177 protein-coding genes and 5 pseudogenes (1 of these 182 cut by a window edge) are annotated in these 197,352 nt (G+C 72.2%); 98 read left to right on the top strand and 84 right to left on the bottom strand.

Features of this window, described 5'->3' with window-relative positions:
* Positions 1 to 35: 35 nt before the first annotated feature.
* Positions 36 to 2,063, bottom strand: a complete 2,028-nt coding sequence (locus ACZ5SK_RS27090; RefSeq protein ID WP_468576657.1) for an alpha-L-fucosidase — start codon at positions 2,061 to 2,063, stop codon at positions 36 to 38.
* 445 nt (positions 2,064 to 2,508) lie between these two features.
* Between ACZ5SK_RS27090 and ACZ5SK_RS27085 the strand changes: the two genes are divergently transcribed.
* From ACZ5SK_RS27085 to ACZ5SK_RS27030, 12 genes are all read left to right on the top strand, one after another.
* Positions 2,509 to 3,573 carry a sugar ABC transporter substrate-binding protein gene (locus ACZ5SK_RS27085; protein WP_334574571.1) on the top strand — a complete coding sequence of 355 codons (1,065 nt, stop codon included), beginning with the start codon at positions 2,509 to 2,511 and terminating at the stop codon, positions 3,571 to 3,573.
* A 46-nt stretch (positions 3,574 to 3,619) separates the two neighbouring features.
* Positions 3,620 to 5,182, top strand: coding sequence for a sugar ABC transporter ATP-binding protein (locus ACZ5SK_RS27080; RefSeq protein WP_361702754.1), 1,563 nt, complete (start codon positions 3,620 to 3,622; stop codon positions 5,180 to 5,182).
* Entirely contained in the window at positions 5,175 to 6,218 is a 1,044-nt protein-coding gene (locus ACZ5SK_RS27075) for an ABC transporter permease (protein WP_334574575.1), read from the top strand. Before ACZ5SK_RS27080 ends, ACZ5SK_RS27075 begins: the two co-directional genes overlap by 8 nt.
* Before the next feature lie 132 nt (positions 6,219 to 6,350).
* Positions 6,351 to 7,676: an L-fuconate dehydratase gene (locus ACZ5SK_RS27070; protein WP_468576656.1), complete on the top strand. Its 1,326-nt coding sequence runs from the start codon at positions 6,351 to 6,353 to the stop codon at positions 7,674 to 7,676.
* Entirely contained in the window at positions 7,669 to 8,580 is a 912-nt protein-coding gene (locus tag ACZ5SK_RS27065) for an amidohydrolase family protein (protein ID WP_457494118.1), read from the top strand. Before ACZ5SK_RS27070 ends, ACZ5SK_RS27065 begins: the two co-directional genes overlap by 8 nt.
* Positions 8,571 to 9,008, top strand: a complete 438-nt coding sequence (locus ACZ5SK_RS27060) for an RbsD/FucU domain-containing protein (protein WP_334574578.1) — start codon at positions 8,571 to 8,573, stop codon at positions 9,006 to 9,008. Before ACZ5SK_RS27065 ends, ACZ5SK_RS27060 begins: the two co-directional genes overlap by 10 nt.
* Positions 9,005 to 10,048, top strand: coding sequence for a zinc-dependent alcohol dehydrogenase (locus ACZ5SK_RS27055; protein ID WP_334574580.1), 1,044 nt, complete (start codon positions 9,005 to 9,007; stop codon positions 10,046 to 10,048). Before ACZ5SK_RS27060 ends, ACZ5SK_RS27055 begins: the two co-directional genes overlap by 4 nt.
* Complete coding sequence (locus tag ACZ5SK_RS27050) at positions 10,045 to 10,806, top strand: SDR family oxidoreductase (RefSeq protein ID WP_334574582.1); 762 nt, start codon at positions 10,045 to 10,047, stop codon at positions 10,804 to 10,806. The genes ACZ5SK_RS27055 and ACZ5SK_RS27050 overlap by 4 nt, the downstream gene beginning before the upstream one ends.
* The gene (locus ACZ5SK_RS27045; protein ID WP_334574583.1) at positions 10,803 to 11,468 is read left to right on the top strand and encodes a bifunctional 4-hydroxy-2-oxoglutarate aldolase/2-dehydro-3-deoxy-phosphogluconate aldolase; all 666 of its coding nucleotides are present in this window, start codon (positions 10,803 to 10,805) and stop codon (positions 11,466 to 11,468) included. Before ACZ5SK_RS27050 ends, ACZ5SK_RS27045 begins: the two co-directional genes overlap by 4 nt.
* A gap of 23 nt (positions 11,469 to 11,491) precedes the next feature.
* Positions 11,492 to 12,559, top strand: a complete 1,068-nt coding sequence (locus ACZ5SK_RS27040; protein ID WP_334581054.1) for a sugar kinase — start codon at positions 11,492 to 11,494, stop codon at positions 12,557 to 12,559.
* Between the two features lie 47 nt (positions 12,560 to 12,606).
* Positions 12,607 to 13,620 carry an aldo/keto reductase gene (locus tag ACZ5SK_RS27035; RefSeq protein WP_334574584.1) on the top strand — a complete coding sequence of 338 codons (1,014 nt, stop codon included), beginning with the start codon at positions 12,607 to 12,609 and terminating at the stop codon, positions 13,618 to 13,620.
* A complete protein-coding gene (locus ACZ5SK_RS27030) occupies positions 13,611 to 14,324 on the top strand; it encodes a FadR/GntR family transcriptional regulator (RefSeq protein WP_334574585.1) in 714 nt (237 codons plus the stop codon). Before ACZ5SK_RS27035 ends, ACZ5SK_RS27030 begins: the two co-directional genes overlap by 10 nt.
* An 18-nt stretch (positions 14,325 to 14,342) precedes the next feature.
* On the opposite strand, the gene ACZ5SK_RS27025 is transcribed toward ACZ5SK_RS27030, so the two are convergent.
* From ACZ5SK_RS27025 to ACZ5SK_RS27015, 3 genes are all read right to left on the bottom strand, one after another.
* Positions 14,343 to 14,489: a hypothetical protein gene (locus tag ACZ5SK_RS27025; RefSeq protein ID WP_334574586.1), complete on the bottom strand. Its 147-nt coding sequence runs from the start codon at positions 14,487 to 14,489 to the stop codon at positions 14,343 to 14,345.
* Between the two features lie 139 nt (positions 14,490 to 14,628).
* A complete protein-coding gene (locus tag ACZ5SK_RS27020) occupies positions 14,629 to 14,844 on the bottom strand; it encodes a hypothetical protein (protein ID WP_334574587.1) in 216 nt (71 codons plus the stop codon).
* A 29-nt stretch (positions 14,845 to 14,873) separates the two neighbouring features.
* The gene (locus ACZ5SK_RS27015; RefSeq protein WP_334574588.1) at positions 14,874 to 16,586 is read right to left on the bottom strand and encodes an IlvD/Edd family dehydratase; all 1,713 of its coding nucleotides are present in this window, start codon (positions 16,584 to 16,586) and stop codon (positions 14,874 to 14,876) included.
* A gap of 47 nt (positions 16,587 to 16,633) precedes the next feature.
* On the opposite strand from ACZ5SK_RS27015, the gene ACZ5SK_RS27010 reads away from it, so the two are divergent.
* The 7 genes from ACZ5SK_RS27010 to tgmB all read left to right on the top strand — a co-directional run bounded on the left by ACZ5SK_RS27010 (position 16,634) and on the right by tgmB (position 22,998).
* A complete protein-coding gene (locus tag ACZ5SK_RS27010; protein WP_334574589.1) occupies positions 16,634 to 17,458 on the top strand; it encodes an IclR family transcriptional regulator in 825 nt (274 codons plus the stop codon).
* Positions 17,459 to 17,499: 41 nt separating this feature from the next.
* Entirely contained in the window at positions 17,500 to 18,360 is an 861-nt protein-coding gene (locus ACZ5SK_RS27005; RefSeq protein ID WP_334574590.1) for a fumarylacetoacetate hydrolase family protein, read from the top strand.
* Complete coding sequence (locus ACZ5SK_RS27000) at positions 18,357 to 19,451, top strand: zinc-dependent alcohol dehydrogenase (RefSeq protein WP_468576655.1); 1,095 nt, start codon at positions 18,357 to 18,359, stop codon at positions 19,449 to 19,451. Before ACZ5SK_RS27005 ends, ACZ5SK_RS27000 begins: the two co-directional genes overlap by 4 nt.
* Before the next feature lie 365 nt (positions 19,452 to 19,816).
* Complete coding sequence (locus tag ACZ5SK_RS26995; protein WP_334574593.1) at positions 19,817 to 21,025, top strand: hypothetical protein; 1,209 nt, start codon at positions 19,817 to 19,819, stop codon at positions 21,023 to 21,025.
* 254 nt (positions 21,026 to 21,279) lie between these two features.
* Positions 21,280 to 21,579, top strand: a complete 300-nt coding sequence (locus tag ACZ5SK_RS26990; protein ID WP_334574595.1) for a YkvA family protein — start codon at positions 21,280 to 21,282, stop codon at positions 21,577 to 21,579.
* A 224-nt stretch (positions 21,580 to 21,803) separates the two neighbouring features.
* Positions 21,804 to 21,995: a putative ATP-grasp-modified RiPP gene (gene tgmA / locus ACZ5SK_RS26985; protein WP_334574597.1), complete on the top strand. Its 192-nt coding sequence runs from the start codon at positions 21,804 to 21,806 to the stop codon at positions 21,993 to 21,995.
* 16 nt (positions 21,996 to 22,011) lie between these two features.
* Positions 22,012 to 22,998, top strand: a complete 987-nt coding sequence (gene tgmB, locus ACZ5SK_RS26980; RefSeq protein ID WP_334574599.1) for an ATP-grasp ribosomal peptide maturase — start codon at positions 22,012 to 22,014, stop codon at positions 22,996 to 22,998.
* A gap of 63 nt (positions 22,999 to 23,061) precedes the next feature.
* On the opposite strand, the gene ACZ5SK_RS26975 is transcribed toward tgmB, so the two are convergent.
* Positions 23,062 to 23,322, bottom strand: a complete 261-nt coding sequence (locus tag ACZ5SK_RS26975; protein ID WP_334574601.1) for a DUF5133 domain-containing protein — start codon at positions 23,320 to 23,322, stop codon at positions 23,062 to 23,064.
* Positions 23,323 to 23,431: 109 nt separating this feature from the next.
* The gene (locus tag ACZ5SK_RS26970) at positions 23,432 to 24,292 is read right to left on the bottom strand and encodes an aldo/keto reductase (RefSeq protein WP_319338941.1); all 861 of its coding nucleotides are present in this window, start codon (positions 24,290 to 24,292) and stop codon (positions 23,432 to 23,434) included.
* 198 nt (positions 24,293 to 24,490) lie between these two features.
* On the opposite strand from ACZ5SK_RS26970, the gene ACZ5SK_RS26965 reads away from it, so the two are divergent.
* The 4 genes from ACZ5SK_RS26965 to ACZ5SK_RS26950 all read left to right on the top strand — a co-directional run bounded on the left by ACZ5SK_RS26965 (position 24,491) and on the right by ACZ5SK_RS26950 (position 28,943).
* A complete protein-coding gene (locus ACZ5SK_RS26965; protein ID WP_334574605.1) occupies positions 24,491 to 26,203 on the top strand; it encodes a PucR family transcriptional regulator in 1,713 nt (570 codons plus the stop codon).
* A 136-nt stretch (positions 26,204 to 26,339) separates the two neighbouring features.
* Entirely contained in the window at positions 26,340 to 27,701 is a 1,362-nt protein-coding gene (locus ACZ5SK_RS26960; RefSeq protein WP_361703149.1) for a type III PLP-dependent enzyme domain-containing protein, read from the top strand.
* 70 nt (positions 27,702 to 27,771) lie between these two features.
* Entirely contained in the window at positions 27,772 to 27,957 is a 186-nt protein-coding gene (locus tag ACZ5SK_RS26955) for a hypothetical protein (protein ID WP_334574606.1), read from the top strand.
* 95 nt (positions 27,958 to 28,052) lie between these two features.
* Positions 28,053 to 28,943, top strand: a complete 891-nt coding sequence (locus tag ACZ5SK_RS26950) for a Gfo/Idh/MocA family protein (RefSeq protein WP_457494108.1) — start codon at positions 28,053 to 28,055, stop codon at positions 28,941 to 28,943.
* Between the two features lies 1 nt (position 28,944).
* Here the strand turns inward: ACZ5SK_RS26950 and ACZ5SK_RS26945 are convergent, their stop codons facing one another.
* Entirely contained in the window at positions 28,945 to 29,271 is a 327-nt protein-coding gene (locus ACZ5SK_RS26945; RefSeq protein ID WP_361702781.1) for a hypothetical protein, read from the bottom strand.
* A 68-nt stretch (positions 29,272 to 29,339) separates the two neighbouring features.
* Positions 29,340 to 30,227, bottom strand: a complete 888-nt coding sequence (locus ACZ5SK_RS26940; protein ID WP_334574614.1) for a GNAT family N-acetyltransferase — start codon at positions 30,225 to 30,227, stop codon at positions 29,340 to 29,342.
* Positions 30,228 to 30,455: 228 nt separating this feature from the next.
* Between ACZ5SK_RS26940 and ACZ5SK_RS26935 the strand changes: the two genes are divergently transcribed.
* From ACZ5SK_RS26935 to ACZ5SK_RS26915, 5 genes are all read left to right on the top strand, one after another.
* Positions 30,456 to 31,547: a PP2C family protein-serine/threonine phosphatase gene (locus ACZ5SK_RS26935; RefSeq protein ID WP_334574616.1), complete on the top strand. Its 1,092-nt coding sequence runs from the start codon at positions 30,456 to 30,458 to the stop codon at positions 31,545 to 31,547.
* A 397-nt stretch (positions 31,548 to 31,944) separates the two neighbouring features.
* Positions 31,945 to 32,151, top strand: coding sequence for a hypothetical protein (locus tag ACZ5SK_RS26930; RefSeq protein ID WP_334574618.1), 207 nt, complete (start codon positions 31,945 to 31,947; stop codon positions 32,149 to 32,151).
* Between the two features lie 57 nt (positions 32,152 to 32,208).
* The gene (gene sthA / locus ACZ5SK_RS26925) at positions 32,209 to 33,612 is read left to right on the top strand and encodes a Si-specific NAD(P)(+) transhydrogenase (RefSeq protein ID WP_334574620.1); all 1,404 of its coding nucleotides are present in this window, start codon (positions 32,209 to 32,211) and stop codon (positions 33,610 to 33,612) included.
* A 288-nt stretch (positions 33,613 to 33,900) separates the two neighbouring features.
* Positions 33,901 to 35,373, top strand: coding sequence for an APC family permease (locus ACZ5SK_RS26920; protein WP_361702784.1), 1,473 nt, complete (start codon positions 33,901 to 33,903; stop codon positions 35,371 to 35,373).
* Between the two features lie 11 nt (positions 35,374 to 35,384).
* Positions 35,385 to 36,344, top strand: a complete 960-nt coding sequence (locus ACZ5SK_RS26915; protein ID WP_334574624.1) for a hypothetical protein — start codon at positions 35,385 to 35,387, stop codon at positions 36,342 to 36,344.
* A gap of 62 nt (positions 36,345 to 36,406) precedes the next feature.
* Here the strand turns inward: ACZ5SK_RS26915 and ACZ5SK_RS26910 are convergent, their stop codons facing one another.
* The gene (locus ACZ5SK_RS26910; protein ID WP_334574626.1) at positions 36,407 to 37,651 is read right to left on the bottom strand and encodes an MFS transporter; all 1,245 of its coding nucleotides are present in this window, start codon (positions 37,649 to 37,651) and stop codon (positions 36,407 to 36,409) included.
* Between the two features lie 134 nt (positions 37,652 to 37,785).
* Between ACZ5SK_RS26910 and ACZ5SK_RS26905 the strand changes: the two genes are divergently transcribed.
* Together ACZ5SK_RS26905 and ACZ5SK_RS26900 are read left to right on the top strand one after the other, a co-directional pair.
* Entirely contained in the window at positions 37,786 to 38,721 is a 936-nt protein-coding gene (locus tag ACZ5SK_RS26905; RefSeq protein WP_361702787.1) for a LysR family transcriptional regulator, read from the top strand.
* A 97-nt stretch (positions 38,722 to 38,818) separates the two neighbouring features.
* On the top strand, positions 38,819 to 39,604 hold the full coding sequence (locus ACZ5SK_RS26900) for a DUF5995 family protein (protein ID WP_334574630.1): 786 nt from the start codon (positions 38,819 to 38,821) through the stop codon (positions 39,602 to 39,604).
* 24 nt (positions 39,605 to 39,628) lie between these two features.
* Here the strand turns inward: ACZ5SK_RS26900 and prcB are convergent, their stop codons facing one another.
* The 3 genes from prcB to ACZ5SK_RS26885 all read right to left on the bottom strand — a co-directional run bounded on the left by prcB (position 39,629) and on the right by ACZ5SK_RS26885 (position 42,599).
* Positions 39,629 to 40,483, bottom strand: coding sequence for a proteasome subunit beta (gene prcB / locus ACZ5SK_RS26895; protein ID WP_334574632.1), 855 nt, complete (start codon positions 40,481 to 40,483; stop codon positions 39,629 to 39,631).
* Between the two features lie 104 nt (positions 40,484 to 40,587).
* A complete protein-coding gene (locus ACZ5SK_RS26890) occupies positions 40,588 to 42,081 on the bottom strand; it encodes a hypothetical protein (protein WP_334574634.1) in 1,494 nt (497 codons plus the stop codon).
* A gap of 122 nt (positions 42,082 to 42,203) precedes the next feature.
* Complete coding sequence (locus ACZ5SK_RS26885; protein ID WP_334574636.1) at positions 42,204 to 42,599, bottom strand: YybH family protein; 396 nt, start codon at positions 42,597 to 42,599, stop codon at positions 42,204 to 42,206.
* 55 nt (positions 42,600 to 42,654) lie between these two features.
* Here ACZ5SK_RS26885 and ACZ5SK_RS26880 point away from each other — a divergent pair, with 55 nt between their 5' ends.
* Complete coding sequence (locus ACZ5SK_RS26880) at positions 42,655 to 43,308, top strand: nucleoside/nucleotide kinase family protein (protein ID WP_334574638.1); 654 nt, start codon at positions 42,655 to 42,657, stop codon at positions 43,306 to 43,308.
* Positions 43,309 to 43,342: 34 nt separating this feature from the next.
* Here the strand turns inward: ACZ5SK_RS26880 and ACZ5SK_RS26875 are convergent, their stop codons facing one another.
* The 6 genes from ACZ5SK_RS26875 to ACZ5SK_RS26850 form a co-directional block, all read right to left on the bottom strand.
* Positions 43,343 to 45,175, bottom strand: coding sequence for a hypothetical protein (locus ACZ5SK_RS26875; protein ID WP_334574639.1), 1,833 nt, complete (start codon positions 45,173 to 45,175; stop codon positions 43,343 to 43,345).
* A gap of 49 nt (positions 45,176 to 45,224) precedes the next feature.
* Positions 45,225 to 46,961, bottom strand: coding sequence for a hypothetical protein (locus tag ACZ5SK_RS26870; protein ID WP_361702793.1), 1,737 nt, complete (start codon positions 46,959 to 46,961; stop codon positions 45,225 to 45,227).
* A 2-nt stretch (positions 46,962 to 46,963) separates the two neighbouring features.
* On the bottom strand, positions 46,964 to 47,866 hold the full coding sequence (locus tag ACZ5SK_RS26865; RefSeq protein WP_334574643.1) for a carbohydrate ABC transporter permease: 903 nt from the start codon (positions 47,864 to 47,866) through the stop codon (positions 46,964 to 46,966).
* Positions 47,863 to 48,774, bottom strand: a complete 912-nt coding sequence (locus ACZ5SK_RS26860) for a carbohydrate ABC transporter permease (RefSeq protein WP_334574645.1) — start codon at positions 48,772 to 48,774, stop codon at positions 47,863 to 47,865. Before ACZ5SK_RS26860 ends, ACZ5SK_RS26865 begins: the two co-directional genes overlap by 4 nt.
* A gap of 142 nt (positions 48,775 to 48,916) precedes the next feature.
* Complete coding sequence (locus ACZ5SK_RS26855) at positions 48,917 to 50,239, bottom strand: ABC transporter substrate-binding protein (protein ID WP_334574647.1); 1,323 nt, start codon at positions 50,237 to 50,239, stop codon at positions 48,917 to 48,919.
* 274 nt (positions 50,240 to 50,513) lie between these two features.
* Positions 50,514 to 51,647 (bottom strand): ROK family protein, encoded by a 1,134-nt coding sequence (locus ACZ5SK_RS26850; RefSeq protein ID WP_468576660.1) that lies wholly within the window; start codon positions 51,645 to 51,647, stop codon positions 50,514 to 50,516.
* Positions 51,648 to 51,980: 333 nt separating this feature from the next.
* Between ACZ5SK_RS26850 and ACZ5SK_RS26845 the strand changes: the two genes are divergently transcribed.
* The 6 genes from ACZ5SK_RS26845 (at position 51,981) to ACZ5SK_RS26820 (ending at position 60,955) form a co-directional block, all read left to right on the top strand.
* A complete protein-coding gene (locus ACZ5SK_RS26845) occupies positions 51,981 to 52,889 on the top strand; it encodes an N-acetylglucosamine kinase (RefSeq protein ID WP_457494106.1) in 909 nt (302 codons plus the stop codon).
* A gap of 191 nt (positions 52,890 to 53,080) precedes the next feature.
* Positions 53,081 to 54,997, top strand: a complete 1,917-nt coding sequence (locus tag ACZ5SK_RS26840; RefSeq protein ID WP_457494105.1) for a phosphatase PAP2 family protein — start codon at positions 53,081 to 53,083, stop codon at positions 54,995 to 54,997.
* Positions 54,998 to 55,090: 93 nt separating this feature from the next.
* Positions 55,091 to 56,758: a phospholipid carrier-dependent glycosyltransferase gene (locus ACZ5SK_RS26835; RefSeq protein ID WP_468155898.1), complete on the top strand. Its 1,668-nt coding sequence runs from the start codon at positions 55,091 to 55,093 to the stop codon at positions 56,756 to 56,758.
* Between the two features lie 100 nt (positions 56,759 to 56,858).
* On the top strand, positions 56,859 to 57,779 hold the full coding sequence (locus ACZ5SK_RS26830) for a MurR/RpiR family transcriptional regulator (RefSeq protein WP_468417277.1): 921 nt from the start codon (positions 56,859 to 56,861) through the stop codon (positions 57,777 to 57,779).
* A gap of 304 nt (positions 57,780 to 58,083) precedes the next feature.
* The gene (locus ACZ5SK_RS26825; RefSeq protein WP_319338986.1) at positions 58,084 to 58,464 is read left to right on the top strand and encodes a hypothetical protein; all 381 of its coding nucleotides are present in this window, start codon (positions 58,084 to 58,086) and stop codon (positions 58,462 to 58,464) included.
* A gap of 148 nt (positions 58,465 to 58,612) precedes the next feature.
* Entirely contained in the window at positions 58,613 to 60,955 is a 2,343-nt protein-coding gene (locus ACZ5SK_RS26820; protein ID WP_468417386.1) for a SpoIIE family protein phosphatase, read from the top strand.
* A gap of 28 nt (positions 60,956 to 60,983) precedes the next feature.
* Here the strand turns inward: ACZ5SK_RS26820 and ACZ5SK_RS26815 are convergent, their stop codons facing one another.
* Positions 60,984 to 61,781 (bottom strand): peptidoglycan-binding protein, encoded by a 798-nt coding sequence (locus ACZ5SK_RS26815; RefSeq protein ID WP_334574655.1) that lies wholly within the window; start codon positions 61,779 to 61,781, stop codon positions 60,984 to 60,986.
* Positions 61,782 to 61,877: 96 nt separating this feature from the next.
* Positions 61,878 to 62,078 (bottom strand): annotated as a pseudogene (locus tag ACZ5SK_RS26810) (hypothetical protein); the annotation flags it as partial.
* 80 nt (positions 62,079 to 62,158) lie between these two features.
* Here ACZ5SK_RS26810 and ACZ5SK_RS26805 point away from each other — a divergent pair.
* The 3 genes from ACZ5SK_RS26805 (at position 62,159) to ACZ5SK_RS26795 (ending at position 64,426) form a co-directional block, all read left to right on the top strand.
* Positions 62,159 to 63,007: a bifunctional methylenetetrahydrofolate dehydrogenase/methenyltetrahydrofolate cyclohydrolase gene (locus tag ACZ5SK_RS26805; RefSeq protein WP_079657874.1), complete on the top strand. Its 849-nt coding sequence runs from the start codon at positions 62,159 to 62,161 to the stop codon at positions 63,005 to 63,007.
* A 122-nt stretch (positions 63,008 to 63,129) separates the two neighbouring features.
* Positions 63,130 to 63,873, top strand: coding sequence for a TetR family transcriptional regulator (locus tag ACZ5SK_RS26800; protein ID WP_334581059.1), 744 nt, complete (start codon positions 63,130 to 63,132; stop codon positions 63,871 to 63,873).
* Between the two features lie 136 nt (positions 63,874 to 64,009).
* Positions 64,010 to 64,426 (top strand): Zn-ribbon domain-containing OB-fold protein, encoded by a 417-nt coding sequence (locus tag ACZ5SK_RS26795; protein ID WP_334574657.1) that lies wholly within the window; start codon positions 64,010 to 64,012, stop codon positions 64,424 to 64,426.
* 9 nt (positions 64,427 to 64,435) lie between these two features.
* Here ACZ5SK_RS26795 and ACZ5SK_RS26790 read toward each other — a convergent pair whose 3' ends face one another.
* Entirely contained in the window at positions 64,436 to 65,812 is a 1,377-nt protein-coding gene (locus ACZ5SK_RS26790) for a Gfo/Idh/MocA family protein (protein ID WP_468417279.1), read from the bottom strand.
* A 179-nt stretch (positions 65,813 to 65,991) separates the two neighbouring features.
* Between ACZ5SK_RS26790 and ACZ5SK_RS26785 the strand changes: the two genes are divergently transcribed.
* The gene (locus tag ACZ5SK_RS26785; protein WP_457494104.1) at positions 65,992 to 68,769 is read left to right on the top strand and encodes an alpha/beta hydrolase family protein; all 2,778 of its coding nucleotides are present in this window, start codon (positions 65,992 to 65,994) and stop codon (positions 68,767 to 68,769) included.
* 72 nt (positions 68,770 to 68,841) lie between these two features.
* Here ACZ5SK_RS26785 and ACZ5SK_RS26780 read toward each other — a convergent pair whose 3' ends face one another.
* Together ACZ5SK_RS26780 and ACZ5SK_RS26775 are read right to left on the bottom strand one after the other, a co-directional pair.
* Complete coding sequence (locus tag ACZ5SK_RS26780; protein WP_334574663.1) at positions 68,842 to 69,222, bottom strand: PPOX class F420-dependent oxidoreductase; 381 nt, start codon at positions 69,220 to 69,222, stop codon at positions 68,842 to 68,844.
* Between the two features lie 139 nt (positions 69,223 to 69,361).
* Positions 69,362 to 70,540: a MalY/PatB family protein gene (locus ACZ5SK_RS26775; RefSeq protein ID WP_334574665.1), complete on the bottom strand. Its 1,179-nt coding sequence runs from the start codon at positions 70,538 to 70,540 to the stop codon at positions 69,362 to 69,364.
* Positions 70,541 to 70,565: 25 nt separating this feature from the next.
* Here ACZ5SK_RS26775 and ACZ5SK_RS26770 point away from each other — a divergent pair, with 25 nt between their 5' ends.
* The 3 genes from ACZ5SK_RS26770 (at position 70,566) to ACZ5SK_RS26760 (ending at position 74,023) form a co-directional block, all read left to right on the top strand.
* On the top strand, positions 70,566 to 71,600 hold the full coding sequence (locus ACZ5SK_RS26770) for a DUF3800 domain-containing protein (RefSeq protein ID WP_334574667.1): 1,035 nt from the start codon (positions 70,566 to 70,568) through the stop codon (positions 71,598 to 71,600).
* A gap of 57 nt (positions 71,601 to 71,657) precedes the next feature.
* Positions 71,658 to 72,491, top strand: coding sequence for an SAM-dependent methyltransferase (locus ACZ5SK_RS26765; RefSeq protein WP_334574669.1), 834 nt, complete (start codon positions 71,658 to 71,660; stop codon positions 72,489 to 72,491).
* 131 nt (positions 72,492 to 72,622) lie between these two features.
* The gene (locus ACZ5SK_RS26760; protein WP_468576654.1) at positions 72,623 to 74,023 is read left to right on the top strand and encodes a S1 family peptidase; all 1,401 of its coding nucleotides are present in this window, start codon (positions 72,623 to 72,625) and stop codon (positions 74,021 to 74,023) included.
* A 95-nt stretch (positions 74,024 to 74,118) separates the two neighbouring features.
* On the opposite strand, the gene ACZ5SK_RS26755 is transcribed toward ACZ5SK_RS26760, so the two are convergent.
* Together ACZ5SK_RS26755 and ACZ5SK_RS26750 are read right to left on the bottom strand one after the other, a co-directional pair.
* Positions 74,119 to 74,289 (bottom strand): hypothetical protein, encoded by a 171-nt coding sequence (locus ACZ5SK_RS26755; protein WP_093770941.1) that lies wholly within the window; start codon positions 74,287 to 74,289, stop codon positions 74,119 to 74,121.
* A gap of 111 nt (positions 74,290 to 74,400) precedes the next feature.
* On the bottom strand, positions 74,401 to 75,564 hold the full coding sequence (locus ACZ5SK_RS26750; RefSeq protein WP_334574675.1) for an ROK family transcriptional regulator: 1,164 nt from the start codon (positions 75,562 to 75,564) through the stop codon (positions 74,401 to 74,403).
* Between the two features lie 169 nt (positions 75,565 to 75,733).
* On the opposite strand from ACZ5SK_RS26750, the gene ACZ5SK_RS26745 reads away from it, so the two are divergent.
* From ACZ5SK_RS26745 to ACZ5SK_RS26730, 4 genes are all read left to right on the top strand, one after another.
* Positions 75,734 to 76,639: a carbohydrate ABC transporter permease gene (locus ACZ5SK_RS26745; protein ID WP_334574677.1), complete on the top strand. Its 906-nt coding sequence runs from the start codon at positions 75,734 to 75,736 to the stop codon at positions 76,637 to 76,639.
* Between the two features lie 14 nt (positions 76,640 to 76,653).
* Positions 76,654 to 77,598 (top strand): carbohydrate ABC transporter permease, encoded by a 945-nt coding sequence (locus ACZ5SK_RS26740; RefSeq protein ID WP_361702808.1) that lies wholly within the window; start codon positions 76,654 to 76,656, stop codon positions 77,596 to 77,598.
* Between the two features lie 7 nt (positions 77,599 to 77,605).
* On the top strand, positions 77,606 to 78,952 hold the full coding sequence (locus tag ACZ5SK_RS26735; protein ID WP_334574681.1) for an ABC transporter substrate-binding protein: 1,347 nt from the start codon (positions 77,606 to 77,608) through the stop codon (positions 78,950 to 78,952).
* A gap of 61 nt (positions 78,953 to 79,013) precedes the next feature.
* On the top strand, positions 79,014 to 80,216 hold the full coding sequence (locus tag ACZ5SK_RS26730; protein WP_334574683.1) for a Gfo/Idh/MocA family protein: 1,203 nt from the start codon (positions 79,014 to 79,016) through the stop codon (positions 80,214 to 80,216).
* A 39-nt stretch (positions 80,217 to 80,255) separates the two neighbouring features.
* On the opposite strand, the gene ACZ5SK_RS26725 is transcribed toward ACZ5SK_RS26730, so the two are convergent.
* The 5 genes from ACZ5SK_RS26725 to ACZ5SK_RS26705 all read right to left on the bottom strand — a co-directional run bounded on the left by ACZ5SK_RS26725 (position 80,256) and on the right by ACZ5SK_RS26705 (position 84,254).
* A complete protein-coding gene (locus tag ACZ5SK_RS26725; protein WP_468576653.1) occupies positions 80,256 to 80,951 on the bottom strand; it encodes a L,D-transpeptidase family protein in 696 nt (231 codons plus the stop codon).
* 147 nt (positions 80,952 to 81,098) lie between these two features.
* A complete protein-coding gene (locus ACZ5SK_RS26720; RefSeq protein ID WP_334574687.1) occupies positions 81,099 to 82,013 on the bottom strand; it encodes an SDR family oxidoreductase in 915 nt (304 codons plus the stop codon).
* A gap of 84 nt (positions 82,014 to 82,097) precedes the next feature.
* Positions 82,098 to 82,469: a DUF4180 domain-containing protein gene (locus ACZ5SK_RS26715; protein ID WP_334574689.1), complete on the bottom strand. Its 372-nt coding sequence runs from the start codon at positions 82,467 to 82,469 to the stop codon at positions 82,098 to 82,100.
* Between the two features lie 67 nt (positions 82,470 to 82,536).
* Positions 82,537 to 83,166 (bottom strand): MBL fold metallo-hydrolase, encoded by a 630-nt coding sequence (locus ACZ5SK_RS26710; protein WP_468576652.1) that lies wholly within the window; start codon positions 83,164 to 83,166, stop codon positions 82,537 to 82,539.
* Positions 83,166 to 84,254 carry an S-(hydroxymethyl)mycothiol dehydrogenase gene (locus ACZ5SK_RS26705; protein ID WP_334574693.1) on the bottom strand — a complete coding sequence of 363 codons (1,089 nt, stop codon included), beginning with the start codon at positions 84,252 to 84,254 and terminating at the stop codon, positions 83,166 to 83,168. The genes ACZ5SK_RS26710 and ACZ5SK_RS26705 overlap by 1 nt, the downstream gene beginning before the upstream one ends.
* A 172-nt stretch (positions 84,255 to 84,426) precedes the next feature.
* Here ACZ5SK_RS26705 and ACZ5SK_RS26700 point away from each other — a divergent pair, with 172 nt between their 5' ends.
* Positions 84,427 to 86,181 carry an ABC transporter ATP-binding protein gene (locus ACZ5SK_RS26700; RefSeq protein WP_468576651.1) on the top strand — a complete coding sequence of 585 codons (1,755 nt, stop codon included), beginning with the start codon at positions 84,427 to 84,429 and terminating at the stop codon, positions 86,179 to 86,181.
* Positions 86,182 to 86,253: 72 nt separating this feature from the next.
* Here ACZ5SK_RS26700 and ACZ5SK_RS26695 read toward each other — a convergent pair whose 3' ends face one another.
* Positions 86,254 to 86,460: a hypothetical protein gene (locus tag ACZ5SK_RS26695; protein WP_334574697.1), complete on the bottom strand. Its 207-nt coding sequence runs from the start codon at positions 86,458 to 86,460 to the stop codon at positions 86,254 to 86,256.
* A gap of 170 nt (positions 86,461 to 86,630) precedes the next feature.
* Here ACZ5SK_RS26695 and ACZ5SK_RS26690 point away from each other — a divergent pair, with 170 nt between their 5' ends.
* Positions 86,631 to 86,996 carry a nuclear transport factor 2 family protein gene (locus tag ACZ5SK_RS26690; protein ID WP_319339019.1) on the top strand — a complete coding sequence of 122 codons (366 nt, stop codon included), beginning with the start codon at positions 86,631 to 86,633 and terminating at the stop codon, positions 86,994 to 86,996.
* 263 nt (positions 86,997 to 87,259) lie between these two features.
* Here the strand turns inward: ACZ5SK_RS26690 and ACZ5SK_RS26685 are convergent, their stop codons facing one another.
* Positions 87,260 to 89,218, bottom strand: a complete 1,959-nt coding sequence (locus tag ACZ5SK_RS26685; protein ID WP_361702816.1) for a ricin-type beta-trefoil lectin domain protein — start codon at positions 89,216 to 89,218, stop codon at positions 87,260 to 87,262.
* 228 nt (positions 89,219 to 89,446) lie between these two features.
* On the opposite strand from ACZ5SK_RS26685, the gene ACZ5SK_RS26680 reads away from it, so the two are divergent.
* Complete coding sequence (locus tag ACZ5SK_RS26680; RefSeq protein ID WP_334581060.1) at positions 89,447 to 90,712, top strand: glycosyltransferase; 1,266 nt, start codon at positions 89,447 to 89,449, stop codon at positions 90,710 to 90,712.
* Between the two features lie 60 nt (positions 90,713 to 90,772).
* On the opposite strand, the gene ACZ5SK_RS26675 is transcribed toward ACZ5SK_RS26680, so the two are convergent.
* Entirely contained in the window at positions 90,773 to 91,435 is a 663-nt protein-coding gene (locus ACZ5SK_RS26675) for a TetR/AcrR family transcriptional regulator (RefSeq protein WP_334574701.1), read from the bottom strand.
* A gap of 183 nt (positions 91,436 to 91,618) precedes the next feature.
* On the opposite strand from ACZ5SK_RS26675, the gene ACZ5SK_RS26670 reads away from it, so the two are divergent.
* Positions 91,619 to 92,887 carry a YncE family protein gene (locus tag ACZ5SK_RS26670; RefSeq protein ID WP_334574702.1) on the top strand — a complete coding sequence of 423 codons (1,269 nt, stop codon included), beginning with the start codon at positions 91,619 to 91,621 and terminating at the stop codon, positions 92,885 to 92,887.
* A gap of 7 nt (positions 92,888 to 92,894) precedes the next feature.
* On the opposite strand, the pseudogene ACZ5SK_RS26665 reads toward ACZ5SK_RS26670, so the two are convergent.
* The 4 genes and pseudogenes from ACZ5SK_RS26665 to ACZ5SK_RS26650 all read right to left on the bottom strand — a co-directional run bounded on the left by ACZ5SK_RS26665 (position 92,895) and on the right by ACZ5SK_RS26650 (position 98,348).
* Positions 92,895 to 93,530, bottom strand: a pseudogene (locus ACZ5SK_RS26665) (glycosyltransferase).
* A 53-nt stretch (positions 93,531 to 93,583) separates the two neighbouring features.
* Positions 93,584 to 94,365, bottom strand: a pseudogene (locus ACZ5SK_RS26660) (MerR family transcriptional regulator).
* Positions 94,366 to 94,416: 51 nt separating this feature from the next.
* The gene (locus ACZ5SK_RS26655; protein ID WP_334574704.1) at positions 94,417 to 96,294 is read right to left on the bottom strand and encodes an endoglycosylceramidase; all 1,878 of its coding nucleotides are present in this window, start codon (positions 96,292 to 96,294) and stop codon (positions 94,417 to 94,419) included.
* 59 nt (positions 96,295 to 96,353) lie between these two features.
* A complete protein-coding gene (locus ACZ5SK_RS26650; protein ID WP_468155907.1) occupies positions 96,354 to 98,348 on the bottom strand; it encodes a GTP-binding protein in 1,995 nt (664 codons plus the stop codon).
* Positions 98,349 to 98,506: 158 nt separating this feature from the next.
* Here ACZ5SK_RS26650 and ACZ5SK_RS26645 point away from each other — a divergent pair, with 158 nt between their 5' ends.
* The gene (locus tag ACZ5SK_RS26645; protein ID WP_334574708.1) at positions 98,507 to 99,631 is read left to right on the top strand and encodes an XdhC family protein; all 1,125 of its coding nucleotides are present in this window, start codon (positions 98,507 to 98,509) and stop codon (positions 99,629 to 99,631) included.
* Here the strand turns inward: ACZ5SK_RS26645 and ACZ5SK_RS26640 are convergent.
* A complete protein-coding gene (locus tag ACZ5SK_RS26640; protein ID WP_468576650.1) occupies positions 99,610 to 100,524 on the bottom strand; it encodes an aminoglycoside phosphotransferase family protein in 915 nt (304 codons plus the stop codon). The genes ACZ5SK_RS26645 and ACZ5SK_RS26640 overlap by 22 nt on opposite strands.
* A gap of 259 nt (positions 100,525 to 100,783) precedes the next feature.
* Positions 100,784 to 101,284: a metallophosphoesterase family protein gene (locus ACZ5SK_RS26635; protein ID WP_334574712.1), complete on the bottom strand. Its 501-nt coding sequence runs from the start codon at positions 101,282 to 101,284 to the stop codon at positions 100,784 to 100,786.
* 174 nt (positions 101,285 to 101,458) lie between these two features.
* Here ACZ5SK_RS26635 and ACZ5SK_RS26630 point away from each other — a divergent pair, with 174 nt between their 5' ends.
* Positions 101,459 to 103,393, top strand: coding sequence for a glycosyltransferase family 2 protein (locus ACZ5SK_RS26630; RefSeq protein ID WP_468576649.1), 1,935 nt, complete (start codon positions 101,459 to 101,461; stop codon positions 103,391 to 103,393).
* A gap of 15 nt (positions 103,394 to 103,408) precedes the next feature.
* Here the strand turns inward: ACZ5SK_RS26630 and ACZ5SK_RS26625 are convergent, their stop codons facing one another.
* Positions 103,409 to 105,898, bottom strand: coding sequence for a SpoIIE family protein phosphatase (locus tag ACZ5SK_RS26625; protein ID WP_468576648.1), 2,490 nt, complete (start codon positions 105,896 to 105,898; stop codon positions 103,409 to 103,411).
* Positions 105,899 to 106,301: 403 nt separating this feature from the next.
* Here ACZ5SK_RS26625 and ACZ5SK_RS26620 point away from each other — a divergent pair, with 403 nt between their 5' ends.
* Complete coding sequence (locus tag ACZ5SK_RS26620) at positions 106,302 to 108,461, top strand: SpoIIE family protein phosphatase (RefSeq protein WP_361702825.1); 2,160 nt, start codon at positions 106,302 to 106,304, stop codon at positions 108,459 to 108,461.
* Positions 108,462 to 108,549: 88 nt separating this feature from the next.
* Here the strand turns inward: ACZ5SK_RS26620 and ACZ5SK_RS26615 are convergent, their stop codons facing one another.
* Entirely contained in the window at positions 108,550 to 110,115 is a 1,566-nt protein-coding gene (locus tag ACZ5SK_RS26615; RefSeq protein ID WP_334574719.1) for a S1 family peptidase, read from the bottom strand.
* Between the two features lie 190 nt (positions 110,116 to 110,305).
* Here ACZ5SK_RS26615 and ACZ5SK_RS26610 point away from each other — a divergent pair, with 190 nt between their 5' ends.
* The 5 genes from ACZ5SK_RS26610 (at position 110,306) to ACZ5SK_RS26590 (ending at position 117,340) form a co-directional block, all read left to right on the top strand.
* Positions 110,306 to 110,719 carry a PaaI family thioesterase gene (locus ACZ5SK_RS26610; RefSeq protein WP_334574721.1) on the top strand — a complete coding sequence of 138 codons (414 nt, stop codon included), beginning with the start codon at positions 110,306 to 110,308 and terminating at the stop codon, positions 110,717 to 110,719.
* Positions 110,720 to 111,193: 474 nt separating this feature from the next.
* The gene (locus tag ACZ5SK_RS26605; protein ID WP_079657910.1) at positions 111,194 to 111,409 is read left to right on the top strand and encodes a hypothetical protein; all 216 of its coding nucleotides are present in this window, start codon (positions 111,194 to 111,196) and stop codon (positions 111,407 to 111,409) included.
* An 87-nt stretch (positions 111,410 to 111,496) separates the two neighbouring features.
* The gene (locus tag ACZ5SK_RS26600) at positions 111,497 to 112,303 is read left to right on the top strand and encodes a hypothetical protein (RefSeq protein ID WP_468155914.1); all 807 of its coding nucleotides are present in this window, start codon (positions 111,497 to 111,499) and stop codon (positions 112,301 to 112,303) included.
* A 101-nt stretch (positions 112,304 to 112,404) separates the two neighbouring features.
* The gene (locus tag ACZ5SK_RS26595) at positions 112,405 to 114,522 is read left to right on the top strand and encodes an NHLP family bacteriocin export ABC transporter peptidase/permease/ATPase subunit (RefSeq protein WP_468576659.1); all 2,118 of its coding nucleotides are present in this window, start codon (positions 112,405 to 112,407) and stop codon (positions 114,520 to 114,522) included.
* Between the two features lies 1 nt (position 114,523).
* Positions 114,524 to 117,340: an NHLP bacteriocin export ABC transporter permease/ATPase subunit gene (locus ACZ5SK_RS26590; RefSeq protein WP_334574727.1), complete on the top strand. Its 2,817-nt coding sequence runs from the start codon at positions 114,524 to 114,526 to the stop codon at positions 117,338 to 117,340.
* 37 nt (positions 117,341 to 117,377) lie between these two features.
* On the opposite strand, the gene ACZ5SK_RS26585 is transcribed toward ACZ5SK_RS26590, so the two are convergent.
* On the bottom strand, positions 117,378 to 117,932 hold the full coding sequence (locus ACZ5SK_RS26585; RefSeq protein WP_468576647.1) for an SRPBCC family protein: 555 nt from the start codon (positions 117,930 to 117,932) through the stop codon (positions 117,378 to 117,380).
* A 166-nt stretch (positions 117,933 to 118,098) separates the two neighbouring features.
* Here ACZ5SK_RS26585 and ACZ5SK_RS26580 point away from each other — a divergent pair, with 166 nt between their 5' ends.
* From ACZ5SK_RS26580 to ACZ5SK_RS26570, 3 genes are all read left to right on the top strand, one after another.
* Positions 118,099 to 119,601 (top strand): MFS transporter, encoded by a 1,503-nt coding sequence (locus ACZ5SK_RS26580; RefSeq protein WP_334574730.1) that lies wholly within the window; start codon positions 118,099 to 118,101, stop codon positions 119,599 to 119,601.
* Between the two features lie 146 nt (positions 119,602 to 119,747).
* On the top strand, positions 119,748 to 120,749 hold the full coding sequence (locus tag ACZ5SK_RS26575; protein ID WP_334574732.1) for a Ppx/GppA family phosphatase: 1,002 nt from the start codon (positions 119,748 to 119,750) through the stop codon (positions 120,747 to 120,749).
* Between the two features lie 154 nt (positions 120,750 to 120,903).
* Entirely contained in the window at positions 120,904 to 121,743 is an 840-nt protein-coding gene (locus ACZ5SK_RS26570) for a class I SAM-dependent methyltransferase (RefSeq protein WP_468576658.1), read from the top strand.
* A 283-nt stretch (positions 121,744 to 122,026) separates the two neighbouring features.
* On the opposite strand, the gene ACZ5SK_RS26565 is transcribed toward ACZ5SK_RS26570, so the two are convergent.
* The gene (locus tag ACZ5SK_RS26565; RefSeq protein WP_334574733.1) at positions 122,027 to 122,461 is read right to left on the bottom strand and encodes a protease inhibitor; all 435 of its coding nucleotides are present in this window, start codon (positions 122,459 to 122,461) and stop codon (positions 122,027 to 122,029) included.
* Between the two features lie 357 nt (positions 122,462 to 122,818).
* On the opposite strand from ACZ5SK_RS26565, the gene ACZ5SK_RS26560 reads away from it, so the two are divergent.
* The gene (locus ACZ5SK_RS26560) at positions 122,819 to 123,412 is read left to right on the top strand and encodes a hypothetical protein (protein WP_334574735.1); all 594 of its coding nucleotides are present in this window, start codon (positions 122,819 to 122,821) and stop codon (positions 123,410 to 123,412) included.
* A 111-nt stretch (positions 123,413 to 123,523) separates the two neighbouring features.
* The gene (locus tag ACZ5SK_RS26555) at positions 123,524 to 124,693 is read left to right on the top strand and encodes a lactate 2-monooxygenase (RefSeq protein ID WP_334574736.1); all 1,170 of its coding nucleotides are present in this window, start codon (positions 123,524 to 123,526) and stop codon (positions 124,691 to 124,693) included.
* Positions 124,694 to 124,957: 264 nt separating this feature from the next.
* On the opposite strand, the gene ACZ5SK_RS26550 is transcribed toward ACZ5SK_RS26555, so the two are convergent.
* The 4 genes from ACZ5SK_RS26550 to ACZ5SK_RS26535 form a co-directional block, all read right to left on the bottom strand.
* Positions 124,958 to 126,592: a ricin-type beta-trefoil lectin domain protein gene (locus tag ACZ5SK_RS26550; RefSeq protein ID WP_334574737.1), complete on the bottom strand. Its 1,635-nt coding sequence runs from the start codon at positions 126,590 to 126,592 to the stop codon at positions 124,958 to 124,960.
* A gap of 377 nt (positions 126,593 to 126,969) precedes the next feature.
* Positions 126,970 to 127,347: a toxin Doc gene (locus tag ACZ5SK_RS26545; protein ID WP_319339066.1), complete on the bottom strand. Its 378-nt coding sequence runs from the start codon at positions 127,345 to 127,347 to the stop codon at positions 126,970 to 126,972.
* A gap of 3 nt (positions 127,348 to 127,350) precedes the next feature.
* Positions 127,351 to 127,596: a hypothetical protein gene (locus ACZ5SK_RS26540; RefSeq protein ID WP_079664590.1), complete on the bottom strand. Its 246-nt coding sequence runs from the start codon at positions 127,594 to 127,596 to the stop codon at positions 127,351 to 127,353.
* Positions 127,597 to 127,718: 122 nt separating this feature from the next.
* Positions 127,719 to 129,959: a glycoside hydrolase family 9 protein gene (locus ACZ5SK_RS26535; RefSeq protein WP_468155917.1), complete on the bottom strand. Its 2,241-nt coding sequence runs from the start codon at positions 129,957 to 129,959 to the stop codon at positions 127,719 to 127,721.
* Between the two features lie 211 nt (positions 129,960 to 130,170).
* Here ACZ5SK_RS26535 and ACZ5SK_RS26530 point away from each other — a divergent pair, with 211 nt between their 5' ends.
* Positions 130,171 to 130,737, top strand: coding sequence for a cysteine hydrolase family protein (locus ACZ5SK_RS26530; RefSeq protein WP_334574745.1), 567 nt, complete (start codon positions 130,171 to 130,173; stop codon positions 130,735 to 130,737).
* A 116-nt stretch (positions 130,738 to 130,853) separates the two neighbouring features.
* On the opposite strand, the gene ACZ5SK_RS26525 is transcribed toward ACZ5SK_RS26530, so the two are convergent.
* Positions 130,854 to 133,937, bottom strand: coding sequence for a glycoside hydrolase family 2 TIM barrel-domain containing protein (locus ACZ5SK_RS26525; RefSeq protein ID WP_468576646.1), 3,084 nt, complete (start codon positions 133,935 to 133,937; stop codon positions 130,854 to 130,856).
* Between the two features lie 288 nt (positions 133,938 to 134,225).
* On the opposite strand from ACZ5SK_RS26525, the gene ACZ5SK_RS26520 reads away from it, so the two are divergent.
* Positions 134,226 to 136,598 (top strand): SpoIIE family protein phosphatase, encoded by a 2,373-nt coding sequence (locus tag ACZ5SK_RS26520; protein ID WP_468576645.1) that lies wholly within the window; start codon positions 134,226 to 134,228, stop codon positions 136,596 to 136,598.
* A 115-nt stretch (positions 136,599 to 136,713) separates the two neighbouring features.
* Positions 136,714 to 137,970: an SLC13 family permease gene (locus ACZ5SK_RS26515; RefSeq protein WP_361703160.1), complete on the top strand. Its 1,257-nt coding sequence runs from the start codon at positions 136,714 to 136,716 to the stop codon at positions 137,968 to 137,970.
* A gap of 11 nt (positions 137,971 to 137,981) precedes the next feature.
* Here the strand turns inward: ACZ5SK_RS26515 and ACZ5SK_RS26510 are convergent, their stop codons facing one another.
* Positions 137,982 to 140,000, bottom strand: a complete 2,019-nt coding sequence (locus ACZ5SK_RS26510) for a ricin-type beta-trefoil lectin domain protein (RefSeq protein WP_457494092.1) — start codon at positions 139,998 to 140,000, stop codon at positions 137,982 to 137,984.
* Between the two features lie 321 nt (positions 140,001 to 140,321).
* A complete protein-coding gene (locus ACZ5SK_RS26505) occupies positions 140,322 to 141,215 on the bottom strand; it encodes a helix-turn-helix domain-containing protein (RefSeq protein WP_334574753.1) in 894 nt (297 codons plus the stop codon).
* A 59-nt stretch (positions 141,216 to 141,274) separates the two neighbouring features.
* Between ACZ5SK_RS26505 and ACZ5SK_RS26500 the strand changes: the two genes are divergently transcribed.
* Positions 141,275 to 142,078: a phytanoyl-CoA dioxygenase family protein gene (locus ACZ5SK_RS26500; protein WP_361702840.1), complete on the top strand. Its 804-nt coding sequence runs from the start codon at positions 141,275 to 141,277 to the stop codon at positions 142,076 to 142,078.
* A gap of 82 nt (positions 142,079 to 142,160) precedes the next feature.
* Here the strand turns inward: ACZ5SK_RS26500 and ACZ5SK_RS26495 are convergent, their stop codons facing one another.
* Positions 142,161 to 142,676, bottom strand: coding sequence for a flavoprotein (locus tag ACZ5SK_RS26495; protein ID WP_334574757.1), 516 nt, complete (start codon positions 142,674 to 142,676; stop codon positions 142,161 to 142,163).
* A gap of 147 nt (positions 142,677 to 142,823) precedes the next feature.
* On the opposite strand from ACZ5SK_RS26495, the pseudogene ACZ5SK_RS26490 reads away from it, so the two are divergent.
* Positions 142,824 to 142,976 (top strand): annotated as a pseudogene (locus ACZ5SK_RS26490) (TetR/AcrR family transcriptional regulator); the annotation flags it as partial.
* A 19-nt stretch (positions 142,977 to 142,995) separates the two neighbouring features.
* Here the strand turns inward: ACZ5SK_RS26490 and ACZ5SK_RS26485 are convergent.
* Both ACZ5SK_RS26485 and ACZ5SK_RS26480 read right to left on the bottom strand, forming a co-directional pair.
* Complete coding sequence (locus tag ACZ5SK_RS26485) at positions 142,996 to 143,208, bottom strand: ferredoxin (protein ID WP_361702842.1); 213 nt, start codon at positions 143,206 to 143,208, stop codon at positions 142,996 to 142,998.
* A gap of 12 nt (positions 143,209 to 143,220) precedes the next feature.
* The gene (locus ACZ5SK_RS26480; RefSeq protein WP_457494135.1) at positions 143,221 to 144,468 is read right to left on the bottom strand and encodes a cytochrome P450; all 1,248 of its coding nucleotides are present in this window, start codon (positions 144,466 to 144,468) and stop codon (positions 143,221 to 143,223) included.
* 404 nt (positions 144,469 to 144,872) lie between these two features.
* On the opposite strand from ACZ5SK_RS26480, the gene ACZ5SK_RS26475 reads away from it, so the two are divergent.
* The gene (locus tag ACZ5SK_RS26475) at positions 144,873 to 145,496 is read left to right on the top strand and encodes a LysE family transporter (protein WP_468155924.1); all 624 of its coding nucleotides are present in this window, start codon (positions 144,873 to 144,875) and stop codon (positions 145,494 to 145,496) included.
* A gap of 147 nt (positions 145,497 to 145,643) precedes the next feature.
* On the top strand, positions 145,644 to 146,093 hold the full coding sequence (locus ACZ5SK_RS26470) for a nitroreductase family deazaflavin-dependent oxidoreductase (RefSeq protein ID WP_334574766.1): 450 nt from the start codon (positions 145,644 to 145,646) through the stop codon (positions 146,091 to 146,093).
* An 81-nt stretch (positions 146,094 to 146,174) separates the two neighbouring features.
* On the opposite strand, the gene ACZ5SK_RS26465 is transcribed toward ACZ5SK_RS26470, so the two are convergent.
* Entirely contained in the window at positions 146,175 to 147,224 is a 1,050-nt protein-coding gene (locus tag ACZ5SK_RS26465; RefSeq protein WP_443041190.1) for a cation diffusion facilitator family transporter, read from the bottom strand.
* Positions 147,225 to 147,330: 106 nt separating this feature from the next.
* On the opposite strand from ACZ5SK_RS26465, the gene ACZ5SK_RS26460 reads away from it, so the two are divergent.
* Together ACZ5SK_RS26460 and ACZ5SK_RS26455 are read left to right on the top strand one after the other, a co-directional pair.
* The gene (locus ACZ5SK_RS26460) at positions 147,331 to 148,350 is read left to right on the top strand and encodes a glutathione S-transferase family protein (RefSeq protein ID WP_334574768.1); all 1,020 of its coding nucleotides are present in this window, start codon (positions 147,331 to 147,333) and stop codon (positions 148,348 to 148,350) included.
* Positions 148,351 to 148,391: 41 nt separating this feature from the next.
* Complete coding sequence (locus ACZ5SK_RS26455; RefSeq protein WP_361702849.1) at positions 148,392 to 148,688, top strand: DUF4235 domain-containing protein; 297 nt, start codon at positions 148,392 to 148,394, stop codon at positions 148,686 to 148,688.
* Between the two features lie 526 nt (positions 148,689 to 149,214).
* Here ACZ5SK_RS26455 and ACZ5SK_RS26450 read toward each other — a convergent pair.
* The 3 genes from ACZ5SK_RS26450 to ACZ5SK_RS26440 form a co-directional block, all read right to left on the bottom strand.
* Complete coding sequence (locus ACZ5SK_RS26450) at positions 149,215 to 149,607, bottom strand: VOC family protein (protein ID WP_361702851.1); 393 nt, start codon at positions 149,605 to 149,607, stop codon at positions 149,215 to 149,217.
* Positions 149,608 to 149,680: 73 nt separating this feature from the next.
* Positions 149,681 to 150,145 (bottom strand): pyridoxamine 5'-phosphate oxidase family protein, encoded by a 465-nt coding sequence (locus tag ACZ5SK_RS26445; protein ID WP_361702853.1) that lies wholly within the window; start codon positions 150,143 to 150,145, stop codon positions 149,681 to 149,683.
* 31 nt (positions 150,146 to 150,176) lie between these two features.
* Positions 150,177 to 150,698 carry a GNAT family N-acetyltransferase gene (locus ACZ5SK_RS26440; RefSeq protein ID WP_457494089.1) on the bottom strand — a complete coding sequence of 174 codons (522 nt, stop codon included), beginning with the start codon at positions 150,696 to 150,698 and terminating at the stop codon, positions 150,177 to 150,179.
* Between the two features lie 112 nt (positions 150,699 to 150,810).
* Here ACZ5SK_RS26440 and ACZ5SK_RS26435 point away from each other — a divergent pair, with 112 nt between their 5' ends.
* Both ACZ5SK_RS26435 and ACZ5SK_RS26430 read left to right on the top strand, forming a co-directional pair.
* Entirely contained in the window at positions 150,811 to 151,173 is a 363-nt protein-coding gene (locus ACZ5SK_RS26435) for a DUF1304 domain-containing protein (RefSeq protein WP_457494088.1), read from the top strand.
* Positions 151,170 to 151,733 carry a TetR/AcrR family transcriptional regulator gene (locus ACZ5SK_RS26430; RefSeq protein WP_361702856.1) on the top strand — a complete coding sequence of 188 codons (564 nt, stop codon included), beginning with the start codon at positions 151,170 to 151,172 and terminating at the stop codon, positions 151,731 to 151,733. Before ACZ5SK_RS26435 ends, ACZ5SK_RS26430 begins: the two co-directional genes overlap by 4 nt.
* Before the next feature lie 15 nt (positions 151,734 to 151,748).
* Here ACZ5SK_RS26430 and ACZ5SK_RS26425 read toward each other — a convergent pair whose 3' ends face one another.
* A complete protein-coding gene (locus ACZ5SK_RS26425; RefSeq protein ID WP_334574776.1) occupies positions 151,749 to 151,934 on the bottom strand; it encodes a hypothetical protein in 186 nt (61 codons plus the stop codon).
* Between ACZ5SK_RS26425 and ACZ5SK_RS26420 the strand changes: the two genes are divergently transcribed.
* The gene (locus ACZ5SK_RS26420) at positions 151,927 to 152,118 is read left to right on the top strand and encodes a hypothetical protein (RefSeq protein ID WP_334574778.1); all 192 of its coding nucleotides are present in this window, start codon (positions 151,927 to 151,929) and stop codon (positions 152,116 to 152,118) included. The genes ACZ5SK_RS26425 and ACZ5SK_RS26420 overlap by 8 nt on opposite strands.
* Positions 152,119 to 152,125: 7 nt before the next feature.
* On the opposite strand, the gene ACZ5SK_RS26415 is transcribed toward ACZ5SK_RS26420, so the two are convergent.
* Both ACZ5SK_RS26415 and ACZ5SK_RS26410 read right to left on the bottom strand, forming a co-directional pair.
* Positions 152,126 to 153,232, bottom strand: a complete 1,107-nt coding sequence (locus tag ACZ5SK_RS26415; RefSeq protein ID WP_334574780.1) for an NAD(P)-dependent alcohol dehydrogenase — start codon at positions 153,230 to 153,232, stop codon at positions 152,126 to 152,128.
* 44 nt (positions 153,233 to 153,276) lie between these two features.
* Positions 153,277 to 154,731, bottom strand: coding sequence for an aldehyde dehydrogenase family protein (locus ACZ5SK_RS26410; RefSeq protein ID WP_334574782.1), 1,455 nt, complete (start codon positions 154,729 to 154,731; stop codon positions 153,277 to 153,279).
* A 104-nt stretch (positions 154,732 to 154,835) separates the two neighbouring features.
* Between ACZ5SK_RS26410 and ACZ5SK_RS26405 the strand changes: the two genes are divergently transcribed.
* Entirely contained in the window at positions 154,836 to 155,303 is a 468-nt protein-coding gene (locus ACZ5SK_RS26405) for a MarR family winged helix-turn-helix transcriptional regulator (RefSeq protein WP_468155930.1), read from the top strand.
* Positions 155,304 to 155,516: 213 nt separating this feature from the next.
* Complete coding sequence (locus ACZ5SK_RS26400) at positions 155,517 to 155,897, top strand: anti-sigma factor antagonist (protein WP_334574784.1); 381 nt, start codon at positions 155,517 to 155,519, stop codon at positions 155,895 to 155,897.
* Between the two features lie 22 nt (positions 155,898 to 155,919).
* On the opposite strand, the gene ACZ5SK_RS26395 is transcribed toward ACZ5SK_RS26400, so the two are convergent.
* Entirely contained in the window at positions 155,920 to 156,873 is a 954-nt protein-coding gene (locus tag ACZ5SK_RS26395; protein WP_334574786.1) for a ribose-phosphate diphosphokinase, read from the bottom strand.
* Positions 156,874 to 157,078: 205 nt separating this feature from the next.
* Between ACZ5SK_RS26395 and ACZ5SK_RS26390 the strand changes: the two are divergent.
* Both ACZ5SK_RS26390 and ACZ5SK_RS26385 read left to right on the top strand, forming a co-directional pair.
* A pseudogene (locus ACZ5SK_RS26390) lies at positions 157,079 to 157,305 on the top strand (DNA-binding response regulator); the annotation flags it as partial.
* Positions 157,306 to 157,405: 100 nt separating this feature from the next.
* Positions 157,406 to 158,086 carry a DUF4230 domain-containing protein gene (locus ACZ5SK_RS26385; RefSeq protein WP_079657948.1) on the top strand — a complete coding sequence of 227 codons (681 nt, stop codon included), beginning with the start codon at positions 157,406 to 157,408 and terminating at the stop codon, positions 158,084 to 158,086.
* Here ACZ5SK_RS26385 and ACZ5SK_RS26380 read toward each other — a convergent pair.
* From ACZ5SK_RS26380 to ACZ5SK_RS26355, 6 genes are read right to left on the bottom strand one after another with little or no spacing between them, the layout of a single operon-like run.
* On the bottom strand, positions 158,074 to 159,867 hold the full coding sequence (locus ACZ5SK_RS26380; protein ID WP_334574789.1) for a complex I subunit 5 family protein: 1,794 nt from the start codon (positions 159,865 to 159,867) through the stop codon (positions 158,074 to 158,076). The two genes, ACZ5SK_RS26385 and ACZ5SK_RS26380, sit on opposite strands and share 13 nt — an antisense overlap.
* The gene (locus ACZ5SK_RS26375) at positions 159,867 to 160,214 is read right to left on the bottom strand and encodes a sodium:proton antiporter (protein WP_334574791.1); all 348 of its coding nucleotides are present in this window, start codon (positions 160,212 to 160,214) and stop codon (positions 159,867 to 159,869) included. The genes ACZ5SK_RS26380 and ACZ5SK_RS26375 overlap by 1 nt, the downstream gene beginning before the upstream one ends.
* A 10-nt stretch (positions 160,215 to 160,224) precedes the next feature.
* Complete coding sequence (locus ACZ5SK_RS26370; protein ID WP_334574793.1) at positions 160,225 to 160,965, bottom strand: MnhB domain-containing protein; 741 nt, start codon at positions 160,963 to 160,965, stop codon at positions 160,225 to 160,227.
* Positions 160,962 to 161,222, bottom strand: coding sequence for a hydrogenase subunit MbhD domain-containing protein (locus ACZ5SK_RS26365; RefSeq protein WP_361702862.1), 261 nt, complete (start codon positions 161,220 to 161,222; stop codon positions 160,962 to 160,964). Before ACZ5SK_RS26365 ends, ACZ5SK_RS26370 begins: the two co-directional genes overlap by 4 nt.
* A complete protein-coding gene (locus tag ACZ5SK_RS26360) occupies positions 161,215 to 161,667 on the bottom strand; it encodes a monovalent cation/H+ antiporter complex subunit F (RefSeq protein WP_457494085.1) in 453 nt (150 codons plus the stop codon). Before ACZ5SK_RS26360 ends, ACZ5SK_RS26365 begins: the two co-directional genes overlap by 8 nt.
* A complete protein-coding gene (locus tag ACZ5SK_RS26355) occupies positions 161,664 to 161,846 on the bottom strand; it encodes a hypothetical protein (protein ID WP_079657954.1) in 183 nt (60 codons plus the stop codon). Before ACZ5SK_RS26355 ends, ACZ5SK_RS26360 begins: the two co-directional genes overlap by 4 nt.
* Before the next feature lie 503 nt (positions 161,847 to 162,349).
* Here ACZ5SK_RS26355 and ACZ5SK_RS26350 point away from each other — a divergent pair.
* Positions 162,350 to 162,802 carry a VanZ family protein gene (locus ACZ5SK_RS26350; RefSeq protein WP_079664594.1) on the top strand — a complete coding sequence of 151 codons (453 nt, stop codon included), beginning with the start codon at positions 162,350 to 162,352 and terminating at the stop codon, positions 162,800 to 162,802.
* Positions 162,803 to 162,834: 32 nt separating this feature from the next.
* Here the strand turns inward: ACZ5SK_RS26350 and ACZ5SK_RS26345 are convergent, their stop codons facing one another.
* A complete protein-coding gene (locus ACZ5SK_RS26345) occupies positions 162,835 to 163,071 on the bottom strand; it encodes a hypothetical protein (RefSeq protein ID WP_334574800.1) in 237 nt (78 codons plus the stop codon).
* Between the two features lie 133 nt (positions 163,072 to 163,204).
* Between ACZ5SK_RS26345 and ACZ5SK_RS26340 the strand changes: the two genes are divergently transcribed.
* From ACZ5SK_RS26340 to ACZ5SK_RS26325, 4 genes are all read left to right on the top strand, one after another.
* Positions 163,205 to 164,254, top strand: coding sequence for a PHP domain-containing protein (locus tag ACZ5SK_RS26340; RefSeq protein ID WP_457494084.1), 1,050 nt, complete (start codon positions 163,205 to 163,207; stop codon positions 164,252 to 164,254).
* A 72-nt stretch (positions 164,255 to 164,326) separates the two neighbouring features.
* Entirely contained in the window at positions 164,327 to 164,983 is a 657-nt protein-coding gene (locus ACZ5SK_RS26335) for an HAD family hydrolase (protein ID WP_457494083.1), read from the top strand.
* Between the two features lie 320 nt (positions 164,984 to 165,303).
* Positions 165,304 to 166,266 carry an SDR family NAD(P)-dependent oxidoreductase gene (locus tag ACZ5SK_RS26330; protein ID WP_334574804.1) on the top strand — a complete coding sequence of 321 codons (963 nt, stop codon included), beginning with the start codon at positions 165,304 to 165,306 and terminating at the stop codon, positions 166,264 to 166,266.
* A 92-nt stretch (positions 166,267 to 166,358) separates the two neighbouring features.
* Positions 166,359 to 167,387: an SDR family oxidoreductase gene (locus ACZ5SK_RS26325; protein ID WP_334574806.1), complete on the top strand. Its 1,029-nt coding sequence runs from the start codon at positions 166,359 to 166,361 to the stop codon at positions 167,385 to 167,387.
* Between the two features lie 93 nt (positions 167,388 to 167,480).
* Here the strand turns inward: ACZ5SK_RS26325 and ACZ5SK_RS26320 are convergent, their stop codons facing one another.
* The 3 genes from ACZ5SK_RS26320 to ACZ5SK_RS26310 form a co-directional block, all read right to left on the bottom strand.
* Positions 167,481 to 167,717 (bottom strand): hypothetical protein, encoded by a 237-nt coding sequence (locus tag ACZ5SK_RS26320; protein WP_334574808.1) that lies wholly within the window; start codon positions 167,715 to 167,717, stop codon positions 167,481 to 167,483.
* 192 nt (positions 167,718 to 167,909) lie between these two features.
* Positions 167,910 to 168,869: a phosphotransferase family protein gene (locus tag ACZ5SK_RS26315; RefSeq protein ID WP_334574810.1), complete on the bottom strand. Its 960-nt coding sequence runs from the start codon at positions 168,867 to 168,869 to the stop codon at positions 167,910 to 167,912.
* A gap of 297 nt (positions 168,870 to 169,166) precedes the next feature.
* Positions 169,167 to 169,337: a hypothetical protein gene (locus ACZ5SK_RS26310; protein WP_457494082.1), complete on the bottom strand. Its 171-nt coding sequence runs from the start codon at positions 169,335 to 169,337 to the stop codon at positions 169,167 to 169,169.
* Positions 169,338 to 169,470: 133 nt separating this feature from the next.
* On the opposite strand from ACZ5SK_RS26310, the gene ACZ5SK_RS26305 reads away from it, so the two are divergent.
* The 3 genes from ACZ5SK_RS26305 to ACZ5SK_RS26295 all read left to right on the top strand — a co-directional run bounded on the left by ACZ5SK_RS26305 (position 169,471) and on the right by ACZ5SK_RS26295 (position 173,158).
* Entirely contained in the window at positions 169,471 to 170,724 is a 1,254-nt protein-coding gene (locus ACZ5SK_RS26305) for an FUSC family protein (RefSeq protein WP_334574814.1), read from the top strand.
* 46 nt (positions 170,725 to 170,770) lie between these two features.
* On the top strand, positions 170,771 to 171,823 hold the full coding sequence (locus ACZ5SK_RS26300; RefSeq protein ID WP_468576644.1) for a hypothetical protein: 1,053 nt from the start codon (positions 170,771 to 170,773) through the stop codon (positions 171,821 to 171,823).
* Positions 171,824 to 171,910: 87 nt separating this feature from the next.
* Complete coding sequence (locus ACZ5SK_RS26295) at positions 171,911 to 173,158, top strand: lactonase family protein (RefSeq protein WP_334574819.1); 1,248 nt, start codon at positions 171,911 to 171,913, stop codon at positions 173,156 to 173,158.
* Here ACZ5SK_RS26295 and ACZ5SK_RS26290 read toward each other — a convergent pair.
* A complete protein-coding gene (locus tag ACZ5SK_RS26290; RefSeq protein ID WP_334574820.1) occupies positions 173,126 to 173,848 on the bottom strand; it encodes a DUF2470 domain-containing protein in 723 nt (240 codons plus the stop codon). The genes ACZ5SK_RS26295 and ACZ5SK_RS26290 overlap by 33 nt on opposite strands.
* A gap of 86 nt (positions 173,849 to 173,934) precedes the next feature.
* Positions 173,935 to 174,549 (bottom strand): TetR/AcrR family transcriptional regulator, encoded by a 615-nt coding sequence (locus ACZ5SK_RS26285; RefSeq protein WP_468576643.1) that lies wholly within the window; start codon positions 174,547 to 174,549, stop codon positions 173,935 to 173,937.
* 108 nt (positions 174,550 to 174,657) lie between these two features.
* On the opposite strand from ACZ5SK_RS26285, the gene ACZ5SK_RS26280 reads away from it, so the two are divergent.
* Positions 174,658 to 176,271 carry a cytochrome P450 gene (locus ACZ5SK_RS26280; protein WP_468576642.1) on the top strand — a complete coding sequence of 538 codons (1,614 nt, stop codon included), beginning with the start codon at positions 174,658 to 174,660 and terminating at the stop codon, positions 176,269 to 176,271.
* Here the strand turns inward: ACZ5SK_RS26280 and ACZ5SK_RS26275 are convergent.
* From ACZ5SK_RS26275 to ACZ5SK_RS26230, 10 genes are all read right to left on the bottom strand, one after another.
* Positions 176,233 to 177,063, bottom strand: coding sequence for a pentapeptide repeat-containing protein (locus ACZ5SK_RS26275; protein WP_468576641.1), 831 nt, complete (start codon positions 177,061 to 177,063; stop codon positions 176,233 to 176,235). The two genes, ACZ5SK_RS26280 and ACZ5SK_RS26275, sit on opposite strands and share 39 nt — an antisense overlap.
* 31 nt (positions 177,064 to 177,094) lie before the next feature.
* The gene (locus ACZ5SK_RS26270) at positions 177,095 to 177,847 is read right to left on the bottom strand and encodes a PIG-L deacetylase family protein (protein ID WP_361702876.1); all 753 of its coding nucleotides are present in this window, start codon (positions 177,845 to 177,847) and stop codon (positions 177,095 to 177,097) included.
* Positions 177,848 to 177,911: 64 nt separating this feature from the next.
* Complete coding sequence (locus tag ACZ5SK_RS26265; RefSeq protein WP_334574831.1) at positions 177,912 to 179,213, bottom strand: alpha/beta fold hydrolase; 1,302 nt, start codon at positions 179,211 to 179,213, stop codon at positions 177,912 to 177,914.
* Between the two features lie 127 nt (positions 179,214 to 179,340).
* Positions 179,341 to 180,378 carry a LacI family DNA-binding transcriptional regulator gene (locus tag ACZ5SK_RS26260; RefSeq protein WP_334574833.1) on the bottom strand — a complete coding sequence of 346 codons (1,038 nt, stop codon included), beginning with the start codon at positions 180,376 to 180,378 and terminating at the stop codon, positions 179,341 to 179,343.
* A gap of 91 nt (positions 180,379 to 180,469) precedes the next feature.
* Complete coding sequence (locus ACZ5SK_RS26255) at positions 180,470 to 181,894, bottom strand: BNR repeat-containing protein (protein ID WP_457494080.1); 1,425 nt, start codon at positions 181,892 to 181,894, stop codon at positions 180,470 to 180,472.
* A 94-nt stretch (positions 181,895 to 181,988) separates the two neighbouring features.
* Positions 181,989 to 182,309, bottom strand: a complete 321-nt coding sequence (locus ACZ5SK_RS26250) for an L-rhamnose mutarotase (protein ID WP_079657971.1) — start codon at positions 182,307 to 182,309, stop codon at positions 181,989 to 181,991.
* Positions 182,310 to 182,326: 17 nt separating this feature from the next.
* Positions 182,327 to 183,409, bottom strand: a complete 1,083-nt coding sequence (gene rhaS / locus ACZ5SK_RS26245; protein ID WP_334574837.1) for a rhamnose ABC transporter substrate-binding protein — start codon at positions 183,407 to 183,409, stop codon at positions 182,327 to 182,329.
* 34 nt (positions 183,410 to 183,443) lie between these two features.
* A complete protein-coding gene (locus ACZ5SK_RS26240) occupies positions 183,444 to 184,436 on the bottom strand; it encodes an ABC transporter permease (RefSeq protein WP_468576640.1) in 993 nt (330 codons plus the stop codon).
* Entirely contained in the window at positions 184,429 to 185,499 is a 1,071-nt protein-coding gene (locus ACZ5SK_RS26235) for an ABC transporter permease (protein ID WP_334574839.1), read from the bottom strand. Before ACZ5SK_RS26235 ends, ACZ5SK_RS26240 begins: the two co-directional genes overlap by 8 nt.
* Complete coding sequence (locus ACZ5SK_RS26230; protein WP_334574840.1) at positions 185,496 to 187,013, bottom strand: sugar ABC transporter ATP-binding protein; 1,518 nt, start codon at positions 187,011 to 187,013, stop codon at positions 185,496 to 185,498. Before ACZ5SK_RS26230 ends, ACZ5SK_RS26235 begins: the two co-directional genes overlap by 4 nt.
* Before the next feature lie 283 nt (positions 187,014 to 187,296).
* Here ACZ5SK_RS26230 and rhaI point away from each other — a divergent pair, with 283 nt between their 5' ends.
* The 6 genes from rhaI (at position 187,297) to ACZ5SK_RS26200 (ending at position 195,068) form a co-directional block, all read left to right on the top strand.
* Positions 187,297 to 188,457, top strand: a complete 1,161-nt coding sequence (rhaI, locus tag ACZ5SK_RS26225) for an L-rhamnose isomerase (protein WP_334574842.1) — start codon at positions 187,297 to 187,299, stop codon at positions 188,455 to 188,457.
* A 119-nt stretch (positions 188,458 to 188,576) separates the two neighbouring features.
* Positions 188,577 to 190,616: a bifunctional aldolase/short-chain dehydrogenase gene (locus ACZ5SK_RS26220; protein ID WP_361702883.1), complete on the top strand. Its 2,040-nt coding sequence runs from the start codon at positions 188,577 to 188,579 to the stop codon at positions 190,614 to 190,616.
* 5 nt (positions 190,617 to 190,621) lie between these two features.
* Positions 190,622 to 192,058, top strand: coding sequence for a rhamnulokinase (locus ACZ5SK_RS26215; protein ID WP_361702885.1), 1,437 nt, complete (start codon positions 190,622 to 190,624; stop codon positions 192,056 to 192,058).
* A gap of 72 nt (positions 192,059 to 192,130) precedes the next feature.
* Positions 192,131 to 192,886: a (Fe-S)-binding protein gene (locus tag ACZ5SK_RS26210; RefSeq protein ID WP_334574845.1), complete on the top strand. Its 756-nt coding sequence runs from the start codon at positions 192,131 to 192,133 to the stop codon at positions 192,884 to 192,886.
* Positions 192,883 to 194,370, top strand: a complete 1,488-nt coding sequence (locus ACZ5SK_RS26205; RefSeq protein ID WP_334574846.1) for a LutB/LldF family L-lactate oxidation iron-sulfur protein — start codon at positions 192,883 to 192,885, stop codon at positions 194,368 to 194,370. The genes ACZ5SK_RS26210 and ACZ5SK_RS26205 overlap by 4 nt, the downstream gene beginning before the upstream one ends.
* The gene (locus ACZ5SK_RS26200; RefSeq protein ID WP_468576639.1) at positions 194,367 to 195,068 is read left to right on the top strand and encodes a LutC/YkgG family protein; all 702 of its coding nucleotides are present in this window, start codon (positions 194,367 to 194,369) and stop codon (positions 195,066 to 195,068) included. The genes ACZ5SK_RS26205 and ACZ5SK_RS26200 overlap by 4 nt, the downstream gene beginning before the upstream one ends.
* A 10-nt stretch (positions 195,069 to 195,078) precedes the next feature.
* Here ACZ5SK_RS26200 and ACZ5SK_RS26195 read toward each other — a convergent pair whose 3' ends face one another.
* The gene (locus tag ACZ5SK_RS26195; protein WP_334574849.1) at positions 195,079 to 195,651 is read right to left on the bottom strand and encodes a hypothetical protein; all 573 of its coding nucleotides are present in this window, start codon (positions 195,649 to 195,651) and stop codon (positions 195,079 to 195,081) included.
* A 151-nt stretch (positions 195,652 to 195,802) separates the two neighbouring features.
* Here ACZ5SK_RS26195 and ACZ5SK_RS26190 point away from each other — a divergent pair, with 151 nt between their 5' ends.
* Positions 195,803 to 196,660: an AAA family ATPase gene (locus tag ACZ5SK_RS26190; RefSeq protein WP_319339172.1), complete on the top strand. Its 858-nt coding sequence runs from the start codon at positions 195,803 to 195,805 to the stop codon at positions 196,658 to 196,660.
* Positions 196,657 to 197,352: the 5' portion of a vWA domain-containing protein gene (locus ACZ5SK_RS26185; protein WP_468576638.1), read on the top strand. It continues 657 nt past the right edge of the window; the window shows 696 of its 1,353 coding nt (coding positions 1–696); its start codon is at positions 196,657 to 196,659; its stop codon lies off the right edge, out of view. Before ACZ5SK_RS26190 ends, ACZ5SK_RS26185 begins: the two co-directional genes overlap by 4 nt.

Here is a 197,352-nt window from a genome sequence, read left to right as displayed (position 1 = left end):
CACGGATACGATCTAGACACTCGCATCCTCGCAGGTCAACGGCACCTTTCTGCTATCGGGACGTCAGCCCGCCCAATTCCGCTGAATACCCAGGGGTAGTAACCGTCTGAGACCGCCACCGCCTGCCACTGCAGGTTGGAACTGCCGTCCCAGGTCCACTGCTTGAGGTTGGACCCGGGGGCCACGTTGCCACCGCTGTCCAGGGCGAGGCCGTCGGTGACGTTGGTGAGCCAGAAGTACGTCGCCGGGTTGAACTGGACCCTCAGTGAGGCGATCTGGTCGTTGTTGCCGGTGACCCGCAGGTCGGGGTTGTCGGCGGTGAACGTCCAGGAGGTGCCGGTGAGGTTGTCCCCGGAGTAGCCGGTCACCTGGTAGCCGGGGGACGGCCGGGGCGAGGAGATGGTGCGCGCGCCCGGTCCCGCCGCGGTCAGGTCGGCCGCGGTGTAGTCGCCGACGGTCAACACGGCCGCGTTGCCGGTGTAGTTGACGTCCGTGAAGACGACGGCGCCGGCGGCCGGCAGCAGGCCCGGGATCGCGCCGGAGAAAGTCAGCTTCAGGACGTAGGCGTTGGCGCCGTACGGCGCCGAGGAGGGCAGGGCGACCGTGAGGCCGGAGGAGTTCTGGGCCGGTGCGGGCAGGTCGATGTAGGTGCCGGCGGTGGAGCCGAGGAGCTTCACCGAGGCCAGCGACGACAGGTTGATGCGGTCCGAGCTGAGCGTCTTGATGGTCAGCGAGCTGCCCGGCCAGCCCAGGACGGTCGCGTACAGGACGTTGTCGGCCTTGTTGCGGGTGAAGCGGATGTCCTGCGCCGTGCCGGCATGCGGGGTGGTGAACGAACCGCCGCCCATCTTCGTCGGGCCCTCGCCGTACGCCGTCCAGGCACGGGTCGCGTACAACGACTCGCCGAAGCGCTTCAGATGGTCACCGATGCCGAGCAGGATGTCCTTCTGCGCCTGGGGGATGGTGCCGTCGGCCATCGGCGCGATGTTCAGCAGCATGTTGCCGTTCTTGCTGACCCGGTCGATGAACGAGTGCAGCATCTGCTGGATGCTGTAGTAACCGATGCCCTGGGTGTAGCACCAGCTGGAGCTGGAGATGCTGTCGTCGGTCAGCCAGTACGGGGTGGTGATGTCGGCCGGGCCGCCGCGCTCGTAGTCGAAGACCTCGCCCTTGTTGTTGAAGCCGTCCTTGTAGGTGGCGACGACCTCACGGCCCCAGCTGCCCGCCTGGTTGTAGTAGTACGAGAGGAAGTTCAGGCGCTGGGTCTCGTCGACGGCGTCGAGCTTGAAGTCCTGCCACAGGATGTCGGGCTGGGCACGGTCGATGACCTCCTTGAGCTTGTCGTACCAGAGCTGGTTCTCCGCGGCCGCGCCCAGCTGCCCGTACAGCTTTTTCAGGCTCGGGTCCCTCTGGGCGGGGGCGTACTCGTAGAAGCCGTTGAAGTTGAACGCGTGGTGCATGGCCACCAGCAGCTTGAGGCCCTTGGCGCGGATGGCCGTGGAGAACAGCTGCAGCAGGTTCAGCCCCGGACCCTTGTTCACCGAGTTCCACTCGTTGACCTGGCTGTCCCACATGGAGAAGCCGTCGTGGTGCTCGGCGACCGGGCCGGCGAACCTCGCGCCGGCGTCGACGAACAGCTGGGCCCACTCGTCGGGGTCGAAGTTCCCGCCGGCCGACTTCAGCTTCGGCGCGAACTTCACGAAGTTGCCCGTCAGGTCCTGCGCCCCGTCGATGAAGTTGTGGTACGGCCACGCCGACGGCTGACCGTAGGTCGCGACATGGTGTTTGTTGGCGTTGCTGCCGCTTTGGTACATGTTGCGCGGATACCACTCGCTGTCGTACGCCGGAACGCTGAAGACGCCCCAGTGGAAGTAGATGCCGAACTTGGCGTCCTGGAACCACTCCGGGGCCGGTGGGTGCTGGTCGACCGAGTTCCAGTCGGGCGTGTAGGTGGCGGGCGCCGCTTGTGCGCCGCCGGCGGCGAACACACCTCCGGCGACGGCCGCCGCGGCCACGAAGGTGGCGCCGGCCAGGAACTGGCGTCTGTTGAGCGAACTCGACATGGAGACATCCCTGATGCGGAAGGGGGGAGGGAGAGAACCGGGACGGCCGGTTGTTACGCATGAAGGTCGACCATGCGTCCCCGGGATGTCAACGGTGGTGCAGGGATGAAAAGACTTGCTTGACCAGGCGTTTTGTCACTTTTGTTCATTTTTCTTGCGCTTTTTCACCGGCCAGACATGGCATGTCTGTCGGATGACGCCTGTCTGGATCACATCAGGAGCTCGACCCGATTGATGGGATGGATCTCGTCATCGATCCACCCTCGCGGAGTCCATCAGGCCTCACTTCCCGGCTCTGACGTGCAATTTTGCATGAACTCGCATCCAGGACTAGACAGCCCGTTGCCGCACACCCTATAAACATCCCATCTCTTCGAGGAGACGGCACACAGTTGCCGCCCATGCGAAACATCTCCCGCTACGGGACCAGCGCGAGGAAGTACCGATGAGACTCAGAAACGCACTCTGTTCCACCGCCGCCGCCCTGTCCGCACTGGCGCTGCTCAGCGCCTGCGGCAGCGGCTCCAGCACCTCGGCGTCGTCGAGCGACGCGCCGCTGGTCGGCGTCGACTACCCGCGCTCCGACACCGACTTCTGGAACTCGTACATCAAGTACACGCCGGAGTCCGCGAAGAAGCTCGGCCTCTCGCTCAAGACCACGAACTCGCAGAACGACGTCGCCAAACTGACCGCCAACGTGCAGACGTTCGTCAGCCAGGGCGTCAAGGGCATCGCCATGGCCCCGCAGGACACCGCCGCCATCGCGCCGACGCTGGCGCAGTTGGAGGCGAAGAAGATTCCGGTGGTCACCGTCGACACCCGCCCGGACAGCGGAAAGGTCTTCATGGTGGTGCGCGCCGACAACCGAGCGTACGGCGAGAAGGCGTGCCAGTACCTCGGCACGAAGCTCGGCGGCAAGGGCAAGGTCGTGATGCTGGAGGGCGGCCTGGACTCCATCAACGGCCGTGACCGCACCGAGGCGTTCAACGACTGCATGAAGAAGAACTACCCCGGCGTCAAGGTGTTCGGCGAGGCCACCAACTGGGACGGCGCCGTCGCCGCGCAGAAGCTCCAGACGGACCTGACGGCCAACCCGGACATCAGGGGCGTCTACATGGAGTCCAGCTTCGCCCTGGCCGGCACCCTCCAAGTCCTGAAGCAGAAGGGCCTGTTGGTCGACCCGAAGGACAGCAAGCATGTGTTCGTCGTCTCCAACGACGGCATTCCGCAGGAGCTGAAGTCCATCGCCGCGGGGAAGATCGACGCCACGGTCTCCCAGCCGGCCGACCTCTACGCCCAGTACGCCCTGTACTACCTGAAGGCCGCGATCGACGGGAAGACCTTCAAGCCGGGCAGGACCGACCACGACAGCACCATCGTGCAGGTGCGTGACGGCCTGCTGGAGGACCAGCTCTCCGCGCCGCTGGTCACCGCCGACGGCGGCACGTACGGCGGAGTCCCGAGCCTCAAGAGCACCGACCCCTCCCTGTGGGGCAACCACCTCGGCTGACGGCTCGCCCGGAAATCCAACGGCTCACGAACGCAAGGCGGTTGAGATGAGTGACGGGGAGCGAGCAGTCACCCCCGCGCCCGCCCCGGCGGACGACGGACGGGTCCCGGCGGACCCGCCCGTGGTCGAGGCGACGGGCATAGTCAAACGATTCGGTCCGACGGTGGCCCTGAACGGCGCCCGGATCACCATCAGGCCCGGCGAGACCCACGCGCTCGTCGGCCGCAACGGAGCGGGCAAGTCGACCCTGGTCTCCGTCCTCACCGGTCTGCAGGCCCCCGACGAGGGCACGGTGACGTTCGGCGGCAGCGCGGCCCCACGGCTCGCCGACCGTGACGCCTGGCGGCAGCGCGTGGCCTGCGTCTACCAGAAGTCGACGATCATCCCCACCCTGACGGTCGCCGAGAACCTCTTCCTTAACCGGCACCACCACGGCCGCGGCCGGCTCATCAGCTGGCCGGGCGTGCGCCGCCGTGCGCAGGAGACGCTGTCGACGTGGTCCGTGGACGTCGACCCGCAGACCCCCGCCGGTGAACTCGACGTCGAGCAGCGTCAGTTCGTCGAGATCGCCCGTGCGCTGTCGTTCGGCGCCCGGTTCATCATCCTCGACGAGCCGACCGCGCAGCTCGACGCGGCGGCGATCAGCCGGCTCTTCGACCGGATCCGCGACCTGCAACGCCAGGGCGTGACCTTCCTGTTCATCAGCCACCACCTCCAGGAGATCTACGAGATCTGCGACATGGTGACGGTGTTCCGGGACGCCCGGCACATCCTGACCGCGCCGGTCGCCGAGCTCCCGCGGACCGAACTCGTCGCCGCCATGACCGGTGAGGCGGCCGCCGACCGGCGTGAGGAACGGGCGAGCAGCCTGGACGCCGAGGCGACGGCCGCGCTGAGTGTGCGGGCCCTGACCGGCGAGACCTACGGCGACGTCACGTTCCGGGTGGGGGCGGGCGAGATCGTCGGACTCGCCGGAGCGGCCGGCAGCGGCCGTACGGAGATCGCCGAGACCGTGGTGGGACTGCGGGCCGCCGACAGCGGTGATGTGGAGATCGCGGGGCAGCGGCCCGGGGCGGGAAGCGTGCCCGCCGCGCTGGCCGCCGGCGCCGGGTTCGTCCCGCAGGACCGGCACCACCAGGGCTTCGTCCCCGACATGTCGATCGCGGACAACGCCACTCTCTCCGTGCCCGGCCGGCTCGGCCACCACGGGTTCATCAGCGCCCAGCGCCGGGACCGGCTCGCCGAGGCCATGATCGAGAAGCTGGCGATCAAGACCCCGGGGCCGGACCTGCCGGTCTCCGCGCTGTCCGGCGGCAACCAGCAGAAGGTCGTCATGGCGCGCGCCCTCGCCGACGACCCCCGGCTGCTGGTGCTGATCAACCCGACCGCGGGCGTCGACGTGCGCTCCAAGGAGTTCCTCCTCGGCAAGGTCGAGGAGATCGCCGAGGCCGGCACCGGAGTGCTCATCGCCTCCGACGAACTCGACGACCTGCGGATGTGCGACCGGGTCCTGGTGATGTTCCAGGGCCGAGTGACCTCGGAAATCACCCGCGGCTGGCACGACCACGACCTCGTGGCCGCGATGGAAGGAGTGGACCTCAATGCCTGAAACCGTCCTCGCGGACAAGCCCGCCTCCGGGACCACGGAGCCGAACGCCAAGCGGACCGGGCTGTTCGGCGGCCGGATACCCCTGGCCCGGCTGCGCGACCTCGCGCTGATCCCCGCGATCGTGGTCATCGCGATCGTCGGCCGGATCGTCAGTCCGGTCTTCCTGCAGGCGGACAACCTCATCAACGTCCTGCAGACCATGTCGGAGATCGCCCTGCTGGTCCTCGCCCAGACGATGATCCTGATCGTCAAGAAGATGGACCTCTCCCTGGAGTCGACCATGGGCCTCGCGCCCGGAGTCGCGGCCTGGCTGGTGGTTCCGGTCGGCGCGGGTCACGGCCTCGGTCTGCTGCCGGGCTCGTGGGCGATCCCGGTCACGCTCGCCGTGGGCGCGCTCGTCGGTGTGGTCAACGCCCTGCTGATCATCCGCTTCGGCCTCAACGGCTTCATCGTCACCCTCGGCATGCTGATCGTGCTGCGCGGCATCCTCACGGGCGTCTCGGGCGGCCAGACCTTCTTCCAGCTGCCGGAGTCCATGCTCTACCTGGGCACCGCCGAATGGTTCGGGATGCCCGCCTCCATCTGGATCTGCCTCACCCTGTTCGCCGTCGCCATCGTCGTCCTCGGCTGGACCAGCTTCGGCCGCTCCCTGTACGCCATCGGCGGCAACGTCGACGCCGCGAAGGCGGCCGGCATCCGCACCGACCGGGTGCTGTGGATCGTCATCGTCACCGGCAGCGTGCTCGCCGCCCTCGCCGGTCTGCTGCTGTCCGGGCGCCTCGCCTCCGTCGCCTCCGCGCAGGGCAACGGCTACATCTTCACCGTCATGGCCGCCGCGGTCATCGGAGGCATCAGCCTCAACGGCGGCAAGGGCACCATGTTCGGGGCGTTCAGCGGCATCCTGCTGCTCTTCATGATCCAGAACGTGCTCACCCTGGGCGGTGTCCCCGCGCAGTGGATCGGCGCCCTCAACGGCCTGATCATCCTGTTCGCCCTGACCATCTCCCGCATCACGGGCGGCAAGGTCCAGGAGTGAAGGGTCCAGGAGTGACCCGCGCGGCCGTCACCGGCCCGTCCTGACCCCGGGGGCCTCCCGCTCGCCCGCCGCCGTTCCCCCTCTCGTCGCAGGGACCTTGTTCCCCCCCCTGCCCCCACAGGAGTTGCTGCCATGTCCTCCGTCGTGCCCACTTCCGCCCGCATCACCGCTCTCGACGTCCTGGACGTGCGGTTTCCCACCTCCGAGCAGTTGGACGGGTCGGACGCGATGAACCCCGAACCCGACTACTCCGCCGCCTACGTCGTCCTGCGCACCGACGCCGGCGACGGCCTGGAGGGCCACGCCCTGGCCTTCACCACCGGACGCGGCAACGACGCGCAGGCCGCCGCCATCGCGACGCTCGCCCCGCACGTCGTCGGGCTGTCCGTCGAGGAGGTCTGCGCCGACCTCGGCGCGTTCTCCCGCAGCCTCGTCCACGACCCGCAACTGCGCTGGCTGGGACCGGAGAAGGGCGCCATCCACATGGCGACCGGCGCCGTCATCAACGCCGCCTGGGACCTCGCCGCCAAGCGGGCGGGCAAGCCCGTCTGGCGCTTCCTGGCCGACATGTCGCCCGAGGAACTGGTCGCCCAGGTCGACTTCCGTTGGCTGAGCGACGCCCTCCCCCCCGAGGAGGCCCTGGAGATCCTCAAGCGTGCCGAACCGGGCCGCGAGGACCGCATCGCCCGCCTCCTGGAGCGCGGTTACCCCGCCTACACCACCACGCCCGGCTGGCTCGGCTACTCCGACGAGAAGCTGGCCCGACTGGCCCGCGAGGCCGTCGCCGACGGCTTCACCCAGATCAAGCTGAAGGTCGGCGCGGACCTGGAGGACGACGTACGGCGCATGCGCACCGCCCGCGAGACGGTCGGCGACTCCATCCGCATCGCCGTCGACGCCAACCAGAGATGGGACATCCAGCCCGCCATCGACTGGATGCGGGCACTGGCCCCCTACGACCCGTACTGGATCGAGGAGCCCACCTCCCCCGACGACATCCTCGGCCACGCCGCCGTGCGCAAGGCCGTCGCCCCCATCAAGGTCGCCACCGGCGAACACATCGCCAACCGGGTCGTCTTCAAGCAGCTCCTCCAGGCCGGCGCGGTGGACATCGTCCAGATCGACTCCGCCCGGGTCGGCGGCGTCAACGAGAACATCGCGATCCTGCTGCTCGCCGCCAAGTTCGGCGTGCCGGTCTGCCCGCACGCCGGCGGCGTCGGGCTGTGCGAGATGGTCCAGCACCTGTCGATGTTCGACTACGTGTCCGTCTCCGCCAGCCTCCAGGACCGGGTCATCGAGTACGTCGACCATCTGCACGAGCACTTCATCGACCCGGTGCGCATCGCCGACGGCCACTACCTGGCGCCGACCCTGCCCGGACTCGGTGCGCAGATGCACCCCGAGTCCCTCGAGGAGTACGGCTACCCCGACGGCCCCGTCTGGTCCGCTCGTGTCTGACCTCCTCGAACTCGTCGATTCCCACCATCATGTGTGGGATCCGGACCACCGCCCCCAGCCCTGGCTGGACGAGCCCGGCCACGCACCTGTCCGCCGCGCGTTCGCCGTCGACGACCTGCGTGCGGCCGCGACCCGCCCGATCGCCGGCCGACGGCTCGGCGGCACGGTCGTCGTCCAGTGCGTCACGTCGCTCCCGGAGACACGCGAACTGCTCGCCCTGGCCGAGGAGGATCCGCTGGTCGGCGCGGTCGTCGGCTGGGCGGACCTGACCTCTGCCGCCGTCGGCGACGTACTCGACGAACTGCGGTCGGGCCCCGGCGGCCGCCGTCTGCGGTCCGTCAGGCATCTCGTCCAGCAGGAGCACGACCCCGGGTGGCTGCAACGGCCCTGCGTGCAACGGGGCTTGCGCGCGCTGGGCGAGCGCGGGCTCGCCTACGACGTCCTCGTCCGCAGTCCCCAGTTGCCGCAGGCGATCCGGCTGGCCGAGAGCCTCCCCGGGCTGCCGCTCGTCCTCGACCACGCGGGCAAGCCGCCGCTCCTCGGGCGCGACCTGGACGCACTTGAGGTGTGGGAGCGCGACGTGCGGCGGCTGGCCGCACATCCCCAGGTCATGTGCAAGGTGTCGGGCCTGATCACGGAGGCCGACCACGCCACATGGACGACCGCGGACATCCGGCCCGTGTGGGACGTCCTGCTCGCCGCCTTCGGCCCCCAGCGGCTGATGTTCGGCTCCGACTGGCCGGTCTGCTTCCTCGCGGGCGGCTGGGACCGCTGGGCCGCCACGGTCGAGGAACTCCTCGACGACTGCTCCCCCGGCGAGACCGAGGCGGTCCTCCGGGGCGCCGCGACCGCCTTCTACGGCCTGAACTCCCTCGTAAGGAAGGCGGAGACGCCGTGCTCCTGACCGAACTCCTGCACCCCGACATCCTGGCAGCCCTCGCCGGATCCGGTCACGGCGCCCGCGTGCTGCTCGCCGACGGCCACTACCCCGCGAGCACCGCCACCGGAGAGCGGGCCAGGATCGTCCACCTCAATCTCGCCCCCGGCCTGCTCGACGTCACGACCGTGCTCGACGTCCTGCTGCGCGCGCTCCCCGTCGAGTCGGCCCACGTCATGGTGCCGCCCGAGGGCGAACCGGAGCCGCCGGCCATCGCCGAGTACCGCTCCCGGCTGGCGCCGGTTCCCGTCGAGACACTCGGCCGCTTCGCGTTCTACGACGCCGCGCGCTCCCCCGACCTGGCGCTGGCCGTCGTCACCGCCGACATCCGTACCTACGCCAACCTGCTGCTGACCATCGGCGTCCGCGCTGAAGGGACCCTGAGAACACGATGACACTGGCCGTCCGTTACACAGCCGCCCGCACCCTGGACACGGCCCCCGCCCGAACCCCGGCCCCCGGCCCCGGAGAGGTGGAGCTGGCTCCCGCATATGTCGGCATCTGCGGCACCGACCTGCACATCTTCCACGGTGACATGGACGCCCGGGTGAGCACGCCCGCCGTGCTCGGGCACGAGATGTCCGGCCGGGTCGTGCGCGTCGGCGCCGGCGTGGAGGGCTGGGCGCCCGGTGACGCGGTGACGGTGATGCCGCTGCGCTGGGACGACAACTGCCCAGCCTGCCTGGCCGGTCACCGGCACATCTGCCAGCACCTCGACTTCATCGGCATCGACTCCCCCGGTGCGATGCAGCAGCGCTGGACCGTGCCCGCCGCCACGCTCGTCCGGCTGCCGGACTCGCTTCCGCTGGACCGGGCCGCGCTCGTCGAACCCACGGCGGTGGCCGTGCACGACGTCGGCCGGGCCGGGGTCCGTGACGGCGAGCGCGTCGTCGTGGTCGGCGGCGGCCCCGTCGGCATCCTCATCGCACTGGTGGCGCAGGCCGCCGGCGCCGAGGTCCGGGTGGCCGAACTGAGCGCCCACCGAAGGGCGTTGGCCGCGGGCCTGGGGCTGACCGCCTGGGATCCGGCCGCCGAGGACGTCCCCGCGCTGGTGCGGGAGTGGACGGGCGACGCGAGCGCCGACGTCGCCTTCGAGGTGTCCGGCGCAGCCGGCGGCGTCGAGACGGCGGTCGAGGTGCTCGGCGTTCGCGGCCGGCTGTGTCTGGTGGCCATCCATCCCCGGCCCCGCGAGGTGAACCTGCACCGCTTCTTCTGGCGCGAGCTGACGCTCGTCGGCGCCCGGCTGTACGACCGCTCCGACTTCGAGCGGGCCGTCGCTCTCGTGGCGGACGGCACGATCCCCGCCGAACGGCTGATCAGCAAGGTGGTACCGCTCACCGAGGCGCCCGCGGCGTTCGAGGCGCTGGAGGCGGGCGGCGACGTGATGAAGATCCTGGTGGACTGCACCGACGAGGCCGAAGGAGCCGCCGTATGAACGTCTTCGACCTGACGGGCAGGCTGGCCGTCGTCACCGGCGCGCGGCGCGGCATCGGCCGGGCCGTCGCCCGCGCCCTCGCCGAGGCCGGCGCGGACGTCATCGGCGTCAGCGCCGCTCTCGAGGCGTCGGGCAGCGACGTCGAGAAGGACGTCGTCGCCGCGGGGCGTGCCTTCGAGGCGATCCGCACCGACTTCGCCGACGCCGACGCGGTGCGGGCCCTCGGGGAGGACCTCGGGGGGCGGGAGCGGCCGGTGGACATCCTGGTGAACAACGCGGGCACCATCCGCCGCGCCCCCGCCGCCGAACACCCCGACGCCGACTGGGAGTTGGTGCTCCAGGTCAACCTGAACGCGCAGTTCGCGCTGACCCGGGCCGTCGGCGCGGCGATGGTGGCCCGCGGCCAGGGGAAGATCATCTTCACGGCGTCGCTGCTCAGCTTCCAGGGCGGCATCAACGTCCCCGGCTACACCGCCGCCAAGCACGGCGTCACCGGACTGACCAAGGCACTGGCCAACGAATGGGCGGCGCACGGCGTCAACGTCAACGCCATCGCCCCCGGCTATATCGCCACCGACAACACCCGGGCCCTCCAGGACGATCCGGTGCGCAGCAGGGCCATTCTGGAGCGCATTCCGGCCGGACGCTGGGGCGGCGCCGACGACCTCGCGGGGGCCGCCGTGTTCCTGGCCTCGGACGCGGCCGCCTACGTCCACGGCACCGTGCTGCCCGTCGACGGCGGCTGGCTCGGCAGATGACCGCCGACCTCGTCTCCGTGCTGTCCGGCGCCCGTGTCATGCCGGTGCTCACCGTCCCGTCCGCCGCGACCGCAGGCCCGCTCGCCGAGGCGCTCGCGGAGGGCGGCGCCCGGTGCGCCGAGGTCACCTTCCGCACCCCGGCCGCCGAGCAGGCGGTGCGGGCGATGGCGGCGCACGGCGGGCTGGTCGTCGGCGCCGGCACCGTGCTCAGCGCCGAGCAGGCGGAGCGTGCGGTGGCGGCCGGCGCCCGCTTCGTCGTCTCCCCCGGCTTCGACGAGCAAGTCGTCGCCGCCTGCCGCGAGTTGGACGTTCCCGTGGTGCCGGGCATCGCCACCGCCACCGAGCTGATGCGATGCCTGCGGGCCGGTGTCGACACCGTGAAGCTGTTTCCCGCCGAGCCTCTCGGCGGCCTGCGGACCCTCCAGGCGCTCGCCGCGCCGTTCCCCGGGGCGCGGTTCGTGCCGACCGGCGGCATCGGCGCCGACCGCCTGAGCGACTACCTCGGCCACCCTGCGGTCCTCGCCGTGGGCGGCAGCTGGATGGCCACCCCCGCCCATCTGGAACGTGCGGCGTACCCGGAGATCCGGCGGCTGACCGCCGAGGCCGTGAAGAGGAGTACGACGTGGGAGAGAAGCTCGACGTGGGAGAGGAGTTCGACGTGACGGACGTGACGGACGTGACCGACGTGACCGACGTGGTCGCCCTCGGTGAGGTGATGCTCCGCTTCGACCCGGGCGAGGGGCGGATCCGCACGGCGCGCTCGTTCCAGGTCTGGGAGGGCGGCGGCGAGTACAACGTCGTACGCGGCCTGCGCCGCTGTTTCGGACTGCGCACGGCCGTCGTCACGGCCCTGGCCGACAACGCGGTCGGACGGCTCGTCGAGGACCTCATGCTGCAGGGCGGCGTCGACACGTCCCTCGTCCGCTGGGTTTCCGCGGACGGCGCCGGCCGCACCGCGCGCAACGGCCTGAACTTCGTCGAGCGCGGCTTCGGCATCCGGGGCGCGCTGGGCGTCAGCGATCGTGCGAACACGGCGGTGTCCCAGCTGCGCGCGGGGGACGTCGACTGGGACGCGCTGTTCGTGTCGGGCCCGCGCTGGTTCCACACCGGCGGCATCTTCGCCGGCCTGTCGGAGACCACCGCGGACGTCGCGGAGGAGGCCATGGCGGCCGGCCGCCGCCACGGCGTGACGGTCTCCTACGACCCCAACTTCCGCCCCAGTCTCTGGGCCGGCCGGGGCGGCGCCGACCGGGCGCGCGAGACCGATCTGCGGCTCGCCCGCCACGCCGACGTCGTGGTGGGCGCGCTGGGCCTGGCCGGGAAGCGTCCGGGCGGCTCGCCCGTCCCGGCCGAGGAGGTGCCGGACGCACTCGCCGAAGTGGCCGCCCTGGTGCCCGAGGCCAAGGTGCTGGCGACCCCGCTGCGCACTGTCCCCTCGGCCGGAGTGAACGACTGGTCCTCCGCCGCGTGGTCGGCGGCGAGCGGCTTCGTCGGCGGCCCCGAGATGCCCGGCCTGCACGTGCTGGACCGGGTCGGCTCCGGCGACGGCTTCGCGGCCGGACTGATCTACGGGCTGCTGACCGGCGACGGGCAGGGCGGCGCCCCCGCGGGGGCAGCGGATCTGCGCCGCGCGCTTGCCTACGGCACCGCCCACGGGGCGCTCACCATGACCACGCCCGGAGACGTCTCCATGGCCTCGCTCGCCGAGGTCGAGGCCCTCATGGCGGGCGGCTCCGCCGCCGTCAGACGGTGATCCCGTCGGCAGCCGGTCCGACCACCCGCACCTTCGAGGAGCTCCCCTTGCGCAACCGGAAGATCGCCCACACCTCGGTCGCGCTCACCGAGCTCGGTTTCGGCGCCTCGGTGATCGGCAACCTGTATCGGATCACCCCGCCCCACGACGCGTCGGCCACGGTCGACGCCGCCTGGGAGTCCGGGATCCGGTACTTCGACACGGCGCCGCACTACGGTCTCGGCCTGTCCGAGCGCCGCCTGGGAGCGGCGCTGCGGGACCGCCCTCGGGATGCGTACGTCGTCTCCTCCAAGGTGGGCCGTCTGCTCGTCCCCAACGAACGGCCGAGCGGGGTCGACAGCGAGGGCTTCGTCGTACGCGACGATCTGCGCAGGGAGTGGGACTTCAGCCGGGACGGCGTACTGCGCTCCATCGAGGCGACGCTGGAGCGCACGGGCCTGGACCGCCTGGACGTCGTCTATCTGCACGACCCCGACGAGCACTGGAGGCAGGCCGCCGAGGAGGCCATGCCGGCGCTGGCGGAACTGCGCGACCAGAAGGTGATCGGGGCGATCGGCGCCGGCATGAACCAGTCGGCCATGCTCGCCCGTTTCCTCCGCGAGACCGCCGCCGACGTGGTGATGCTGGCCGGGCGCTATACGCTGCTCGACCAGTCGGCTCTGGACGACGTCCTGCCGGCCGCGCAGGAGCAGGGAAAGAGCGTGGTGGCGGTCGGTGTGTTCAATTCGGGACTGCTCTCCCGCGAGCGGCCCGCCGCGGGCATGAAGTACGACTACCAGGACGCCCCGAAGGATGTGGTCGAGCGTGCCCGGGCGATCGCCGAGGTCTGCGAGGCCCACGGTACGACGCTTCCCGCCGCCGCGATCGCCTTCCCGCTCGCCCACCCCACTATCATCAACGTCACCCTGGGTATGCGGCATCCGGAACAGGTCACACGCAACGTGGAACTCCACCGTCGGCACATCCCCGAAGGACTCTGGGACGACCTTCGTGCCCGGAGGCTGATCAGGTCGGACGTGTCCGTCGAGGACACTGACGGAAGGAGTTCGCGGTGTCTCTGACCGACAAGGCCATAGAGCAGATCCGTGAGTTGATCCGGACCGGTGCTCTCCCACCGGGCTCGAAGCTGCCACCGGAACAGGAGCTGGCCGGCCAGCTGGGCCTGTCCCGCAACCTCGCCCGGGAAGCGGTCAAGGCGCTGTCCGTCGCCCGGGTCCTGGAGGTCCGCCGGGGCGACGGCACCTATGTGACCAGCCTGCAGCCGAGCCTGCTCCTGGAGGGTCTCGGCGGTGCCGTGGAACTGCTCCAGAGCGACTCGGCCGCGCTGCTGGACCTGATGGAGGTACGACGGCTCCTCGAACCGGTGGCCACCGCACTCGCGGCCACGCGGATCACCGACGCCCAGCTGGCCGAGGTGAAGCAGCATCTGGACGCCATGCGCGAGGCCCGCGACGACGTCGAGCGGCTCAACGCCCACGATGCGGCCTTCCACCGCGCCGTTGTCTCCGCCACCGGCAACGAGAGCCTGCTCACCCTCCTGGAAGGGGTCTCCGGTCGCACTCTGCGCGCCCGCATCTGGCGTGGCCTGGTCGACACCCACGCGGCGGGTCGGACCCTCGCCGAGCACGAGGCGATCTTCCGGGCCCTGTCCCGCCGTGACACCGCCCTCAGCCAGGCCGCCGCCCTGCTGCACGTGAGCAGCACCGAACAGTGGCTGAGAGAACACCTCGACTCCACCGACACCGACACCGACACCGGCGCCTGAGCCGCGCGGCGCGGCGGCTCACTCCTCGATGCGGTCCACCAGCCCCCGGGCCAGGGCGCGTTCGACGGCGACGGTCCGGCCGCCGAGGACCAGGAACAGGGTCCGCCTGCGGCCGATCCTGCGCGGCAGGCCGACCGTGCCGCCGGCGCCGGGGATCAGGCCCATGCCCGGCTCGGGCAGCCGGACCGGGTGTCCGGGGCGGCCACGACGCGGGAGGCGAAGGCCGGAAGTTCGATGCCCGCGCCGACGCAGTGACCGTGCAGCCTGGCCGTGAGCCGAGAGCCGTGAGCCGTCCGCCGACGGCTCAGCAGGCGGCCCGCCATGCCTGCCCGGGTGCGGACGAGATGCGCGGCGGCGAGGTCGGTGGCCGTGCCGAACCAGCTCCGGCGGTCGCGGCGGCCAGGGCGTCGTGCAGTTTCGCGCCGTGGGCGTTGCGCCGCTCGGGGCGGTGGAGCGTGATCCGCAGGACGGCGGCCTCGCGGCGCACCGGGACGGGGTCTCCGCCGGCCCGGGGAGGCATCTTGACGGTCCCCCGGCCCCGGCGCGCGGTCAGTGTGACTCGCGGCTCACCTCGGACCCGCTCGAGCCGACGAGGAAGTCGAGGTCGGCGCCGGTGTCGGCCTGCAGGACGTGGTCCACGTAGAGCCGCTCCCAGCCACGCCGGGGGTGGGCGAAGCCGGTGAGGGTGGCCTCGTCGGGGGTCCTGCGGGCGAGTTCACCGGCGGGCACATCGACGTCGATGCGGCGGGCTTCCACGTCGAGAGTGATGAAGTCGCCGGTCCGCACCAGCGCGAGGGGTCCGCCGGCCGCGGCTTCCGGGGCCACGTGCAGGACCACCGTGCCGTAGGCGGTACCGCTCATCCGGCCGTCGCAGACCCGGACCATGTCACGGACGCCCTGTTGGAGCAGCTTCTTCGGCAGTGGCATGTTCGCCACCTCGGGCATGCCCGGGTAGCCCTTGGGGCCGCAGCCGCGCAGGACCAGCACCGAGTCGGCGTCCACGTCGAGTTCGGGGTCGTCGACGCGGGCGTGGAAGTCCTCGATGGAGTCGAAGACGACGGCCCGGCCCCGGTGGCGCAGCAGGTGCGCGGAGGCCGCCGCCGGTTTGATGAGCGCGCCGTCCGGGGCGAGGTTGCCGCGCAGGACGGCGATGCCGCCCTCGGCGACCAGCGGCTCGGCGCGGGTGCGGATGACCTCGGTGTCCCAGATGGGGGCGTCGTCGAGAGAGTCGACGAGTGGCGCGCCGGTCACGGTCAGCGCGTCGGGGTCGAGCAGGTCGCGCACCTCGCGCAGGACGGCGAGCAGGCCGCCGGCGCGGTGGAAGTCCTCCATGAGGAAGCGGCCGGCCGGCTGGAGGTCCACGAGGACGGGCACCCGGGAGCCGATCCGGTCGAAGTCGTCCAGCGTGAGATCGATGCCCGACCGGCCGGCGATCGCCAGGAGATGGACGACCGCGTTGGTGGAGCCGCCGATGGCGGCCAGCGCGACGATCGCGTTGTGAAAGGACGCCTTGGTCAGAAAGGTCGCCGGCCGCCGGTCGGCGCCCACCATGTCCACCGCCAGCCGGCCGGTGCGGTGCGCGGCCTCCAGCAGCCGGCTGTCCGGCGCGGGCGTCCCGGCCACTCCGGGGAGTACGGTGCCCAGCGCCTCCGCCACCAGCGCCATCGTCGAAGCCGTGCCCATCGTGTTGCAGTGCCCGCGACTGCGGATCATCGCCGACTCGGAGCGGGCGAACTGCTCCTGGGAGAGCGTGCCGGCCCGGACCTCCTCCGACAGCCGCCACACGTCGGTGCCGCAGCCCAGCGGGGCGCCGCGGAAGGTGCCGGTGAGCATCGGACCGCCGGGCACCACGACGGCGGGCAGGTCCACCGAGGCGGCCGCCATCAGCAGCGACGGGATGGTCTTGTCGCAGCCGCCCAGCAGGACCACTCCGTCGACGGGGTTGGCCCGCAGCATCTCCTCCGTGGCCATCGCCGCCATGTTGCGCCAGAGCATCGCGGTGGGCCGCACCTGTGTCTCGCCGAGCGACACCACGGGCAGGTCCAGCGGGATCCCGCCCGCCTCGTACACCCCGTTGCGCACGGAGGCCGCAACCTCGTTCAGATGTGCGTTGCACGGTGTCAGGTCGGACGCGGTGTTGGCGATGGCTATCTGCGGGCGGCCGGTGAAGGCGTCGCCCGGTACGCCCCGTCGCATCCACGCGCGATGGATGTAGGCGTTGCGGTCCTGACCCGCGTACCACTGTGCGCTGCGGAGCTTCACGGCGCCCCTTCCAATAGTCGGTACGTCGGTCTAGTGTTCGGAACGCGATGCAGCCTACGCAGACGTCCGACGGATCGACAGACCCCGGTGAGCACGGCGCACCGGGGGCCGGGGGCGGCCGCCTGGTGGGCTCGGACCGGGTGCTCGCGGTCCTCAAGGAGCTCGCACGGTATTCCGAAGGGGTGGGGCTCGAGGAGCTGACCCGGGTGATGGGCAGTCCCAAGCCGACCGTGCACCGGGCGCTGGGCGCCCTGCGCCGGGCCGGACTGGCCGAGCAGGACGCCCGCGGGCGTTATGTCCTCGGGGACGAGTTCCTGCGCATGGCCTTCGCTCATCACGAGGCCCGTCCCGACCATGTCCGAGTCCGTCCCGTGCTGGTCGCACTGGCCCACCGGTTCGGCGAGACCGCGCACTACGCGGTGCTCGACGGCCATGAGGTCGTCTACCGCGCCAAGGTCGACCCGCCCAGCGGCGCCGTCCGGCTGACGTCGACGATCGGCGGCCGCAACCCGGCCCACGCCACCGCCGTCGGCAAACTCCTCCTCAGCCGGCGGTTGAGCTCGCCTGCCGACGTCGAGGCATGGATCGGCGACTCGCCTCCCGAGCGCCGCACACCACGAACGCTCTGCGCGGCCGCCGACCTCCACCACGAGCTCGCCCGCACGCTCGAACGGGGCTACGGCGTCGACGACCAGGAGAACGAGACGGGCGTCAACTGCCTTGCCCTGCCGGTGTACCTGACCTCCCCTACGACGCCCTCCGGCGCCCTCAGCATCAGCGCGCTGGCCTACCGGACGCCGCTGGCCACCCTGGTCGACGCGCTCGACGAGATCCGCGACCTGCTCGGTCCCCTGGGCCGACCCCACGCCTGAACCCCCAGCCCGCAGACGACCGCACCCTGGAGAGAGCCCCCGTGTACCTCATGCGCATCGGCGCCCCCGGCGCCGAGAAGCCCGTTGCCCGCATCGACGACGAGACGTACGTCGACCTCTCCGACGTCGTCACGGACTTCGACGAGGCGTTCTTCGGCTCGGAGGGCGTCGACCGGGTCCGCCCCGTCGTGGCCGAGCGCACGGCGGCGGGCCGCGTGTCCCGCTTCGCCGGAGAGCGCGTCGGCGCACCCGTCGCGCGCCCGCACCAGATCCTCTGCATCGGGCTCAACTACCGTGACCACGCGGCCGAGAGCGGCATGCCCGTCCCCGACGAGCCGATCCTGTTCACCAAGTCCCCCAACACCCTGATCGGCCCGCACGACGACGTGCGCATCCCGCGCGGCTCCGCCAAGACCGACTGGGAGGTCGAGCTCGGCATCGTCATCGGCCGCCGCACCAGCTACCTCGACTCGGTGGACGAGGCCCGCGACGCCATCGCCGGGTATGTCGTCGTCAACGACGTCAGCGAGCGCGCCTTCCAGTTGGAGCGCGGCGGACAGTGGGCCAAGGGCAAGTCCGCCGAGACCTTCAACCCCGCCGGCCCGTGGCTGGCCACCGCCGACGAGATCGACGACGTCCTCGCGCTGGACATGTGGCTGGACGTCAACGGCGTCCGCCGCCAGACCGGCAACACCAAAACGATGATCTTCGACCCGTACTTCATCGTGCACCACCTGAGCCAGTTCCTGGTCCTGGAGCCCGGCGACCTGATCAACACCGGCACCCCGCCCGGCGTCGGCATGGGCCTCACCCCGCCCGTGTATCTCCGGCCGGGCGACGTCATGGAGCTGGGCATCCGGGGCCTCGGCACCCAGCGCCAGCGCGTGGTCGCGCCGAGGTGAGCAGCCGTTCCCTGCGCGCCTTCGTGCTGACCCGTCCTGGTGAGTACGAGGTCCAGGACCTCCCGGCGCCGACGGCCGGACCCGGCGAGGTCGTCGTCGACGTCGAGCGGGTCGGCGTCTGCGGCACCGACGTGGAGTTCTTCACCGGCGCGATGGCCTATCTCCACCAGGGCCACTCCTCCTACCCGATGCGGCCGGGCCACGAGTGGGCCGGCCGGGTGGCGGCGCTGGGTGACGGGGTCGACCCCGGCTGGCTCGGCCGGCGCGTCATGGGCGACACCATGCTCGGTTGCGGCGGCTGCCGCCAATGTCTGCGGGGTCACCAGCACGTCTGCGAGGAGCGGAAGGAGGTCGGCATCCGGGGCGGCCAGGCCGGTGCGCTGGCGGAGCAACTGGCGGTGCCGGCTTCCTCGTTGCACGCCCTGCCCGACTCCGTGGACGCCGTGCTCGGCGCACTCGTCGAGCCGGGCGGCAACGCCCTGCGCGCCGCCCGGGCCGCCGCGCCGCAGCCGGGGGACCGCGCGCTGGTCCTGGGCCCCGGGACGATCGGGCTGCTGGTCGCGATGTTCCTCCGAGCCGCCGGCACGGAGGTCCACCTGATGGGCGCCACCGCCCACTCCCTCGCCTTCGCCCGCGACCTGGGCTTCGAGCATGTGTGGACGGAGGGTTCCGTCCCCGACCTGCCGTTCGACGCCGTCGTCGACGCCTCGAACGCCGCCCATCTGCCGGACGTCGCCCTGCAGTTGGTGGAGCCGGGCGGCCGTGTGGTGTACATCGGGCTGGCCGGCGAGCCCAGCAGGATCGACACCCGCACGCTGGCCCTGAAGGACGTGCAGGCCGTGGGCGTGCTGTCCGCCTCCCCCGGTCTCGACGCGACCATCCGGGCCTACGCCGACGGGACGGTCGATCCCAGGCCGCTCGTCGCCGCCACCGTGAGCCTCGACGAGGCCGGCCCCGTGCTCGCCGGTCACCGGCCGCCCGGCGCCGGCCCCGGCCCCAAGATCCACGTCGACCCCCGACTGCGGCCAGGGCCTCACCGCGACCGCGACTGGAGCCCGTCCCGTACACCGAGTGGGACAAGGACGCGCTGATGCCGACTCCTGATTCGCCGGCCTGTCCCGGCGTGCCGGGGCGAGCCCTTCGGGGGCGCGGACAGGGCTCGCCCCGACGCGGATGGTGGGCGAGCCCTGTCCGCCTCCGATTCTGGGGTTCCGGCCCCCCTCGAGCCCATGGGTGCGGGGGCGCTTGCCGTGGTGAACGGCGCACACCCCGTACGAGCGACCCACACCCCGCACCCATCCGCACGCGTGAGCGGTGTCCCGGTGGGGAAGGCGCGCCTCGACGGGGCGCCTCCGGGCGCCCGCGTCACCGACCCGCTTGATCGCAAACGCCCCGCGGCGCGCGATACTGGCCTGCGTACGCCTTCATCTCGTCGCCCGCCCTCACGAATGGACTCATGCACATCTCCGCGACCGCTGCGCCCACGACTCCCTCCACGGTGTGGCAGACCCGTGGCCGTCACACCGGCCCCGCCGCGCCGGACGTCCTGCGCAACCACCTCCAGGCACTCAAGGACGCCGGGACCGTCCAGGACTTCATGGAGCTGCCCGACGCCGACACCCCCGAGGGGGAGACGGCCTTCGAAGCCCGGTGGCCGGTGGCGGAGGAGGTCACCGTCCGTGCCCGGCTCACCCTCGGCGAGTGGTCGGGCCGCGGCCAGGAGTGGACCCTGACGGCGGAGGCGGAGCGGCCGTGGGACCTGCGGTGGCCCTCGCCCGCCGGCCTGTTCTGGCCCTGGGAGGCGGACACCCCGTGGGGGCACGAGACCGTGGCGGGCGAGCGCTTCCTCGACACCAACCCGCTGCCGGCCGACGAGAAGGAACTGCGGCGGACGCTCCGCAACGCCGTGCGCGACACCTGGGCCGTCCATGTCGTCGTCCATGAGGCGATGACGCCCACCGAGCAGGGCCGCCGGTCACTGGTTCCGCTGCTGCCGCCCGGCCTGCACCACCGGGTGATCGAGCACCGGGCGGCCCCGCACCAGCTGCGTACCGTGAACTGGGCGCTCAAGGACTCCGGGGTGGAGGTGCCGCGCGGCGGTGCGCTGGTACTGCCCGGCGCTCCCGCCCCGGCCGACTACGACGCCGCCGGCTTCTCGGTGCGCAGTGTGTTCCTCGACGGCACGCATCCCACCGAACTCCTGGATGCGGTACGGCGCTTCGCCGCCCTGCCCAAGCCGCTGCCGGAGGGCGGCGACGCCGCGCTCACCGTGCTGCGCGAGCAGTGGCAGCTGCTGACCCTGGAGGAGGAGCTCGCGCGCGAACGCCGGCTCGTGGCGATGTACAAGGAGGCGCTGGAGGCGATGACGGAGTCCCGGGACCTGTACCGGGAGGCCGCCGAACACGCCCACGAGGCGCTGGCCGCGTACCGGGAGGCCGCCGAGGCCGGCGAACCGCGTCCGGCGCCGGCCAGGAAGAGCGGCTCCCCCTTCCAGCAGCTGGGCCGGACCCTGGAGCGCCTCAAGGAGTCGACCAAGAGCCTGCGCCCGCTGTCGACGACGCCCGCCTCCCCCGCACCGGACGGCTCCCCCGTACCGGACGGCTCTCCCGAACGGTACGAGGCCGACACCCCCGACGGCGACGAACCCGGGCCGGCCGCCCGCTGAGCCGACCCGCTGAGCCGACCCGCTGAGAGGGCTCTGACATGTCCTCCAGAGGGGCACCCCCACGCCCGGTGGTGTGACAGGGAGTAGTGGTGCGGTGGCGCTCGTGTGAGCTACGTCCCATGCGGTAATCCCGCCGGAAACGGGAATTCGGAAACCGAAAGCGGGGAAATCGACAGACAGGACCCCAGGACAGGGTCCGGACAGAGAACGACAAAGAGAGCAGACGCCGCGCGACGGACCACCTGGGAGGGCCCGTGGATGCGCCAACCACGCTCGTCGTCGTCGCGGTGGTCTCGGCCGCGGCTGTGCTCGCCGTGGCGGCCGCGGTACTGGTGCGGCTGGTCCGCACCCGCAGGAACCTGAGGCGGGCGGGGCTTCCCACCGGCCCGCGCTGGGTGTTCTGGGGTGCGGTCCTTTACTTCGTGCTCCCGACCGACCTCCTGCCGGACCCCGTGTACCTGGACGACATCGGCGTCCTCCTGCTGGCGCTGCGTTCCCTGCGCCACGCACCCGATCGAGCCCCCGACCACGCCCCTGAGCACGTCCCCGACTGACCGCTCCGGAAGACGTTTTCACGCCCGCTCGACCCGATCTCCCCTGCTCCGCGCCCTGTTCGGTGCTGCCACTCCCCGATGATCACGGAGAGTAGGGAAACCAACCACCCGTTCGATTCGTATAAGTGACTGAAGGTCGCACCAATCCAGCACCACGCAGCGGGCCCGAGTGACGTCGCACAGCGGCACCGCTTGATCGAGGCAGTACCGACGAGGGAGAGACGATGCAACCGTTCACGCTCAACTACGCACGCCCTGCGGCCGAGTTGGAGTTCAGCACTCCGTACGCATATGACTCCGCAATGCAGTTGAACGTAACGCTCGACGGCCGGATCGCCGCTCGTGACCACGCGCTGTTGAGAGAACTCGGGACCACGACCTCGACGGCGGGCTCCAAGACCCACTTCGACGACTGAACACGGGCCGACGAATATGACCGTGCTCATTCTGACCTGTGAAGAGGACGTCACGGCGGACATGGTGGTCGTGCACCTGAACGCCGCGGGCGTCCCGGTCGTCCGGCTCGATCCCGCCGACCTCACCCATACCGTCGCGCTGTCCGGCGAGTACGTGCACGGCGCGTTTCGGGGTCATCTGTCGTCCGCCGGACGGCTGGTGAGCCTCGACGGGCTGCGGTCGGTGTGGATCCGCAGGCCCGGCGCCGCGGCGGCCCGGGCGCCGCAGCCGTCCGCGTGGCTCACGGAGGAGGCCTCGCAGGCGCTGTACGGCATGCTCCGCGGTACCGGGGCGCGCTGGATGAACCACCCGGACGCGTCCCTGCGCGCCCGGCACAAGCCCTGGCAGTTGCGGCTCGCCCAGCGCAGCGGCCTGCCGGTGCCGGCCACGATCGTCACGACGTTCCCGCAGGCCGCGCGCGAGTTCGCGGACCGCTACCCGGATCTGGTGGTCAAGCCGGTGTCCGGGGCGCATCCGCAGGATCCGCCCCGTGCGGTGCCCACCACCCGGGTCCCGCCGGGCGCCGACTTCGCCGCCGTGGCCTACGGTCCGACGCTGCTGCAACGCCGGGTGGCCAAGCGGGCCGACATACGGCTGACCGCCGTCGGCGACCGCCTGCTGGCCGCCCGCAAGGAGACGGTCCCCGGCGGCGACCCCGACGTGGTGGACGTGCGTTTCGCGCCCTCCACCACGCCGTGGCGTCCCGTCGACGTCCCGCCGCGCCTCGGCGAGGCCGTACGGGTGTATCTGCGGGAGGCGGAACTGGCGTACGGGGCCTTCGACTTCGCGGAGGACGCCGACGGGACCTGGTGGTTTCTGGAGTGCAACCAGTCGGGGCAGTTCGGTTTCGTGGAGGTGGACACCGGCCAGCCCATCGCCCGCACCATCGCGGAGTGGCTCGCCGGGCCGCCCCCGGAACGCGGTGCCCGGCCCGCCGACCGGTGCGGCTCCGCCGCCTCCTGACGCACGGACGCGGCGGGAGCTCCAGGGAGCCACCGCCGCGCCGGGTCCGGCCGCGGACCGTCCTCAGACGGCCAGGGACAGTCCGCTCTCCCCGTCCTTCGCGGGCAGTTCCTCGGCGGGCGACGCCGCCGAGGACGCGAGCAGGGTGTCCGCCGCGGCCACCGCCTCGCGGACGTCGGCCGTGCCCATCAGCACGCACAAGGTGTACGTCACGTCCTGCAGTTCACGAGCCGTCTGCGGCCTCTCCCTCTCCGCCTGAGCGATCTTCAGCGTCGCGTACCGGGTCAGCAACGTCCTGGCGACCTTCGGGTCCGGAACGATCACGAGCGCCCCTCTCTCTGTTTTGCGCTGCGTGTGCCCGGACCTGGGCGATTCATGCCTGTCGGCCCGTCATGTCACCCTCAGGAGTCATGATCCGGCCATCCCGCCCGTGTCAGACGACGGCGTCCAGTTCCGCGAGTTCGTCGGCCGTGAGGCGCAGGTCCGGCGCGGCGAGGGAGTCCAGGATCGTCTCGGGGCGGCTCGCGCCGGGGATCGGCACCACGACCGGCGACTTGGCGAGCATCCAGGCCAGGCACACGCGCTGCGGGCTGACGCCGTGGGCCTCGGCGACATGGGCGAACGGGGCGTAGGAGGAGCCCAGTTCACGGGCGCGGGAGATGCCGCCGAGCGGGCTCCACGGCAGGAAGGCGATGCCGAGCTCGTCGCACAGGCGCAGTTCGGGCTCGCTGGAGCGGAAGGCCGGGGAGAACTGGTTCTGCACGGAGACCAGCCGTCCGCCGAGGATGTCGTTCGCCTGCCGGATCTGCTCGGGGTTCGCGTTGGAGATGCCGGCCGCGCGGATCTTGCCCTCGTCCAGCAGTTCCCGCACCGCGCCGACGGAGTCCGCGTAGGGGATCCGCGGGTCGGGGCGGTGGAACTGGTACAGGCCGATCGCCTCCACGCCGAGCCTGCGCAACGACGCCTCGCAGGCGGCCTTGAGGTGCGCGGGGCTGCCGTCCAGGGTCCAACTGCCGTCGCCGGGGCGCAGATGGCCGCCCTTGGTGGCGACCAGGACGTCGCCGCCCCGGTCGTGGCCGGCGAGAGCCTTGGCGATCAGGGTCTCGTTGTGGCCGACCTCGTCGGCGTGGAGGTGGTAGGCGTCCGCGGTGTCGATCAGCGTCACGCCGGCGTCCAGCGCGGCGTGCACGGTGGCGAGTGAACGTGCCTCGTCCGGCCGCCCCTCGATCGACATGGGCATCGCGCCCAGGCCGATCGCGCTGACGTCCACGTCCCCGATGCGGCGGGTCTCCATGTGCGCGTGACCTCTCTCGAAGGTGGTGCGGAAGCGGGAAGTCCGGTGTCCCGGAAGGTGATTGCGGCACACCGGACGCATCCAGCCTGGCCCCGGCGTCGGCCGTGGGTCCAATGGAAGAAACCGAACGCATTCAGCAGTACGGGAGCTGAATCGTGGTGCGGGCGGGTGCGCGTGCGGCGAACTATCCTCGGGCCGGTGAGCCTGGAGACGCCGACCCTGCGGTCCCTGCTGGCCTTCGAGGACGGCGACGCGGTGCGGCTGGTGTGCGCGCCCGCCGCGCCCGACACCGTCGTCACGCGGATCGCCGTCGGTCTGGACGATCTGGGTCCGCGTCCGGAGCGCCGGGGGCCCGCGGAGGGCGAGGGCGTCCTGCTGCTGGCCGTGGGCGCCGCCCCGGACGCCGGGACCGTGCGGGAGGCCGCCAGGCGGGGCGCCTGCGCCGTCGTTCTGGGCGAGGTGCGCGAGGGGGCCGCAGGCGAGGTGGGCGACGCGGGCGAGGGGGCCGCGGGCGAGGTGGGCGACGCGGGCGAGCCGCTCACCGGGGCGGTGGCGGCGGCCCGGGAGTCCGGTATCGCGCTGCTCGTCCGCGCCGAGGGCGTCGACTGGGCCGAGGCGGCCGCGCTGCTGCGGTCGGCGCTGTCCTACGCCCGGGCCGGCGACGGCGAGGACACCGACGCGCTCCGGGGCCCGGCGGCGCCCTCCCTCGCCGTCCTGGCGGCGCGGGTCGCGGCGCAGGTGAAGGGGTCGATCACCATCGAGGACACCCGGTTGCGCGTCCTGGCCCACTCCGCCACCGGCCCCGGCGCCGACGCGCTGCGCCGGACCGTGATCCTCGGCGGCCGGGTGCCCGACTGGCGGGTCGCCGAACTGCGGCGCAGCGGGCTGCTGCGCGCGCTGTGGACCTCCGAGGACGTCATCCACCGGCCCGCCGACGGCGACAACCCGGAGCGGCTGGTCGTCGCCGTGCGCAGCGGGCGTGAGGTCCTCGGTTCGATCTGGGCGGCCGCGGACGACGCCGCCCTCGCCCCGGACGCCGCCCGGTACCTGCGGACGGCCGCCGGGCTCGCCGCCCCGCTGCTGGTGCGCGAGCGGCTGCGCGAGAGCGGCACGGCGCACCGTCGGGAGGCCGCGCTGCGCGGTCTGCTGCGGGGCCTCGGGGACCGGCGCACCCACGCCTGGTCGCTCGGTCTGTCCCCGGACGCGCCGTGCGCGGTGGTGGTGGCCGAGCGGCAGCCCGGCGCACCGGCCGACGACCGGGCCCTGGACGTCCTCGTCCTGGAGGTCTCGGCGCACCGCCCGGGGACCGGGATCATGCGCGACGGCGACCGGGTCGCGCTGCTGCTCACCGGGGCCGCCTCGGCGGCGGACCACGAGGCGGCCGTGCGGGGCGTCGTACGCGATCTCGACGCGGTCGTGTCCTCGTTGCCGGGGTCTGCGGCGGTGTGGCTGGGCGTCGGCCCGGTCGGCACTCCGGAGCGGGCCTGTCTGTCCTACGACCGGGCCGTGCTCGTCGTGCGGGCGCTGCGCGAGCGGGAGGCGCGGGCGTCGGCCGCCGGACGGCCCCGGCCCCCGCGGCACGCCGACGCGGCCGGGGCGGGCGCGGCGCTGGAGGTGCTGCGGATCCTGGACGCGGCGCGCCCGGTGTGGGAGTCAGGCGGCGGGCCGGTCCACGACCTGATCCGCACCGACCTCGCGGCGGGCGGCGAGCTCGTGCGGACCCTGGCGGCGTACCTCGACGCCGGGGGCGATGTCGCGGAGGCGGCCCGTCGGCTGGTCGTGCATCCCAACACGCTGCGTTACCGGCTGGGGCGGGTCCGGGAGCGGTACGGCGTGGACCTGGACGATGCCGACGCCCGGCTGCTGCTGACCCTCGCGGTGCGGCTGGCAGCGAGGCCGCCGGAACATTGACGTTGTGCGTGGACACGAAGGTTCCGGTTGTCTTTGTGCGGTCCCCCAAAGACGTGGGGGCGGCGCGGGGGCGAATCTGGATGTGTCACCACCACAGGGTGACGCCCCTTCCTCGTCCGAAGGAGACCAGAACGTGCTGCTCCCCACCGAGAACCGACACACCGGTGCCTCACCCGACTCGCGGGTCGCGCTCGCCGTCCGGCAGGCCGTCACGGACGGGCTGCTCGGGGAGGACCGGCCGGTGGCCGGCTTCGTCGACGTCCGGGGTGTGCGCGAGAGCGTCGCCGCCCTGCACGAGGCGTTCGCGCACGTGCCGGACGTCCTGCACACCTTCGCCGCCAAGGCCTGTTCGCTGGTGCCGGTGCTGCGGCTGCTCGCCGACGCCGGCATGGGCTGCGAGGTGGCGAGCCCCGGGGAGCTGCGGCTGGCGCTGGACGCGGGATTCGAGCCGGCGCGGATCGTGCTGGACTCGCCGGCCAAGACCCGGCATGAGATCCGTGAGGCCCTCGCCCTGGGGGTCGCGCTCAACGCGGACAACCTCGACGAGCTCGACCGGATCGACGCGCTGCGCCCCGCGGACTGCGCCTGCGTGCTCGGACTGCGGGTCAACCCCCAGGTCGGCGGCGGATCCATCGGCGCGATGAGCACAGCGACCGCACACTCCAAGTTCGGGGTGGCGCTGCGCGACCCCGGGGCCCGGGCCCGGGTGATCGAGGCGTTCGCGCGGCGGCCGTGGCTGACCCGGCTGCACGCGCACGTGGGCTCGCAGGGCTGCCCGCTGTCCCTGATCGCGGAGGGTCTCGCCGCGACGCACCGGCTCGCCGAGGAGATCAACGACCACGTCGGCCGCCGCCAGGTGACCAGCCTCGACCTGGGCGGCGGACTGCCGGTGAACTTCGCCGACGACACGGTCACGCCCACGTACGCCGACTACGTCGCCGCGCTGACCGCCGCGGAGCCGGCCCTGCTGGATGGCCGCTACCAGGTGGTCACCGAGTTCGGCCGCTCCCTGATCGCCAAGAACGGCTTCACGGCGGCGCTCGTCGAGTACGTCAAGGACGCCGGCGGCCGGCGGGTCGCCCTCACGCACGCCGGCGGGCAGGTCGCCACCCGTACCGTCCTCATGCCGCAGGCCTGGCCGCTGCGGGTGTCCGCGTACGGCCCGGACGGCACGCCCAAGCGGACGCCCCTCGTGCGGCAGGACGTCGCCGGGCCGCTCTGCTTCGCCGGGGACGTCGTGGCGCACGACCGGCCGCTGCCGGCGCTCGCCGAGGGGGACGTGGTGGTTCTGCACGACACGGGCGGCTACTACTTCTCGGCGCACTGGTCGTACAACAGCCTGCCGAGGCCCGCCGTGTACGGGTACCTGGCCGAGGCAGGTCGCCTCACGTTCGCCACGGTCCGGGCCGCGCAGACGCCCCGGGAGATCTCCGCGGAGAGCGGCCTGGCCCAGGCGGACGCCCTGCTGACGGGTTTCGCGGCCCCGGCGCGCCCCTGACGGCGTCCGGCACGCATCAACGGCCCGATCCGGAGCACCCGGCATCCCATCCCGCGAGGAGGAGAGAACCGTGCTCTGGGTCGCCGTTCTGCTGTTGCCGCTGCTGTCCGTCCTGCTGGCGGTCCTGGACCGGGTCGAGGACCGCCTGTTCGCCCCGGCCGGGGGCAGACGGCGCCATGCCGCCCGGCGGCGGCATCTGCGGCTGGTGCGGGGCGCTTCCCCGGGCGCGGGGACGGACGACGTTCGGGCGGCCTGAGCGGCTCGGACGGGGGTGTCCTGGACGCCGCCGGTGTGCGAGGCTCGCCCACGGCCGGCTTCGGCCACTCGGCATCGGCAGGAAGAGTCAGCGGTATGCGCATCGGTCTGCTCGGCACCGGCCCCTGGGCCCGGATGGTGCACGCGCCCGTCCTCCAGGCACACGACGCGCTGGACTTCGCCGGGGTGTGGGGGCGGCGCCCGGAGGCCGCGAAGGAGCTGGCCGACCGGCACGGGAGCCGGCCCTACGACGACGTCGACGCCCTGCTCGCGGACGTGGACGCGGTGGCCGTCGCGCTGCCGCCGGACGTCCAGGCGCAACTCGCGGTGCGGGCCGCCGGGGCGGGCTGTCATCTGCTGCTCGACAAGCCCGTCGCCACGACGACGGCGGGAGCACGGGCCGTGGTGCGGGCCGTGCGGGAGGCGCGGGTCGCGTCGGTGGTCTTCTTCACCACCCGGTTCATGCCCGAGGCCGGCGGCTGGATCGCCGAACAGGCGGACACCGCGGGGTGGTTCACGGGACACGCCCAGTGGCTGGGGGACGTCTTCCACGGTGAGAGCGGCCATCCGTTCGCCACGCCCTGGCGCGGGGAGAAGGGCGCCCTGTGGGACGTGGGCCCGCACGCGCTGTCCGTGCTGCTGCCGGTCCTCGGCGAGGTCCGCCGGGTGACGGCGGCGGCCCACGGCCCCGGTGACACGGTCCACGTGGTCCTGGACCATGTCACCGGTGCCTCCAGCACCCTGACGCTGAGCCTGACGGCCCCGCCCTCGGCGACGGACGCGAGCGTCGAGCTCCGCGGCGCGTCCGGAGTCACCCGGCTCCCCCGCTCCGACACGGACGCCGCCGCCGCTCTCACCCGGGCCGCCGACGCCCTCCTCGCCGCGGCCCGCGACGGTCGCCCCCACCCCTGCGACGCCGCCTTCGGTCTGCGCGTCACCGAGATACTGGCCGACGCACAGGCCCTGTTGACGGCCGCGGCCCGCTGACTCAGTCGTCCTCGAAGGGCTCGTCGCTCCACCGGAACCAGGCCCGGTCCCCCTCGATGTGCAGCAGGAACTCGGGGACCGGCCCCCGGGGCGAGGTCATCGACACCCGGCGGCGTATCTCGACGGCGACGGCCTCCCACTCCTGCCGGTCCTCGTCCTCCATGAGCGCCAGTTCCCGGGTGAACAGGGGCTCGACGGCGTCGTAGCCAGGCCCGGCGGTGAAGTGTCCCGACAGCCAGGGGAAGTCGGCCTCGTCGACGACGATCTCGCCGATGTCCTCCCGGCCGTCGGCGCCGTGCACGCACCAGACCTCTCCGTCGAACCCCATCACGCCTCCGTCGTCAGCGGTCGATCACACCGAAGGACAGCCTGTCACCCGGGTCCGGCATGCGGTTCTCAGCCGAGCTCGAAGTTCACCCGCTCCCGGACCACCGGATAACCGGCCTTCGTGAAGTGGGCCGCCATGGGGAAGTTGCCCTGGTCGGTCGCCCCGGCGATGAACTCGGCGCCCCGGTCGACGAGATAGTGGGTGCACTCGGCGAGCAGGTCGTAGGCGTAGCCGTGGCCCCGGTGTTCCGGCAGGACGCCGATGAAGCCGACGCAGGGGCCGGAGGGGTTGTGGGCCGGGATGTGCAGGCCGGCCAGGTCTCCGTCGGGGGTGCGGGCGATCTGCCACCACTCGCGTGGGGACGGGCACCAGCGGAAGAAGTCCAGCTCCTCCTGGGCGGCCAGGTCGAGGCCGCCCTTGGCGACGGCCTTGCGGGCGTGGGCGTCGAGGGTGTCGGAGTGGATGCGGCGCAGGGCGTCGAAGAAGACGGCGTCGTCGGGTTCGGGGGCGAAACGCAGGCGTCCGGGGCGTTCGGGAAGCCCGCACTGCGGGGTCCAGCGGTACACGAAGCGTTCCACGAGCGGGGTGTGGCCGGCCGCGCGGGCCGCCGCGTGCCGGGCCTCGACGGCGGCCCGCATGACGGGGTCGGCCCGCCAGCCGCCCGGCATCACCAGTTCCAGGCCGACCTGCCAGGGCGCGGTGCGCAGGAGTTCGGCGGCGGCCTCCTCCTCGCCTTCGGCGAAGTCGAACCACTCGACGGCGAGGGGTTGGGCGTCGTCTGGGCCGCCCCACCAGGCGGCGCGGGCGACGACCCGGCCGTCGCGCAGGGCTACGCGCTTCCACTCCGGGCGGTACTGCGCATGGCCGAACGCCTCGGCGGCGCGCAGCGGGTCGGGCAGGGTGTCGAACAGATGGACGTCGCTCTCGTCGAGAGCGCGGATGACCAGATCGGTCACGGATTCCTCCGGGTCGCGTACGGCGTGGTGCGCTCCCGGGCGTCGGACGAACGTCAGACGGGGCACGCCGGGGTCACGGGGTGGGAGCGCGGGACGGGTGTGGACTTCATGGCGCTCGCCTCCTTCCGTGGGTTTCCGGGCGTGCGGTCACACCGTAGGGGTGGTTCGCGGTCGCGTCCATCGGTTTTTCGGCGTGCGGCGGCCGGTGCCGGGGTGGAGCGTGGGGGTGTGGGACGAGGCGACGGGGACCGGCGGGGCTGGCTGCGGGGCGCGCCGCCGCCCGGCTGGGTGCGGGCGTTGCCGCTGCTCCTGGTCGCGGGCGTGTGCGTGGCCACGCTGGTCAGCCCCGACCCGCTGGACCTCGGCTTCCTGCTGGGCGCGATCCCGCCGCTGGCCGTGCTGTCGTACGGTCCGGTGGCGACCGGGGTGCTCGGCGCGGCCGTGGTGGTGATGCTGAACGTGCCCGCGTTCCAGCTCGACCAGCCGGGTCAGACCGACGTGCTGACGGTGTGTTTCGTCGCCGTCCTGAGTGTGTTCGTGGCGTTCGTGCGCCGGCGCCGGGACCTTCAGCTGGACACCGAGCGCACGATCGCCGAGGCCGCCCAGAACGCGCTGGTGCCGCCGGTGCCCGAGCGGGTCGGTCCGGTGCGCTGCGCGGGTCTGTACCGGGCGGCGCAGCGCGGGACGCTGGTCGGCGGCGACTTCTTCGACGTGCGCGTGAGCGCCCACGGGGTGCGGGCGGTGCTGGGCGATGTGCAGGGGCACGGGCTGGCGGCGGTGGCCACGGTGGCCTCGCTTCTCGGCGCGTTCCGGGAGGCGGTGCTCGACCAGCCGGCCCTGGAGGCGGTGGCCGCCCGCCTGGACCGGCGGCTGGCGGTGGACTCGGCGCGGGTCGCGCACGCGGAGCTGTTCGCGACGGCCGTCCTGCTGGAGTTCACCCCGGGCGCGGACGCCGTGCGCATCGTCGTCTGCGGGCATCCGGCGCCGGTGCTGCTGCGCGACGGCACGGCCACGGAGGTGGACGCCGTCCCGTGGACGCCGCTGGGGCTCGGCCTCATGGAGGACGCCCCGCTGACCGCTCTCGTCCTGCCGTTGCGCCCCGGCGACCGCCTCTTTCTGGCCTCGGACGGCGTCTCGGAGGCCAGGGACGCCGACGGCGTCTTCTATCCGCTCCTCGACCGGCTGCCCGCCCTCGCCGCCGACGCCGACCCGGCGACGACGGCCGACCGGGTGTGGAACGACGTCCGGCGCCACTGCCCCGCCGTCCGCGACGACGTCACGATGCTCGTTCTCGCCCCGGTGCGTCCGCAGGGGCGCTGAGCCGCTCCGCGTCCCCCTCCGCGCCGATGTACGGCAGCATCCGGTCCAGCCGGCGCGGCGTCCACCAGACGTGGCTGCATCACATCACCATCGGCACATAGCTCTCGACGGGCACGTCACCGTGGGCGAGCCAGGCGCCGAGCCTTCGCAGTCCCCCCGGGTCTCGGTTCCCCCGCGCCGGCAGCTTCCATGACCTGCGCCTTCCCTGCCGCGCGTATGCCGCGTGAACGGTTCGGACGCCCCGGTACGGCCCATTGGACGCCTGCCCGATCATCCCGGCCGGGGACCGGCTCTGCGCCCCTTCCGGATGCAGGGTGCGCGCCCAGGATGAATGGTGTTAGTGGACCCGATGTGCGCACCGGGCCGTCGCAGTCACCGGACCCGAGGAGCCAAGACCATGTCGACGTCACAGCCCGGCGCGTCCCGGCCGTCCCCGGACCGCGCCACCCCGGACAAACTGCTCCACACCCGCACCGGCACCGAGGTGTCGCCGGAGGACATGGTCCTCGCCACCGGCCGGGACCTCACTGAGCGCAACCTCGAGTGGGCCCGGCGCAAGCTGGCCGAGGAGGGCCCGAGCGCGATCGAGAAGCTGCTGCCGTAGGCCTGGCCCCGGCGGCACCCTTTCGCGGCGGACCCTCGCACTGCCAGACTGCGGAGGGTGCCCGACTTCGACATGCTCGTCCTCGGATCAGGTCCCGGCGGTCAGAAGGCCGCCATCGCCGCGGCCAAACTGGGCCGCCGGGTCGCCGTCGTCGACCGCCCCGACATGGTCGGCGGGGTCTCCCTCCACACCGGCACCATTCCCTCCAAGACGCTGCGCGAGGCGGTGCTCTATCTCACCGGCCTCACCCAGCGCGACCTGTACGGGCAGAGCTACCGGCTCAAGGAGGACATCACCGTCGGCGACCTGACGGCGCGCACCCAGCACGTGGTCGGGCGGGAGACCGACGTCATCCGCAGCCAGTTGTCCCGCAACCATGTCGCCCTGTTCGCCGGCACCGGCCGGTTCGTCGACGCCCACACGATCGCCCTGCGGGAGACCAGCGGGCAGGAGCGGCTGATCAGCGCCGAGCACATCGTGATCGCCACCGGGACGCGGCCGGCGCGGCCGGACAGCGTGCAGTTCGACGGGCGGACCATCCTCGACTCCGACAATGTCCTGACCATCGAGCGGGTTCCGCAGTCGATGGTGATCGTGGGCGCCGGTGTGATCGGCATGGAGTACGCCAGCATGTTCGCCGCGCTGGGCAGCAGGGTGACGGTCGTGGAGAAGCGGGCCGGGATGCTCGACATGTGCGACGTCGAGGTCGTCGAGTCGCTCAGGTACCACCTGCGGGACCTGGCGGTGGCGTTCCGGTTCGGGGAGACCGTCGCCGCCGTGGAGCGGCATCCGCGGGGTGCGCTGACCGTGCTGGAGAGCGGCAAGAAGATCCCGGCGGACGCGGTGATGTACTCGGCGGGCCGGCAGGGCCTGACCGATGAACTCGACCTGGGCAAGGCCGGGTTGGCGGCCGACCGGCGCGGCCGGATCGAGGTCGACGAGCACTACCGCACACCGGTTCCGCATATCTACGCCGTCGGTGACGTCATCGGTTTCCCGGCGCTCGCGGCGACCGCGATGGAGCAGGGCCGGGCGGCCGCGTACCACGCCTGCGGCGAGCCCGTCGGGCAGATGCACCACCTGCAACCCATCGGCATCTACACCATCCCGGAGATCAGTTTCGTGGGGCGCACGGAGGACCGGCTCACCGAGGACCGGGTGCCGTTCGAGGTGGGCGTCGCCCGCTACCGGGAACTGGCCCGCGGGCAGATCATCGGGGACGCGCACGGCATGCTCAAGCTGCTGGTCTCGCCCGAGGACCGGACGCTGCTCGGCGTGCACTGCTTCGGCACCGGGGCGACCGAGCTGATCCACATCGGCCAGTCGGTGATGGGCTGCGGCGGAACCGTCGACTACCTGGTCAACGCGGTGTTCAACTACCCGACGCTGGCGGAGTCGTACAAGGTCGCAGCCCTGGACGCCACCAACCGGCTACGGCAGTTGGACCGGATCGGCGACTGAACCGCGAGGCCCCGCCCGCGGGCCTCGCGCGGTCATGAACATTACCCATCCGTCAATCTTGAAAGCTCAAGCGTTAGGGCTATAGTCACTCGCACACTCGGTGTGACCGTCCGCCGACACAGTGCTGGCACGGTACTCTCCGCGCGCTCTCCTCCGCCGACGTTTCCCGAGGTCATCCCTCTCGACGCGCGGCGGCGCTCCACTGCTCCACTGCTCCACTCCTCACCCCCCATACGCCGCCGGGTGGTCCCCGCCCAGGCGGCGTGCACGAAGGAAAGCAGCACAACCATGAGCAACAGCACCGGAAGAGGGCTCCAGGCGAATGTGCTGGGCACCTTCGACACGGTGGTGATGGCGGTCGCGGGCAGCGCCCCGGCGTACTCCATCGCCGCCACCACGGCGGTCCTGGCCGGCGCCGTGGGACTGGCCGGTCCGGCGGCGCTGCTGTACTGCGCGATACCCATGCTCGGCATCGCGCTGGCGTTCAGCCGGCTCAGCCGCATCGACGTCAACGCGGGGGCCAGTTACTCCTGGGTGGGGCGCACGCTCCATCCCTTCCTGGGCTTCATCAGCGGCTGGGCGCTGGTGATCTCGGCGACCATCTTCATGGTGGCGGGGTCGCTGCCGGCCGGGTCGATGACGCTCGCCCTGTTCGACGAGGGCCTCAGCGACAACACCGCGCTGGCGACCGTCGTCGGCGCCGCCTGGTTCCTGGTGATGCTGGCGGTGGTGCTGGGCGGGGCCCGGCTCACCGTGCGCGCGCAACTCATCATGTCCGGCGTGGAGCTGGCGATTCTGGCGCTGTTCGCGGTGCTCGCCGTCTTCCACACGGACAACGCGCTGCCGTTCGACTGGTCCTGGCTCGGGTTCAGCCACTTCCACGGGGTGTCCGGGTTCGCGTCGGGCGCGCTGGTCGCCGCGTTCTACTACTGGGGCTGGGACGTCACCAGCAACCTCAGCGAGGAGACCCGCAACAGCCGCCGTACGACCGGTCTCGCGGGGCTGATCGGCGTCGGCGTCGTCTTTCTGCTCTTCGAGGTCTTCACCATCGCGGTGAACGTCATCCTCAGCTCGCAGCGGATCGAGGACAACGGGGCGAACGTGCTGGCGGCGCTGGGCGAGGAGGTCTGGCCGGGCTGGGGCGGCAAGCTGTTGATCGTGGCGGTGATGCTGTCGACCGTCGCCACCCTGGAGACCACCCTGATCCAGGTCACGCGCTCGCTGTTCGCGATGGGCCGCGACCGTACGATGCCGTCCGCGCTGGGCCGGGTGCACCGCACATGGAACACGCCCTGGGTGGCGATCGCCGTGGTGGGCGGCGTGGCGCTGGTGCTGTTCGTCGCCTCCAACGCGCTGGGCTCGGTGGGCGACATCCTGGCCGACGCGATCTCGGCGATCGGCCTGCAGATCGCCGTCTACTACGGGCTGGCGGGCCTGGCCGCGGTCGTCGCGTACCGCAGGACCCTGCTGAAATCCGTGTCCGACTTTCTCCTCGGCGGGCTGTGGCCGCTGTTCGGCGCCCTGTTCATGTTCTGGATCTTCGCGGAGTCGCTCGGTGAACTGGACCCGGCGGCGGTCGCCATCGGCATCGGCGGGCTCGCCGTGGGACTGGTGCCGATGCTCTGGTACTGGCGGCAGGGCAGCGACTACTACCGGCCCGCCCGGCTGGACGCCTCACGAACCGTGGAGGCCGGCTATGTGCCCGACGGGCATCAGGCCGGACGCTCCACCGCCCATGAGGGTCTGTCCACCGACTTCTGAGAAGGAACCCGATGGCGCGGGACCGTTTCGCTCCCGATTTCGACCCCGACTGCGGGGACGCCCCTCTCTCCTCCACCCGGCACGACATCGTCATCGGCCGTTGGCAGGGTCTGCGGGACCTGCTGCGCGCGACCGGCCCCGACTGGCTCGCCCGCGGTCACCGGGTCCGGCTCCTCGCCCAGGCCTGTGCGGGCAGTTCGACCGTGGAGACCTGGCTGGCCGCCGAGCCGCACAGCGCCGACGCGTTGGTGCTGCGGGCCGCCACCGAGACGGCCCGGGCGTTCAACCTGGCGATCAACGCGGGCCGGGGCATGCCGATCGACCAGACGCGGATCGACGCCGCGGTCCTGGCGTGTCTGGCGGCGGCCGAGGCGTACCTGGGCGATCCGACGCCGTGGACCTCGCTGATCTCGGTCGCCCGCCTCTACCCGGCCGGGGTGCGCCGACAGGAACTGGCCCGCTGGTGGGACGAGTTGTACCAGCGGGACCCCTACAGCATGGAGGGTCACCTCCAGGTCCTGCACTACTACTCCGCCCGCTGGCACGGCTCGCACGGTCTGATGTACGACTTCGCCCGGGACGCGGCCGGTGTGGCCCCGCCGGGCTGCCCGCTGCCGGTGCTGGTGCAGTACGCCCGCGTGGAGGAGTTCCGTCACTCCCTCGACACCGCGCAGGGCCTCTCCGCGTCGGTGGGTCTCGGCCAGCACTGGAACAACGACGGCGCCGTCAGCGACGTCCGCCGCACCTGGGACCGCTGGATCATGGGCCGCAAGGAGGACACCATCGCGCCGGGTGAGCTGCGCGACGTCAACTACCTGGCCCACGCGGCGTGTTCGGCGGGCGTGGCGGATGTGGCGATGCCACTGCTGGGACTCCTCGGCCGACGGGCGACACGCACTCCCTGGTCGTACACGGGAGACCCGGCCCAGCAGATCGCGCGGTGGCGCAAGGAATGGGGGGTACGCGACTGAGCGCAGGCACTCGCGTCGAGTCGGCTGCCGGGTCGAGCGTCCGTGACGGCGGCTGCGGTCCGTCAGGCGCGGTTCGGTGCCGGCTGCGGCTCGGCGAGTGGCGCTGCCGCGCGGCGGGGGAGCAGCAGCGGGGTCGCCAGCAGGAGCAGGCCGGCCAGGCCGATGGCCGTGCGCAGCCCGAGCAGACCGCCCAGGACGCCCCAGAGGGCAGTCAGGAGCGCGGTCGAGGCCTTGGTCGTCACCGCCCAGGCGGACAGGGTACGGGCGACCCGGTCGGGCGCGGTGCGCTCCAGGCGACAGGTGGCGGAGACCGGGTTGAAGACTCCGCAGCAGAAGATGAGCCCGAGCTCGACGCCGATCACCAGCAGCAGACCGCCGGCGCCCGGCCCGAGGAAGGCCAGGCCGACGGGCCAGATCGCGCGCAGCGCCCCGACCACGACCAGGACCCGGTGCTGCCCGAACCGGGTGACGAGCGGCCGGGCCAGCCGCGAACCGAGCAGGCCGGCGATGGAGGGCGCGGCGAAGGCCAGGCCGTACTGCCACGGGGTGAACCCGAGCCGGCCGAGCATCAGGACGGCGAGCAGCGGCTGGGCGGCCATCACCAGGGCGTTGAACAAGGCGGTGTTGAAGAACAGGGGACGCAGCGTCGCGTCGGCGAGGATGTACCGCCACCCGTCGAGCAGGTCGCGGGCCCGCATGCGTTCGCTCTCCCGGCGCTCGGGCCGCGGCTCGTGCCCGCCCATCGCGCGGATGCCCAGGGCCGAGAGCAGGTAGCTGACCGCGTCGGCCACCACCGTCGCCACCGGGCCGAGGAGCCCGATCGCCGCGCCGCCCAGCGGCGGTCCGATGATCGTGGTCGTCCAGGACGTGGACTCGAACCGGGCATTGGCGACGAGCAGGTCCTCGGCCGGCAGCAGCGTCTTCAGGTACGCGCCGGAGGCGGCGCGGAAGGTGATGTCTGCCGCCGCGACGACGACCGAGACCAGCAGGAGCTGAAGGAAGGTGAGCACGCCGAGCGCGAACGCCGCGGGGACCGTCAGCAGCGCCGCGAACCGCACCAGGTCCATCGCGATCAGCACCGGCCGCTTGCGGCGGAACTCCACCCACGGGCCGAGCGGCACCGCCACGGCCGCGCCCACCGCGGCCCCGACGGAGGACAGCGCGGCGACCTCGGCCGGTCCGGCGTGCAGCACCTGGATGGCGATCAGCGGGAACGCGCCGAAGGCGAGCCAGGTGCCGAGCGCACTGGTCCCGTACGCTCCCCAGAGCCATCCGAACCGCCGCCCCAGCCGGTGCCCGCTTCTCATGCCCGCCGCCCCCCGTCACTCGCCCGCACAACCGATCTGCGATCGGAGACATCAAAGCGAGCACCGTACGCGGGGATCAAACAACCGCGGGACCCCCCGGCCACAACCAGTGGTTGTGCCCCTAGGGTGGCGACATGGACCTCGACACCGTCCGGACGTTCGTCGCCGCCGCCGACGCGGGGCAGTTCCAGGAGGCCGCCGCCGAGCTGGCGGTCACCCAGCAGGCCGTCTCCAAACGCATCGCCGCGCTGGAACGCACCCTCGGCGTGCGGCTGTTCACCCGCACCGCGCGCGGCGCCCAGCTCACCATCGACGGCCAGGCGTTCCTGCCCCACGCGCGCGAGCTGTTGCGCGTCGCCGAGCGCGCGGTCGCCTCCGTGCGCCCCGCCCGCCGTCCGCTGCGCGTCGACGTGATCGCCTCTCGCGTCGCGCCCTCGGGTCTGATGCGCGGCTTCCACCGCGCGCATCCCGAGATCGAGCTCGACGTGGTGTGGCTGTTCGACGTCGAGACGGCCGTCGCCGCCATCCGGTCCGGTGAGATCGACGCGTCCTTCCGTGCCGTCGCCATGCCGGGCCGTCCCCTCCCCGAGGACATCGAGTCCGTCCGTGTGCTCGACGAGCCGCTCCAGCTTCTGACCGGCCCCGCCCACGCGTTGGCGGGTGCCCGGTCGGTGACCCTCTCCCAGCTCGTCGGGCACCGGATCTGGATGCCCGGCATCGTCCCCGGCACCGAGTGGGCCGCCTACTACGACGACCTCGTCGCCGAGTTCGGCCTCACCATCGAGGCGACCGGCCCCAACTTCGGCTCCGACGCGCTCCTCGACACCGTCGCCGACACCCCGGCCCTGGCCACCTTCATCAGCGAGCAGACCCGCCTCGTCTGGCCCGCGGGCCACGGCCTGCGCCGCATCCCGGTGACCGGCCCCACCCCTGTCTACCCGCACTCGCTCCTCTGGCACCGCGACAACCCCCACCCGGCGCTGACCGCCCTGCGCGCCCACCTCGCCGCCTCGGCGGCCGGTCACGACGCCGTCGGCAGCTGGACGCCGGACTGGGTGATTCCCCACTGAACGCCGCCGCGTCGGTGGTAGGACGGGGCTGTGGTGGGCGCCGCGCGCCGCAGCCGGAGCGCGGGCCGAACGAGGAACCGGGACAGGGGAGTTGGGCATGGCGGCGGAAAACATCGACGATGTCGTGGACGGACTTGCCGGGATCGTGCGGGAGGCCGGCCGCGCCGGTGACCGGGTGGGGTACTTCGCGGCGCTGTACCGGCAGGTGACCGTCCAGGTCCGGGCGGCCGTTCACGGTGGGCAGTTCGACGACGGCGCCCGAATGGACCGGTTCGACACGCACTTCGGCAACCGCTACTTCGACGCGTACGACGCCTGGCGTCGGGACCGGAGCGGGCCGCGTTGCTGGCGTGAGGCGTTCGGGCTGCTCGACGACGCCGACACCGTCATCGTCCAGCACCTGCTGCTGGGCGTGAACGCGCACATCAACCTCGACCTGGCCGTCGCCGCCGCCCGGACCAGCCCCGGCGAGGCCATCCATGAACTGCGGCGCGACTTTCTGCTGATCAACGACATCCTCGCGGGGGTGGTGCTGGCGGTGGAGGACTCGGTCGGCGCCGTGTCGCCGCTCCTGTCCCTGCTGGATCGGGTCGGCGCCCGCACCGACGAGCGGATCCTCGACTTCAGTGTCCGTCAGTCCCGCGAGGAGGCGTGGTACAACGCCGTCCTGCTCGCCGGCCAGAGCGAACCGGAGCGCGAGGCCACCATCGAGCGGCTCGACGTCCGGGCCGCCGTCCTCGCACGTCTGATAGCCCGGCCGAGCGGCCTCGTCCGGCCGGCCCTGGAGCTGATCCGGAGCACCGAGAGCGACGACGTGCCGGCCGTCATCGCTCATCTGGACGACGCCATGGAGCGACCCTCCGCCCGACCGGAGACGGCGTGAGGCCCGGCGGATCGACCCGGGCTCTCACGCGGGGGCGTGCGGGCCGTCCGGGCTGTTTCGGCGCCGGTCGACCACCTCGCGGCTGAGCTGCTCCGTCTCGGGCTCGGGCAGCCGCTCGAAGCCCTCCTCGGTGATGACCGAGACGATCGGGAAGATACGGCGGTTGAGGTCGGGGCCGCCGGTGGCGGAGTCGTCGTCGGCGGCGTCGTACAGCGCCTGGAGCGCGGCAAGCGCCGCCTCGCGCCGGGACATGCCGGCGCGGTACAGCTTCTTCAGCGACCCGCGGGCGTACGGGGAGCCGGAGCCCTCGGCGTGGAAGGGCGACTTCTCGTACAGGCCGCCGGCCACGTCGAAGCTGAAGATGCGGCCCCGGGCGCCCGGCGCGGCGGCGGTGTCGTAGCCGGCGAGGAGCGGGACGACGGCGAGGCCCTGCATGGCCTGGTCGAGGTTCTGCCGGATCATCGTGGCCAGCCGGCGCGCCTTCGCGCCGAGGGTCATGGGGACGCCCTCGACCTTCTCGAAGTGCGTGAGCTCGACCTGGTACAGCTTCACCATGTCCAGGGCGAGTCCGACGCTGCCGGCGAAGGCGACGGCGGTGAGGTCGTCCGCCGGGTGCACCTTCTCCAGGTCGCGCTGCGCGATGAGGTTGCCCATGGTGGCCCGGCGGTCACCGGCGATCAGCACGCCGTCGCGGTAGGCGAGGGCCAGCACGGTCGTGCCGTGCGGGAAGCTGTCCGGGGCGGCCCGGACGCCGTCGGGGAACGGTCGGCGGGTGGGGAGCAGTTCGGGTCGGTGCGCCGCCAGGAAGTCACGGAAGGACGAGCCGCCCACCGTGAAGAACTCGTCCGCCGGCCGTCCCTCGGTTCCGCTCTGCTCCATGCCACTCCCCCTCGTTGCCGCCTCCGACACCCCACTACCTACCTGCGCCGGACGGCCGGGAAACACATGTACGACGCACGGAGGCCGATGGCCGGAAGACGATGTCAGGCGGCCCGGTGCTCGCGCGCGGTCGGTGCGATGTGCAGGTCCAGGCGGCCGGCGTGACGGGATTCCCAGGTACGGGCGTAGGCAGGGGGCGGATCGCCCGGTCGGGTGAGCACGGCCGTGGGCGTCCGGCGGGCGGTGCGCAGGATCGCCGCCTCGGTGGTGTCGGCGTCGTGGCCGCTCGTGCCGGCCGAGGAGCAGCCGGTGTAGAAGGCGACGGGGACCGCCTCGTGCCCGGTGAGCAGGCAGGGCGGGCGGACGCCGAGCCGGTGCAGTTGCGCGGCGGCGCGGGCCCAGTCGCGGTGGTTCCTGGTGGTGCGGTCCGCGGTGTGGTCCAGGACGGTGTACTGCACGGCCAGATGCCCGGCGAGCGCGAGCGCGGCCAGGGTCGCGACGACCGGACGCGGACGGCCGTGCGGCCGGGTGACCAGGTGCAGCAGCGCGTCGGCGACCGGGATCGCGAGCAGTGCGTAGGCGGGCAGCAGGAAGCGGGGGGCGGCATAGCCGATCAGGAACAGGTAGGGGACGGCGGCCGTCGTGGCGCAGGCCAGCGGCAGCAGCGTGGGTGCGGTGCGCCGGGCTCGTACCGCGAGCACGAGTCCGGCGGCGGCGAGCACCGGAAGGACGAACCACCAGGCCATGACCGCCGGATTCGGCAGGGATCCGGTGCACGGGCGGCACAGGGTGCGCCCGGCCAGCGCGCGCAGTTGGTCGTCCACGGCGACGTTCCAGCCCAGTCCGCCCTGGATACGGGAGGCGTCGGACAGCCGCCGGCCGAGGCCGCCGTACGTGGTGTACGCCTCGATCACCCACGGTCCGGCGCCCGTCGCGAGCCCTGCCACGAGCGCGAGCGCGACGCGCCGGTGGCGGACGGCTGCCAGGACGAGCAGCGGCAGGGACAGCCACACGGCGTCGGCGGGCCGCATCCATGCCATCAGCGAGGCGCTCGCGGCGACGCCCCACGGGGCGGCCCGGTCGGGGCGGCGGCCGCGGGCCCGCAGGAAACAGCCGACGCAGGCCAGGCCGCCGAGGGCGACCCAGTAGTTGGGCATGGCCTGCGGCCCGTAGAACAGGGTCACCCACAGCGAGGCGAAGAGCGCGCCGGCGACGGCCACGACACGGACCGGGAACAGGCCGCGCCACGCGCGCAGGGCGAGATACAGGCCGAGGCCCGACGCGAGGGCCAGGTAGATCCTCAGCAGCTCCGTCGACGTCGACCAGGACGTCACCGGCGCCACCAGCAGGGTGACCCCCCGGGCGCGTGGCGCGCTGAAGAAGGCCGGCGGCGCCTGGGCGGCGACCTGGCTGACGTACACCGTCTCGTCCCAGCCGAGGCCCATGCCCGGGGGGACCAGGAGCAGTTGGGCGAGGGTGAAGGCGCCGGCCACCGCCGCGAGCAGCCGGTGACCGCGTGGTCGCCACGACCTGCCGGGCCCGCTCGCCGGTACGCGCCGTCGCCTGCCCACGAGCAGGGCGTTCGCGCCGTCGACCATCGTCCGTCCCCTCACCCGAACCCCATTGCTGAATCACCAAAAACAGGGACAAACTAACCCGCACCGGCCGGGCGTGCAGGGTGGCGTACGCCCCTCGGTTTGCTCTCGCCTCGCCCTCGGCGTCAGTCGTGCGGGAAGGAGTGGTGCTCGTGCGCGATCAGCCAGCGGCCGCGCTCCTTGCGCAGGCCGAAGGTGAGCCGCAGCCGCAGCGAGGGGCACGCGGCGAGCTCTTCCGGCGTGCCGCAGCGCAGCAGGGCATGGGCGTAGGCGACGTCGTGGCCGGCGGTGACGTCGAGGCTGTCGATGTCGAAGCGGGCGCCCTGAGCCTGCCAGACGAAGAACGGCGGCCAGGTCGCCCGGTAGGCGGCCAGACCCCGGATGCCCTCGTGGGGCGCCGGCACGTCGTACATCACGAGGTCGTCCGCGTGATGGTCGAGGACGGTGTCGAGGTCGCCCCGGTGGACGGCGTCGGCCCAGCGGGTGATCAGCGCGCGGATCTGCGTCTCGTCGTCGGACACGGTCGTCCTCCTCTCGTTGCGGGTCTCCTTCCAGGAGACTGCGACACTCTGCTGTGTGCTCACTTTCGACGACCTGCTCATACGGGCCCGGGCCCTCACCGGGGACGGCCGCCGGCGCGCGCTCCTCGGCATCACCGGCAGCCCCGGCGCGGGCAAGACGACCCTCGCCGAGCGCCTGGTGCGGGAGTTGAACGGCGCCGGTGAGCCGTGGGTCGCGCATGTCCCGATGGACGGTTTCCACCTCGCCGACGTCGAACTGGACCGCCTCGGCCGCCGGGACCGCAAGGGCGCGCCCGACACCTTCGACGCGGCCGGATACGCGGCCCTGCTGCGGCGGCTGCGGGAGGAGAGCGACGGCGACGAGGTCGTGTACGCGCCGGGCTTCGAGCGGGTCCTGGAGCAGCCGGTCGCCGGCGCGGTGCCGGTGCCGCCGACGGCCCGGCTGATCGTGACGGAGGGCAACTACCTGCTGTTGGACACGGGCGCGTGGCAGCGGGTGCGGGCCGCGCTGGACGAGGTGTGGTTCTGCGCGGTGGCGGAGGACGAGCGCGTCCGGCGGCTGGTCGCCCGCCACGAGGAGTTCGGCAAGGGCCACGAGGAGGCGGTGGCCTGGGTTCTGGGCACCGACCAGCGCAACGCCGAACTGGTGGCGGCGACGCGGGACCGGGCGGATCTGGTGGTCACCCCGGCTGTCAGCGGCGCACGGTAGCGGAGGTTCGGGCTCTCCCTCTCCCCCGCCGCCGTCAGCGGCTGACCGCGCGGAGCGTCAGCTGCGGCTCGGCGTGCGCGTCGTCCGGTCCGAGGACGGCGGTGAAGGCGCCCGTGCGCAGGGTCAGCCCCTGCTCGCCCCGCTCGACCGCCATCGTGAACGGCTCCTCGGCGCCGTACCGCACGGCGAAGACGTGCAGGTCGTCCGGTGCGTCGGCGACCGGCCCCGCCTCCAGGGCGGTCGAGCTGACCAGGTGGCGCCACCCCTCGTCCGGGTTGCCGTAGCCGCGCGGGTCGGCGGCGAGGGCGAAGGCGGCCTGTTCCTGGGTGAGTTCGGCGCGGGCGTCGAAGTGCTCCGGCCCCTGTGCCTGAGGGTGTGTGAGACGCAGGGCGCCCGCCGAGGAGACGGCCGCGTGCGCCGTACGCCTGACCCGGTCGCCGTCGTCCTCGGCGTACGGCAGGCCGGCCAGCAGGTACGGCGTGCCGTCGAGGCGTTCCACGGCGACGGCCGTCCACAGGGTGGCGCCGTCGGTGACGTACAGGGAGCGCACCCGGCGCAGGACGTGGTCGCGGCCCACGACCGGCTTGGTGACGAGTTTCGCGGTCAGGCCGTCGGCGCGGACGTCGCGCACACGGACCTCGCCCATGGGGCGGCACAGCAGGAAGCCGTCGGTGACGGGTCCGAAGCCGTGCTGACGGCCCACGGCGGCGGGTAGGCAGTACGTCCCGGCCGCCTCGATCACCGCCGGGGTCATGCGTTCGTCGAAGGCCACCGAGACCGTGCCGGCCCGCAGTTGATGGCGTGCGGTCCGGGTGGAGGGCTCACGGTGCCAGGGTGTGGTGTCCTGGATCTGCCAGACCAGCATCCAGGCGAAGTGCCCGTCGACCCCGCCGTCGGCCTTCGCCGCGTGCCGGGCCCAGCGGCTGTCGCCCCGGTAGCGGCCCAGGTCGGCGCCGATCCGGGCGCCGAAGTAGCGCAGGCCGAGGACGGACTCGAAGGCGGAGTGCTGCTCGCTGTAGCGGGGGCCGCCGTTGTCGAAGCCGCCGCCGGTGAGGCGGGCGTCGATGTAGCGGGCGAGCGCGTCGCCGTCCTCGGCGAAGATCTCCTCGCCGCTGATCCGGTGGGCCTGGGCGAGGAAGGAGAGGGAGATCGGGCCGTAGTTGTTGTCGTAGGCGCCGCCGTGCTCGGGGGGCAGCAGGGCGCCCCGGTCGCGGACCCGGTGGGCGCGGATCTCGTCGGTGTACAGGGCGAGGGCGCGGGAGCGGACCTGTGCGCCCTCGGCGTCGGGCAGACGGCGGGCCAGCATCAGGCCGCCGACCACGCACCCGATCGCCTGGTTGCCGGCCTCCTGCGGGTTGAAGAAGGTCGCCTCGGTCAGCCAGCGCCAGTAGCCCCGCGCCACGTCGAGCAGTTGGGCGCGCTGGCCGGCGTCCACCAGGCCGTCCGGTGCGTCGAGGATGTTCACCGCCTGGAGCAACGCCCACACCGTGCTCGGCCAGTCGCCGATGGGGTGGGCGCCCGGCTCCAGCACGTAACGGGCGTACGGGAAGCGGGAGTTGCGGATCCGCAGGTTCGGGTAGCCGGGGTTGTCCTCGGTGTAGACCCGCTCGTTCAGGTGGAAGGCGAGGCTGCGGCGCACCGCCTCCGGCAGTCGCGGGTCCTTGGTGCGCTGCAGGGCGAGCACCAGCAGGGAGGTGATGCCGAGCGAGGTGTCGCCGATGTCGTCGACGCAGTCGGGGTGTTCGAGGTTGCCCTCCGGCGTGAGCCGGGCCAGGGCCTGCTCGACGACGTCGGCGAGGACGGCGTCGTACGCCTCCGGGGTGTCCGGGAGGTCGTGCAGCGGGGCGCGCTGGTGGAGGAGGTGCACGGGGATCAGCCCTTCATGCCTGGGATGGCCATGGCGTGGGTCGTCGGGGTCACACGACGGGCGCCGGCCGGCGGGCGCGCAGTGCGACGGTCAGGGTGTGCGGGCCGAGTCCGCCGAGGTAGAGGCGGTTGCCGGTCGTCGCGTCGGTGCCGCCCACGACGGTGTGGTCCTGACCCGGGTCGTAGCGCAGGACGTCGCTCCGGTCGGGCCCGGCGAGGGGTTCGCCCGTCTCGACGTGGGCCTCGATCCGGATCTCGTCGTCACCGGCCCGGTAGGTGACCGGCCCGGTCGTCAGGCACCAGCGTCCGTCGCCGAGCGGCACGGCGCCCTCTGGGACGCCGCCCGGCCGGAAGGTCAGTTCGAGGGCCCAGGGCGCCCGTGGTCCGCTGATGTCGATCCGCAGGTCGGCGCCGTCGTCCCTCAGGTCCACCTCGACGCGGGTCGTGTGCGAGACCTCGTCCCGAGGGCGGTCCGGGAAGGCCATCGCGGCCGAGAAGCGTCCCTCGTCCGCCATCCGGTAGGAGCCGTCGTCCCGTCGCCGGTCCGGCGGGAGCGGCTGGTAGTAGGCGGCGGTGAGGGTTTCGGTGAGCCGGTACCGATTGTCGGCGAGCCGCCGCATGTCGGCGGCGCGGAACGGGCCCAGGTCGAAGAAAGCGCGCGAGAGACGGACCGCGTCGAGGACGGCGTCGCCTGCGAACAGGCGCAGGAAGGTGGGGTTGCAGGCGAGGCCCGAGCGGATGCGCCGGTGCCCGGGCACGTCGGAGCCGCCGTACACCACCGTGTGCGCGGTGGCCGAGGCGCGTGCGGCGAGGCGCGCGGTGGTGAGGTACCGGTCGCGCGGAAGTGTCTGCGGGGCCGGGGCCGGCAGGACGCGGCACAGGTCCGGGGTGAGGAGGGTCTCGGCGAGCAGGTCGGGGTCGTCGATGCCGCCGGCGGCCGCCAGCCGCGCCGCCCGGCCGAAGTCGCCCCGGCCGGTGCGGATCGCGAGCAGCCGGTAGTGCGGCAGATAGGGCGCCAGGGGGAAGGGGTGGTGCTGGTCCTGCCGTCGCGAGTGGACGGTCTCCACCGTGCCGTCCGGCCTGATGAGGTCCAGGGTGGTGGCGAGATTGCGCTCGACGGCGGCCAGCAGGTCGGCGCGGCCGAGCAGGTCGGCGCGGCCGAGCACGTCGGCCAGCAGGAGCAGCGAGGGGTTGGTCACGAGGGCCGCGTAGACGGCGCTGCGTTCCGAGTACAGGCCCTCCGCGTCGATGTCGACGCCCTCCGCGAGCCACTCCTCGACGCGCTCGAGCAGCCGGTCGTCGGGGAACGAGCGGTGCAGCCGGGCCAGTGCCGCGGACAGCTCCCAGCGGTGGTTCGGGGTGTGCACCCCACCGGTGAGGAGGCTGCCGGTGGCGGCGCCGGCGATCTCGGCGAGCGCGGCCGCGACGTCGTGAAGTTCCGGCCCCCCGCCTGCGGCGAGGACGTGCGCGTCGCACACGTCGTTGACGGTGAACGCGGAGTCCGGCGGCGACTGCACGTTGTCGCCGCCGGCGAAGAGGCCGGTGGTGGTCTGGACGGCCCGCAGGGCGCGGAGGTGGGTCGTCGCGGCGGCGACGGCCTGCCCGCTGCCGTGCAGTGCCGACGCCGGGGACCGGTACGCCGCGACCAGAGTCCTCACCCGGCGCGCCAGGGCGCGGTGGGGCACACCGGTGAGTTCCTCGTCGGGGCCGGCCGCCAGCGGGGCGGCCGTCCGGTCGGCGGCGCGGGCCGCCGACCGGACGAACTCGTGGTCGAGCGGGGTGGGCAAGGTCAGTCCTTCAGTCCTGCGTTGATGTCGGCGCCCATGACGTAGCGCTGGAAGACCAGGAAGATGGCGATCAGCGGGATCATGGAGATGACCGAGGCGCCGAGCAGTACCGACCAATTGATGTTCTGCGCGCCGACGATGCTCTGGATGCCGATCTGCACGGTGAACTTGTTGGGGTCGTTGAGCATCAGCAGCGGCCAGATGTAGTCGTTCCACCGCCACTGGAAGGACAGGATGGCGAGGGTCAGCGCGATGGGCCGGGAGAGCGGCACCATGATCCGCAGGAAGATCGACAGTTCGCGGGCGCCGTCGATGCGTGCGGCTTCCACGAGTTCGTCGGGAACCGTCAGGAAGAACTGGCGGAACATGAAGCATCCGGTCGCGGTGAGCACGGCCGGCAGGATGATGCCGGCGAACGAGTTGTAGAGGCCGAGGTTGCGGACCACCAGGAACTCCGGGGCGAGCATGACCTCGGACGGCAGCATCGTGGTGGCCAGGATGCAGATGAAGAAGAACTTGAGCCATCTGTTGTCGTACTTGGCCAGCGCGTACCCGGTGCAGCAGCTGACTCCCACCGTGAGGATCGTCGTGATCACGCACACGATGGCCGTGTTGATGAAGTACTGGGAGAAGTTGGCGCTCTCCCACGCCGCCTTGAAACCCGACAGGGTGGGGTTGTGCGGAACCAGCGTCAGCGGATAGGAGAACAGGTCGCTGGCCGGCTTGAGGGAGCTGAGGATGAACCACAGCACCGGCAGCCCGTACAGGCACGCCAGAACCCACAGCAGTGTCGTCGCGGGCACCGCCCGCCGGAGCCCACCGGTGGCGGCCCTGCGGGGCTGCTTCTTGGAGACGGCCCGTCCGGGACCGGCGTCGGCCGGGCGTGGCATGTCTGTGGTTGTCATCGGTTCTCCACCCGCCGGTTGACGATCAGCTGGATGATCGCGACGGCCATCAGGATGAGCATGAGCACGAATGACGCGGCGCTCGCGTAGCCGATCTGGCCCCGTTTGAAGCCGGTCTCATAGATGTACTGGACAAGCAGGTTGTTCGACGTGCCGGGTCCGCCGTTGTTGAGGGCGACGAACACCGGGTATTCCTTCATCGCGTTGATCGTGTTGAGCAGGATGACGATGAACGAGGTGGGCGCGATGCTCGGCAGCGTGATGCTGATGAACTGGCGCCATGGGCCGGCGCCGTCGAGCGAGGCCGCCTCGTAGTACGACACCGGTACGTTCTTGATCGCCGCGATGAACAGCAGCATCGAGAAGCCCGTCCAGGCCCAGGACGCCGCCATCACCACCACTATCAACGACAGGTCCGCGTTCGACTGCCACGGAACGGCACTTCCGCCGAGCTTCTCGATGACGTAGTTGACCAGTCCGAAGTTCTCACCGAACAGCCACCGCCACAGGACACCCACGACGATGGGCGACAGCAGCCACGGGATGAAGAAGATGACGCGGGCGACCGACGCGCCCTTGGCGTGCTTGTTCACCACCAGGTTGGCGGCGAGCAGCGAGAGCGCGAAGTTCAGCGGCACGAAGAGCACGGCGTACAGCAGCGTCCGGGTCAGCGCGTCGTAGAAGGTGGAGTCCCCGAACAGGTTGTGGTAGTTGTCCAGTCCGATGAACTGGAACGCCCCCACACCGGTGTAGTTCGTGAAGGAGTAGACGAGCCCGATCACCGCCGGCCAGACGAAGAACAGCGCGAAGAGCACGACATTGGCCGCGATGAGGACGAGGGGCGCGACGACGTACTTGTTGCGTCTCCTGGGCGGGCTCACGGACACGTCCGAGGCGCGTTTTGTCATCTTCCTGACTCCGTGCTGGTGGAATGGATTGCTGTGGGCTCACGCCATGAGGCCGGCATCACGCGGGCGGCCAGGGCCGGGGGCGGGGTCGAGACACCGCCGCCCGGCCCTGTGGCCCACGATCAGCCGCCGGCCTGCTGGATCAGCCGCCGACCTGCTGGTTGTAGCCGGCCACGATGTTCTCCAGGGCCTTGTCGGCCGACTGCTGGCCGTTGATCGCCTTGCCGAGCTCCGTCTTGGTCGGGTCCTCGGTGAGGCTCTTGCCCTTCAGCACCCAGTTCGTCTGCGCGGTGTTGAAGTAGCCGGAGATCGGGGCGTAGAGCGGGATCTCCTGGTTGTACAGCTTGAACGCCGCCTGGGCCGCCTCGGAGGTGAAGGGGTACTTCGGGTTCAGTCCGCTCTCGACCGGCAGGAACCCGGACGTCTCGCACAGCACCTGGTAGTGGGCCGGCTCGTACAGCCAGGACAGGAACTTCGTCGCGGCGGCGGCCGCGTCACCGTTGTTGTTGAAGCCCACCGTCATGCCGCCGCTGTTGACGTCGCTGGCCTGCACCGGCTGGGCGGGGGTCGGGACGCTCGCCCAGTCGAACTTCTTGATGCTGTCCGCGAAGGAGGCGACCTGCCACACGCCGGACCAGTAGGCGACCACGTCACCGCTCTGGAACATGGCCGACGGGTCGGCGCCGCTGGTCCACACCGACTTCGGCATGGTCTTGTCGTCGTTCCATCCGACGAAGGTGTTCACGGCCTTCTTGGTCGCGTCGTCCACCGAGAACTTGCCGGAGGAGTCCGCGTGGACGTACTGCCCGCCCATCTCGTACACCATGGCGCGAAGCCGGGACGGCGACTGGTCGAAGGTCAGGGAGTACTTGGCCTTGGTCTTCTCCCGGACCTTGTTCGCCGCGGCGATGAAGTCGGTCCAGGTCCAGGTGTTCTGGGGTGAGGTCGGGAAGGCGACACCGGCCTGCTTGAAGAGCGTCTTGTTGATGAACAGGCCGGACGCGGTGACGTCCGAGGGGATGGACAGCACCTTCCCGGACGAGTCCTTGGCGAGGAAGTTGGCGTTGATCTTGTTGCTCTTGTTGTTGGCGATGGAGCTGAGGTCGATCAGCTTGCTCGACCAGATGGGGTCCAGCGCCGGCACGGCCGCCACGTCGGGCAGGGAGTTCGCCTGGGCGGCGTTGTGCAGCTTCGTCGGGTAGCCGTCGTAGGGGATGTTGACGAGCTTGACGGCGACGCCGGTTTCCTTCTTGTACTGCGCCACCAACTTCTTCCAGCCCGCGTCCTGCCCCGGAACCGTGGAGATCCAGAACGTCAGCGACTTGGAGGTCCCACCCGAGCCGGATCCCGACCCGCAGGCCGAGAGCAGAAGGGCACCTGCCGTGGCCACGGCAGCGAGGGGAAGCACCCGGCGTATGCCGCCGCGGCCGAGTCGGCGGGAGCGCCGCACACCCACACTGGTCATTTTCGATCCCTTTTCGTCGTACTGGACGGAGCACGGCGCCAGCCGAGGCGGCACGGGTGCATTTTGCAGGAGATTTCGCTTTCCGGGGGGCGCGGCCTCGCCCGGCCGCGTCGCCTTCACGGGTGGGATCCCCGGTCATGAGGGCCGTCGTCGCACAAGCACGCCCTCGTGCGGCTGCCGTACTTCGAGTACGGGCGGGAAGCTACCCCGAGTCGGCGTCCCGGCCGACTTAGAAAGCGCTTGTCCGGACATTGGCAGACCGAGTCGGAGGCCGTCAATCCTTAGCCCACGCGGTCTCGGTCACGGTTTGGACTCCCCGGGCGACCGCGAGCCGTGCGGCGCCCACGACGGTGCCGGAATCCCCGACCATGCTGCTGACCACCTCGGTGGGCCAGCTCAGCCGTGCGAGCTCGGCCCGCACGCCGGGCAGGAGCTGCGGATCCGCGCCGGTGCTGCCCCCGAGCACGATGAGCCCCGGATCCAGGACCGCCGTCACGGCGGCGGCGAGCCGGCCCACGTCCACGGCATGGCGGCCGACGACGGCGCCGGCCGTGGCTCTGCCCTCCCCCGCGAGGGCGAAGAGCCGCTCGGTGGTGCGCGGGCACGGCCCGTCCGCGGCCTCCCATGCCTCCCTGGCCCGGCGCAGCAGGGAGCGGGCGCCGATGTACTCCTCCAGGGCCTCCTGGCGCGGCTCACGGCCGTCGTCCCAGGGATAGGGCAGTCGGGCCAGCTCTCCGGCGGCCCCGTTCGATCCGCGCAGCACCTGGCCGCCGACGACGATGCCGAGACCGATGCCCACGCCGATCCGCAGATAGCCGAAGGTGTGGCGGCCCCGGGCGGCGCCCTCGTGCAGTTCGGCCAGGGCCGCGCAGTTGACGTTGTTCTCCAGGTGGACGGGCACGCCCGGCGGCAGCGCGACGGCCATGGCGTCGAAGACCGGGCCCGCCTTGGCGGTCGCGGGACGCATCCCGCTGCCCTGCCGGTCCCGCGCGGCGACATCGCCGACGGCTACGACGATGGAGCGCAGCGGAACGCCGTGGGGCAGCGCGTCGAGCGCCTCACGCACCGCGTCGGCGGCGTCCTCGCGGGAGGCGGTGGCCTCGGCGAGCAGCGCGCCGTCCAGGGCGCAGCCCCGGACCCTGGTGAGGGCCGGGCCGAGGTCCACCGCCAGCACGGCCCCGGCGGCCGGCCCGAGGCAGTAGACGGCGGCGGAGCGGCCGGTGCCGCTGGAGGCGGTCCCGGAGTGCGCGGCGAGCCGGGCGGCCTCCAGTTCCGCCACGGCGGAGGACACCGTCGGCTTGGACAGTCCCGCGAGGCTCGCCAGCTGCGGCCGGGTCGCGCTGCCCGCCTGGGCCAGCACGGCGAACACGGCGCTCGCGCTCTCGGTCAGGCGGGGGGCCTCCACCACGTCGAGTTCCACAGTTTCCCCCACACGGGTACAGGGCCGCGCGGCCCGCCGATCGGCTCGGCAGGCTGCGGCGATGGGATGCTCCGACGTCGCGCGTTCCCGCCCCGCGGCGGCCCGGACGGGCCTCCCGGTGGTCGAGCGCGCGATTCCTCTTGACGCACTGTACTTCGTTAGTTAACTTCCTAACGAACTTCACGGTATACGCCTGCCGTGTTCGTCAGAAGCCCGTCCCGGGGCTTCCCTAGTTCGCTCAAGCATGCATCCAGGCCCGACCTTCCTTCGGTCACGGTTCGCCCGCCGTCGCAGCTCAACGCATTCGACGAAAGAGGATCCGTGCAGGACTCTCCCCCTTCGCGCCCCCTTGTGGTCGGCATCGACGTGGGCGGTACCAAGACGCACCTGCGCGCCACCGCGGGCGGCGACGTCGTGTCCGACCATGTCCGTGCCAGCAGCGGCTGGCGGCCGCACGACCCGGCCGCGGCCGCACACTGGCTGGCCGCCCTCGTCCGTGAGGCGCTGCCCGAGGCCGCGCACCCCGCCGCGCTCGCCGTGGGGGCGCACGCCTGCGAGACCCCCCTCCAATGCGCACGGATCCGTGTCGCGCTTCAGGAACTGCTCGGCGTTCCCACACACCTCGTGGGCGACGCCGAGTTGCTCGTTCCCGCCGCCGGGCTGGACAAGGGCGTCGGCCTCGTCGCCGGCACCGGCTCGGTGGCCGTGGGCCGGCTGCCTGACGGGGCGCCCGTCCAGGTGGGCGGCTGGGGCGCGGTCCTCGGCGACGAGGGCGGCGCCGCCGGCCTGGTCCGCGAGGCGGCCCGGGCCGTATGGGCCGCGCACGACCGGGGCGAGGAACCCGACGCCCTCGCGCACGGCCTGGTCGCCTCCTTCGGCGTGCCCGAGGTGCCGGCGCTCGGCGCGGCCCTGGAGAGCGCCACGGACGTCTCCGCCGAGTGGGGACGGCACGCCCCCGTCGTCTTCGCGGCCGCCGCCGAGGGCTCCGCGCTCGCCCGGACCGTGATCGCCGAGGCAGGCTCCGCGCTCGCCGCGCTCGTCGGCCGGCTCGCCGCGCGCGGGGTCCCGGTCGACGACGTGGTCGTGGCGGGCGGCACGGTGCTCGGCCAGCCGGTGCTGTACGAGGCGTTCACCGCAGCCCTCGCCGACGCCGTACCGGGAGCCCGGCCGCAGCCGCTCACCGCGGCGCCGGTCGAGGGCGCGGTGGCGCTGGCCCGTTCGCTTCTGTGAGCCGCCGAACTCACGTTCACCTACACGCCATGTACCGGTCGCCGGGCCATCGCAGAAGAGACACAGCCCGGCCGTAGATCTTCGCTCGTACGCGTCATCCGGCTCACAGGTCAACACAAGGCGTACGAGCCGCACGTGATCGCACCCCCCCCTCTGGCCTCACGGCCGCAGAACTCAAGAGAGGCTCACCCATGCCGTCATCCGCCGGGCTCAGCTCCCCCTCGGCCGTGAACAGAAGGCGCTTTCTGAAGGTCTCCTTCGGTGGCTCCGCGGCCCTGGTCGCCGCCCCGACGCTGGTCTCCTGGCTGGCCGCCGCCGACGCCAAGGCCGCCGCCGCGCCGCTGCCGTTCGTCGACGACTACAAGACGAACGTCATGGCCAACCTCACGGCCGAGACCAACGCCGTGGTGCGCATCCTCGGCGGCTTCGCGCAGGTGTGGAAGACCGGCTCGGCCTGGAACACCGGCACCCCGCTGCGACCCGACGTCCTGCGCGCCAACATGCGCTACTGCATCGCCGTCACCCGCGCCCGCACGGAGGCGCAGGGCAAGGAGGCGTTCGTCTACGACCGCCAGCACCAGAGCTACGCGATGATCGCCGGCCTGGGCCCCCTGGCGGACCTGTACAAGGCCGGCGCCAAGGCGGTCACCTCGATCACCAGCGCGCCGGACACCACCCCCGCCACCAAGATCGACGACGCCGTGCCCGCCGGCGCGCCCGCCGGTTCCGCGCTCGGCGCCGGCTCGTACACCTCCGACCTGGGCCTGGTCGCCAAGCTGGTGGACACCGTCCGCGGCCCGTTCGCCTCCGGCAACCCGGGCAAGTACGCCTTCCAGTACCCGCGTCCGTGGCGCATGAACGAGAACAGCGAGGTCGTCGACACCGGCAGGACCGACGCGCTCGGCTTCCCGGTGTACGACTCGAAGGTGGTCGTGGTGCCGCAGCTGCTCCGCCAGCGCAGCACCTCCCCGACCGACGACGGCGGCTTCCCCAGCGGCCACACCAACGCCTTCCACCTGGCGTCGCTGGCATACGCGTACGCCGTGCCCGAGCGGTTCCAGGAGCTGGTGACCCGCGCTCTGGAACTCAGCCACACCCGGATCATGTCCGGCATGCACTCCACGGTGGACGTCATCGGCGGCCGCATCATGGCCACCGCCCTGGCCGCCGCCACCCTCGCCGACCCGGCCAACGCCGACCTGAAGGCCGCGGCCCGCGCCCAGGCCCTCGCCTACTTCCAGGCCAAGACCGGCACGACCGCCGACACCCTGTACGCCTACGCCCACTCCGACGCCGGCGACCCCTACGCCGACCGCGAGGCCAACGAGCGGGCGGCGCTGCCCCGGCTGACCTATGTCCTCGAACGGGAGGGCCGCGAGCAGCCCCTCACCGTGCCCAAGGGCGCCGAGGTACTGCTGGAGACCCGGCAGCCGTACCTCACCGCGGCCCAGCGCCGTGAGGTGCTGCGCACGACCGCGCTGCCCTCCGGGTACGTCCTGCTGGACGGCTTCGAGCAGTGGGGCCGGCTCAACCTGTTCGCGGCGGCGGACGGTTACGGCGCCTTCGACTCCGACGTCACGGTCACCCTGGACGCGTCCAAGGGCGGCTTCCAGTCGGCCGACGCCTGGCGCAACGACATCGAGGGCCAGGGCGGTCTGACCAAGCGCGGCTCCGGCACGCTGACCCTGACCGGGCACAACCGCTACCACGGCGGCACCGTGCTGGAGGAGGGCGTGCTCGTCGCCGGGCACGCCAATGCCCTCGGTCAGGGCGATGTGCGGCTGGCCGGCGGCACGCTGCGCGCGGGCGCGCCGGTGCGGGTGCGCGGCGCGTGGGCCCAGGAGTCCGGCGCGGTGCTGGATCTGACGCTGCGTGGACACCACGGGCCCGTCCTCACCGTGTCCGGGCGGGTCCGGCTCGACCGGGGCTCGGTGCTGACGCTGCGCCTCGACGCCGAGCAGCCGCCGGCCGCGGGGACGACCGTCCCGGTGATCGACGCCTGCGCGCTGCGCGGTCAGTTCGACCGCGTCGAGCTGAACTCCGACCGCCTGCGGGCCGTACCCGTGTACACGGCAGACGGTCTGTCGGTACGACTCCTGAAGCGGTAACGCCCCGAGTGGCGGGAGCTGATGCAGAGTAGGGCCCATGAGGCTGCTCCGGCTCGCTCCCGCCACCGCCCGGCCGGTGTCACCGCAGGGCGGATGATGGCGCGCGAACTGCACACGGTCCTGGAGCCCTCCTCCGACGCGGGGCCGCGAGAGCCCTCGCGGCCGGGCCGCCGGCGCCGGCTCGTCCCCCTCCTGGTGGCCGTGCTGCTCGCCCAGATGGCCGTCGCCATGGTCACCACCGCGGTGCGGCAGACGCCGACGATCGACGAGCCGGTGTACGTCGCCACGGCCGCCGACTACCTGCACGAGCACCGCGTGCACTACAACTCGGAGCATCCGCCCCTCGGCAAGCTCGTCGTGGCCGTCGGCGTGGCCGTGGCCGACCCGCACGTCGACCCCTCGTTCACCGGCACCCAGGAGGCGGCGGGCCGGCACCTGCTGTACGAGTCGGGCAACGATCCCTGGCGGGTGATGCTGTGGGCGAGGCTGCCGGTGATCGTGCTGACGCTGCTGTTCGGCCTGGTGGTGTTCGCCTTTGCCCGCGATCTGGCCGGCCGCGCCCCCGCGCTCACGGCGCTCACCCTGTACGCCTTCTCCCCCGACGTCGTCGCGCACGGCTCGCTGGCGACGCTGGACGTCCCGGCGGCGGGCTTCCTGCTGACGTCGGCGTGGCTGCTGTGGCGGGCCCGGCAGGGCAGGCCGCGCCTGTACCTGCCGCTCGCCGGGGTCGCGCTCGGCGCGGGCCTCGCCACGAAGATGAGCACACTGCCCGCGATCCCGGTCCTGATGGCCCTGGCGGCGCTGTCGATGTGGGCCCGGCGACCCCGTGACCTGCGCAGGGCTCTGGGGGCGGCGGGTGTCGTGGCGGTGAGCGCCGTGGCCGTCGTCTGGGCCGCGTATCTCGTGGTCGATCCACTGCTGCGCTGGGATCCGCGGTCGGTCCAGTTCCAGGTGCCCGTGGTGCACGGTCTGCGCGGGCTCCTCGTGCGGCTGCTGCCCTTCCCGGAGGCGTACCGGGACGGCATGCGGATCCAGTTCGGCCTGGAGAACCAGTCGTGGCAGGGCTTCCTCTTCGGCCATGTGTACTCCGGCTCGCGGTGGTACTACCTGCCGGTCGCGCTGGCCGTGAAGACCCCGCTCGGCATGCTCGCCCTGTGGGCGGCCGGGGCGGTCACGATGGTCGCGGTGCGCCGGCTGCGGCCCGCGGCGCCGTATGTGCTGCTCCCGGCGGCCGTGCTGCTGGCCTCGGCCATGACCGGATCACGGGACCTGGGCACCCGGTACGCCGTGTTCCTGCCGATGTTCCTGGCCGTGGCCGCGGGATGCGTCCTGGCGGTGCGCCGGCGGTGGGCGCCGGTGGGGGTGGCAGCGCTGGTGGCGTTCGTCGCCGTCAGCTCGCTGCGGACGTATCCCTACTACCTGCCGTACTCCAACGAGGCGTTCGGCGGGCCGTCGAAGACCCATCTGCGGCTGCACGACTCCAACGTGGACTGGGGCCAGGACCTGGGACGGCTCGCGGACCGGCTGCGCAGCCGGTACCGGGGCGAGCGGGTGTGGCTGGTGTACAAGGGCAGCGGGGTGCCCGCCGCCTACGGCATCGAGGCCTCCGATCCACGCCGGGCGCCCGCGAGCCGGGTGCACGGACTGCTCGTCGTGTCGGACTCCGCCGCCGCCAAGGCGAAGGGCCCGCTGGCGGAGCTGCTGCGCTCCAGCCGGCCGGTCGACGAGGTCGGGCACTCGATCACCCTGTACCGCCGGTGAACCGCGGTCAGCGGGGACGGGAAAGGGCGTCTTCGCCGTCCCTGACCGGCAGGGTCCCTGAAGTATGTTGAGTTGCGTGGAAGACAAAGGAGGCGCACCGGTGCCATCGCCGCAACAGGCACGCGCACAGGCATCCGCGATCACCTCGGGCAGAACCGGTCCGGAGACGGAGGTGTCCCCGACCTCCCGGCTCCGGGCGCTCTTCGACGGGCCCCATCTGTCCCCGGGCCAACGGCGCATCGCCCAGTATCTGATCGAGCACATCACCGAGGCGGCGTTCCTGTCGATCACCGACCTCGCGGACCGCGTCGGGGTCAGCCAGCCCTCGGTGACCCGGTTCGCCGCGGCCGTCGGCTTCAGCGGGTATCCGGCGCTGCGGGAGAGGCTCCAGTCGATCGCGCTGGGCACTCTGGCGGTCGGGCCGACGGCGGAGGTGAACCGGAGCAACGAGCTGCAGGCGGCGGTCGACGCGGAGATCGAGAACCTGGAGAACCTGCGGCGCGACTTCGCCGACCCGGACCGGGTCATCGACGTCGGCCGGAAGCTGTCGCAGTCGACGCCGCTGACCATCGTGGGACTGCGGATCTCCGCCTCGCTCGCCGAGTACTTCGCCTACGCCGCCCGCCGGGTCCACCCGGACGTGCGGCTGGTGACCCGGGGAGGCAGCGTCGCCTACGACGCGCTGCTGCAGTCCCGGGAGGCGGGCGGGACCTGGGTGCTGGCGTTCTCGATGCCCCGGCACGCGCAGGAGACCCTGACCGCCGTACGGGTCGCGCGCAGCGCCGGTCTCAAGGTCGCGCTGATCACCGACCTGGCCCTGGGGGCGATGGCCGAGGAGGCCGACGCGACCTTCGCCACCGGCACCGGCTCCCGGCTGGTCTTCGACTCCTACGCGGCCCCCGGGGTGATGGCGGCGGCGCTGCTCCAGGCCATGAGCGACGCCGGTCCCGAACGCACCCAGGCCCGACTCGAGGAGTACGAGCAGATCGCCGAAGAGCACCGGTTCTTCCTGCGTGAGTGACCGGCTCCTTCGAAAGCCACCCCCTCCCCCAGAAGGACACAGAGGGATCATTGCACCCATTTCGCGCATGAATGTTTTCATACTCCTTGCAAAGCCGACGGCATATATAAATACTGCTCAGGCCGCACCCGCCCGCGAAGGGCTCCCGTACGAGCACCCCGAGCCGCCGTCTCCTACCCGCGTCGGCGCGCGAGGTGTTCGGGGCATCGCTTGCGCGAGCGCCCGTGGCGGCCCCGGTCATCCCCTGGACCGGGGCCGCCCCCAACAGTCGGACCACCGGCACGACGCCACACACCCGGAAGCGATGATCATGACCCTGACGACGACGCGCATCAGCTCGGACTGGCCGTGCCAGGTCAAGACGCCCGGCAGCTACGACTGGGAGCGCTCGGCGGCCAAGTGGCTGCGCGAGCTGGTGCCCGCGCGCTACGCGAGCTACCCCGCGCTGCTGCGCCACCCGGTGCTGCTCGCCCGCCATGCGCAGATCCAGGTCCAGAACGAGGTCCGGGTGGCCCGCACCGCCCTGCAGACCGCCCGCGCGGATCTGCCCCGGCTCGGACTGCCGGAGTCCGTCATCGAGCACACGATCAAGATGTACGCGGCCGAGGTCATGCAGTTGCAGCACATCGCCCGCAGCGTCCGCGCGGTCACCCAGGCCCTCGTGGAGCAGAGCGCCGGGCGCTGAACGGGACGATCCGTTCCGGTGCGCGGAAGGGCATCACGCCTGGCGGGGGCGTCGCGCCAAGACCCAGATCGAATCTCCGTCCGTGTGCCATGCTCAAGACGTGACGAGCGAACCCGCCCTGCCCGCGGAATCCGGCGGCGTGCCCGACATGGCCGCACTTACCCGCATCGTGGCCCGCCAACGCGCCGAGATGGACCGGCTGCAGGACCTTGCGGCCACCTCGGCCGTGCTGGAGCGCGCCAAGGGCGCGGTGATGGCACAACTGGGCTGCTCGCCCGACATCGCGCAGGAGGAGCTCGAGCAGCGGGCGAAGAACGCGCGGCGGACGCTGCTTGAGGAGTGCTGGATCACCCTCGGCGCCCTCACCCCGCCGCCCCGCGCCGACCAGGAGCAGGCGCCGGCCGCCGCCCCTTCCGCGTGGGCGGCCGCGCCCGCGCCGGACTCCGAGGAGATCGACGCCGCCGCCCTCGGCCGGCTGGGCCGGGCCCTCGTCCGCGTCGGCACCCCGCACGATCTCGCCCGGTGCCTGCTGGAACAGCTCGGCCCGGACGTGGCGGCCGACGCCGTGATGCTCTACGCGCGGCTGCCCGCCGGCGGACTGACGCTCGTCGGGCACGCCGGCCTCGACGAGACGCTGGCCGCGCAGTGGAGCCAGGTGCCGCCGCTCGCCGGGATCGCCGCACTGGACGCCCTCGAAACCGGCCGGCCGCGCTGGCTGGAGGACCTCCGCGAGGACGGGAAACGGTATCTGCTGATCGGGGACCCGCCCGAGCAGTGGGGGTCGCGGGCCTGGCTGCCGGTGGTCACCGGGGACACGGCCGACGTCGCGCTCGGGATCCTGCGCCGCCGCGAGGGCGCCTTCCCGCCCCGGGTCCGCGAACGCCTGCAGGCCGTCGCCCGGCTGTGCGCGGGCCCGCTGCGCACGTTCGGCACCCGGCAGAGTCCTACCCCGGACGCCGCCACGGACGCGGTGCAGACGGTCTTCGACCGGCTGCCGGTCGCCGCCGTGCTGCTCGCCCCCTTGCGTACCCCGTCGGGTCGCGTCGAGGACTTCCGCATCGACGCCGCGACCGGCATCACCTCCGACGCCATGGGCCGCAGCGGCCGCGAGCTGGTCGGTCTGCGCTTCCTGGAGTGCTGGCCGGAGATCTCCGACGAGCCGCTCTGGCAGGGCTGTCTGGACACCCTGGCCGGTGAAGAGCCGTACGAGGGCGAGCCGTTCGCCCGGCAGCAGACGGTGGCCGGGGTCAGCGAGCTCGCCACGTACTCCGCGCGGGCGGCACGGCTGGGCGACGGACTGGTCGTCAGCTGGGGCCGCCACGACCCTTCCGACCGGCAGGAACAGCGGCTGGCGGATGTGCAGCGGCTCGGCAACCTCGGCTGGGCGACCTGGAACCTGGTCACGGGCGAGACGAACTGGTCCGCCCAGGTCTTCGCCATCTTCGAGCGTGATCCCGCCCAGGGCGTCGTCCCGCTCGCCCGGCTGCCCCGCCTCGCCCTGCCCGAGGACGTGCCCGTGCTGGCCCGCGCCGTCGGGGAGCTGGTGCGGCACGGGCGGCCGTGCGACGTGCCGTTCCGGATCGTCAACGAGGACGGCATACGGCATCTGCGGGTGGTCGCCGAAGCGGTGCCGGACATGGACGGCACGCCCGTCGAGGTGCACGGCTTCGTGCAGGACCTCACCGCGCAGCGCAGCGCCGAACTCGCGCTCGTCGCCAGCGAGCGGGCCATCCTCACCCAGCACGGCGTGCTCCAGGCCGAGCGCACCGTGGCGGCCCGGCTGCAGGACGCGCTGCTGCCCCTGCCGAAGCAGCCCGTCCGGCTGGCCGGGCTGCGCATAGACATCGCCTACCTGCCGGCGCAGTCGGGCCTCAGTGTCGGCGGCGACTGGTTCAGCGCCATCGAGCTGCCCGACGGCGACGCCCTGTTCGTGGTCGGCGACGTCGCCGGTCACGGCATAGGCGCCGTCGCCGCGATGGCCCTGCTGCGGTTCACCGCCAAGGGCATGGTCATCACCGGCTCGTCGCTGACCGGCGCGCTCGCCCGGCTCAACGCGCTGCTGCTGCACTCCCGCGACCCGCACGGCTCGGCGACCATGGTCCTGGCCCGCTACAGCCCGGAGCGACGGCGGCTGAAGTGGGCGCAGGCCGGCCATCCGCCGCCGTTGCTGGTACGGGCCGGTGCGGCGCGCTACCTGGAGCGACCCTTCGGGATGCTGCTCGGCGCGACCGACACCCCTCACTACGAGGAGGCGGAGGTCCGCCTCGAACCCGGCGACCGGCTCCTGTTCTACACCGACGGTCTGGTCGAAAGACCCGCGGAGAGCATCGACCGGGGCCTGGAGCGGCTCGCCGGCGCCGCCGCCCCCCGCGCCGCGACCGGTCCGGCCCCGCTGGACCGGCTGCTCGCCACGATGCTGGACCCCGAGGGCCGCGACGACGTGTGCGTGCTCGACATCCAGGTGCCCCGGCCCCGGGACATCGAGCGGTAGGACCTTCGGCCGGCGCCGCGCCGTCGGGTCATCCGCCGCCCGTGCGGGACTCCAGGTCGCGACGGGTGTCGTCGCCGTAGACGCCGCTCTCGTCGCCGCGGATGCCGTACCAGAGCTGGAAACGGGCCACGGCCTCGGTGAGGACGGTGTCGTAACGGCCGTCGGTGGGGCCCTTGTCGTACACGTTCGGGATGCGCAGCAGGCGCTTCTGGAGGTCGCTCACCTCGGGGCCGCTGTCTCCCTCGCGCAGGGTGCCGGTGCCGTCGGGGTCGGCCGCCGTGGCGGCCGGGGTCGGGGCGGCCGGGGCCGGGGCGGAGCTCGCGGGGGGCGTCTCAGCGGCGGCTTCGCCTCCCCTGCCCGGCAGCAGCAGCGCGCCGGCGAACCCGACGAGTGCCGCCGCGCACACCCCGATCGTGATGGCGGCCCGGCGCCGGCCCGCACCGGAGTCGGTGCGGGCGCGTGCCCGTGCGCCGACCTCGACCGGGGCGGCCCGGGATCCGCTCCGCCGGCGTGCCGCGCTTCTGCCGCTGCCGGGCACGGGCCCGGGCCGGGGGCTGCCGCGCTCGCTCGTCCAGTCCCGGCCGCCGCGGGGCGGCGGGGTGAGGGCCGGGCGTGGGCCCAGGGGCGGGAGCTCCTCCGTCTTCGCCTCGTCGGCGGCCTGCCGCGACGGCAGGGGTATCGCCTCGTAGACGTCGGTGTCCTGGGTCAGTTCGGTCATCTCGCGGAACAGCTCCGCGAGGGCGTCGGTGTTGCGCGGTCGCAGGACCCGGATGGGTTCCAGGACCGGGCGTTCGTGCGGCTGTCCGGGTTCCTCCGGTGTCGGCACGCTCGTCTCCCTCCCGTGGGTCCCCCGGGAGGGATACGGACGCGCGGGCCGCCCGGTTCAGCCGCGCGGATCAACGGCGCGGATCAACGGCGCGGATCATCCGGCGAGGAAGCCGTGCGGGGAGCGGGTCGTCGCGGCGACGAAGGCGTCCCGGCCCGCCTCGTCGAGGGCGTCCAGGGAGAGGTACGGATTGAGGTCCTCCAGCTCCGTCGACAGCGGCTCGCCGTCGGAGGCGCGGCAGGCGTCGACGCGCTGGATGCCGTGCGCGAGACCGTTCCAGTCGACGAAGCGACGGGCGGGACTGCTGGTCGGCGGCGGACGGGCGGGTCGTACGATGACAGGACCGTCGTCTTCTCCTGAAGGGCTCGTCGACTCCCGTGACCACCGCAACACTTCTCGACGGCAAGGCCGCAGCGGCCGACATCAAGAGCGAACTCGCCCTCCGCGTCCAGGCGTTGAAGGAGCGCGGCGTCACCCCGGGGCTGGGCACGATCCTCGTCGGCGACGACGCGGGCAGCCGTTCCTACGTGGGCGGCAAGCACCGCGACTGCGCGCAGGTCGGCATCGCCTCGATCCGGGTGGAGCTGCCCGCCGACGCCTCCCAGGCCGATGTCGAGGCTGCCGTGCTGCGGCTCAACGCCGATCCGGCGTGCACCGGCTTCATCGTGCAGCTCCCGCTGCCCGCGCACATCGACACTCATGCCGTGCTGGAGCTGATCGACCCCGTCAAGGACGCCGACGGGCTCCACCCGACGAACCTGGGCCGGCTGGTGCTGGGCATCCCGGGGCCGCTGCCGTGCACCCCGCGCGGCATCATCGACCTGCTGCGCCGCAATCGCGTGGAGATCACCGGCCAGCAGTTCTGCGTCATCGGCTGCGGTGTCACGGTGGGCCGGCCGCTGGGTCTGATGCTGACCCGCAGCACCGAGCACGCCACGGTGACCCTGTGCCACGAGGCCACGCAGGACACGGCCGCGCACGCCCGGGAGGCGGACGTGGTGGTGGCCGCGGCAGGCGTGGCGCATCTGGTCCGGCCGGACTGGATCAAGCCGGGGGCGACCGTGCTGTCCGTGGGCCTGACCCGTACGGTCGAAGGCATCCTCGGCGACGTCCACCCGGACGTGAGCGACGTCGCCGGTTCCTTCGCGCCGCCCATCGGCGGGGTGGGCCCGATGACCCGGGCGATGCTGCTGACCAACGTGGTGGAGGCGGCGGAGCGGATCTGACGCCGACTCCGCATCCCTGGCACTCGGTTCCCCGCAGGAAGGGAACTGAGTGCCATCGGCGGCGTTCAGATGTTACGTTCCCGTCCATGAGCGCCACTGACAAGGCGGAGGCCAAGCCGCCCATGCGGGACGCCCTGGTCGCGGCGGCCTTCCGGCTGTTCCTTGAGCGGGGCTACGAGCAGACCACCGTCGACGACATCGTGGCGCTCGCGGGGGTCGGCCGGCGGTCGTTCTTCCGCTACTTCCCCTCCAAGGAGGACGTGGTCTTCCCGGACCACGAGCGGTGCCTGGCCGACATGACCGCGTTCCTCGCCGCGAGCGGCACGGAGCACGAGCCGGTGCGCCGCGTCTGCGACGCGGCCCGGCTGGTGCTGCTGATGTACGCGGAGAACCCCTCCTTCTCGGTGCAGCGTTACCGGCTCACCAAGCGGGTGCCGGGGCTGCGCGCATACGAGCTGTCGGTGGTGTGGCGCTATGAGCGCGCCCTCGCCGAGTATCTGCGGGGCCGCTTCACCGGCCGGCCCGACGGCAGTCTCCGCGCCGACGTGATCGCGGCCGCGGTGGTCGCCGCCCACAACAACGCGCTGCGCTCCTGGCTGCGTTCGGACGGCCGGGGCGATGCGAGCGCGACCGTGGACCACGCACTGGGGTATGTACAGGCGGCGTTCGGCACGACCCGGGAAGCCCCGGCCGCTCCCGTCCCTCGGGCCGCTTCGACTGCCCCCACTGCTCCGGCGGCTCCCGCCGGCGAACGGCCGACGGACGAGGACGTCGTCGTGGTGGTCTCGCGGCGCGGGGCGCCCCTGTGGCGGGTGGTTCAGGAGATCGAGACCACGCTCGGCCGGGACCGGACCTCGCCAGAATAAGGGTACGCAGTGCCTTTACGCTTGGCACTGAGTGCCATACGCTGTGGGCGTGCACGGTGGCACGGTGAACCGGGCACGTGCGTGCACGGGTGAGCCGCGCACGTGGATTCCGGCCGAGTGCAGGGAGTTGACCCGCGTGTACCACTACCACTCAGGAAACGCCGTTCAGCAGGCCGCCGGCTCCGCGGCGGGTGTCCTCGACCGTGGAGACGCCGCCGGCGAAACCATCCTCTTCCAGCGCTGCACCTGGTGCGGCACCGCCATGTACCACCGGCTGCTCTGCCCGTCGTGTCAGGGCAGCGACCTGCGCACCGAGCGCAGCGAGGGCACCGGCACGGTCCGCCACGCCACCGTGGTGCACCGCAACAGCCCCGCCGCGCGCAATGTGTCCCTGGTCGAGATGGCCGAGGGGTTCGTCGTCCGCGGCCGGGTCATGGGCCCGCTCATCGGCATCCACAGCGGCGACCGCGTCCGCCTGTCCACGGTCAAGGACCCGGTACGGGGCGAACCTGTCTTCCAGCTCCTCGACGAGCCGTACCGGGCCTGGCACTAGGACGCCCCGTCAGGACGCCCCGTCCACCGGCCCGAGAGCCGGCAGCAGGTCGCCGACGCGTACCGGCCGTCCCATGTCGAAGCACCGGTTCGCGGCGAGCCCCACGGCGAGGGCGAGCGCCCCGTCGCGTTCGGTGGCGGCGCTCCCGGTCCCGGCCGTACTCCCGGTCCCGGCCGTGCTGCCGGCGTTCCGGGACGCCGCGGGTCCGAACAGCGCGTCCAGCATCCGGGTGTCTCCGCCGCCGTGCGCCTCGTGCCGGGCCGTGACCGGGACGTCGACCGGCGGCCGCCACAGCGGGCGCAGCGTCAGCCGGACGCCGCCCGCGTGCTCGGCCGCCGTGTCGCCGTGCAGCGCGCCGCTGCCGGAGGTGATACGGGTGCGGGGCGGCTGCCAGCGGCTCTCCTCGACCTCCAGCTCCAGGCGTCCGGCGCTGCCGTTGACCATCACCCGGTAGCCCTCCCACGGGGAGTAGGCGGTGAGGTGGTACGTCATCGTCGCGCCCCGCGTGTAGCGCACCAGGACCGCCATGTCGTCCTCGACGGTGACGGGCCCGCCGAAGACGTTGCGGTCGCGGTGGTAGCCGTCGTCCCGCTCCGCGTCGAGGTACAGCGCCCGTAGGGTGTCGTCGGCCGCGAGGTCCAGCGCGAACGGGTCGTCGGCGGCCTCCTCGGCGCCGTGGGCACGGTCGTACGCGCGGCGCAGACCGTGCCGGGTGCCGGCCTCGGGGCCGTAGAAGGCGAGCCGGCCATAGCCGAAGACCTCGTCCGGCTCGTCGGCGAGCCACCAGTTGACCAGGTCGAAGTGGTGGCCGGCCTTGTGCACCATCAGTCCGCCGCTGTGCCGCTTCTCGCGGTGCCAGCGGCGGAAGTAGTCCGCGCCGTGCCGGGTGTCGAGCAGCCACTCGAAGTGGACGGAGAGGATCTCCCCGACCGCGCCCTCGGCGAGCAGCTCGCGCACCCGCTCGTGCACGGGGTTGAAGCGGTAGTTGAAGGCGACGGTGAGAGAGTTGCCGGTCTCGCGGACGGTGTCGAGGATGCGGGCGCAGCGGACCGCGTCGACGGTCATCGGCTTCTCGGTGACCACACGGCAGCCCGCCTTCAGCGCGGGCACGATGTAGCGGTCGTGCGCGGCGTCCACGGTGGTGACGACGACCTGGTCGACGTCCTCCTCGGCGAGCAGCTCGGCGAAGCGGTCCGGCTCCCACTCTGCGGCCGGCGGGGCGCCCGCCCGGGCCAGCAGCCGGTTGTGGAAGGCCATGCGGGTGGGGCTGGGATCGCAGAGGGCGACGACGCGGTGGCCGGGCCGGGCGGCGAGATCCCGGGTGAAGGTCTGGGCGCGGTGTCCGGTGCCGACGACTGCCGTGCGGAGGTGGGGAGTTCGGCTCATGCAGGGGGCCTTTCCCCGGGGTCGTGCGGGCAGTCGTCCAGCTGGCCGGTTTTCTCTGCCCCTGCGGGCAGAGTCCGTCGGCACAGGCAACCCACAGGGCCCGTACGGCTTCCTTCGGGACGTGAGGGGCTCCCGGTACGGACGGGGCCCCCGCGCTCCGAGTGTTGAGGAGTGGACCCTTGATCCGTGCCCGGCGCATAGGTGTCACCGCCGTGGCCGCAATCGCGGCCCTGGCGGGAACACCGGGACTGGCACAAGCCCAACAACCGTCCGAGACAAGACCGTTGACCGCGTCCACCGACAGCGGGCTGCCGCCGGGGTGGCAGATCGGCGGGCAGGGCGCCGCACGCGAGCTGATATGGCGCTCGCCCACGCCCGTGCCCTTCGGTGACGCCCGTGTGGAGTTCCACGCGGGCGACCGGCTGCTCGGCGTACCGAAGGCGGCGAAGGACGGCCGCACGTTCCGGCTCTCCCTCGACGAGGCCGGCGACACCCCCCTGAAGGACCTGCAGGTCCTCGCGAGCGGACGCCGTCTGGACGCACCCGCCGACAACTTGGCTGCGGCCGAACGGCGTTCACTCGCCGCCGGGCAGCCCCCGGCCCGGACGCCCGCTCCCGCTCCGGCCAACTCCGTCGACCCGGGCAAGCCGGGCTCGTACCGCACGGTCAGCGGCGAGTACAACCTCGCCCCGTTGAAGCTGCCCGGCTATGCCCAGCCGATCGAGATGCAGGCGGTCGTCGTCGCGCCGAAGGGCGCCACCGGCAAGCGGCCGCTCGCGCTCTTCCTGCACGGCCGGCACACCACGTGCTACACGCCCGGCAGCGACGACCTCGACATCTCCTGGCCCTGCCCGGCGGGCATGAAGTCGATCCCCAGCTACAAGGGTTACCTGCAGGACCAGCAGCTGCTGGCCTCGCAGGGCTATGTGACGGTGTCGATCTCGGCGAACGGCATCAACGGCCAGGACGCACAGGCCGAGGACGCCGGCGCGCAGGCCCGTTCCTCGCTGGTGCGGCAGCACCTCGCCAAGTGGGCCGACTGGGCCGCGCACCCGGCCACCGCCCCGGCGGCGGTGCCCGACGCAACGAAGGCCGATCTCTCCCGCGTCCTGCTGGTCGGCCACTCGCGCGGCGGCGAGGGCGTCAACCGGGCCGCCATGGACAGCCTCTACCCGGCGCCCGCCGCCGAGGACGGCTATCACGGTCCGGTCCGCTGGAAGATCCGCGGCACCGTCCTCATCGGACCGACGATCTTCGGCCAGAATCCGGTCGCCGACGTCCCGTCCGCGACGATCCTGCCCGGCTGCGACGGCGACGTCGCCGACCTCGAGGGCGAGACGTACCTCGACGGCACGCGCGGCATCAGCAACGGCTCCGCCCTGCACAGCGCCGTGTACGTGGTCGGCGCCAACCACAACTTCTTCAACACCGAGTGGACGCCCGGCAAGTCCGTGGCGCCCTCCTTCGACGACTTCTCCGAGGACCCGGAGCAGCCCGACCCGGTGTGCTCCGACGGCGCGCCGACCCGGCTGACCGCCGACCAGCAGCACCAGGCCGGCGCCACCTACATCGCCGCCGCCGCCCGGCTGTTCGTGGGCGGTGACGACCGGGCGCGGCCGCTGCTCGACGGCACGGGGGTGCGCGCCCCCTCCGCCGACCCGGCCCGCGTCCTGACGCACGCGGTCGGCGCCCGTCGCACGGGCGGTTTCGTGCCCGACGGCTCGGTCAAGGTGACCGGCGGCCGGGTGTGCTGGGCGGACCCCGACCCGGCCAGGGCGTGTCTGGGCGAGGACGCCACGGGCAGGTCCCCGCACTTCGGGTGGTGGGATCTGGAGAAGGACTCCGGCAAGAGCGCGATCGCGCTGAACTGGTCGGCGCCGGGCGCCCCGGCGAAGATCACGTCCACCGCTCCCGTCTCGCTGGCCGGCGCCAAGAGCCTGGCGCTGCGCGTGTTCGTACCGCCGAACACCACCGGCACCGCACTGGATGTGGCCGTCACCGACTCCGCCGGCAAGCGCGCCGCCCTCGGCCGCATCACCGCCGACGGACTGCCGGGCTCCGGCCGCACCGCTTCCTACTGGGCTCGCGAACTGCGCGTCCCGCTGACGGCCGCCACCCGCGCCGGGCTCGACCTCAGGCACATCAAGTCCCTTGAGCTGACTCCGCGTTCGGGGTCCGGGCAGGCGTGGTTCATGGACGCCTGGGGCTGGGCGCCCGGCACTTCGGCGGTGAAGGCCGCCGCGCTGCCGCGCGTCGACATCGGGCGGATCACGGTCAAGGAGGGCGACTCCGGCACCCGCACCTACCACATCCCGGTCCAGGTGTCCGGACACGGCAGCGGCACCGCCCGCTTCTACGTCGTCGACCCGGCGACCGGCGAACCCACGGAGAAGCTGGTCACCGTCCGGCCCGGCAGCACCCCGATCGACCTGCCGGTCGAGGTGAAGGGCAACACGCGCTTCGGCAACGACCAGCAGACCGACCTTCTCGTGAAGGCCGTGCGCGGTGCGGTCGTCGGCTCCTACCGGGGCGGGGTCACGGCGCTGAACGACGACCCCGCGCCCAAGGTCACCCTGACCCCGGTCGCGGACAAGGTGACCGAGGGCGAGACGCTGAGCTGGCGGATCTCCCTGTCGGAACCCGTCGACGTGGACATCGACCAGCCGCTCCGGGTGCTCCCGGTCACCGAGGGCCCCGAACTGTCCACCAAGGACGTGGACGCGCAGTGGCTGATGGACTACGCCGGTGAGCTGCCCGACCCGGAGCGCCCGCTGTCCCAGGCGAACCTGTGGGTGTGGATGGGCATCCCGGCCGGAACCACCACCGCCGAATTCACCGTGCCGACGGTGCGGGACCAGCTGGCCGAGCCGGTCGAGTCGCTGCGGCTGGCGCTGACGGACGACGACGTCGAGCCGCTGCCCCCGATCCTGACGGGGACGGTGACCGACGCGTCGTAAGCCGCGCCGATCCGTCAGGGGGCGTGGACCGAGCGGTCCACGCCCCCTGATCCGTTCCCGGCGTCCGGTCGCTCACAGGGTCACGCGGATCCCGACCGTGCCGTCGAGCCCTCGCCGCAGCCGGCTGCCCAGAAGCGTCAGGCGCCCCAGGATCCCGTACTTGCGCGCGAGCAGCGTACGGTAGCGGGCGGTGGTCTGTGCGTCGCAGATCTCGGCGGTGGCCGGGACCTGCTCGCCCGTCGGCCTGCCGCGTACGTCGCAGGGGCCGACGAGGACGTCGCCGCGGGCCCGGATGCGCTTGACCTTCCAGGCGTCGGCGGCCGACCAGGCCCCGAGGGCCTCGCCGTCGCGCACCACCCAGACGGGAGTCGCGACCCCCGTCCCGTTCTTCCGATAGCTGGTGATCAGCAGGTACTTGCCCGCCCCGAGCCGATCGAGCGCCGTGTCATCCATTCCCGCAGTCTAGGCACCCGGTGCTCCGGGCGTGCGTGCCCATGACCAAGGCGGCAGTCGCAGCTCGTAGCCGGGCCGCAGCCGCCGCATCCGACGTGCTCCTCGGGCTGCAGCCCGAGGGTCCTGGCCCGCTCGCGGCTCAGCGCACGGCCTGCGCCATCCGCCGTACGCCCTCGGTGAGAAGCTCCGGCGAGGTGGCCAGATTCAGGCGTACGTGCCCGGTTCCGCCCGTGCCGAAGTCCGGCCCGGAGCTGAGCGCCACCCGGCCTCGTTCCAGGAACACCGAGGCCGGATCGTCCCCGAGGCCCAGCGCCCGGCAGTCGAGCCAGGCGAGGTAGGTCGCCTCGCCGGGCCGGTGCACGACACCGGGGAGATGCTCGGCCAGGAGGGCCGCGAGCAGGCGTCGGTTCTCGTCCAGGCCGGCCAGCAGGGCGTCCAGCCAGGCCGTGCCCTCGCGCAGGGCGGCGGTGTGGGCGAGCACGCCGACATGGCTCGGCCCGTGGCCGACCTCCTCGGGCAGCAGGGCCAGGTCGGCCGCCGCCTCGGGGCCCGCGACGGCCAGGGCCGCCTTGAGCCCGGCCAGGTTCCACCCCTTGGACGCCGACATCAGCGACAGTCCGCTCTCCGCGCCGGGGACGGCGAGGTAGGGCACGAAGTCGACGCCGGGCGCGGTGAGCGGGGCGTGGATCTCGTCGGCGACGACCCGGACGCCGTACCGCCCGGCGAGCTCGGCGACGGCGGACAGCTCGCGGGCCGTGTGCACCGTGCCGGTGGGGTTGTGCGGGCTGCACAGCAGATGCGCGGCGCGTCCGCCTCCCGCGACCGCCCCCCGGTACGCCTCTTCCAGCACGTCGAGGTCGAGCCGCCCGTCATCGTCGAGGGGCGCCTCGGCGATCCGCCGGTCCATGTGCTCGACGAACGGGAAGAACGGCGGATACACCGGCGGGTTGACGATCACCGGATCACCGGGCCCGGTCACCAGCTTCAGCATCTCGACGACGCCCAGCATCACATCGGGCACGATCGCCGTCCGCTCGACGGCGAGCCCGTCCCAGCCCCACCGCTTCGCGGCGAACCCGGCCAGCGCCTCGGCGTAGGCCGTGCCCGCCGGATAGCCGGTGTCGCCGAGCGCGAGGGCCTCCGTCACCACGCGGACGACCGGCTCGGCGAGGGGTACGTCCATCTCCGCGACCCACAACGGCAGGACGTCGGCCGGATGGGTACGCCACTTCATGCTCGTACGACATCGCAGCCGGTCGAGGCTGAGGGCGTGCAAAGGGTTCGGCTCACGGGGCGTCTCGTGCGGGATGCTGGTCATGGGGCACAAGATAGGGGGCAGTGGTATGACCTGGGATCAGGTGAACGGGACAATCGTGGCGGACGCCGCCGGAATCCTGGAGATCGCCTGCGACGAGTCGGGTTCGGACGGCGAGAATCTCACCGGCGGAAACACGGACGTGTTCGCCCATGCCAGTGTGCGGCTGTCGGTCGATTCCGCCGCCGGGCATGTGCAGGAGATCCGCGACCGGATCCGTTCGCCCGCCGAGGAGTACAAGGCGAACCATCTGCTCCGGGAGAAACACCGGGCCGTCCTGGAATGGCTGCTCTCCACGTCCGGCCCGCTGTACGGGCATGCCCATGTGCACCTCGTCGAGAAGGCCTTCTTCGTCGTGGACCGGGCCGTCGACCTGCTGCTGGGCGCCCCGGACGCGGCCGCTTCCCTCTTCCGGGAGGGGCGGCGGACCTTCACTGACGCGGAGTGGCGGCAATTCCTGGAGGCCGCCAACCAATTGCTGCGAGTGCGCCACGAAGGCGAACCGGATGCGCCCGTCGAGAGGTTCTTCCGCACGGTCGAGGAACTGCGGCAGCGATATGCGGGGACACCGGCGGCGGACACGCTCTCCCGGCTCTCGCAGGAACGCTCCCGCGCCTTTTCCTACCGTGCCGGAATTCGGGACGGGCCGTTCGTCCTCACCCCGGTCCTCAATCCCCTTCTCCCCTCCATCCTGCACACGGCCGCGCACTGGAGCGACGCGGGACGTCCGGTCCGGCTCGCGCACGACCGGCAGAACATGCTCACCCCGGAGCGCATCGCCTGGATCGAGGACACGGCCCGGAAGCGGGGCATCCGGCTCGCAGGGCTGCGGCTGGTCGTCTCGCGGCTGGACGCCCGGGTGCAGCTCGCCGACTTCCTCGCCGGCATCGCCCGCAGGATCGCCTCGGACGAACTCAACGGCCACGGCGACCCTGCGCTCACCGCGCTGCTGCGCCCCTACACCGGCACGGCGGCCGTCTGGGGCGACGAACGGAGCTGGGCGCGGCTCGGCCCCGACCCGGAATCGCAAGGACGGTCGGCGCCGGTCGACTCGGCTGTCTAGATTGCTTGTCGACCGAGCACATCCCCCTTCCTCCGCCTCCCTTCAGGAGCCCCCGCCATGACCGAGAACGCGCCGGCCGTCGACGTGGCCGCACCGTCGCCGTACACGCGCATCAACACCCAGCAGCCGCACACCGCCCGTATCTGGAACTACTGGCTGGGCGGCAGGGACAACTACGAGGTGGACCGGACGGCCGGTGACCGGATCCGGGAGTTACATCCGGGCATCAGCGAGTACGCCCGCGCCGACCGGCTCTTCCTGGGCCGTGCGGTGGAGCATCTGGTGACCGAGGCGGGGATCCGCCAGTTCCTCGACATCGGCACCGGTCTGCCCACCGCCGACAACACGCACGAGGTCGCGCAGCGCCTCGCCCCGGAGTCCCGGGTCGTCTACGTCGACAACGACCCGCTCGTCCTGGCGCACGCCCGCGCGCTGCTCACCAGCACGCCCGAGGGCCGCACCGACTATCTCGACGAGGATCTGCGCAACGTGGACGCGATCCTCGAACACGCCGCCAGGACACTGGACTTCAGCGAGCCCGTCGCACTGGTCCTGCTCAGCGTGGTCATCTTCATCGGCGACGACGAGGACCCGTACGCGCTGGTGCGGCGGCTGGTCGATCGGCTGCCGTCGGGCAGCCTGCTGGTGCTGTCGCACACCGTGACCAGCCCGGCGATGCCCGAGGTGGACGAGGCGGTGCGGTTCTGGAACGAGCACGGCACGCCGAGGCTGACCCAGCGCACGCCCGCGGAGGTGGCCCGCTTCTTCGAGGGCCTGGAACTGCTGGAACCTGGCGTGGTGTCGTGCTCGCGCTGGCGTCCGGAGGGCACCGGGGACGGGGGCGAGCCGGCGGAGGTCGCGATGTTCGGCGGGGTGGCACGCAAACACTGAGGCCCGGCACACAAGTGATCACTTCCGGGCTGAACGCTGCCGGGTCCCGGCGCGTATGGACAGTGAGGGCGCTCAACGACCGGAGGGCCCCGCGGTGTTGAGGCCGCGTGTTCGGGTTTCGGGAGCCATGCATGAGGCACGTACGACGACGGACCGTCCGGCGAGTGACGCGGCTGGCGGCAGTCGGCGGACTCCTCCTGGGAGGGGCCATGGTCACGCAGGCGGCCATGGCGAGCGAGCCACCCGCCACGTCGGCGGTGCCGCGCAGTGCGCCGGAGAGCGTCGTCACGAATCCGGGGGCGGCTCTCGTCACGAAGCTCGGCACCGCGCGTACGGCGGGCACCTGGATCGGTTCCGGCGGGCAGCCGGTCGTGGCGGTCACCGACGAGCAGACCGCCGACGCCGTCCGGGCGGCGGGCGCCGAGGCGAAGGTCGTCTCCCACAGCATGAACGAGCTCAGGTCGGCCACGACCACGCTGCGTTCGGCGCCCAGGGTGGCCGGCACGGCGTGGGTGATGGACTACCGGTCGAACCAGATCGTCGTGCAGGCGGACAGCACCGTGTCGGCCGCCGACTGGTCGCAGCTGACGCGGACCGCCACCGGCATCGGCAGCTTCGTGCGCATGGAGCGCACCACCGGCAAGTTCACCACCCGGATCAACGGCGCGCTGCCGATCCTGTCGACCGGCGGACGCTGTTCGGCCGGCTTCAACGTCACCAACGGATCGAACGACTTCATCCTCACCGCCGGACACTGCGGGCCCACCGGGTCAACCTGGTTCGCGGACAACCAGGCCACCCAGCAGGTGGGCCAGACGGTCAACTCCAACTTCCCCGGCAGCGACTTCTCGCTGGTGCAGTACGCGAGCGGCAAGGCGGGCGACGGCGCCGACGTGGTGGCGATCGGCAACGGCAACGGGGTGAAGATCACGGGCACGGGCGACGCGGCCGTCGGCCAGCGGGTGTTCCGCAGCGGCAGCACCAGCGGGCTGCGCGACGGCGAGGTCACCGGTCTGGACGCGACGGTGAACTATCCGGAGGGCACGGTCGGCGGCCTCATCGAGACGAACGTGTGCGCGGAGCCCGGCGACAGCGGCGGCCCGATGTTCTCCGAGGGCATCGCCCTGGGCATCACCTCGGGCGGCAGCGGCGACTGCAAGACGGGGGGTACGACGTTCTTCCAGCCGGTGACGAGGGCGCTGGCCCAGCTCGGGGTGCAGCTGATCGTGGCCGCGCCGTCCGCGGCCAACAACCAGGGCGGCGCTCCCGCGGCGTCCGGCGCCCCGCAGCCGACCGCCTCGAACACCCAGGCGGCGATCGCCCCGGGCGGGACCTCACCGGGTTCGACCGCTCCCGTGACGGGCATCGGCGGCGGCGCGACCCTCGCCTCCCGGCTCACCGACCCGAGGAACATCGGCCCCGGGCTGCTGGTGATCGCGGGCAGCATGGTCGCCCTCGTCGCGACCCGCTACATCCGCGCCGAGCAGGACCGCAAGGCCTACCAGCGGCACTACTCGGCGACCTGGGGCTGAGCGGGGCCGGGCCGGGAGGGCCGAAAGGACAGCGAAAAGGGCACCCGGTCAGGGTGCCCGCTTCGGAAGGGGAGCCTCGGGGTCCGCGGGGAGCGTCAGGCCGCCTCGACGGGCTGGGGCGCGGCGGCCCACTCCAGGACGAGCCGGCGATATTCCTCGCGCTGCTCGACGCTCAGTGTCCCGCCCGACCGGAGCCACAGGGCCCGGATCTCCTCGTTGACCTCCGCGGCCGATCGCTCGGAGAGGGATTCAACAGTGGTGGACATGGTGTGAATCTTACGGCGTCCGAGGTGAAGGCAGCGTGAGTCATCGCGCGCGAACCGGACATACCGGACGTGTTACTGATCACGTCCATCTGTCAACCCCCACACCCGATTTCACCCCTCCGCAGCGCCCAGCACCAGCACCTGGATCGCCAGCACGGCGGCCCCCTGCGCCCAGTCGTGGAAGTCGGACACCTTGGTCTCCAGCGCCACCGGGGCGGCCAGCGGATGCCGGTGGGCGCGGATGGTGGCCTCCACCGTCGCCCCGCCCACGTCCATCAGACCTACGCCCTCACCGGCGAGCAGGATCTTCTGCGGCATGACGAAGTTGGCGATCTGCGCGACCAGGGTGCCCAGGGCGCGGGCCGCCTCGTCGACGACCCTGGCGGGCATGGGTTCCCCGGCGGCGGCCAGGGCGAGGATCTCCTCGTAGGTCCGCTCCCGGCCGGTGGCGGCCTGCACCTGGTAGCGGATGCTGGGGATGGTCAGCAGCGAGACGGCGCTGCCGCGCTCGCCGTCGGGGGTGAGCGGGCCGTGGGGGTTCACGATCCAGTGCCGGCCGAAGTCACGGTCCTCCTCGGCGAAGGGGACCCGCTTGCCGCCCAGGACCAGGCCGTAGCCGATGCCCGCGCCGATGGTGAGGACCACGAAGCGGTCGAGGCCACGGCCGGCGCCGAACCAGGTCTCCGCCTCCACGAGCGCGGCGACGTCGTTCTCGACGACCACCGGCAGGCCCGTGCGTTCCTCGACCAGCGCGGCCAGCGGCACGTCCCGCCATCCCAAAAAGCGTGACTCCCCGACGATCGTGCGGTCCTGGACGAGCCCGCCCACCCCGATGCCGATCCCGGCGAGGCGCGGGTGGGCGCCGGCCAGCTCGTCGGCCATCTCGCCCAGCAGGCCGACGACCCGGTCGGGGTCGTGCGAGGTGAGCGGGCGGTCGTAGCGGGCGACGATGTCGCTGCGCAGGGTGGTGACGACGCCGTACACCATGTCCTCGGTGATCTTGAAGCCGATGAAGGAGCCGGACTCCGCGACCACGTCGAGCGGTTGGGAGGGGCGACCCTGTCGCGACTCCGCCGGGGCGCCCGCCTCGGGCCTCTCGACCAGCAGGCCCGACTCGATCAGCGGTTTGGTCAGCCGGGTGAGGCTGCCCGCGGAGAGGTTCAGCCGCCGCGCGAGGTCGGAGCGCGACAGCGGGCCGTGGACGAGCACCTCGATCGCGACCGAGCGCTCCCCCGAACTCAGCGGCAGCCAGCCGGCCGCGGTACCTGTGGTCATGAGGGTCAGACTCCCACACGATTTCTTTTGCCTTGGAAGTATCCAGGTCACTATAGGTGCCGACGGAACCACGGGAAATGATGTTTGCGCACCTCTTGACGCATGGATTCTTCCGGCTCAAAAGTAAGTGGCGCCGAGAACGAGCCGCCGCAGACGAGGGAGTCTCCCGATGACCATCGCCTCCAGCAGTCCCCCGTCGCACCGTGAAGGGCGGGGTGACGGCCGGCTCGCCGCGCTGTTCCTCGCCCCGGCCCTCCTGGGGTACGCGGTCTTCCTGCTCTGGCCGACGCTGCGGGGCGTCTACCTGAGCTTCACCCGCTTCAACCTGCTGACGCCGGCGGAGTGGGTGGGCCTGGACAACTACGTGCGGATGGTCCACGACCCCATCTTCTGGGACTCGCTGAAGGTCACCGTCGAGTACGTGCTCCTCAACATCGGCGTGCAGACGGTCGCGGCCCTCGCCATCGCCGTGCTGCTGCAACGGCTGACGCAGTCGGCGGTGCTGCGGGGCATCGTGCTCACCCCGTATCTGATGTCCAACGTCGTCGCGGGCCTCGTCTGGCTGTGGATCCTCGACACCCAGCTCGGCATCGGCAACGAGATCGTCGGCGCTCTCGGCTTCGACCGGATCCCGTTCCTGGCCGACAAGACCTGGGCCATCCCGACGATCGCCATGATCAACGTCTGGCGGCACGTCGGCTACACCGCGCTGCTGCTCTTCGCCGGGCTCCAGGCGATCCCGAACGACGTGTACGAGGCGGCCAGGGTCGACGGCGCGGGCGAGTGGCGGATGTTCTGGCGGATCACGATGCCGCTGCTGCGGCCGGTGCTGGCGGTGGTGCTGATCATGACCGTGATCGGTTCGTTCCAGGTGTTCGACACCGTGGCTGTGACCACGGCGGGCGGTCCCGCCAACGCCACCAACGTCCTCCAGTACTACATCTACGGCTCCGCCTTCGGCCGCTTCCAGTTCGGCTACGCCTCGGCGATGTCCGTCGCCCTGCTGGTCGTCCTGAGCGCGATCACCGTCCTGCAGTACCGGCTCACCCGGGCCGGCCGGACCGACCTCGGCTGACAGGAGACGCGGACATGACTGTCGCGACGACAACGGCACCACCACCGGCCACCACGACGACCACCGGAGCCCGGCCGGTCCGGCGCAGGATTGCCTTCGGGCGGGCCGCCGCCTGGACCGCGATGGGCCTGATCGTGCTCATCACCCTGCTGCCGTTCTACTGGATCCTGCGCACCGCGCTCTCCTCCAACGCGGGCCTCAGCGCCGACCCTGCCAATCCCTTGCCGGTCGACCTCGGCACCGGCGGCTTCGAGCGGGCCCTCGGACTGCAGTCCGCGAAGGAGGCGATCGCGCAGGGCGGCGCCGGCGGCGGGCTCGACTTCTGGCGCTATCTGCTCAACTCGGTGTTCGTCTCGACCCTGATCACCGGCTGCCAGATCTTCTTCTCGGCGATGGCCGCCTACGCCTTCGCCCGACTGCGCTGGCGGGGCCGGGACAAGGTGTTCGGACTGTTCCTGGCGGGGCTGATGGTGCCGACCATCTTCACGCTGCTGCCGAACTTCGTCCTCATCAAGCAGCTTCACCTGGTGGACACGCTGTGGGGCATCGCACTGCCCAGCCTCTTCATGACGCCGTTCGCGGTGTTCTTCCTGAGGCAGTTCTTCATGAACATCCCCGGAGAGATCGAGGAGGCGGCCCTGCTCGACGGCGCCGGAAAGGTGAAGATCTTCTTCCGGGTGATCCTGCCCATGGCGTCGACGCCGGTCATCACGCTGTCCGTGCTGACGTACATCACCTCCTGGAACGACTACTTCTGGCCGTTGATGGTCTCCTACAGCGACAGCTCGCGCGTGCTGACGGTGGCGCTGGCGGTCTTCCGCGCGCAGACCCCTGCGACCGGCGTCGACTGGTCCGGGCTCTCCGCGGCGACGCTGATCGCCGCGCTGCCGATGCTGGTGCTCTTCGCCTGCTTCGCCCGCCGCATCGTCAGCTCCATCGGCTTCACCGGGATCAAGTGAGGGAACAGTGAACCGACTTCGTACGCTCACCGCGCTGGCCGGGGCGCTCGCGCTGTCCCTGGCGACGGGCTGCGCGCAGGGCGGCTCCGGCGGGGCGTCCGCGCACACGGTGACCTACTGGCTGTGGGACGCCAACCAGCTGCCCGCCTACCAGGCCTGCGCCAAGGGGTTCGAGCGGGAGAACCCCGGGCTGGATGTCAGGATCACCCAGTTGGGGTGGAGCGACTACTGGACCAAGCTCACCGCCGGGTTCATCGCGGGCACCCAGCCGGACGTGTTCACCGACCACATCCAGAAGTTCGGCCAGTTCGCCGATCTGAAGGTGCTGGAGCCGCTGGACGACCTCGGCATCGAGAACTCCGCCTACCAGCCGGGCCTGGCCGCCAACTGGACAGGCCAGGACGGCCACCGCTACGGCGCCCCGAAGGACTGGGACACCGTCGCCCTCTTCTACGACGCGAACTCGGCGAAGGCCGCCGGGCTCACCGCCGGGCAGCTCGACGACCTGTCCTGGAACCCGAAGGACGGCGGCACCTTCGAGAAGGCCATCGCCCGCCTCACCGTCGACCGCAACGGACGGCGCGGGGACGAGCCGGGCTTCGACAAGCACCATGTGAAGGTCTACGGACTGGCCAGCCAAGGCGGCGGCAACGGCGACGGCCAGACCCAGTGGAGCATGTTCACCGCCTCCGCCGGCTGGAGTTACACGGAGAAGGCGCGCTGGGGCACCCACTACCAGTACGACAGCAAGACCTTCCAGTCGGTCGTCAAGTGGTACTTCGGGCTGGCGAAGAAGGGGTACATGGCCCCGTTCTCCGACTACAACGTGCAGTCCAACCAGGGCAACACCCAGGTCGCCGCCGGCAAGGCTGCCGCCACCTTCGACGGCGCCTGGATGATCTCCACGTACCACGGCTTCAAGGGCAAGGACATCAAGGCCGCCCTGACGCCCGTCGGCCCGACCGGCAAGCGGGCCACGATGATGAACGGCCTCGCCGACTCCATCACGAAGGGCGCCCACAACAAGGCGGGCGCCCGGAAGTGGGTGGCCTACCTGGCCTCCGACGCATGCCAGAGCGTCGTCGGAAAATACGGTGTCGTCTTCCCCGCCACTCCGGCCGGTACGCAGGCCGCCATCGCCGCCTACAAGAAGCAGGGCGTCGACGTCTCGGCGTTCACGGAGCCGGTCGCCGACAAGAAGGACTTCCGGACCTTCTCCTACCCGATCACCAACTACGCGGCGGACGTCACAGCGCTCATGCAGCCTGCCATGGAGGACATCTACGGCAACGGCAAGCCGGTGAGCAGCCTCGACGAGACCAACAGCCAGATCAACCTGATCCTCGACCAGTAGAGCGACCAGTACATCGACCAGTCATCGACCTCTGAACCGACTTCGGAAGGGCACGCCACCCATGACGTTCTCCCTCGGCATCGTCGGCGCCGGGCAGTTCTCGGGCCAGTTCGCCAAGCTGTTCCTGGCCCACCCCGGCGTCAGCGACGTCCATGTCACCGATCTGCTGCCCGAGAGGGCCGAGCGGCTCGCCGCGGACGTGGGCCTGACGGGCACGTTCCCCTCGTACGAGGCGATGCTCGAGTCGTCGGCGGTCGACGCGGTCGCCGTGTTCACCCAGCGCTGGACGCATGGCCCGCTGGTCCTGGAGGGCCTGAACGCGGGCAAGCACGTCTACTCCGCCGTCCCCATGGCGATCACCACGGCCGAGATCGCGGCGATCATCGACGCCGTCAAGGCGACCGGACTGACGTACATGATGGGCGAGACGAGCCAGTACAACCCGGCGACCGTGCACGCCCGCAACCAGATCGCCGAGGGTGCCTTCGGGCGGCTCTTCTACGCCGAGGGCGACTACGTCCACGACATGGACCTGGGGTTCTACGAGGCATATCAGTACAGCGGCGGGGCGGACTGGAAGGCGACCGCCAGCTATCCCCCGCTGCTGTATCCGACGCACTCGGTGGGCGGGGTGCTGGGCGCCTGGCAGACGCACGCGGTGAGCGTGTCCGCGATCGGGGTGGTCGACGAGCGGGGCGACGGCGTCTTCGACAAGGAGGTGAGCCGGTTCGGCAACGACTTCTCCAACGCCACCGCGCTGTTCGAGGTGGCCGGCGGCGGCTCGTTCCGTACGAACGAGTTCCGGCGCGTCGGCTATCCCTCGCACATCCGAGAGTCCCGATTCCGCTTCTTCGGTACGGAGGCGAGCATGGAGCAGCTCGCGACGGTGGCGCTGTGGCAGGACAAGAAGGGCGTGAAGGACATCAGTGAGCTGCTGGAGCCGAAGCCCACGCTGTCCCCGGACGACCCGTCGCTCCAGCACATCGCGCCCGATCTGCGGGCCGCGTTCACCTCGGGTTCGGCGCCGGTGCACGACCGCGCGCGCCTGCCTCGGGAGTTCGACGAGCTCCACAACGGGCACGAGGGCAGCCACCACTTCCTGGTGGACGACTTCGTGACGGCGGTCAACGCGCGCAGGCTGCCGTCCGTGAACGCCTGGGTCGCCGCCCGCTACACCCTGCCGGGCATCGTCGCGCACGAGTCCGCGCGGCAGGGCGGGGCGAGGCTGGAGATCCCGGACTTCGGGGACGCGCCCGAGGCGTGACGCCCGGCAACGCCGGGCGCCTGCACTGCTTCGGTGGCCTCAGGTGCCCGGCTTGCGGCCGTAGACGAAGACGTCGTCGCCGTTCTTCAGCAGGGACCAGTACTTCTTGGCGGTCGTGCTGGTCATGTTGACGCAGCCGTGCGAACCCGGCGGGTTCCACATGCTGAGACCGACGGAGTGGAAGGCCTGGCCGCCGTCGAAGAACTGGCTGTAGGGCATGGGCACGTTGTAGATCGTCGAGACGTGGTCGATGTCACGCCAGTAGATCTTCTTCAGACCGGTGCGGGTCTCGTACCCGTCCCGGCCGGTGCGCACCGGGACGGGGCCGTAGACGAGCCTGCTGCCGTCCTGGATCCAGCTGAGCTGGAGGGTGAGATTGACGCAGGCGATGCGGCCCTTGTTGGTGGGGCAGGCGCCGGACTTGTTGGGGTTGTTGCCCACCGCCTTCTGCTTGTTCATGAGGTCCATCACACCCCAGGTGACGGGCCCGGCGTAGCCGATGTTCGGGGTGATGCCGTGCTTGCTCTGGAAGGCCTGGATGGCCTTGCAGTCGGCGGTCGACTGCCTGCCGTCGACGGGCCGGCCGAGGAACTTCTCGACCTGCTTCTGGTACGGCCCGGCCTGCGTCGAACAGCTCGCGGCCTGCGCCGGCGCGGCGCCCAACGCGAGTGTCAGCGGTGCGACAAGGCCGGTGACGCCGAGCACGACGGCCCCTCGTCTGCGTATGTCCCCCATGGTTGCCCTCTCCCTGGCGCGATTGCGGCGATCTCGTCAACGTAGACATGTGTCCGGGGGTATCGGTTGTAGTCCCGCACAGCCTGTGACGAAACAGTGAACTTCCTGTCCGCCCGACCGCCCGACGGGCGGCTGAGAAGCCGACGCTCAGCGGTAGCCCGTCGTGTCCGCCGGCTTCCCCTCGTCCTGCACCTCGACGAGGTAACGCCACGCGTCCGGCCTGCTGCCGTCGAGGTCGGTGAAGCCGTACTCCTGGGCGAGACCGCCGCTGGAGAGGGACCCTCCGTTGTGGCGGGCGACGTCGGGGTCGGCGGCCAGGGCGGCGACGGCGCGGCCGACGTAACGGGGTGTCTCCGAGATGGCGAAGTGGGGGACGCGGTCCAGGGCGTCGCGCCAGTTGTCCTCGCGCACACCGAACTGGTCGAGCATCAGCTCCGAGCGCAGCCAGCCGGGGGTGAGCGCGACCGCGGTGGCGCCGCGCGCACCGAGTTCATGGCCGAGGGCGAAGGCCATGCGCAGCACGGACGCCTTGGCGAGGTCGTAGAAGAAGTTCACGCGGTAGGTGTCGCGGTTGTACTCGGCGGTGCCGTCGGTCATCTCGACGACCAGGCCGCCCGGGCGGCGCAGCAGCAGCGGCAGGGCGTGATGACTGGTGATCGCGTGGGTCTCGACGGCGAGCCGGAGCAGCCGCAGCCCCTTGTCGAGGTCGTGCTCCCAGAGGGGGGTGTCCCACTCGAAGAGGTTCTCGCCGCCCCAGATGTCGTTGACCAGGACGTCGAGGCGGCCCTGTTCGTCCGCGACGCGGTCGACGAGGGCGCGCACCTGTGCGGGGTCGAGGTGGTCGGTGGGGACGGCGATGCCGTGCCCGCCCGCCTCGGTGACCAGGTCGGCGGTGTCCTCGACGGTCTCGGGGCGGTCGTACTCGGAGCGCCGGTCACGGGTGGTGCGTCCCGTCACATAGACGGTGGCGCCGGCCGCCCCCAGCTCCACGGCGATCCCGCGCCCCGCGCCCCGGGTCGCCCCCGCGACCAGTGCGACCTTGCCTTCCAGCGGCCCAGACATGTCCGGCCTCCCTGCCTCGAACGAATGGTGTCGCTACGAGGGTCCCGGGAAAGCCGGACATCTTCTGTCGCCTTTCGGCGGTGCTCACCCGGCCGGACGCAGCCGGTCCTCCAACGCGCCGTCGTCCGCCACGAACCACAGCTGGCCGCCCTGGTTCGCCTCGTACACGAAGTCCCGCAGCGCGGAACTCTCGGCGAGGTGCGGGGAGATGTCCCCGACGACGGCCAGCCTCAGCCGGTAGTTCGCGAACTTCTGCACGACAGAGCCCGCGACCCCCGACCGCAGCTGGAAGAACGCGTCCCCGACCCGTTCGGCGGGCACGGCGACGAGTGTGGCGTCCTGGCCGAACGCGTCGCCGATCAGGTCGAGGGCGGCGCTCTCCCCGTCGAGCGGTGGGCCGTCGGGGGCGCACCGCAGGACACGGGTGTCATGGAGGGTCACGAGTGCAGTGGTCATGCCCGTGATCGTAGGGCGGGCCGGCGCTCCGGCGCCGCTGTGTTTCCCGCCGGGCATCGGGGCCGGGTCAGTGGCCGCGGGCGATCCACTCCTGAAGGTGGGGCGCCTCCGCGCCGATGGTCGTCGCGTCGCCGTGGCCGGTCAGCACCTTCGTCTCCGGTCGGAGGGCGAGCAGCCGGTCCTTGATGGACGTGATGATGGTCGGGAAGTGGGAGTAGGAGCGGCCGGTGGCGCCGGGGCCGCCCTGGAAGAGGGTGTCGCCGGTGAACAGCACGCCGAGCCCGGGCTCGTACAGGCAGACCGCGCCGGGCGCGTGCCCGGGGGTGTGCAGGACGGTCAGGTCGGCGCCGGCGGCCTCGATGACCTGACCGTCGGCCAGGTGGGCATCGGGCTCGCGGTGCGGGTGGGTGAGCTTCCACAGCGGCAGGTCGTCGGGGTGCAGCCAGATCGTGGCGCCGGTCGCGTCGGCGAGGGCGGGCGCGGCGGAGACATGGTCGTTGTGGGCGTGGGTGCAGACGATGGCCGTCAGCCTGCGGTCGCCCACGGCGGCCAGGATCGCGTCGGCGTCGTGGGCGGCGTCGATGACGACGACCTCGTGGTCGTCGCCGACGAGCCACACGTTGTTGTCGACGTCCCAGGTTCCGCCGTCGAGGGTGAATTGGCCGGAGGTGACGAGGTGTTCGATGCGCGCGGTCATCACAGCACCACCACCGAACGCAGCACGTCTCCGTGGTGCATCCGCTCGAACGCCTTCTCCACCTCGTCGAGCTGAATCGTCTCGGTCACGAACGCCCCCAGGTCCAGGCGGCCCTGCAGGTGCAGGTCGATCAGCATCGGGAAGTCCCGGGAGGGCAGACAGTCGCCGTACCAGGACGACTTCAGCGCACCGCCCCGCCCGAACACGTCCAGGAGCGGCAGTTCCAGCTTCATCTCCGGGGTCGGCACCCCGACCAGGACGACCGTGCCGGCGAGGTCGCGGGCGTAGAAGGCCTGCTTGTAGGTCTCCGGGCGGCCGACCGCCTCGATGACGACATCGGCGCCGAAGCCCCCGGTCAGCTCGCGGATCGCCTCGACCGGGTCGGACTCCTTGGAGTTGACCGTGTGGGTGGCGCCCATCTTCCGCGCCGTCTCCAGCTTCCGGTCGTCGATGTCCACCGCGATGATCTTCGCCGCGCCGGCCAGGTTCGCCCCGGCGATCGCCGCGTCACCCACGCCACCGCAGCCGATGACCGCGACGGTGTCGCCGCGGCCGACGTTGCCGGTGTTGATCGCCGCGCCGATGCCCGCCATCACGCCGCAGCCCAGCAGTCCGGCCACCGCCGCCGACACCGACGCGTCGACCTTTGTGCACTGCCCGGCCGCCACCAGCGTCTTCTCCGCGAACGCCCCGATGCCCAGCGCCGGAGACAGCTCCTGACCGGTCGAGGCCAGCGTCATCCTCTGCTTGGCGTTGTGGGTGTCGAAGCAGTACCAGGGCCGGCCCCGCAGACACGCCCGGCACTGTCCGCACACCGCACGCCAGTTCAGGATCACGAAATCGCCGGGCGCGACGTCGGTGACGCCGTCACCGACCGACTCCACGACACCGGCCGCCTCGTGGCCGAGCAGGAAGGGGAACTCGTCGTTGATGCCGCCCTGCTTGTAGTGCAGGTCGGTGTGGCAGACCCCGCAGGCCTGGATTTTCACCACGGCCTCACCGGGGCCGGGGTCGGGGATCACGATCGTCTCCACCCGCACCGGCTCGTTCTTGCCCGGCGCGATCACTCCGCGTACTTCCTGCGGCATGCTGCTGCCCCTTTCTTCGGCGGTCATCCGTCCCGGTGCCGACCCTACGTGTGACTGATCGGTAAGCGCACGGGCGGCAGGGCCGACGTGTGCCCTGAACATGTGCCCGCGGCCACACCTTGCCCGCGCCGACGTAGCCTGAGGGCTTCGATTGCGACCTCCGAGGAGCCTTGTGACCATCGCAGAGACCGCCGGGGGCCGGCCGCCGTGGCGGCTGTTGCTCGACTATGTGCGGCCACACCGCTGGGCCCTGCTGGCGGGTGCGGCGCTCTCGCTCGTCACCGGCGCCACCGGGCTGCTCCTGCCGCTGGTGGCACGGGGGTTGATCGACGACCTGGGCCATGACCGTGCGATAACCGGGGCGTTGCTGGCACTGACCGCGCTGGTGGTCGCCAACTCGGCGCTGGGCGCGCTGGGTTCGTATGTGCTGCGGCGCACGGCGGAGTCGGTGGTGCTCGGCGCCCGGCGGGCGCTGTCCTCGTATCTGCTGCGGCTGCGGATCCCGGCCGTGGACCGCAGCGAGCCCGGCGATCTGATGGCCCGCATCACCTCCGACACGACACTGCTGCGCGAGGTCACCACCGACTCGCTGGTGGGCCTCGGCACCGGCGGTCTGACACTGGTCGCCACCGTCGTCATGATGGGCCTGGTGGATCCGGTGCTGCTGGGAGTCACGCTGGCCGTGATCCTGGGGGCGGGGACCGTCCTCGGGGTGATCGTGCCGCGCATCAACCGGGCGAGCCGGCGCGCGCAGGACGCGGTCGGGGTGATGGGGGCCTCGCTGGAGCGGGTGCTGGGCGCGCTGCGCACGGTGAAGGCGTCGGGCGCCGAGCTGCGCGAGGAGGCGACGCTGCACTCGGCGGCCGAGGAGTCCTGGCGGCAGAGCGTGCGCGCCGCCAAGTGGTCGGCGGCGGCGGGCAACACGGCCGGCCTGGCGATGCAGACCGCCTTCATCACCGTCCTGGCGGTGGGCGGGGCACGGGTGGCGACGGGCACCATCGAGGTCGGCACGCTGGTGGCGTTCCTGCTGTACGTCTTCTATCTGATGTCGCCGATCCAGCAGGTCGTCGGGGCGATCACCCAGTACCAGACGGGTTCCGCCGCCCTGAGCCGCATCCAGGAGGCCCTGCACCTGCCCGCCGAACCGGCGGCCCGCCCCGCACCGCTCCCCTCCCCCACCGCCGAACCGGCCTCGCTCGCCTTCGCCGACGTCCGCTTCCGGTACGCCGACGACCTGCCGTACGTCCACCACGGGGTGACGTTCGCCGTGCCGGCCCGCGGCATGACCGCGTTCGTCGGACCCTCGGGCGCCGGCAAGACCACGGTGTTCTCGCTGATCGAGCGGTTCTACGACCCCGAGTCCGGCACGATCACCCTCGACGGCCGTGGCCTCGGCGACTGGGAGCTGTCCCGGCTGCGCTCCTCCATCGGCTATGTGGAGCAGGACGCCCCCGTGCTGTCGGGCTCGCTGCGCGACAACCTGCTGCTGGGTAACGCGGAGGCCGACGACGACACGGTGCGCCGTGTGCTGAAGACGACCCGTCTCGACGGGCTGGTCGCGCGGCTGCCGCAGGGGCTGGACACGCTGGTCGGACACCGTGGGACGAAGCTGTCCGGCGGCGAGCGGCAGCGCGTGGCCATCGCCCGCGCGCTGCTGCGCCGTCCACGGCTGCTCCTGCTCGACGAGGCGACGTCCCAGCTGGACGCGGTGAACGAGGCGGCGCTGCGGGACACCGTCGCGGATGTCGCCCGGACGACCACCGTCCTCGTCGTCGCGCACTGGTTGTCGACGGTCACGATGGCCGACCGGATCGTCGTCATGGACGCGGGCCGGGTGCGCGCGGTGGGTACGCACCGTGAGCTGGTGGCGGGCGACCCGCTCTACGCGGAGCTGGCGGCGACCCAGTTCCTCGCGACGGTGGAATGACCCGGAGGCCGAAACGCGGGTGGGGGCCGTCCGGACGTCCGGACGGCCCCCAGCGGGGAAGAGGTACGACACTCAGCCCTGGATCCCGGGCAGCAGCCCGGTGACGGGGGCGACGAGGTCGGTGACCTGGTGCAGCTCGTTCAACTGGTCGAGCCCGCTCACCTTGTTGAGCTCGCCCAACTGGCGGGAGACCGGCGGAAGGTCGGCGCGGTGCTCCACCGGAATCTGGTTCGCGGCGAGCGAGTCCAGCGTGGCGGCGATGCGTCGAGTGGAGATCATGCCCTCAGCAACGCCGTGGGCGGGCCCGCGGACACGGGTGGGCGGCCGCGCTCACCCGACAGGTGGAGCGGACCGGCTGCGCTTGCCGAGCGCGGCGGGCCGGAGGAGTCTCGAAGTGAGGGCCCGGCGTTCCGTCCTCCCCTCGGCCGCGGCCCTTTGAGGAGGTCACCATGGGCACCACGGCAGGCTCCGCATTCGACACCGAGACCCTGCGCAGGGGCGTGGAAGGACAGTCGGCGGCGGCGCTGCTGTCGCTCTACGCCGACGACGCGGAACTGCGCGTCGTCGACCACAACACCCAGCCCAGCAGGCCCAAGGTTCTGCACGGCCGGGACGAGATCGCCCTGATGCTCGAGGACGTCTACGGCAGGGACATGACCCACAAGCTGGAGGAGTGCATCGTCCAGGGCGATCGCGCCGCCTACAGCGAGTCCTGCCAGTATGCGGACGGCGTGCGCGTACTCGCCGAGTCGATGATCACCCTGCGGGACGGCAAGATCGTCGAGCAGACGCTGATCCAGGCATGGGACGAGTAGGAACCAGGACCACCGGGGTCCGGGTCACCTCCCGGATGACCTGGACGTTCTCGGTCCGGGCAGGGTCGGGCCGGTCGCGTCCGGCCCGCTCTGCGCTGTGGGCGCCGGCGCTCACAGCAGGGGGACGGGCGTCCGTCGCCCTGCTGCGGACCGCGCTGAGAGCGGCGCGGTCCCGCCCGCGTCCGCTGACGCCGCGTGCCGTGCGCACGCGGCGCCGTCGACAGCGGTGAGCCGCAGGGGCATCTGCCCTGCGGCTCACAGCGTCAGGTCAGGGTCCACTTCTGGTTGTCGGCGGTGCCGCAGGTCCACAGGACGATCGGGGTGCGGTTGGCTGTGCCCGCCCCATTGGCGTCGAGGCACAGGCCTGCGTTGACGTTGGTGATCGTGCCGTCGCTGTTGACGTTCCACTTCTGGTTGTTCTGGCCGTTGCAGTCCCAGATCACGACCTTGGTGCCGTTGGCGGTGCCCTGGTTGTAGGCGTCCAGGCACTTGTTGCCGTACACCACGAGTTCCTTGCGGGAGGTGTACGTCCAGGCCTGGTTGGAGCCGCCGTTGCAGTCCCAGATCTCGGCCTGGGTGCCGTTGGTGATGGTGGTGTTGTACATGTCCAGGCAGCGTCCGGACTGCTTGCCGACGACCAGGGTGCCGTTCATGCCGGGCAGCGGATTGACCGTGATGTCGGCGAGGGTCGGCGCGTTCGTGAACGTGAGGGTGTTGGCCGACCCCTTCGACAGGGAGACCTGGAGGCTGATCGTGCCCTGCGCGGAGCCCGTGGGCGGGAAGGAGACGGTCGTCGCCGTCTGACCGTTGACCTTGAGGGTCGCGCTGCGGGCGGTGGCGGCGGTGTTGGTGTAGGCGACGTCGACGACCTTCAGGCCTGTGCTCCCGGCGACCACGCCGGAGAAGCTCGACGTGCCGGTGTACGTGCTGCCCGACGCCTCGGTGCCGCCGCTGACGGTGAGCATGACGGAGCCGCCCGCCGGGACGTTCGCGGTGTAGCTCGTGCCGGACGAGCCGAGGTCGGCGCGCGCCCACAGGTCACGGACGGTCGCGGAGGCGTTGGTCAGCCCCAGGTCGGACCAGCGGACGGTGATGTCGGCGGCGGCGGAGGTGCGGTTGAGCAGGACCACGGCCCGCTTGCCGGTGCCGGCGAGGACCTTGCCGTACACCTGGAGGCCTCTGCTGTCCTCGGCGACCTTGACGCCCTGGAGGCCGCGCGGGTCCTGGTCGACGGCGACGACCTCGGGGTTCTTGAGGATGTTCGCCGTCTCGGTCGTCATCGTGCTCAGGTCGTTGCCGGCGAGGAGCGGGGCGCCGGAGACGGCCCACAGGTTCATGTGGGTGCGGTTCTGGGCGGCGGTGAAGCCGTTCATGCCGACCATCAGCATGTCCGGGTCGTTGTAGTAGCCGGTGTGCTGGGCGGTGGGGTGCACATTGCGGTCGAAGTTGGTCAGCAGGTTGGTCATGGACGGCTTGTTGCCGAACAGGATGATGTCGTCGTTGGTCCGCCACATCGCGCCCTGCCCGGGGGCCCAGTTCCAGGGGTTCTGCCGGCCCCAGTTGCACAGCGACAGGGTCATCGGACGGCCGGTGGCGGCCGTGGCCTTGGCGATCGCGTCGCTGATCGACTGGTACGTCGTCGCCGCGTCGAGGCCCTCGGCGTCACCGCCGCACCAGTCGACCTTCACGAAGTCGAAGCCCCAGGTGGAGAACTGGGTCATGTCCTGCTCGTAGTGGCCCTCGCTGCCGCTGCCCGGGGCGGCGGGGCGGCCGGTCGGGAAGTAGTAGCCGCAGCCGTCCTTGCCGGCGTCGGTGTAGATGCCGGCCTTCAGACCCTTGCTGTGGATGTAGTCGGCGATGGCGCTCATGCCGCCGGGCCACTCGGACTGGTCGACGGTGATGTTGCCCGCGCTGTCACGGGTGCCCTGCCACCAGCCCTCGTCGATGTTGATGTACTTGTACCCGGCCGCGGGCAGGCCCGCGGCGACGAACGCGTCGACCTGCTGCTTGATGACGTTGTAGTCGATCTTCGCGGCGAAGCTGTTCCAGGAGGCCCAGCCCATCGGGGCGGCGGGCACGGCGATCTGCCGCGAGGTCGCGGCCGCTGCGGGGCCGGGCTGGGCGAACAGCAGGGCCGCGGTCGCGGTCAGCAGCAGGGCGAGCACGCGTGCGGCGGCGGATCTGCAGCGCCGGACGAGGCTGGAGCGGGGTGGGGGAAGCATGCGGCGGCTCCGGAATTCGAACTTCGAAATATCGAACAAGGGTCGGCGATCCGAACGTATTGCGCGCCGAAAGTAGAGCCGCCCGAGAGGGAAGTCAACGGCTGCGACAGAAGTGATGTGACCGGTCACGAAAGACGGCCGTCACAGACGAAGTGGCCGCATTCGTAGGGTCGTTCACCCAGGACCGGGTTCAGGGCCGCCATACTGTCCGTCGTGCGAGTGGCGATCATGACGGCGGGATCCCGGGGCGACGTGGCCCCCTTCACCGGGCTGGGGCACGCCCTCGTGCGGGCGGGACACGAGGTCACCCTGGTCACCCACGCACGGTTCGCGCCGCTGGTGGCGGGCTCGGGCGTGGGTTTCCACGCGCTGCCCGTCGATCCGCGGGCCGAGTTGGAGTCCGAGCGGGGCCGTGGTCTGCACCGCAGCACCACCGGCCCCGGCAAGTTGCTGCGCGTGGCCCGGATGGCGCGGGCACTGGTCGGGCAGATGACCGACGACCTCCTGACCGCCGCCCGCACGAGCGACGTACTGCTGCTGTCCGCCTCGGTGGCGCCCCTGGGGCACACCATCGCCGAGGGACTGTCCCTGCCGAGCCTCGGCCTCTCCCTCCAACCCATCGCCCCCACAAGGGAGTTCGCGCCACCGATGCTGGGCGGCGGCTCATGGGGCGCGGTCGCCAACCGGCTCGCCGGGCACGGTGTCGGGATGGCCGTCGAGCAGATCTTCGCACCCGTCCTGCCGACCGTACGGGCCCGTCTGGGACTGCCCGCCGCACCCCGCCCCGGCGCCGCCCTGCGGGCGCGGCAGCGGCGCGGCTGGCCGGTCCTGCACGGTTTCAGCCCGCTGGTGGTGCCCCGGCCCCGGGACTGGCGGACCGAACTGGACGTCACCGGGTACTGGTGGCCGTACGACCGGGAGAGCCGACTCCCGCCTGCGCTGCGGACGTTCCTCGACGCCGGGGCGCCGCCGGTCTTCGTCGGACTGGGCAGTGCGACCGTGCCCGACCCACGGCGGCTGAGCGGCGAGATCGTCCGGGCGCTGCGGCGGGCGGGGCTGCGCGGGGTGATCCAGCGCGGCTGGGCGGGCCTCGCGGCCGACGGCGACGACATGCTGACGGTCGACGAGGTGCCGCACGCGCTGCTCTTCCCGGAGACGGCCGCGGTGGTCCACCACTGCGGGGCGGGCACCACGGCGGCCGGTGTACGGGCCGGGGTGCCCGCGGTACCGGTGCCGATCCAGTTCGACGAGACCTTCTGGGCCGACCGTCTGGTCGCCCTCGGGGTGGCCCCGGCGTCGCTGCCGCTGCGCCGGCTGACCGCCGACGCCCTCACCGCAGCGCTGGTGCGGGCCACCCGCGAGCCCGAGTACCGCGAGCGGGCACGGACGTTGGGGGGCCGGGTGCGCGGGGAGGACGGCGTGGGGCGGGTGGTGGAGGCGGTGGCCCGCCTGTCGCCCGACCGTCCCCGCGCCACCGGCCAGGACGGGTCCTGAGGCTTCCCGCCGGGCGTCGCGAGCCAGGCGGGACTGTGCGGAGACGACTTAAAGATCAAGCTAGGGCTCCTCGGGCACCCACCCCGGCGGGCGCAGTATCCCCAGCAGTTGGCGGACCAGTTCGTCGACGACCTCGTCCAGGGTCGCGTCCACCCACCCCGCGCTCCAGTCGTGGAGGAGGCCGTTGACGCTGCCGATGAAGCCCGTCGCCGCGAGCCGGTAGTCGCGCGGGGCCGCCTCGCCGCGGGCGGCGGCCGCCGTCGCCTCGGCGCAGATGAGGTCGACCCAGCCGGCGCGGCGGGCCAGGCGCTGCTCCTCCAGACGGGGACTGACGCCGACGATCTCGACGAAGGTGATCCGGATGCGGCAAGGGTCCGCCGTGACGTTGCCCGCGTAGGCGCGGAAGATCGCCGTGACGCGGTCGACGAGCGGCAGGTCCTGCGCGACGACGAAGGCGGCCATGACCGCCTCCTCGGCCCAGGTGTTGACCTGCAGGTGCAGCGCCGCCAGGACGTCCTCGAGGGTGCGGAACTCCTCGTAGAACTGTCGGGTCGACAGGCCGGCCGCCTCGCTGAGCGAGGCGACCGTGGTGCCGCGGTAGCCGGGCGTGCCCCCGAACAACCGCAGTGCCGCGTCCAGAAACCTCCCGCGCCGCTCGGCCTGCCGCTGCTCTGCGGTCTTGCCGCCGTATCTGCCGGTCGGCGCCCTGAGCCTGCCCGTCACTGACCCTCCCTCGTCGCTGCGTGCTCCCCCGCCGCCAATTTTGTCGTGCACGGCCTCTTGTGGCGAAGGGCACCCCTTCCTTACTTTCCAGTAAGTCAACTTTGAACGCGCCCGTGTTCAGATTCGGGCCGGGTGCTTCGCCCTGCCCCGTATCTTCCGCCACCCCCAGAGGAGAGAGCAGCCATGCCTGCCTTCAGAACCAGGCACCTTTGCTCCGTAGCCGCCGCCCTCGTCCTGACCGTCACCGCTCCCGCGACCGCCGCCACCGCCACCGCCACCGCTGCCTCCGACGCCTCGACCGCCGCCGCGCTGCGCGAGGTGCTCTTCGTCGGCAACAACTGGGAAGGCACCGCGGACGTCATCAAGTCCAGCGGGGACTTCGCCAAGGTCGGCCGGATCAACGTGATTCCCGACAAGGCCGCCCGGATGGCGGAGATCAACGCCGACCCGATCAAGTGGATCTACTTCCAGGCCATCCGCAACGGCGTCGGCGAGGGGCACGACCAGTTCGTCGACGACATGTACACCACGCCGGACGGCTCCTCGGTGGTCGCCTCGCGACCGAGTTTCGCCGACGTCGTCTCCATCAACCTGGCCACCGGAAACATCAACTGGCGTTTCCCCGTGTCCGGTTACCGCTCGGACCACATGGCCGTCTCACCGGACGGCAAGCGGGTCGCGGTCTCCGCGTCGATCTCGAACACCGTGCACGTCCTGGACATCGTCACCGGCAAGCAGGTCGGCTCGTTCAAGACCGGCGACAAGCCGCACGAGAACATCTTCACCAAGGACGGCAAGTACATCTACAACATGTCGATCGGCGACGTGAACACCTCGATGGACGCGCCGTGGCAGGACTTCACGAAGGGCGACCGGCGCATCACCGTCGTCGACGCGAACACCTACCAGCAGGTCAAGATCATCGACATGCGGCAGCGGCTGGACGCCATCGGCCTCAAGGACTACTCGGACGCGGTGCGCCCGGCGGTCTTCTCACCGGACGAGTCCAAGCTGTACTTCCAGGTCTCGTTCTTCAACGGCTTCTTCGAGTACGACCTCGCCACGGACAAGATCACCCGGACGAAGACCCTGCCGAAGAACCCGGCGACCAGCGACGACCGCACCACGTTCGTCAACGACTCACGCCACCACGGCCTGTCGATGAGCCCCGACGGCAGCAAGCTGTGCGTCGCCGGCACGATGGACGACTACGCGACGATCGTCAACCGCAGCACCCTCCAGGAGGGCCCGCTGGTCACCGCCTCCAAGCCCTACTGGGCCACGGTCAGCGGCGACGGCAAGGACTGCGTGATCTCCGAGAGCGGCGCCGACCAGGTCACCGCGATCGACTTCGCCACCGGGCAGAAGGTCGTGTCGGTGCCGGTGGGCGACCACCCGCAGCGGGTCCGGCTCGGCCATGTCGCCGCCGACTGGACGGGCACCGGCAGCTGACGCTCCCTCAACCAGCCTGCCGCTCCACCGCCTTGAGCACCGCGCCCGCTCCGTCCTCCGTCGCCAGACGCTTCGCGGCGGCCTGGGCGGAGCGGGTGTACGCGGGGTCGCGGACGACTCGGTCGAGGGCGCCGGTGAGCAGTTCGGCGGTGAGGGACCGGAACGGCAGGGGTGCGGTGGCGGCGCCGAGCACCGCCAGGCGTCGCGCCCCGAACGGCTGGTCCGCCGTCACCGTCACCGGCACCGGCACCGCGGGCGCCCCGGCGCGCAGTCCTGCCGCCGCGGTGCCCGCTCCGGCGTGGTGGACCATCGCGGCCGTCCGGGGGAACAGCAGCGCGTGGGGCACGTCCCCGACGGTCAGGACGTCGTCGTCGCCTGCGGCGGTCGTCCCCGGCGCCGAGCGGGGCGGTGGTGGACAGCAGCAGCTCCGGGCCGCTCTCGGTCACGACGTCGGCGAAGCCCTGCCCCAGCTCGGTGACGAACGCGGCGGCGGTGCGCATGGGCGCGTGTCGGCCGTGCGCCTCCCCCTCCGGACGGCCGGGCAGGCCCGGAACTCCAGCCCGGCCGCGCGTACCAGCGGCGCGTGGGACTCCGTGGCGGCGAGGGTGACATCGTGTCCGGCGCCGCTCAGCTGCGCACCCAGGCCCGTCTACGGGGCGATGTCGCCGCGGGATCCGGCGGCGGCGATCAGGATTCTCAAGGGTTCTGCTCGGCAGCGGTGCGGGCCGCGTTGGCGTGGACGGCCTTGCACAGGCAGGCGGCGAGGCCGGGCCGTTGCTGCGGCGGGGGCACGACGAGGGCGAAGGCGCGCGGGTCGGCGGCGAAGTCGTCGGCGACGCGCCGGTGCATGGCGGGCGGGCGGTGAACCACCGGGCGACATGGCGGCGGTGTTCCTCGGCCAGGTCCATGGCCCGCTCGCCGTCGGCCGGCTCCTCCGCGTCGAAGGCGTCGAGCAGCTCGGCGCGCCAGTCGGCGGCCTCGGCCATCAGCCTGCGCCAGTCCTCCTTGGTGTGGGCGGCGGCCCGGGCCATCGCCTCGCGCTGCCCCGTCGGGTCGGCCCACTTCAGCCGGGCCTCGGTGGCGTAGCCGAGGTCGAAGGCGATGTCCCCGAAGACCTCGAACCGTTCCTCGGGCGTGAGCCGCACCCCGGTCTGCTGGACCTCAATGGCCTGCTCGGCGGCCTCCGCCAGCCGCTGCGGCCGGGCGATCTCCTCCTCCGGCTTGCGCTGCCGGGCCCGTAGCTGCTCCAGGGCGTTCGCGTGCGGGTCGGCGAGGATGGCGGCGATCTCGTCCAGGGAGAAGCCGAGTTCGCGGTAGAAGAGGATCCGCTGGAGCCGGGCCGGATCGGCGTCGTCGTAGAGCCGGTATCCGGCCCGGCTGCGACCGCCGGGCTTCAGCAGTCCCGTCCGGTCGTAGTGATGCGGCGTGCGCACCGTCACTCCGGCGAAGGCCGCGACCTGTCTCCCGGAGTACGTCATCCACCTGCCCTTTCGTCGAGGTCGAGCCTCAACCCTGACGCAGGGGAAGGGTCAAGCGGCGGGCGGCTGCCCCACCTTCTGCGCCGCCCACGCCGACAGTTCCGTGCGGGCGGCGGCCAGCAGGGTCGCGGAGGGGGCGGTGGCGCCGTTGGTGACCAGGGCGTAGTGCACGGTGCCCGAGTCGGGGGCGCTGAGCAGCAGGCGTCGGCTGCCGGCGCCGCCCGGCTCCGGGGCCGCCGCGATCTTTGTGCCCGTGGTGTAGGCCGACGGCCCGTACACCGTGCCGAGGTCGGAGACGACCGTGGTGGTGGCGGTCGGGAAGGAGGCGGGCAGGTGCATCTCGGTGGGGGCGGTGCCGCCGTTCGAGCGCCACACCAGCAGCCCGTACTGGCCGGAGCCGACCAGCTGCGCCGTGTTGGGCAGGGTGCTGGGCACCGGGTTCCAGGTGAGGGTGGTGGAGCCGTCGCGGGAGCGGTCCTCGTAGGTGAAGGCGACGGTGGTGCCGGAGGTGGCGCTCGGGTAGATCCGGTCGAGGAGACGGGCGTCCTGACGGAGGGTCGCCGTACCGCTGTCGTCGAGGCGTACGGCGGAGAGGTCCTCGTCGTTCCAGCCGTCGCCGGAGGTCTGCACCTTGTCGGCGTTGCCGTTCATCAGCTCGTGGTGACGGCCGTTGTAGATGTCCCACTGCCACTGCGAACCGGACAGGACCGGGCCGGAGGTGGCCGGGGTGGTCCACCAACTGGCGCCCTTCACACGGGAGTCGAGGGCCTGGTACATCGCCTTCAGGACGGTCGGCGCCTTTCCGGCGGTCGAGCCGTTCAGCGGGTGCCCGAACTCGCTGACGATCGCCGTCGTGCCGAGGGCCGAGGCGCGGTCACGGACGGTGCCGAAGTCGGTCACGTACTGGCCGTTCTCCGCGTTGCCCCACATCAGGATTCCGGAGATGGCCTTCTGGTCGTAGAAGTGGGTGTTGAAGACATAGCGGGAGCCGAGCGTGCCCGCGTCGAGGAGGCCGCCCTCCTCCTTGCTGACATTGCCGTTCCAGAAGAGGTTCGGCTCGACGAAGGCGGGCTTGTCGTTCCAGCCGGCCGCGTCCATCCGGGCCCGGAACTTCACGTAGAACGGCCACAGCACGTCGCGTTCCCAGGTGCGGCTGTTCTGGCCGGAGTCGTAGGTGCCGGCGTAGGGCTCGTTGTAGGGGTCGAAGCCCAGGACTCCGGTGAACTCCTCGGTGGTGAGGTTCTCCTTGAGGTAGGCCATGGTCGTCTGGGCGGTGGCCAGGAAGTAGTCCTGGAGGCCGTGGTTGTTGTGCCAGAAGTCGTACTGGGCGGGCTTCACCGCGCTGTTCTGGGTGATGTTCTGGCCCCACGTGAAGCAGATCCCGCAGGACTCGGCGGGGTAGCCGCCGAGTGCCACCGCCCATGCGGGGGCGCCGTCGCCGGTGTACCAGCTGCCCGAGTTGAACAGGTAGCGGGAGTACAGGTCCTGGTGGAAGTCGGGGTAGACCCGGATGCCGGCGTCCAGGAAGGCCCGCATCTGCTGGGTGGCGGCGGCAAGGTAGGCGGTGTCGACCTGGCCCTTCACCGGTTCGGCGTAGGCCCAGGAGAGCAGGAAGCGGACGGAGTTGCCGCCTCCGAGGGCGCGCAGGGCCGTCGCCGACTTCTTCGCGTCGGCGACCGAGGCGAAGGGCAGGCCCTTGTTCTCCGCGAGTTTGGTCTCGCCGGAGACGTTGTAGCCGCGCAGCACGACCTCGCGGCCGTTGCCGTCGACGAAGCGGCCGCCCGACACGGTGAGCGCCGTGCCGTCGAAGGAGAGGGAGTCGGGGAGCGTGGCGGCGGCGGCGGTCGGAGAGCCCGCCGCCGTCAGGAAGCCACAGAGTCCGCAGAGGACCACCAGAACAGCGAGCAGACGAGCCCGGGCATTCGGCATGTCCACTACAGTCCGGTGATTTCCGGACACCGTCAATACCTTCTGACCCCCCAGTAAGTTCATTCCCCGTCGGCCCAGTTGGACACCCGACCCGTCACGTTCAACAGATACTCCTTGCGGTTGAGCGGGTTGTGGTCCGTGCGCGGCCGCTGGGGCGGGGTGCCGTGGATGACGGGCGCGTAGTGGTCGAAGCCGCTCTCCCACTCGCCCTCACCCCGCGTCAGCCCCGGAATCCTCTGTTCGAGGCCGTGCACCCGCGCGGCCGGCACCACCCCTTCCAGCACGCATCGCGCGCCCCTGGTGTCCGTGGTGCGCGGTACGGCACGCAGCGCGGCGAGCACGGGCAGCAGCGCGCCCAGGGTGTCCGCCGGGGCCTCGACGCGGAAGCGGTGCATCGGCTCGTACACCTGCGTCCCCGCCCGGCGCAGCGCCTCGGTCAGGACCAGCGGGGTCAGGCCGCGGAAGTCGTGACCGGTGCTGGACATGCTCTTGTCGAAGCCCTGGTGGGCATGGCTCTGGCGGGGCGAGTACCCGGAGTGGGTCATGGTGACGGCGCAGTCGGTGACCTGCCAGCCGTGCAGCCCCTGGCCGAGGGTCTCGCGAACGGTGTCCTCGACCGCCTTGAAGAACGCGTACGGCATCGCGCCCAGCTCCACCTCCAGGCCGAAGGTCACGCCGCTGCCGGGCGGGGCCGGCTCGACGCGCAGACCGACGGTGGCGAGGAAGGGGTTCGCGTCCTTCTTGATGAACTCGGCCGCCGCCCCGGCGCCGGCCGGGCGCTCGACGCACAGCGGTGTCGTCTCGCGGAAGGTGACGTGCAGTCCGTACTCGTCGGCGAGGGTCGCCTGCACGACCTCTTTCTGCACCTCCCCGTACAGCGACACCGACGTCTCCTGGCGGACCTCGTCGTGACGCAGGCCGATCAGCGGGTCCTGTTCGGCCAGCCGGGTGAGGGCGACGTGCAGGGAACGCCGGTCGGTGGCCGGACCGGGCACCACGACCGTCTCCAGGGTCGGCGGCGCGAAGAAGTGGCCGTGTTCCTTGCGGGGTGCGCCGAGGCTGTCGCCGACGCGGACGTCGGCGAGTCCCCACAGCCGGGCGATCCGGCCCGCGGACACCGCCTCCTGCCGTACGTCCGTGCCCTGGTCGAAGACGCTGATCGCGGTGACCTTGCCGGCGCCGGCTCCGTACGAGACCTCGTCGCGGGTGCGCAGGGCGCCGGAGAACAGACGGGCGTAGGCGATCTTCTCGCCCGCTGGACCCCGCTCCACCTTGAACACCGTGCCGGAGAGCGGCCCTTCGGGGTCTTGGTCGGCGACGGGCAGCAACTCCCGGATCCCGGCGATCAGTTCGGGCACCCCGGCACCGGTCGTCGCGGAGCCGAAGTGGACCGGGTGGACGAGGACGTCGCGGGTCTGGGCGAGCAGCGCGGCGCGCACCATCTGCGGTGTGACGGCGCCGTCGACGTACGCCGAGAGAAGGTCGTCGTCGTGCTCGGTGAGGACGTCGAGGCCGGTGAGAACGCCGAGCTCGTGGACCCGGTCGAGGTGGAAGGCGGCCTCGGGCGTGCCCAGTCCCGTGACGGTGCCCATCGGGACGACCGGCGCGGACAGCCGCTCGGTCAGTTCCCGCAGGACGCCCTCGTCGCGGGCGCCGCGCCGGTCGATCTTGTTGACGAAGACGAGGGTGGGGATGTGCAGCCGGCGCAGGGTCCGCATCAGGATCCTGGTCTGGGCCTGGACGCCCTCCACGGCCGAGACGACGAGCACGGCCCCGTCGAGCACACCGAGGACCCGCTCCACCTCGGCGATGAAGTCCGGGTGGCCGGGGGTGTCGATCAGGTTGACGGTGACGTCGTCGACCCGGAACGAGACGACGGCCGACTTGATGGTGATCCCGCGCCGGCGCTCCAGCGCGAGGGTGTCGGTCCGGGTGCTGCCCGCGTCGACGCTGCCGAGCTCTTCGATGACGCCGACCGAGTGCAGCAGCCGCTCGGTGAGGCTGGTCTTACCGGCGTCGACATGGGCGAGGATTCCGAGGTTGAGCAAGTGCACGACGTGTCATGTCCTTTGAAATGGGGGTCATTCCTTCCTGAGGGGACATGAACGAAGTTCGCATCTCTGCTCCTGTTTCCTGCGGGGGATCTTCCGGGGCGGTACCCGCGCAGTGCAGCAGAGCGGCGGGCGGAGCGGCAACGGATTAATGTTCAAACATGCGCGAGATTCTCCCGGTGCTGAACGGGTGGTACGCCTGCGGTATGCCGTTCGGGCTCGCCACCGTGGTCGCCGTCAGCCGCAGCGCGCCGCGCGATCCGGGCGCGGCGATGGCGGTGGGGCCGGGCGACGAGGTCGTGGGCAGTGTGTCCGGGGGCTGTGTGGAGGGCGCGGTGTTCGAGCTGGCCCAGCAGGTCGTGGCCGACGGGAGCGCCCGGCTGGAGACCTTCGGGTACAGCGCCGAGGACGCGTTCGCCGTCGGGCTGACCTGCGGCGGCGAGATCACTGTGCTGGTACGTCCCGTGACGCCCGGCCTCGACCCGTCGTTCGGGGCGGTCGCGGCCTCGGTCGCCGCGGGCGAGCCGGTGACGGTGGCCACGGTCACCGACGGCCCGGCGCCGCGCGGGGCCGCCCTCGCGGTCTGGCCGGAGCGGACCTCCGGCACGCTGGGCTCGGCCGGTCTGGACGCGGCGGTCACGGCCGACGCGCGCGGTGAGCTCGCCCTCGGCGTCACCGGAGTCCGGCACTACGGGCCGCGCGGCCAGCGGCGGGAGGACGCCGTCTCGGTGTTTGTGCACTCCTTCGCGCCGCCGCCGCGCATGCTGGTGTTCGGTGCGATCGACTACGCGGCCGCCGTCGCCCGGATCGGCGACTTCCTCGGCTACCGGGTCACGGTGTGCGACGCCCGCCCGGTCTTCGCCACCCCGAAGCGGTTCTCGCCGGGCGTGGAGGTGGTCGTGGACTGGCCGCACCGGTATCTGCGCGGCACGGACACCGACGGACGCACGGTGATCTGCGTGCTGACCCACGACCCGAAGTTCGACGTGCCGCTGCTGGAGGTGGCGCTGCGCCGGCCGGCCGCCTACATCGGGGCGATGGGCAGCCGCCGCACCCACGACCAGCGCCGTGCGCGACTCGTCGAGGCCGGGCTCACCGACCGCGAGCTGTCCCGGCTGCGCTCACCGGTCGGGCTGGACCTGGGGGCCCGTACGCCCGAGGAGGTCGCCGTGTCGGTGGCCGCCGAGATCGTCGCGCTGCGCTGGGGAGGCAGCGGTGCTCCGCTGACGGCGACGGCCGGGGCGATCCACCGTGCGACGGGAGGTCAGGCCGCGTCCGCCCGGTAGTCCGCGATGATCTGCTCCAGGTGGTGCAGGGCCGCGGTGACGCGGGCCGGGTGGTCGCGGAAGAACGGGTCGTCGGGGACCGGCAGCGACCCGGCGAGGGCCCAGCCCCGAGCGCGTGCCCAGGTGGCGTCGTCGGCGCCGACCGCCTCGCGGAACACCGGGCGGGCCTCGGCGGGCAGGAACTTCCACGCGGGCTGCAGGTCCACCGCCGGGTCGGCCACCGCGAGCGTGCCGAAGTCGATGACCGCGCCGAGCCGCCCGTCGCGCAGCAGCAGGTTCCCCGCGTCGACGTCGCCGTGGACCCACACCGGCGGTTTCTGCCAGGCGGGCGCGGCGAGCGCCGCCTGCCACACCCGCGTGAGCGCGCCGGTGTCGATCAGACGGGCCTTCCCGAGCGCCTCGATCTTCGGTCGCACCCGTGCCTCGTGGGCGATGGAGTCGCGGTCGTCGCCCAGGGGCACGCCCCGGAAGGCGTTGCTCTGCTCCGGGCCGGGTCCGCCGGTGGGGTCGGCGTCCTGCAGGGCGGTGAGGAAGCCGGCGAGGTCGAGGGCGGTGCGCACCGGGTCGGCCAGCGCCTCGGGGGTGGCCGTCTCCCCGTCCAGCCAGCGGTACACCGACCACGGGTAGGGGTAGCCCTCGCCCGGGGCGCCCTGGGCGACCGGCTCCGGCACGGGCAGCGGCAGGAGCGGCGCGAGGCGGGGCAGCCAGCGCTGCTCCCGGGTGACCTGCCCGCTCCAGTGCGCGTAGCGCGGGAGCCGTACGGACAGCTCGTCGCCCAGCCGGAAGGTGGCGTTGTCCATGCCGGACTTCGGTACGGGGGTGACGGGCAGGCGGGCCCAGTGCGGGAACTGCGCGGTGAGCAGACGGCGCACGAGGGTGGTGTCGATCAGCACGCCCTCCATGACAGCGGGAGGCGACGTGCGGCGTCCAGCGAATTCGGAGTCCGCCGGATGGATGGGACAGGGAGGTGTGAGACGCGCGCAAAGGGGTAGGCGCCCACAACGGACAGGCATGCATGTCCTCTGTCCTTCGTCTCACGAAGGAAGGAGGTCCGTTGAAGCAACGCACACTCGCAAGTCCCGGGCCGCCTCCGGCCGCATCTGCCGGGGCGGCCCGGCTCTGCGTGTACGTCCGTCGGTCGCGGCGTCGCGTTCAGCGCGGCGGCAGCCGGTGCAGGACGACGTCCGTGAGCCGGCCGTCGGCCGCGACGGCCGTCAGGTAGGTGCAGTGCGGCTGACGACGACGGTCGGTCGGGGAGCCCGGGTTGAGCAGGCGCGGTCCGCCGGGGGCGGTGGTGTCCCAGGGGATGTGGCTGTGGCCGAAGACCAGGACGTCCAGGCCGGGGAAGCGGGCGGCGCAGCGGGCCTCACGGCCCTGTGCGGGGCCTGTCTCGTGGACGACGCCGAACCGCAGTCCGCCCAGTTCGGCGTAGGCCACCTCGGGCAGCCGGGCGCGCAGGCCGGGCCCGTCGTTGTTGCCGTACACGCCGACGAGTCGCCGGCTGCGGCTCTCCAGCAGGTCCAGGGTGGCCGTGTCGACCCAGTCCCCGGCGTGGATCACCACGTCCGCCTGCGGGAGTTCGTCGAGCAGCGCGGCGGGGAGCGCCTTGGCGCGCTTGGGGAGGTGGGTGTCGGACATGAGGAGGAGTCGCACGCCGTCAGCCTACAAAGGCGATCAGCAGCAGGACACAAAGGCGGCCTGAGTGGCAAAATCGACAACTCGGGCGAATCGGGACGGGTGAGGCGTCGGCGACGGAGTTAGCATCGGGCCACACGCACCCGCCGTCCCGCGCACGGCAAGCGATCCAGCAAGGGGGCCAGGAGCCCGATGCCGGTCAAGGTCAGCGTCATCGTCCCCGTCCACAACCCCGGTCCCGCCATCGAGACGTGCATCGCCTCGCTGCTGCGGCAGTCGCTCCCGCCGGACGCCTACGAGGTGATCTTCGTCGACGACGGCTCCACCGACGCCACCCCGGCCCGCCTCGACGCACTGGCCGCCGAGGACCCCCGCGTCCGGGTCGTCCATCAGGAGAACTCCGGTTGGGCGGGCAAGCCGCGCAACGTCGGCATCGACGCCTCCCGGGGCGAGTACGTCATGTTCGTCGACGACGACGACCACCTCGGCGACGAGGCCCTGGAGCGGATGTACGCCTACGGCGTCGCCCACGACGCGGACGTCGTCGTGGGCAAGATGGCCGGCCAGGGGCGCGCGGTGCCGGTGGAGCTGTTCCGCACGAACCGGCCGCACGCCTGCGTCGAGGACACGCCGCTCATCGACAGCCTCACCCCGCACAAGATGATCCGCCGGGCGTTCCTGGACCGTACCGGCCTGCGCTTCCCCGAGGGCCGGCGGCGGCTGGAGGACCATGTCTTCGTCACCGAGGCCTATCTGCGCGCCGGCAACGTCTCGGTGCTGAGCGACTATGTCTGCTACTATCACGTCCGGCGGGACGACGCCTCCAACCTGAGCCTGCAGCGGTTCGACCCGGAGGGGTACTTCAAGAACCTGCGGGAGGCCCTCGACGTCGTCGAGCGGTACACCGAACCGGGTGCGCTGCGCGACGCACTGTTCCGGCGCTGGCTGCGGGTGGAGATGGTCGAGCGGCTGCGCGGACGACGCTTCCTGGACCTGCCCGAGGGCTACCGCAAGGAACTGTTCGAGGAGATCCACGGGGTCGTCGTGGAGCGGTTCGGGCCCGGGGTGGCGGCACCGCTGCAGCCCACCCAGCGGGTCGTCGCCGCACTGGCCGCCGAAGGCCGCTACGACGACGTGGTCGCGTTCGCCGAGTGGGAGGCGGGCGTCGGGCTCGCCGTCGACCCGGAGAGCGTCGCCTGGCACGACGGCGTGCTGCGGATCGACTTCGCCGCCGAACTCACGCACGACGGCGGACCGATGACGTTCCCGTCCGCCGGGGGTTCACCGCAGTGGCCGCCGCGGGACGTCGCCGAGGCGGTGCGGTGGCTGGGCACGGACACCCTGGGCCGCTTCGACCGGGCCGTGCCCGACCTGCTGCTGCGGGAGCGGACCAGTTCCGCGCAGTACTTCCAGCCGGTGGAGGTGGTCCGGGAGACGGTTCCGGCCGCCGGGGACGGCAGTCGGGTGCGGCTCGTGCTGCGGGCGACGGCCACCGTGGATCCCACCACCGCGGTGAGCGGCGGTCCGCCCGGCGAGGGCCTGTGGGACGCGTGGGTGCGGGTGGGCCTGGGCGGCTGGACCAAGGAGCTGCGGCTGGGCCCGGCGCCCCGTCACGGCCGTCCCACGCCGCCCGCCGGGGTCGTCGCCGGCCGGGTGGTGCTGCCGTACTGGACCGACCGGCACGCGAGTCTCGCGTTGGACGTCGGCCACGCGAGCACGCGGCTGGGCCTGGGCAGGGTCGCCGCCGAGGACGTCACCCTCGCGGGGGACCGCCTCCGCGTGGTGCTGCCGCTCCATGTGCCCGAGGCAGTCGATGTGCTGCTGCGGCTGACGGGGGTGAGGTTCGGCGGCTCCCGGGAGGTTTTCGGGACGCTCTCGCCGGGCGGGCGGCTGGAGGTCGCCCTGCCGGGCGGCGACCCGGTGGGCCGGACCTGGCTGACGACGGTGTGCCTCACCCCTCAGCAGGAGGGGGCGCGCTTCCATCCGCTGCCCTTCGCCCTGCACGTCGCCTCGGACGGTCTCCTCGTGGTGCCGTCGCCCCAGCCCGGCGGAGCGAGGCGGCTGGCCCGCAGGGTGCGACGCGCGCTGTACCGGGCGCTCGGAAGGATCACGACGCGTGGGAAATGACGGCAGGCGGCCGGGTCAGTGCTCCAGCAGCAGTTCGCTCCACACCTGCTTGCCGCCGCTGACCGGCACCGTCCCCCAGGCCTCGGACACGGCTTCCACGAGGAGGATGCCGCGCCCCCCGGTGGCCTCCCAGCCGAGGTCGGTCGGCTTGACGGGGCTGCGGGGCGAGGCGTCGGTCACGGCGACCCGCAGCCGCTGGTTGATCAGAGTGATGTCGAGGCGGACCTGACCGACGGTGTGCACCAGGGCGTTGGTGACGAGCTCGGAGACGACGAGCAGGGCGGTGTCCATCAGGTCGTCGGTGACGCCCCAGGCGCGCAGGGTGCGCCGGGTGAAGCGGCGGGCGTGCCGGGACGCCTCCGGCACGCGCCACACCGTCCAGCCGTCGCGCAGCGGTTTGACGGCCATGCCGTCGTAGCGGACGAGGAGCAGGGCGATGTCGTCGCCGCGGTGGGCGTTGCCGAGCAGGGCGTCGGCGACGAGGCCGAGGTGGGCGGGGTCGGCGAGGGACAGTTCGTGGGCGAGCCGGTCGAGGCCGGTGTCGATGTCCAGGTCGGCGGACTCCACGAGCCCGTCCGTGGTCAGCGCGAGCACGGTGCCAGGCAGCAGCCGCAGCGGCGTCATCGGGAACTCGGCCTGCGCCACGACGCCGAGCGGCGGGCCGCCGTCCGTCTCGACGATGTCGGTGGAGCCGTCCGGGTGACGCAGGACGGGCGGCGGGTGCCCGGCCCGTACGCACCAGGCGGTGCCCTCCTCCATGCCGACGTCGACATAACAGCAGGTCACGAAGAGGTCGGTCTCCAGTTCCAGCAGGAGCCGGTTGGCGTGGGCGACGACCACGTCCGGCGGGTGCCCCTCGGCCGCGTAGGCGCGCAGGGCCGTGCGCATCTGGCCCATGAGGGTGGCGGCGCCCGCGCTGTGGCCCTGGACGTCGCCGATGACGAGGGCCACATGGTGGTCGGGCAGCGGGATCACGTCGTACCAGTCGCCGCCGAGCTCCAGCCCCGCGGTGGCGGGCAGATAGCGGGCGACGGCACTCGCGCCCGGGAGCGGGGGCAGGCGGCGCGGGAGCAGTTGGCGCTGGAGCATGCCGACGAGTTCGTGCTCGGCGTCGAAGGCGCGGGCCCGCGTCAGGGCTTCGCCGGCGAGGCCCGCGGAGGCGGTGAGCAGGGCGCGCTCGTCGGGGCCGAAGTCGTGCGGTTCGTCCCAGCCGATCAGACAGGCGCCGGCCGTGCGGCCCCCGGCGGCCAGCGGCAGCACGGCGAGGCCGCCGGGGCCCACCTCGGCGAGGGCCGGTTCCAGGGGGGTGCCGGCGGGCCAGATCCGGGCGCGGCCCTCGCGCAGGGCGGCGGCGAGGGTGGGCATGGTCCGTACCGGCGCGTCGGGCCACTCCGAGCGCCAATCCAGCCGCCACAGCTCGGGCCAGTACTCGGGTTCGGGCGGGTCGAGGACGGTGACCACGAGCCGCTCGTTCTCCAGTTCGGCGAGCGCGATCCGGTCGGCGCGCAGCGGCCCCCGCAGGGCGGCGACGACGGCCTGGCCGACGTCGCGGACGGTGCCGGCGGTGGCGAGCGCCGCGGCCAGCCGCTGGACGCGGGCGACCTCGGTGACCTCGTCGCGCAGGGTGGAGACGTCGGCGACGGTGCCGAGGAGCCGCGCGGGACGGCCGTCGCCGCCGGGCAGCAGACGGCCGCGCAGTCTGAGCCAGCGCGGCGGCCCGGCGGGCTGGAGCACCCGGAACTCCAGCTCTCGGTCGCCGACCGACAGGTGGTCGGCCTCGACGACGGACATCAGCGAGGGCAGGTCCTCGGGGACGGTGAGCCCGAGGAGGGTCTCCACCCGGCCGTCGAACTCCTCCCGGGGCAGGCCGAACAGCTCCAGGATGCCGTCGCCGACGTCGACGCGGCCGGTGTCCATGGCCAGGCTGAAGGCGCTCGCACGCGACGCCTCCCCCTCGGCGGGGGCGGCCTGAACGGGGAGGGCCGCAGCGGGGAGGGCCGCAGCGGGAAGGGCGACGGCCTCGGCGACGAGCTCCAGACAGCTGCGGTCGTCGGCGCCGAAGCCGCCGGGGCGCTCGCTGACGGCGAGCAGACAGCCGGCCCCGGCCGGGCTCCCGGGCCCCTCGCCCACGGGCAGCGCGGCCAGATGGACGTCCCGGGCCGGCATCCGCGGTGACTCCGCACGGTCGGCGTGCTCTCCGGGTCCCCGCCACACCGGCCGCCCGGTGCGGTGGGCATCGGCGACCGGCGAGCGCCCGGCGACGGGATAGCTCTCGCGCAGCCCGTACAGCGTCCGTGGGACTCCGGCGGACTCGGCCAGACACAGCAGCTCGCCGTCCTCGCCGGGCGTGTAGACGGCGGCCAGGGCCGCGCCCGCGAAGACGAGCGCCTGTTCGAGCGTGCGCCTTACCCGTTCGGGGGAGGCGGGATCGGCCGCGATCGTTTTCAGGGCGATCTCGGCACGCACGGGTCCCGTCCTGCGCTCTGCGGACCCCTCACTGACCACGTCCGCAATTACAGCGCCTACGCGCCCCCCGCGCAGCCCCTGCGTCCGATGCGTGAAGGCGACAGCGGGGTCGGACGGGAGGGCGGACGGGGGCGGGCGGGGGCGGGCGGGGGCGGGCGGGGAACGTTCCGGGGCTGTGGAGGCCGACGCCCGAAAGGACCGAACATGTTCGGCTGAGGTTGCGCGCTGCCGGCGATCGACTGTCCGGTCGTCCGCACGGGAATTCAGCTCGCCGTGCGCGGCGCGCCGCCAGGGGGGAGATTTGGAGCCAGGGACCCGTGCGGCGCCGGGCGAGGGCGCGTCCTGCGGATCGGCCCCGGCCTGAGCTGCGGCGTCCGGCCGATGCCGGGTCGCCCCGCGGCCCCCGGGCGACCCGGGAGACACGCCTTGGGAGGTGGTCGCCGTGCCCGAGCAGACGTCCGGTCAGGCTCCGGCGGCCGCGGCGGCGGCGGTGCCGGTGCCGGTCGGCCGGCCGCTGCTCTCCCTGGCGCTGACGTCGATGATGGACGCCGTCGGGGCGCACTCCGGCGCCGTGTACCTGCGCCGGGGCGACGAACCGATGCTGGAGATGGCGGTGATGGCCGGGCTGCCCCGGGCGTTCGCGGCGCCCTGGGAGCGGGTGGGGCTGAACGCGCCGATCCCGGTCGCCGAGGCGGTGCGCGAGCGGCGACTGGTGTGGGTGGGCGGGGAGGAGGACATGGCCCGCAACTACCCGCGGGTCGCCGTCGTCCTGCCGTATCCCTTCGCGCTGGCGGCGCTGCCGGTGGCGACGGCCTCCCGGGTGTACGGCTCGGTCTTCGTCACCTGGCCCGGCTCGCACCCGCCGGAGCTGTCCGACCGGGAGCGCCAGGAGCTGACGACGGCCTGCGAGCGGCTCGCGCTGCGGCTGGAGCGCGCAGTGGTGCAGAACCGCTCGGTGCGCGCCGAGTCGGATCTGCTGGAGGCGGGCCCGCTGGGCGGCGTCTCCGACACGCTCGGCTCGCTGGAGGCGGCCCGGATGGTGGCCCGGCTGCCGTACGGGATGTGCTCGCTGGACCTGAGCGGGCGGGTGGGCTTCGCCAACGCCGCCGCGTCCGAGATGCTCGGCGTCCCGGTGAGCGGGCTGCTGGGCACGCAGCTGTGGGCGGCCGTGCCGTGGCTGAACGATCCCGTGTACGAGGAGCGCTACCGGGCCGCGCTGATCAGTCAGGACGCCATCTCGTTCGTGGCGCTGCGCCCGCCCTCCGAGTGGCTGTCGTTCCGGCTGTATCCGAGCACCACGGGACTCAGCGTGCGGATCAGCCGGGCCCGGTCGGTGGCGGAGACGCGCTCGTCCGAACCCCGGTCCGAGGACGCGCCGACCCGGCTCGTGACGATGTCGCAGGCGCTGAGCCTGGCCGGGGCGCTCACCGAGACGGTGAGCGTGCAGGACGTGGTGCAGCTGGTCGCGGACGAGATCTCGCCGGCGGTGGGCAGTCAGGCGCTGGCGCTGCTCGGCGCGCGGGCGGGCCGGCTGCACGTGCTCGGGCACCACGGGTATCCCGACCCGCACGCCGTGGAGCAGTTCGACGGGATGCCGCTGACCGACCCGACCCCGGGCGCGCGCGCCGTCGCGCACGGCGTCCCGGCGTTCTTCGACTCCCGGCAACAGCTGGAGCAGCTCTACCCGGCCCGGCAGAGCACTCCGGACGGCTTCGCCGCCTGGGCCTTTCTGCCGCTGATCGCCTCCGGTCGCCCGGTGGGCGCCTGTGTGCTGGCCTACGCGGAGCCCCATCCGTTCTCCACGCACGAGCGCGCGGTGCTGACCAGCCTCGCCGGGCTGATCGCACAGGCCCTGGACCGGGCGCTGCTGTACGACGTGAAACACCGGGTGGCGCACGGGCTGCAGGCGGCGCTGCTGCCGCCCTCGCTGCCGTCGCTGCCCGGCATCGAGGCGACCGCCCGCTATCTGCCCGCGACGCGGGGCATGGAGATCGGCGGCGACTTCTACGACCTGGTGCCCTCGCAGCCGCTGCCGGCGGCCGTGATCGGGGACGTGCAGGGGCACAACGTGACCGCGGCCGGGCTGATGGGTCAGATCCGTACCGCCGTGCGCGCCTACACGACGGTCGGGCAGGAGCCCGCGGAGGTCATGCGCAGCACCAACCGGCTGCTGATCGACCTCGGATCCGAGCTGTTCGCGAGCTGCCTGTACCTGCGGCTGGACCCGGCCCATGGGCGGGCGGTGATGGCCCGGGCCGGGCATCCCCCGCCGCTGCTGCGCCGGGCCGACGGCCGGGTGCGCGTCCTGGACCTCGCGGGCGGTCCGCTGCTGGGGATCGACGCCTCGGCGACGTATCCGACGACGCAGGTCGAGCTCGCCCCCGGCTGTGTCCTCGCCCTCTACACCGACGGGCTCGTCGAGACGCCGGGGGTGGACATCGAGGAAGCGGTGACCGACCTGGGGCGGCGGCTCGGCGGGGCCGGGGACCGTCCGCTGGAGGAGCTGGCCGACGAGCTGGTGGGGCACTACGCGAGGGCGGAGGAGCGGCTCGACGACGTGGCGCTGCTGTTGCTGCGGGCGCGGGGGGAGGACGACGGCTGACGGGGCGTCGCCGACCTCGCGGGAGCGGGAGACGTGAACGGTCCGACCCCCGCCGGAGGGTCGGACCGTTTCATGGGGTGATGCGGTGTCAGTGCGACTCGTTCAGCCCCGAGCCGTCCTGCAGGCCCCCGTTGCCGTTCTGGTCCTGGCCGCCGTTGGCCGCCTGGCCACCGTCAGCGGCCTGGCCGCCGTTGGCGTTCTGGTGCTGGCCGCCGTTGGCCGCCTGGCCACCGTCAGCGGCCTGGCCGCCGTTGGCGTTCTGGTCCTGACCGTTGCCGGTCTGGTCCTGGCCGCCGTTGGCGTTCTGGTCCTGGCCGCCGTTGGCCGCCGCGCCGCCGCCCTGGATGGCTTCGCCGGTGTTGTCGTCGATGCCGTCACCGTTCTCGTCCACAGCACCGGCACCGGCACCGGCACCCGCGCCGCCGCCCTGAATGGCTTCGCCCGTGTTGTCGTCGATACCGTCACCGTTCTCGTCCACAGCACCGGCACCGGCACCGGCACCCGCGTTGCCGCCACCGGCGCCCGCACCGGCGCCGTCGCCGAGGGTCGCGCCGACCGCCGTCAGGGCGGTGGTCACCGGCTGGAAGAAGGTCTCGCCGCCGACGGTGCAGTCGCCGCTGCCGCCCGAGGTCAGGCCGATCGCCTGACCGTCCTGGGTGAAGAGCGAGCCGCCGCTGTCGCCGGGCTCGGCGCAGACGTCCGTCTGGATGAGGCCGGTGACGGTGCCCTCGGGGTAGTTCACCGTGGCGTCGAGGGCGAGGACCTGACCGTCCTTGAGTCCGGTGGTGCTGCCCATCCGGAAGACCTGCGTGCCCACCGTCGCGTCGGCGGCCTGGCTGATCGCGACGGTCTGCTGGCCGGTGTTGACCTCGCTGGGCGCCTGCGTGTTCGGGTCGTCGTACTTCACAAGCGCGAAGTCGCCGTCGCCGGGGAAGGTGGCCTGGTCGACCGTGGCGATCGGCTGGCCGTTCTCGGAGTCGGACCACTGCTTCTCCGCGACCCCGCAGTGACCGGCCGTCAGGAAGGCCGGGGATCCGTCGCCCGCGGTCACGTTGAAGCCGAGGGAGCAGCGCGCTCCGCCGCCGAATATCGCGTCGCCGCCGGAGACCAGGGGCTTGAGGGCGCCGGCCGACTTCTTGATCGTGGCCATGCCCGTGCCGAGGGTCTTCACGGTCGACTCGATCTTGTCCCACTTGTTGCCGGTGACCGTGGAGTCGGCGGTGACGAGGATCTTGTTCGTCTTGGGGTCGACGCCCCAGGAGGTGCCCGGGATGGTCGCCTTGGTCTTCAACGTCTGTGCGGCCGCCTTGAGTTCGGCGGTGCTGTTCTCCACCTCGCGGACCTTGGCGCCCGCCTTCTCCGCCTGCGCGACGACGTTGTTCTTGTCGCCGGAGACGTTCACGACGTTGACGACCAGCTGCTTGCCGTCGGAGTCGTAGTAGGAACCGGCGAAGGCGTCGCCGAGCAGCTTCTGGAGCTGGGAGGCGAGGTCCGAGGCGTCGCCCGCCTTCAGGGTCTTCACCGAAGCGGCGTTGTTCGAGCCGCCGTCCTGGGAGGCGTTGGCCTGGGGAAGGAGGATGGCCGCCGCTCCGAGCGCCGCCACACCGCCAGCCGCGACGATGGCCTTGCGCTTCGTAACTCGCTTGTGACTCAAAAAACTCGACCTCCTGGGGGGCGGGGTCTGGCTGCCGGGGGTTCGGCAGCTCCGTACAGCGGCGCCTGGTTGGCCATCAGTACGCAGGGGTCGCGTGGTGCGTTCAATCGCGATTGCCAACTTTCTTTGCTGAACCCTGAATCGGCCATGACCTGCGTCCGACGTCGCGGCCCGGGGAACAATCGCCCATATGACGATGACGACCGCCGAAGCCGACAAGATCCTTTCCGACAACTTCGCGCCCTGGGTGCTGGCTCTGGACCTGTCCGTGCAGGCCCTGGGCGAGGACCGGGCGATTCTGCGTCTCCCCTGGTCACAGAAGCTGGCGCGGGAGGGCGGAGCGCTCTCGGGGCAGGCGTTGATGGCGGCCGCGGACACCGCCGCCGCGATCGCCGTGTCGGCCGCCCGCGGGGCCTACAAACCGATGACGACGGTTCAGCAGTCGACGTCGTTCCAGCGGGCGGTGGCCGATTCGGATGTCCTGATCCAAGCGGTGCTGACGAAGCTCGGCCGGCGGACGGCGTTCGCCGACATCACCATGACGGCCGAGCGGACGGGCGAACTGGCCGCGCGGGCCGGCACGGTCTACGCCCTGCTGGGCTGAAACACTCCGAGCCCATTGCCGATCGACACCGTTCGCGGTCGGTCGGTGACGATCCGTTCCGATCGGAGAGCGGAATCCCTGCTTCAGAGAATCTGCACATCGACTGCCCAAGCGGGTCACCGGAAGCAGGGGTTCTGCACAACTCGCCGACCCCGGCCACGCCATTGAGGCGGGAGTGTCGGATTCGCCGCGAGGGGGCGCGGCGCTCATTCGAGCGAAACCCGCCCGCCGTGTGAAGAAGTCGCCGACAAGCCGTGGGCGCACCTGCACGCTTTAACGTTCCTGTGACGCAAGTTCCCAGGTGGGACGGGGGATTGATTGGCTGCGCCGGCCGTAAACCTGCTTTGATCCATCGCACCGCAGGGGCCGCACGGCTTCCGGAAACGGGTGCCCGGCACCGGCGGTCGCGGCCGTCATCTGTCCCCAGAGGGGGCCGCTCCCCCTTATGAAATCCATGTGAAGGGAAGTTCCACCATGAACTCCACCCCCCAGGTTGAGACCGTCGAGATCTCCGACGCCGAGCTGGACAACGTCTCCGGCGGTCTGTCCCTGAACGCCCTCGGCACCGTCACGGGCCTGGTGGACGGCGTCGCCCCGGTCTCCGGCCTGGTCGACACGGTCGTCGGCACCGTCGAGGGTGTCACCGGCCTCAACACGGCCCCGGTCACCAACCTGGTCGCCGGTCTCTGATCGCGTCCTTGTGACCCCCTGTGAGTCCCGGAGCCGTCACCCGGCTCCGGGACTCATCGGTGCCCTGAAAATCCCGAGGGAAGCCCCGTGCAGTTCCGCCAACAGGCCCTCGCCAAGCTCCAGTCGCCGGAGGAGCTCGACCTGCCGGTGCGTTTCGCGCGCCCCCAGGGCTGGCTGGTGCTGTCCGTGACCGTGGTCGTCATGGCGGCCGCGTCCGTATGGGCGGTGACCGGATCGGTCGCCTCCACGGTGAACGCGCCCGCCGTCCTCACCCACGGCGAGGGCAGCTACATCCTGCAGAGCCCCGCCGCGGGCCAGGTCACCGCCGTCCTCGTGAAGGAGGGCCAGCGGCTGCCCGCGAACTCCCCCGTGCTGAAGGTGCGCACGGCCGAGGGCGACGCCGTGGTGCGCACGGTCGCCGCGGGCCGGATCACCGCGCTCGCCGCCACCATCGGACAGATCATCTCCACCGGCGCGAACGTCGCCGCGGTGGAGAAGGTCGCGGGCGCCGACGACCCGCTGTACGCCACGGTGTACGTCCCGGCGGAGAACGCGGCCTCCATACCGCAGGACGCGGCCGTCGACCTGACCGTGCAGACCGTGCCCTCGCAGGAGTACGGCGTGCTGCGCGGCCATGTGAAGTCGGTGGACCGCACGGCCCAGTCGGCCCAGCAGATCGCCGCGTTCCTCGGCGACAGCCAGCTGGGCGGGCAGTTCACCAAGGAGGGCCGCCCGGTGGCGGTGCTGGTGAAGCTGGACAAGGCGGCGGGCACGAAGAGCGGCTACAGGTGGTCGTCCGCGGACGGACCGCCGTACGCGCTCACCTCCATGACCATGGCCACCGGTTCGATCCGGCTGGCCGACCAGCGTCCCGTCGATTGGCTGCTCCCGTGACCGCCACCGAGCAGACCCGCGGCCGACGGCGGGCCGCGCCGCCCCGGCGCACGGTCCCCAAGAGCAGCGTGAAGACCGTCCGCACGCCCACCGTGCTCCAGATGGAGGCCGTGGAGTGCGGGGCCGCCTCGCTCGCCATGGTCCTCGGCCACTACGGCCGGCACATCCCGCTGGAGGAGCTGCGCATCGCGTGCGGCGTCTCCCGCGACGGCTCGCGCGCCAGCAACCTGCTGAAAGCGGCCCGCAGTTACGGCCTGACGGCCAAGGGCATGCAGATGGACCTGGCGGCCCTCGCCGGGGTCAAGACGCCCGCGATCCTCTTCTGGGAGTTCAACCACTACGTCGTCTACGAGGGCCTCGGCCGGCGCTTCGGCCGCCGGGGTGTGTTCATCAACGATCCCGGCAAGGGCCGGCGGTTCGTGCCGATGGAGGACTTCGACGGCAGCTTCACCGGTGTCGTGCTGGTGCTGGAGCCGGGCGAGGACTTCGAGCGGGGCGGCCGCAAGCCGGGTGTGCTGGGCGCGATGCCGGCCCGGCTGCGCGGCACGGCGGGCACCCTGCCTGCGGCCGTGCTGGCGAGCCTGCTGCTGGTCGTGGTGGGCGCGGCGGTACCCGCCCTCAGCCGGACCTACATCGACATGTTCCTGATCGGCCGGCAGACCTCCCTGCTGACCGTGCTGTTCGCGTCGATGGGCACCTGCGTGGCCCTCACGGTCGCCCTGACCTGGCTCCAGCAGGCCAACCTCCACCACGGCCGGATCATCTCGTCCACGCTCTCCAGCGCCCGCTTCCTGCGCCATCTGCTGCGGCTGCCGGTGACCTTCTTCTCGCAGCGCAGCCCCGCCGACCTGGTCCAGCGCCTGCAGTCGAACGACGCGGTCGCCGAGACCCTGGCCCGCGACCTGGCGTCGGCGGGCGTGGACGCGGTGGTCGTCGTCCTCTACGCGATCCTCCTCTACACCTACGATCCGCAGCTGACATACGTCGGCGTCGGGGTGGCGCTGCTCAACATCGTCGCCATGCGGATCGTCATCCGTATGCGCGCGACCCGGACGGCGAAGCTGCGCGCGGACAACGCGCGGCTGACCAACACGGCGTACACCGGGCTGCAGTTGATCGAGACGATGAAGGCGACCGGCGGTGAGGACGGTTACTTCCGCAAGTGGGCGGGGCAGCACGCCACCACACTGGAGGAGCAGCAGCGGCTGGGCGTGCCGAGCGCCTGGCTGGGCGTGGTCGCGCCGACGCTCGCCTCGCTCAACAGCGCGCTGATCCTGTGGATCGGCGGCATGCGGGCCATCGAGGGCCATATCTCCGTGGGCCTGCTGGTCGCGTTCCAGGCGCTGGTCACCCGCTTCACCGCGCCCCTGAGCCGTCTCAACGGCGTCGCGGGCCGGATCCAGGACTTCGCGGCGGACGTGGCCCGGCTCAAGGACGTGGAGAACTTCCGCGCCGACCCTCTCTACGACCGCCGTTCCGGCGCAGACTCCACGCGCCGGCTGCACGGTCATGTCGAGCTGGAGAACATCACCTTCGGGTACAGCCCGCTGGACAAGCCGCTGCTGACCGGCTTCGACCTGACCGTCGGCCCCGGGCAGCAGGTGGCGCTGGTCGGCGGCTCCGGCAGCGGCAAGTCCACGGTGTCCAGGCTGATCTCCGGCCTGTACGCGCCCTGGGAGGGCGTGATCCGCATCGACGGGCAGCGGCTGGAGGACATCGCGCGCGGGGCGCTCGCCTCCTCCGTCTCCTTCGTCGACCAGGAGGTGTTCCTGTTCGAGGGCTCGGTCCGCGACAACGTGGCCCTGTGGGACCCTTCGATCCCGGACGACGCCGTCGTCGACGCACTGCGGGACGCGGCGCTCTACGACGTCGTCATGCGCCGGCCCGGCGGCATCCACAGCAGGGTCGAGCAGGACGGCCGCAACTTCTCCGGCGGGCAGCGCCAACGCCTGGAGATCGCGAGGGCGTTGGTGCGCTGGCCCAGCATCCTCGTGCTGGACGAGGTGACCAGCGCGCTGGACGCGGAGACCGAGCAGGCAGTGATGGACAACCTGCGCAAGCGAGGCTGCGCGTGCGTGGTCATCGCCCACCGGCTCAGCACGGTGCGCGACAGCGACGAGATCGTCGTGCTCCAGCACGGCACGGTCGTGGAGCGCGGGCGGCACGAGGAACTGGTGGCGCGCGGCGGTTCGTACGCGGCCCTGGTCAGGGAGCGTTGAGATGACGGCCGTACCCGAGGGCGACGTCGTCATCGCCGCACTGGGGCAGATGGGCTCGCGGATCGACTGCGCGGGCTTCAGCCGCCTCGACCTGGAAGGCCCGCAGGTGCTGTGGCTGGTCGCGTCGGGCGCCCTGGACCTGTTCGCGGTGGACGCCGAACAGCAGGGCCACTGGCACCACCTGGGCCGCCTGGAGGCGGGGTCCCTGCTGCTGGGCCCGGTCGCCGGACCCCAGCACACCCTCGTCGCCCGCCCACTGCGCGACTGCGTGGTGCACCGCGTCGGCCTGCGCGAGCTGTACCAGCCCGCGAGCACCCAGACCTGGTCCTACGACGAGTACGGCAACCCCCAGTACGTGCCGCCGACTTCGAGCCCCCTGGAGTACGCGCTCGCCCTCGGCGTCGGCCGCGGCCTGTCGATCCTCTTCCAGGCGCCGATGGCCACCGAGCGGGCGGCGGAAGTCAATGACGACGACGTGTTCTGGATGCAGGTCCCGCCGGGCAGCGTCCAGTACGGCCAGTTGTACGGCGCGGAGGCGGCCGCCGACCTGCTGATGGACCCGGCGGTGTGGCAGTCCATGGTCGACCAGCAGTACCGGCTGCTGACCACCCTGGACCGCTGGATCGAGCAGCTGGAGCACTCCCACGAGACGCGTACGGCCGCCGGGATCAAGGCGGGTGAGGCGGTCCGCGCACAGGCCGACCGAACGCTGCTGGCGTCGATCGGCAAGAAGTCGGGGCAGCGCACGACGTCCGCCGACGCCGACGCGACGTTCGCCGCCTGCAGGCTGGTCGCCCGGGCCGCCGGGATCACCCTCGCCGAGCCCGCCGAGATGGGCGCCGACAGCGACCGCCTGGACCCGGTCGAGCGGATTGCGCTCGCCTCCCGGGTGCGCGCCCGGGCCGTCCGCCTCGACGGCCGCTGGTGGCGGGACGACGTGGGGCCGCTCGTCGGCCACCGGGCCCTGTCCGGCGCGCCGGTCGCCCTGCTGTGGCGGCGCGGCGGTTATGTCGCCGTCCATCCCGCGACCGGGCGGGAGACCCCGGTCGAGAAGGCCAACGCGGAGGAGTTCGAGCCGCGGGCCGTGATGTTCTACCGCCCGCTGCCCGAACGCACGTCGGGCCCGCTCGGCCTGCTGCGGTTCAGCATGCGGGGCACCGCGGGGGACCTGAGGAACCTGCTGCTCAGTGGGCTGGTGACGGTGGCGATCGGGGCGCTGGTGCCGATCGCCACCGGCAAGGTGCTCGGCGAGTTCGTGCCGAGGGCCCAGCAGGGGCTGATCGTGCAGGTGTGTCTGGCCGTGATGGTGAGCAGTGTGGTCGCGGCGGCGTTCATGCTGCTGCAGAACCTGACCATCCTGCGCCTGGAGGGCCGGATCGAGGCGACGCTCCAGCCGGCCGTGTGGGACCGGCTGCTCAGGCTGCCGACGAAGTTCTTCGCGGAGCGCTCCACGGGCGAGCTGGCCAGTGCCGCCATGGGCATCAGCGCGATCCGCCGGCTGCTGGCGGGACTCGGGCCGTCGGTAGCGCAGTCCGTCACCATCGGCGCGATGAACCTGGGGCTGCTGCTCTGGTACAGCGTGCCGATGGCGTTGGCCGCGATCGGCATGCTCGTCGTCATCGCCTCCGTGTTCCTGGCGCTGGGCCTGTGGCAGGTGCGCTGGCAGCGGCGGCTCGTGGTGCTCTCCAACAAGCTCAACAACCAGGCGTTCCAGACCCTGCGCGGGCTGCCGAAGCTGCGGGTGGCGGCCGCCGAGAACTACGCGTACGCGGCCTGGGCGGCGCAGTTCGCGCGCAGCCGTGAACTCCAGCAGCGCCTCGGCCGGATCAAGAACCTCAACACGGTGCTGGGCTCGGTGTACCTGCCGCTGTGCTCGCTGCTGATGTTCATGCTGCTGGCCGGTCCGGCCCGCGGTGCGCTGTCGGCGGCGGACTTCCTCACCTTCAACACGTCGATGACGATGCTGCTCACCTCCGTCACCTCGCTGACCGGCGCGTTCGTGTCGGCGGTGGCCGCGCTGCCGCTGTTCGAGGAGATCCGGCCGGTGCTGGAGGCCACGCCCGAGGTCCGCACGGGGAACACCCGCCCGGGCCCGCTGACGGGCGCCCTAGAGGCCCGGCGTCTCTCCTTCCGCTACTCCGACGACGGTCCCCTCGTCCTCGACGACGTCTCCTTCGAGGTGCGGCCGGGCGAGTTCGTGGCGATCGTCGGCCCGAGCGGCTGCGGCAAGTCGACGCTTCTGCGGCTCCTCATCGGCTTCGACAAACCGGTCTCGGGCAGTGTGCTGTACGACGGCCAGGACCTGGCCGCGCTCGACCAGTCGGCCGTGCGCCGGCAGTGCGGGGTGGTGCTCCAGCACGCCCAGCCGTTCACCGGCTCCCTGCTGGACGTCATCTGCGGCACCGAGGCCTACACGCCGGAGGAGGCGATGGCGGCCGCCGAGCTGGCGGGGCTCGCGGAGGACATCAAGCGCATGCCGATGGGGCTGCACACGATCGTCTCGGGCAGCGGGTCCGTCTCGGGCGGCCAGCGCCAGCGTCTGATGATCGCCCAGGCGCTGATCCGCCGGCCGCGCATCCTGTTCTTCGACGAGGCGACCAGCGCCCTCGACAACGAGACGCAGCGCACGGTCATCGAGAGCACCCGCAAGCTGAACGCCACCCGGGTCGTCATCGCGCACCGCCTGTCGACGGTGATGGACGCCGACCGGGTCGTCGTCATGGAGAACGGCAAGGTGGCCCAGCAGGGCCCGCCCGCCCAGCTCCTCGCGGACACGGGCGGACGCCTCCACGAGCTGGTACGACGGCAGTTGGCCTAGGTGTATTGACCCGCGGGCGAAACACGCCCTGGAGGCCTCAGTGGGTGTCTGTGGCGGGGGCGTCGTCGTCCGGCTCGGTGGCGGGGGCGGCGCCGGGGACGGGTGCGCCGTGGGGGAAGCCCGCCTCGACGCAGGCACGGTAGTACGCCTCCCAGGAGCCGGTTTCGGCGGTGGCGGCGTCGGCCCTGGCGTCCAAGGCGGCCAGGCACACTTCCCAGCCGGCGGCGTTGCGGGCGGCGGTGTCCGCGCTCTGCAGTACGTCCGTGAGGGTGAGGCGGGTGCGGTCGCCGGCCATGGCCTCCAGGTCGAAGCGGAGTTCGTCGCCGCCCCACGCGAAGGACAGCCGGTGGGGCGCGTCCACGGCGAGGACCCGGCCGGTCGACTCGGGCAGGTTGGGGTCGCCGCTGAACCGGATCGTGCCGCCGGGACGCAGCTCGATCTCGACGCGGGACGGGAACCAGTGGGCCAGTTCGCCGGGGTCGGTGACGAGTTGCCAGACCCGGTCGGCCGGATGGGCGTAGGCGCGGGTGAAGCGGACGGCGGGGCGGCCGTCGTCCAGGGTCAGATAGGTGCCGGTCAGGTCGGTCGGCATGGCGGATCGGTCCTTTCTCGTCAGGAACTTCACAGGGGCGACGCGCAGGTCCGGACGCTCTCGCTAGCGAAACGTTGCCGTTTCGCTGAAACTCGTCTAGGCTCGATGTGTACGAAACCGTTTCGTTTACGTGTTCTTTGCCCTCACGTCCCTGGAGTGGTTCCCCATGTCCTCGAAGACCCTGACGGACGGCACCCGCACGGGTACCGAACAGCCGCCGTCCGCACCATCCACCAAGAAGTGGTGGATCCTCGCGGTCGTCGCACTGGCCCAGCTGATGGTGGTGCTGGACGCCACCATCGTGAACATCGCCCTGCCCTCCGCGCAGGCGGACCTCGGCTTCTCCGACGGCAACCGGCAGTGGATCGTCACCGCGTACGCGCTGGCGTTCGCCTCCCTGCTGCTGCTCGGCGGCCGGATAGCCGACCTCTTCGGCCGTAAGACGGCCTTCCTGGTCGGCGTCATCGGCTTCGCCGCCGTCTCCGCACTCGGCGGCGCCGCGACCAACTTCGAGATGCTCGTCACGGCCCGCGCGCTGCAGGGCGCCTTCGGCGCGCTCCTCGCACCGGCCGCGCTCTCCCTGCTGAACACCACGTTCACCGACGCCAAGGAACGCGCAAGGGCGTTCAGCGTCTACGGCGCCATCGCCGGCGCCGGTGGTGCGGTGGGCCTGCTGCTCGGCGGCATCCTGACCGACGCGCTCGACTGGCGCTGGACGCTCTACGTCAACGTGGCCATCGCCGTCCTCGCCTTCGCGGGCGGCTGGCTGCTGCTGTCCAACCACCGCGACGCCGAGAACTCCAAGCTGGACGTGCCCGGCACCGTCCTGGTCGCCGCCGGTCTGTTCTCCCTGGTGTACGGCTTCTCCAACGCCGAGACGCACGACTGGGGCTCGGCGCAGACCTGGGGCTTCCTGATCGCGGGCGGCGTGCTGCTCGCGGCCTTCACCTGGTGGCAGACACGTGCCGCGCACCCGCTGCTGCCGCTGCGCATCCTGCTCGACCGCAACCGCGCCGCCTCCTTCTTCGCCTTGCTGATCTCCGGCGCGGGCATGTTCGGCGTCTTCCTCTTCCTCACCTACTACCTGCAGCTCAACCTCGGCTTCAGCCCGACGAAGACGGGTGTGGCGTTCCTGCCGATGGTCGGGGCGCTCATGGTCGCGGCACAGGTCGGCACGACGGTCCTGGTCCCGCGGCTCGGCCCGAAGGCGGTCATCCCGCTGGGCTTCGCGATCGCCGCGGGCGGCATGGCCTGGCTGACCGGGATCGACGTCGGCTCCCACTACCTGAGCGCGGTGCTGCCGCAGCTGGTGATCACCGGTATCGGCCTCGGTCTGGTCATGCCGCCCGCCATGCAGATGGCCACCGGCGGGGTCGCCGCCGAGGACGCGGGTGTGGCCTCCGCCACCGTCAACGCCATGCAGCAGGTGGGCGGTTCGATCGGCACGGCCCTGCTGAACACCCTCGCCGCGAGCGCCGCGACCGACTACCTCGCCGGGAAGGACCCGACGAACAAGCTGGTCCAGGCACACGCGACCATCGAGAGCTACACCACCGCCTTCTGGTGGTCGGCCGGCTTCTTCGCCGCGGGCGCGCTCATCGCGTTCCTGCTCTTCCGCCGCGGGGTGCCGCAGCAGGACGCCGACGCGGCACCGGTGATCCACATGTGACGGGCCCTCGGTTCGGAGCCGCACCGGGGAGAGGGGCCGCCGTCCACGAGGGACGGCGGCCCCTCTGTGCCGCGCGGGGAAGGTGGGACCGGTCGCCCGAAACAGGGTGCGCGGCCGGAGGTTTACGCCTGGGTACTCGACGGTCCATGAGAATCAGCGTGCTGGATGTGGGGTCGAACACGGTGCGGCTGGTGGTGGCGGACGCGGCGGGCGGGGTGCCGCTGCCGGTGCACACGGCGAAGTGGCGGCTGAGACTGTCCGAGCAGGTCGGGCCCGGTGACCCCATCCCCGACGAGGCCGTGGAACGGCTCGTCACAGCGGTCGCCGCGGCGACCAGGACCGCGGACCGGTGGGGCGCGGCGGGCCCGCTGGCCTTCGCGACCGCCGTGGTGCGCGCCGCCCCCAACCGCGGCGAGGTGCTGCGCGCGGTACGGGCCCGGACCGGCGTCGCGCTGAGCACCCTGCCGGGCGAGGTGGAGGCCGAGCTGACGTTCCTCGGCGCCCGCCGCTGGATGGGCTGGCGGTCGGGGCCGCTCGCCCTGCTGGACATCGGGGGCGGTTCCTTCGAAGTGGCCTTCGGCCGGGGCCGGCTGCCGGACTTCGTCGCCTCGCTGCCGCTCGGCGCCGGCCGCCTCACCCACGACTTCTTCGCGGACCACGACCCGCCGCCCCCGGAGCTCGTCCGCGCGGTCCGGCGCAGGATCCGCCACCAGCTCAGGGACGTGGCCGCCCGGATCCGCTGGGAGGGTCCGCGCACGGCGGTGGCCACCTCCCGCACGTTCCAGCAGCTGGGACGGCTGTGCGGGGCGCCGCCCGGACGGCACGGCCCCTTCATGGACCGCACCCTGCGCCGCCGCGACCTGGGCGAGGCCGTCGACACGCTGGCCGCGCTGTCCACCGCCGAACGCGCCCGGTTGCCCGGCATCTCCGCGCCGCGCGCCGCACAGAGCCTGGCCGGTGCGGTGGTCGGGCACACGGCGATGAAGCTGACCGGGCTGACCGCGGTCACCGTCTGCCCATGGGCGATCCGCGAGGGCGTCATGCTGCGCCACCTGGAGGACGGCCCCTCCTGGTGGGCGGACCTCACCCGGCTCCCCGACGAGGACGCGCCCCCGGATCCGCTCCCCCTGCGCCTGGCACAACACTGAGCACCTGACTCATCGAGCCGACCTGAGCGATGGCGTGACGGACATGGATGACCGGCCGGCCGCGCAGGAACCCGGCTCACTCATCGGCCCCCTGGAATCGATCATCTAGGCTGGCGCGGTGACTGGTGAGCAGGAGCGGGTGCAGCCGTCGGGAGTGTGGGCCACTGCGGTGGGGGTGGCCAGGGTGCGGGCGCTGGAGACCGAGCGGGAGGACGCGCTGTTCCGCGACCCACTGGCACAGGCCTTCGCCACCGCCGGCGGCCTGGGGCCCTCCTCGCCGCCGCCGCCCGGTGACGAGGCCGCGCGACGCCGCCGGCAGGGCGTGGCGTTCTCCATCGTCATCAGGACGAAGTTCCTCGACGACCTGTTGCAGCAGGCCTCCGCGTCCGGGATCCGGCAGGTCGTGCTGCTCGGCGCCGGCATGGACAGCCGGGCCTTCCGGATGGACTGGCCCGAGGGCACCCGGCTGTTCGAGGTCGACACCGCCGCGCCACTGGACTTCAAGGCTTCGGTGCTGCGCCAGGAGCGGGCCGTCGCACGCTGCGAGCGGATCACCGTAGCGGTGGATCTGCGTGAGGACTGGCCAGGCGCGCTGACCGCCGCAGGACACGACCCGGCGCTGCCGACCGTGTGGATTGCCGAGGGACTGCTGATCTATCTGCCCGAGGACGCGGTGGAGTTGCTGCTGGCCCGGATCAGCGCGCAGTCGGCGGCAGGCAGTCGGATGGGGCTGACGTTGGGCTCGCGCGGCGTGATCGAGCGCTTCGGCGCGGACGCCGTGCCGGGATCGGCGGCGTCCATGTGGGTCTCGGAGATGCCCGACGACCCGGTGGGCTGGCTGGCCGGGCACGGCTGGGAGGCCGCCTGCCACACCCTGCGCGAACGCGCTGCCGCCTACGGCCGCCCGATCAGCACCCCGCCGCGGGGCGAGGAACGGCCCGGCGGACTGATCTCGGCGGTCCGCCACCAGAGCGCCTCCCGGTTCCCTGGATGATCGGTTCCAGGTGCGACGGCGGGCCTGCTCACCTTGTCCTCGGGCTCGACTTGTCCTCGGGCTCGACCTGGGCGACCACGGCCGGGCGCCGCAGCAGGTCGCCCGTCACCCGTGTCGACCCGACGGCTCGTGCGTCGTCACATGAGCCCGGAGGCCGGCGGGCGGCCCCACTCCGCCCGTCCGGCCTCCGGGTGCGGGATCGCGGTGGTCCCGTGTCAGGGACTCGCACTCCCCACGTCACGAGCCTCTCTCGGCGTCCACGGGGGGCCACCCGATCCCGGTCTCAGAAGGTGAAGAGGCTGCTCCCGGCAGCGTTCTTCACGCAGGCGTTGGCGAAGGCGCGCTCGTAGGAGACGCGCTTGCCCTGCCAGACGCCGTCGACGGTGACGACCACCGGGTCGTACTGCTTGGTGCACCTGGCGTCGCCCGGGGCCGCCAGGGCGTCGAAGTCGCCGTCGGCGGCGCGCAGTTCGGCGCAGGCGAGGGCGGCGGCGGGGTGGGTGCCGGAGGGGGTCGGTGCGCAGCTCAGGGTCACTGCCCTGGCCGCGTCGACGGTGGCGGCGCTGTCTCCGTGGCCCAGGGTCAGCACGAGGGCCGACGGGGCGTAGAGGGAGGTCGGCGCTGCGGCCGGGGCGGCGAGCGCGGATCCGGTGAGGGATCCGCAGACGGTGGCGGCCGTGAGGCCGAGGGTCGCTGCCCAGCGCGCGGTGTTCCGCATTGTGTGCATCCTTCCGCTCGATTCGGGGGTGCGCCGGTCCGACTCGGTCGGTGCCGGACGCGGCGAGCGCGAGTCTGCCGAGTCCGCCGCCGAATATCACCTCGACCCCATCGATTTCAGTAACCTTGCGTATTGAATCAGTGGCGTGAAGTCACGGAATTCGAACGCTTCAACGCCGGAAGCAAGCGCTTCATGATCCCTTCGGTCCGCCCGGTGACCGGTTTTCATAGCTTCGTTAATCGGCCTGAAACATTCCGCTCCGGCCCCCGGGCCACCCCGGCCCTCCTCCCGTTCCGCTCTCGGCGGACTCCTGGGCGATCCCTTGTGTTCACCTGCCTGCGGAGTAATGGTGATTACATGATTACGACAGAGCAGAGAGAGAAGCTGAGGGGCTGGTTCGCGGGCCGGCTGCCCGACGACCTCTTCGAGGAACTGACCGAGGTGACGGTCGACCGCGAGGAGATCACCGTGATCGGCCGCGTCCCCGCGCCCCGGCTGAGCGAGGACGCCCCGGCCGCCGAGCGGGAGGCTGCCGTCACCGCCCGGATCCAGGAGTTCCGGGAGCGCACCCGCGAGACCCGGATGGCCGTGGCCCGCGACGCCGAGCACCGCTTCCGGCGGAAGGTGTCCTGGGGTGTGGTGTGCGACGGGGAGCGCGCCCTGTTCACCCATGTGGCCGCGCCGGTCATGACCCGGCTGCGGCAGCCCGAGCGCCAGGTCCTCGACACGCTGATCGCCGCGGGCGTGGCCCGCAGCCGCAGCGACGCCCTCGCCTGGTGCGTCCGGCTGGTCCAGCGGCACACCGACGACTGGCTCACCGAACTGCGGGACTCCCTCGAACACGTCCAACGGGTGCGCGCCCAGGGACCGGACGCGGAGCAGGACGCGGAGCAGGACACCGCCCAGGAGGACAAGGGGGTGGCGGATCCGCCCGCTCATGACGCCGAATAAGGACGCGTGGGAGGTCCCGGGACAGGCCCTCACCGCCCCGAACCTACCCACCGGTATCGTCGCCCTGCCACGCACGCTCGACCACGGGACGACGAGAGGCGGCACGGACGGATGGCCAAGCACTGGGCGGACTTCCAGTACGAGATCTACCTCAACGGGATGACGGGCGCGGTCCCCCGGCTGCCCACCGATCTGACCCGGCTGGAGGAGCTCACCGAGCAGCGGCTCGGGCCGGGTCCGGTCGGCTATGTGGCGGGCAGCGCGGGGAACGGCAGCACGGCACGGGCGAACCGCGCGGCTCTGGAGCGCCGCCGAATCGTGCCGCGCATGCTGCGGGACGTGCACGAACGCGATCTGTCGGTCGAGGTACTGGGCCGCTCACTGCCCGCTCCGCTGGCCCTGGCGCCGGTCGGCGTGCTGTCGATCATGCACCCGGAGGCGGAATCGGCGGCGGCCCGGGCCGCGGCCGCGCAGCAGGTGCCGTACATCCTGTCCTCGGCGTCCAGCACGCCGATCGAGCAGGTGGCCGAGGCGATGGGCGACGCCGAGCGCTGGTTCCAGCTGTACTGGTCCAAGGACCGGGAGGTGACGCGGAGTCTCCTCGGCCGGGCGAGGGCGAGCGGATACGCCGTGCTCGTCGTCACCCTGGACACCCCGCTGCTGGCATGGCGGCCGCGCGACCTCGACCAGGCCTACCTGCCGTTCCTGCACGGCGTCGGCACCGCCAACTACTTCACCGACCCGGCCTTCCGCGCAGGCCTGGCCAAGCCGGTGCACGAGGACCCGAACGCGGCCGTCCTGCACTTCGTCAGCCTGTTCGCGGACCCCGGAAAGACCTGGCCGGACCTGGCGTTCCTGCGGGAGAACTGGGACGGACCGATCGTCCTCAAGGGCGTCCTGCACCCGGACGACGCCCGGCTCGCCGCCGACGCCGGGATGGACGGGGTGGTGGTCTCCAACCACGGGGGCCGGCAGGTGGCCGGTTCGGTCGCCGCCGCCGACGCGCTGCCCGGGGTGGCGCGGGCGGTCGGCGACCGGCTGACCGTGCTGTTCGACAGCGGGGTGCGCACCGGAGACGACGTCTTCAAGGCGCTCGCCCTCGGCGCGCGGGCGGTCCTGCTGGGCCGGCCCTACGTGTACGGACTGGGCCTGGACGGACAGCCGGGCGTCGAGCACGTGATCCGCTGTCTGCTCGCCGAGTTCGACCTCACCCTGGCCCTGTCCGGCCACGCCACCCCGGCGACGGTCGGCCCGGCGGACCTCGTCGAGGACGCCGGATAGCCCTGGCGGGGTCCGTCGGCCGGGCACAGGTCGGCCGGGCACCCCGCGCGTGACCGGTCGTCGCGCCCGGCGCAGCCATCGCTCACCGCGACACCGCCGCGCCGACCGGCCACCGCCCGGGGGCCGACGCCCGCCGCGCGGATCAGCCGGGCTCGCGGGCCGGGCCCCGACAGCACTCCCCCAGGGCCTCTGACCGCGTTGCCGTTGGGCGACCGGCTCGCCGGCGGCCCGTGGGCGGCGGGCCCCGCCTACCGGGGGCGGCCCTCAGGCCGTTCCGTCCGAGAGGTCGACCGGCTGGGCCGACGGAGGTGCGTCCGTGCCGGTGACCGCGAGGGAACCGGGGGTGGCGTTGGCGACGTCGGTCAGCCAGCGCTGGCCGGTGGAGTGGTCGCGGACCTTCACGACGACGTCGGCACCGGGCTCGGCACCGGCCGTCGCGAGGGCGAGCGCGTCGTCCCAGCGGGGCAGCAACTCGCCCTGCACGGTGAGGTCGTAGCGGACGTCGTCGCCCCGGGAGTTCCCGGCGTCGGCGCACGCGCCGAGGATGACCACGCCGGCGTCCGCGTGGGAGTCCACGCACAACTCGGGGTGGGCCGCGCTGCGCAGCTGCCCGTCGTCGCTGTAGGACCACTGCTGTGTGCCGTCGGACGAGCAGTCCGCGAGCTCGACGGCGGCGCCCGCCTCGGCCTCGCCCCGGACGTCCAGGCACAGGTCGGACGCGGCGTTGCGCAGCCTCGTCTGCCGTGGTCCGCTGGGCAGTTGGGCGCTGCCCGGGGCCGTGGGCGAGGCGGTGGCGGCCTGCGAGTCGGTGCCGGGGGCGCTGCCGCTGGTGGAGGCGGCCGGGTCGGCGCCGCCGCTGTCCGACCACATCCCGGCCGCGAGCAGGGTGGTCAGCAGGCCGGCCGAGGCCAGTCCGACGCCGGTGAACAGCGCGCGCGGCGACCGCGCCGCCCCGGACTCCCGGCGGCGGGGCGAGGGGATGCGCGAGAGCAGGTTGCCGCGTCGGCCGCGGGTGCCGCCGCCGCGGTGCCGGGCGGAGCCCTTGAGGCGCACGGTCTGCTGCTTGCCGCGGCCGGGCCGGGTGTCGTGGTAGCGGCGGGCGCCCCAGCCGAGCACCGCCTCGGCGAGCAGCACGCCGAGGCCGTTCTCGAAGTGGCCGAGCTGTTCGGCGGCGGAACGGCAGTAACGGCAGGCGTCGAGGTGCTGGCGCACGTCGGGCAACAGGTCGCCGCCGCGGCGGATGGGGGCGTCGAGGAGCCGGTTGTAGAACCGGCAGTCCTTGTTCGGCGCGAGTTCCCGATGGGCGCGGACGACGCCCTCGCGGAGCTTGTCCCGGGCCTGTTCGAGGGCGGCGGACACGGTGTCGGTGTCCATGCCGAGCAGCCCGGCGGCGACGGTGATCTGCTCGGCCTCGACCTCCACGTGCCACAGGACGCAGCGGGCGACCGCGGGCAGGCCCTGGAACGAGCGTTCCGCCAGCACCCGGTTCTCCGGCGTCATGGACTTCGCGCTCCGCATGCCCCGGGCCCCGGCCGGCTTGCGCAGCACCGGCAGGACGCCGGACAGCCCCTCGTCGGCGGACCACAGCCGGGCCATGTCCCGCACGGTCACCAGCAGTCGGGGACGCAGCGCGGTACCCGGCTCGCCCAGTTTGAGCCGGTCGAAGACCTGGTGGAAGGCAGCCGCGGTGATCATGGACGCGACGCTCCCGGAGGAGGCTAGGCAGATGACCGCGTACTCGTGCACCGGTCGCCAGTGCCGGGCGATCAGCATGGCGGTGGACTGGGCGACCTCGCTGTCCGCGCCGCCGCGTATCCCGGCGGCGAGGGACTCGTCGGATTCTCCTGGGCCCCCGCCCGGCGGAGGGTAGGGCGGAAGAGGAGGCTGAGCGGTGGGCACTGAGCGAATTCCTTTGGTACGTACCTGTTCGGTGCGGCAGGGAGCGCGAATTCGCCTCCGCCGACGAACGCAGGGGACCCGGCCATGACCCCCCGCACGGGTGGTTCACCTTTGCACAACTAAGTCGCGCACAACAAGGCGGCAGCTGAAGCTGCCCTTTGTTGAAAGAATGTCGATAAGCAATGCCATGCGCCCCGTGTGAAACACGCACACGCAGCAGAGCGACGCGCACGCTCCCGACCCATCGGGACGCGTAGTTGGCTGAAACCCGGCCACTCCTCGGAAGGCCCCGCGCAGGACGGCGGCACTCCTGCGCGAAACGGCCGCCGGCCCTGCTCCTCCCGCCCTCGGCCGGCGGCCCACCGCTCCGTGAGCGGCTATATCTGCCAGGAGCGCAGCCGGTCCGCCGCCCCGTAGACGTCGGTCTTGCCGTCGATCAGGTCCCGGGCGAGGTCGACGAGTGCGCCGTAGGGCGGATCGATGCCGACCCCGCTGGTGAACATGTACGCCACCGCGGTCGCGCAGGCGAAGCGGGCGTTGGCCGAGGGCAGGGGCTTGAGCAGGGTGAGCGTGTGCAGCAGCGCGGCGGCCCGCCAGGCGGGGTCGGAGTCCACGCCGAGTTTGGGCGGATCGACCCGGTGCCGGGCGACGGCGGCGACCAGCGCCGAGAAGTCGTTGATGGTGGGCTGCTCGGGCAGGACCTCTTCGTGGCGCTGGAGCAGCCAGGGCACGTCGATGTGGATGACGGCTGTCATCGGTCAGGCGACCCGCCCCTCGCCCCTGGCGGAGCGTTCGTCATCGGGGAAGGCGGCCGCGAACTCGTCGGCATGGGACGCGAAGAACGTGCGGAACGCCTCCGCGCCCTCCTGGAGCGCCCGGTGCCGGGCGATGTCGGCCGCGGCGGCCTCCCGTACGAGTGCCTTCATCGACGTGCCACGTTCCTTGGCGATCTGTCGCAGGTCCTCCAGCTCACGATCGCTGAATTCCACATTGAGGGCTGGCATGCCCTTCACGGTACCGCGCGGGTACTTACTCGTAAATATCCCCAGGTCAAACTAATGACCACGCGGTACCGGAGGGTGTCCGACCCTGGTCCGACCCTGCACGATCCTGACCGGATTCGCGCCTATCCCTGATCCGCCACGAAGGACGCCATACGGGCCAGCGCCGCGTTCCAGTTGATCGCGGTCTCGTTCGTCGACCAGGACTGGATGTCGTCGATGTAGCAGAACTGGCCCACGCACCCCTGGAGCTTGCTCTGCGCAAAGGGGTCCTGAATGCTCGAGTTCGGGCCGCCCGCGAGGGTCCCCGCCGGGGGTTGCGGAAGGCTCGGGTCGAGCTGGTGGGCATACCAACGGCTGTGCTGGTGATGGGAGTCGACCTCCCCGTAGCCGGTGACGTACGACAGGTTCAGCGCGTTGCGGCCGAGGATGTAGTCCATGCTCTGGACCGCCGCGTCACGGTACTTCGAGGCGCCGGTGATGTCATAGGCGGTGGCGATGACCACGGCGTTGTTGAGGACCTGGTGGCTGGAGCCCCAGTCGTAGCGGTTGCCGTCGGGCGCGTAGGGCATGCCGTACGGCTGTGACGCGAGCGTGGCGAGGTACGTGTCGGCACCCCGCACCACCGAGCGGCGCACCTGGTCGCGGCCGGGGAGCTTGTTCGGGACGGTCGCCAGGTCGAGGCGCCCGGCTGCGGCGGTGCGGGACCAGTCGAAGCCGTAGGGGACGAAGAGGTCGGCGGTGTGCGCCGGGGAGGTGAGCACCTGGTCGGCGAACTGCTTCTCCCCCGTGGTGAGATACAGCTCGGCGGCCGCCCAGTAGAACTCGTCGGTCGCGTTGTCGTCGTTGTAGGCGCCGCCGCCGGTGCCGTCATTGGGGTCGGCGTAGACATGCGGATGGGCGAGGGCCGCCGCGAAGGCCTTGCGCGCGGCCGTCAGCGCCTTCGCCGCGAACGCCTTGTCGTAGGGCCGGTACAGACGGGCCGCCTGGGCGGCCGTCGCGGCCAGGTTGAGGGTCGCCGTGGTGGTCGGCGGGTGCAGTTCGCGCTGCTGCGGGTCGTCGCTCGGCAGCAGCGGCAGGCCCGTCCACTGCGCGTCGTGCACCTTGTGGTGGGCCATGCCCGCGAGGGGCTGCCCGTCCGGCACCTGCATCTTCAACAGGAAGTCGAGCTCCCAGCGGGCCTCGTCGAGGATGTCGGGCACCTTGTTGCCGCTCTCGGGGAGGGCGAGGGCGCCGTCGCCGAGCCGGGCCGGGTGTCCGGTACGGGCGAGGAGGGAGCGTTCGTAGGTGCTCAGCAGCTCCCAGGTGGCGATGCCGCCGTTGACGACGTACTTGCCATGGTCGCCGGCGTCGTACCAGCCGCCGGTGACGTCGAGGCGGTAGTCGCACACACCGGGCTGGCACGGGACGGCGAGGTCGCCCTTGTTGGGGGCCACGCCGACATGGCCGGCCGGCCTGCCGTAGCCGGGACGGAGGTCGTCGCGGATCGCGATGCCGCTGCGCTGCGTGTAGTAGTACTTCACCGCGTCCACACCCAGCCGCTGGTAGGCGGCGCCGCCGATGTCGAAGGGGCGGCTGGTCTCGCCGTCGGCGACCAGGGTGAAGCCGGCGCCGCGCTTGCGGTAGGCCCCGAAGTCGATGGAGTGGACGTGCTGCCCGGAGGACACGTCGAGGCCGCGCGGCACGCTCCAGCCGTGCGCGACCGTCGCCCCGGCGCCGTTCTTCAGCTGCCAGGGCAGCTTCGCGGTGGCGTCGGTGACCAGGGTGGCGTTCTTCGGCCCGGCGGGCAGATAGGCGACCTGGTTGACGCGCACGCGTGGCCCGGTGTCGGGCTCGTACACCTCCGGCGGCACCCCGCCCAGCAGCGACACGTCGTCCAGACAGAACCGCCAGGGCTCGGCGCTCCCGCCGACCTGGAAGGCGACCTGCCCCTGGGCGCTGTCGACCGGCGAGGTGAACGTGTAGGAGTACGAGTCCCCCGACGCGCTGAGCACCGGGGTCGCCTCGTACCAGGTGTCGTACGGGGACACTCCGAGGCCCACGATCGCCCGCACCGCATGCCCCTCGGGCACCCCGGAGGCGCTGAAGGAGAACCGGTAGGACGACCCCTTCACCAGGGTGATCGCGTCCTGGCCGACGGCGGAGTCCCAGCGGTTGACGGTGCCGCCCGGCACGTCCGCGCACAGCTTGCCGTCGGTGAGGCCGGCGGTGACGTTGCTGGTCCACCACGGGTCGGCGCTCGTGTCGAAGCCGCCGTTCCTGACCTGCTCGACCTCGTCGGCGCCGGCCTGTTGCACGGGCAGCGCGGTGAGCGCCGCGCCCAGCAGGGCCGCGAGGGACAGCAGGGCGGTTCTGCGTCGTTTCACGTCCAGGCTCCTCGGGGAGGTGCGGGACGCTTCCCACGAGGTGCGTATGGGAGCGCTCCCAGGGAGGGGTCGGAGGACATGCTTGTTGGATTCATGACACCCCGTCAACGGTCCGGACGAGATGAGCGCGAGAAGACCTCGGGGCCGTTGTCAGTGGTGGGTTCTAGTGTGGGTCGTCCGTGGACCGATGGATCGACTCACAGGAGGATCCATGACGACCCTGGCCGACCGGCCCCACACCGCACTGCTGGTCATCGACGTCCAGAAGGGCGTGGTGGCGGGCACGCCCCGGCGCGAGGAGGTGATCGCGAACATCGACACCCTGGTCGACGCGGCGCGCGCGCAGGATGTGCCGGTCATCTGGGTGCAGCACTCCGACGACGACCTCGTGCGCGGCAGCGAGAGCTGGGAGTACGTCGAGGAGTTGGTCCGCCTCGACAGCGAGCCCCTCGTCCACAAGACCTACCAGGACTCCTTCGAGGAGACCGAACTCGAGGCGGTACTGGCCGAGCGCGGGGTGGGCCGGGTCGTCGTCACGGGGGCGCAGACCGACGCGTGCATCCGCTCGACGCTGCACGGCGCCCTCGTGCGGGGGTACGACGTGACGCTGGTCGCCGACGCGCACACCACGGAGGACCTCACCCCGTACGGAGCTCCTGCGCCGGAGCAGGTGATAGCCCACACCAACCTGTACTGGGCCGGGCAGAGCGCACCCGGTCGCAGCGCGGGCACGGTGGACACGGCGAAGGTGTCGTTCGCGGCGGCCGACGCGGGCTGAGGCGGGGCCGCCGGGAAGGCGGGGCCGCCGGGAAGGCGGGGCCGCCGGGAAGGCGGGGCCCGGGCGCGGCGGCGCCCGAGCACCGAAGGATCCGAGGCGGCCCTCCGGTCAGCCGCTCATGCCTCCAGCCTGCTGATGCGGACCGCCCCCTGGACCGTGCCGGGTGCGCCGCTGGTCAGCTTCAGCCGCAGCCTGGAGCCGTGGACCGGGTCGAAGGTGAGCGCCGTCGGCGCGTCGGAGGCGGTGGCCCAGTCGACGGCCGCCCCGGTGACGGGCACGTACCGCGCGCCGTCCCAGACCTCGGCCTCGATCGACGCGGGCAGGCTGTGCGCAGCGTCGACGGTGAAGGACACCTCCGCCCGGTCGAAGTCCCGGGTGCGCCCGTAGTCCACCGCCACCCAGTCCTTCGGCCGGGCCCCGCTGAAGGCGGGCAGCAGGGCGGTGGCGGCCTTGGCGAAGGCGTTGGACCAGCCGGTGGCCGGGTCGCCGTCCAGCAGCGCGGCGGGCAGGGTGTCCGGGCGGCCGGAGTAACTGGCGTCCGCGTACGGGTAGGTCACGGGCTCCGGGTGCTCGGGAGCGAAGGCCGCGGCCGGGGTGGCCGCAGCCGAGCGGGCGTGTGTGGTGCGCACGGTGGCGGTGCCCTTGCGCAGGCCGTCCACGCGGGCGGTCACCTTCAGGGCGCCCGCCTCGGTGCCGGAGCGCACGATGGCGAGGGCCTTGCCGTGGAAGGCGGTGCGGGTGCTGGCCTGGTAGCGCTCGGCGCTCTCCTCCCGCCCGTTGTCGAGTCCGGCGAGGGAACCGCCCCTCACCTCGAAGGAGATGAGATGCTCGGCGTCGGGCACGACGGTCCCCCGCGCGTCGACCACGTCGGCGGTGACGAAGACCAGGGAACGGCCGTCCGCCGGAAGGGATGTGCGGTCCGCGGTGAGCCGTACGGCGTGCGGGGCGCCGGCCGTGCGCAGGACGTCGGTGGCGACCGTCCTGCCGCCCCGGCGGGCCACCGCCTTCAACTCGCCCGGCGTGTAGGGCACCTTCCACGTCAGGTGCAGCTTGCCCGCGCTGCCGCTCGGGCTGGTGTAACTGCCGGGGTAGGGGCCGGTGGTGAAGGTCTTGTCGTCGCCGGGGGCCTCGGTGGTCTCCAGGTAGGTGCGGCCGTCGAGGGTCTTCTTCGTGTCGAACTTCCTTACGCCCAGGGACTTTCCGTTGAGGTACAGCTCCACCGTGTCGACGTTGGAGTACGCCCACACCTCGACCGTGTCGCCGGCCTCGTGGTTCCAGGTCATCGGCACCAGATGGACCATGGGCTCCTCGACCCACTGGCTGCGGAAGAGGTGGTACATGTCCTTCGGGAAGCCGGCCGTGTCGACCGCGCCGAAGAAGGAGGCCTTCACCGGGAAGACGTTGTACGGCGTGGGCTCGCCGATGTAGTCGATGCCGGACCACAGGAACTGACCCGTGAACCACTTCCGGTCGCGGTCCTTCTTGTGCCCGTACTCGCCGCTCATCGTCCAGGAGGCGAGGTTGTTGTCGTAGGACGAGGTGGCCCGCTTGCCGGGGGTGTGGTTCTCGCCGGTGTTGAGGTGCTCGGGCTCCTGGTAGGCGCCGCGGGTCGAGGTCTGCGAGGACGACTCGGACTCGAAGAGGAACAGGTGCGGGTAGGTGGCGTGCAGGGCGTCCACGGACTTGGCGGTGTTGTAGTTCAGGCCCAGGCCGTCCAGCTTGGCGAGCATCAGGTCGGCGGCGGAGCCCTTGGCGGGCGGGGTGCGGTACTTGTCCGAGCCGATGATGAGCGGCCGGGTGTCGTCCACCGCGCGGATCGCGGCGATGATGCGGTCCGCCATGGCGAGACCGGCGGTGGAGGTGGAGTCGGTGATCTCGTTGCCGATGGACCACAGCAGGACGGCGGGCGAGTTGCGGGCCGCGAGCACCATCTCGGTGGCGTCCCGCTCGCACCACTCGTCGAAGAACCGTCCGTAGTCGTACCGGGTCTTGCCTGTCTTCCAGCAGTCGAAGGCCTCCACCAGCATCACGATGCCCAGTTCCTCGCAGACCCGGATCATCTCCGGGGAGGGCGGGTTGTGGGAGGTGCGGAAGGCGTTGACGCCCATCGACTTCATGATCGTCATCTGGCGGCGGATGGCGTCGACGCTGACCGCGGCCCCGAGGGCGCCCAGGTCGTGGTGGAGGTCCACGCCCTTGATCTTGGCGTAGGCGCCGTTGAGGTGGAAGCCCTCGTCGGGATCGAAGCGGAAGGTGCGGATGCCGAACGGCGTGCGGTAGGTGTCGGTGCGCTCCCCGGCGACGCGCAGTTCGGTCTCCAGCGTGTAGCGGTGCGGGGTCTTGAAGTCCCACCGCTGTGGATCGGCCACCGTGAGTTCGTGGATCGCGGTGGCCCGGTCGGCGACGGCGACCGTGGAGGACGTACGGGCGACGGTGCGGCCGTTCGGGGCGAGGATCCGGGAGACGACCTCGACGTCCGCTCCCGTACCGGACGCGTTCACCACGGTGGTCTCGACCCGGACGACGGCCCGTTCGCCGGTGATCTCGGGGGTGGTGACGTACGTGCCCCAGCGGGCGACGTGCACCGGCTCGGTGACGACCAGGCGGGCCTCGCGGTAGATGCCGCTGCCGGAGTACCAGCGGCTGCTCGGCAGCCGGTTCTGCACCTTCACCGCGAGCACGTTCTCGGTGACGCCGTCGGTGTGCAGCAGGCCGGTCAGGTCGAAGGCGAAGCCGGTGTATCCGTAGGGGTGGTGGCCGACCTCGGCGCCGTTGCAGTAGACGGAGGAATCCATGTAGACGCCGTCGAACTCGACCGAGATCCGCTTGCCGGCCTGCGCGGGCGGCAGGGTGAAGGCGAGGCGGTACCAGCCCAGGCCGCCGGGGAAGAAGCCGGTGCCGCTGGTCGTGCCGTTCTGCGTGGTCGGGGTCTGCTCGATGCTCCAGTCGTGCGGCACCGCGACCTCGCGCCAGGCCGAGTCGTCGTAGCCGGGGGCGGCGGCGTCCGCGTACTGCCCGGTGGGGTCGGTGATCCCGCCCGGGTTGACCAGCGCGAAGCGCCAGCCGTCGCGCAGCGCGACCGTGCGGCGACCGGAGGCGCGCGCGGCGGCCTCGGCGGCCTGCGCCGATGGGCCGAGGAGTGCTCCGGCGGCCGGTGCGGCCGTGGAGGCGAGAAGGACCGATCTGCGAGTGACCGTCATGGCCGGCTCTCCCTCATCAGGAACCAGAAGTACTCACAACTGATCGTTAACAAACAGAATCTGACGACGGGCCACTCATGCCCGTCAAGGGGTCCGGAGGTGTCCTCCCGCCCTCATGCGTCCCCGGGCCCCCTGGCATGACATAGGCCGGTTTTACCCCTTGACCTCGGCGGGACAACGCTGTCTCTTCGGGCCGTGGGGGTTCCCGTCCGTGCGCGCGGCGGACGCACTAGGCTGGACGGAAGTGTCCTGTCCGTTCACTGTGGGTGTCCGCGATGGAGTGGCGAGATGAGCCCGGAGTATCCGTTCGACGAGGCCGCGACGGCCCGGGCTCTGGTCGACGACGCCGGCACGCTCGTCGGATGGAACGAGGGAGCGCGGACCTTGTTGGGCTGGTCCCCGGCCGATGTCGTGGGCCGGCCCGCCGCGGAACTGCTCGCCGGCGAAGCGATCGCCCTGACCGGCCACCGCTGGGACGGAACGGTGACTTTGCGCCACCGTGACGGCCGTCCGGTACGGGTGTGGCTGCTCGCCCACCACTCCGAGGCCCGGGACGACGACCCGGGGCAGTGGCTCGTCGTCACCCCGCTGGCCAAAAGCGGCTCCGAGTCCCCCGACGGCCCCCTCGCCACCGCGGCGCTGGTCCAGTCGCCCTGTGCCGTGGCGGTCTACGACGAACGCCTGCGGCTCAGCCACATCAACGAGGCGATGGGCGAGGTGATCGGACTGCCCGAGGAGCGGATCCGGGGCCTGCGGCTGTCCGAGATCGGCGGCCGGCCGCAGAGCGCGGAGCTGGAAGCGCACATGCTGCGCGTGCTCGCCAGCGGCCGGGCGCAGGACGTGCAGATGTACACGAAGACCGGCGGCGAGACCCGGGCGCACGCCTGGCTGGCCCGGATGGCGCCGGTCACCGACGCCGCCGGGCGGGTGCGGGGCGTGTGTCTGGCCGCCCATGACTTCACCGACAACTACCTCGCTCGCGAGCGGCTCCAGCTGGTCAACGAGGCGAGCGTACGCATCGGCAGCACCCTCGACGTCACCCGGACGGCCCAGGAGCTGGCGGAGGTCTGCGTGCCCGCGCTCGCCGACTTCGTCAGCGTCGACCTGCTCGACCCGCGGGACGGCGGCGACCCCCCGAGCCTTTTCGACCCGCCGTTGAGCCTGCGACGCGCCGCGCACCACTCGGTGAACCCCGGCAGCCCGGAGGCGGTGGCCAAGCCCGGAGAGGCGCAGGACTATCCGACCGGGTCGCCGCAGGCCGACTCGCTGGTCGCGGGGCGCACCATCGTCGCCTCCGTGGCGGGCGGCGGTCTGGACGCGTGGCTCGCCTGGGACCCCAGACGCGCCGCCCGGGTGCGGGAGCTCGGCGTCCACTCCACGATGTCCGTGCCGATCAGGGCGCGGGGCGTGACACTCGGCGTCGCCGTCCTCACCCGGTTCCGCCGGCCTGACCCGTTCACCCCCGACGACGTCCTGCTGGCCGAGGAGGTCACCGCCCGGGCCGCCGTCTGCATCGACAACGCCCGCCTGTACTCCCGGGAGCGTGAGACGGCCCTCGCGCTGCAGCGCAGCCTGCTCCCGCGCACCCTGCCGCGCACCGCCGCCGTCGACGCCGCCTCCCGCTATCTGCCGGCCGCCCGCGCCGGGGTGGGCGGCGACTGGTTCGATGTGATCCCGCTGTCCGGGATGCGGGTCGCCATGGTCGTGGGGGACGTCGTCGGGCACGGCGTCCAGGCCTCGGCCACCATGGGCCGGCTGCGCACCGCCGTGCGCACCCTCGCCGACATCGACCTCGCCCCCGACGAACTGCTCACCCACCTCGACGACCTGGTCGTCCGGCTGTCGGAGGAGGCCGGGGTCGAGGACAACCCGGGCGAGGCGGGGGCGACCTGCCTGTACGCGGTGTACGACCCGGTGTCACGGCGCTGCACCCTGGCGCGGGCCGGGCATCCCCCGCCCGTGCTGCTCCGGCCGGGCGCGGCGCCCCGCCGGGTCGGGCTGCCCGCCGGTCCCCCGCTGGGCCTGGGCGGGCTGCCGTTCGAGTCGGCCGAGCTGGAGCTGTCCGAGGGCAGTGTGCTCGCCTTCTACACCGACGGCCTGATCGAGTCCCGTGAGCGGGACGTGGACGCCGGTCACCGGCTGCTGAGCCAGGCCCTGGCGGCGTACTCGGACTCCCTGGACGAGACCTGCGACCGGATCCTGCACTCCCTGCTCCCGCCCGGCGGCGGCACCGCCGACGACGTGGCGCTGCTCCTCGCGCGCACCCGGGGCCTGCCCGCCTCCCAGGTCGCGACCTGGCACATCCCGGCCGACCCGTCGCTGGTCTCGCCGATCCGCAGCCAGGTCGTCCGCCAGCTCGGCGACTGGGAGCTGAGCGACGCGTCGTTCACGACCGAGCTGGTGGTGAGCGAGCTGGTCACCAACGCCATCCGGTACGGCTCCCACCCCATCCGGCTGCGGCTGATCCATGACGCGACGACGCTGATCTGCGAGGTCTCCGACACCAGCCACACCGCCCCGCACCTGCGCCGGGCGAAGACCTGGGACGAGGGCGGCCGGGGCCTGCTCCTGGTCGCCCAGCTCACCCAGCGCTGGGGCAGCCGGCACACCCCCGAGGGCAAGACGATCTGGGCGGAGCTGAGCCTTCTCGACGAGGAGTGAACGGGCCCGCGGACCACTTGACGGGTGTCTTACCCGCCCGTGTTTTCATGGACGGACACCCGGACCAGTTCGATGGGCGGGCGCCACTGCACCTGCTTGCTCCCGGAGAACTCCCCTGAACGCCCCGCTCGCCGAAACGCTGTCCGTCGTCCTGCTCGCCGCCGCTCTGGGGTGGGCCGTACTGCGTCCCGCCGGACGGTCGGAGGCCGTCGTCGCCGTTCCGGCGGCGGCCGTGGCGGTCGCCCTCGGGGCGGTCTCGCCGGAGCACGCGCTGGCGGAGGCCGAACGGCTCGGGCCGGTGATCGGCTTCCTCGCGGCGGTGCTGGTGCTGGCCCATCTGTGCGACGTCGAGGGACTGTTCACGGCGTGCGGGGCGTGGATGGCCCGCCGTGCCGCGGGGCGGCCGCGGCGCCTGCTGGTCGCCGTGTTCGTGCTGGCCTCGGTGGTCACGGCCGTGCTCAGTCTGGACGCGACCGTGGTGCTGCTGACGCCGGTGGTGTTCGCCACCGCCGCCCGCATGGGGGTCCGCGCCAGAGCGCACGTCTACGCGACCGCGCACCTGTCGAACACGGCCTCGCTGCTGCTGCCGGTCTCCAACCTCACCAACCTGCTGGCGTTCGAGGCGAGCGGGCTGAGCTTCAGCCGGTTCGCCGCGCTGATGGCGCTGCCCTGGGTGGTCGCGGTCGGCGCCGAATATCTGGTCTTCCGGCGCTTCTTCGCCGACGACCTGCCCGCCGCCGAACCCGCCCCCGACGACGGCCCGGCGCCCGAGCTCCCGCTGTTCGCGCTGGTCACCGTCGCCTGCACGCTCGCCGGGTTCGTCGTGGCCTCCGCGGTCGGGATCGAACCGGCGTGGGCCGCGTGCGCGGGGGCCCTGGTGATGGCGGGGCGGGCGCTGGTGCGGCGGCGGGTGACGCCGGTCGCCGTGGTGCGGGCCGCCGCGCCCGGGTTCCTGGCGTTCGTGCTGGCGCTCGGGATCATCGTGCGCGCGGTGGTCGACAACGGGCTCGCCGGCGCGCTGCGGCATGTCCTGCCCGACGGCTCGGGCCTGCTCGCCCTGCTCGCCGTGGCCGCGCTGGCCGCCGTCCTGGCGAACCTGATCAACAACCTGCCCGCGGTGCTGGTCCTGGTGCCGCTCGCCGCCCCGGCCGGGACCGGGGCGGTGCTCGCGGTGCTGCTCGGGGTGAACATCGGCCCGAACCTGACGTACGCGGGATCGCTGGCGACGCTGCTGTGGCGGCGCGTGGTCCAGGCACGCGAGCAGCACGTCGGGGTCGGCGAGTTCACCCGCCTCGGCCTGCTCACGGTGCCGGCCGCGCTGGTCGCGGCCGTCGTCGCGCTGTGGGCGTCGCTGCAGCTGGTCGGCGTCTGAGCGGTCGGTCCTCAGGGGCGCCCGCCGCCGAAGCCGGAGCCGCCATATCCTCCGCCGTAGCCGTATCCCCCGCCGTAGCCGCCGTAGCCGTATCCGGAGCCGCCGGAGGAGCCCGGCCCGCCGCCCCACGAGCAGGAGGACCAGTTGGCGGGCGAGCAGGACGTGTTGTTCGCGCCCGAGGAGGGGCTCGTCGACGGCGGGGCCGTCGGGGTGGCGGACGGCGTCGGCGCGGGCGTGGGCGCCGGGGGCTTGGCGGCCTTGGGCGTGGCAGCTGGTTCCGGGGTGTCGGAGGGAGTGCTGTCGGCGCCCCAGTTGACGAACTGCATCTGCGCGTCGGGCTGCGAGGTGTCGATCACCCAGCGCTGTGCGGCGCTGTCCACCCGGTTCTTCAGGACGAGGGCGCCAGACCCGTCGGTGGCGGCGGGCGCCAGCGCGAGGTTCTGGCCCGAGCGCGGAACGAGCGTGCCCTGGAGGGTGAAGTCGTACCGGACGTTCTTGGGGTCGGGCTGGGAGGCGCCCGCGCAGGGGGCCAGCCGTACCGAGTAGCCGAGGTGGGAGTCCAGGCACAGGTCGGCGTTGGCAGCGCTGCGCAGCAGCCCGTCCGGTGCGTACGACCACTGCTGGCCGGCCGCGGAGGAGCAGGCGGCGAGTTCGGTCTCGGCGCCGCTGACGGCCTTGGTGCCGACGATGCCGATGCACAGCCCGGAGGCGACATTGTGCAGCCGGCCGCGCAGGGTGCCCTGGGCGTCCTCGCCGCTGTCGATCCAGGACGGGTCGGAGGCGGCCGCGTCCGTCCCGGGCGCCGGGGTCTTGGCCGACCCGCTGTTCGCGGCCGGGGCGGTTGCGTCCCCGGAGCCGGTGGCGGCCCACACCACGAGCGGCAGGACGACCAGCCCGCTCACCGTCAGCACGGCGGCGGTGAGGTTGCGGCGGCGGGCGGCACGACGGGCCGCCTTGTGGGCCGAACGGCGCGATCCGGCACGGGAGTCGGCGCCGGGCACGGGCCGGGTGCGGGAGGGGCCGCCGGTTCGCGCTCCGAGCCGGGAGAGCGCGCCCGCTCGCACTCCGGCGCGGGAGCCCGCGCCGGCGTCGACCGGGCCGCCGGGCAGCGCGGGGACGGGGTTACCGTCGGTGAAGGCCTCCCCCGCGTAACTCGGCGGCTGCTCCGCGACCGGGTCGGCGCTCTCGCCGTCGCCGGCCACTCGGACCTGTACATAGGCCGCGGCGGCCCAGCCCAGGACCCCCTCGGCCAGCGCGGCCCCGAGCAGGCCTTCGAACTGCCGCAACTGGTCGGCGGTGTGGGCGCAGTGCCGGCACTGTTCCAGGTGAGCGCGCAGGTCGGGGTCGAGGTCGACGCCGCCGCGGCGGCAGGTGACGTCCAACAGCCGGTGGTAGCGGTGGCACTCGTCGTCGGTGGCGAGTTCGCGGTGCACCTGGAGGCACTCCTCGCGCAGCCGCTCCCGGGCCCGGGCCAGCTCGGCGCGGGCGCCGTCGTCCTCCAGGCCCAGCAGACCGGCCGGGACGGCCAGCGGCTCGGCCTCGACCTCGGTGTGCCAGAGCAGGCAGCGGGCGGACTGCGGCAGCCGCTGGAACGCCCGGGACAGCATGCGCCGGTGCACGGGCGGCAGCAGCCGGGCGGCCGCACGGTCGCCGTCCTCGCCCTCGGAGCGCAGCGCGGGATGCAGCAGGTCGCGGCGGCCGTCGGCGTCCCACTCGGCGGCGATGCGGCGCACGGTGACCAGCAGATGGGGGCGCCAGGCGGCCGTCGGCCCGTTCTGCCGCAGGGTCTCGCCGAACAGGCGGGTGAAGGCGGCCGTGGTGAGCATGCCGGCCGCGCGCTCACCGTCGGTGCACAGCCGCGCGTAGGCGAAGGCGGCCTCCCAGTGCCGGTCCAGCAGCTCGCCGACGGGATGCGGCGCGGGCGTCGCCCCCGTCCATTTCTTCAGCTCCGCGCTCAGCTGTTCGTCCGTCGCCTCGTAGCGGCGCGCCGAAGGGGAATTCGACAGGCCTGCGTCATTCACGGTCTGCATTCCTTCCGGGGATATGCGGCATAAAGTCCATACCATCCGGTATGCGACCTCGCCCACGAGGCGAGGTCGACCAGCACAGGATTCGGCACCCCTGACGTCCGTGGGGGGACAGCTCTTTTGAAGCGCGGGGGAAAGAGAACGGGAGGCGCCTCGCGCGCAGTGGAGAACGTTGTCCGTGCGCCGACAAGGCACACCTTCGCACAGCCGGACCAGGAGGAACAAGGGATCTCTCGGTTTCATGCATGCGTGCGACTCGAATAATTTTGACGAAACGTCAATCCTGGATGGGAGATGTCTTCGAGGTGCCTTTCGGGACGGTGATTACGTGTACATTCCGTCCCGGTACGCGCCCGGTGGTGTCCCGTAGCGCGCGCGGAAGACACGGCTGAAGTGGAACGCGCTCGCAAAGCCCGAGGCCGCGGCGACGCGTTCCACGGGCAGGTCGGTGCTCTCCAACAGCCGTGCGGCATGGCGCAGTCGGGCCTCGCGCAGGGCCCGCATCGGAGACTGGCCCACCTGCTCGGCGAACAGGTGGGCGAAGCGCGAGGGCGAGAGCGCGACCTCCTCGGCGAGCGAGCGGACGGTGTGCGGGGCGCCGGGGTCGCCCGCCATCCGCGCCTGCGCCCGGTGGACGCGGTCGTCGACACCGGCCGGGGACGCGGGAGTGCGCGCCGACGCGGTGACCAGCAGGACGACCTCCTCCAGCGCGCACAGGGCGAGTTCGCGGGCGGCTGCGCCCTCGGCCACCACGATCCCGGTGCCCCCGGCCGCCTCCGCGGCGCCTGGACGGCGGGCGTCGGCGGACATGCGCCGCCAGGCCGCCCCGACCCGGTCGCGCAGGGCGGCCGGGACAGGTCGGGCGGCATACAGGCCGTCCCCGGCGTCGTACGGGCGGAGCCAGGGGGTCCAGGACGGGCGGGCCTGGCAGTGGGCCCACCAGAACTGCCAGCGGCGGGCGCCGGGTTCGACGAGGTAGGCGTGCGGGACACGCGGCGCGAGCACCACCAGGTCCCCGGCGCCCGCCCGCACCTCGCTGCCGCCCTGCCGCACCCGGCCGCACCCGTCCGTCGTCCAGATGAACAGCCAACTGTCCGAACCCCGCGGCCGGTCGACGCCGTACCCCACGCCCTCGTCGAAGTGACCGACCACCACCCGGCCGGGCGGCGGCGAGGGATCCCCGGGCACGGCAGTCCTGGGCAGGTCGTCAGCACGCATGGGCATCCTCCGTACGCCGGGTCCGGCACAAGATGAGCGGGTCGACCAAGGAGGCACACATGACCGTCCAGGACCTCGGCCTGACCCCGGCCGCGCTGCGACAGTACGAGGAGGACGGCTTCACCGTCGTCCGGGGGCTGTTCACGGCCGACGAAGTCGACCGTCTGCGCGCCGAGTTCGCCGCGCTGCAGGCCACCGGCGAGGCAGTGCCGGGACACTTCGAGCCGCGGGCAGGCGACGACCCGCTCGACCGGTACCCGAGGGTGATGCACCCGCACGAGATCAGTCCCCTCGCCCGGCGGGTGCTGCTGGACGCGCGTCTGCGGGGCGTGCTGGAGCACCTGCTCGGCGAGGAGGTGCTGGCCGCGCAGAGCATGTTCTACTTCAAGCCGCCGGGCGCGCGGGGCCAGGCGCTGCACCAGGACAACTTCTATCTGCGGGTGGAGCCCGGCACCTGCGTGGCGGCCTGGCTGGCCTGTGACGTGATCGACCGGGACAACGGCGGCCTGGAGGTCGTGCCGGGTACGCACCGGATGGATCTGTTCTGCCCGGAGGAGGCGGACGCGGAGGTGTCGTTCGCCCGGGAGTACGTGCCGCCGCCGCCCGGGGTCTCGGCGGTGCCGGTCGACATGGCGCCGGGGGACGTTCTGTTCTTCAACGGCAGTCTGGTGCACGGATCGCAGCCCAACCGGACCGTCGACCGGTTCCGGCGGTCGTTCATCGGGCACTATGTCGGGCTCTCGGCTCGGCGGATCGGGCAGTACTACCGGACGGTGTCCATGAGCGGGGAACCGGTGGCACTGGCGGTCAGCGAGGGGGCCGGGCCGTGCGGTACGGAGTTTGCGCCGCAAGGCCCGCATTAGGAAGGGCGCCGCGCGGAGCGCGAGGGACACGGTTCCCGGGGCGGAGGGGTTCGCGGGCCGGTCGCACGACCCGCCGGGTGGTTCAGCCGAGCAGGTCCAGCGCCCGCTCCCACCCGAACCCCGCCCTCTCCGCGCCGTCGTACGGATGTCCGAACCGGACGCCCATCCCGCGGAGCCGTATCAGGCTGTCGTGGTAGGCGGGGTGCCCGGCGAGGGTCTCGCTCACGCAGGGCAGGACGCCGACGGGTATCCCGAGGCCGGAGACCTCGCACAGGGTGCCCAGGGCGAGGGTGTCGGCGATCCCGGCCGCCCACTTGTTGATCGTGTTGAAGGTGGCCGGGGCGACGACGACCGCGTCGGGCTCCGGGAAGGGCCGCGGATCGCCGGGGCGCCGCCAGGCGGAGCGGATCGGGCGGCCGGTCTGCGCCTCGACGGCGGCGGCGTCGAAGAAGCCGTTCATGGCGAGGGGGGTCGCGATGACGCCGACGCGCCACTGCCGCTCCTGCGCGGCGGTGATCAGCCTGCCGACGTCCGCGGCGATGCCGGCGGCGCAGACGACGACGTAGAGAAAGGGCGACTGCTCGTCCTGTTCGGTCACCCGGGAACCCTACTCAAGCGGGAAGGACAGCCCTCGTTCGGCGTCGGGGCGCGGCCCGTGGATGCGGCGGTCGGCCTCCTCGATCGGCACGTGGTCCTCGGAGTAGGCGAGCACGGCCTTGTGCGGGTCGCGGGTGTTCCAGGCGTCCTCGGCGGCCTGGTCGCCGACGCCGCCCTGCCGCCCGCGCTGACCGGCCCGCTGTTCCTGCCGGCCGAGGGCGCGATGGTGACGGCCGGGATCGGCGGCGGCGCCGCCCCGGCGGTGGAGGCGCGCGAGGCGGCACGGCTGCTGCTGGGCTGAGAAGCGTATGTGGCGGGGGTCAGACCACCGTCTCGGACACCTTGATCGCGCCGACGGGACAGGCCCGCGCGGCCTCCTTCACCATCGGGTCCGCGCCGCCGTCCTCGCGGCCGGGCAGGAGGGCGCTGAAGCCGTCGTCGTCCTGGGTGAAGACACCGGGCGCGGCCAGAGCGCACTGACCGGCGCCGATGCAGACGTCCGTGTCGATGTGAATCCGCGTGTCACTGGGCATGGATGCGGCCTCCTACCAGGTCACGGGGAGGTCCAGCATCCCCTGGATCGTGTCGCCGGGCTTGAAGCGGACCTCGTCGGCCGGGATCGCGAGCTTCAGGCCGGGGAGCCGTTCGAGGAGGGCGCCCAGGGCGATCTCCAGCTCGGCGCGGGCCAGGTTCTGGCCGAGGCACTGGTGGATGCCGAAGCCGAAGGCCACGTGGTGGCGGGCGGAGCGGTGCCAGTCGAGGGTGTCCGGGGCGGGATAGACGCGCTCGTCGCGGTTGATGACGGAGGTCGCGAAGACCAGGCCCTCCCCGGCGCGGATCGTCGTCCCGGCCACCTCGATGTCCTCGGTGGCCTGGCGCAGCAGCCCGTCCGCGATGGACAGCATCCGCATCAGCTCCTCGACGGCCGCCGGCAGCAGCGACGGGTCGGTGCGCAGTTCGGCCAGCCGCTCGGGGTGCCTGAGCAGGGTGTAGGTGCCGAGGGAGATCATGTTGGCGGTCGTCTCATGGCCCGCGACCAGCAGGATCGTGGCCAGGGCGATCGCCTCGTCCCGGTCCACGGTGCCCTCGCGCAGCTGCTCGTGGACCAGGGCGTCGAGGACACCGTTGCCGGACGGCGCCTCCAGTTTGCGGTCGATCAGCGCGCCGAGGTAGCCGTCGAGCCGGTCGCGCGCGTCGCGCACCTCCTGCGGCATCCTGCTGCGCAGCAGCCGTCGCGACTGTTCCTCGAAGAACTCGTGGTCGGCGTAGGGGACGCCGAGCAGTTCGCAGATCACCGTGGACGGCACGGGCAGCGCGAAGGCGTTCACGAGCTCCGCGGGCGGGCCCTGGGCGAGCATCGCGTCGATCCGCTCGTCGACGATCCGCTGGATGGCCGGGCGCAGGGCGGTGGCTCGTTTGAGGGTGAAGTTCGCGACCAGCAGCCGGCGTTGGGTGTGGTGTTCGGGGTCGTCGACGTTGAGCAGGGCGCTCCGGCGGTCCCGCAGCGCCTCGAAGCGGGGCGCGGTCGCCGGGTAGCCGGGACGGGTGCGGTCGGTCGACAGACGGGGGTCGCAGAGCAGGGCGCGGGCCTCGGCGTGACCGGTGACCAGCCAGGCGGTCCGGCCGTCGTACAGGGTGACGCGGGCCAGCGGACGGGAGGCGCGCAAGGGGTCGTAGGCGGTGGGCGGGTGGTAGGGGCAGGTGCGGTCCTGCGGGAAGGCGACGGAGGTCGGGGCCGGGGCCGGGCTGCGCGCGGTATCCGTCCCGCCCGTCCGCTCTTCCGCGCCGGTCATGCCGACGGCGTTCGCCGTGTTCACCGCGTTCGGCGTGTTCGTTGTTTCCGTCGGGTCCGTTTTTTCCGTCGTGTCCGTCATGGGTGACCTCGCAGACGATGGATGCGTCGTGCCGATCTTCATTAGATGCCCCGGGCACCTATAGGGCGACGTACAGTTCGGCCAGATCGACGAATGGGGCGATCCGGCCGGAATCATTCGCTCCGGCGGGTCGTTCCGAGCCGTGACGGCGTGCTGGGACCGGCGGCGGAAAACCGGTTGCCGCCGGCCGGTCGCCGGCCGCAGGATCCGGCCATGTCCATGTGCGATGCCCGCCTGCCGCTGCCGCTGATGTCCGCCGCCGCTCTTGTGGCGCTGGTCCAGCAGCAGCCCGGCCGTCACCGAAGGCGCGACACCGTCCGACCGTGACGGCCGCGCTCGTCGCGGGCCTGGTCGCGGGATACGGCATCGCCGTGCCCGTCGGCGCGGTCGCGACCTACCTCGTCTCCCTCACCGCCCGCACCTCCCTGCGCACCGGCGTGTGCGCCGCGCTCGGCGTCGCCACGGCGGACGGGCTCTACGCCCTGGTCGCCACGGTCGGCGGCACAGCCGTCGCCGCCGCGCTACGACCGGTGCTGACGCCGCTGCGCTGGGCCTCCGCCCTGGTCCTGCTGGCGCTGGCGGCACGAGGCGCGGTGACGGCCGTGCGCCGGTACCGGGCCCACCGGCTCAGCGCCCATACCGCACCGCCCCCGCCGAGCCCGGCCCGGGCCTTCCTGAGCCTGCTCGGCATCACCCTCCTCAACCCGGCCACCGTGGTCTACTTCGCCGCGCTGGTCCTCGGCGCCGGCACCGGCGACTCCGTACACCCCCTGGACCAGGGCGTTTTCGTGACGGCGGCCTTCGTCGCCTCGGCGAGCTGGCAGTTGCTGCTCGCCGGGGGCGGCGCGCTGCTGGGCCGGACGCTCACCGGTCGCCCGGGGCGGCTGGTGACGGCGTTTGTATCGAGCGGCGTAATGACGGTGCTGGCCGTGCGCATGACGGGGTAGGCGTGCACTGTGCACTGCCGCAAGGATGAATCACGCGGGTACCAGTGTTGAAGCAGGTGCGCGTCGGATGGGTGTGACCCGGACCGCCGGCCACACATCGATACGGCGATGCGACGACATGTCGACAGGACGAAGGGGACGGATGTCATGCCTCTCGAAGGCGAGTACGAGCCCAGCCCGACGCAGTGGGTGCGCGAGCAGGTGGAGCGGTACGAGAGCTCGGGCGGCACCGAGGGGACGACGCTGCAGGACACGGGGCTGCCGGTCATCCTGCTGACGACCCGGGGCGCGAAGAGCGGGAAGCTCCGCAAGACGCCGCTGATGCGGGTCGAGCACGACGGCCGGTACGCCCTGGTCGCCTCCCTGGGCGGGGCGCCGAAGCATCCCGTCTGGTACCACAACGTCAAGGCCGATCCCCAGGTGGAACTCCAGGACGGGCCCCACAAGCAGGACATGACGGCCCGTGAGATCACCGGCGCGGAGAAGGCCGAGTGGTGGGAGCGTGCCGTCGCCGCATTTCCGCCGTACGCCGACTACCAGAAGAAGACGGACCGGGAGATCCCGGTGTTCGTCGTGGAACCGGGCGCCGGCGCCTGAACGGAGGAACGCCCTCCAGGAATTTCGTAGAAAAATCTGCCGTGAGTGCGCATGAACGGGCGCGCACCGGGCAGCCGAAAGTCAGGCCCCGCCGCGTTCCCCCGTCGCGGCGGGGCTTTCACGTCCCTCGCGCGCCGGGCGGTCGGTCACGTCCAGGAAGATCGGGGCCGCCTCCGGGGTCGTGCGGGCGATCGAGCGCTTGATGCGGACGGCGACCTCTTCGACCCGCTCGCTGTCCAGGCCCGGCATGAGGTCGACGCGGGCCGCCACCAGCGTCGAGTCGAGGCCCGTCTTCATCGTGAACAGCGCCTCCACGCTGTCGATCTCGGGCTGGGCGTCGAGGAGCGCCCGGATCCGCGCGCCGGTCTCGGGGTCCGCCGCCTCGCCGATGAGCTGGTCACGGGCCGCGCGACCGAGTGCGTAGGCGACGTAGACGAGCAGCGCACCGATCGCCAGCGAGGCGCCCGCCTCCCAGACGACCTGCCCGGTAACCATGTGCAGGACCATGCCGATCGCCGCCAGGGTGACGCCGAGCACCGCCGTGCCGTCCTCGGCGACGACCGTGCGCAGGGCCGGGTCGCGCAGGCCCGCGAGGCCGCCGCCCTGCCGGTGCACCTGGTGCAGGGCCCGCAGCAGTGACACGCCCTCGGCGAGGAAGGCGACGCCGAGCACGATCAGGCCCACCACATAGCCGCTGAACGTCTCGTCGGCCCCGGTCCGCAGGGCCTCGACGCCCTGGAAGACGGAGAAGCAGCCGCCCATCACGAAGATCCCGACGGCGGCGAGGAGCGACCAGAAGAAGCGTTCCTTGCCGTAGCCGAAGGGGTGCCGTTCGTCGGCCGGGCGTCGGCTGCGGCGCAGCGCGGCGAGGAGGAAGACCTCGTTCAGGCTGTCGGCCACGGAGTGCGCCGCCTCCGACAGCAGCGCGGGCGAACCCGCGATCACGCCGCCCACCGCCTTGGCGACGGCGATGACCAGGTTGGCGGCGAGCGCCAGCAGGACGGTGAGACGTGTCCTGCGATCCGCCGCGCGGCCGGTCGTGCGGTCGGACGTGTGCTGGGACGTGTGGCCGGTGGTGTGCTGGGACGTGTGGCCGGTCGTGTGCTCGCTTGTGCGGTCGGCTGTACTCACCTTCGCCGACTGCCCCTGCGGGTCGGGATCACACCGTGCCGTCGGCGGAAATCGGGGAACGCGGTAGCAGGACATACACGTACCGCGGCGAGCAGCGGGAGGAACCATGAGCGGCGGGGGCGACGGCAACAGCGCGTACGGGCGCACGCCCTTCACGAGGTCCAGGAGTCACTTCACGGACCGGATCACCGCGGACGGCAGGGACGGCTGGCCCGTGACGGCCGGCCGCTACCGGCTGGTGGTCAGCCGGGCCTGCCCCTGGGCGAGCCGGGCGGTGATCTCCCGGCGGCTCCTGGGGCTGGAGGACGCGCTGTCGATGGCGATCGCCGACCCGATCCAGGACGACCGCAGCTGGCGCTTCACCCTCGACCCGGACGACCGCGACCCGGTGCTCGGCATCCGGTATCTCAGCGAGGCGTACGACAGACGGGAGACCGACTACCCCGGCGGGGTCAGCGTGCCGGCGGTCGTGGACGTGCCCAGCGGCGAGCTGGTCACCAACGACTACCAGCGACTCACCCTCGACCTCGCCACCGAGTGGACGGCCCTGCACCGCCCCGGCGCCCCCGACCTCTACCCGGACCGGCTGCGCGACGAGATCGACGCGGTCATGGCCGACGTGTACAAGGACGTCAACAACGGGGTGTACCGGGCGGGTTTCGCGCACGAGCAGGACGAGTACGAGGAGGCGTGTGCGGGGGTCTTCCGGCGGCTGGAGCTGCTGACGGACCGGTTGGCCGGGCAGCGGTATCTGGTCGGCAGCGCGATCACCGAGGCCGACATCCGGCTGTTCACCACGCTGGTGCGTTTCGACGCCGTCTATCACGGACACTTCAAGTGCAACCGCTGGAAGGTGACGGAGAATCAGGTCCTGTGGGGTTACGTCCGGGACCTCTTCCAGACGCCCGGCTTCGGTGACACCGTCGACTTCGACCACATCAAGCGGCACTACTACCGGGTGCACACCGGCATCAACCCGACCCGGATCGTCCCCCTCGGCCCCGACCTGGCCGACTGGCTCGCCCCGCACCACCGCGAGGAACTCGGCGGCCGCCCCTTCGGCGACGGCACCCCGCCCGGCCCGGTGCCCGCCGACGAAGAGGTTCCGGCCGGCGGGCGACCCTGACAGAGCCTGACAGAGCCTGCGAGAGAAGGAGTGAGGCAACCGTGGCCAAGAAGAGGAAACTCCCCCTTGTCTACCAGCCCGTCGGCTTCGTGCTGGGCTGGGCGAGCGGCGCCCTGGCCGGGCTCGCGTTCCGCAAGGTGTGGATGGCGATACGCCACGAGGACGACGCCCCCGACGCCCTGGACCGGGACCGCGGCTGGGGCGAGATCCTGCTGGCTGCGGCGGTCCAGGGTGCGATCTTCGCAGCGGCCCGCAGCGCCGCCGACCGCACCGGCGCCAAGGCGATCGAACGGTCCACGGGAGTCTGGCCGGCCAAGGAAAAGGGCGGCCGAGACTGAACCCGCCCGGCCCGCCCAGACAAGGACATCCGGGACGCCGGATGTCCTGCGGCAGCCAGGTGGGCGGGCAGGCGCGGGTCGCCCGGGTTCGGGGCGGTCGGGAGGTCCGGGGCGGTCGGGAGGTCCGGGGCGGTCGGGAGGTCCGGGGCGGTCGGGAGGTCCGGGGCGGTCGGGAGGTCCGGGGCGGTCGGCTGTCGGGGCGTCGGCCCCGGACGGCCCCGTGGCGTCGAGGACACCCGGGACGCGGGACGCCCTGCGGCAACCAGGCGGGCGGGCAGACGCGGGTCGCCCGCGTTCGCGGGCCGTCGGGCGGCCCTGGGCCGACGACTGCCGGGGCATCGGCTCCCGGACGGCCCCGTGGCGTCGGGGACATCCGGGACGCGGGATGCTCTGCGGCAGGTAGGTGGCCGGCGGGCGCTGGTCGCCCGGGTTCGGGGGCTGGGCGGGTCGGGGCGACGGCCGCTGTGGTGCCGGGTTCCGGCGGCCGGGGGTCCCGGGGGTGTCTCGTCCCGGGGGTGTCTCGGGGTCAGCCCTGTTTCGGGGCTGTGGAAGGTTCGAGGCGGAGGGTGAAGGAGTGGCCCGCCGGGTCGGCGTAGCCGCGTTCCTCGTGGGGGCCGGAGGCACCCTTGGTCTCCAGGGGCCGGCCGCCCAGGCCCACGATCCTGCGTTCCACCTCGTCGAGGTCGTCGACGAGGAAGTCCAGGTGGGCCTGGAGGGCGTTCTCGGGGCGCGGCCAGCTCGGCGGGGTCGCGTTCACATCGCGCCGGAAGGCCAGACGGGTGCCGTCGGCGCCCCTGATCTCCACACGGTTGGCGGTCGAGTCGGTCTCCTCGGCGTCCAGCAGCCCCACATAGAACTCGGCGAGCTTCTCGGGCTCGGCACAGTCGAGCACCACGACGCCCGCTTTCACCAATGCCATGTCGTCTTCCCCTCCGCGAGGTCCGGGCGGGGGCGAGCCAGTCCCGTCCCCGAACCTTGCGGATACCCCCGTTTCAGTCGGCCACCAGCCACTCCCCGTCCCGCATCAGCTCGCGCCCCTGGAGCTCGTCGGCCTCACGCCAGGCCTGGATCCGGCCCGGGAGGACCCGGAAGTACAGGTACTGCGCGGACAGTTCACGCGGATCGAAGCCGGTCTTGCCGGCGAAGATCTCGGCGTCCTCCTCCGGCAGCTCGGCAGGCGGCACGGCCACCGCCGTCCCCTCGATCATGACGACGTCCCGGGTCGGGCCGACGCCGACCCGGGCGATGCCGGTGGCCAGCAGGTTGCGGCCGGTGGGGCTGGCGGCGGGGGTGGCGAAGAGGAGAGTCGCGCCGTCCCAGACGTAGGAGAGCGGGACCAGGTAGGGGGCCGCGCCGTCCTCGGCGGCCGTGGCGACCCAGGCGTCCACGTCGTGTTCCAGCCGGTGGAGCGTGTCGAGCTTGCGCTGCTTCGCGGGGCGTGCGAGTGCTGACGTCATGTCTCCAGTGTGACCTTCACCTGCCCGGCTGTCAGAAGGACCGGCGGAGGGTGACGAGGCGCGGGGCGAAGCCGTGGCGTGCGTAGAAGCGCAGGGCGTCGGTGTTGTCCGTGTAGGCGGTCACCTCGGTCTGGCCGGCGCCCTGTTCGGCGGCCCAGGCGAGGAAGGCCTCGACGAGTCGCCCGCCGGCGCCGTCCCGGCGGTGGGCTGGGCGGACGTACAGGCTCATGAGGGTGGCGGACTTGACCGGCCGCAACGCCGAGGGCTCGGTGAGCGACCCCATCAGGTGGCCGACCACCTGTCCCTCGTGCTCGACGACGAGGACGAGGCGGGAGGGATCCTCGAGGGCGGTCGCGAAGGCCCCGGCGGCGTGTTCGCGCGGCCAGTCGGCGTTGACGGCGGGGTCGCGGGTGCCGGCGTCCTCGGCGAAGAGTCCCACGCTGGAGGCGACGAGGCCCGGTATGTCCTCGGCGCGGGCCACCCGCACGGTCGCTGCTCGGTCGGTCACCGCTCGGTCGGTCACCGCTCGGTCGGTCACCTCGTGATCAGTCATGTGCCGCAGGCCAGCGGTCCCCACTGACAGCCCACCCCCTCCGCAGCGGACTGTACTTCCTGGACGAGTGTCCCGCTATAGTGGACACCTGTCCAAGAAGTTGAGGGAGACCATGGAAATCCTGGCGAACGTGCTGGTCGTTATGGTGGCCGCGCTGCATCTCTACATCCTGGTGATGGAGATGTTCCTGTGGCAGAAGAAGCCGGGGATGTCGTTCCACGGCTTCGACGCGGAGATGGCACGGCGGACCGCCCCGATGGCCGCCAACCAGGGGCTCTACAACGGTTTCCTCGCGGCGGGCCTGGTGTGGGGGCTGATCGCGGCCGACCCGACCGGGTTCCGGGCGCAGGTGTTCTTCCTGTCCTGCGTGATCGTCGCGGGTGTGTACGGCGCTGTCACGGCGAACCGCCGGATCCTTGTCGCGCAGGCACTGCCCGGCGCGCTCGCCCTGGCCGCCGTCCTGATCGCGCAGTGACGCGAGGCGCGCCCGAGGACCCGCGGGCGGCCCGCACCCGGGCGCGGCTGCGGGCCGCGCTGCTCCAGGAGTGCGCGCAGCGGCCGTTGGAGGAGGTCGGCGTCGCCGCGCTGGTGCGTCGGGCCGGGGTCGGGCGGGCCACGTTCTATGTGCACTATCCCGACCTGGAAGCCCTCGCGGTCGATGCCTGCGCGGACGTCGTACGGGAGGCGGTGGAGGCGCTGCACGCCTGGCAGGGGCGGCCGGACCCGGTGCGGGCGCCGGCCGCGCTGGCGGAGTTCTTCGGCTCGCTGACCCCGCACGCCTCGCTGTACCGCACCCTGTTGGCGCCGGGCGGCGGGGGCCCGCTCGGCCGGGTGCTGCACCGCGACCTGCGGGCCTACAGCCTGCGCGAGCGGCAGCGGGCGGGCGCGGCGGACGCGTCACTGGTCGCCTCCGCCGTCGCCGCGACCTTCGCCGGGGTGTTGGCGGACTGGCTGCACGGCGATCTCGACGGCACGCCCGGTGAGATCGCCGACCAGGTGTGGCAGTTGCTGGTCACGCTGCACGCGAGCCGCTGAGCCGCTGAGCGGCCCTCACGCGCAGGCCACCACGTCCTTCGCCGGCGGCCAGGCCTCGACGCCGTCGCTCGTGCGGACGTAGGCCGTCGTGCGGTCGTCCGTGAGGAGCATGGCCGCCGGGGTGTCCTCGTCCACCTGCTTCGTGGCGATGTGGAGCGGGCCGCCGTACGGGCTCGACACGGGACCGTTCTCGATGATCATGTCCGCCGCGGACCGCGACGTTCAGCGGGCCGTCCGGAACGTCCTGCGGTACGCCGGCGGGGTGACGCCGATGGCCGCGTGCAGGTGCCGGCTGACGAAGGAAGACGCCGCCGGTGCCGCCGAGGCGCACAGGCTCGGCGGCACCGGCCGGACCAGCGGGAAGCTGGTCCTGACGGTCCACTGACCGTAGGTCAGAAGGTCAGGACCGGCTTGATGGTCTTGCCCGAAATCATGTCCTGGACCGCCTGTCCGATGTCGGCGAAGGCGTAGGTGCCGATCAGGCGGTCCAGCGGGAGCCGGCCTTCCTTGACCAGCTTGACCAGGGCCGGGATGAAGGTCTGCGTCTCGGCGTCGCCGAGGGTGAGGCCGACGACCCGCTTGCCGCCCAGCAGTCCGTTGACGTCCAGGGCGACCTCGGTGCCGAAGGGCGGTGCGCCCACGACGACGAGGGTGCCGCGGGCGGCGAGCGCGTCGACGCCCTGCCGCAGGACGGCCGTGCTGCCCGTGGTCTCCACGATGCCGTCGGCGCCCTGCCCGCCGGTGATCTCCGCGATGGCCTCGCCGAGGGCGGCCCGGCCGGCGTCGACGGTGTGGGTGGCGCCCAACTCCTTGGCCAGGGCGAGGCGTTCGGCGACCTTGTCGACGGCGATGATCGTGGTGGCCGGGGTGAGCGCGGCCGCCATCACCGCCGAGAGGCCGACGGCTCCGGCGCCCAGCACGACGATCGTGCTGCCGGTCGTCGGCGTCAGGACGTTCCAGACGGCGCCCACGCCGGTCTGGACCCCGCAGCCCAGCGGGGCGATCGACGCCAGCGGTACGTCCGGGTCGACCTTGACGAGGCTGCGCTCGTCGACCAACGCCCGCTCCGCGAAGGACGACTGGCCGAAGAAGTGGCCGCCGAGGGCCTCGCCGTCCCGGCTGATGGTGCTGGTGCCGTCGGCGCGGCGCCCGCCGATGAGGTTCAGCGGCAGCCAGGTCGCGCAGTAGGCGGGGTGGCCGCCGTGGCAGTTGCGGCAGTCGCCGCAGGACGTGAAGGACAGCACGACGTGATCGCCGGGGGCGACGCCGGTGACGGCGGAGCCGACCGCCTCCACGACACCCGCGCCCTCGTGACCGAGGACTCCGGGCAGCGGGAAGGGCAGTCCGCCGCTCGCGACGCCGAGGTCGGTGTGACACACCCCGGCCGCCACCAGGCGGACCAGCGCCTCGTGCGGCGCGGGGTCGTCCAGGACGACGTCGGAGAGGGTGAACGGGGCTCCGCCGGACTCGACGACGGCGGCGCGTGTGATGGTGGACATCGGTTGAACTCCCTTTGTTCCTACAGGTGTTCCTGGAGGCGCGTTCAGTCGAGCGAGACGACGACGGACTTGACCTGGGTGTACGAGTGGAGCGCCTCGGGGCCGTACTCGCGGCCGAAGCCGGAGTCCTTGACACCGCCGAAGGGCACGGCGGGGTCGAGCATCGCCCAGTCGTTGACCCAGACGATGCCGGCCTGGAGTCGGTCGGCGACGCGGTGCGCGCGGGCCAGGTTGCCCGTCTGGACGCCCGCGGCCAGGCCGTACGGCGTGGAGTTGGCGAGGGCCACGGCCTCGTCCTCGGTGTCGAAGGGCTGGACGGTGAGGACCGGGCCGAAGACCTCCTCCTGGACGACCCGGGAGTCGTTCGCGAGGTCGGCGATGACCGTGGGCTTGTAGTAGTAGCCGCCGTCGAGGTCGAGTCGCTCGCCGCCGCAGACGATGCGGGCGCCCTCCTTGCGCGCGATGTCGACGTACTCCTCGACCTTGCGCAGGTGCTTCTCTCCCGCCATCGGGCCGACGACGGTCTCCACCTGCCGGGGATCGCCGACGGGCACGCCGGGCACGGCGTCGGCGAGGATGTTCAGCAGGGTGCTGTAGACCGGGCGGGCCACCAGCAGGCGCGGGCCGCCCATGCAGAACTGGCCGGTGTTGAAGACGAATCCCTTGATGATCGCGCCGACGGCCTTCTCCAGGTCGGCGTCCTCGAAGACGAGGTGCGCCGCGTTGCCGCCGAGTTCCATGGTGACCGGCTTGAGGTTCTCGCCCGCGACGCTCGCCGCGTGCCGGCCGATCGCGGTGGAGCCGGTGAAGGCGATCTTGTCGACGCCCGGGTGGCGCAGCAGTGCCTCACCGGCGACCGGACCGCTGCCCGTGACGACGTTGACGACGCCGTCGGGGACGCCGGCCCGCTGGAGCAGCCCCGCCATGTACAGGGCGCTGAGCGGGGTCTCGTCGGCGGGCTTGTGCACGACCGTGTTGCCGGCGGCGAGGGCCGGGGCGAGCTTCGAACCGGCCAGGATCAGCGGGAAGTTGAAGGGGGTGATCGCGGCGACCACACCGATCGGGCCCCGCTTGGTGTAGGCGTGGGCGTTCATCGGGGTGTCACGGTGCGCGCCGTCCAGCGAGAAGGCGAGGGACGCGAAGTACTCGTAGTCGTTGGCCGCGTTGGTGACGTCGACCGCGTGGGCCAGGGTGATCGGCTTGCCGACGTCGAGGCTCTCCAGCCGGGCGATCTCGTCGGCCTCCGCGCGGATCAGCTCCGCGACCCGGAGCAGGATCCGGCCGCGCTCCCGGCCGCTGAGGCCGGACCACGATCCGGCGTCAGCGGCCTCCCGCGCGGCCCGTACCGCCGCGTCCACGTCGGCGGCGCCCGCCTCCGCGACGGTGGTGACGACCACGCCCCGGGACGGGTCGACCACCTCGGTCCGCGCTCCGTCCGCGGCCTCGCGCCACTGTCCCCCGATGAACAGTCGACCGGGGTCGATCTCGAAGGTGGTCATCACCGCTCCTCAGCATCGTCGCCAAGATTTCAACAAACAGGATTCCTGTTGGTCCGCAGTCTCATTACAGACAGGTTTCCTGTCAATGGTCTACGCTCGGACTCATGGCCGGCACCCAGACAACCAAGGCAGCAGCGTCCGCACCTCAGCCTCACCGGGCGCCCCCGTCCCTGCTTTACATGGTGAAGCAGGTGGAGCTGGTCGCGCGATCCCACCTGGACGAGCTTGTCAAGCCGTCCGGGATCACGGCACTGCAGTACACGGCGCTCACCGTGCTGGAGCGACACGACGGCCTGTCGGCCGCCCAGCTGGCCCGGGACTCCTTCGTCACCGCCCAGTCCATCGCCGACCTGGTGCGCTCCCTGGAGGGGCGCGGCCTGATCCGCCGCGAGCGCAATTCGCGCAACCGGCGCGAGCTGCTGATCCTGCTCACCGAGGAGGGGCGCGGGCTGCTCGAGCGGCACGCCGGGCCGGTGCGCGAGCTGGAGGAACGCATGGTGCGGGAGCTCACGACCCACCAGGAGGAGCAGTTCCGCACCGCCCTGTCCAAGGCGTGGCACGCGCTCTCCTAGGACGCCGCGAGCCTCGGCCCGCCCCTTCGGCCGGCACTTCGTTCACCAGGCGAAAAAACTCGGACACGGTCGGTTGCATTTCGAAGACATATGTCAATCGAACATGCTGGAATTCACTCCAACGGGGGTAACTTGCTGGGGCGGGGAACTGGTGCGCGTGCCCCGACCGTTGGAAGCTCCCGACCGGTGGAGCGGGTTGGAGGCGATGTCGTCGTGCAGCAGGAACCCACGGCGGACACCCCGCACCTGCACATCCGCCAGGACCGGGGGTACACGGTGCTGGAGTTCCGCGGTGAGATCGACATCGTCGCGGCCACGGAGATCGGCCCGCGTCTCGACGACGCGACCGCCGGTCCCGGCCCCCGGATCGTGATCGACCTGACCCGGATCGAGTTCTTCGACTGCTCCGGGCTGCGACTGCTGTACCGGGCGCGCGCCCGGGTCCTGGGCCAGGGCGGGCAGCTGCACCTCGTCTGCGCCCATCCGCTCACCCTGCGGATCCTGCGGGCCACCGGACTGTCCCGGCTGCTGCCGCCCGCCACGACGCTGGACGCGGCCCTGGAACGGCCCGAGGCCACGTCCGGCACGTTATGACGGCGCCCCGAAGGGCTACCGCCTACTCACCGCGCGCCGCGTCGAACAGGGCGCTGACGGACTCACCGTTGTGAATGCGGCGCACGGCCTCCGCGAGTGCGGGGGCGATGGACAGGATCCGCAGCTTGTCCGTGTGCTCCTCCTCGGGCACCGGCACGGTGTTGGTGCACACGATCTCCAGCACGTCGGGCTGCTCGCTGAGCCGTTTGAGCGCGCCGGCCGCGAACAGGCCGTGCGTGCACGCCACCCGTATCGAGCGCGGCTCCAGCTCCCTGAGCCGGTCGAGCAGTTCCAGGACCGTGCTGCCCTTGGCGATCTCGTCGTCCAGAACGATGACGTCCCGCCCGGCGACCTCGCCGATGACGGCGCTGATGCTGACCCGGTCGTCGGCGTAGCGCTGCTTGGCGCCCGCCGCCACCTGGGCGCCGATCATCCGGGCGAAGGCGGCGGCCTCCTTGGCGTTGCCGAGGTCCGGTGAGACGACGGTGGTGCGGGTGAGGTCGTAGCGGCGGAAGTGCGCGGCCAGCTCCCGGTGGGCGTGCAGGTGGTCGACGGGCATCGAGAAGAAGCCGTGCACCTGAGGTGAGTGGAGCGTCATGGCGAGGACCCGGTGCACACCGGCCGCCGCCATCAGGTCGGCGACCAGACGGCCGCCCAGCGAGATCCGGGGCGCGTCCTTCTTGTCGGAGCGGGCGTAGGAGTAGTGCGGCATGACGACCGTGATCCGGCCGGCCGACGCCCCGCGGGCGGCGTCGCACATCAGCAGCAGCTCGACGAGATGCTCCTGTACGGGCCGGATCAGGGGCTGGACCAGGAAGACGTCCCGTTCCCGGCAGTTGGCCTGGAGCTGGACCTCCAGACAGTCGTTGGCGAACCTGCTGAGGCGGGTGGGGCTCAGAGGCACGCCGAGGTGGGCACAGACCTCGGCGGCCAGCTCGGGGTGGGCACTGCCGCTGAACACGGAGATGTCTCGCACGATCGGCTCCTCGCTGATCATGTCCGGCTGGGGCGGGAGCTCTCATGCTACGGACCACGTCCGTTTTGCCCACCCTCAGGAGCGTCCCGGAGTCCCGGGAGCCCCTCGCAGCGCCAAAGCCCCCCGGGCTCCCCTGAGCCGCTCAGGCGCCGAGGAATCCGGTCACCGCCAGCTCAGCCCCCCGGAGGCCCCGCTCGACGGCATCCGCGTGCTCGCGGCGGGCGACGCGCTTCTTGGGCCGTCCGTCACCCGCCGGCTGCTCGCCGAGTTCGCCCGCGCCAGCCCCGTCGAACCGCCGTCGAACCGCCGCCGGACACGGAGGCGACCGTGAAGACGCACGTGGGCCGGGTCCTGGACAAGCTGGGCCTGCGTGACCGGGTGCCCGCCGTCGTCTTCGCCTTCGGCCACGGGCTGGTGCGGCCGGGCGGCTGAGCGTCCACGGTATCTGCACGTTCCTGTCACAGATCGTCAACAAGGCGGTCTGACAAGGGGATTGGCGGGCATCCGGTCAGTAGGAAGGAGGACCGTCCGCATGACGACTTCCATCAAGCCCGACAAGCCCGTCAAGCGTCTCCCCCAGCGGATGCCCGGCTGGGCGAAGGCGCTCACCGCCGTCGTGGTCGTGCTCGTGGTGATGTTCGCCGGGATCCGGCTGAGCCTGCTGCCGGGACTGCGCGACTTCTTCGGAACCGAGACCCACGACCGCTCCGGTCCGGCCCTGCTCCAGTCCATCCAGGACATGAGCCGTTACGACGCCGCCACCGGAAACTTCCAGGTCGTCGTGGACCTGGAGAAGGACGCGAAGTTCCTCCCCGACGCGATCCGCGGCACCCGCACCCTGTACGTCGGGGCGGGCACCGTGGACGCCTTCGTCGACCTCGGCAAGATCGGCGACAAGGATGTGACGGTCAACGACGACCGCACCTCGGCCACGCTCCGGCTGCCGCACGCCCAGCTCGGCAAGCCGGCGCTCGACCCAGACCGCTCCTACGCGGTCTCCAAGCAGCGCGGTCTCCTCGACCGCCTCGGCGATCTCTTCTCCGACAACCCGGGCAGTGAGCAGGCCGTGCAGAAGCTGGCGGTGAAGCACATCGGGGAGGCGGCGAAGGCGAGCGAGCTGACCACGCGTGCCGAGACCAACACCACCGGCATGCTCCAGGGACTGCTGCACTCCCTCGGCTTCAAGGAGGTGCGGGTCTCCTACGGCACATGACCCAGGGTCCCCGGCAGCGCGAGTGCGCCCAGGAGCGTGGCGCCCACCAGCAGCCAGGCCACGTAGTCCCCGATGTGACCGGACTGCAGACGGCGCAGCACGAGCGCCCGGCCGGGGGCCGCGAGCAGCCGCGGACGGGTGAGGGCGACGGCCGCCAGGCCCACGGCCAACACGGTCGAGGCCAGGCCCAGGAGGGCCCCGGCCCAGGTCCAGTGGACGGAGGCGAGCGCGCCTCCCGAGCCGGTCTCGTTCACGGCGTGCGCGACGACGTGAGCGAGGCCGGGGGCCACACCGACGGCGACGGCCGCTGTGAGGAGCAGCGCGGAGACCACGGTCATGGTGTCGGGGATCCGGGTCAGCCGTTCCCGGGTCTCGGGCCGCTCCCCCGAGCCCGTCGTCTCGTATCCCTCGCTCTCGCGCGGCTCCTCGGGGCGGGGGCCGAGGCCGACGAAGACGCGGGCGGCGACCCGCAGCACGGCTCCGGCGGTCACCGCGGAGACGGCGACGTAGAGCACGGTCAGCGGGTGGCCGACGGCCTCCTCCGTGACGGACTTGCCCAGTGCCGTGCCGAACGGCGGCAGCCCCGCAAGGCCCAACGCCCCGGCGGCGAACATCACGGCCACGCCCTTCAGCTTGCGGGCGCGGCCGTACAGGGCGTGCTCGTCGACGCTGCCGTAGCGGTCGAGGAGGATGCCGGTGCAGGCGAACAGGGCGGCCTTCACCCCGGCGTGGCCGAGGACGTACAGGGCGACGCCGTCGTCGGCCTCGGGCTTCAGGACGCCGATGCCGATGAGGAACAGCCCGGTGTGGGCGATCGTGGAGCAGGCCAGCAGGCGTTTGATGTGCCGCTGGTACCAGCACATGACCGCGCCGACGGCCGCCGTCAGCGCGCCCAGCACGACCAGGGCGCGTTCGAGATCGGGGGCCGGGATCCCGCCGGGCCCGGAGAAGACGGTCGCGTACACCCGCCACACGCCGTACACGCCGAGCTCCACCATCACGCCGGACAGCAGCATGCACACGGGGGTGGGTGCGACGGCGTGCGCGTCCGGCAGCCAGAAATGGAAGGGCGCCACGGCGGCCTTGACCAGCAGACCGGTCAGCACGAGGACGAAGGCGGCGAGGACCAGCGCGTCCGGCCCGCCGTGCCCGCCGTGAACGGCCTCGCTGTCCAGGCCCCGCCCGATCTGCGTCATGCCCAGCTCGCCCGTACGCCCGTACAGCAGCGCGATGCCCATCAGCATCGCGTACGCGCCGAGCGAGTTGATCACCCCGAAGGTCAGCGCTCCCTGCACCGCCCGGGGATCGTCGATGCGGTAGCCGGTGAGCGCGTAGGCGACGACGCTCATCAGCTCGAAGAACACGAACGCGTTGAACAGGTCGCCGGCGATCGCGAAGCCGCACATGCCCGCCTGGAACACCAGCAGCAGCGCGGGGAAGGAGCCCGCGTGGCGGCGGGGCGGCTCGTCGAAGTAGTGCCAGGAGTACGCCAGTGCGGCCGAGGTGAGCAGCGAGGCGAGGGCGGCCATGCCGAGGCCGGGGCCGTCGCCGATCACGACGATGCCGACGCTGTGGCCGTTCACAGGGATCCGGGCGCCGACCCACTCGGTCATCGGGGGCGAGGAGTTCAGCAGCAGGACGAGGGCGAGCGCGGCGGTTCCCACGGAGACCGCGCAGCCGACGGACTCGGCGGCGACCCGGGGCAGCCGCCGTCCACCGGCCACCAGCAGCGCGGCTCCGAGCAACGGGACGGCGACGAGCAGCGGAAGGAGGTGGTTCATCAGCCGCGCAGCTCGCGGAGTTCGTCGGGGTCGACCGTGCCGTGTCGTTTGGAGACCTGCACGACCAGGGCGAGCAGGAGCGCGGTGACGGTGGCGCCGACGACGACGTCGGTGAGGGCGAGGGCCTGCACGACGGGGTCGACGACCGGTCGCGAGCCCGGCCGGAGGTCGGAGAAGACGGGCGCGGTGGCGTCGTCGCGGTAGCCGACGGCCAGCAGCAGGACGTAGGTGGCGCACTGGCAGACGGCGAGGCAGCCGACGGCGTGGATCAGGTTGCGGCTGGTGGCCAGGCCGTAGCAGCCGACCAGGAAGATCCAGACGGCGACCAGGTAGGGCAGGACATGCATCACAGCGACCTCAGCTCCCGTTCTCGTCCTCGATCTCCACGGCCTGGTCCAGGAATCCGGCCAGCAGGACGACGACCGCGCAGGCGACCTCCATGCCGATCGCCGCGTTCAGCAGGGGGACGGTGCCCCCGGAGGACAGGGTGTTGAACGTGCCGTACGGCAGCAGGGTGTTGGCGAGGAACGCGGTGCCGGCGAGGACCGCGGCCAGTCCGGTCACGACGTAGGCGGAAGCGGCGAGGGCGTCGCCGACCTCGTAGCGGCCGAGGGGCCGTACGCGTTCCAGGGCCCGGTAGTCGACACCGAGGTAGAGCAGGTGCAGGGAGGTCGCGGCGACGACGCCGCCCTGGAAGCCGCCGCCGGGGCTGAGCTGCCCGTGCGCCACGATGTAGAGGCCGGTGAGCAGGGCGACGGGCAGCACGAGGAGGGCGTAGCGGCGTACGGGCGGGGCGACGTCGGCGGGTTCGGGGCGGGCGCGGTGTTCGTCGCGGGTCTGCCGCAGCAGGACCACGCAGCCGAGCACCGCCGCGAACAGGATGGTCATCTCGCCGAGCGTGTCGAAGGCACGCTGGTCGAAGTTGACGGAGGCGATGGTGTTGGCGGTGCGCCGGGCCAGCGAGGCGCGGACGGCGCGGTCGCCGTAGGGGTGCCGGTCGCCCCCGAAGCCGGGCAGGTCCAGGCAGGCGGCGGTGAGCAGCGCGGCCAGGCCCCCGCCGCCGACGCAGACCAGCCAGAGCCGGTGGCGGGGGTTCACGACGCGTCTTCCTTCCGCCGGGCCCGCCGCCGCACCTTGCGGACCGTCAGCAGCAGCAACAGCGGGGTCAGGGCGGAACCCACCGCCAGCTGCGACAGAGCGACGTCGGGGGCCTGTAGGACGGTGAAGAGCACGGCGAGGGCGACACCGAGGACGGCCAGGACCAGGGCCTGCCGAACGGGATCGCGGGTGACGACGGCCACGGTGGCGGCGCCGGCGACCAGCAGCAGGGCGACGACGATCAGTACGTCAGTCACGGCGCACCCCGTCCAGCCCGCCGGACAGGGCCCGCGAGGCGATGAGGTTGCCGCCGATCAGCAGCGCGCCCACGACGAGCAGCTTGCCCATCGCCCGGCCCGGCCCCGTCGCCACGCACCCGGCGAGGACCACCGCCGCCCCGAGGCCCGCGACCGCCCGGGTGAGGGCCCTGGCGCGCGGCGGGTCCCCGGCGAGGTCGTCGGCGAGGAGGCGGGCGAAGACGAGGGTGCCGACCGGGCCGAGGAGCGCGAGGACGAGGGCGAGGTCGACGTAGGAGGGGCGGTCGTAGCCCTGGGCAAGGAGAAGCAGGCCGGGACAGGCCAGCGCGGTGGAGAGGTTCTGGGCGACGACGCGGCGGCGCAGCGGACCGGTGGCCACACCCCACAGGGTCGCCCCCACTCCCCCGGCCAGGACGACGGTCGCCGCGAGCAGCCAGCCGTTCACCGGTCGCTCGCCGCCCGCCGCCCCGCCCGGGCGGCGAGTGCCGCGAGGGCGGCGGAGCCGGCGCCCACCGCGAGTTCCAGCGCGTCGACGGTGCTGACGAGGACCAGCCAGAGCGCGGTCAGCGCGACCCACCAGGCCAGGAGCTCACCCAGGGTCAGCAGCGCGGTGCGCCGATGCATCAGTCTCCTCCCCCAGGCCGTCGTTTTGTGACGCTTTCGGCATCCAAGCACCGCCCGTGCGAGGCAGGGCGACGGCACGCGCGGGCCACAGCCCGGAGTGCCCCGGCAGCACGAACGGAAACGCGGACCGAGGGCCGGCCCGCCGCATCCCCGGCCGGTTTACGGGTAATCGCCTTACTACGCAGGGAGGTTGAAGACTGGAGGACCGCATGGCCCGTGCAGCCTTACGTCCGCGTGCCCTGTTCCGCCCACGTGCCGCCAAGAGCAACGAGGAGCCCGCCACCGCGACCAAGCCGACAAACCCGAAGAACCTCAAGAACCCGAAGAGCCCGAAGAACCCGAAGAAGGGGCCTGCCAAACCCGCCGTACCGGAGAACCCGACCGAGAAGACCGGGAAAGCCGGGAAAGCCGGGAAGGTCGCGAAGGCCGGGAAGGATGCGAAGGCCGGGAAGGGCGGCACGGCGAAGAGGGCGAAGAAGGCGGCGCGCGCCGAGCAGCGGCCGTTGCCGTTTCCGCTGCGGCTGCTGGCGATGCTGTTCGCCTTCGCGTTCATGGTGGCGTTCGCCGTCGTGCTCGCCCGCCTCACGCTGGAGCCGTCGCCCGCCTCCGAGTCTCTGGTGCACTCCAATCTGCGCCCCGGCGACTCCCTGCGGGCCTACCTCGACCAGCCCGCGCTGCGCGACGCCGTGAAGCAGATCGGCGGGAACCTGCTGCTCGGGGTGCCCTTCGGGATCCTGGTGCCGGTCGTGGCGCCCCGGGCGCGCGGGTTGCTGCGGGTGCTGCTGCTGACGGCGACGGTCATGCTGCTGGTGGAGTTCGCCCAGGGAGCGCTGGTGGCCGGGCGGGCCTTCGACGTCGACGACGTCATCCTCAACACCACGGGCGCGCTGATCGGCTACCTGCTCCTGGGGCGCAGGGTGAGCCGTGCGGTGCACGCGCGGGAGCGGCGCCTGTGACGGGCGCGGGACAGGAGACCGGGCCGCGACCGTCAGTGCGGGGCCCAGGTGTATCTGTCCCCGCCCACCCAGCGCACCACGTCCGGGTCGTCGAGGTCATGGACCGTGACGCCGAACGCGGCGGCGATCTCGAGGACGTCGATGATGGCCCTTGCCTCACCGACCACTTGACCGTCGACTTCCACGATGCGGAACGGCGTCGGACCCGGCTGCACCCCGAGCACCATGATCCGCGGGCGGGAGATACGGAGGCCAGCGATTTCGGTCATGACATAGAGGGTAGAACGCAACCCGCCGGTATGAATCATCAGATCACCACCGAAAGGGGACGTCTTCCGCGGAAGGCGACCTCCGCCATGCGGTCCACGCGCGGGTGGGGAACTCTGGATCCAGGAGGTGGCGATGGATCCCGTCGAGGCTCTGGACCGGATCGCCTTCCTGCTGGAGCGGTCCCTGGCGCCGACGTATCGCGTGCGCGCCTTCCGTACGGCGTCCAGGGTGCTGGCGCGGCTGCCCGCGGCGGAGGTGGAGCAGCGGGCGGCGGCCGGGACACTGGAGTCGCTGAAGGGCGTGGGCCCGAAGACCGCCCAGGTGGTGCGCGAGGCGCTCGCCGGGCACGTGCCGTCCTATCTGGAGACATTGGAGGGCGAGGCCGGCCGGCCGCTCACGGACGGCGCGGGGTCCCGGCTGCGGAAGCTGCTGCGCGGAGACTGCCATGTCCACTCCGACTGGTCGGACGGCGGCAGCCCCATCGACGAGATGGGCCGGGCGGCGGCCGCGCTCGGCCACGAGTGGGCCGCGCTCACCGACCACTCGCCGCGTCTGACGGTCGCCCGCGGGCTGTCCCCCGAGCGGTTGCGCCGGCAGTTGGAGGTGGTCGAGGAGCTCAACGCGACCTGGGCGCCGTTCCGGCTGCTGACCGGGATCGAGTGCGACATCCTCGACGACGGTTCGCTGGACCAGGAGCCGGAGTTGCTGGAGAAACTCGATGTGGTGGTCGTGTCCGTGCACTCCAAGCTGCGCATGGAGTCCCGCGCGATGACGCGCCGCATGGTGAACGCGGTGCGCGATCCTCACGCCGACATCCTCGGCCACTGCACGGGGCGGCTGGTGAGCGGGCGGGGACGGCCGGAGTCGGAGTTCGACGCGGACGAGGTGTTCGCGGCGTGCGCGGAGTCCGGCACGGCCGTGGAGATCAACAGCCGGCCGGAGCGGCTCGACCCGCCGCGCCCGCTGCTGAGCCGGGCCGTGGCGGCGGGCGTGCTGTTCTCGGTCGACACCGACGCGCACGCGCCGGGCCAGCTGGACTGGCAGATCCTGGGCTGCGCGCGGGCCGAGGAGTGCGCGGTGCCCGCGGAACGGATCGTGACCACCTGGCCGCTGGCCGAGCTGCTGGCCTGGACCCGGGAGGGGCGGGTACCGGCAGGCACACCTGATACAGCAGGCCGCTGAGGCGGTCCTGGACGGTCCTGGGCGCTCCTGGATGGTCCTGGTCCTCAGGGACTCGAAGAGAAAGGAACCCCGATGACCCGTGCCGCCGTGTTCGACGTCGACGGCACCCTCGTCGACACCAACCACCTGCATGTCACCACCTGGTGGGAAGCCTTCCGGCAGGCGGGCCACCGGGTACCCATGCACGCCGTGCACCGGGCGGTCGGACTGGGTTCCGACGACCTGATCGCCCACCTGCTCGGCGACGAGCGCGACAAGGACGAGGACTCCGAGCTCAGCGCCGCCCACAAGGCCCTCTACGGACAGTACTTCGACCGGCTGCCGCCCCTGCCGGACGCCGGCCCGCTGCTGCGGCGGCTGCGCGACGACGGCTGGACGGTCGTCCTCGCCACCTCGGCGAGCGGGGGCGAGCTGTCGGCGCTGCGGCGCGCCATCGACGCCGACGACGCCATCGCCGCGACGGCGAGCGCGGACGACGTGGCCGAGGGCAAGCCCGCCCCGGAGCCCGTGCGGCACGCCCTGGAACTGGCGGGGGCGCCCGCCGAAGGCGCCGTGTTCGTCGGCGACACCGTGTGGGACATGCGCGCGGGCCGTCGAGCCGGGGTGCGCTGTGTGGGCGTCCTGTCCGGCGGCATCCCCCGCGCCGACCTGCTCGACGCGGGCGCGGAAGCCGTCTACGACGACCCCGCCGACCTGTTGGCATCCCTGTCGGCGAGCCCGCTGGCCTGAGCCGCGGGAGGCGGACCCCCGGGTGACGGACGTCACGGCGCGCTGCTGCCGGGCGGGGAACACCCATAGGTGGTTGCCAGTTGAACCAACCGTGGGTGCGGATGGGACAGTGTCCCCGGGCCTCACCTTTTGCCCACAGGGACGATCGTTCGGCTGAAGCCCTGTGGAGCGTTTCGCCGAGAGGCGACCGCCATCCGCGCCCACCGCTTGGCCGCCCCGACCGTGATTCCCCCGTCCGGTCGGGGCCTTCTTCTGTCCGGGCTCTCGGCGTGCGGTGCGCGCTTGACTTGGAGCGCACTCCAATTCGTAACGTCTGGGACATGAGCACTGCACAGCACAAGATCGGTTCGGGGTTCGACGCCCACAGCACCGCCGACGACGTTCTCGCCGGCATCGACCTCAGCGGACGGCTCGCGATCGTCACCGGCGGCTACTCCGGGCTCGGCCTGGAGACCACCCGTGCCCTCGCCAAGGCCGGCGCCCACGTCGTCGTCCCCGCCCGGCGCCCGGACGCGGCCCGCGAGAACCTCGCCGGCCTCGACGGCGTCGAGACGGACGAGCTCGACCTCGGCGACCTGGACAGCGTGCGCGCCTTCGCCGAGCGGTTCCTCGCCTCCGGCCGGAGCATCGACCTCCTCATCAACAGCGCCGGGATCATGGCCTGCCCGCAGACCCGGGTCGGACCGGGCTGGGAGGCGCAGTTCGCGACGAACCACCTCGGCCACTTCGCCCTCGTCAACCGCCTGTGGCCGGCGATCGAGCCCGGCGGCGCCCGCGTCGTGTCCGTCTCCTCGCGGGCCCACCACTTCTCGGGGATGCGCTGGGACGACGTCCAGTGGCGGCAGGGCTACGACAAGTGGGAGGCCTACGGGCAGGCCAAGACCGCCAACGTGCTGTTCGCCGTCCACCTCGACCGGCTGGCCCGGGAACGGGGCGTGCGCGCCTTCGCCCTGCACCCCGGCGGCATCATCACGCCGCTCCAGCGGCACCTCCCCAAGGAGGAGATGGTGGAGCGCGGCTGGATCGACGAGGACGGCAAGGTGCTCAACCCGGCGGGCTTCAAGACCCCCGAGCAGGGCGCGGCCACCCAGGTGTGGGCGGCGACCTCGCCGCAGCTGGCCGGGATGGGCGGCGTCTACCTGGAGGACTGCGACATCGCCGAGCCCGCTGTCGACGGCGAGCAGAGCTCCGGCGTCAAGGCCTGGGCGACGGACCCGGAGCAGGCGGCGCGGCTGTGGGAGCTGTCGGCCGAGCTGACCGGCGTGAACGCGTTCGGCTCGTAGGGCGCGGCCGCGGCCGGGGGTGTTCCGCGTGCGCAGGCCCCCGGCCGGGTACTCGGTCGGTTCCCCGGAGGAAACGCCGAGAGGAGCCGAAGGTGAGCAGCGCAACAGGCAGCAACGTCGTCGTCACGGGCGCCACCGGCAACGTCGGCACGAGCGTGGTGCGTCTTCTGTCGCAGGATCCTGGCGTCGCCTCGGTGCGGGGCCTGGCCCGGCGGGTCCCGCACTGGTCTCCGCCGAAGACCGAGTGGGCGGCCGTCGACCTGGCCGACGAGCAGGCCGACCTCGCCCAGATCTTCGAGGGGGCGGCCTCTGTCGTCCATCTGGCCTGGGCGTTCCAGCCCACGCACGATCCGGCGGCGACCTGGCGTACGAACGTCCTGGGCAGCATCCGGGTCTTCGAGGCCGTGGCCGCCGCACACGTGCCCGTCCTCGTGCACGCGTCGTCGGTGGGTGCGTACTCGCCGGGACCGAAGGACCGGGCGGTGGACGAGTCATGGCCGACGCACGGCTGGCCGGACGCCGCGTACTGCCGGGAGAAGGCCTACCTGGAGCGGGCCCTGGACACCTTCGAGCGGGACCACCCGCAGACCAGGGTGGTGCGGATGCGGCCGGCGTTCCTGTTCAAGCGGGAGTCGGCGAGCGAACAACGGCGCATCTTCGGCGGGAGGTTCCTGCCCGGGCCGCTCGTCCGCCCCGAGCGGCTGCCCTTCCTGCCGGACGTGCCGGGACTGCGTGTGCAGGCGCTGCACACCGACGACGCGGCGGAGGCGTACCGGCTCGCCCTGCGCACCGAGGTGGGGGGCGCCTTCAACCTGGCCGCCGAGCCCGCCGTGGACGCGAAGCTGCTCGGCGAGATGTTCGACGCCCATCCCGTCCGGCTGCCCCGGACGGCGGCCCGCTCGGCGATCGCCACGGCCTGGGGCCTGCGCCTCCTGCCGGCTTCGCCGCACCTCTTCGACGCGGTCCTCAGGCTTCCCCTGATGGACTGCACCCGCGCCCGTGTCGAACTGGGCTGGCGCCCCGAGCATTCGGCGCCGGAGGTGCTGGAGGAGTTCCTCGAGGGCCTGCGCGGCGGGGAGGGCGAGGCCACGGAGCCGATGCGCGGCCGCAAGGCGGCCTGAGCACCGGGCCTGGGAACCGGCCGTCCGGCCCTGCGGGGGGCCCCAGGTCCAGGTGTGTCCAGGTCGAGGCCACCAAGGCTCTCAGAAGGCTCTTCAGGCGGACGGTTCGTCGGGGACGGGATGGTCGGACTGTCCGCTTTCCGCGCGCGGGGCGCCCTGTCGGCCGGTGCCCGCCTCGTCGGTGTCCGGGACGTCCTGCGCGGCCTCGTCCGGCGACTCGGGGGCAGCGGCGTCCCAGGGGTCCGCGCCCCCGTCGGCCTGCTGGTCCGGCAGGTCACGCGGGACCGGCGCGCCGTCCTCGCCGGGGCCTTCGCGGCGCTGTGCGGCCATGACGTCCTCCCTCCGCGCTCCCCCGGACGACGATCGCCCGGGCCTCACGCGAGTACCTCCCCGACCGCCGGACGAAACGTGGCGGCGGGCCGACGGGAGCGACGCGTGTGCAGGTGGGGGTGCGCGCCCGCACCGGCAGTAGTCACCCGTCACGTCACGCGCCCCGTCACGTCACCCCGTCATGCCGCCCCTTCACGCCGCCGCGGACTCGATCTCGTCCAGGGCCGCCACGAGCTCCGGGGCGACCCTCTGCTGCACCCAGCGCTCCTGATCGGCGCCGACCGCCCGCGGGACCGTCTCGATGAGCATGATCAGGTAGAGGTAGGCGCGGTAGAGGGCGAGACGCAGCCGGGCGGGCCGGTCGAACACGGCCCGGCCTCCGGCGGCCCGGTAGCCCTCCAGGAACGCCTCGTCCTTCCTGATGTCCCCCAGCAGCGCCAGGGAGACGAAGTCGGCGAGAGGGTCGCCCCAGAACATGCGCTCGCCGTCGATGAGGCCCCCGATCCGGGCCCGGCCGTCGGTACGGTCGACCAGGATGTTGCCCGGCCACAGGTCGTAGTGGACCAGCCGCGGGACGGTGACCTCGTCGAGGGCGTCGTACGCGGACCGGGCGACGGCGGCGACCTCCTCGACGGGACGGGGCAGCCGGGCGCCGTGCTCGCGGGCGTCGGCGAGAAGGCCGTCGAACATCGCCGTGAACGCGGTGCGCCAGTCGGGCGTGAGCGGGCCGAAGGCGCCGGTGGGATAGCCGAAGCCGGGCCCGGTCACCTCGTGCAGCCGGGCAACCTGACGGCCCAACTCGCCACGCAGCTCCGCCTGTTCGGCGACGGTGAGCGAATCGTCCCAGGGCGCGCCCGGGGACAGCGTCATCAGCAGCCACGCCTCGTCGACGGCCACGACCCGTGGCGCCGGCACGCCGGCCTCGGCCGCTCCGCGGCAGAACTCCGCCTCGCCGAGCAGCAGCCGGCTCTCGTAGCGCAGGCCCGGCGCGGTGGGCGCGACCTTCAGGACGTAGCGGCTGCCGTCGGTGAGGCGGAGCTCCTCGACGGTGTTGTACGTGCCGCCGCCGAGCGGTCCGAGGCCGGCCAGGCGGTCGGGCGGTATCCCCGCCGCCTCCAGCGCGTTCCGGGCCCGTGCCCAGGAGTCCGTCACCTTGTACCCACCCCTTCTTCCGGCCGGCCGCGTACCCGTCGCCGGCGTCCCACCCGTCCGCGATCAGCCCGTTGAGCCATGCCCCGGCGGCCGGGTCGGCGACGCCGGGCGTGCGGTCCCGGTACAGGGTACGGAAGGCACGCCGGTCACCCCACGCCGTCGCGCAACCGCGCCGCCTCCCCCCGGTGAAGAACGACCACCGTGGCATCGCCGGTCATCGAGTCCAGGGCACGCAGGTCGGCGGCGTCGCCGCAGGGTTCGACGGCGCTGAGGGGGCGGCGGCGCGGACGAGGGCGCCTACGACGGTCCGGGCGTCCACCGCCTGCCCGCGCCCGTGACGGACCCCGCGCCGGTGACAGACGCGGCACTCGTGACGAACCCGGCGGGAGCGGCGGAGGCAGTGGCGCAGAGCGTGCCGGGCAGGGTGAGGACGATCCCGTTGCCCGTTCCGGTCCGGTGACGAGTCATGGTCCGAGCCTCGCGCGCCCGCCCACGGGGAGACCATCCGGCGGACCGCCCTTCCCCGGTCGCCCGGGACGATCTAGGCTCGCTCGCGGCTGGAAACGTTCGAGGCAGGTGAGGAAGGGGAACTGGTCTGGGGATGCAAGATGTACGTGAGCGCGTGGGGCCGCTCGTGCGGTTGGTGCAGCGCCACCGGGAACCCGTGGTCGTCCAGGCGCTGCGGGCCGCCGCCGCGGCCACGATCGCGTATGTCATCGCCCTGCGCCTGAGCCCCGAGGCACTGCCGCTGACGGCGCCGCTGACCGCGCTGCTGGTCGTCCAGGTCACCCTGTACGCGACGCTGACCAACGGCATCCGCCGGGTGAACGCGGTGGTGGCCGGTGTGCTCGTGGCCATCGCCTTCAGCCTCCTGGTGGGTCTGACCTGGTGGAGCCTCGCGCTGCTGATCGTGGCCTCGCTGGGGGTGGGGCACCTGGTGCGGGTCGACGAGTACGTCCCCGAGGTGGCGATCAGCGCCATGCTGGTGCTCGGGGTGACCACCGTCGGGGACACGGCGTGGGCGCGGGTGGTGGAGACGCTGATCGGCGCGGTCGTCGGGCTCGGCTGCAATGTGCTGCTGCCGCCTCCGGTGTGGGTGGAGGAGGCGGGCGAGTCGATCGAGGGGCTGGCCCGCCGACTGCGGCAGCTGATGCTGCGCATCGGCGAGGAGGCGGCCGGCCGCACCCCCGTCGAGCAGGCGGCAGCCCGGCTGCACGAGGCGCGCCGGCTGGATCACGACATCGTCGAGGTGGACGCGGCGCTGCGGCAGGCCGAGGACAGCCTGCGGCTCAATCCCCGCGTGCGCGAGGGGCTGCTGCACCGGGTGGTGCTGCGCACCGGTCTGGACACGCTGGAGATCTGCACGGTCGTGCTGCGGGTGCTCGCCCGCACGCTCACCGACCTCGCCAAGGAGCGCGAGCCGCAGCCGTTGTTCCCGCCGGAGACCGGGGCGACCGTGGAGCGGCTGCTGTCGGAGCTCGCCGACGCGGTGGTCAGCTTCGGGGTGCTGGTCACGACGAGTGTCAGCCTCAACGCGGACGCCGCCGAGGCCCGGCTCAGCGCCGAGCTGCGGCAGGCCGCGGCCACCCGTGACAAGCTCGCCCAGCTGCTGCTGGAGCAGCTCCAGCACGACGCCCGCCAGTGGCAGCTGCACGGCGCGGTGCTCACCGAGGTCAACCGCATCCTGGACGAGCTCGACACCGAGCACCGCTCCCGCCGGCTCCTGGAGGATCTGGACCGCGTGTCACGGGAACAGCGCGAGCGCATGCCTCGTCTGACCCGCCTGCGTGAGCGCCTCGGCGTTCAGGAGGAGCTGTGGCGGAACCGTACGGGGATCACCCGGCGTTCTCCTTGACAGGCTCCGCGGCGGAGCCGGCGCGGGACACGAGGGGAGCACGCGGATGGCCGACACCACCGTACGGATCGACGGGGACACGCTGAGGCTGCCGGGCGGGGTGGCGGTGCGGTTCATGCGGACGCTGCGGCTGCCGGAGAAGGGCACGCACGACCTGCCGCCCGGCCTCGGCGCCTTCCCGGTCCGCCGGGTCTCCGACCACGCCGGCACCGTGCCCGCCGAGTGGCTGGCGCGGGGTGGCGTGCTGCTGCCGATGTATCTGCGTGAGGCGATGTGGCTGAGCTTCGCGGGCTCGACGGAGCCGGCCGCGCTGCAGGTCGGCGCGGGCAAGGTGTGCGCGGTCTCCGGGAAGCCCTGGAGCAGCCGGCTCTCCCGCGATCCGCAGAACTACCTCACGCTGCCTCGTCAGCCCTGGCTGGACGGCATCAACTCGGGCAGGGGCACGGTGCGCCAGTTCGTGGCGGTGCCGCTGGGCCTCGGGGCGACCGTGGAGGGCCAGGTCACCGGCGAGGAGGTCTGGGGCGGGGTCCAGCTGCAGTCGTTCCCGCTGAACGAGGTCGAGCGCGTCGAGTGGCGGGAGGCGGAGCGCCTCCGCTCCCTGGACACGAGGAGCGTGAAGTCGGTGCGCGCGTACGGCGCCCCGCCCCCGCCCGGTGCGGCCCCGATGATGCCCGCCGCGGCCCCCGCTCCCGGCGGCGCGCCCCGGGTCCGCGCGGCCGCCGCGATGGGCCTGGGCGTGGGCGGTTCGATGCGCCAGGAGGTGTACCAGGACGTCCGTCCGGTCGCGGACTACACGGAGCGGCCCGCCGCCCGGGTGTTCGTGCATCTGGTGACGCCCCCGGAGTGGCGGCGCATCACGGGCGAGGAGCCCCCGCCGTCCCCCGTGGACCGCGCCGCGTACACCCAGGCCGGGCTGCCCTGGTTCGACTACTACGACGACGACGCGCACGACGTCGCGCCCAGCGACACCCTGGCCGGCGTGCAGCCGGTGGGCGAGTGGCTCGGCGCCGACCTGGACCCGTGGCAGCAGCCCGCCCCCGGCCAGGTGCACCACCTCAAGGACACGCCGGGGAAGCCGGTGGAGGACGGCGACTGGTAGCACCGGGTTTCCGCTTTTGCGTTCGACGGCCGGTCCGGGTCAAGGTGGCTGTCACGGAGGATGCGGACGACGACCTGAGGTGCGGGCATGAGCAGAGGGACGGACGCGGCCGACGGTCGCTGGAGCAGGCGACGCTTCGTCGGGGTGCTCGGCGGCGCGGCGGCGGCGTCGGCCCTGGCCGGGTGCGGCAGCGGCAGTGCCGGCGGCTCACCGGACGCCGAGCAGGCCCCGCAGGCCGCGCCGCCCCAGCAGCCGTCAGCGTCCGCCTCGACGGCGTCCACGCCGCAGGCCTCGCCGAGTCCCTCCGGCCCCCGGCCGCTCTACGTGGGTACCTACACCTCCGCCGAGGGTGGCGGGAAGGGCATCGGCGTCGCCTCGTACGACCCCGGCTCGGGGCGGATCACCGGCCGGGGCACGATCACCGGCGTCCCGGACCCGTCGTACCTCGCGGTGCACCCGAACGGCCGAACGCTCTACGCGGCGGACGAACGCGAGGCGGGCGCCGTGACGGCCGTCCGGCTGTCCGACGAGAAGGTGCTGGGCAGCCGGGCCACGGGCGGGGCGCACACCTGTCATGTGTCGGTGCATCCCAGCGGGCGTTGGCTGCTGAGCGCCGACTTCGGCTCGGGCAGTGTGGCCGTGCACCCGATCGACGCCTCGGGGGCGCTCGGCGACCGCACCGCCATGGACACGCACACCCGTCCGGCGCCCCGGCAGGGCCAACAGGGGCCGCACGCCCACCAGTTCATCACGGCTCCGGACGGCGGCCATGTTCTCGCCGTCGACTTCGGCACCGACACCGTGTACAGCTACCGCCTGAACGAGAAGGCGGGCACGCTCACGGAGGTCGCGCAGGCGCACACCCGGGCGGGCGCCGGTCCGCGCCATCTCACGTTCCATCCCGGCGGCCGGTACGCCTACCTCGCGAACGAGGCCGACGACACGGTCACGGTCTGCACATACGAAGCGTCCAGTGGCCGGCTGACGATCGGGAAGCCGCAGTCCACGGGCTCGAAGGCGGGCACCAACTACCCGGCGCAGCTGGCGGTCACGCGGGACGGCGCGTACGCCTTCCTCGCCAACCGCGGCGACAACAGCCTCGCGCGCTACGCCGTGGAGGCGGACGGGGCCCGGCTGCGGCTGCTTGGCACGGTGCCGGTGGACGGGGACTTCCCTCGACAGATCGCCCTCTCCCCGGACGGCGGCCTGCTCTTCGCCGCCAACCAGCGCTCCGGCACAGTCAGCGTGTTCCGGGTGGACGGCGCGAACGGTGGTCTGCGGCTCGCGGGTCAGCCGTTCGCGTCACCCGTCGCCGTCTGTGCGCTGCCGCTGTAGGGCGCGCGGGCAGGCGGCCGCGGCCTGGGTGAGCAGGACGTGCATGCGCTCGGTGAGCTGTGCGACGTCGTCGGCGGGCGCGTGGAAGGGCAGGCGGACGTCGCCGTGGGCGTGGGCGCGCTCGATGCGCAGCGTCAGTCCGTGCCGGTCGACGGCGAGCGGCTGGACGCGGACGGCGCCGTGCAGGCTGTCTCCTCGGACGAGCCGGGTGAGCCGCTCGACGGCGTCGGGGTGGGCGTCGGCGAGATGCGTGAGCAGCTGGGCCTCGGCGGTGGCGAGCGGGTCGGGGCGGGCCTGCGTGAACTCGTCGAGGGCGACGACGACCGCGCCGGTGGGCGGTTTCAGCACGACGCGGGTGGCGTGGAAGGCGAGGTGGTCGCCCTCCGGGGTGAACCAGCCGGCCAGCCAGAGCCGGGCGCGGATACGGCTTCGTACGGGAACGGGCGCCGGGTCGGCGAACTCCAGCACGGCGGACGGCTCGCCGCGGGGTGCGCAGATCGCCGCGGTGCGCAGGGCGCTGTCCTCGGGCGCCCGCAGGATCACCCGGCCGTCCTCGTCGACGGTGTGCGCGCCGACGAACTCCTCGCGTCCGCCGTGCGCGGTCACCGCGCAGGACCACGAGGTGGCGAGCACCGATCGGGCCTGCGCGGCGGCGGACGGCAGGGCCGCCCAGCTTTGGCTGTCACCCATCCCAAAACCTCCTCAGGTAAGCCTTGCCTAACCTATCGGAGATCCATGGCCGCACCAACCGCTGCCCCAAGGCTCCCTGTCCGAAGTCACCCCGGAGCCGACATGACCCCCAGCAGCGCCCGCGTGCACAGCTCGCGCACCTGATCCCGCGGCAGGTCCGGCCCGCGCAGCCACTCCAGACAGACCGCCGTGGTGAAGGCCAGCCAGCCGCGCACCGCCAGCCGCACGTCGGGCCGCTGCTCGAAGACCGGCCCGAACTCGGGGTCGGCGCCGAGGGCCGCCAGGATCTGGCGCTCCCGTGCCACCAGCGCCCGCTGATAGACCTTGCGCACCGCCTGGTCGCCGGCCGCGTCCGCACGATGGAAGGCGCGGTAGCCGTGGGCGTGGGTCTCCACGTACTCCAGGAAGGCGTCCAGACCCGCCGCGAGCTGTTCACGGACCGGGACGCCGGGGACCGCCGCCGTCATGCGCAGCATCCGCTCGCTCTCGCGCTCCACGACCGCCGCGAAGAAGTCCCGTTTGGTGGGGAAGTAGTGGTACAGCAGCCCACGCGAGACACCGGCGATCTCGGCGACCTGCTCGATCCACACCTCGTCGTAGGGGCTTTCCGAGAACAGCCGCGCACCGACCGACAGGAGTTGCTCCCGGCGTTCCCCGGTGCTCAGTCGACGCCGGGTGCGCTCCCCCTGGTTCGCGGCCATGCCCGCACCTTACTTGACGCCGGTTCAACAGCGGGACCAGACTGAGCCGCGTTATTGAACCCACGTACAACACGCTCAACGTGCCGCTGCATCAAGGGAGATCGCGTCATGGCGGAGACCACGGGGACGACGGAGACGGCGGGGACGACGGAGACGGCGGGGACGACCGGAACGACGGGGTCGGCCACCGGGGGCACGGCCGGAGCACTGCCGAAAGGATTCCGCGGCGCGGAGCTCGGCTGGCCCGAGCTGGAGCGCATTCCGCATCCGCCGCGCCGGCTCCCGCTGCTCGGCGACGTCCTCGGCGCGAGCCGGCGCACGCCCCTTCAGGACTCCATGCGCTACGCCGGGCAGCTCGGGCCGATCTACCGGCGCAAGGCGTTCGGCCGGGAGTTCGTTTTCGTGTGGGGCGCGAAGCTCGCCGCCGACATGGCGGACGAGACGCGGTTCGCCAAGCACGTGGGGCTGGGCATAGCCAACCTGCGGCCCGTCGTCGGGGACGCCCTGTTCACGGCGTACAACCACGAGCCGAACTGGCAGCTCGCGCACGACGTGCTGGCCCCGGGGTTCAGCCGGGAGGCCATGGCGGCCTACCACCCGATGATGCTGGACGTGGCGGAGCGGCTCACCGGCCACTGGGACCGGGAACTGGCCGCGGGCCGGGCGGTGGACGTGCCCGGGGACATGACCAAGCTGACCCTGGAGACGATCTCACGCACCGGCTTCGGGCACGATTTCGGCTCCTTCGAGCGCACCCGGCCGCACCCCTTCGTGACGGCGATGGTGGGCACCCTCAGCTACGCGCAGCGCCTCAACACCGTGCCCTCCCCCGCGCTGCTGCGGCGGGCCACGCGCCGCAACGAGGCCGACATCGCCTACCTCGACCGCACGGTCGACGACCTGGTGCGGGCGCGCCGCGAGCAGGGCGGCGGGGACGGCGACCTGCTCGACCGGATGCTCGACACCGCCCACCCCGAGACGGGCGAACGGCTGTCGGCGCAGAACGTGCGGCGGCAGGTCATCACCTTCCTGGTCGCCGGCCACGAGACCACCTCGGGCGCGCTCTCCTTCGCCCTGCACTACCTCTCGCTCCACCCGGAGATCGCGGCCCGCGCCCGCGCCGAGGTGGACCAGGTGTGGGGGGACGCGGCGGTGCCCCGGTACGACCAGGTGGCCAGGCTGCGGTACGTCCGCCGGGTCCTCGACGAGGCGCTGCGGCTGTGGCCGACGGCGCCCGCCTTCGCCCGGGAGGCCCGCACCGACACCGTCCTGGGCGGGGAGCATCCGATGCGGCGGGGCGGCTGGGCGCTGGTGCTCACGGCGATGCTGCACCGTGACCCCGAGGTGTGGGGGCCTGACGCCGAACGGTTCGACCCGGACCGCTTCGACGCGGCGGCCGTACGCGCCCGCGCCCCGCACACCTTCAAGCCGTTCGGCACCGGGGCACGGGCCTGCATCGGACGGCAGTTCGCGCTGCACGAGGCCACGCTGGTACTCGGCCTGCTGCTGCGCCGCTATGAGCTGCGGCCCGACCCGGCGTACCGGCTGCGCGTCACGGAACGGCTGACGCTGATGCCGGACGGGCTGCGTCTGCACCTGGAGCGGCGTACTCCGCCGCCGGGCGGCCCGGCGGCGGGTGAGGGGAGCGGGGCGGCCGGCGAGGAGAGCGGGGCAGCGGCGCCCTCAGAGGCCCGCTGTCCAGTGCGCGGGGCGGGTGACTGACTCCGGCAGCTTCGTGCCCGCGCTCCCCCGGGCCGCGTTCAGCTGCGGCTGGGTCAGGAAGAACGCGCCGGTCAGATCGGCGTCCGTCAGGTCGGTGTCACGCAGGTCGGCGCCGATCAGGTCCGCTCGACGCAGGTCCGCGCCGGTGAGGTCGGCGGCGATCAGACAGGCGCCGCGCAGGTTCGCGCCGCGCAGGTCGGCGCCCTTGAGCCGGGCGCCCATCAGATCGGCGCCCCGGCGCTCCTTCTTACGGCCGCCGGTCCCGGCCCTGACCAGCTCGCTGGTCTTCAGGAGCAGCACATTGACGTCCTGGCGGTGCGCCGGCACGTCGAGCACGATCAGCTGGTCCGGGGTGAGAGCGGTGAGTTCCTCGGTCTTCGCCAGGGCCCGGCGAAGTTCGGCGTGGACCGGGCGGGCCGCAGGAAGGGCGAGCGCCTCGGTGACGTACCACAGGAGTTCGTGGAGCTGCCGGACGACCGGGAACACCTCGGACATGCGGCGGGCCTCCGCGCGCGGGGCCGTACGAGGGTCCCGGCCGCCGAAGGTGACCTGCGAGACCTTCTGCCCGGCGCCGAAGCAGTCGTAGACCGTGCAGCCGGTGAAGCCCTTCTGGCGCAGCCGGGCGTGGATGCCGCAGCGGTGGTCCTCGCCCAGGTTGGGGCAGGCCTTGCCGGCGGGCTTGTCGATCGCGAAGTCCGCGGAGCGGGCGAAGGGCAGGGCCACACAGCACAGGCCGAAGCAGTTCTCGCAGTCGCCGTGCAGGGTGTTCCGGTCCACCGTCGTCTCTTGCATGCCCTCCACCCTACTGACCTGCGGCACCGCCCTACCGACTGAACAGTTCGAACGCCACGGCCGGTCGCCCGCCGAACCGCTCGCCCACGGACTGGGCCACCCCGGTCAGGAACCGCCGTGCGTACGCTTCCGGCTCCTCGTCGGTCAACGCCTCGATGTACGTGCGGTGTTCGAGGAGCGAGCCGACCGCCCGCTCCAGTCCCGCCGACGCGTCCACGGCGTGGGTGGGCGTCACGGAGCCGGCCACGGCGACCCAGCGCACGCCGTCGAACGGCTCAAGGCCCTGCTCGATGAGTTCCGGGAAGATCCAGCGGTTGCCGGCGTCCCCGGCCGCGTCCAGGGTGGCGCGGCCGACGGCGACGTGGTCGGGGGTGTTCCAGGCGACCCCGCCCCAGGTGTCACGGTGGTTGAGGGTGATGACCAGTTCGGGACGGTGTCTGCGGATCGCGGCGGCGATGTCCCGGCGCAGGGCGAGCCCGTACTCGATGACGCCGTCCCGGTGGCCGAGGAACTCGACCGTCGACACGCCCACCACGGCCGCGCTCGCCTGCTGCTCCCGCTCGCGCAGCGGGGCGCACTCGGCGGGAGCGAGGGTGGCGATGCCCGCCTCACCGCGGGTGGCCAGGACGTAGGCGACCTCGCGGCCGGCGTCGGTCCAGGCGGCGACCGCCGCGGAGCACCCGTACTCCAGGTCGTCCGGGTGGGCCACCACGGCCAGGGCACGCCGCCAGTCCTCGGGCATGGGCTCGAGCTGGGCGAGCTGGGCGGTCGTCGGCTCGGTCATCTCGGCAGACTAGCCGGTGCCCGTGACAGTGACGGGGAAGGTGGCAGTGGCGGTGACGCCGGCGTCACGCCTCGTCTCGGGTGAGGGCGAGCAGGCGGTCCAGGACACGGGGGCCGCCGGCCCGGACGCCGTCGTGCTCGAACTCGTCGGTGACCCAGGTGCGCAGGCCGCGGACGGCGCGGGCGGTGCTCAGCGAGTGGGCGGTGTCGACGTACAGGTCGTCGTGGTAGATCGCGGCCGCGACCGGGACCTCGTTGGCGGCGAGGCGGGCCGGGTCGTACAGGGGCCGCCAGTCGGTGCGGGCGGCGAGGAGTTCGGCGGTCTCGCGCAGCGGGCGCAGCGCGGGGTCGGCGTCGAACATCCAGGGGTGGACGGTCTCGCCGGTGAGCAGCAGCGGTCCGTCGCCGGCGAGGGTCTTCGCCGCGTCGAACTGCGGGAACTCGGCGCGCACCCGGTCGGCGGCCCAGGCGGTGGGGCGGGCGTCCTGGCCGTAGATGGCCTCGTGGACGAGGGCGTAGAGGGGGTGTCCGGCGTAGGACAGGAGGCTCTGGATCTCCTCCTGGAAGGCGTCGGACAGCTCCGGGCCCTGCGGGGTGGGGACGAAGGCGTCCTCGAGGAGGTGGTGCAGGCGGTGGCTGCCCTCGCTGCCGCCGAGAAGGATGCCGACCGTCTGGAAGGCCTCGACGGTGAGCCGGTAGCCGGCCGGGAGCGTCACCTCGTGGTGCAGGAGGTGGTCGGCGATGCGGCGGACGCGTTCGACGTCCTGCGGGTAGCGCGTGTAGTGCGCGGCGACCTTGCGCTCCATGCGCGGGTAGGCGGCGCGGTAGACGTCGTCGGCGTGGGCGTCGAGGGAGGGCAGGCCGCCGGTGATGACGGCGGCGGCGAGGCCCTCGGGGGCGAGGGAGAGATAGGTGACCGTGCAGAAGCCGCCGAAGCTCTGGCCGAGGACGGTCCACGGGGCGCCGCCGGTGACCTCGCGACGGATCAGCTCGCAGTCGCGGACGATGGAGTCGGCGCGGAAGTGCGTGAGGTAGTCGGCCTGTGCGGCCGGTCCGCCGCGCAGCGGGAGCGTCTGGCGGTTGGCGGGGGTGGAATGGCCGGTGCCGCGCTGGTCGAGGAGGAGGACCCGGTACTCCTTCAGCGCGCGGCCGAGCCAGGCCGGTTTGCCGACGAACCGGTTGGCGCCGAAGCCGGGGCCGCCCTGGAGGTAGACCAGCCAGGGCAGGTCCTTCTCCGCCTTGTCGCTCGCGACGACCTCGCGGGCGTAGAGCCCGATCGTCTCCCCGGCCGGGTCGGCGTGGTCGAGGGGCACGGTGAAGCGGCGGTCGGTGAGGACGACGCCGGGCTGGCGGTAGCTGACGGACAACAGGGGCTCCCGGGGCGATCGGTGAAGCGGACCGCGTCCCAGTTCAGCACATGTCCGGGCGGCTCCGAAGTCCGGGGGATCATGACTCCTGCCGATCGGGCGCGCCGCGCGGGTACTGAACCGCCGCTCAGCGCGCCGAAAGGCTGGACCGGCGCACCACCAGTTCCGGCTGGAGGACGACCCGCCGGTGTTCGTGCCGTCCGGTGTGCGCTCCCCTCTCCTCGCTCTCCTCGGTCTCCTCCAGCAGCATCTCCGCGGCGAGGGCGCCCATGGTGACGGCGGGCTGGCGCACGGAGGTGAGGGGGACGGCTGCCGCGGCGGCGAACTCGATGTCGTCGTAGCCGACGATGGCGAGGTCGTCGGGGACGCCGACGCCGGCCGCGTACATGGCCTGCAGGACGCCGAGGGCGAGCAGGTCGTTGGCGCAGAACACGGCGGTCGGCCGGACCGCGAGGCCGAGCAGCCGGGCGCCCGCGTCCCGGCCGGCGGCGACGTCGAGGCGTTCGGTGGGCAGCTCGCGCAGGTGCTCGGGGCCGAGGCCCGCCTCGGCGAGCGCGTTCAGCGCGCCGGTGCGGCGGTCGCGGACCTGGGTGAAGCCGGGCGGGCCGCTGACGTAGGCGATGGAGCGGTGTCCGGCGTCGATGAGATGCCGGACGGCGAGCGCGCCGCCCGCCACGTCGTCCACCGACACCGAGCACTCGGTGGTGCCCTCGGAGACCCGGTCGACGAGCACGAACGGGATGCCGTGCCGGCGGAAGGACTCGATGTTGCGGCCGGTGGCGTCGGCCGGGGTGAGCAGCACGCCCCGCACCCGCTGCTCGGCGAAGAGCGACAGGTACTCGGCCTCCTCGCCGGCGCTCTCGGCGCTGTTGCAGACCATCACGCCGAGCCCGGCGTCCCGTGCGGCCCGCTCGGCGCCGCGGGCGACGTCCACGAAGAAGGGGTTGCCCATGTCGAGGACGAGCAGCCCCATGATCCGGCTGCGGCCCGCGCGCAGTTGGCGGGCCGACTCGCTGCGGACGTAGCCGAGCCGGTCTATCGCCGAGAGCACCCGGGCGCGGGTCTCGGTGGCGACGGTGTCCGGGCGGTTGATGACGTTGGACACCGTGCCGACAGAGACTCCGGCGGCACGGGCGACGTCCTTGATTCCCACCGAATGGGCCATCAGGCGGGGACCTCCAGGTGAACGGGGCACGGCGGGACGGCCTTCACATTACCGTCAGGCCGCCGCGCCCCTGTCCTTGTCTGTGTGCGGGTCATGCGGGCAGGGCGAAGTCGATGACGTGGAGCGCCGAGGGGGTCGTCCCGCTCGACTTCTCCTGGTACATGAACGACAGCGTGTTGTCGGCCTTGACCCGCAGTTCGTCGATCACGACCTCGCCGAAGGCGTTCAGGCCGCTGCCGTCGAACAGCACCGTCCAGTCCGTGTAGCCGGAGGACTTCGAGGCGCCGGCTATCCGCCCGAAGGGGAAGATCGCGTACGCGTTGTCGTACTTGTCCAGGACAAGCTTGGTGCGCTGGCTGGAGCCGAGGACGACGGGGATCTCCGTCTTCTGCCAGCTGCCGGAGGAGTTCTTGCGCAGATGGAAGGCGCGGCCGTTGGCGGTGCGGTCGCTGACGTAGTTCGTGGTGCACTGACCGAAGCGGCCGGGCACATAGCTGATGACGGCGTGCGGGAGGCCTGTGGAGTCGGTGGTCTGGCTCTCCTGGTTCATCAGGGAGTGGTCGGGGTTGAGGGGGTCGACGACCAGACCGGAGTCGGTGACGGCGACCGTGTCGGAGGTGCCGGTGGTGCCGACGAGCGTGCCCGCGTTGTTGCGCCAGGTGCGGCCGCGGTCGGTGGAGTAGACGTAGCCGGTGTCGTGGTTGGTGATGCCGCCGCTGGAGCACATCACGGCGCCGTTCTGCTCACGCCAGGTGAAGAAGGAGTGCAGCCGGCCGTTGACGTCGTAGTCGATGCCGTGCAGGTACATGTTGCGGGCCGTGCTGGAGCCGTGCTCGCTGGTGTAGGTGCCGGTGGAGCTGGACCATTCGCCGAGGTTCGTCCACGTCGAACCGTCGTACTCGGCGAGGGCGTTGCGGCCGTTGCCGGAGATGCCGACCCGGTAGCTGAGCTGGAGCTTGCCCTCGGGCGTGGAGACGAACTGCGGGTAGGTGAACTGCGAGGTGAGGGCGAGGCCGTCGAGGGTGGTCTGCACGGCGCCGAAGACGGAGGACGTCCAGGAGGTGGTCGCCGGGTTGTCGAGGAGTCCGGCTGTCGACTTCACGTAGAAGAAGCCGTCGCTGTGGGAGTCCATGTTGAGGTGGAGCCGGCCGTCGGCCTTGGAGACGCCCATGGAGATGACGTTGTGGGAGTCGCTGGTCTTGAGGACGTGGGAGAGGGTCACGGTCGACCAGGTGCTGCCGCCGAGGACGCGGCGGGCGACGACCGCGTTGCCGGTGGAGGTGTACCAGGTGGCGTACTGGTAGCCCTTGTAGGTCAGCAGGCCGTTCTTCTGGAACGAGTTGTTGTTGACCAGGCCGTCGTAGGAGACGAAGAAGATGGCCGTCGCGTCGAGCTGGGTGGTGGTCTTCCTGGTGACCGAGGGGCCTGGGTCGGCGGCGCGTGCGGTGCCGGCGGCGAGGACGGGGGAAGCCGCGGCGCTGAGGAGGGCGCCGGCCAGCAGGGTGCGTCGTCTCATCTCGGGGGACTCCGTTGTCGTGCGAGAGCAGAAGGGCGAGGGAGCGGGGAAGGGGGGCGGGGAAGGGCGGCGGGGAGGGGGACGGCAGGAGGTGTCAGGCGAGGTGGAAGACTTCGGTGAGCGGCTTCATGGCCTCGTCGGGGCGGGCGCCGTCCAGCGACTCGAAGAACGGCGCCATCTCCGCCTGCCAGCGGGCGTTGACCTCGGCGGCCTCCATGCCGGCCTGGGCGGCCGCGAAGTCCTCGGTCTCCAGGTAACCGACGAGCAGGCCGTCGTCTCTCAGGAAGAGTGAGTAGTTGTGCCAGCCGGTGGCCGAGAGAGCGTCCAGCATCTCCGGCCACACGGCGGCATGGCGTTCGCGGTACTCGGCGAGCCGGTCCTGACGGACCTTGAGCAGGAAACAGACGCGCTGCATGAAGTACCGCTCCCGGCTCAGAAGTTGAACTGGTCGATGTTCTTGGCGTCGAACACGGTCGGCTTGCCGAGGCTGATCACGCCGTCCTTGCCGATGGTGTACGTGGTGCCGCCGGCCTTGAAGGTCTCGCCCTCCTTGCCGGTGATCTGGCCGGAGGCCAGCGCCACCGCGGTCTGCGCGGCCAGCGCGCCGAGCTTCGAGGGGTCCCACAGCTCGAAGGCGTCGACGGTGCCGTTCTTGACGTAGGTGCGCATGTCGTTCGGGGTGCCGAGGCCGGTCAGCTTGACCTTGCCCTTGTACTTGGAGCCCGACAGGTACTGCGCGGCCGCCTTGATGCCGACGGTGGTCGGGGAGATGATCCCCTTCAGGTTCGGGTACTGCTGGAGCAGGCCCTGGGTCTGCTGGAAGGACTGCTGGGCGTCGTCGTTGCCGTACGCGACCTTGACGAGCTTGATGTCCTTGTACTTCGGGTCCGCCAGCTCCTTCTTCATGAAGTCGATCCAGACGTTCTGGTTCGTCGCGGTCTGCGCGGCCGACAGGATCGCGATCTCGCCCTTGTAGCCGATCTGCTGGGCGAGCAGCTGCACCTCGGTGCGGCCCAGGTCCTCGGCGGAGGCCTGCGAGACGAAGGCGTTACGGCACTCGGGGTTGGTGTCCGAGTCGTAGGTGACGACCTTGATCTTGTTGCTCATGGCCTGCTTCAGCGCGGTGCACAGGGCGCCCGGGTCCTGCGCGGACACGGCGATCCCGTCGACCTGCTGCTGGGTGAGGGTGTTGACGTACGACACCTGCCCCGAGGTGTCGGTCGCGCTGGACGGGCCGACCTCCTTGTAGCTGGAGCCGAGCTCCTTCAGGGCCGCCTCGCCGCCCTTGTCGGCGGAGGTGAAGTACGGGTTGTTGACCTGCTTCGGCAGGAAGCCGACCGTCAGGCCCTTCTTGGTGGCCGCGTTCGGGTCGGCCTTGCCGCCGGAGGCGGCGGCGCCGGTGCTCTCGTTCTTCACGTCCTCCTTGGTGGTGCCGCCGCAGGCGGTCACGGCGAGGGCGAGGGAGGAGACGGCGGCGACGGCCGCGCAGGCACGACGGAGAGATGACTTGCGCATGGTGGTGTGGGTCCTTTACGAGGAGGGCTGTTTCTCAAGCCGTCGAGGTCGAGGCGGCGGCTCTACGGCCTGCCCTCGCGACGGAGATCTGCCGTGCGACCCGGGGGCCGAGCACGGAGACGACGAGCAGGACGCCGGTGACGACGATCTGCGACTGTGCGGAGACGTCCTTCAGGCTCATCACGTTCTGCGCCGCGCCGAGCAGGAAGACTCCCGCGATCGCGCCGCCGAGCGTGCCCTTTCCTCCGTCGAAGTCGATGCCGCCGAGGAGGACGGCCGCGATGACGGAGAGTTCGAGGCCGGTGGCGTTGTCGTAGCGGGCGCTGGCGTAGTGCAGGGCCCAGAAGATGCCGGTGAGGGAGGCCATCAGACCGGTCACCGTGAACAGGATCAGCTTCTGTCGCTTGACCCGGATGCCGGCGAACCGGGCTGCCTCCTCGCTGGCGCCGATCGCGAAGAGCGAGCGGCCGAACGGGGTGGCGTGCAGGACGACCACCGCGATCGCGAGCAGGACGACGAAGGGCAGGAAGGCCTGCGGGAGGAAGCTGTCCCCGACGCGTCCGGCCGCGAAGTCGAGGTACTGCGTGGGGAAGTCGGTGACCGCGTCGGAGCCGAGCACGATCTGCGCGATGCCCCGGTAGGCGGCCAGCGTGCCGATGGTGACGGCCAGGGACGGCAGCCCGAGCCGGGTGACGAGCAGGCCGTTGACGAGCCCGCAGACCACGCCCAGCAGCAGGCAGATGGGGATGATCGCCTCGATGGTGAGGCCCTGGTTCCACAGGGCGCCCATCACCGCGCCGGACAGGCCGGCCGTGGAGGCGACCGACAGGTCGATCTCCCGGGACACCACCAGCAGCGTCATCGGCAGGGCGATCAGCGCGATCGGGAGGGTGTTGCCGATCAGGAACGACAGGTTCAGCGCGTTGCCGAATCCGTCCACGGTGGTGAAGGAGAACAGCAGCAGGACGATCAGGAGGGCCCCGACGACGGTGTCCCAGCGGATCGCTCGGTTGAGGGACTCAGGCACGAGCCTCCCCCTTCTCTACGGCCGGCTTGACGGACGCCGACTTCTTCTTCAGCGCGGACGCCACCCGCAGGGCGACGACCCGGTCGACCGCGATGGCCAGCAGGAGCAGGACGCCGTTGATGGCCAGCACCCAGACCGAGCTGACGCCCAGGGCGGGCAGCACGCTGTTGATGGACGTCAGCAGCAGCGCGCCGAGTGCGGCGCCGTAGACGCTGCCGGAGCCGCCGGTGAAGACGACGCCGCCGACCACGACCGCGCTGACGACGGTGAGTTCGTAGCCGTTGCCCGTGCTGGAGTCGACGTTGCCGAACCGGGCCAGGTACATGGCGCCCGCGAGGCCGGCGAGGCCGCCGCAGAAGGTGTACGCGGCGAGGATGCGCTTGCGGACCGGGATGCCGGCGAGCCTGGCGGCCTCGGGGTTGGAGCCGAGGGCGTACAGCTCGCGCCCGCTGCCGAAGTGCTTGAGGTAGTAGGCGGTGGCGATCAGGACGGCCAGCGCGATGAGCGCGAGATACGGGACGGCGGACAGGCCGCCGGAGCCGAAGTCCACGAAGCCGCCAGGGAGGTCGGCCGCGGTGATCTGACGGGAGCCGACCCAGATGGAGTCGATGCCCCGGATGATGTACAGCGTGCCGAGGGTGACGACGAGCGCGGGCACCTGACCGAGGCTGACGAGCAGGCCGTTCAGCAGGCCGAAGCCGATGCCGAGCAGCACGGCCAGCACGATCGCGATCACCGGGTTGCCGCCACCGTGCAGATAGGTGCCGGCCGCGAAGGCGCTGATGCCGAGGGTGGAGCCGACCGACAGGTCGACGTTGCGGGTGATGACGACCAGGGACTGGCCGGTGGCGACCAGGACCAGGATCGTCGCGTTCAGCAGCAGGTCCTTGATGCCCTGCTCGGACAGGAACTCGCTGTTGCCCGCCTGGGTGATGGCGATCATCGCCAGGAAGACGACCAGGATGGCCAGTTCGCGCATCTTGAAGACGCGGTCGACGAGCCGGGTGCCGCCCGACTTGGGCGCCTCGGCGACGGGGGCCTCGTGGGAGGTGGTCACCGTCATGCGGCGGCCCTCCCGGTGGCTGCGGCCATCACGGTTTCCTCGGTGGCGTCGGAACGGGGGATCTCGGCGGTCAGGCGCCCCTCGTGCATCACCAGCACGCGGTCGGCCATGCCGAGGATCTCGGGCAGGTCGGAGGAGATCATCAGGACGGCGACGCCGTCGGCGGCCAGCTCGCTGAGCAGCCGGTGCACCTCGGCCTTGGTACCGACGTCGATGCCGCGGGTCGGCTCGTCGACGATGAGCACCTTGGGGCTGGTGGCCAGCCACTTCGCGAGGACGACCTTCTGCTGGTTGCCGCCGGAGAGCGTGTTGACGGTGTCGGCGATCCGGGCGTACTTCACCTGGAGCTTGACCGCCCAGTCGAGGGAGCGGCTGCGCTCGGCGCCGCGGTCCATCAGGCCGGCCCTGACGGTCGTCCGCAGGCCGGTGAGGCCGATGTTGCGCTCGATGGACATGTCCATCACCAGGCCCTGGGCGCGCCGGTCCTCCGGGACCAGGGCCAGGCCCGCGGACATCGCGGTGGAGGGGGCTCCGTTGGTGAGCGGACGGCCGTCCACCAAGACCTCGCCGCCGTCCCAGCGGTCGATGCCGAACACCGCCCGGGCCACCTCCGTGCGCCCCGCGCCGACGAGTCCGGCCAGGCCGACGATCTCGCCGCGCCGGACCTCGAAGGAGACGTCGGTGAAGACACCCTCACGGGTGAGGCGGCGGACGCTGAGGGCGACTTCGCCCGGCGTGACGTCCTGCTTCGGGTAGAGCTCGTCGAGGTCGCGGCCGACCATGCGGCGGACCAGGTCGTCCTCGGCCATGCCCTCGATCGGCTCGCTCGCGATCCAGGCGCCGTCGCGCAGGGTGGTCACCCGCTGGCAGATCTCGAAGATCTCCTCGAGGCGGTGGGAGATGAAGAGCACGGCCGCGCCCTGTTCGCGCAGGGTGCGCACGACTCCGAAGAGGCGGGCGACCTCGCTGCCGGTGAGGGCGGCGGTCGGCTCGTCCATGATCAGGACGCGTGCGTCGAACGAGAGCGCCTTGGCGATCTCGACGATCTGCTGGTCGGCGATGGACAGGCCGCGCGCGGGTCGGTCCGGGTCGAGGTCGACGCCGAGGCGCTTCATCAGCGCGGCGGTGGCCGCGTGGGTCGCCTTGTGGTCGATCCGGCCCAGGGCCCGCCGGGGCTGGCGGCCCATGAAGATGTTCTCGGCGATCGAGAGGTCGGGGAAGAGCGTGGGCTCCTGGTAGATCACGGCGATGCCGGCGTCGCGGGCGTCGCCGGGACCATGGAAGACGACGGGCTCACCGTCGAGCAGCACCCGACCCGCGTCGGGCCGGTGCACCCCCGCGAGGGTCTTGATGAGGGTCGACTTGCCCGCGCCGTTCTCGCCGGCGAGTGCGTGCACCTCGCCGGGGAACAGCTCCAGGGAGACGCCCCGCAGGGCGCGTACGGCGCCGAAGGACTTGGCTACGTCCCTCAGCGCGAGCACCGGGGCCGGTCCCGTGTCGGACGGGTGGGTCATGGGTGGCTCCTCGACGACGTCCGCGAACCGTTCCCACCGAGAGCCGGAGGGGCCGTCACGACGTCGTGAAAGGTTTCAACTGGATTGCCGGGACGTTAGGCATGACGGGCATGTCGCGTCAATGGGTACGTCTCGAAAAGTTTTCGATAGTCGAAGGTCACGCGGCGGTCACGGACAACGGTCCTGGGCGGAGGGGTTGACACTCCACCCGCAGGCTCATAGCTTCCCGTTCTGAATCGTTTCATCCGGGAGCCGTTCCGGACCGATGTCACAGGAGCCCGAAGTGACCGACCTCGCCGCGGTGAAGGCCGCGTTGAAGACCCAGGCCGTCGAGACGCCGTCGTGGGCGTACGGGAACTCGGGGACCCGCTTCAAGGTGTTCGCCCAGCAGGGCGTTCCGCGCACCCCGCAGGAGAAGCTGGACGACGCGGCGCAGGTGCACGCGTTCACCGGCGTCGCCCCGACCGTCGCGCTGCACATTCCGTGGGACAAGGTGGAGGACTACTCCGCACTTGCGAAACATGCCGAGAACCGGGGCGTGAAGCTCGGGGCGATCAACTCCAACACCTTCCAGGACGACGCCTACAAGCTGGGCAGCATCTGCCACCCGGACGCGGCCGTGCGGCGCAAGGCGCTCGATCATCTGCTGGAGTGCGTCGACATCATGGACGCGACGGGCTCCGCCGATCTGAAGCTGTGGTTCGCCGACGGGACCAACTATCCCGGGCAGGACGACCTCCGCGGCCGGCAGGACCGGCTGGCCGAGGGCCTGGCCGAGGTCTACGCCCGGCTGGGCGACGGACAGCGGATGCTGCTCGAGTACAAGTTCTTCGAGCCCGCGTTCTACTCGACGGACGTGCCGGACTGGGGGACGGCGTACGCGCACTGTCTGAAGCTCGGACCGAAGGCTCAGGTCGTCGTCGACACCGGGCACCACGCGCCCGGGACCAACATCGAGTTCATCGTCGCCACGCTGCTGCGGGAGGGCAAGCTCGGCGGGTTCGACTTCAACTCGCGGTTCTACGCCGACGACGACCTGATGGTCGGCGCCGCCGACCCGTTCCAGCTGTTCCGGATCATGTACGAGGTGGTGCGCGGGGGCGGGTTCACGTCCGACGTGGCGTTCATGCTCGACCAGTGCCACAACATCGAGGCGAAGATCCCGGCGATCATCCGTTCCGTGATGAACGTGCAGGAGGCCACGGCGAAGGCGCTGCTGGTCGACCGGTCGGCGCTGGCTGCTGCGCAGGCTTCCGGGGATGTGCTGGAGGCGAACGCGGTGGTGATGGACGCGTACAACACCGACGTGCGGCCCCTTCTTCGCGAGGTACGGGAGGAGATGGGGCTGGACCCCGAGCCGATGGCGGCCTACCGGCGGTCGGGATGGGCCGAGAAGATCGTTGCCGAGCGGGTCGGCGGGGAGCAGGCGGGGTGGGGCGCGTAAGCGTCCGCCGTCGTCCGTCCGTCGTCGGCCGCGGGCCCGTTGTGGCCGGTCGCGCAGTTCCCCGCGCCCCTCTGGGGCGCTCCTCTCACCCGTGTTCACGTAGTTAGGAAAAGACAGTCATGGCACCGCATCCCGAAGCCGCTGCGCTCATCGCTCGTTCTCATCGGCTCGGCGCTGATCCTCGTAACACCAACTACGCCGGCGGGAACGCGTCCGCCAAGGGCACCGAGACCGATCCTGTGACCGGCGGGGATGTCGAGCTGATGTGGGTGAAGGGGTCCGGTGGGGACCTCGGGACGCTCACCGAGGCCGGGCTGGCCGTGCTGCGGCTGGACCGGCTGCGCGGCCTCGTCGACGTCTACCCCGGTGTCGAGCGCGAGGACGAGATGGTCGCCGCGTTCGACTACTGCCTGCACGGCAAGGGCGGGGCGGCTCCGTCGATCGACACCGCCATGCACGGGCTCGTCGACGCCGCCCACGTCGACCATCTGCACCCCGACTCCGGGATCGCGCTCGCCTGCGCGGCCGACGGGGAGAAGCTCACCGCCGAGTGCTTCGGCGACGCGGTGGCCTGGGTGCCCTGGCGGCGGCCCGGGTTCCAGCTGGGGCTGGACATCGCCGCGATCAAGGAAGCCAACCCGCAGGCGATCGGTGTGGTCCTCGGCGGACACGGCATCACCGCCTGGGGGGCCACCTCCGAAGAGTGCGAGCGCAACTCGCTGCACATCATCCGCACCGCCGAGGCCTTCCTCGCGGAGAAGGGGAGGGCCGAGCCCTTCGGTCCCCTCATCGACGGCTACGAGGCACTGCCCGAGGACGAGCGGCGGGAGCGGGCCGCCGCGCTCGCGCCGTACGTGCGGGCCCTCGCCTCGCAGGACAAGCCGCAGGTCGGGCACTTCACCGACTCCGACGCCGTGCTGGACTTCGTGGCGCGGGCCGAGCACCCGCGGCTCGCCGCGCTCGGCACCTCCTGCCCGGACCACTTCCTGCGCACCAAGGTGCGGCCGCTGGTCCTCGACCTGCCGCCGGGCGCTCCGCTGGAGGAGGCGATCGCGCGGCTGAAGGAACTGCACGCCGGCTACCGCGAGGAGTACGCCGCCTACTACCAGCGGCATGCCGAGCCCGACTCCCCCGCCATGCGCGGCGCCGACCCGGCGATCGTGCTGGTGCCCGGTGTGGGCATGTTCTCCTTCGGCAAGGACAAGCAGACGGCCCGGGTGGCCGGCGAGTTCTACGTCAACGCGATCAACGTGATGCGCGGGGCCGAGGCGGTGTCCTCCTACGCGCCGATCGAGGAGTCGGAGAAGTTCCGCATCGAGTACTGGGCGCTGGAGGAGGCCAAGCTCCAGCGGATGCCGAAGCCCAAGCCGCTCGCCACCCGGGTGGCGCTGGTGACGGGGGCCGGGAGCGGGATCGGGAAGGCGATCGCGCACCGGCTGGTCGCCGAGGGCGCGTGTGTCGTCGTCGCCGATCTCAACGCCGAGAACGCCGCCGCCGTCGCCGAGGAGCTGGGCGGGCCGGACAAGGCCGTCGCCGTCACCGTCGACGTGACGTCCGAGGAGCAGATCGCCGGCGCCTTCAAGGCCGCCGCGCTCGCCTTCGGCGGGGTCGACCTCGTCGTCAACAACGCCGGGATCTCCATCTCCAAGCCGCTGCTGGAGACCTCCGCGAAGGACTGGGACCTCCAGCACGACATCATGGCCCGCGGTTCGTTCCTCGTCTCGCGTGAGGCGGCACGGGTGATGATCGCTCAGGGGCTGGGCGGCGACATCGTCTACATCGCGTCGAAGAACGCCGTGTTCGCCGGGCCCAACAACATCGCCTACTCCGCCACCAAGGCCGACCAGGCCCACCAGGTGCGGCTGCTGGCCGCCGAGCTGGGCGAGCACGGCATCCGCGTCAACGGGGTCAACCCGGACGGCGTGGTGCGCGGCTCCGGCATCTTCGCCGGCGGCTGGGGCGCCCAGCGCGCGGCCGTGTACGGGGTCCAGGAGGAGAAGCTGGGCGAGTTCTACGCGCAGCGGACCATCCTCAAGCGTGAGGTGCTGCCGGAGCATGTCGCGAACGCCGTGTTCGCGCTGACGGGCGGGGAGCTCACCCACACCACCGGACTGCACGTCCCCGTCGACGCGGGTGTGGCGGCCGCGTTCCTCCGGTGACGGCCGTGAAGTCGTACGCCGCCGTCGACCTCGGCGCGTCCAGTGGGCGTGTCATGGTCGGCCGGGTGAGCCCGGACTCGCTGGAGCTCGCGGAGGCGCACCGCTTCCCCAACCGGCCGGTCCGGGTTCCGGAGGGGCTGCGCTGGGATGTGCTGTCGCTGTACGCGGGAGTGCTGGACGGGCTGCGGGCGGCCGGCCGGGTGGACTCCGTCGGCATCGACAGCTGGGCGGTGGACTACGGCCTGCTCGACGCCGACGGGGCGCTGCTCGGCAACCCCGTGCACTATCGCGACGCCCGGACCGAGGGCGTCGCGGAGAAGGTGTGGGCGGCCGTCCCGGCAGCCGAGCTGTATGCGGCGACCGGCCTGCAGTACGCGCCGTTCAACACCCTGTACCAGCTGACGGCCGCGGCCTCCTCGGCCCAACTGGCGCAGGCGCGGCGGCTGTTGCTCATTCCTGATCTGCTGACGTACTGGCTGACCGGCGAGCAGGGCACCGAGCTCACCAACGCCTCCACCACCCAGCTCATCGATCCCCGCACGGGCGACTGGTCCTATGACGTGGCCGCCCGGCTGGGCATCGACCTGGAGCTGTTCGCGCCGCTGCGCCGGCCCGGCGATCCGGCCGGGCTGCTGCGGGCCGAGGTGCTTCAGGAGACCGGGCTGACCGGGCCGGTGCCGGTGACGGCCGTCGGCTCGCACGACACGGCCTCGGCCGTGGCCGCCGTCCCCGCGGTCGGCGAACGGTTCGCCTACATCTGCACCGGCACCTGGTCCCTGGCCGGGCTGGAGCTGGACGCGCCCGTGCTCACCGAGGCGAGCCGCGCCGCCAACTTCACCAACGAGCTGGGCCTCGACGGCACGGTCCGCTACCTGCGCAACATCATGGGACTGTGGCTGCTCCAGGAGTGCGTACGGGCCTGGGGCGACCCGGAGTTGGGCGCCCTGCTGCGGGAGGCGGCGGCCGTGCCGGCGCTGCGGTCCGTCGTGGACGCCGGGGACGCGGCCTTCCTGGCGCCCGGGCGGATGCCGGAGCGGATCGCCGAGGCGTGCCGTGCCTCCGGGCAGCCGGTGCCCGTCTCTCCCGCCGAGATCACGCGCTGCATCCTCGACTCCCTCGCCCTCGCCCACCGGCGGGCCGTAGCCGAGGCGCAGCGGCTCGCCGATCACCCGGTCGACGTCGTCCACATCGTCGGCGGCGGCACCCGCAACGCGCTGCTGTGCCAGCTCACCGCCGACGCCTGCGGGCTGCCGGTGGTGGCCGGTCCGACGGAGGCGGCCGCACTCGGCAACGTGCTCGTCCAGGCCCGGGCGCACGGGCTGGTCGGCGATCGCGCCGAGATGCGCCGGCTGCTCTCCCGTACGCAGCCCCTGACCCGCTACGAACCGCAGGGCGGCGGCGAGCGGTGGCGCGCGGCGGAGGCCCGGCTCGCCACACGGTGAGACGGGGTCTCCCCTCAGCCGCTGTGCCGGACTACCCTGCACTCATCCGATGACCAACTCTGAGGAGCCGCGATGCGTGTCGCACTGTTCCTGACCTGTGTCAACGACACGCTCTATCCCGACACCGGCCGCGCCGTGGTGAAACTCCTGACCAGGCTGGGTGTCGAGGTCGACTTCCCGATGGCTCAGACCTGCTGTGGCCAGGCCCACTACAACACCGGCTACCGCCATGAGGCCGAGCCGCTCGCCCGGCATTACTCCGATGTATTCAGGGAGTACGAGGCGATCGTCACACCGTCGGGGTCCTGCGGGGCGATGGTGCGGGAGCTGTATCCGCGGATGGGCGAGCGGGCCCGGGCCGAGGGGCGGGGGGACACCCTCGCCGCCACGCTGGCGCCGGTGGTCCCGAAGACGTTCGAGCTCACCGAGTTCCTGGTCGATGTGCTGGGGGTGACGGACGTCGGCGCGTACTACCCGCACACGGTGACCTACCACCCGACGTGTCACGGACTGCGCGGTCTCGGGCTCGGGGAGCGGCCCCGGCGGCTGCTCCAGGCGGTGAAGGGGCTGGAGCTGGTCGAGCTGCCCGGCGCCGACGAGTGCTGCGGCTTCGGCGGGACGTTCGCGCTGAAGAACGCGGACGTCTCGGCTGCGATGGGCGCCGACAAGGTGCGCAACGCCGAGTCGACGGGCGCCGAGGTGCTGTGCGCGGCCGACAACTCCTGCCTCATGCACATCGGCGGGACCATGACCCGGCTGAAGACGGGCATGCGCCCGGTGCACATCGCGGAGATCCTGGCGAGCACAGAAGGGGAGCCTGCGCTGTGAGCGGGACGTTCGTCGGGATGCCGGCGTTTCCGAAGGCCGCGCGCGAGGCGGTCGGCAACCCGACCCTGCGCGGCAATCTGCGGCATGCCACGCACACCATCCGCGCCAAGCGCGCGAAGGCGGTCGCCGAGGTGTCCGACTGGGCGGAGCTGCGGGAGGCCGGCAAGCGGATCAAGGACCACACCCTGCGTCATCTCGACCGGTATCTGGTCCAGTTGGAGGAGTCGGTCACGGCGGCCGGCGGCACGGTCCACTGGGCCGCCGACGCGGACGAGGCGAACCGGATCGTGGCCCGGCTGGTCAGGGAGACCGGCGAGCGGGAGGTCGTCAAGGTCAAGTCCATGGCCACCCAGGAGATCGGGCTCAACGAGGCGCTCGAGGCCGAGGGCATCCGCGCCTACGAGACCGATCTCGCCGAGCTGATCGTGCAGCTGGGCAAGGACCGTCCCTCGCACATCCTCGTCCCCGCGATCCACCGCAACCGGGGTGAGATCCGGGACATCTTCCGCGCGGAGATGAGCGAGTGGGGGCGCCCGGCTCCCGAGGGCCTCACCGACACGCCCGCCGAACTCGCCGAGGCCGCCCGCCTCCACCTCCGTGAGAAGTTCCTGCGGGCCAAGGTCGGGATCTCCGGAGCGAACTTCATGGTCGCGGAGACCGGCACCCTGGTCGTCGTCGAGTCGGAGGGCAACGGGCGGATGTGCCTGACGCTCCCCGAGACGCTGATCTCCGTCGTCGGCATCGAGAAGATCGTGCCGGCCTGGCGGGACCTGGAGGTGTTCCTGCAGACCCTGCCCCGATCCTCGACGGCCGAGCGCATGAACCCGTACACGACCACCTGGACCGGCACGACCGACGGCGACGGGCCGCATACCTTCCACCTCGTGCTGCTGGACAACGGCCGCACCGACACCCTCGCCGACGAGGTCGGCCGCCAGGCCCTGCGCTGTATCCGCTGCTCGGCCTGTCTGAACGTCTGCCCGGTGTACGAGCGGGCCGGCGGTCACGCCTACGGTTCCGTCTACCCGGGCCCGATCGGCGCGATCCTCAGCCCGCAACTGCGCGGCACGCAGAGCGAGATCGACGCCTCGCTGCCGTACGCGTCGTCGTTGTGCGGCGCCTGCTACGAGGTGTGCCCGGTCGCCATCGACATCCCGGAGGTGCTGGTGCACCTGCGGGAACGGGTCGTCGAGGGCGGGCCGGTGACACGGGACGGCAACAAGGTGGTCCTGAAGCCGGCCAAGGGCCATGCCGCCGAACGAGCCGCGATGCGGGCGGCCCGCTGGGCGTTCAGCAGCCCCGGCGCCCTGCGCACCGGCCAGCGGCTCGCCTCCCGCACGCGCCGCCTGCACCCGCGTACCCTGCCCGGTCCGGGCAAGGCGTGGAGCGGCACCCGGGATCTGCCGGCCGTGCCCGCGGAGCCGTTCCGTGACTGGTGGCAGCGGACGAACGGCGGCACCACCGGCAAGGGAGCGACGAGGTGAACAGCGTGAACAGCGTGAACAGCGGGACCAGCAGGGAGCGGATCCTGGGCCGGGTGCGGCGCGCGCTCGCCGACGTACCGCAGGACGACACTCCCCCAGTGCCTAAAGGGCCTGGGAGGGACCCCCAGTACGAGCAGGCCGTCGCGCGCGACTATCTGCGGGAGCACGGCAGCCTGGGCGTCGAGGAGACGGTGGAGCTGCTGGCGGAGAACCTGGCGGACTACCGGGCGCTCGTGCACCGGTGCCCGGAGGCCGAACTGGCTTCCGTGATCGGGCGGTTGCTCGGTGAGCGCGGGGCGAAGTCGGTGGTCGTGCCGCCGGGTCTGGACCCTCGGTGGCTCGCCGAGACCGATGCCGAGCGGGTCGAGGACCTTGCCGAGAGCACCGCGCGGGAGCTCGACCGGGTCGACAGCGTGGTCACGGCGTGCGCGGTGGCGATCGCCGAGACGGGGACGATCGTCCTGGACGCCGGCCCCGACCAGGGCCGTCGCCGGATCACCCTGGTCCCCGACCACCACGTCTGTGTGGTGCGGGTGCCGGACCAGGTCGTGGCGTCCGTCCCCCAGGGGCTCGAACGACTCGACCCCGGACGCCCGTTGACCTGGATCTCGGGCCCCTCCGCCACCAGCGACATCGAGCTGGACCGGGTGGAGGGAGTGCATGGCCCCCGCACGCTCGAGGTGATCCTGGTGCGCTGACGGCGCCTGCTCAGCAGTAGGTCAGGGCGCAGCCGTGGCGCAGGGAGTACTGGGCGGCCCGCAGGTACACGGCCGTGTAGAACGCGGTGGCCAGGTCCTCGGCCCAGGGGCCTGGCCGGTGCGCCGCGGCCTGCTCCGCCTCGCCCTCCAGGAACCACAGGGTCAGTTCGAGGTTGCCGAAGGTCGCCGGTATCAGGTCCAGCGGCAGGCCGAGGGCCGCGGCGAGCCGCTCGGCGAGGGCGAGGACGTACGGCGCTCCGACGACCAGGGTCTCGTCGGCGTACGCGGAGCCGACGGGCAGCTCGATGGCCTCCTCCAGCGCGAACGGGACCAGGAGCGACCAGTCGAGGAGGGTGTGCCCCTCCTCCGGTGACAGCTGCGCCCGGCACAGCTCGACGAAGCCGTCCATGGACGGGCTGATCTTCTCCTCGAACCAGCCCTGGGGCCCGGGGGCCTTCGGTGCGTACGGCGGCAGTCCGCGCCGCGCCAGCTCCGTGTCGAGGGCAGAGGCTACGTCTCCATAGCCGTCCTCGCCCGGCACCGACCAGTCCTGTGGACTCACGCTCACGAGATAGACACCCATGCGTGCACCGTACGTGCCGCCACTGACAACGCCTCCACCGACCGCATCGGCAACCATCGACAAACATCGACAAACATCGACAAGGGAGGTGAACAAGCGCTTAGATATGTGATCGGACCTGTCCAGCCGCGATCGACTCCCGGAGGCCCCGTTGTTCACGTCCGTCGACGATGTCTCGGCCCGGCTCGCCGAGACCGGCTATCTCGCCTCGCCCGCCGTCGCCACGACCGTCTTCCTCGCCGACCGGCTCGGCAAGCCGCTGCTCGTGGAGGGCCCGGCCGGGGTCGGCAAGACGGAACTCGCCAAGGCGGTGGCCGAGGCCGCGGGGGCCCGGCTGGTACGACTTCAGTGCTACGAGGGCGTGGACGAGTCCCGGGCGCTGTACGAGTGGAACCACGCCAAGCAGTTGCTGCGCATCAGCGCGGGCCGCGACGAGGCCTGGGACGAGACCCGCACCGACGTCTTCAGCGAGGAGTTCCTCCTCCCGCGGCCCCTGCTGACCGCCATCCGGGGCGAGGAACCGACGGTCCTGCTGATCGACGAGACCGACAAGGCCGACGTCGAGATGGAGGGACTGCTCCTCGAAGTGCTCAGCGACTTCCAGGTCACCGTCCCGGAGCTGGGCACGATCACCGCGACCCGTCGCCCCTTCGTCGTCCTCACCTCCAACGCCGGCCGTGAGCTGTCGGAGGCGTTGCGCCGCCGCTGTCTGTTCCTCCACATCGGCTTCCCCGAGGAGGAGTTGGAGCGGCGGATCGTCCGGCTGAAGGTCCCCGGCATCGACGCGGCGCTCACCGAGTCGGTGGTCCGGGTGGTCGGTGCGCTGCGCGCGATGGATCTGCGCAAGGCGCCCTCCGTCGCCGAGACCGTCGACTGGGCGCGCACGCTGCTCGCGCTCGGCGCCACCACCCTCGACGAGAGCGTCGTACGCGACAGTCTGGGCGTGATCCTCAAGCACCAGGACGACGTCCTCAAGGCCGGTGCGAAGCTCGACCTGGACGCCGTGTGAGCGCCGATGTCGCCGACCGTCTGGTCGGCTTCGTCGCCGCGCTGCGCGCCCACGGCGTCCGCGTCGGCACCGGCGAGACGGTGGACGCCGCCGAGGCGACGGCGGCACTGGGCTTCGCCGACCGCGTGCTGCTGCGCGAGGGACTGGCCGCGACGCTGCTGCACTCGACGGACCAACGGCGGTTGTTCGACACCGTCTTCGACCTGTACTTCCCGCGCGGCGTCGGCGCTCCCCAGGACGAGCCCGGCGACCGGGACGACCTGCGCGACCGGCTCGCCGCCGCGCTCGCCGCGAACGACGAGGCGATGCTGGGCCGGTTGGCGATCGAGGCGGTCGACGGGCTTGGCGGATACGGGAGTTCACCGGGCGCGGACGGCTGGTCGTCGCATCAGACCCTGGAACGGCTGCGCCCGCAGACGCTGTTGGCGCGGGTGCGGGACGACATCCGGGCCCGGGGCGGCGGTTCCGGCTTCGCCGACCGGCTGTTGGAGGACGAGATCCGGCGGCGCATCGAGGCCTTCCGGGCCCTGGTGGCCCAGGAGGCGCGGCGCCGGGTGGCGGAGCGGCGCGGGCGGGACGAGATCGCCCGGCGGGCGGTGGCGCCGACCGCCGACCGGGTCGACTTCCTGTACGCGGGAAGGGACCGGCTGGCCGAACTGCGGCGGACGGTGCAACCGTTGGCCCGCAGACTG

It is taken from the genome of Streptomyces sp. NPDC031474, from assembly GCF_055581185.1.
The sequence above is the reverse complement of the archived record's forward strand: the minus strand, read 5'-3'. Positions and strand labels throughout refer to the sequence as shown.

Excerpts from the sequence above, each read along its gene's own strand:
- ACZ5SK_RS26915 (WP_334574624.1), top strand. The coding sequence starts at position 35,385 with ATGGCGCGGGACCGTTTCGCTCCCGATTTCGACCCCGACTGCGGGGAC.
- ACZ5SK_RS26410 (WP_334574782.1), bottom strand. The coding sequence starts at position 154,731 with ATGACCACCTTCGAGATCGACCCCGGTCGACTGTTCATCGGGGGACAG.
- ACZ5SK_RS26195 (WP_334574849.1), bottom strand. The coding sequence starts at position 195,651 with ATGGGTGTCTATCTCGTGAGCGTGAGTCCACAGGACTGGTCGGTGCCG.
- ACZ5SK_RS26720 (WP_334574687.1), bottom strand. The coding sequence starts at position 82,013 with ATGTCTGGGCCGCTGGAAGGCAAGGTCGCACTGGTCGCGGGGGCGACC.
- ACZ5SK_RS26840 (WP_457494105.1), top strand. The coding sequence starts at position 53,081 with ATGCCGTCATCCGCCGGGCTCAGCTCCCCCTCGGCCGTGAACAGAAGG.
- ACZ5SK_RS26280 (WP_468576642.1), top strand. The coding sequence starts at position 174,658 with ATGGCGGAGACCACGGGGACGACGGAGACGGCGGGGACGACGGAGACG.
- ACZ5SK_RS26950 (WP_457494108.1), top strand. The coding sequence starts at position 28,053 with ATGCGCATCGGTCTGCTCGGCACCGGCCCCTGGGCCCGGATGGTGCAC.
- ACZ5SK_RS26755 (WP_093770941.1), bottom strand. The coding sequence starts at position 74,289 with ATGTCCACCACTGTTGAATCCCTCTCCGAGCGATCGGCCGCGGAGGTC.
- ACZ5SK_RS26560 (WP_334574735.1), top strand. The coding sequence starts at position 122,819 with ATGATTACGACAGAGCAGAGAGAGAAGCTGAGGGGCTGGTTCGCGGGC.
- ACZ5SK_RS26780 (WP_334574663.1), bottom strand. The coding sequence starts at position 69,222 with ATGGATGACACGGCGCTCGATCGGCTCGGGGCGGGCAAGTACCTGCTG.
- ACZ5SK_RS26335 (WP_457494083.1), top strand. The coding sequence starts at position 164,327 with ATGACCCGTGCCGCCGTGTTCGACGTCGACGGCACCCTCGTCGACACC.
- ACZ5SK_RS26445 (WP_361702853.1), bottom strand. The coding sequence starts at position 150,145 with ATGACGTCAGCACTCGCACGCCCCGCGAAGCAGCGCAAGCTCGACACG.
- ACZ5SK_RS26540 (WP_079664590.1), bottom strand. The coding sequence starts at position 127,596 with ATGCCAGCCCTCAATGTGGAATTCAGCGATCGTGAGCTGGAGGACCTG.
- prcB (WP_334574632.1), bottom strand. The coding sequence starts at position 40,483 with ATGGAGCAGAGCGGAACCGAGGGACGGCCGGCGGACGAGTTCTTCACG.
- tgmA (WP_334574597.1), top strand. The coding sequence starts at position 21,804 with ATGCAACCGTTCACGCTCAACTACGCACGCCCTGCGGCCGAGTTGGAG.
- ACZ5SK_RS26510 (WP_457494092.1), bottom strand. The coding sequence starts at position 140,000 with ATGCAGACCGTGAATGACGCAGGCCTGTCGAATTCCCCTTCGGCGCGC.
- ACZ5SK_RS26290 (WP_334574820.1), bottom strand. The coding sequence starts at position 173,848 with ATGGGTGACAGCCAAAGCTGGGCGGCCCTGCCGTCCGCCGCCGCGCAG.
- ACZ5SK_RS26645 (WP_334574708.1), top strand. The coding sequence starts at position 98,507 with ATGCGCGAGATTCTCCCGGTGCTGAACGGGTGGTACGCCTGCGGTATG.
- ACZ5SK_RS26900 (WP_334574630.1), top strand. The coding sequence starts at position 38,819 with ATGGCGGCGGAAAACATCGACGATGTCGTGGACGGACTTGCCGGGATC.
- ACZ5SK_RS26270 (WP_361702876.1), bottom strand. The coding sequence starts at position 177,847 with ATGACCGAGCCGACGACCGCCCAGCTCGCCCAGCTCGAGCCCATGCCC.
- ACZ5SK_RS26695 (WP_334574697.1), bottom strand. The coding sequence starts at position 86,460 with ATGATCTCCACTCGACGCATCGCCGCCACGCTGGACTCGCTCGCCGCG.
- ACZ5SK_RS26770 (WP_334574667.1), top strand. The coding sequence starts at position 70,566 with ATGACCTGGGATCAGGTGAACGGGACAATCGTGGCGGACGCCGCCGGA.
- ACZ5SK_RS26930 (WP_334574618.1), top strand. The coding sequence starts at position 31,945 with ATGTCGACGTCACAGCCCGGCGCGTCCCGGCCGTCCCCGGACCGCGCC.
- ACZ5SK_RS26680 (WP_334581060.1), top strand. The coding sequence starts at position 89,447 with ATGACGGCGGGATCCCGGGGCGACGTGGCCCCCTTCACCGGGCTGGGG.
- ACZ5SK_RS26820 (WP_468417386.1), top strand. The coding sequence starts at position 58,613 with ATGGCCGCACTTACCCGCATCGTGGCCCGCCAACGCGCCGAGATGGAC.
- ACZ5SK_RS26415 (WP_334574780.1), bottom strand. The coding sequence starts at position 153,232 with ATGTCCACCATCACACGCGCCGCCGTCGTCGAGTCCGGCGGAGCCCCG.
- ACZ5SK_RS26825 (WP_319338986.1), top strand. The coding sequence starts at position 58,084 with ATGATCATGACCCTGACGACGACGCGCATCAGCTCGGACTGGCCGTGC.
- ACZ5SK_RS26725 (WP_468576653.1), bottom strand. The coding sequence starts at position 80,951 with ATGGGGGACATACGCAGACGAGGGGCCGTCGTGCTCGGCGTCACCGGC.
- ACZ5SK_RS26440 (WP_457494089.1), bottom strand. The coding sequence starts at position 150,698 with ATGACTGATCACGAGGTGACCGACCGAGCGGTGACCGACCGAGCGGTG.
- ACZ5SK_RS26260 (WP_334574833.1), bottom strand. The coding sequence starts at position 180,378 with ATGGCCCATTCGGTGGGAATCAAGGACGTCGCCCGTGCCGCCGGAGTC.
- ACZ5SK_RS26575 (WP_334574732.1), top strand. The coding sequence starts at position 119,748 with ATGAGAATCAGCGTGCTGGATGTGGGGTCGAACACGGTGCGGCTGGTG.
- ACZ5SK_RS26790 (WP_468417279.1), bottom strand. The coding sequence starts at position 65,812 with ATGAGCCGAACTCCCCACCTCCGCACGGCAGTCGTCGGCACCGGACAC.
- ACZ5SK_RS26595 (WP_468576659.1), top strand. The coding sequence starts at position 112,405 with ATGGAGGCCGTGGAGTGCGGGGCCGCCTCGCTCGCCATGGTCCTCGGC.
- ACZ5SK_RS27020 (WP_334574587.1), bottom strand. The coding sequence starts at position 14,844 with ATGCCTCCCCGGGCCGGCGGAGACCCCGTCCCGGTGCGCCGCGAGGCC.
- ACZ5SK_RS26230 (WP_334574840.1), bottom strand. The coding sequence starts at position 187,013 with ATGACCCACCCGTCCGACACGGGACCGGCCCCGGTGCTCGCGCTGAGG.
- ACZ5SK_RS26630 (WP_468576649.1), top strand. The coding sequence starts at position 101,459 with ATGCCGGTCAAGGTCAGCGTCATCGTCCCCGTCCACAACCCCGGTCCC.
- ACZ5SK_RS26750 (WP_334574675.1), bottom strand. The coding sequence starts at position 75,564 with ATGACCACAGGTACCGCGGCCGGCTGGCTGCCGCTGAGTTCGGGGGAG.
- ACZ5SK_RS26775 (WP_334574665.1), bottom strand. The coding sequence starts at position 70,540 with ATGACCAGCATCCCGCACGAGACGCCCCGTGAGCCGAACCCTTTGCAC.
- ACZ5SK_RS26330 (WP_334574804.1), top strand. The coding sequence starts at position 165,304 with ATGAGCACTGCACAGCACAAGATCGGTTCGGGGTTCGACGCCCACAGC.
- ACZ5SK_RS26605 (WP_079657910.1), top strand. The coding sequence starts at position 111,194 with ATGAACTCCACCCCCCAGGTTGAGACCGTCGAGATCTCCGACGCCGAG.
- ACZ5SK_RS26710 (WP_468576652.1), bottom strand. The coding sequence starts at position 83,166 with ATGACCGCGCGCATCGAACACCTCGTCACCTCCGGCCAATTCACCCTC.
- ACZ5SK_RS26310 (WP_457494082.1), bottom strand. The coding sequence starts at position 169,337 with ATGACTCGTCACCGGACCGGAACGGGCAACGGGATCGTCCTCACCCTG.
- ACZ5SK_RS26760 (WP_468576654.1), top strand. The coding sequence starts at position 72,623 with ATGAGGCACGTACGACGACGGACCGTCCGGCGAGTGACGCGGCTGGCG.
- ACZ5SK_RS26275 (WP_468576641.1), bottom strand. The coding sequence starts at position 177,063 with ATGCAAGAGACGACGGTGGACCGGAACACCCTGCACGGCGACTGCGAG.
- ACZ5SK_RS27080 (WP_361702754.1), top strand. The coding sequence starts at position 3,620 with ATGAGTGACGGGGAGCGAGCAGTCACCCCCGCGCCCGCCCCGGCGGAC.
- ACZ5SK_RS26505 (WP_334574753.1), bottom strand. The coding sequence starts at position 141,215 with ATGCGTGCTGACGACCTGCCCAGGACTGCCGTGCCCGGGGATCCCTCG.
- rhaS (WP_334574837.1), bottom strand. The coding sequence starts at position 183,409 with ATGCGCAAGTCATCTCTCCGTCGTGCCTGCGCGGCCGTCGCCGCCGTC.
- ACZ5SK_RS26995 (WP_334574593.1), top strand. The coding sequence starts at position 19,817 with ATGCACATCTCCGCGACCGCTGCGCCCACGACTCCCTCCACGGTGTGG.
- ACZ5SK_RS26905 (WP_361702787.1), top strand. The coding sequence starts at position 37,786 with ATGGACCTCGACACCGTCCGGACGTTCGTCGCCGCCGCCGACGCGGGG.
- ACZ5SK_RS26945 (WP_361702781.1), bottom strand. The coding sequence starts at position 29,271 with ATGGGGTTCGACGGAGAGGTCTGGTGCGTGCACGGCGCCGACGGCCGG.
- ACZ5SK_RS26460 (WP_334574768.1), top strand. The coding sequence starts at position 147,331 with ATGAGCGGCGGGGGCGACGGCAACAGCGCGTACGGGCGCACGCCCTTC.
- ACZ5SK_RS26235 (WP_334574839.1), bottom strand. The coding sequence starts at position 185,499 with ATGACGGTGACCACCTCCCACGAGGCCCCCGTCGCCGAGGCGCCCAAG.
- ACZ5SK_RS26255 (WP_457494080.1), bottom strand. The coding sequence starts at position 181,894 with ATGAGACGACGCACCCTGCTGGCCGGCGCCCTCCTCAGCGCCGCGGCT.
- ACZ5SK_RS26655 (WP_334574704.1), bottom strand. The coding sequence starts at position 96,294 with ATGCCGAATGCCCGGGCTCGTCTGCTCGCTGTTCTGGTGGTCCTCTGC.
- tgmB (WP_334574599.1), top strand. The coding sequence starts at position 22,012 with ATGACCGTGCTCATTCTGACCTGTGAAGAGGACGTCACGGCGGACATG.
- ACZ5SK_RS26480 (WP_457494135.1), bottom strand. The coding sequence starts at position 144,468 with ATGACCGGCGCGGAAGAGCGGACGGGCGGGACGGATACCGCGCGCAGC.
- ACZ5SK_RS26525 (WP_468576646.1), bottom strand. The coding sequence starts at position 133,937 with ATGACGGTCACTCGCAGATCGGTCCTTCTCGCCTCCACGGCCGCACCG.
- ACZ5SK_RS26320 (WP_334574808.1), bottom strand. The coding sequence starts at position 167,717 with ATGGCCGCACAGCGCCGCGAAGGCCCCGGCGAGGACGGCGCGCCGGTC.
- ACZ5SK_RS26380 (WP_334574789.1), bottom strand. The coding sequence starts at position 159,867 with ATGAACCACCTCCTTCCGCTGCTCGTCGCCGTCCCGTTGCTCGGAGCC.
- ACZ5SK_RS27025 (WP_334574586.1), bottom strand. The coding sequence starts at position 14,489 with ATGGGCCTGATCCCCGGCGCCGGCGGCACGGTCGGCCTGCCGCGCAGG.
- ACZ5SK_RS26690 (WP_319339019.1), top strand. The coding sequence starts at position 86,631 with ATGGGCACCACGGCAGGCTCCGCATTCGACACCGAGACCCTGCGCAGG.
- ACZ5SK_RS26345 (WP_334574800.1), bottom strand. The coding sequence starts at position 163,071 with ATGACCGAAATCGCTGGCCTCCGTATCTCCCGCCCGCGGATCATGGTG.
- ACZ5SK_RS27075 (WP_334574575.1), top strand. The coding sequence starts at position 5,175 with ATGCCTGAAACCGTCCTCGCGGACAAGCCCGCCTCCGGGACCACGGAG.
- ACZ5SK_RS26405 (WP_468155930.1), top strand. The coding sequence starts at position 154,836 with ATGGCCGGCACCCAGACAACCAAGGCAGCAGCGTCCGCACCTCAGCCT.
- ACZ5SK_RS27010 (WP_334574589.1), top strand. The coding sequence starts at position 16,634 with ATGCAGCCTACGCAGACGTCCGACGGATCGACAGACCCCGGTGAGCAC.
- ACZ5SK_RS26565 (WP_334574733.1), bottom strand. The coding sequence starts at position 122,461 with ATGCGGAACACCGCGCGCTGGGCAGCGACCCTCGGCCTCACGGCCGCC.
- ACZ5SK_RS26485 (WP_361702842.1), bottom strand. The coding sequence starts at position 143,208 with ATGCCCAGTGACACGCGGATTCACATCGACACGGACGTCTGCATCGGC.
- ACZ5SK_RS26730 (WP_334574683.1), top strand. The coding sequence starts at position 79,014 with ATGACGTTCTCCCTCGGCATCGTCGGCGCCGGGCAGTTCTCGGGCCAG.
- ACZ5SK_RS26705 (WP_334574693.1), bottom strand. The coding sequence starts at position 84,254 with ATGCCGCAGGAAGTACGCGGAGTGATCGCGCCGGGCAAGAACGAGCCG.
- ACZ5SK_RS26375 (WP_334574791.1), bottom strand. The coding sequence starts at position 160,214 with ATGCATGTCCTGCCCTACCTGGTCGCCGTCTGGATCTTCCTGGTCGGC.
- ACZ5SK_RS26740 (WP_361702808.1), top strand. The coding sequence starts at position 76,654 with ATGACTGTCGCGACGACAACGGCACCACCACCGGCCACCACGACGACC.
- ACZ5SK_RS26385 (WP_079657948.1), top strand. The coding sequence starts at position 157,406 with ATGACGACTTCCATCAAGCCCGACAAGCCCGTCAAGCGTCTCCCCCAG.
- ACZ5SK_RS26585 (WP_468576647.1), bottom strand. The coding sequence starts at position 117,932 with ATGCCGACCGACCTGACCGGCACCTATCTGACCCTGGACGACGGCCGC.
- ACZ5SK_RS26470 (WP_334574766.1), top strand. The coding sequence starts at position 145,644 with ATGCCTCTCGAAGGCGAGTACGAGCCCAGCCCGACGCAGTGGGTGCGC.
- ACZ5SK_RS27050 (WP_334574582.1), top strand. The coding sequence starts at position 10,045 with ATGAACGTCTTCGACCTGACGGGCAGGCTGGCCGTCGTCACCGGCGCG.
- ACZ5SK_RS26765 (WP_334574669.1), top strand. The coding sequence starts at position 71,658 with ATGACCGAGAACGCGCCGGCCGTCGACGTGGCCGCACCGTCGCCGTAC.
- ACZ5SK_RS26800 (WP_334581059.1), top strand. The coding sequence starts at position 63,130 with ATGCGGGACGCCCTGGTCGCGGCGGCCTTCCGGCTGTTCCTTGAGCGG.
- ACZ5SK_RS26890 (WP_334574634.1), bottom strand. The coding sequence starts at position 42,081 with ATGGTCGACGGCGCGAACGCCCTGCTCGTGGGCAGGCGACGGCGCGTA.
- ACZ5SK_RS26450 (WP_361702851.1), bottom strand. The coding sequence starts at position 149,607 with ATGGCATTGGTGAAAGCGGGCGTCGTGGTGCTCGACTGTGCCGAGCCC.
- ACZ5SK_RS26920 (WP_361702784.1), top strand. The coding sequence starts at position 33,901 with ATGAGCAACAGCACCGGAAGAGGGCTCCAGGCGAATGTGCTGGGCACC.
- ACZ5SK_RS26420 (WP_334574778.1), top strand. The coding sequence starts at position 151,927 with ATGATCATGTCCGCCGCGGACCGCGACGTTCAGCGGGCCGTCCGGAAC.
- ACZ5SK_RS26285 (WP_468576643.1), bottom strand. The coding sequence starts at position 174,549 with ATGGCCGCGAACCAGGGGGAGCGCACCCGGCGTCGACTGAGCACCGGG.
- ACZ5SK_RS27070 (WP_468576656.1), top strand. The coding sequence starts at position 6,351 with ATGTCCTCCGTCGTGCCCACTTCCGCCCGCATCACCGCTCTCGACGTC.
- ACZ5SK_RS26865 (WP_334574643.1), bottom strand. The coding sequence starts at position 47,866 with ATGACAACCACAGACATGCCACGCCCGGCCGACGCCGGTCCCGGACGG.
- ACZ5SK_RS26250 (WP_079657971.1), bottom strand. The coding sequence starts at position 182,309 with ATGCAGCGCGTCTGTTTCCTGCTCAAGGTCCGTCAGGACCGGCTCGCC.
- ACZ5SK_RS26520 (WP_468576645.1), top strand. The coding sequence starts at position 134,226 with ATGAGCCCGGAGTATCCGTTCGACGAGGCCGCGACGGCCCGGGCTCTG.
- ACZ5SK_RS26610 (WP_334574721.1), top strand. The coding sequence starts at position 110,306 with ATGACGATGACGACCGCCGAAGCCGACAAGATCCTTTCCGACAACTTC.
- ACZ5SK_RS26685 (WP_361702816.1), bottom strand. The coding sequence starts at position 89,218 with ATGCTTCCCCCACCCCGCTCCAGCCTCGTCCGGCGCTGCAGATCCGCC.
- ACZ5SK_RS26295 (WP_334574819.1), top strand. The coding sequence starts at position 171,911 with ATGAGCAGAGGGACGGACGCGGCCGACGGTCGCTGGAGCAGGCGACGC.
- ACZ5SK_RS27090 (WP_468576657.1), bottom strand. The coding sequence starts at position 2,063 with ATGTCGAGTTCGCTCAACAGACGCCAGTTCCTGGCCGGCGCCACCTTC.
- ACZ5SK_RS26300 (WP_468576644.1), top strand. The coding sequence starts at position 170,771 with ATGGCCGACACCACCGTACGGATCGACGGGGACACGCTGAGGCTGCCG.
- ACZ5SK_RS26860 (WP_334574645.1), bottom strand. The coding sequence starts at position 48,774 with ATGACAAAACGCGCCTCGGACGTGTCCGTGAGCCCGCCCAGGAGACGC.
- ACZ5SK_RS26715 (WP_334574689.1), bottom strand. The coding sequence starts at position 82,469 with ATGACCACTGCACTCGTGACCCTCCATGACACCCGTGTCCTGCGGTGC.
- ACZ5SK_RS26500 (WP_361702840.1), top strand. The coding sequence starts at position 141,275 with ATGACCGTCCAGGACCTCGGCCTGACCCCGGCCGCGCTGCGACAGTAC.
- ACZ5SK_RS26425 (WP_334574776.1), bottom strand. The coding sequence starts at position 151,934 with ATGATCATCGAGAACGGTCCCGTGTCGAGCCCGTACGGCGGCCCGCTC.
- ACZ5SK_RS26835 (WP_468155898.1), top strand. The coding sequence starts at position 55,091 with ATGATGGCGCGCGAACTGCACACGGTCCTGGAGCCCTCCTCCGACGCG.
- ACZ5SK_RS26745 (WP_334574677.1), top strand. The coding sequence starts at position 75,734 with ATGACCATCGCCTCCAGCAGTCCCCCGTCGCACCGTGAAGGGCGGGGT.
- ACZ5SK_RS27055 (WP_334574580.1), top strand. The coding sequence starts at position 9,005 with ATGACACTGGCCGTCCGTTACACAGCCGCCCGCACCCTGGACACGGCC.
- ACZ5SK_RS26910 (WP_334574626.1), bottom strand. The coding sequence starts at position 37,651 with ATGAGAAGCGGGCACCGGCTGGGGCGGCGGTTCGGATGGCTCTGGGGA.
- ACZ5SK_RS26530 (WP_334574745.1), top strand. The coding sequence starts at position 130,171 with ATGACGACCCTGGCCGACCGGCCCCACACCGCACTGCTGGTCATCGAC.
- ACZ5SK_RS26970 (WP_319338941.1), bottom strand. The coding sequence starts at position 24,292 with ATGGAGACCCGCCGCATCGGGGACGTGGACGTCAGCGCGATCGGCCTG.
- ACZ5SK_RS26210 (WP_334574845.1), top strand. The coding sequence starts at position 192,131 with ATGCGTGTCGCACTGTTCCTGACCTGTGTCAACGACACGCTCTATCCC.
- ACZ5SK_RS26855 (WP_334574647.1), bottom strand. The coding sequence starts at position 50,239 with ATGACCAGTGTGGGTGTGCGGCGCTCCCGCCGACTCGGCCGCGGCGGC.
- ACZ5SK_RS26340 (WP_457494084.1), top strand. The coding sequence starts at position 163,205 with ATGGATCCCGTCGAGGCTCTGGACCGGATCGCCTTCCTGCTGGAGCGG.
- ACZ5SK_RS26555 (WP_334574736.1), top strand. The coding sequence starts at position 123,524 with ATGGCCAAGCACTGGGCGGACTTCCAGTACGAGATCTACCTCAACGGG.
- ACZ5SK_RS26435 (WP_457494088.1), top strand. The coding sequence starts at position 150,811 with ATGGAAATCCTGGCGAACGTGCTGGTCGTTATGGTGGCCGCGCTGCAT.
- ACZ5SK_RS26355 (WP_079657954.1), bottom strand. The coding sequence starts at position 161,846 with ATGCATCGGCGCACCGCGCTGCTGACCCTGGGTGAGCTCCTGGCCTGG.
- ACZ5SK_RS26670 (WP_334574702.1), top strand. The coding sequence starts at position 91,619 with ATGCCTGCCTTCAGAACCAGGCACCTTTGCTCCGTAGCCGCCGCCCTC.
- ACZ5SK_RS27085 (WP_334574571.1), top strand. The coding sequence starts at position 2,509 with ATGAGACTCAGAAACGCACTCTGTTCCACCGCCGCCGCCCTGTCCGCA.
- ACZ5SK_RS26220 (WP_361702883.1), top strand. The coding sequence starts at position 188,577 with ATGGCACCGCATCCCGAAGCCGCTGCGCTCATCGCTCGTTCTCATCGG.
- ACZ5SK_RS26545 (WP_319339066.1), bottom strand. The coding sequence starts at position 127,347 with ATGACAGCCGTCATCCACATCGACGTGCCCTGGCTGCTCCAGCGCCAC.
- ACZ5SK_RS26305 (WP_334574814.1), top strand. The coding sequence starts at position 169,471 with ATGCAAGATGTACGTGAGCGCGTGGGGCCGCTCGTGCGGTTGGTGCAG.
- ACZ5SK_RS27045 (WP_334574583.1), top strand. The coding sequence starts at position 10,803 with ATGACCGCCGACCTCGTCTCCGTGCTGTCCGGCGCCCGTGTCATGCCG.
- ACZ5SK_RS26580 (WP_334574730.1), top strand. The coding sequence starts at position 118,099 with ATGTCCTCGAAGACCCTGACGGACGGCACCCGCACGGGTACCGAACAG.
- ACZ5SK_RS26590 (WP_334574727.1), top strand. The coding sequence starts at position 114,524 with ATGACGGCCGTACCCGAGGGCGACGTCGTCATCGCCGCACTGGGGCAG.